A 230686-nucleotide genomic window follows, 5' to 3' on the forward strand; every position below is an offset into this window, starting at 1 on the left:
GTGCGGGCCTTGAGGCCCGCGATGATCGTGCGCAGCATCAGGTCACGCCCCCAGGTGCTTGAGGGCGGACAGCACGGAGTCGGCGGTCGGGTTGTCGATCTCGCCGGCCAGGTGGCCGTCGGCCAACAGCACCACGCGGTCGGCGTAGGACGCGGCGACCGGGTCGTGCGTCACCATGATCACCGTCTGGCCGAGCTTGCGCACGGACATGCGCAGGAAGTCCAGCACCTCGGCGCCGGAGCGCGAGTCCAGGTTGCCGGTGGGCTCGTCGGCGAACACCACGTCGGGCCGGGCGACCAGGGCGCGGGCGCAGGCGACGCGCTGCTGCTGGCCGCCGGACAGCTCGGTCGGCTTGTGCTTGAGGCGGTCGCGCAGGCCGAGCACGTCCACGATGGTGTCGAACCACTCGCGGTCGGGCTTGCGGCCGGCCAGCTCCAGGCCGAGCAGGATGTTCGCCTCGGCGGTGAGCGTGGGCAGCAGGTTGAACGCCTGGAAGACGAACCCGACCCGGTCGCGGCGGAGCTTGGTCAGCTCCTTGTCGGCGAGCGAGGTGATCTCGGTGCCGCCGACGTGCACGTTGCCGCCGTCGACGTTGTCCAACCCGGCCAGGCAGTGCATCAGGGTGGACTTGCCGGACCCGGACGGGCCCATGATGGCGGTGAACCTCCCCGCCGTGAAGGCGACGCTGACCCCGTCCAGCGCCCGGACGGCGGTGTCGCCCTTGCCGTACACCTTCACCAGGTTCGCGGCGGCTACAGCGGTGCGGGTCCCGACGTCGGACACCAGTGCGGACATGCTCCCTCATTCCTTCGGGTCTTGCGGACGCCGAAAAGCTATGGGGAACGCGGGTAACCGGTCGTCACCTCGACGGCGGAACCAGGGGTCAACCGGCGGGATGACCTTCCCTAGTCCTGCGGTCTGACGCCCCCGCCCGCCCGTCGCGAACGTTGAATTCGGGGCACCTGAACGTGGGACTCTCGGTGCCCGAATGTTCGACTCTCGCGAGAGTCGAACACCCGGGTACCGAGAGTCGAACGTTCAGGTGGGGTGAGTTCTGCGTTCGGGTTACTCGGGGAGGTCGAGCAGTCCCCGGTCGAACGCGTTGGCCACGGCCTCGGCCCGCCGGCTCGCGCCGAGCTTGGACATGATCCGGCTCAGGTGCACGCTGACCGTCTTCTCCGAGATGTAGAGCTCCTCGCCGACCTGCCGGTTGGTGCGCCCCAGCGCGACCAGCTCCAGCACCGACCGCTCGCGCGGCGTGAACGGGTCGACCCGGTCACGCGGCCCGACATCGCGCAACGCCACCCGTGCCCGCCGGGCGACCAGGTCCAACGCCTCGCGCAACGGCGCCGCGCCCAGCTCGTCGGCCACCGCGCTGGCCGGCCGCAGCTCCTCCGCCGCCTCCTCGCGCCGGTCCGCGGCCAGCAGCGCCTCGGCCAGCCGCCACCGGCACACGGCCTGCTCGAACACCGACCCGAAGCCGAAACCGTCGACCGCGCGCCGCCACAGCTCCGGATCGCCCGGCCCGGTCAGCCGCGACTCCTCGGCCTCGACCCGCGCCAGCCACGCCCGCCCCTCCGGACCCAACGACCCGGTGCGCGGCATGCCCATCTCGGCCGTCGTGCGCGCGTACTCGGCCAGCTCGCGGCCGGACCGCACGGCTTCCTCCTCGACCGCCCGGTCCCGCCGCCGACGTGCCCGCGCCGCGATCTCCACGTGCCCCGCGACGCCGAGCCCGGCCAGCCGGATGCCGGCCAGCACCCACTCGCCCTCCTTGCGGGACCAGCTGATCGCGTCCGCGACCCGGTCCACCGCCAGCTCCGGCTGACCGCGCCACAACGCCAGCTCCGCGCCCGTGCCGCCGGTGATCAACGCGATCTGGAGGTCGCGGTGCCAGTCCGCGCGCAGTTCGCGGATCATCCGCTCGGCCTGCTCGAACTCGCCCCGGCTGACCGCCACGTGCGTGCCCGCCGCGGCCAGCCGCGCGGACACCGTGCTCGACACCCGCAGGCCGGGCGGTTCGGCCGCGGTCGCCGCGCCTTCCCACTCGCCCCGGTAGTACTTGGTCAGCGCCTGGAGGATGCGCAGCTCCAGGCCGAACGAACTCCACGTCAGCCCGGTCGCCTTGGCCCGCGCCACGCCCTCGTCGAACACCCGCCCGGCCTCGTCCAGCTCACCGAGGTCGTAGTGGTGGATGCCGAGGAAGTACCGGGCGCGCAGCTCGGTGCTGACCGCGTCCGCCTCCATCGCGCACGCCACCGACTCCCGCAGGTGCTCACGTGCCCGCGACACCTCGCCGGACGGCTCGTCCAGCAGACCCAACGTGGTCAACGCGTCCGCGACCGCCGAGTCCGCGCCCGCCGCCCGGCCGTCCGCCACCGCCATCTCGGCGCGCTCCCGGGCCTCCGGGTACTTGCGGTCGCCCCGCAGCGCCGCCGCCCAGACCGCCAGCACCCACGCGCGGGCGGGGCTCGCGGGCCGGTCCCGGACCAGCCGCCACGCCTCCTCCACCGCGTGGTACTTCTCGTCGTCGGTGCCGTCGAGCACCTGCAGCGCCTGCGCGAAGCGCCGCCACATCTCGGCCGCGCCCTCGGGGTCCGACTCGTCCACCACCGTGGTGCCGGTGCGGGCGAACGCGATGGCGCGCTCCGGTTGACCGGCCGTGCCCGCCGCCCACGACGCGCGGCGCAGCAGCGTCAGCTCGGTCAGGCCGGGCGGACGCTCGTCGGCGGGCACCGCGTGCCACAGCTTCTGCGCCTGCTCCAGGTGCCGCAACGACTCGGCCGGCGCGCCCGCCGCCTGCGCCTCCTGCGCCGCGTCGACCGACGCGCGCAGCGCGCGCACCAGGTCGTGCGATTCCAGGCTGTGGTGGGCCAGCGCGGCGGCGGCGCCCCGGTCGCCGGACGAGGCGAGCCGGTCGGCGTACGCGGCGTGCAGCCGCACGCGTTCGCCGGGCAGCAGGTCGTTGTAGACGGTCTCGCGCAGCAGCGCGTGCCGGAACATGTAGATCTCGTCGCGGTCGACCAGCAGCACGTGGTGCTGCACGGCCTCGCGCAGCGCGCCGTCCAGCACGAAATCGTCCATGCCGGCCACGTCGCGCAGCAGGTCGTGGCGCACCGACCGGCCGCCGACCGACGCGACCCGCACCACGCGCTGGGCGTCCGGGGAGAGGCGTTCGATGCGGGCCAGCAGCACCTCGGCGAGCGTCCACGGCACCTCGCGGTCACCGCAGGCGGCGACGGCGATCAGCTCCTCGGCGAAGAACGGGTTGCCGTCCGAGCGCTCGGCGACCTCCAGCACCACGTCGTCGGCCAGGTCGTCGGCCAGCGCGGCGACGAACGAGCGCGCGTCGATCGCGCTCAGCGGGGTCAGGTCGAGCCGCTGCACGGCGGGCAGCCGGACCAGCTCGTTGAGCAGCGGTCGCAGCGGGTGGCTGCGGTGCAGGTCGTCGGAGCGGTAGCTGCCGATCACCAGCAGCCGCTGCGCGCGCAGCCGGGACAGCAGGAACGACAGCAGGTAGCGGGTGGAGGCGTCGGCCCAGTGCAGGTCTTCCAGCACCAGCAGCACCGGCCGCCGGTCGGCCAGGTCGCCGAGCAGCCCGTGCACCGCGTCGAACAGCTGGAGCTGGCCGACGTCCTGCTCGGGACGGCGGCCGACCAGGTGCGACGGGAGGCCGGAGACGGCCGGGCTGCCGTCGTGGCCGGTGGGCAGCGCCAGTTCGGGCAGCAGCAGGCCGAGCGCGGGCCGGGCGTTCACGTCGAGCAGACCGGCCTCCCGCACCTGCCCCAGCGCCTCGGTGAAGGGCAGGTAGGGGATGCCGGTCTCGCCGACGTCCAGGCAGCGGCCGGTGAGCACGAGCGCGTCGCCGGCCACCGCGGACAGCTCGTCCACCAGCCGGGTCTTGCCGACGCCCGCGTCACCGGCGAGCAGGATCGCGCCCGCCTTGCCGCGGGCGGCTTCGTCCAGGGCGGCGCGCAGCCTGGTCATCTCCCGGCTACGCGCCACCAAGGGGATTCCGGAACCAAGGCGTGCCACACCAGGCATGCTGTCACACCTCAGGCGGCGTCGCGGAGACCATATGCTCCCTTGGGCACGTCCGGGCCGGGGCGGTGACCCAGCCGCCGCCACCACGACGGCCTGGCCGGGGCGGACACCCGGCCGACGCGGTACTGCGTCGCGTCCGCGCGCAGCGCGGCCTGCCGGTAGTCGATCTCCGCCTTCAGGGCTTCGGGCGTCCATTCCATGACTTGCTCCTCGTGTCGTTCGCTTCTCTCTGGTGACACGAAGATTCGTCCTGAGGCGCTGAGGCGGGCATCGGTCGTTCACGTGGCTTGCGGCGCCGGTCCCCTTACCGGCCGCCGTAAGGGATGGCGGACGGGGGGTAAGGGATCCCTCAGGTGTGCATAAGAGGACGTGGAACGGCCTGAGTGGAGCGTCCACACAGGGGTGGTGTCAGACGGTCGTCGTCGCGCGGGCGCGGGCCAGGCGTTCCCGCACCTGGTCCGCCTCCGGCGCGTTCAGCTCGGTGAACAGCGCCAACGCCCGCTGCCAGTGCGCCACCGCGCCGGCCATGCCCTGCCGGTCGAACACCGTGGCCAGCCGGTCGTGCGCCACCGCCTGGTGGTACGGGCTCGCCGCGGCCGAGGCGACCGACAACGCCGTGCGCGCCGACGTCACGGCCTCCGCCTCCTCGCCCGACTCCAGCAGCACCATCGCGAGGTCGGTGTGGCAGGTCGACTCGCCGCACTGCTCGCCGACCTCCCGGTACATGGTCACCGCCGCCCGCAGCCACGACTTGGCGTCGTCGTACCGCCGCGACGACAGGTGCAGCAACCCGAGGTTGTGGTGGGCGTTCGCCTCGGCCCACCGCGCCCCGGCCGCCCGGCTGACCTCCAGCGCCTCCCGGTACAGCGCCTCCGCCTCGTCGGCCCGACCGAGGAACGCCAGCATGTCCGCGACCGTCGTCAGCGCTCTGGCCTGCGCGTTCAGGTCACCCGACGCGCGTGCCACCTCCAACGCCTGCCGGTGCCGGGCCAGCGACTCGTCCATCCGCTGGAACTGGGCCAGCGCGATGCCCAGGTTGAACAGCATCACGAACTTCGCCTCGGGATCGCCCAGCGTCATGGCCGCCTCCAGCGCGGCCTCGGTCGTCCGCAGCCACGTCGTCCGGTCCGCCCGCATCCAGAGGAACCGCGACAGCGTGTACGGCAGCTGCCAGGCGTGCACCAGCCGTTGCGGGTCGGCGCCCTGGGCGGCGGCCAACTCGGCGGCGGCGATGATGTTGCCCTGCTCGGCGTCCAGCCAGGCGATCGCGTCGGCCGAACCGGACAGCTTCGGCACCTCGACCGGCACGTGCTCGGGCGCCACCCGCACGCTGCCGCGCCCCACCGGCAGCCTTCCGTCGGCCAGGTCCGCGCAGTGCAGGTAGTAGTCGAGCATCCGGCTGGTCGCCTCGTGCCGCAGCTCCGGCGGCAGCTCGGCGGCCAACGTCCGCATGTAGACCCGCACCAGGTCGTGCGCCCCGTACCGGCCGGGCTCGTTGACCGACAGCAGGTTCGCCGCCGTCAACGCGTCCAGCGCGCGCTGCGCCTCGCCGACCCGCACCCGTGCCATCGCGGCCACCACGAACGCCGTCACGTCCGGGCCGGGGTGCAGGCCAAGCAACGCCAGCAGCCGCGCGGGCAGCGGCGACAGCGCCCGGCGTGAGGCGTCCAGCGCGGCACGCACCGTCGAGTCCTCGTCCTCCAGGCCCAGCGCCGCCAGCCGGCCGTGCTCGTCGTCCAGCTCGGCCACCAGTTCCGCCACCCGCAACGTCGGCGCGACCGCCAGCCGGGCCGCCGCGATCCGCAGCGCCAGCGGCAGCCCGTCGCACAGCACGGCCAGCCGGCGCAGCGCGGCGGCCTCCGTCCCGTCCCGCCCGGCGACCCGGCCCACCACGGCCACCGACGCGTCGAGGTCCAGCATGTCCAGCTCGACCAGCCGCGCCTCGGCGTGCGCGACCAGGCCCACCAACCGCCGGCGGGACGTCACCACGACGCACGACGGCGGGCCGGGCAGCAGCGGCAGCAGTTCGGTCGAGCCGCGGGCGTTGTCCAGCATCACGACCATGCGCCGGTCCGCGATGAGGGTCCGGAACAGCGCCGAGCGCTCCTCCACGGTCACCGGGATGTCCGGTGACGGCACGCCCAGCGCGCGCAGGAACCGGCTCAGCACCTCGCCCGCGCCCAGCGGCTCCTGGTTCGGGTCGTAGCCGTGCAGGTCGACGTACATCTGGCCGTCCGGGAAGTCCTCCCGCACGCGTTGCGCCCAGTGCAGGGCCAGCGCGGTCTTGCCGACACCGGCGGGGCCGGTGACGACGAGGACCAGCCCGCCCTCCGGGTACGCGGCCAGCAGGCCGTCCAGCCGCTTCAGCTCCTCGTCGCGCCCTATCAGGGACGCCGAGGCGCGCGGCAGCTGCGCGGGTGTGATGGCGGGTGACGTGTCCCCGGCCGTGCGCAGCGCCATCGGCCGGGTGGGCCGTTCGGGCTCGGGGTTCTCCCCCGCCAGCACGGCCTGCTGGAGTTTGCGCAGCTCCGGGCCGGGCTCGACGCCCAGCTCCTCGATCAGCACCCGGCGTGCCTCGCGGTAGACGCCCAACGCCTCGGCCTGCCGTCCCGCCTGGCACAGCGCGCGCATCAGCAGGCCGTGGCCGCGTTCGCGCAAGGGCTGTTCGCCGACCAGCGTGGTCAGGGACGGCACCAGCTCGGCGCCGCGTCCGATCAGCAGCAGCAGCTCGGCGCGTTCCTCCAGCACCGCGAGCCTGCGTTCGACCAGCCGGCCGCGCTCGACCTCGGCGAACAGGCCCGAGACACCGCCCAGCGGTTCACCGCGCCACAGGCCGAGGGCCTCGTCCAGGGTCGCCGCCGCCGCTTCCAGGTCACCGGTCGACCGCAGCCGGGCCGCGGTCGCCACGCCGCGTTCGAACACGTCCAGGTCGACCGCGCTCGGGTCGACGCGCAGCAGGTAGCCGTCGCCGACGGAGGTCAGCAGCTCGGCCGGGGCACGCCGGGCGCGCCGGGGCTCCAGCGAGCGACGCAGGCCGGCCACGTAGGTCTGCACGAGGTTGACCGCGCTGCTGGGCGTGTTGTCGCCCCACACCGCCTCGATGATCTGGTCACGGCTGACCGGCGTGTTGCGGGCCAGCAGCAGCACCGCCAGCACGGCACGCTGCTTGGCGGCGCCGAGGTCGACCTCCCCGCCGCCGCGCACCGCCCGGAGAAGGCCGAGCACCTCGAACCGCAAGCGCTCCCCGCCGCCGTCTTCCACCGACCGATCCTTCGCCGAAAGGTTGAACCCACGAAGGAGCCTAGGAGATCACTTCAGTCCGGCTCCAGTCGTCCTGTAGCCGCATTCTTACGCTAAGCGTGTCCGATCAACCACACAGGGCGAACCCCGGTGAGGCAGGTTGGACCAGACAGCGGAACATCCGCTGCTCTCCCTGAACGACGAGGGCAGGCCGGCGTGCAAGGGGCATCCAGCCCGCGGCGGCGGAACGCCGGCCCGCCCTCGTCCCCTTCTCCACCGGAGAGGGCCATCCGGTAGGGGATGGCCCACCTCCATTGCCCTCCCCCAGTGGAAGGGGCCGTGACCGGGATCCGAACCCCCGGTCACGGCCCCTTCGACCCATGTCCGCAGGGCGTTCCGAACGTAGAACTCGCAGCTCCCGAACGTTCGACTCTCGGTACCTGAACGTTCGACTCTCGCGTGAGTCGAACGTTCGGGTACCGCGAGTCGAACGCTCGGGTAGGGCGGGTTCAACGCTCGGGACGCGCGAGCCGGGCGGTCAGGCGACCTCTTCGAGCTCGCTCGGCTCGACCGCCTTGGTGTCCTTGGCGCCCTTGCGCCGGCGGCGGAGCGCCACGATGACGCCGATCACGATCGCGACGGCCATCAGGACCCACATCACACCGTTGAACACGGACTCGATGTACTTCGCCGACGCGCCGGCGGCCGAGCCGATGCCGATGTGCAACGCCGACCAGCTCACCGCACCCGCGATCGACGCGGGCAGGAACCGGCGGTACTCCAGCTTCGAGGCGCCCGCCGACGCCGGCACCAGGGTCCGCACCACCGGCATGAACCGGGCGAAGAACACCGCCCACGCGCCACGCCTGCGCAGCAGCGCGCCCGCCTTGTCCCAGTGCTCCTGGCCGAGCTTGCGCACCACCTTGCTGTCACGCAGCCGGTCGCCGTACTTGCGGCCCAGGAAGTAGCCGATGCTGTCGCCCGCCACCGCGCACACCGACACGACCAGCCACATCACCAGGAACCGGGGCACGGTGGTGACCGTGGTGGCGGCCAGCAGCAGCGCGCTCTCCCCCGGTGCGATGAAGCCCACGCCCAGCGTGCACTCCGCCAACGTCAACGCGCCCGTCACCGCGAGCACGGCGGGTTGGGGCAGACCGGCGAGCCCTTCCAGGGCGTCGGTCAGCAAGGCCATGGTTCATCCCCCTGTGGATCATGATGAGCACCGGAGTGCAGGCTAAGGGGAGTCCACCGCAACCACGCCGCCGGCACATCGGACCGGAGGCTGACGGGGTACCAGACCTTGGTCGTACGGGTAGGGGGTTACAAGTCAGGGGCGCGCCCCTGAGGCACGCCCCTGACCGTGGAAGATCGCCGGTGTCACCGGCAGTCCGACACCGCTTTATCGCGAGTCGAGTGCGCCGTTCTTCGCGGTTCCGACGAATCGGGCCCACTGCGTGAAACCGAAGTCCAACTCACCGCCGGTCCGGTTCTTCGAATCCCGCACACCGGCCCCGATGGGGTCGAGCGCGATTTCCACGCACTCCGGACCGCCCGCGGACGACCACGTGCTCTTGCGCCACTCCCGTTTCATGGCAGTTCACCTCGATTTTCAAGCCAGCTCGCGCGCCACCCGCCCGATCAGCGCGAACGACGCGGCCGGGTCGAGCGCTTCCGCGCAGAGCCGCGCGAACATGTCGGAATACCTGGCGACGTCCGACGACTGCTCCAAATAGACGTCGCTTCTCGTGCTTTCGATGTATACCACGTCCGGATCCAGCTGCTCCGGAAACGTCAGGATCACGAACGGGCCATCCATCGCAGCGTGACCGCCGGCCTCGAAAGAGGCCACCTGGAGAGTGACATTCGGCAGCTTTTCGACTTCGTGGAGTCGCCACAGCTGCTCCGCCATCACCTCCCGGCCTCCGATCAACCGACGCAGGGCGGCTTCGTCGACGACCACGTGCAGCCGCAGCGGTTCGTCGTCCACCAGTAACGCCTGGCGCGCCTTGCGCAGCTCGACCCGCCGGTCCACCTCGGCCGGCGCCGCGTCGGGCAGCACGTCGCGGATCAACGCCCTGGTGTACGCCTCGCACTGGAGCAGGCCCGGCACCATGAGCCCCTGGTAGGTGCGCACCGACTCGGCATCGGCCTCGAACCCGACGTAACGGCCGGGCGCGATGTCCCCGAACTCGTCCCACCACGCCTTGCGCCGCGCCTCACGGGCCAGCTGCACGAGTTCGTCCAGCGTCGCCCGGTCCGCGCCGTACGCGGCGAGCATGTCCCGGACGTCACGCGGCGTCACGCCGACCCGTCCCGTTTCGATCCGGCTGATCTTGGACGCCGAGCACTCCAGCCGCTCGCCGACCTCCTCGATGGTGAGATCGGCCGCTTCCCGCAGCCTGCGCAGCTCGCTGACCAGCCGGCGCTTGCGCAGCGTCGGGCTGCTGCCCCGTGACATCCGCACACCTCCCATCGGCGACGCCATCACCCGGCGCACGGCCCAGTCTGTGGCCGACCACTGAAGGAGCAAAGGGACGTCATCCATTCGTGTAGTGCAACTTGCAGACGGCCGGTCGCGGTCGCAGGCTGCGTCCAGCACCACCCAACCCGGGAAGGAGCGCCGAAGGTGTCCGTGACCGTCTTCAGCCAGCTCGACAGGTCCCTGCACGAGCACCTGACCACGCTGGTCCGCCTGGCGTCGACCGGTGACGACGAGACGGCGGTCGAACTGGCCCGCTGCGAGCTGCCCCGCGTGGTCGCCGCGGTCAAGGCGCTGCTGGACGAGCACACCCCGGACGAACACGGCCGCTGCCCGACGTGCCGCACCCGCTGGTGGAGCCGCCGCCTGCCCGCGCCGTGCCGGGCGTACCTGGGCGCGCAACTGTGCCTGACCGTGGTCGGCGACGACCCCTCCGGCCAACACCGCAAGCACCTGCGCAACGTCGGTTAGTCCCCCGGACGAGCGGGGCGCCGCCCCCGCTCCCGGTCGGGCGACGCGCCTCCCCCTGAGAAAAGCCCCCACCAGCGCCGCCCGACCCGATCCGAGCCCGAAGCGGAACCGACCCCGTTCCCCCGACCGGGGCCGGTTCCGAGACCGAGGGCTCGGTGTTTGATGGCCGCCGCTCCGCGGACGGCGGCTCGGTCGCCGGGAAGTCGGTCGCTCGCGCCTGATTTCCCGGCGATCGAAAAGCGTGATCGCCGGGAAATGAGTCACGAACGACCGACGCGACCTCGCGGGGTGGTCCCGTTTGGATCGGCTTACACGCGTACCACCGGCTCCAGGCTGTCGCGTTCCGGGTCTACCAGGTAGACGCGGGCCGCCGAGATGTCGAAGTACATGCCGACCAGGCGCAGGGACCGCGTCGCCACGGCCTCGCGCACGCTCGGGTACGTCATGAGGTTGTCCAGTTGCTGGGCGACGTTCGCCACCGCGAGCCGCTCCACCACGGGCAGGTCCGATTCGCTCGCGTGGAACCGGATGAGGCTCGGCTCGACCGCCTTCAGCCACGCGTGCAGGCGGGAGCCCGGCCGGGTGGAGCCGTGCACCACCGCCTTCATCGCGCCGCAGTCCGAGTGGCCGCACACCGCGATCGTGTCGACCGCCAGCACCTCCACCGCGTACTCGATCGCCGCACCGACGGAGTCGTCGCCGTCCAGCGGCACGAGGTTGCCGATGTTGCGCACGCAGAACAGGTCGCCCGGTCCGCTGGTGGTGATGAGGTTGGGTACCACGCGGGAGTCGGCACACGTGATGAACAGCTGCCGCGGGCGTTGGCCTCGCGCGGCCAGCTCGGCCAGGAACGGGCGGACCAACGGCGCGGTGGTGCGCTCGAACTCGCGCATGCCGCGGATCATCGGGTCGGCGTCGGCGCGCTGCCTGGGCACGGCGACGGCCCGGTGGTGGCGCTGCCAGTGCGACCACGGCGCGAACCACCTCGGCAGCGGCGACAGCGGGGTCTTGCGCAGCGCCGGGATGCCCTTGGTCGCCTTGCTGAACCAGGTGTCGTGCACCTCGTCCACCTCGACGTGGCCGCCCAGCCGCTCGTAGCCGACGCGCCAGTCGTCGATCGCCTCGTACGCGCCGTGGTCGAGGAAGTCGATGTGCAGCTCCAGCACCACGCGCTGCCCCAACGGGATGGCGCGCAGCCCGCGCACCAGCCGTCCGACGCCGAGGAACACCAGCGAGCCGCGGATCACCACGCGCCAGCCGTCCGGCTCCTGTTCGATGCGCACCGAGCTGCGGGTCAACCGGTGCAGCGACCGCAGCGCCGCCGCCGCGACACCCAGCAGCACGCCTTCCACCAGGCCGAGGGCCACGACGCCGATCGCGGTGACCGCGTACGCGGAGAACTCGCCGTGCCGCCACAACGCGCGCATCCGGCGCACGCTCACCAGCCGCGCGCCGACCACCAGCAGCACACCGGCCAACGCGGCCAACGGGATCAGCTCCAGCACCGACCCGAGCGCGAGCACGAACACCGCGATCCACAGGCCGTGCAGCACGGTGGACGCGCGGGTGCGGGCGCCGGCCGCGACGTTGGTCGAGCTGCGCACGATCACCCCGGTCACCGGCAGGCCGCCCAGCGCGCCCGCGACCGCGTTGGCGGCACCCTGGGCGATCAGCTCCCGGTCGAGGTCCGCGCGCGGCCCGTCGTGCAGCTTGTCCACCGCGACGGCGGACAGCAGCGACTCGACGCTCGCCACCACGGCCACGGTCAGCACCGCGAACACCACGCCGCCGAAGCTGCCGGACGGCATCTGCGGCAGCACGACCTGGCCGAGCGGGTCGTCGGGCAGGTCGACCCTGGCCACGTCGGACCCGGACGTGGCCACCGTCGCCACCAGCACCGCGACCAGCGGCGCGGGCACGAACGCGGCGCGCGGCACCCGTGGCCAGAGCACCAGCGCCAGCACCGTGAGCACGCCGACCAGCAGCGCGGACCACCGCACGTCGGTGGTGAACAGCTTGGCGAGGTTGTCGAACACGGAGGTGGCCGCCGTGCCGCCGAGCACGACGGCGAGCTGCCCGACCGCGATGCTCAGGCCGATGCCGGCGAGCATCCCGTGCACCACGGCGGGCGACAGGGACAGCGCGATCCGGCCGAGCTTGCTCAGGCCGAACACGATCTGCACCGCGCCGGCGGCGAGGGTGATGGCCGCCGTGGCGGCCCAGCCGTACTCGGTGATCACCGCCGCGGTGATCACCACCATACCCGCCGCCGGTCCGCTGACCTGCAGTGGCGCGCCGCTCAGCGCGCCCGCGACGACACCGCCGACGACGGCGGAGATCAGCCCGGCCATCAGCGGCGCGCCGGTCGCGACGGCGATGCCGAGCGACAGCGGCACGGCGATCAGGAACACCACGACCGAGGCGGGCAGGTCGTGGCGGAGCACGGCGGCGAGACCGCCCGGTGGGCCCGCGGTGGTGTGCTCGCCGGCGTGGGACTTGTTGGGGCGCGGCCGATTCATGGTCGGTCCTTTCGGGCGGGTTCGAGCGGTTCGAACGGGTTCGGGCAGCAACGGGTCATCGCCCCACGCGGGTGCGCGGGGTGTCGTCGTTCGGGGGGAGGGGTGCCTACGGCAGGGCTAAGGGCGGCAGGAAGCGCGGCCAGAAGGCTTCGAGTCGGAACTCGGCCCCGGCGCGGTGGTGAGGGGTCGCCACGGTGGCACCTCCGTGTCGGCACAGGGGAACGTGTCGGCACAGCCCGCGTCGCACAGGTCGCGTCCACACCATGATGACGAGGATGTGGCCGATCTGACAGGGATTCCACCCGGTCGTGTTGATCACCAAGGGGGTCGTCACCCCTGGTAACGGCCGGGTGAGCCTTACCGGGCGGGCGTCAGCGGCCGACCGCCGCGTAGGCGCGGCTCACCGCGAACCCGCCGCCGCACAGTCCGAAGAGGACGGCCGCGACGTGGCCCACGGCGGCGAACTCCGGCACCGCGCCGAACCACTCGGCGCTCATCAACGGGTAGGCCACGAGGAGCGCCAGCCACGGCGCGCGCAGCACCGCGGGCGCCAACACGGTGATCGCGCCGGCCGCGGTGAACGCCACGTAGCCGGCGCCGACGTCGATCACGTCGGTCAGGTCGAACGGGTAAACACCCGAAGAGATGACAAGAGCCGTCACGAGCGTCGCGCCGACGTGGCCGAACAGAGCCACCGCCACCGCGCGCCACGGCCCGACCTCGCGTTCCAGCACACCCAGGCAGACCGCCACCACGACCAGGGCGAGACCGGTGGTCACCAGGCCGTCGCCGACGGGGTCGAGGACGAACGCGCTGCCCAGCAACGCGTTGACCGGGTGGTCGGCGAGGTTGTCGGCGTTCGTGCTCAGCGATTCCCGGACCTGCGCCGACATCCCGTCGGCGAAGACGAACCGCATCAACAGCGCGAGCCCCGCCACGGCCGACAGGTAGCCGGCCGTGACGGGGTTCCGGTGGAAACGATCACGCACCCGGTCATGATCGGGGCAGTGACCTCAGGCGTCCACTTGAGACCTGTCACCCGACCAGAGGGTGTGGAAGCTGCCCTCGCGGTCGGTGCGGCGGTAGGTGTGCGCGCCGAAGAAGTCGCGCAGCCCCTGGATGAGGGACGCGGGCAGGCGCTCGGACCGCAGCCCGTCGTAGTACGCCAGCGCGGACACGAAACCGGGCGCGGGCACGCCCGCGGACACCGCCTTCACCACGACCCGCCGCCACGCCGCCTCGGCCGACTGCACGGCGTCGCGGAAGTAGTCGTCCACGAGCAGGGACGCCAGCTCCGGCTCCTTGTCGTACGCCTCGCGGATGCGGTCGAGGAACCGGGCCCGGATGATGCAGCCGCCGCGCCAGATGGTGGCCATCGCACCCAGCTCCAGGTCCCAGCCGTACTCGGCGCCGGCGGCCCGCATCTGGTCGAAGCCCTGCGCGTACGCCACGACCTTGGACGCGTACAGCGCCTGCCGCACGTCCTCGACCAGCGACGGGTCCTGCCCGCCCGCCACCTCGGCGGGACCGAACGCGGACCGCACCGCCGACCGCTGCCCCGCCCGCCCGGACAGGGACCGCGCGAACACCGCCTCCGCGATGCCCGTCACCGGCACGCCCAGCTCCAGCGCCTCCTGCACGGTCCAGCGGCCGGTGCCCTTCTGCTCGGCCTCGTCCGCGATCACGTCGACCAGCGCGGCGCCGGTCTCCGCGTCCACGTGGCCGAGCACCTCGGCGGTGATCTCCACCAGGTACGACTCCAGGTCGCCGGTGTTCCAGCCGCGGAACACCTCGGCGATCTCGGCGGGCGACATGCCGCCCACCCGGTGCAGCAGGTCGTAGGCCTCGGCGATGAGCTGCATGTCGGCGTACTCGATGCCGTTGTGCACCATCTTCACGAAGTGCCCGGCGCCGTCCGGCCCGACGTGCACGCAACACGGCACGCCGTCGACCTTGGCCGCGATGTCCTCGAGCACCGGGCCGAGGTGCACGTAGGACTCCTTCGGCCCGCCCGGCATGATCGACGGGCCGTTCAGCGCGCCTTCCTCGCCGCCGGAGATGCCCGCGCCGACGAAGAGCAGCCCGGCTTCCTTCAACGCGGCCTCGCGGCGGCGGGTGTCGGCGTAGTGCGCGTTGCCGCCGTCGATCACCATGTCGCCGGGCTCCAGCAGGGGCACCAGCTCGTCGATGACGGCGTCGGTCGGTCCGCCCGCCTTGACCATGATGATGATCTGGCGCGGTGTCTGGAGGCTCGCGACGAGCTCTTCCAGCGTCTCGGCGGGCACGAAGTCGCCTTCGTGGCCGTGTTCGGAGATCAGCGCCTTGGTGCGGGCGTGGCTGCGGTTGTGCACGGCGACGCGGTAGCCGTGTCGGGCGAGGTTGCGCGCCAGGTTGCTGCCCATGACGGCGAGCCCGGTGACGGCGATCCGCGCGGGTGCCTCGGAGGTGGTCATCTGCACAGCCTGCCTAATTCCGCGCCCGCGCGCACCTGTGCGAAACCCCTGAATGCACGGAGCGTCAAGCCGGTCCGACGCCCTGTAACATTGTGAAACGCTGCTGGAACGGGGGGCACGCGGATGGCCAGGGTGACGGTGCGGGATTTGGCGCGGGCGACCGGCCTGTCCATCGCCACCGTCTCACGGGTGCTCAACGGCCAGGCGAACGTCTCCGAGCACACCCGTGAACTGGTGCTCAAGGCCGTCGCCGGGTTGGGCGCGGAGGCGCCGAGACCACGTGGCGCGAAGCCGATCGGCCCGATCTGCGTGCGCTGCCCGTACCTGCTCACCGACTACTTCGGGCTGATCGTCTCCAGCGTCGCCGAGACGTTGGCCCTGCACCACCGGCAGGTCGTGCTGAGCGCGGGCACGTCGGCCCGGCACGCGTCCGTGCTGCCGGGCCTGGCGGGCCGGTCGGACGTGGGCGGCGCGATCCTGATCCTGCCGCCGGAGCCGACCGAGGAACTGGTCCGGCTGCGGGACCGCGGGTTCCCGTTCGTGGTGGTCGACCCGCGCACCGAGCTGCCGCGTGACGTGGCGTCGGTGTCCGCGGCGCACTTCGCCGGCGCGCGCCGGCTGATGTCCCACCTGGTGGAGTCGGGGCACCGGCGGATCGGGATCATCGGCGGGCCGAGCGACTGGCTGGCCAGCGACGGGCGGCTCGCCGGGTACGCGGCGGCGTTGTCGGACGTCGGCGTGCTGCCGTCGGCGGAGCTGCTGCGGCACGTGGACGAGCCGACCACGGAGAACGGCTACCTCGTCGCCCGCCGCCTGCTCGACCTGGCGGACCGGCCCACCGCGCTGGTCGCGTTCAACGACAAGATGGCGGTCGGCGCGTTGCGCGCGGCCCGGGAACGGGGCCTCGACGTGCCGCGTGACCTGTCGGTGGCGGGTTTCGACGATCTCGACCTCAGCCGGGCGACGCGGCCGGAACTGACCACCGTGCGGCAGCCGTTGCAGGAGATGGGCCGGATGGCCGTGACCCTGCTGATGCGGCTGCTGGACCGGCACGAGCTGGAGGCGCTGCACGTGGAGCTGGCCACGGAACTGGTGGTCAGGGCGTCCACCGGGCCTGTGCCGCAGCTCTGACGCACCGCTGTTCCAGCACTTTTCACGGCATTTACCGGTCTGAAGGCGCAGCCTTGACACGGTTTGGGCGCCCTTGTTTCCTTTTCAGTGCGGACAATTTTCAGAGTTGTTCCACTTTGTTACACGCCGCCGATGCCTCCTGTCCACAACGTCGTGAAAGGAGTCCGCGGTGCCCTCACCCCACCGTCGGGCTTTCATCAGCGCGGGCGTAGCCGTGATCACATTCGCCGCCGTCACCGGTACCCGAGCGTTGAATTCGGGGTACCTGAACGTTCGACTCTCGGCACGCGAACGTAGGACTCTCGCGTGTGTCCTACGTTCGCGACGCGAGAGTCCTACGTTCGGAACCGCTGGTGGCGCGTCTAGATTGCTGCGCATGACCCCTGACGAGTTCCGCCGGATCGGCCACGAGGTGATCGACTGGATCGCCGACTACCGCGAACGCGTCGCGGACTTCCCGGTGAAGTCGCAGGTAGAACCCGGCTGGGTGCGGGACCGACTGGCCGCGTTGCCGGAGCGGGGCGAGGGCTTCGACGGCCTGCTCGCGGACCTGGACCGGATCGTGCTGCCCGGCACCACGCACTGGCAGCACCCCGGTTTCTACGGGTACTTCCCGTCCAACGCGTCCCTGCCGTCGGTGCTGGGCGACCTGCTGTCGTCGGGCCTGGGCGTGCAGGGCATGTTGTGGTCCACCTCGCCCGCCGCCACCGAGGTGGAGCAGCACCTGATGGACGAACTCGTCGGGGCGATGGGCCTGCCGGAGCGGTTCCTCGGCGGCGGTGTCATCCAGGACACCGCGTCGTCGGCGGCGCTGGTCGCGCTCCTCGCCGCCCTGCACCGAAAGTCCGGCGGCAAGTGGCGGCAGTCCGGTGTGGACGGTTCGGAGACGGTGTACGTGTCGTCGCAGACGCATTCGTCGATCGAACGCGCCGCCCGCATAGCCGGGCTCGGCGAGCAGGCCGTGCGGTCGATCGCCGTCGACGACGTCCTGGCCATGCGCGTGGACGACCTGGCGGAGCGGATCAGGTCCGATGTGGAGGGCTGCCGCAAGCCGGTCCTGGTGTGCGCCACGATCGGCACCACGGGCACGGGCGCGGTGGACCCGGTGCGCGAGATCGCCGCGTTGTGCGGGGAACACGGGATCTGGCTGCACGTGGACGCCGCGTGGGCCGGGCCGGCGGCCCTGTGCCCGGAATTCCGGGACCTGTTCGACGGCGTCGACCGCGCCGACTCGTTCACCGTGAACGCGCACAAGTGGATGCTGACGGCGTTCGACCTGTCACTGTTCTGGACCGCGCACCCGGACGTGCTGGTGGACGCCCTCGCGATCCTGCCGGAATACCTCCGCAACCCCGCGACGGAATCGGGGGCGGTGGTCGACTACCGCGACTGGCAGATCCCGCTGGGCCGCCGGTTCCGGGCGTTGAAGCTGTGGTCGGTGCTGCGCTGGTACGGCCTGGAGGGCGTGCGGGACCACGTGCGCGGCCACGTGGAGCTGGCGGCGCTGCTGGAATCGTGGATCGCCGCGGACGAGAACTGGGAACTCGTCACCCCGCGCTCCCTTTCGCTGCTCACCATCGCCCACAAGAACGGCGACGAGACCACGAAAGCCGCAATGGACCGCGTCAACGCGTCCGGCGACGCGTTCATCACCCACACCACCGTCAACGGCCGGTTCGCCGTCCGCGTCGCCATCGGCGCGGAATCGACCAGGGAACACCACGTCCGGGCATTGTGGGACGCGCTGAGCGCTTAGCGGCTGAGCAGCGCGCGTCGAGGGAGGTTCATCACATCACCCGAAGCAGGCCCTCTTGCACCACGGTAGCCACCAACTGGCCGTCGTGGCTGTAGAAACGGCCGGTGGCGAGGCCGCGCGCTCCCGACGCCGACGGGGAGGCGCAGTCGTACAGGAACCACTCGTCGGCGCGGAAGCGGCGGTGGAACCACATGGCGTGGTCGAGGCTCGCGCCCAGGACCTTGTCGGTGCCCCAGTACACGCCGTGGCGGACCAGGATCGAGTCGAGCAGGGTCAAGTCGGACGCGTACGCCAGCACGCAGACGTGCAGCATGTCGTCGTCCGGCAGCTTGCCGTCGGCCCGCATCCACACCTGGCTGCGCGCCTCGCCCGGCCCGTCGTCGCGGGCCCGCCACGGCGGCTCGGTCACGTACCGGATGTCGATCGGGCGCGGCAGGCGGGCCATGCCGACCTTCTCCCGGTACCCGGCCGCCGATTCGGCGTACGTGGGCAGCGAGGTCGGCGACGGCACGGCGGGCATCGGCTCCTGGTGGTCCATCCCCGGCTCGTCCACCTGGAACGACGCCGACAAAGCGAAGATCGCCTTGCCGTGCTGGATGGCGACCACGCGCCGGGTGGTGAACGACCGACCGTCCCGGATGCGGTCCACCTCGTACACGATCGGGACCGTCGGATCACCGCCGCGGATGAAGTACGAGTGCAGCGAGTGCACCCGGCGTTCCGGCGGGACGGTGCGGCCGGCCGCGACGAGGGCCTGACCGGCGACCTGCCCGCCGAACACCCGCACGGGCGATTCGGCGGGCGACACCCCGCGGAAGATGTTCTCCTCGATGCGCTCCAGGTCGAGCAGAGCGACGAGACGATCGAGAACGGGCTGCCCGTGCGGTACGCCGTCGGCGTCCAGTGGAACGTCTGGAACTCCCGAGAACTCGGCGGATGCCGCGGCGCGGGCAGCCTCGGTCACGTCATCTCCTAAGCGTGGTCGTCCTCCCCCAGGCGGTGCACCCGGATGAGGTTCGTCGAGCCGATGGTGCCAGGCGGCGAGCCTGCCACGACCACGACGAGGTCGCCCGGCTGGTACCGGCCGATGTCGATCATCGACAGGTCCACCTGGCGGACCATCTCGTCCGTCGAGTCCACCTTAGGCACGAGGAACGTCTCGGTGCCCCAGGTGAGAGAAAGCTGACTGCGCACGCTCTGCTCCGGCGTGAACGCCAGCAGCGGCAGCGGCGTGTGCAGGCGGGCGAGCCGCCGCACCGTGTCACCGGACTGGGTGAACGCGACCAGCGCCTTCGCGTTCAGCCGCTCGCCGATGTCACGCGCCGCGTACGAGATCACGCCGCGCTTGGTGCGCGGGACGTGCGTCAGCGGCGGGACCACGGTGGACTCGGTCTCCACGGCCTCGATGATGCGGCCCATGGTCTTGACCGACTCGATGGCGTACCGGCCGACCGACGTCTCACCGGACAGCATCAGCGCGTCCGCGCCGTCGAGCACCGCGTTGGCGACGTCCGACGTCTCGGCGCGGGTCGGCCGGGAGTTGGTGATCATCGAGTCGAGCATCTGGGTGGCCACGATGACCGGCTTGGCGTTCTCCCGGGCGATCTGGATCGCCCGCTTCTGCACCAGCGGCACGTGCTCCAGCGGCAGCTCCACGCCCAGGTCACCGCGGGCGACCATGACGCCGTCGAAGGCGAGCACGATCGCTTCGAGGTTGTCCACCGCCTCCGGCTTCTCGACCTTGGCGATCACCGGCTTGCGGCCGTGGCCCACGCGGTCCATCACCTGGTGGACCAGGTCGATGTCCGCGGGCGAGCGCACGAACGACAGGGCGATGAAGTCCACGCCCAGGTTGAGGGCGAACTCCAGGTCCTCGATGTCCTTCTCGGACAGCGCGGGCACGGACACGTCCATGCCGGGCAGCGAGAGGCCCTTGTTGTTGCTGACGGGGCCGCCCTCGGTGACCTCGCAGACCACGTCCGGCCCGTCGACCTCGGTGACGGTCAGGCCGACCTTGCCGTCGTCCACCAGCAGCCGGTCGCCGACCTTGGCGTCCTGCGCCAGCTGCTTGTAGGTGGTGGAGACCCGGTCGTGGGTGCCCTCGACGTCCTCGACGGTCACCCGGACGATGTCACCGGTGCGCCACTCGACGGGGCCGTGGGCGAACCGGCCGAGCCGGATCTTGGGGCCCTGGAGGTCGGCCAGGATGCCGACCGCGCGCCCGGAGGCGTCGGCGGCCGATCGGACGAGGTCGTAGACCTGCTTGTGGTCGGCATGGCTGCCGTGGCTGAAGTTCATCCGGGCCACGTCCATGCCGGCCGCTACCAGCTCGTTGACCTTGTCCTCGGTCGCGGTGGCAGGACCTAGCGTACAGACGATCTTCGCGCGTCGACTCACGTTTCAGTAGCGTAGTCGCTGTCACTGGACCGATCAGGATGTACCGGGGGGTAACGTCCCCGAAACAGGCAGAATCTGCCCTGTGGGCGTCAGAATCCTTCCGTTCGTGGTCGCGGCGTTGCTCAGCGTCATCGTGCTGTTCACCCCGCAGTCAGGTGTGCCCACCGCGCCACCGGGCACCGACAAGGTGGTGCACTTCCTGCTGTTCGCGCTGCTCATGGCCACCGGGCGGTACGCGCGGCTGCCGCTCACACCGCTGCTCGCCGGTCTGATCTGTTACGCCGCGGTCTCGGAAGTGTTGCAGTGGCTCATCACCCCGCTGAGGCGCGGCGGCGACGTGCTGGACGGCCTGGTCGACGTGGCCGGGATCGGTCTCGGCTACCTCGTCACACGCTCGGTCACACGCTCGGTCACACGCTCGGTCACACGCTAGGTCACACGCTAGGTCACACGCTAGGTGGCACGCTCGCGCCGCCGAAATTGTCGGACCCCTCTGGGAGAATAAAATCAGGGGTCCCCTGGCGGGCGACGCCTGCGAAGCCGTCGGCGTCAACAGTCGGCGGTCAGCCGTCAGGTCAGCGGTCAGCGGTCAGCGGTCAGCGGTCAGCGGTCAGCGGTCAGCGGTCAGCGGTCAGCGGTCAGCGGTCAGCGGTCAGCGGTCAGCGGTCAGCGGTCAGCGGTCAGCGGTCAGCGGAAGCCGACCTCGGTGAGCCCGACGTGGTCGGCGCACCAGTCGACGAACGGCGTCACCTCGCGCCACGCGTCGCGGACCCGGTCCAGGCACTCCGGCTCGTGCAGCACGTCGTCCGGCGGCCACACCTTCGCCACGTAGAGGCGCTTGTGCTTGAGCAGCTCGATCCGCGGGTGGTCCGGGTCGAGGCCGCGCGGCGCCCGCTTGAGCTTGTCGCCGTGCAGCTCCCAGCCGGTCTTGGCGAGCTTCGCGAGCAGCTTCTCCAGGGCCCGGCCGCGCACGTCGTCGGCGACCGACTCGCGGTAGCGGGCGAGCTGGTCGGACGCCATGGCGAACGTCCCGCCTGCCACGAACACGCCCTCGGTGCCGATCTGGACGTAGTGCGCGCCGCCGCCGCGGCCCAGCTCGACCACGCCGCCGCAGTGGTTCTTGTAAGGGGTTTTGTCCTTGCTGAACCGCACGTCGCGATAGGGTCGGAACACCTTTCCCTTGCCGAACTCGGGTTCCAGCGCGGCCAGCAGCGCCTCCATGGGGGCGCGCACGTCGCGCTGGTAGACGTGCTTGTTGTCCTCCCAGTACGCCTTGGAGTTGTCGACCTCCAGCCCGTCGTAGAAGTCGATGGCGTGTTCGCCGAAGCCGCTGAATTCCACGGCGCACAGCTTACGTTCGTCCATTCGTCGGCTCATTCGGACGCTCTATCGCTGTGCATGACCGAGTTGTCGCGTTCTGTGCATAATCGGCCGGGTGGGTAGGAAATCGGCGCTGGCCGGCTGGTTGCGGGGGCTCGACGCACAGGAGATCCGGGGCATCCTGGCGCTGCGCAAGGACGCCGCCGACCGCCGTCCCCACTCCTTACCGGCGCTGGCGGACGAGTTGACCACGACGGCGTCGGTGCGGGCGGCCGTTGACGGTCTGGACCAGGCCTGCCGGGACGTGCTGGACACCGCGGTGCGGCTGGGTGACGCGGCCGGAGTCGACGCGTTGGCGGAACGGTTGCGGTGCAACGGGAAGGCGTCGCGGGCGGAGCTGAAGCGGACGTTGGGTCAGTTGCGCGCGCGGGCGCTGCTGTGGCCGGCGGGTGACCGGTTGATCAGCTCGCCCGGTCTGCGGCTGTTGGAGGACGAGCCGCCGCGCCGCATCACGCCCGCGCCGCGTGCGCCCCGCGTCGGCGTTCGGAACCGGGGTTCCGCCGACCGGGCCGCGACCGCGGCCGCGACGTCCACTGTGGATGGTGTGACGCGGCTGGTCGAGCTGTGCGACGTGGAGCTGGTGGCGTGCCGTACCGGGGTGGGGTTGCGGGAGCTGCGGCGGGTCGCGGGTGTGCTGTGCGCGGACGAGGCGTTGGCGCGGCTGTGGGTGGAGCTGGCCGTGGAGGCGCGGTTGCTCGCGGTGGACGACGGCAGGCTGGTGCCGACCAGCCGGTCGGACGGGTGGCGTGCCGAGCCGCCGGCGGACCGGCTGGCCGCGTTGGCCGACGCGTGGCCGCGGATGACGTGGACGCCGGGCAGGCAGCGGTCGGCGGCCGAGGCCTCGGCGGACGCGGGCGACCGGACCAGGCGGGGCGTGCTGGAGCAGTACGCGCGACTGGGTGAGGACGAGGCGTACGAGCACCGGGACGAGGTGGTGGCGGATCTGGTGTGGACGCGGCCCGCCGTGCACGGCCGGGCGGCGACCGAGGCGGCGTTGGTGGAGGCCGAGTCGGTGGGTCTGGTGGCATCGGGCGCGGCCACCGCGTTGGGTCGGGCGGTGTTGGCTGGTGAGGCGGGCTCGGTTGCCGACCGGTTCGTGCCGCCGGCCGCGACCACGGCCCACCTGCGGCCTGATCTGACCGCCGTGGTGGCCGGGTTGCCGTGCCGGGAGCTGAGCGCGGTGCTCGACCTCGCGGCCGACGGTTCGGCGGGCGGGTGGCGGTTCAGCGGGGCGAGCGTGCGGCGGGCGTTGGACGCGGGGCACGAGCCGGACGCGTTGCTGGCGCGGTTGGCGTCGGTGGCTTCGCACGGCGTGCCCGCGACGTTGGAGCGGCTGGTGCGGGAGGTGGCGCGGCAGCACGGGCGGATCACCGTGACGCCGGTGGCGTGCTGCGTGCGGGCGGAGGACCCGGTGCTGTTGCGCGAGATCGCCGGGCACCGGTCGTTGGCGCAGCTGTCGTTGCAGCCGTTGGGGCCGACGGTCCTGGCGTCCGCGAAGCCCGCGCCGGAGACGTTGGCGCTGCTGCGGGCGGCCGGTTACGCGCCGACGACGTCGACCGCGGAGGGGATGCCGGTGGTGGAGCGGGTGCCCCGGCGCCGGGTCGAGCCGCCCGCGGTCGTGCGCGGGACGACGGGCGGGTGGCGGCGGCCGTTGACCGGGGAGGAGTTGACGAAGCTGGCGTTGGCGCTGGTGGAGCGGGAGCGGCCGAGGCCGAAGGTCGTGCTGTCACCGGTGGAGTCGCGGCGGATGGGGACGGTGCGGCTGCTGCGGGACCAGTCGCTGGTGCTGCGCGATTCGGAGGTGGCGCTGCTGGCGGAGGCGTTGGTGACGCGGACGTCGGTGGAGATCGCCGTGGCGAACGGCCCGAGGAGCACCGTGAAGCACGTGATCACCCCCGTCGACCACGCCGCGGGCAACCTGAAAGCCAACTGCGCCCCGCGCGGCGAACACCGCGAGTTCCTGGTCGGCCACATCCGTTCGGTCCGTGCGGTGACCAGCGTTTAGCCGCATTGGCGTGTGCGGGGTGGCGTGGCGGCATAGCAGGCTTGGGTTTCGACCGCTACCGGACCGAAATCGTCACCCGGACCGAGCTGCTGGTGTCCCCAGTGGACGGTGCGGCCCCGATGACACCGGTCCCCACCTGCCCCGACTGGACGTCGGGTCGCCTCCTGCGTCACGTGGGTGAAGGGCACCTGAAGCCGGATCAGCGTCTCGATAGCGAACAAGGGCCGGAAAAGCCGGCCGCCGAGGTCACCGAAGCCCTGGAACAGGTCCGCCGCGAAAGGTGAAGGCCGCCCCGACGTCGTTGTCGGAGCGGCCAGGCATCACAGTCGGTCGATGAACCGATCTCACACCACGGCGAGCGGGAGCATGTTGGGGATCACCGGGGACGGCAGGTCGGACGAGCCGGTCAGGAAGCGGTCCACCGCGTTGGCCACCGAACGGCCCTCGGCGATCGCCCACACGACCAGCGAAGCGCCACGGTGCGCGTCACCGCAGACGAACACGCCGGACGACTGGGTCTGCCAGTCCGAGCCGCACGAGATCGTGCCGCGCGACGTGAGCTGGATGCCGAGCCCGTCCAACAGCGGCATGTGCTCGACGCCCTCGAAGCCGATGGCCAGCAGCACCAGGTCCGCCGGCAGCACCTCGACCTCCTCGGACGTCGGCACCACCTGACGGCGACCGGAGGCGTCCTTCTCCACCCGCACCTTGCGCAGCTGGATGTGCCGCACGTGCCCCGACTCGTCGCCGACGAACTTCTCCACCGCGACCGCGAACTTCCGCTCCCCCGCCTCCTCGTGCGCGGGGTAGGTGCGCAGGATCCACGGCCACACCGGCCACGGCGACCGCGCGTCGTCCCGCGTGGAGGGCGGCATCGGGTACTGGTCGAGCTGCAGCACCGACGCCGCACCCTGCCGGGACGCGGTGCCGTAGCAGTCGGCGCCCGTGTCGCCGCCGCCGATGATCACGACGTGCTTGCCGGCCGCGTCGATCGCGGGCGGGCCGTCGCCCTCGCACGCCCGGTTCGCGGGCACCAGGTGCTCCATGGCCAGGTGGATGCCCTGCAACGAACGCCCCGGCGTGGTCGTGTCGTCACGGCCGCGCAGGGCGCCCACCGCGAGCACCACCGCGTCGAACTGCGAACGCAGGTCCTCGACGGTCAGGTCCACCCCGACCTCGCAGCCGGTGACGAACTTCGTGCCCTCCTTGCGGAGCTGCGCGAGCCGCCGGTCGAGGACCTTCTTCTCCATCTTGAACTCGGGGATGCCGTACCGCAGCAGCCCGCCGAGCCGGTCGTCCCGCTCGAACACGGTGACCTCGTGCCCGGCGCGCGTCAGCTGCTGTGCCGCCGCGAGCCCGGCCGGGCCGGAACCGACGACCGCCACCCGCCGACCCGACGCCACGTGCGACTGCACGGGAGGCACGTAACCCTGCTCCCACGACACGTCCGCGATGGTCTGCTCGACCCGCTTGATCGCGACCGCGCCGCCCGCGTCGTGGCTGATCGCCAGCACGCACGCCGCCTCGCACGGCGCGGGGCACAACCGGCCCGTGAACTCGGGGAAGTTGTTCGTCGCGTGCAGCCGGTCCGACGCCGACTCCCAGTCGCCCCGGCGCACCAGGTCGTTCCACTCCGGGATCAGGTTGCCCAGCGGGCACCCGGCCGACCCCGAGTGGCAGAACGGGATGCCGCAGTCCATGCACCGGGTCGCCTGGACGCGCACGTCGGCGTCACGCTTCTCCGGCGGGACGTCGAGGTACACCTCGTTCCAGTCGGACAGCCGTTCGCCGGCGGGCCGCTTCTTCGGCTCGGCACGGGAGTGCTTGAGGAAACCGTACGGGTCAGCCACGGGAGGCCTCCATGATCGCCTGGTCGACGTCCCTGCCTTCCGCGCGGGCGAGCCTCATCGCTTCGAGCACGCGCTGGTAGTCACCGGGCATGACCTTGGTGAACGACGCGGAACGCCGGGGCCAGTCGCCGAGCAGCGACGCGGCCACCGCCGAACCGGTGAGCTGGTGGTGGCGTTCCACCACTTCGCGCAGCCAGCGCAGGTCTTCGGCGCCGGGCCGCTGGAGTTCGACCATGGCGGGGTTGACCGCCGCCGGGTCGAGTTCCAGCACGTACGCGATACCGCCGGACATGCCGGCGGCGACGTTGCGGCCGGTCGGTCCGAGCACCACGGCCCGGCCGCCGGTCATGTACTCGAACGCGTGGTCGCCCACGCCCTCGGCGACGGCCAGCGCGCCCGAGTTCCGCACGCAGAACCGTTCACCGACGCGTCCGCGCAGGAAGATCTCGCCGGACGTGGCGCCGTAGCCGATCACGTTGCCCGCGATGACCTGCTGCTCGGCGGCGAACGGCGCGTCCGGGTGCGGGCGGACGATGATCCGGCCGCCGGACAGGCCCTTGCCGACGTAGTCGTTGGCGTCGCCGATCATCTCCAGCGTGATGCCGCGCGGGATGAACGCCCCGAGCGACTGCCCGGCCGAGCCGGTGAACGTCACGTGGATCGTGTCGTCGGGCAGGCCGTCACCGCCGAACCGCCGCGTCACCTCGGCGCCGAGGAGCGTGCCGACGGTGCGGTTGACGTTGCGCAGCGGCAGTTCCAGCCGCACCGGGCGGGCGTCGTTGAGCGCCGCGTCGGCGAGCTGGAGCAGCGTGCGGTCCAACGCCTGCGCCAGGCCGTGGTCCTGTTCGCGGACCTTGCGCTTGGCCGTGTGGTACGGCGTCACGGGCACCTCGAACACCGGCGACAGGTCCAGCCCTGCCGCCTTCCAGTGCTCGATCGCCTCGTCGGTCTGCAGCAGCTCGGCGTGGCCGACGGCCTCGTCGATCGTGCGGAAACCCAGTGACGCCAGCAGTTCCCGCACTTCCTGGGCGACGAAGTGGAAGAAGTTCACCACGTGGTCGGCCTGACCGGTGAAGCGCTTGCGCAGCTCCGGGTTCTGCGTGGCGATGCCGACCGGACAGGTGTCCAGGTGGCAGACCCGCATCATGACGCAGCCCTCGACGATCAGCGGCGCGGTCGCGAAACCGAACTCCTCCGCGCCCAGCAGCGCGGCCACCACCACGTCCCGGCCGGTGCGCATGGCGCCGTCCACCTGCACGGTGATCCGGTCGCGCAAACCGTTGAGCAGCAACGTCTGCTGGGTCTCGGCGAGGCCGATCTCCCACGGCGTGCCCGCGTGCTTGAGCGAGTTCAGCGGTGACGCGCCGGTGCCGCCGTCGTGACCCGAGATCAGCACCACGTCCGCGTGCGCCTTCGCCACACCCGCCGCGACCGTGCCGACGCCGACCTCGCTGACCAGCTTCACGTGCACGCGGGCCTGCTCGTTGGCGTTCTTCAGGTCGTGGATCAGCTGCGCGAGGTCCTCGATCGAGTAGATGTCGTGGTGCGGCGGCGGGGAGATCAGGCCCACGCCCGGCGTCGAGTGCCGGGTCCGCGCGATCCACGGGTACACCTTGTAGCCGGGCAGCTGCCCGCCCTCGCCCGGCTTCGCGCCCTGCGCCATCTTGATCTGGATGTCGCTGGCGTTGACCAGGTACTCGCTGGTGACGCCGAACCGGCCGGACGCGACCTGCTTGACCGCGCTGCGCCGCTCCGGGTCGTACAGGCGCTCCGGGTCCTCGCCGCCCTCACCGCTGTTGGACCGGCCGCCGAGCCGGTTCATCGCGATGGCCAGCGTCTCGTGCGCCTCCGCCGAGATCGACCCGTACGACATGGCGCCGGTGTTGAAGCGCTTGACGATGGAGGAGACGGGCTCGACCTCGTCGATCGGGACGGGCGTGCGGCCCTCGTCCTTGAACGAGAACAGGCCGCGCAGCGTGCCGCCCATCCGGGCCAGCCGCTCCACCTCTTCGGTGTAGCGCCGGTAGACGTCCTGCTTGCCGGTCTTCGTGGCGTGCTGGAGCAGGAACACCGTCTCCGGCGAGAACAGGTGCAGCTCGCCCTCGCGGCGGTAGGCGTACTCGCCGCCCACCTCGAGCTTGCGGTGCACGCGGTCGGTCGGGTTGTCCGGGTGGGCACGGCGGTGGCGCAGCGCCACCTCCTCCGCCAGCACGTCCAGGCCCGCGCCGCCGAGCTTCGACACCGTGCCGGTGAAGTACTCGTCCAGCAGGTCCTTCGACAGGCCGACGGCCTCGAACACCTGTGCCGCCGTGTACGCGCCGACGGTCGAGATGCCCATCTTCGACATGATCTTCAACGTGCCCTTGACCAGGGCCGTCACGTAGTTCCGGACCGCCTTGCGCGGGTCGATTCCGGTCACCGCGCCGGTGCTGATCATGTCTTCGATCGTCTCGAACGCCAGGTACGGGTTCACCGCGGCGGCGCCGTAGCTCAGCAGCGCGGCCACGTGGTGCACCTCGCGGGCGTCACCGGTCTCCACGACCAGCGCCACGCGCAGCCGCTCCTTGGTGCGCACCAGGTGGTGGTGCACCGCGGACACCAGCAGCAGCGACGGGATCGGCGCCATCCGGTGGTCCGAGTCGCGGTCCGACAGCACCAGCGTGCGGGCGCCGTTCGCGATCGCCTCGGACGCCTCGCGGCGCACCCGCTCGATCGCCGCCGCCAGCGCGGCCCCGCCGCCGTCCACCTCGTACAGTCCGGACAGGACGGTGCAGGCGAAGCCCGGCAGGTCGCCGTCGTCGTTGATGTGGATGAGCTTGGCCAGCTCGTCGTTGTCGATCACCGGGTAGGTCAGCTTGATGTGCCGGCAGCTGACCGGGCCCGACTCCAGCAGGTTCTGCTCCGGGCCCATCACCCGCGACACGCTGGTGACGATCTCCTCGCGAATCGCGTCCAGCGGCGGGTTCGTGACCTGGGCGAAGTTCTGCACGAAGTAGTCGTAGAGCAGCCGGGAGCGCTGCGACAGCGCCGCCACCGGGGTGTCCGTGCCCATCGAGCCCAACGGCTCCGCGCCCGTGGTGGACATCGGGGCGAGCAGGATGCGCAGCTCTTCCTCGGTGTAGCCGAACGTCAGCTGGCGCCGCACCACGGCCTCGTGGCTCTGCAGCACGTGCTCGCGGTCGGCCAGGTCCGCCAGCTCCAGCAGACCCGCGTGCAGCCACTCGTCGTACGGCAGCTCGTCGGCCAGCTTCGCCTTGACCTCGTCGTCCTCGACCAGGCGACCCTCGACCGTGTCGACCAGGAACATCTTCCCCGGCTGGAGGCGGCCCTTGGCCACCACCTGGTCCGGCGGCACGTCCAGCACACCGGTCTCGGAGGCCAGCACCACGCGGCCGTCGGCGGTCTGCCACCAGCGGGCCGGGCGCAGACCGTTGCGGTCCAGCACCGCGCCGACCAGCGAACCGTCGGTGAACGTCACGCACGCCGGTCCGTCCCACGGCTCCATCAGGCTGGCGTGGAACTCGTAGAACGCGCGGCGCTTCGGGTCCATCGAGGTGTGGTTCTCCCACGCCTCGGGAATCATCATCAGCACCGCGTGCGGCAGGCTCCGACCGCCCAGGTGCAGCAGCTCCAGCACCTCGTCGAAGCTCGCCGAGTCCGACCCCTCCGGGTCGCAGATCGGGAACAGCCTGGTCAGGTCGCCCGGGATGAGGTCGGACGCGAGCAGCGCCTCACGGGCCCGCATCCGGTTCCGGTTGCCGCGGACCGTGTTGATCTCGCCGTTGTGCGCGACGTACCGGAACGGGTGCGCCAGCGGCCACGACGGGAACGTGTTCGTGGAGAAGCGGGAGTGGACCAGGGCGATCGCGCTGGCCAGCCGCTCGTCGCGCAGGTCGGGGAAGAACGCGGGCAGCTGGCCGGTGGTCAGCATGCCCTTGTAGACGATCGTCCGGGACGACAGCGACGGGAAGTACGTGCCGACGTCCGCCGCCGCGCTCTCGTGCTCCACCCGCTTGCGCAGGGCGAACGTGAGGCGGTCCAGCTCGATGCCCTGCCGGCCGGTCTCGCTCTTGACGAGCAGCATCGCGAAGTGCGGCATCACCGAACGCGCGGTGGGGCCGACGTCCGCGTGGTCGGGAGCGGTCGGCACGTCGCGCCAGCCCAGGACCTCGAGGCCCTCCTCGGTGGCGACCCGCTCGGCCAGCTCGACCGCCTTCGCGCGGTCCTCGGGGTCGGCGGGCAGGAACGCGATGCCCGCCGCGTACGCGCCCGGCTCGGGCAGCTCGAAGTCGAGCACGTCCCGCAGGAACGCGTCCGGCAGCTGCAGCAGGATCCCGGCGCCGTCGCCGCTGGTCGGCTCGGCGCCGGCCGCGCCGCGGTGCTCCAGGTTGGCCAGCGCGGTGAGCGCGTCGACGACGATGTCGTGCGAGCGCCGGCCTTTGATGTCGGCGACCATCGCCACACCGCAAGCGTCACGTTCCGCGGCGGGGTCGTAGAGCCCCTGCGGGGACGGGATGGCGGAGAAGATCACTGCGCAGACCTCCTTCGTCGTCCTTGAAAGAACGAGTCCTCGTGTCCAGGTCCTGGAATCCGGGTGCTGGGCACGGGACGACGATGGCCCGCGTGTTGACGCGACTTTAACAGTCGCGAAACCGAACCACACCATCCTTCGGGTGATCTCGGTCGTCGATGCGTAACGATTCGGCCCGCTGGTGCGATACCGGAGCCGGCTTGTTACGCGTTGGTAAGCATAACTCCTTGACAGCCGCCGCGCGCGTCGGTGAGAGCTTGCCTACACGCCCCGATCCACTTCCGGGACTCGTGAACGCGCAGGTGAGCCCCCGTGCCGTCGCCTGACTGGGGGGAGAGGGGCGATGACGCCGGGGGCTCACGGCCGGATGGCTGTCGGGTGGTCCTAGCGGCTGGCCGCTCCCACCGGTTCACGGTCGGCGGCGTCATCGTCGTCGTCACCGTGCTGACGGTCCATCAGCGCGTCCACGTCGACCTGCGACGGGTTGTCCAGGACCTCGCGCAACCGGTCCTTGTCCAGCTGACCCTGCCAACGGGCCACCACGAGCGCGCCCACGCCGTTGCCGATGACGTTGGTGATCGCCCGCGCCTCGGACATGAACCGGTCGATGCCCACGATCAGCGCGATGCCGACCGCCGGGATGGCGCTGTTCGCCTCGAACGCGGACAGCGAGGCCGCCAGCGTGACCAGGCCGGCGCCGGTCACACCCGCCGCGCCCTTGCTGGCCAGCAGCATGAACAGCAGCAGGCCGATCTGGGTGCCCAGACCCACTTCGACGCCCGTCGCCTGGGCGATGAAGATCGCGCCCATGGTCAGGTAGATGCAGGTGCCGTCCAGGTTGAACGAGTAGCCGGTCGGGATGGTCAGGCCGACCACCGACTTGTCCGCGCCGGCCGCCTCCAGCTTCACCAGCATCCGGGGCAGCACCGTCTCGGAGGACGACGTGCCGAGCACGATGAGCAACTCGTCCTTGATGTACCGGAGGAACTTGAAGATCGAGAACCCGGCGTAGAGCGACACGCTGCCCAGCACGACCACGATGAACAGCAGGCACGTCGCGTAGAACGAGCCCATCAGCCAGGCCAGCTTGCCCAGGATCGAGCCGCCGAACTTGCCGATCGTGTAGGCGATGCCGCCGAACGCGCCGATCGGCGCCGCGTACATGACGATCTTGATGACGCCGAACATGACCTTGGCGACCGTGTCGAGCGCCGCCACCACCTTCTCGCCGCGCTTCCCCATGCCCGCCACGGCCACCGCGACCAGCACCGCGATGACCAGCACCTGGATCAGCTGGCCGTCGGTGAACGCGCCGAGGAACGACTTCGGCACCAGGCCGAGGATGAAGCCGGTGACGCCGGTCTCGGCGTTCTGGGCGTCGGCGAGGGTCTTGGCCGCCGCGTCGTCGTTCAGCGGGATCGACGGACCGTGGTGGCCCGGCTGCACCAGGTTCACGACGACGAGGCCGATGGCGAGGGCCGCCGTCGTCATCGCGGTGAAGTAGAGGATCGTCCGCAGCGCCAGGCCGCCCGCCTTGGCCAGGTTGCCCAGGCCCGCGATGCCGACCACGATCGTGCAGAAGATCGTCGGGGCGATGACCACCTTGACCAGCGCGATGAAGAAGTCGGCCAGCCACTTCATACCCGAAGCCTGCGCGGGGAAGGCGTACCCGACGACCACGCCGAGCACGATCGACACCAGCACCCAGAAGTAGAGGTGCTTGTAGATCGGTTTCCGCACACGTGTTTGCGCGCTGACCACGTCTCCTCCAAGGGGGGACCATTTGCCTGCTGGCGGCTGGGGTTGGTTGGTGATCCTGAACACAGCACGCCACCACGACAAGGAGCACGTCGGAAACTTCAGATCCCTCTGACGTAACACGCCGTTCACTCGCCCGACGGGACTAGTCTGCTCGGCGTGCAGGTGTCCCGGCGCTCGCTGCTCCTCGCCGCCCTGGCCGCGGGTGTGCCCGGCGGCCTGTCCGGCTGCACGTCCGACGACGTGCCGGCGATCGACGAGCTGGTCCTGGCCACCGGGCCGGAGGGCGCGGTGTTCCGCGAGGTCGGGCGCGCGTTGGCCTCGGCGTTGGCCGATCAACTGCCGGCGACGCGGGTGGTGGTGAGGACCACGGCGGCGTCGGTGGAGAACGTCCGGCTGCTGCGGGAGGGCCAGGTCCACCTCGGACTGTCCTCTTTGGATCCACTGGACGGCGCGCTGCTCAGCGCGGACGACCCGGCCGGGATCAGTGCCGTCGGACGGCTCTACGACAGCTTCATGCAGATCGTCGTGCCGGCCGACTCGCCCGTTCGGCGACTGGCCGACCTGACCGGGCGGACGGTGTCGTTCGGGCCGTCCGAGTCGGGGACGGAGTTCACCGCGACCCGGCTGTTGGCGTTGTTCGGGGTGCAGGTGGACGGCCGGCGGATGGAGCACGCGGAGGCGGCGCGTCAGCTGGTGGCCGGGTCACTGGACGCGTTCCTGGCGCTGACCGGCATCCCGACATCGGCGGTGACGGACATACTCCACACGTTCCCGCTGCGGTTGCTCGACATTCCCGGCGAGGCGGAGAAGCTGGCCGCGGACTACTCCGGTCTGTACATACCGGCCACCATCCCGGCGACGACGTACGGAGACCTCGGGCCGTGCCGAACATTCGCCGTGCCGAACTTGCTGCTGGCGCGGACGGCGTTGGACGCGGATGTGGTCGAGGTCGTGACGCGGACGGTGTTCACGCGGTCGGCAGAAATCGTGGTCGGCCACCCCGAGGCCAGCCGGATCAACGTGCGAACCGGGATATCCACAGGTCAGGTACCCCTGCACAAGGGCGCCGAACGCTGGTTCCGAGCCGTGAAACGGTGAATGGCGCAGGACTATGCCGCAGGTTGCGTTCGATGTGCACGTGCCGTCGCCCATAACCACCTTATCGGGCGAACAAATCGTGAATGGAAGATCCGCGGAAACTTTTCCGACCGTTTCTTCGTTGCCGGGAAAGAAGGAGGCGGCACCACCGGCGGGCACTCGGCGCACAGGCAGCCAGCACACAGGCGGTCAGCGCGCAGGCGGGCAGCGCGCAGGCGGGCAGCACAAGGACAGCCAGCACGCGGACAGCGAGCACACAGGCAGCACACAGGCAGCCAGCGCCCGCACGACGGACAAGGAAGGTGCGCGACAAGCTGAAGTGAGCGACGAGGTGAAGTGAGCGACGAGGTGAACAGGCGAAGTGAGCACCCCCGCCCATGCCGCAGCCACCCACTCGCCGGACGGACAACCCCAGTCCAGCGGCCGATGGTCGTAGACGGAGAGGCAAGCAGGGAGGATTCGACGTGGCCAACAACCGGATTCAGTTCGACCTCCAGCGGCGGGACGACCTGGGCGTGCGCGAAGTCGTTCCGCGTGTCGATGGCGTGCCGCTGACCGAGTTGATCGACAGGTTCGAAGCCAATGCCGGCATGCAGCCCTCGGGTGATGCCTACGGCGGTCTCATACCGCAATACTTTCGGTTCGGCCCCATGGAGGACCACTTCCATGGTCGGCCCACCAACGCGATGGGACCGAAGACTCCCCTGCTCGGATGCGAGTGCGGCGAATGGGGCTGCTGGCCGCTCATGGCCCGCGTCTCCGTGACACCTGATCTCGTGACTTGGGACTCCTTCGAACAGCCGCACCGAACCACGCGCGACTACAGCGGCTTCGGGCCGTTCCGGTTTGGCCGTCAGCAATACGACGATGCCTTGCGGGAGCTGAGTTCGGCAATCGGCTCCGCTGACGCATGAGCACGACAACGCTGCCACGGAGCACTGGCAGGCGGACGTGTGCCCGGCGAGGTGTGGGTGACAGGGCGCAGGGCGGCGGGTGGTGGGGCGGGGCGTTCAGGCGCTGAGGCGGACTACGGCGTCCAGGCCGTGGGGTTCGGCGGGCAGGAGTTCCAGCTTTCCGCCGGCGGACTCGATCAGTTCGGCGCAGATTGCCAGTCCCAGGCCCGTGCCGGCGATGTTCTGGTGGCGCGGGGCGCGCCAGAAGCGGCTCAGGGCGTCGGTTCGCTCCTGGTCCGACAGGCCGGTGCCGTCGTCGGTCACGTGGAGTTCCACCCGGCCGTCGGCGGCTCTCCCCCACACCTTCACGTGCGTTCCGCCGGACAGGCGGATGGCGTTGCCGACGAGTTCGTCCAGCACACTGCCGAGTCCGCCGGGGGGTTCGAGCACGCGCAGGCCGGGTGGGACGTCGATGTCCAGGCTTATGTCGCCGGCTAGTGCCCGCCAGCCGGGGACGTGGGTGGCGAGGAGGTTGTCGACTTCCACCGGTTCGGCGGCGGAGGCGCTGTCCAGGCGGGTTGCGGCCAGGAGGGTGTCCAGCACGCGGCCCATCTCTTCGGCCTCGTCCACGGCGATGCGCTGTGCCTCACGGCCTGCCTCGTCGGTGACGTGGGGGGCCATGTTGTCTACCGCGAGTCTCAGGCTGGCCAGGGGGTTTCGTAGTTGGTGGGAGGCGTCGGCCACGAACGCTCGTTGTCTGCGCAGTGCGCGGCCGACTACGTCGACCATGGCGTTGAAGCTCGCGGCCAGTCTGCGGAGTTCGGGTGGGCCGCCCAGTTCGTCCGCTCGGGCGTCCAGGTGGCCGCCCGCGACCGCCGCGGTGGCCTCGTCCAGTTTGCGGACCGGGCGGAGGACCCAGCGGGACATCGGCCACGCGACCGCGACCACGCCCAGCATCGGGATCAGGCCGACCAGGGCCAGCACGCCCCATTGGCGGAGGATCGCGGACCGCAGGCGGTCGGTCGGGGAGATCGTCACCACGGCCGCCACCACCTCGCTGTCCCGGCCCACCGGTTCGACGACGACCATGTTGACCTGCTCCCACGGCCACACCGACTGGTCCGCTTCGCCCCGGTAGCCGCTGAACGCCGCCTTCAGGCCCGTGTTCACGTGGGGATCGGTCAGGGGGAACGACTCGCGCGAGGCCGCGACCACCCTGTTGTCGGTGCCGATCAGGGCGGCCGAGATGCCGTACAGCCGGTCGTAGCGGATCAGTTCCTCGCGCAGGGCCTTCAGCCTGTCCGACGCCAGGGCGTTCTCCGCCAGTGAGGCGAAACGGCTCGCGTCGCCCAGGCGGTCCAGGTAGGTCTCCTGGCTCTCGCGTTGCACGACGGCGAACGCGAGCGGCACGCCCAAGGCCGCTACCAGGGCGACCAGTAGCGGAACGATCAGGACCAGCAGGCGGCGCAGCACGCGGAGGCAACCTCTCAGGGGTGACGTGCGTCATGTTGTCTGCGGGCTGTTCCGGCCCGCGAGAGGGGGAATGAGCATGCTACGCAAGGTTGCACTGTTACTCGCAGCGGTGACCGCGATCGCCGTGGTGGCGCCGGTGACGGCCTCCGCCGCACCGGTCGCGTGCACGCCCGTCGACTGGGGATCGGGAGTCAAGACCGCGTGGCCGACCACGACCGGGCAACTGACGAACATCCGCGCAGGTCAGCAGGAGTGCTACGACCGACTGGTGTTCGACTTCACCGGGGTGAACGACGGCTACACCGTGCAGTACGTGCCGGAGGTGACCCACGAGGGGTCGGGCAAGCCGGTGCCGTTGCGCGGTGACGGCAAGTTGCAGATCACGGTGAACTCGCCGTCCTACGACCAGAACGGCAACCCCACCTACACGTTCCCGAACCGGGCCGAGCTGGTGGACGTCACCGGGTTCCAGACGTTCCGGCAGGTCGCGTGGGCCGGGTCGTTCGAGGGGCAGACGACGGTCGGGCTCGGTGTGCGTGCCGTGCTGCCGTTCCGGGTGTTCACGCTGCCGGGACGCGTTGTGGTGGACGTCGCCCACGTCTGGTGATCGGCAGGCTGGTGCGGTGATCGGCGGTCAGGTGTGGGCTGCCACCCGGTAGCCCACACCCCGGATCGTCTCGATGCGCAGCGCGTCGCCCAGCTTGCCGCGCAGTGCGGCGATGTGGGTGTCGAGCGTGCGTGACGGCGCCTCCCAGTGCGCCTGCCACACCTGGTCCACGATCAGGTCACGGCTGACGACCGTGCCCGCCCGGCCGACCAGCAGGGCGAGCAGGTCGAACTCCTTGCGGGTCAGCGCCACCGGTTCGCCGTTGATCCTGGCCTCCCGGCCGGCCGGGTCCAGGGTGAGCGGGCCGAGGGTGACCTCGTGCTCGCGTTCGGCGGCACGTGCCGAGCGGGTGCGCCTCAGCACCGCCTCTATGCGGGCGAGCAGCTCGGCGGTGCCGAACGGCTTCACGACGTAGTCGTCCGCGCCCAGCCGCAGGCCGAGGACCCGTTCCCGTTCCTCGCCGCGCGCGGTGACGGTGATGATCGCGGTGCCGGGGCGGTGGCGGAGTTCGCGGAGCACGTCGAGGCCGTCGCCGTCGGGCAGGCCGAGGTCGAGCAGCACGACGTCCGCCGGCGGTGCGGTCAGCGCGGAGGCCGCCGTGCCCACCCGGTGGACCTCGTAGCCCGCGTGCCGGAGTGCGGTGAGCAGGCCACGCGCCACCCGGTCGTCATCTTCGACGACGAGGATGCGCACGGCGGCCTACTGGTCCGACTTGTCGCCGGTGTCCGCGGGCTTGGTGTCGGGCACCGTTTTCTTGTCCGGATCGGCCGTGTCCTCGGACGCCTTGGTCTCGTCGGACCCGGTCGTCGCGTCGGACGGCGTCGCGGCGGTGTCGTTCTGGCCGTCGCCGTCGAGTTCGGCCTTCGGTTCGTCGGCGGCGTCGGGGTCGGGGCGCACGATGACCTCGCGTCCGCCCTTCTTCGCGGCCAGCACGAAGTAGACGACCGCGCCGAGGAACACGACGGCCGACGTGATCACGTTGATCCGCAGCCCGAACACCTCGGTGGCCGGGTCGGTGCGCATCAGCTCGATCCAGAACCGGCCGGCCGTGTAGCCCGCGACGTACAGCGCGAACACCCGGCCGTGGCCGAGCCGGAACTTGCGGTCGGCCCACACGATCAGGAGCGCGACGCCGAGGTTCCACAGCAGTTCGTAGAGGAACGTCGGGTGCACGATCTCGATCGGCGTGTGGTCCAGCGCCACGCCGCCCAGCTCGTCCTTGAAGCCGGTCTCCGGGTCGACCCGCTCGTAGATCTCCAGGCCCCACGGCAGCGTGGTGGGACCGCCGTACAGCTCCTGGTTGAAGTAGTTGCCGAGGCGGCCGACGGCCTGCGCGGCGACGATGCCGGGTGCCAGCGCGTCCGCCATCGCAGGCAGCGGGATGCCCTTGCGCCGGCACGCGATCCACGCGCCCACGCCGCCCAGTGCGATGGCGCCCCAGATGCCCAGGCCGCCGTTCCAGATGGCCAGTGCCTCGAGCGGGTTCCGCCCCTCACCGAAGTACTTGTGGTAGTCCGTCGCCACGTGGTACAGCCGGCCGCCGACCAGGCCGAACGGCACCGCGAAGACGGCGATGTCGGTGACCTCGCCCTTCAGGCCGCCGCGTGCGACCCACCGGCGTTCACCCCACCAGATCGCCAGGATGATGCCGAGGATGATGCACAGCGCATAGGCGCGGAGCGGGATCGGTCCCAGTTGCCACACACCCTGGTCGGGGCTGGGGATCGTCGCGAGGTAAGTCGTCACCACGGCCACCACCGTAGTGGGTGCGCCCGTTCGTCCTACACGGACAGCTCGATTGTTACCGGGAAGGGTCTTTCGAGCGCCAGCACGCCGCCCTCGCTGTGCGCCGCCTCGATGTACCCGGCGCCGTCCAGCTGGAACAGCGTCGCGGTGGTCCCGGCCTCTTTTGGGTCCACGACCAGGTAGAACGGCACCCCGGCCTCGGCGTAGAGGCTCCGCTTCACCAGCAGGTCCCTGAGCCGGGTGCTCGGCTCCAGCACTTCACCGGCCAACACCAGGTCCGCCACCGGCAGGAGGCGGCGGTCTTCGCCGGCCACGTTCACGGTGAAGTCGGGGACGAGCATCCGGCTGCGCGACAGCAGGACGTTGACCCCGGGCAAGGCTTCCAGTCCGACCGGGCAGGCGCGCCTGAGCGCCATCGCAACGCAGCGGAGCGCCCGCTGGTGCGGATCCGCTCCGCGAGGACTCACGAGCAGCGACCCGTCGATGAGTTCGACTCGCTGGAAGGTCTCCTCGGGGAGCGCCATGACGTCGTCCAACGTCCAGGGCCCGTGGTGGTCGAGGATCGAGTGCTCGTGCCGGTTGTCGGTGATCATGGGGCCAGCATGCCGACGGGGACCGACAAAACCGGGGGCTCGACCGGGCCCCCGGATGTCAGTTCACTCGAAAGAGCGACCTCAGGCCGGCGAGGGGACCTGGCGGACCCCGGCGGCCAACTCCTCGGTCAGCGCGGCGACCGTGTCGTCCTGAACGGCCGACACGAAGGCCGAGCCGACGATGACGCCGTCCGCGAACGCCGCGAGTTCCGCGGCCTGGGCGCCGTTGCGCACCCCGAGCCCGACGCCGATCGGCATGTCCGTGTGCTCACGCACCCGCTTGACCAGCGCCGGAGCGGCCGACGACACGACATCGCGGGCGCCGGTCACGCCCATCACCGATGTCGCGTAGAGGAACCCGCGCGACGACCGCGCGGTCAGTCCGATGCGCTCTTCGGTGGACGACGGCGCGACCAGGAAGATCCGGTCCAGGTCGTGCGCGTCGGTGGCCTCCATCCAGGAAGCAGCCTCGTCCGGCACCAGGTCCGGCGTGATCACGCCCAACCCGCCGGCCGCCGCCAGGTCACGCGCGAACCGGTCCACCCCGTACGCCAGCACCGGGTTCCAGTACGTCATCACGACCGCACGCCCACCGGCCGCCGCCACGGACTCGACCACGCCGAACAGGTCCCGCACCCGGAACCCGCCGCGCAACGCCTGCTCGGCCGCGCGCTGGATCGTCGGACCGTCCATCACCGGGTCGGAGAACGGCAGGCCGACCTCCACCAGGTCGCACCCGGACGACACCATCGTCCGCAGCACGTCCTTCGAGCCCTCCACCGTGGGGTAACCGGCCGGCAGGTACCCGATCAGAGCGGCCCGCGACTCGGCCCGACAAGCCGAGAAAACCGAAGAAAGCCTGCTCACGACTCCACCCCCAGCCCGAACCACTTGATCGCGGTGTCCATGTCCTTGTCGCCGCGACCGGACAGGTTCACCAGGATCAACCCCTCCGGCCCCAGTTCACGTCCCAGCACGAGGGCGCCGGCCAGGGCGTGCGCCGACTCGACCGCCGGGATGATGCCCTCTTCCCGCGACAGCAGCGCGAACGCCTCCATGGCCTGGGCGTCGGTCACCGGCCGGTACTCGGCGCGCCCGGTGTCCTTCAGGTGGGCGTGCTCGGGCCCGACGCCGGGGTAGTCGAGGCCGGCCGAGATGGAGTGCGCCTCGGCGATCTGCCCGTCGGAGTCCTGCAGCACGTAGGACATGGCGCCGTGCAGCGATCCGGGCGTGCCGGCGGTCAACGTCGCGCCGTGCCGGGAGGTCTCGATGCCGTCGCCGCCGGGCTCCAGGCCGACCAGCCGCACGGACGGGTCGTCGATGAAGCCGTGGAAGATCCCGATGGCGTTGGACCCGCCGCCGACGCACGCGGCCACCACGTCCGGCAGCCGACCGGCCTTCTCCAGGATCTGCTCGCGCGCCTCGATGCCGATGATCCGGTGGAAGTCGCGCACGAGCACCGGGAACGGGTGCGGCCCGGCAGCGGTGCCGAGCAGGTAGTGCGTGTCGTCGACGTTGGCGACCCAGTCGCGCAGCGCCTCGTTGATCGCGTCCTTCAACGTGCGCGAGCCGTTGGTCACCGGGATGACCTGCGCGCCGAGCAGCCGCATCCGGGCCACGTTCAGCGCCTGCCGCTCGGTGTCGACCTCGCCCATGTAGACGACGCAGTCGAGCCCCATCAGGGCGCACGCGGTGGCCGTGGCCACGCCGTGCTGGCCGGCGCCGGTCTCCGCGATGACCCGCTTCTTGCCCATCCGCTTGGTGAGCAGCGCCTGGCCCAGCACGTTGTTGATCTTGTGCGAGCCGGTGTGGTTGAGGTCCTCGCGCTTGAGGAACACCCGCGCGCCGCCCGCGTGGGCGGCGAACTTCGGCGCCTCGGTCAGCAGCGAGGGCCGTCCGGCGAAGTCGCGCAGCAGCCGGGCGAACTCGTCCAGGAACTCCGGATCGACCCGTGCCTTCTCGTAGAACGCGGCGAGCTCGTCCACGGCGGCGATGAGGGCTTCCGGCATGAACCGCCCGCCCCACGGCCCGAAGTGACCACGCTCGTCCGGGTCGTGGGGTGTCGGAGCCAACTGGCCGCGCGACATGCGCTCTCCTTCTACCGACTGGGCCGGGGACACGCCGGGTGGGAACCCGCCGTCACCAGCTTGTTCACCGCGACCTTGGGGTCGCCGCTCGTCACCAGGCTCTCGCCGACCAGCACCGCGTCGGCGCCCGCGCCCGCGTACGCCATCAGGTCGCCCGGCCCGGTGACCCCGGACTCGGCGATCTTGATGGTGTCGAAGGGCAGGCCGGGCGCGATCCGCCCGAAGACGTCCTTGTCCACTTCCAGCGTGTGCAGGTTGCGGGCGTTCACGCCGATGACGCTCGCCCCCGCCTCCAGCGCGCGGTCGGCCTCCTCGGCCGTGTGCACCTCGACCAGGGCGGTCATGCCCAGCGACTCGACCCGGTCGAGCAGCGCGACCAGCGCGTTCTGCTCCAGCGCCGCCACGATCAGCAGCACCAGGTCGGCGCCGTGCAGGCGCGCCTCGTGCACCTGGTAGGGGCTGACGATGAAGTCCTTGCGCAGCAGGGGAACGCCCACCGCCGCGCGCACCGCGTCGAAGTCGTCCAGGGACCCGCCGAACCGGCGCTGCTCGGTCAGCACGCTGATCGCCCGTGCGCCGCCGAGCTCGTACTGCACGGCGAGTTCCGCGGGCTCCGGGATGTCGGCCAGTTCCCCCTTGGAGGGACTGCGCCGCTTGACCTCGGCGATGACGCCGACCCCCGGACCGCGCAGGATGGACATCACGTCCTGCGGCGGCGGCACCTTGGTCGCCTTTTCCCTGAGCACGTCGAAGGGCAGTGCCGCCTCGCGCACGGCGAGGTCTTCGCGGACGCCTTCGATGATCGACTCCAGCACGGTCATCCGAGCACCTCGCTCGACTCCGTCAGACCTTCCGGTTCAGTCGCAAGCTCCCGCACGTCACGTTCCCCTTCCCGCCACGAGGATGCTAACCCCGCCGTGAACGGCGTCCGGCCACCGGGGTAGTCACGTTCGCGCTGATGACCAGGGTTCTTGCGAGCCGACGTGCGCAAACGTGCGGGCCCGGTGCGCCGGGCCGTCCGCCGGCCGGAGATCAGTCCCGCTCCGTGGGATCGTCGCCGCGCTCCAACGCGTTCCACAGCTCGCGCTCGGGATCGGTGGCCCGCTTGGCCGCGCCGGGCGTCTGGTAGCCGCCGCCCAAGCGGGGCATGGACGAACCGCGCAGGACGAGCAGCACGCCCGCCGCGACCACCAGGAACGCGCCCGCGGACACCAGGCCGCGGCCGATCACCGGCCCGTCGGCGTCCACTCCTTGGAACGCCGCCGCGGCGCCCGCGAGCAGCACGACGACGCCGAGCACGCGCCGCACCCAGCCGCTCAACGCCACCACGGCGGCGATCGCGGCCAGGCACAGCAACGCCAGCGGCGTCAACGCGGGCACGACGTCGGCGCCGCTTCGGTCCGCCGAAGCGTCCCAGGTGATGCCGGAAGCGCTCCACAGCGCCACCGCGCCGAGCAGCAGCAGCGCCACCACGATCCACAGTGGACGCCTGCCCGGCCGCACCCCGGACTCCGGCACTTCAGACACGGGCCGGATCCACCGCCGGGGCCATGGTCTGCGCGGTCGCGATCGCCGACAGCACCGCGCCCGCCTTGTTCAGGCACTCGTTGTCCTCGGCGACCGGGTCGGAGTCGGCCACGATCCCGCCGCCCGCCTGCACGTACGCCACGCCGTCGCGCACCAGGGCGGTCCGGATGGCGATCGCGGTGTCCGCGTCGCCGGCGAAGTCCAGGTAGCCGACCACACCGCCGTACAGGCCGCGCCGGGTCGGCTCCAGCTCCTCGATCAGCTCCATCGCGCGCGGCTTCGGCGCGCCGGACAGCGTGCCCGCCGGGAAGCACGCCGCGACCGCGTCGAACGCCGTGCGGCCCTCGGCCAGCTCGCCGGTGACGGTGGACACGATGTGCATGACGTGGCTGTACCGCTCGACCTTGAAGAAGTCGACCACGGTCACCGAACCCGGCTTGCACACCCGGCCCAGGTCGTTGCGGCCCAGGTCGACGAGCATCAGGTGCTCGGCGCGTTCCTTGTGGTCGGCGAGCAGGTCCTTCTCCAGCAGGGCGTCTTCCTCTTCGTCCACGCCACGCCAACGGGTGCCCGCGATCGGGTGCGTGGTCGCCTTGCCGTCGCGCACGGTCACCAGCGACTCGGGGCTGCACCCGACGATGTCGAAATCGTCCAGCCGCAGCAGGTACATGTACGGGCTGGGGTTGGACGTGCGGAGCACGCGGTAGATGTCGAGCGGGTCCGCGGTGGTGCGCATCTCGAACCGCTGCGACAGCACGACCTGGAACGCCTCACCCGCGCGGATGGCCTCCTTGGCCTTCTCCACCACCGCGTAGTGCTCCTGCTGGGAGCGGCGGCGGACGAACTCCGGCTTGGGCCGGGCGAACACCGCGGTCGTCGGCGGGGCGTGGCTCTGCAGGTCCTGCGTCATCCGGTCGAGGCGGGCCACCGCGTCGTCGTACGCCGCGTCCACACGTTCCGGTGAATCGTCCCAGTTGATGGCGTTCGCGATGAGCGTCACGGTGCTCTCGTGGTGGTCCAGCGCGGCCAGGTCGGTGGCCAGCAGCATGACCAGCTCGGGCACCTTCAGGTCGTCCTCGGCCAGCGACGGCAGCCGCTCCAGCCGCCGCACGGCGTCGTAGCCGATGTAGCCGACCATGCCGCCGGTCAACGGCGGCAGACCGGGCAGCGGGTCGGTGCGCAGCACCTCGATGGTCTCGCGCAACGCCGCCAGCGGGTCGCCGCCCTCGGGCAGGCCCACCGGGTGCGGTCCCTGCCAGAACGCCTCGCCGCCGGTCGCGGTCAACGCGCCCGCGCTGCGCGCGCCGACGAACGACCAGCGCGACCAGGAGCGGCCGTTCTCGGCCGACTCGAACAGGAACGTGCCCGGCCGGTCCGCCGCGAGCTTGCGGTACAGCCCGACCGGCGTCTCCGCGTCCGCCAGCAGCCGCCGCACCACCGGGATGACCCGCCGCTGGGCGGCGAGTTCGCGGAACTCCTCGCGCGTCGGGCTGATCTCGCCCAGACCCGCACCTGCACCGATGACGCTCACCATGGGCGACATTGTGCCGGTTGGCCTTGTGCGGTCGTTCGACCGGGCTCTATTTCAACGCGCGTTGAAAAAACTGGCGCCATCGCGCATGATGGTGACGTGAACGCAAGCTCGCACCAAACCGAACCGAAGCGCCGCGGCCGACGGGCCGGCGGCGAGGACACCAAGGCCGCGCTCCTGGCCGCGGCACGCGAGGTGTTCGTCGAACGCGGCTACGAGGGCGCCACGGTCCGGTCCATCGCCGCGCGGGCCGGCGTGGACGCGGCGATGGTCAACCACTGGTTCGGCGGCAAGGAAGGCCTGTTCGCCAAGGCCGTGCTGCAGCTGCCGATCGACCCGAACGCGCTGGTCGAACGGCTGCTCGACGGCCCGGACGAGAAGATCGGCGAACGGATCGTGCGCACCTTCCTCACCGTGTGGGACCCCATCGGCGGCGGCCCGTTCGCCGCCATGGTGCGCAGCGTGACGTCACACGAGCAGGTCGCCGACGTGCTGCGCGGCTTCTTCGTGCAGACCCTGCTGAAGCGGATCGTCGGGCACCTCGACTCACCCGACGGCGATCTGCGCGCGACCCTGGTGGCCAGCCAGATCATCGGCATGGGCATGGTGCGGTACGTGGTCCGGTTCGAGCCGCTCGCGTCGGCGGACGCGGACACGCTGGTCAAGGCCATCGCGCCCAACCTCCAGCGCTACCTCACCGGCGACATCGGCTGAGTTCCCGCCGAGCCGTCAGCCGAGCAGCACGGTCGAGTCGAAGCACGTCGCGTCGCCGGTGTGGCAGGCCGCGCCGACCTGGTCCACGACCAGCAGCAGGGTGTCGCCGTCGCAGTCCAGCCGCACCTCGTGCACGTACTGCGTGTGCCCGGACGTCTCGCCCTTCACCCACAGCTGCTGACGGCTGCGCGAGTAGTACGTGGCACGGCGGGTGGTGAGCGTGCGGTGCAGGGCCTCGTCGTCCATCCACGCCACCATCAGCACCTCCCCCGTGCCGCGCCGCTGCGCCACGGCGCACACCAGGCCGTCCGCGGTGCGCTTGAGCCGGGACGCGATGGACGGGTCGAGCGCGCTGGTCACCGCTGTCCTCCGATGAAGTGGATCCGGGCGGGGCGGGTGTTGAGCAGCACCACGGCGAAGACGTGCGCGGCCGAGAGCAGTCCGGACATCACGCGGATCCACACCGGCCCCTGGTTGAGCACCGCGAGCAGGTGGATCAACGCCACCAGGCCGAACAGGAACGCGGCGGTCAGCCGGGCCGGGCGCAGGCCCGCCAGCAGGCCGCCCACCGCCAGCAGCTCCAGCACCGCGATGATCACCGGGAACTTGACCCAGGTCGAGTCGGCCTCGACCTGCCACTGGATCAGACCCATGAGGACGAACAGCAGGCCGCCCGCCGCGCCGATCATGGTCGCGACGAACGCCTCGACGGGCGCGTTGCGCGGGTTCAGCATCAGCGCACCACCACGCCCGCGTCGCGCAGGCTCCGCTTCACGTCGCCGATCCGCAGCGTGCCGAAGTGGAACACGCTCGCCGCGAGCACGGCGTCCGCACCCTCGGCCACGGCGGGCGGGAAGTGCTCCACCGCGCCCGCGCCGCCGCTGGCGATCAACGGCACGTCGACCACCTCGCGGGTCAGCCGGATCAGCTCCAGGTCGAACCCGGCCTTCGTGCCGTCGGCGTCCATGGAGTTCAGCAGGATCTCGCCGACGCCCAGCTCCTGGCCCCGTGCGGCCCACTCGACCGCGTCGATGCCGGTGCCCTTGCGGCCGCCGTGCGTGGTCACCTCGAAGCCCGAGGGCGTGGGCTTCTCGCCCTCCGGCACGCGCCGTGCGTCCACCGACAGCACGATGCACTGGGCGCCGAACCGGCGGGACAGCTCGTCCAGCAGCTCCGGCCGGGCGATCGCGGCCGTGTTCACGCTCACCTTGTCCGCGCCGGAGCGCAGCAGCTTGTCCACGTCGTCCGCGCTGCGCACGCCACCGCCCACGGTCAGCGGGATGAACACCTGCTCGGCGGTGCGCCTGACCACGTCGAACGTGGTCTCGCGGTCGCTGGACGACGCCGTCACGTCGAGGAACGTCAGCTCGTCCGCGCCCTCCGCGTCGTAGGCCCGCGCGAGCTCCACCGGATCGCCCGCGTCGACGAGGTTGGTGAAGTTCACGCCCTTCACCACCCGGCCCCGGTCGACGTCGAGGCAGGGGATCACGCGCACCGCTACTGACATGGCCAAAAGCCTACGGGTGCGGCCCGAGCGGCCGGCTTCCGGTCCTGAGCGTCGAACCCAGGCGTTCCGGACGTAGGACTCTCGCGTTCCGAACGTAGGACACACGCAGCGTGAACGTAGGACACACGAGAGGTGAACGTAGGGCTCACGGGACGTGAGAGTTCGACTCGTGTGGGTGGGCGACACGCGGAGGGACGTAGGACACGCCGGGAAGTAGGCGACGTGGGGGCGAAAGTGTGGTTCACTTGTGGAGGTCGCAAGTTTTGTGTTCGTGTCATCCACGCTCGCGAAACGCGTTTGAGCGTGTGATTCCTCAGGGTCAGCGTTTGGACCGGCCTCAGCGGGTGCGTTCGCCCCGTTGGTAGCTGTATGAGGAGTAAAGCATGGCGCAGGGCACCGTGAAGTGGTTCAACTCGGAGAAGGGCTTCGGCTTCATCTCCCCCGAGGACGGTGGCGCGGACGTGTTCGTCCACTACTCGGAGATCCAGAGCGGCGGCTACCGCAGCCTGGAGGAGAACCAGCGCGTGAGCTTCGATGTCGGCCAGGGCGCTAAGGGCCCGCAGGCCACCAACGTGACGGTCATCTGACCTGAGCGTGACCGGAAGAGCCCCGTTCCCCTTGTGGGAGCGGGGCTCTTCCGCATTCCCCGTCCGGTAGCGCACCGCGGGCGTCGCGCGGGCTAACGTTCGCGGCATGGATCTCTCAGCCGGCAAGTACCTCCTGTTGACCACCTACCGCAAGGACGGCACCGCCGTGCCGACACCCGTCTGGGTGGCCGGGGAGGGCGAGACGCTGTACGCGTGGTCCGCCGCCGACGCCGGCAAGGTCAAGCGCATCCGCCGCAGCGGCGACGTCGAGATCGGGCCGTGCGATTTCAAGGGCAACCCCACCGGCGAGCGGGTCCCGGCCACCGCCCGGCTCCTCGACCAGGCCGAGAGCGACCGCGTGCGGTCCCTCATCGCGAAGAAGTACGGCGTCATGGGCAGGCTGACCATGCTCGGCAGCCGGATCCGCCGCGGTCGCGAGGGCACCGTCGGCATCGAGATCACGGCGTCAACCCGAGGTTGACCCACAGCCACGCGTCAACCTACAGTTGACGGGTGGTCACCGCTCCGGTCCAGCTCACGGACCTCATCGTCACCGTCGCGTCGGAACACCCCGACGTGCTGGGCAGACTGGCCGCCGCCGTCGAGCTGAGCGGCCGGCTCGCCGAGCTCGGCGACCACCTCATCGGCCACTTCGTGGACGAGGCGCGGCGGGCCGGCGCGAGCTGGACCGACATCGGCGAGAGCATCGGCGTCACCAAGCAGGCCGCGCAGAAGCGGTTCGTGCCCAAGGAGTCGCCGGACCTGAAGCCGACCTTCGACCGCTACACCGACCGGGCCCGCCGGGTCATCGTGCTGGCCCGGCACCACGCCCGGTTCAGCGAGCACATCGGCACCGAGCACCTGCTGCTCGGCCTGCTGGACGAGTCGGGCGGGCTGGCCGCGAAGACGATCGCCAAGCTGGAGGCGTCGGAGGGCACCACGCGGATGGCCGTGCTCAACGCGTTGGACGGCGCGGTCCGGCAGCGGCCCGAGCAGCAGCCGTTCACCACGCACTGCAAGAAGGCGCTGGAACTCGCGGTGCGCGCGTCACTGCGCCATGGTCACCACTTCGTGGGCCCCGAGCACCTGCTGCTCGGACTGCTCGCCGAAGGGGAGGGCACCGCGGCCAAGGCCCTGGCCGACACGGGTGTGACCAGGGAGGCCGCGGAGGCCTACATCGTCAAGGAGATCGGGGACGCGATCAGTCGCGCACAGCGGCCAGGGCCTCGGGGAGCGTGAACGCGCCCGCGTAGAGCGCCTTGCCCACGATCGCACCCTCGACACCGTCGCGGGCCAGCTTCGACAACGCGACCAGGTCGTCCACACTGGACACGCCGCCGGAGGCGATCACCGGCGCGTCGGTGCGCGCGCACACCTCGCGCAGCAGGTCCACGTTCGGGCCCTGGAGCGTGCCGTCCTTGCTCACGTCCGTGACGACGTAGCGGGCGCAGCCGTCGCGGTCCAGCCGCTCCAGCACCTCCCACAGGTCGCCGCCGTCCTGCGTCCAGCCGCGCGCGGCCAGCCGGTGGCCCTGCTCGGTGATCCGCACGTCCAGGCCGACCGCGATCTTGTCGCCGTGCTCGGCGACGACCTTCGCGCACCACACCGGGTCCTCCAGCGCGGCCGTGCCCAGGTTCACCCGCGCGCAGCCGGTGGCCAGCGCGGCGGCCAGCGAGGCGTCGTCGCGGATGCCGCCGGACAGCTCGACCCGGACGTCCAGCTCGCCGACCAGGCGGGCCAGCAGCTCGCGGTTGCTGCCGCGGCCGAACGCGGCGTCGAGGTCGACGAGGTGCACCCACTCGGCGCCGTCGCGCTGCCACGCGAGGGCGGCGTCCAACGGGTCACCGTACGAGGTCTCGGTGCCGGCCTCGCCTTGAACCAGTCGAACGGCCAGGCCGTCGGCCACGTCAACAGCCGGGAGCAGCGTGAAAGTCACGCGTTCAGCCTAGTGGACGCTAGGCGAAGCTCTTCAGCCAGTTCTCCAGCAGGTGCGCGCCCGCGTCGCCGGACTTCTCCGGGTGGAACTGCGTCGCCCACAGCGGCCCGTTCTCCACCGCCGCGACGAACTCGTCGCCGCCGTGCTCGGCCCACGTCACCAGCGGCGGCTTGAGCACGTCCGACGGGTCCATCTCCCACTTGCGCACCCCGTAGGAGTGCACGAAGTAGTACCGGGTGTCCGGGCTCAGGCCGGCGAACAGCTTGGTGCCCTCGGGCGCGCGGACCGTGTTCCAGCCCATGTGCGGCACGACCGGGGCGTCCAGCCGCTCGACCGTGCCGGGCCACTCGCCGCAGCCCTCGGTGAGCACGCCGTGCTCGATGCCCCGCTCGAACAGGATCTGCATGCCGACGCAGATGCCCAGCACGGGACGTCCGCCGGCGAGCCGCAGGTCGATGAGCCGGCCGCCCTTGATCGCGTCGAGTCCGGCCATGCACGCGGCGAACGCGCCGACACCGGGCACGACCAGGCCGTCGGCGTCGAGTGCGACCCGATGATCCGCCGACACCTCCACCTCGGCGCCGACGCGCTGGAGGGCGCGTTCGGCGGAGCGGATGTTGCCGAATCCGTAGTCCAGCACAACGACACGTGGCACGCAGTCAGCCTACTAGGCCGAATGACCAGGCCCGATGACTAGGCCAGTGGTGGACCGCCCTGGGTGACGGGGACCACCGGCAGCACCGTGTTGATCGGCAGGCCGGCCCGGTCCGGCAGTGCGGTCACCCACGTGTCGGCGCGGCCCTCGTCCACCAGGGCCCGGACCTCGGCGACGTCCGCGGGCAGGTCGACGGGGCGCGGCCGGGCGTCCAGCCGCCACCAGCGCAGCAGCCCGACCAGCCGCCGCGCCGAGCCCGTGGACCCCGCCTGTTCGCCGTCGGTCCACACCTCGGCGCCGGGAGACCACCGCAGCAGCAGTGCCGCCGCGCCGGTCTCCCGGACCTGCTCGGCCAGCCGTGCGGCCGCCGCGAAACCGATCTGCCTGCGCGGCAGCAGCACCGTCCCGGACGCCACCGGGACCAGCGCGGCCGGGCCCGCCGCCGCGCGGTGCAGGTTCAGCTGCAACTCCGCGGTCGGCGCGGGTGTCCAGATCAGGGTTCTCGGCACGCTCACAGGCAGAGATCATGCCGCAGCGGCCGGGTGGCCGAACATCCGACGCACGGCCGCGGCGATGCCGAGCACGTCGAGGTCGTGCGCCGAATCGTGGTCCTCGGCGGTGCCGTAGGCGCGGAGTTCGGCGTCCCGCCGCACGCCCAGCGATCGCAGCCGGTGCGGCACGTCGGCCAGCGCCTCGGCCGCGAGGTGCGCGGACGTGCCCTCCAGGTAGGGCTCGACCAGCAGCACGTCCGCCTGGTCGGCCTGGTGCACCGCGGCCTGGAGTCCGGCCGCGTCGAACGGCCGGACGGTGGTCGCGTAGAGCACGGTCACGTCCACGTCCCGGGTGGCCTCCAGCACGGTGTCCAGCATCGGCCCGACCGCCACCACCACGCCCTGCCCGCCGCGCCGCACCTCGGTGAACCCCTCGACCACCGGGTTCGGCGCGGCGTTCTGCCGCAGCGACAGGCGGATGTAGATCCGGTCGTCGCGTCGGAGGGCGTCCCGGACGATCGGCTCGACCTCGTCCGGGTGGCCGGGCACCCGCACCGCCCACCCCGGCAGGGTGTCGAACAGCGCCACGTCGCCGGGCGCCTGGTGCGTGCGGCCCCACGCCGGGTCGTCGTAGGAGCCGCCGATGCCGACCAGCACCCCGCCCACGTCCTGGTGGCCGAAGTCCAGCTTGATCTGCTCGAACGGCCGCTCGACCAGGAACGGCGCGTAGGTGTGCACCACCGGCCGCATCCCGCTCAGCGCCAGCCCGCCGCCGACGCCGACCATGGCCTGCTCCCGGATGCCGACGTTGATCACCCGCTCGTGCCGCGCGAACGCGTCCCGCGAGATCTCCGCCAGCACGACCACCACCCGCGGGTCGTGCCGCATCACGTCCTCGACGGTGTCCACGAACACCTGTCGCATCGAGGTCGTCGCTCCGGTCATCGCTCCCCCTTGCCGATCTCCGCCACGACGGCCAACGGCCGGCCGGTGTGTTCCCGCGTGAACGCCCCGTGCAGCGCGTCGTGATCCCTGCCGTCCACTGTGGACGTCTGCCAGCCCTCGACCTCGAACCGCTTCGCCACCCCGCCGGGCCAGCCGTACGTGCCGGACGCGTTGTCCACCACCACGGTGACGAGGCGGTCGAGCCCGAGCCGCCCGGCCAGCGCGATCGCCTCGTGGTTGCTGCCCTCGTCCAGCTCCGCGTCGCCGACCAGCACGAACGTCCGCGCCGTCCGTCCCTGCAGGCGCAGGCCGAGTGCGGTGCCGACGGCGATCGGCAGGCCGTGGCCCAGCGAGCCGCTGCCGATCTCCGCGCCCTTGACCAGCACGCGGTCCGGGTGCAGGCCGAGCGGCGAGTCCCACTCCGTCCACGTGTCCAATGTGGACGGGTCGAGGTAGCCCTTCGCGGCCAGCACGGCGTAGTACGCCATCGGACCGTGCCCCTTGGACAGCAGGAACCGGTCCCGGTCCGGGTCGTCCACCCGGTCCGGCGAGACGTCCAGCACGCGGTCGTAGAGCACCCAGAGCACGTCCAGCGTGGACGCCGCGGCCCACTCGTGCTTCTCGTCCCCTGTCATCCGCCCGAACAACGCGGGGATGTCCGCGAAGCCCGACTTGCCCATGACTGCCATGCACCCACGAAACAACTTCGACTTAGGTCGAGGTCAACCCATAGAATGCGCACGTGAGCAAGTTGCCGGAAATGTTGACCATCGGGCAGGTGGCCGAACGCAGCGGTGTGCCGCACACCGCGTTGAGGTTCTACGAGGAACGGGGGCTGATCGCGTCCGTGCGGACGGCGGGCAACCAACGCCGGTACGCGCGGTCCGTGCTGCGGCGGTTGGCGTTCATCCGCACCGCGCAGCGGGTGGGGCTGTCGCTGGAGGACGTGCACGAGGCGTTGACGACGCTGCCGGACAACCGCACGCCGACCAAGTCCGACTGGAGCAGGCTGTCCACCAGCTGGCAGGTCGAGCTGGACGCGCGGATCGACGCGTTGCAGCGGCTGCGCGACCGGCTCACGTCGTGCATCGGGTGCGGCTGCCTGTCGCTGCGGAGCTGCTCCCTGCACAACTTCGACGACGAGCAGGCGGCGGACGGCCCGGGGGCGCCGAAGCTGAAGCCCGCCATCGAGGGCGGCACCTGAAACCTCGCCAGGAGAAATCCGATTGCGCGGGCGTGCTGCACTGAGGACTGTGCAAGAGAAGGCTCTGCAAGAGAAAGACATGATCCGCTTGTCGAAGCGGATGTCGAAGTGCCTGCGCCACGACCCGCAACGGCTGGGGCTGACCCTGGACGCGGCGGGCTGGGTGGACCTGGACGGGTTCGTCGACGCCCTGGGCGTGACGCGTGAACAGGTGCTGGAAGTCGTGGCGCGCAACGACAAGCAGCGGTTCGAGATCGAGGGCGGGCGCATCCGGGCCAGCCAGGGGCACACCGTGGCGGTGGAGTTGGACCTGCCCGTGGTCGAGCCGCCCGCGGTGCTGTTCCACGGGACGGTGGCCCGGTACCTGCCCGACATCCTGCGGGAGGGGCTGCGGCCGATGCTGCGGCACGACGTGCACCTGTCCGCTTCGGTCGAGACGGCGGTGCGGGTCGGGTCACGGCGGGGGAAGCCGGTGGTCCTGGTGGTCGACGCGGCCGCCATGTCCGCCGACGGGCACGAGTTCCGGGTGAGCGCGAACGGCGTGTGGCTGGCGGCTGCCGTGCCGCCTAACTACCTGCGAGAACACGTCTCGTGAGCCAGTCGAGGCCCGCGACCACCTCGTCCGGGCCGAGGCCGCGCACCTGTCTTTGGTACTGGTAGACCTCGGGGGCCAGCGGCGCCATCAGGGCGTCCACGACGGCCGCCGGGGCGCCGTCCACCAGCGCGGCGACGTGCCGCCGCCAGAACCCGTACGCACCGGTCCGGAACCGCGCCCGGCCCGTCTCCGCGCCGAGGACCAGGTGCAGGTGCCGTTCCAGCAGGCCGACCATGGTCCGGTAGAACGCGGCCAGCCGCTCGTCCGGCGGCGCGCCCGGTCCGAGCGGCGGCGGTCCGGTGAGGATGCGTTCCTGGATCTCGTACTCGTGCTCGTCCAGCAGCGCCTGCGCGATCGACGTCGTGTCCGGGTAGCGCCGGTAGAGCGTCGCGCGGCCCACCCCGGCGGCACGCGCGATGTCCTCCATCGTCACGCCGACCGCCCCACCGGCGGCCGCGAACACCGCTTCGGCGGCGGCGAGCACACGGGCCCGGTTTCGGGCGGCGTCGGCCCGTTCCCGGGGACGACCGACAGTGATGGTGGCCTCACCCGGTGACGACATGTGACCAACCATACGCAGACAGCCAAGCCGCACCCACGCCCACCACACGCCCCGCCCCGAACGCAGAACTCACCCAACCCGAGCGTTCGACTCTCGGCACCTGGGCGTTCGACTCTCGCGTGAGTCGAACGTTCGCGTGCCGAGAGTCGAACGTTCAGGTATGCCGAGTTCTGCGTTCAGGTGGGGTCAGAGGAGCCAGGTCGCGGCGGCGCCCAGGGCTACCAGGGTGAGGACGATCAGGACGATCGCCAGGCCGCGGGCCGTTTTCCAGGTGCTGTAGACGCCGCCGATCAGGAAGCCGGCCAGGGCCAGCAGGCCGATGACCACGTACTCCTTCGGCATCTAGAGGACGCCCTTGGTGGACGGGACGCCACCCACGCGCGGGTCGGGTTCGACGGCCGCGCGCAGTGCCCTCGCGATCGCCTTGAACTCGGCCTCGGTGATGTGGTGCGGGTCCCGCCCGTACTCCACCCGCACGTGCAGTGCGATGCCCGCGTGGAACGCCAGCGAGTCGAACACGTGCCGGTTCAGCACGAACGGGTAGTTGCCGCCGATGGTGAACGTGTTGAACTGCTCCGGCTCGCCCACGTGCACGCAGTACGGCCGCCCGGACACGTCCACCGCCGCGTGCGCCAGCGTCTCGTCCATCGGGATCCACGCGTCGCCGAACCGGCGGATGCCCGCCTTGTCCCCCAACGCCTCCCGCAACGCCTGGCCGAGCACGATCGCCACGTCCTCCACGGTGTGGTGCGCGTCGATCTCCACGTCGCCGGTCGCCCGGACGACCAGGTCGAACGACCCGTGCACGCCCAGCGCGGTCAGCATGTGGTCGTAGAACGGCACACCCGTGCTGATCTCGACCTGCCCGGTCCCGTCGAGGTCGACCTCGACGTACACCGACGATTCCCTGGTGGTCCGCTCCACCTTGCCGACCCGGCTCACCGGCCAACCTCCTTGCTCGCCGCGAGGAACGCGTCGTTCTCCTCCGGAGTACCGACCGTCACCCGCAGATGTCCGGCGATGCCGACGTCCCTGATCAGCACACCGCGTTCCAAATACGACCGCCACGTGGCGTGCGCGTCCTCGAACCAGCCGAACAGCACGAAGTTCGCGTCGCTCGGCACGACGGAAAAACCCAGACCCGCCAACGAGTCCACCACCCGGTCGCGCTCGGCCGCCAACCTGGCCACCGACCCCAGCGTCTCCGCCGCGTGCCGCAGCGACGCCCGCGCCGCCGCCTGGGTCAGCGCCGACAGGTGGTACGGCAGCCGCACCAGCTGCAACGCGTCCACCACGGCGGGCGCGGCGGCGAGGTAGCCCAGCCGGCCGCCGGCGAAGGCGAACGCCTTGCTCATGGTCCGGCTGACGATCAGCTTCGCCGGGAAGTCGTCCAGCAGCACGACCGCGCTCTCCCGCGAGGAGAACTCCGCGTAGGCCTCGTCCACCACGACCATGCCCGGCGCGGCCTCGATCAGCACGCGCAGGTCGTCCACCGGCAGGCTCTGCCCGGTCGGGTTGTTCGGGCTGGTCACGAACACCACGTCGGGCGCGTGTCCGGCGATGATCTCGGCCGCCCGCGCCACGTCCAGCGAGAAGTCGGCGCGACGCGGCGTCGGCGCCCACTCCGTGCGGGTGCCCGCCGCGATGATCGGGTGCATCGAGTACGACGGCTCGAAGCCCAACGCGCTGCGACCAGGCCCGCCGAACGCCTGCAGGATCTGCTGCAACACCTCGTTCGACCCGTTGGCCGCCCACAGGTTCGCCGACGTCAGCGGCACGCCCGTGGACGACGCCAGGTAGGCCGCCAGGTCCTCGCGCAGCGCCACCGCGTCCCGGTCCGGGTAGCGGTGCAGCTCGCCCGCGATCGCCGCCACTTCCCGCACCACGTCCTCCACCAGGGCGGGCGTGGGCGGGTACGGGTTCTCGTTGGTGTTCAGCCGCACGGGCACGTCCAGCTGCGGCGCGCCGTACGGCGTCCGGCCGCGCAGGTCTTCCCGCAGGGGGAGGTCGACGAGCTCCACCTTGTGTCCGATGGGCCTCATCCGCGGAACCTCGCCGTGACGGCCTGGCCGTGCGCGGGCAGGTCCTCGGCGTTGGCCAGCGCCACGACGTGCGACGCGACCTCGCGCAGCGCGTCCTCGCTGTAGTCGATCACGTGGATGCCGCGCAGGAACGTCTGCACCGACAGGCCGGACGAGTGCCGCGCGCAGCCGCCGGTGGGCAGCACGTGGTTGGAGCCCGCGCAGTAGTCGCCGAGCGACACCGGCGAGTGCGGCCCCACGAAGATCGCACCGGCCGCGCGCACCCGTGCGGCGACCTCGCGGGCGTCGGCGGTCTGGATCTCCAGGTGCTCGGCGGCGTACACGTCCACCACCCGCAGCCCTTCGTCCACACCGGACACCAGCACGGTGCCGGACTGCTTGCCCTGCAACGCCGTCCGCACGCGTTCGCTGTGCCTGGTCGCGTCGGTCTGGCGGTCCAGCTCGGCGTCCACGGCGTCCGCCAGCTCCTCGGAGGTGGTCACCAGCACGCTCGCGGCCAGCGTGTCGTGCTCGGCCTGGCTGATCAGGTCGGCGGCCACGTGCACCGGGTCGGCCGTGCCGTCGGCGAGGATCGCGATCTCCGTCGGCCCGGCCTCGGAGTCGATGCCGATCAGGCCGCGCAGCAGGCGCTTGGCCGCGGTCAGGTAGATGTTGCCCGGACCGGTGACCAGGTCGACCGGATCGAGTGAACTTCCGTCGGTGTCCGTGCCGCCGTAGGCCAGCAGCGCGACCGCGAGCGCGCCGCCCACGGCCCACACCTCGGTCACGCCGAGCAGGGCGGCGGCGGCCAGGATCGCCGGGTGCGGCAGGCCGCCGAACTCCGCCTGCGGCGGCGAGCACACCACCAGCGACTCGACGCCCGCGATCTGCGCCGGCACCACGTTCATGATCACGCTGGACGGGTAGACGGCCAGGCCGCCGGGCGCGTACAGGCCGACGCGGGACACCGGGACCCAGCGTTCGGTCACCGTGCCGCCGGGCACGACCTGGGTGGTCGTGTCGGTCCGGCGCTGGTCGGCGTGCACCTTGCGGGCGCGCGCGATGGACTCCTCCAGCGCCGCGCGCACGGCCGGGTCCAGCTCGGACAGCGCGCGCTCCAGCTCGGACGCGGGCACGCGGATGGACGCGGGGCGGACCTTGTCGAACTTCTCGCCGTGCTCCAGCACGGCCTCGACGCCACGTTCGCGCACGTCGTCCACCAGGGGCCGGACGTGATGCAGCACCGCGTCCACGTCGACCTCGGCGCGCGGGAGCGCGGCACGCAGTTCGGCGGGTGACGGAACACGACCTCGCAGGTCGATGCGGCTGAGCATGCCCTCAAGAGTAAGCGGTCGCCAATTCCGTCAACTGTCAGCCCGCGCCCGAGTGGCGAACCCGACAAACGGCGGCTACCTCGATCTGTGATCGAGGGGCCACGCTGTGTATGTCCTACTTCCCGGTAACGCCCTACTTCCGGGTAACGCACATCGACGTGCGTGCACATCTCCGTCGCAAACCCTGCTGATGATGGAGGCTTGATGTTCACCAAGCGGCGCGGCCTTGTGGCCGCCGCGTTGGTCGCGAGCGTGACCCTGGTGCTCCCTGCGCACCCGGGGTCGGCGCAGCAGACGACTGCGCAAAACTCCGAGCGGACCGTCTTCGAGGTCACCGCGACCACCCCCGAGGCACGGACCAAGGTCGCCAGGACCGGGGTCGACATCCTCGGTCAGAACGGCGACAAGCTCACCGTGATCGCCGAACCGCGGCAGCAGTGGGCGCTGCGCGCCACCGGGCTGCCGATGAAGGACACGGGTGACGCGGACGCCCAGCTCGCGGGCCTGGGCAAGGCGGAGTTCACCGACCCCCAGCTCGGCACGCTGGACTTCCCGTCCGGCTACACCGGCTACCACAACTACGCCGAGATGGTCGCCGAGATGAACCAGGCGGTGGCCGACCACCCGAACCTGGTCACGATGCGCAGCATCGGCAAGTCGTACCAGAACCGCGACCTGTGGATGATCAAGATCAGCGACAACCCGTCGGTCGACGAGGCCGAGCCCGAGGTGCTGTTCAACTGCAACCAGCACGCGCGTGAGCACCTGACCGTGGAGATGTGCCTGCACATCATCAAGCGGTACACGGACAACTACGCGACCAACTCGACCATCAAGAACACGGTCGACAGCCGGGAGATCTGGGTGATCCCCAGCGTCAACCCGGACGGCTCGGAGTACGACATCGCCACCGGCTCGTTCCGCGCGTGGCGCAAGAACCGGCAGCCGAACTCCACCTCCACCGGCACCGACCCGAACCGCAACTGGGGCTACCAGTGGGGCTGCTGCGGCGGCTCCAGCGGCAGCGGGTCGAGCGAGACCTACCGCGGCCCGTCGGCGTTCTCCGCGCCGGAGACCGCCCGTCTCCGCGACTTCGTGGCGAGCCGCGTGGTCGGCGGTGTGCAGCAGATCAAGTCCAACATCGACTGGCACACGTACTCGGAGCTGGTGCTGTGGCCGTACGGCTACACCTACAGCGACACCGCGGCGGGCCTGAACGCCACCCAGGCGAACGTCTTCGCCACCCTCGGCAGGCGGATGGCCGCGCTGAACGGCTACACCCCGCAGCAGGCCAGCGACCTGTACATCACCGACGGCAGCATCGACGACTGGATGTGGGGGGCGCACAAGATCTGGAGCTACACGTTCGAGATGTACCCCGCGTCGGCGAGCGGCACCAGCGGCTTCTACCCGCGTGACACGGTCATCGCGGCGCAGACCTCGCGCAACGACACCGCGGTCCAGTTGTTCCTGGACTACTCGGACTGCCCGCCGAGGATCATCAGCGCAACCTGCTGACGGCCTCGACGGCCTCGACGGCCTGATCGACCTGCGCGGGCTCGACGAAGTAATGCGGTGACGCCCTCACCACCTCGCCGAGCCCGCGCCGGGTCATGTCCAGCAGGGTCGAGGACGCCTCGCTGACGGTGACCGTGACACCGGCGCGGGCCAGCCGGTCCCGCACGTCGACCGCCGCCACGCCGTCCACGGTGAACGTGACGATGCCCGCCTTGCGCAGACCCACGTCCCGCACGGTCACGCCGGGCAGCGCGCCCAGGCCGTCACGCAGCCGCTGGGCGCGGGAGCCGACCTCGCGTTCGATCACGTCCAGGCCCTTGGCCAGCGCGTACCGGGCCGCCGCGATGAACCCGAGCCGGGCGGCGACGTTCGACTCCCAGATCTCGTACACCCGCGCGTCGTCCCGCAGCCTGATCCCGTCCGGCGCCACCCACTCGGCGCTGTGCAGGTCGATCAGCCTGGGCCTCATGCGCTCGGCGGCTTCACGCCGCACCACCAGCACACCGGTGCCGCGCGGCCCGCGCAGCCACTTGCGGCCGGTGCCCGCGATGAGGTCCACGCCCAGGTCATCGGCGCGCACCGGCAGCTGCCCGATCGACTGGCACGCGTCCAGCAGCACCAGCGCGCCCACCTCGTGCGCCGCGTCCGCGACCTCGCGCGCCGGGTTCACCAACCCGCTGTTCGTCGGCACGTGCACCAGCGAGACCAGCTTGACCCGCTCGTCCAGCATCTCCTTCAACGCCGCCACGTCGATCTGCCCGAACGAGTCCGACGGCACCGCCTCGGCGGTCGCGCCGACCTTCCGCGCCCGGTGCAGGATAGGAATCGCGGTGCCCGCGTACTCGGCCTCGCTGAACAGCACGCGGTCACCGGCGGCCAGCGGCACCGCGTCGAACGCGGTCAGCCACGACCGGGTGGCGCTGTCGGTGAACGCGATCTCGTCCGGCGACGCGCCCAGCAGCTCGGCGAACACCCCGTACCCGGCCTCCAGGTCGTCCGCCCGCTCCCGCGCGGCCACGTACCCGCCGATCTCGGCTTCCCGCCGCAGGTGCCCGACGACCTCGTCCAACACCTCACGCGGCGGCAGCGAAGAACCGGCTGAGTCGAGGAAGATCGTCACTGCGTCCCCTTAGGCTCGTGGATCTCCACTATCGCCAAAAAGGTGCAAGAAGACCAGCACTACCTGGGCGTCCACTTCTCCAGGTTCCACCACGGCCCCCACGACAGCGCGCCGTGCGCGTGCGGGTCCACGACCTCCTGGTAGCCGTTCCAGTTCTCCCGGACCACGTACGTGTGCTGCACCGCCGCCAGCACCACCATGCCCGGCGCGGCGGCGTACGCCCGCTGGAACTGCTTGTACGCCGCCGCCCGCTGCGCCGGGTCCAGCAGCGTGCGCCCGGTGTCGAGGGCCGCGTCGACCTGCTGGTTCGAGTAGCCCCACGGGTTGCCGGTGTGCAGCGGCCAGTAGGTCATCAGGTCCGGGTCGAACGGGGTGCCGCCGCCGTGCAGCATGGCGTCCACGCCGAGCCGGGGCGTGGCGGCCTCCCAGCTCAGCCCGGCCAGCTGCACGTCGATCCCGACCGCCTTGGCGTCCGCGGCGAACGCGGTGGCCAGGTCGGCGCGCACCACGTCGCCGATCGGGTACATCAGCACGAACCGGGCCGGCACGCCGTTGCGCACGCGCACGCCGTCCGCGCCGCGCACCCAGCCCGCCTGGTCGAGCAGCAGCTCGGCCTGCGCCTTGTCGTACTGGAACCCCGCGCCGGTCTCCACGAACTCCGGCAGCGTGTCCGGCACCGGTGTGCTCGCGGGCGTGCCCTTGCCGCCCAGCAGGTTGTCGACCATGCCCTTGCGGTTGACCGCCTGGTTCAACGCCATCCGGATCGCGCTGTCACCCGTCACCGGACCGCTCGGCAGCGTGATGGCACGCAGGTCGGCGCTGCGGTGCGTGATCACCCGCATGCCGTTGACGGACCCGAACGACGCGGCCAGCCGGGGCGGCAGCTCGGTGCCGTCGAACTCGCCCGCCTGCATCCGCTGGGCGCGGGTGTTGTCGTCCGGCACGAACACGACGGTCAGCTTGCGGATCTTCGGCTCGCCGCCGAAGTAGGAGGCGTTGGCCTCCAGCACCATCCGGTCGCCCTTGCGCCAGTCCACCAGCTTGTACGGGCCGGTGCCGACCGGCTTCACGTCCCGCAACGGCCCGCCGAACGCCTCGCTGGGCAGGATGCCGAGCACCAGCATGTGCGGGAACGCGGCCCACGGCCTGGCCAGCGTGAACCGCACCGTGCGCACGTCCAGCTGCTCCACGCCGGTCAGCTCCGCGTACGCGGCCCGTTCGGTCGAGCCGGACGCCGGGTCCAGCAGCGCCCGGTAGGTCGCCACCACGTCCTCGGGGCCGAACGCCGTGCCGTCGGTGAACTTGACGTCCTCGCGCAGCTTCACGGTCCAGCTCAGCCCGTCCGCGGCGGGCGCTGGCGCGTCGACCGCGAGCTGGGGCCGCACCGAGCCGTCCGCGCGGTGCTCCACCAGGCCGTCGTACAGCTTGGACACGCCCTCGCGGCCGTAGCCGAGCAGCGGGTTCAGCGTGGTCGGCTCGGCCGGGTCGGCCAGCACGAGCGCGCTGCCGTCGGCGGTGCCCTCGGCGCTCGGTGTCGTCGTGCCCGTGCACCCCGCTGCGACGAGGACGGCTGCGACGACTAGCGGCGGAAGGAGGGAGCGCACGAGACCCGACACTACCTAGAGTGGGTGACATGCGTGTCGCCCTCTGCCAGATCAACTCGTCAACCGACCCGGCGGCGAACCTCGACCTGGTGCGTTCGGAGACCAAACGCGCGGCGGCGGGCGGTGCGCGCGTGGTCGTGTTCCCCGAGGCCACGATGTGCCGGTTCGGCGTGCCGCTCGGCATGGTGGCCGAGCCGTTGGACGGGACGTGGGCGAGCGCGGTGCGCGACATCGCCGACGAACACGCCGTGATCATCGTGGCGGGCATGTTCACACCGGCGTTGGACGGCCGGGTGACGAACACCCTGCTGGTCACGGGCGGTGGTCACCACGTGGGCTACGACAAGATCCACCTGTTCGACGCGTTCGGGTTCACCGAGTCGCGCACGGTCGCGCCCGGTTCCGAGCCGGTGACCGTCGAGGTCGACGGCGTCACGCTCGGCCTGGCCACGTGCTACGACGTGCGGTTCCCCGAACTGTTCCGGGCGCTGGCGGACCGGGGCGCGACGGCGGTGCTGGTGTGCGCGTCGTGGGGCGCGGGACCGGGCAAGCGGGAGCAGTGGGAACTGCTGGTCCGGGCCAGGGCGCTGGACTGCACGTCGTGGGTGCTGGCCTGCGGCCAGGCCGATCCGCGGGTCGACCACAACGGCGCGCCCACCGGCGTGGGCTTCAGCACGGTGGCGTCGCCGCTGGGCGAGGTGGTCGAGCAGCTGGCGGGCGAGCCGGGCCTGATCCTGGTCGACGTGGACGCCGACGCCGTCACGCGGGCGCGGCAGACGTTGCCGGTGCTGGCGAACCGCCGGCTCTGACATTCTCGTGTGAGGTTTCCTCACACGAATGGGTGGCAGCCGAATAGGTGTCCCCTGGCGCTGGGAACCCTGCCTTCGCATGCGACATCACAGCGAAGGGGACCCAGGCCATGATCAACCAGGCCGACGTGGACCGCCTGTACGACTGCGAAGTGATCGACGAGCACGGTGAGCGCATCGGCTCCGTGAAGCAGGTCTGGCTCGACGACCGGGACGGTCGGCCGATGTGGGCTTCGGTGCACACCGGCCTGTTCGGCCGCAAGGAATCGTTCGTGCCGATCCAGGACGGGACCCTGGGCGAACGCACCATCACCGTGCCGGTGGACAAGCAGAAGGTGAAGGGCGCGCCACGGATCGACGTGTCGGACGAGCACATGTCCGCGAGCCAGCAGGACGAGTTGTACGAGTACTACGGACTGATCCCGGCCAACCGCAGCGGCGACCACGACCGGCTGCCGAGCCGCGAACGCTCCGACACCATGCCCATGCCCGCCACCGAACAGCCGATCTCCGCGCAGCCGATCTCTGAACAGCCGACGGTCGAACAGCCGGCCATCGACATCCGCAGGAAGGCCGCCGCCCAACAGCCGACCGTCGAACAGCCGACCGCCGAACAGCCGACCGCCGAACAGCCGACCGCCGAACAGCCGGGCATCGACGTACGCGGGCGGACCGCCGCCGAACAGCGCGCCGAACAGCGCGCCGAAGAGCACGCCGAACAACGGGCCGGACAGCGAGCCGAACAGCGGGCCGAACAACGGGCCCGGCAGCGCGGACGCCACGAGACCCGGACCGGTGACTCGGTCACCCGGCACGAGGAAGACCTCGACGTCGGCACCCGCATCGTGAAGGCCGGCCGGGTGCGGCTGGTCAAGCACGTGGTGACCGAGCAGAAGGACGTGTCCGTGCCGGTGTCGCACGAGGAGGTCCGCGTGGTGCGCGAACCCGCCGAGGGCACGCCGACCGGCGGCGCGTTCGGTGAGGAGGTGGCCGAGGTCACGCTGCGCCGGGAGGAGCCGGTGGTGAGGAAGAAGGTCAAGCCGGTGGAGAAGGTCCGGCTGGACAAGCAGACCTCGACCGAGCACCGGAAGGTCCAGGGCCAGGTGCGCAAGGAACAGGTGGACGTGGAGCGCGAAGACCCGACCGGGGATCGCGACTCCTGAACAGGACGTGCCCGCGCCTGATGCCCCGGGCGCGGGCGCGTCCCCTGTCGGCGGCTTAGCGCAGGTCCAGCCCCAGGTCGAGCGCCGGTGCGGAGTGCGTGAGGCCGCCGACGGCCAGGTAGTCCACGCCGGTCTCGGCGTAGGCCCCGGCCACGTCCAGCGTCAGCCCGCCGGACGCCTCCAGCCGGACGCCACCCGCCCGCCGCACCGCCTCCGCGCAGTCCGCGACGGTGAAGTTGTCCAGCAGCACGAGCTCCGCGCCGTCGGCGACGGCCTCGTCCAGCTGGTCCAGCGAGTCGACCTCGACCTCGCACGCCAGGTGCGGCGCGTGGGCGCGCACGGCGGCCAACGCCGCCCGCACCGAACCCGCGGCCCGCACGTGGTTGTCCTTGATCAGCACGGCGTCGCCGAGACCGAGCCGGTGGTTGACGCCGCCACCGCAGCGCACCGCGTACTTCTCCAGCAGCCGCAGGCCCGGCAGGGTCTTGCGGGAGTCCCGCACCCGCGCCTTCGTGCCGGCGATCTCGTCCACCCAGGCCGCGGTGAGCGTGGCCACGCCGGACAGGTGGCACAGCAGGTTCAACGCGGTGCGCTCGGCGGTGAGCAGACCGCGCACCGGTCCGCGCAGGACCAGGGCGGGCTCGCCGGGCACGGCCTTGTCGCCGTCCTGCCGCCGCTCCAGCACCTCCACGTCGGTGACCCGGCGGAACACCTCCAGCGCCACCGGGATGCCCGCGAGCACACCGGCCGCGCGCGGCGTCAGCTCGGCCACGGCCACCGCGTCGGCGGGCACGGTGGCCTCGGTCGTCGCGTCCGGGCCGTACCGCAGGTCCTCTTCCAACGCCGTCGCGATCACGCGGCGGACGTCGTCCGGATCGAGTCCAGACCCCGCGAACAGGTCTTCGGAAGTCATGCCACTCCCCTCGCCACCACCGGATCGGCCAGCACCGGCTGGCCGGACGGGTTGAGCCGGACGACCTGGCTGCGCTGCCACCACACCTCGTCCCGCTCGGTGAAGTCGGTGCGGACGTGGCAGCCGCGCGATTCCTCGCGTTCCGCCGCCGCCGCGATCAACGCCCGCGCGGCCACGGTGAGCGCCGCGTCCTCGACGAGTTCCCGGGTGTCCAGCTCGCGGTCCGCAGTGGACAGGTCGAGCACCGAGCCGACCACGGCCAGGCCCTCGGCGTCACGGCCGATCGCCGCGTACCGGGACATCACGCGCTGCAACGAGTCACGGGCCGCGACCGGCGCCGTCGGCAGCTCGACCGGAACCGAGGCCGAGGCCGAACAGCGCGCCAGCACGCCCAGCGCCAGGTCCGCCGCGACCGCCTCGGCCGCCCGCGTGCCGACGACCAGGCCTTCGAGCAGGCTGTTGGACGCCAGCCGGTTCGCGCCGTGCAGCCCGGTCCGCGCCACCTCGCCCGCCGCGTACAGGCCGGTCACACCCGTTCGTCCGTCCACATCGGACACCACGCCGCCGCACGCGAAGTGCGCCGCCGGTGCCACCGGGATCGGCTGACCCGCCGGGTCCACACCCGCGGCCAGGCAGGCCGCGTGCACGGTCGGGAACCGGCGCGCGAAGTCCGAGATGCCTGTCGCGTCGAGGAAAACGTGGTCGTCCACGCCGCCGGGACCGGCCGCCATGTGCCGGGTGATCGCCGCCGCCACCACGTCCCGTGGCGCCAGGTCCTCCAACGGGTGCACGCCGCGCATGACCCGCGCGCCGGTCGCGTCGACCAGCACAGCGCCCTCGCCGCGCACGGCCTCCGTCACCAACGGGCAGCGGCCACGCGCGCCGCGCCCGGTGTAGAGGACGGTCGGGTGGAACTGGACGAACTCGACGTCCGCCGCCGCCGCGCCCGCGCGCAACGCCAGCGCCAGGCCGTCGCCGGTGGCCACCTCCGGGTTGGACGTGGCCTGGTAGAGCTGTCCGAGGCCACCGCTGGCCAGCAGCACCGCCGGGGCGCCGAGCACGCCCGGCACGCCGTTGCCGTCCAGCACCAGCAGCCCGCACACCTGGCCGAGCGGGGTGCGGACGGCGTCCACCGCGACGTGCTGCTCCAGCACCGGCACCCGCCCGTCGGACGCCGCCGACAACAGCGCGCGCTCCACCTCCGCGCCGGTCGCGTCACCGCCGGCGTGCACCACGCGGAACGCGCTGTGCCCGCCCTCCCGCGTGCGGGCCAGCCCACCGGTCGGCGCGGCGTCGAACACCGCGCCCCGCTCGCGCAGCCTGGCCACCGCCGCCGGACCGCCCGCGATGATCGCCTCCACGGCGGCCTCGTCGCACAGCCCGGCGCCCGCGACCAGCGTGTCGCGCACGTGCGCGTCGACCGTGTCGCCCTCGTCGTGCTCACCGGGCAGCACGACGGCCACGCCGCCCTGCGCCCACCGGGTGTTGCCGTCCTCGCCGGAAGCCTTCGTCACGACGAGGACCCGCAGTCCCAGCTCACGCGCGCGCAGCGCCGCCGTCAGACCCGCCACACCCGTGCCGACGACCACCAGGTCGGCACGCGCCTCCCACAGGGGTGTGCTCATGAATCCTCCTCGCCAGGGTTCGGAGAACCCATGAGCACGCTCGCTGTGTTCGACGACGAGCTCGCGAGCTCGCTCATTCCCCGCCGCCGGGCTGTCCGATCTCGATCATGCGCTGCACCGCGCCCTGGGCCCGCTTGGCGGTCTCCAGGTCCACGTGCACCTCGTCCTTGCCCTCGCGCAGCCCGCGCAGCAGCGCCGCCGGCGTGATCATCTTCATGTACCGGCACGACGCCCGGTCGTTCACCGCGCGGAAGTCGATCTCCGGCGCGGCCTTGCGCAGCTGGTGCAGCATGCCGATCTCGGTGGCCACCAGCACCGACTTCGCGCTGGTCCGCCGGGCGGCGGTGATCATGTCGCCGGTGGAGAGGATCTTCACCTTCTCCGCCGGGACGGTGCCCTCGCCCGCGAGGTAGAGCGCCGAGGTGGCGCAACCGCACTCGGGGTGGATGAACAGGTCCGCCTCGGGGTTGTCGGCCGCCCGCTGCGCCAGCTCCGGGCCGTTGATGCCCGCGTGGACGTGGCACTCGCCCGCCCAGATGTGCAGGTTCTCCCGGCCGGTCTCGCGCTTGACGTGCGCGCCGAGGAACTGGTCCGGCAGGAACAGCACCTCGCGGTCGGCGGGGATGGACTTCACCACGTCCACCGCGTTCGACGAGGTGCAGCAGACGTCGGTCTCCGCCTTCACCTCGGCCGTGGTGTTGACGTAGGAGACGACGACCGCGCCGGGGTGCTCGGCCTTCCACGCGCGCAGCTGGTCGCCGGTGATCGAGTCGGCCAGCGAGCAGCCCGCCCGCTCGTCCGGGATGAGGACCGTCTTGTGCGGCGCGAGGATCTTGGCGGTCTCGGCCATGAAGTGCACGCCGCAGAACACGATGGTGGACGCGTCGCTCGCGGCCGCGATGCGGCTGAGCGCCAGCGAGTCACCCGTGTGGTGCGCGATGTCCTGGATCTCGGGCAGCTGGTAGTTGTGCGCGAGGATGACCGCGTCCCGCTCGCGTGCCAGCTCCAACACCTCGTCCCGCCAGGCGGCGTCCGGCGCGACCCCGTCGTAGGCGCCGTCGGAGGTTCGCTCCACGTAGGCGGTAGCGACCATGGTTCCTCCCTTGAGCCAGGTTTTCGCCTAACGGTCGAAAACACGGCCGATAGTATCAGCCGAGTGGGACTGGCGGGACATGAGGTTTTGGCCGCGGTGCTCCAGGTGAGAGCCGGATCACTCCAGGTCATGCTGTGGGAGCGCGCTCGGGAACCGCACGCTCACCGCTGGTCACTGCCGGGTGGCGGGCTCGGCGACGACGAGGACGTCGAGGCCTCGATCCGCCGTCAGCTGGCCGAAAAAGTGGACGTGCGACAGTTGTCACACGTCGAGCAGCTGGCCGTTTTCAGCAACCCCGCGCGGGTGCCCGGACTGCGTGTCGTGGCGACCGCGTTCCTCGGTCTGGTGCCGTCCCACATCGACCCGGTGGTGCCGTCCGACACGGCCTGGTACCCGGTGGACGCGCTGCCCGCGACGGCGTTCGACCACGAGGCGATCTGCCGCCGTGCCCGCAGCCGGTTGGCGTCGAAGCTGTCGTACACGAACCTCGGGTTCGCGTTGGCGCCGCCGGAGTTCACCATCTCCGCGTTGCGCTCGCTGTACTCGGCGGCACTGGGGTACAAGGTGTCGGCGACCAACCTGCAACGGGTGCTGTCGCGGCGCGGGTTGTTGGAGCCGACGGGCGGGACCGTGCAGCCCGGACCGTCCGGTGGCAGGCCGGCGGCGCTGTTCCGGTTCGTGTCGGGCGAGATGCGCGTCACCGACCCCTTCGCCGTGCTGCGGCCACCGTCCACCCGTAGCTTGGGTTCGTGACCACGACGCTCCCCCTCTTCCCGCTGGGCACCGTGCTGCTGCCCGGGGCGTCACTGCCGCTGCACGTGTTCGAGCCCCGTTACCGGCAGTTGACGGTCGACCTGGTGACCGGCGCGGTGCCGGAGCGGACGTTCGGCGTGGTGTCGATCAAGCAGGGGTGGGAGGTCGGCGAGGAGAACGTCGAGGCGCTGTGCGACGTCGGCTGCACGGCGGTGCTCCAGGAGGCGCGGCGACTGCCGGACGGGCGGTACGACCTGACCACCAAGGGCAGTCGGCGGTTCCGGCTGCTGGAGGTCGACGAGGACAGCGCGCCTTACCTGGTCGGGTCGGTCGAGTGGCTGCCGGACACGGCCGCGCCGCCGGAGATCGAGGCGGTGCTGCCGTTGCTGGCGGACAGCGCGCGGGCGGCGCACGGCAGGTACCGGGAGGCGGCGTACCGGAGCGAGGGCGGTCGGCCGCCGGCGGAGGACACGGCGTTCGCCGACCTGGCGTACGCGTTGGCCGGTGACTGCCTGCTGACGTTGGAGGACCGGCAGCGACTGCTGGAGGAGACGTCGCCCGCCCGGCGGCTGCGCCTGGTGCGGAAAGTGCTGCACCGGGAGGCGGGCATTGTCGACGCGCTGAGCGCCGTGCCCGCGCCGTTGTCCGAATTGGGGCACCTGCCGCATCGCAATTGACCGGCTTTAATGGCGGTGTAGGATACCGCGCATGAATACCATGCGCGCACTATTGGACAGCGGTACCCCTCTTGTCGCGGTCAGCTTCGGTGACGACGACAGCGAGCAGGCCGCCAAAGAAGCACTGACCCTCGGCGTCGATGTCGCCGAATTGCGCATCGACCGGTTCTCCCGAACCGATATGGGTCACGTCCTGGAACAGGTTCACGCTTTCCGGGGTCTGCCGATTCTGGCGACCGTGCGTTCGGCCAACGAGGGCGGCGGGTGGAGCGGCACCGAGGAGGAGCGACTTGAGCTGTTCAGGGGGGTCGCGTCGCTGGTCGACGCGGTGGACGTGGAACTGTCGTCGCACGAGATCCTGGCGGATGTGATCGGTTCCGCGCACGAGCACGGCGCGTTGGCGATCGTTTCCCACCACAATTTCGACAACACGCCGGAGCTCGACGAGCTCAAAGCGGTCGTGCGTGACGCAAAAGATGCCGGCGCCGATATCGTCAAAGTTTCGACCATGGCGACGACCGGTGCGGATGTGAAAGTACTGGCGTCACTGCTGCTGGACGCGGGCGACACGGAAATGATCGTCATCGCAATGGGCGCCATCGGCACGGCGTCGCGGATCTTCTTTCCCGCTCTCGGTTCGCGGTTGACTTACACGTTCATCGGCCACCAGCCCACGTCGGGACAACTCGACTTCGCCGAGACCGTCGGCCTGCTGCGCAAGTTCTACCCGGACTACGACCGGCGGAGGAGGTGAGAGCGCTCTCATGACGGTGAGGTGACAGGGGTGTTCACGTGTTGATTCGTCCCATTGCCCTCTAGTGGGATTGTTCAACAATCCTCTACGGTGTGCGGACGGCACCCCCTCACGGCTGCGAGGTGATCTCCCGACATGAGCACCACGGACAGCACTACGGACAGCACCAGGACAGGCCCGTTCGCGTGGTTCCACACGCTGGGCCGCAACGGCAAGCGCGCCTTCGTCGGCGCGTTCGGCGGCTACGGCCTGGACGCGTACGACTTCCAGGTCCTGCCCCTCGGCCTGTTCGCCATCACCGCCTACTTCGGCATCACCAAGGGCGAAGCAGGCCTGCTCAACACCGTCACCCTCGTCGTCTCCGCCCTCGGCGGCGCGATCGCGGGCATCCTGGCGGACCGCATCGGCCGGGTCCGCACCCTCATGATCACCGTCATCACGTACGCCGTGTTCACGGTCCTGTGCGGCTTCGCCACCAGCTACGAGATGCTGATGGTGTTCCGCGCCCTCCAGGGCCTCGGCTTCGGCGGCGAGTGGGCGGCCGGCGCGATCCTCGTCGCCGAGTACTGCAAACCCCAGTACCGGGGCCGGACGGTCGCGTTCATCCAGAGCTCGTGGGCCGTCGGCTGGGGCCTCAGCGTCATCGTCTACACCGTGGTGTTCAGCTTCCTGCCCCAGGACATCGCCTGGCGCGTGCTGTTCTGGACCGGCGCGATCCCCGCCCTCCTCGTCTTCTACGTCCGCCGCAACGTCAAGGACGCCCCGAAGGCCGAGCAGGCGCTCCAGACCAGCCCGCGCAAGGGTCGGTTCAGGGCCATCTTCCAGGGCGAACTGGGCCGCACCACCCTGTTCGCCGCGCTCCTGGCCACCGGCGTCCAAGGCGGCTACTACACCCTCGCCAGTTGGGTGCCGACGTTCCTCAAGACCGAACGCGGCCTCAGCGTCGTCGGCACCGGCGGCTACCTCGCCCTGCTGATCAGCGGCGCGTTCGCCGGCTACATCACCGGCGGCTACCTGACCGACCGACTCGGCCGCAAGCGCACCTTCACCCTGTTCGCCGTGCTCAGCGCGATCCTCATCGTCCTGTTCACCCAGATACCGGCGGGCGCGAACGGGCTGATCCTGCTGGTCACGTTCCCGCTCGGGTTCACCACGTCGGCGATCTTCAGCGGTTTCGGCTCGTTCCTGGCCGAGCTGTACCCGACCGAGCTGCGCGGCACCGGCCAGGGCTTCACCTACAACTTCGGCCGCGCGGTCGGCGCGCTGTTCCCGACCCTGGTGGGATTCCTGGCGGAGAGCATGGGCGTCGGCGGCGCGATGATCTTCGGTGCGGCCGGTTACGGCATCGCCGTCGTGGCGCTCCTCGGCCTCCCCGAGACGAAGGGCGTCGAGCTGAAATGACACCAGTGATGACCCCGGCGCAGGTGCGCCGGAACCACCGGGGCCCGACGGCCGGTCTCGCGGACGGCTACGCCCAGGCCAACCTCATCGCCGTCCCCAAGGACTGGGCCTACGACGTCCTGCTGTTCACCCAGCGCAACCCCAAGCCGTGCCCGGTCCTGGACGTCACCGACGTGGGCAGCACCAGCACGGTCCTGGCGGGCAACGCGGACCTGATGCGCGACCTGCCCCGCTACCGGATCTGGGAGCACGGTGAGCTGAAGGAGGAACCCGCCGACGCGTCCGTCCACTGGCAGGACGACCTGGTCGCGTTCCTCATCGGGTGCAGCTTCACGTTCGAGTCGGCGCTGAAGAAGGCGGACGTCCCGCTCCGGCACGTCGAGCAGCAGCGCAACGTCCCGATGTACGTGACGGACCGCGAATGCCGCCCGGCGGGCCGCCTGCACGGCCCGATGGTGGTGTCGATGCGCTACATCCCGGCCGACCTGGTCGACACGGCGACCAGGGTCACCGCCCGGATGCCCGCCGTCCACGGCGCCCCGGTCCACGTCGGCGATCCGGGGGCGCTCGGCATCGAGGACCTGGACCGGCCGGACTTCGGCGACCGCACCGACCCGCACGAGGGCGACGTGCCGGTCTTCTGGGCGTGCGGCGTGACACCGCAGGCCGCGGTGATGGCGTCGAAACCGCCGTTCGCGATCACCCACGCGCCGGGCCACATGTTCGTCACCGACGTGCCCGACACCGCGTACCAGCTGTAACCGGACCGGGCTCTAACCCAACCGTCGGCCGAGGTCGTCCAAACCGTTCCACGCGGCCAGGCAGCCGTACGCCAGCGCCGTGCCCAAGGGCCACGCCAGCACGCCCCACGACGTCTCCAGCACCGGGGCCAGGGCGATGACGTCACCGACCCCGGGCGCGGCGCCGACGGCGTACCTGCCGCCGGCCGCACCGGTGCCGGTCAGCTGACCCAGGTAGGCCGCCACGACCGACCCGAGCGTGGCCGCCACCATCACCACCGGCCCGCGCCGTTCCCGCAGCATCCACACCGCGATACCGGTGATCAGCCCGGCGGCCAACCCCATCAGCACGAACAGCATCAGCCCGTCGAGCCGGTGGTAGCTCTCACCGGTCACCGGGACCATCGTCCCGTCCTGCTGCACCACCACGTTCTGCGGCGGCGCGAGCCACGCCCACAGCCACCCCAGGGGCAGCCCGAACAGCGAGATCGCGGACAGCACGGAGAACGCGGGCAACAGGTCGCGCTTCACCACCACCCGTGGCCGGTGCACCACGTAGTAGTACTCGAACGCCGGCGCGGGTGGCACCCGAACGGGCATCGCCCGCTCGTCCACCGGTTGCTCCGCCACCCGACGACCTCCCTGCACCCGTGACCAGATGCAGGGCAGGTTACCGCGCTGAGGTGATCTCGCCGTGACGGCTGCACGCGGCGGTCCAGCCGGCCGGGGTCACCTGCACCACCATCCGCCGCGCGCACTCGCCGCAGAACCGCGGCGGGTCGATCACACCGAGCCGCGAGGCGCACGCCGAGTGGTCGACTTCGGTCTGGTCGTCGGCCCCGCCGACGCCGACTCCGACGCGCGCCTTGCCGCAATAACCGCAGTACATCACAGGGTCTTGCTCAGTTCCTTGATCGGCATGGACAGCTCGTCCAGCATGTCGAGGTCGTCCTGGGCCGGGCGGCCGAGGTTGGTCAGGTAGTTGCCGACGATGATCGCGTTGACGCCGCCGAGCATGCCCTGCTTCGCGCCGAGGTCGCCGAAGGTCAGCTCACGGCCGCCGGCGAAGCGCAGGATCGTGCGCGGCAGGGCGAGCCGGAACGCGCCGACGGCCCGCAGCGCGTCGGGGCCCTCCACGACCGGGTAGTTCTCGTACGGGGTGCCGGGGTTCGGGATGAGGAAGTTCAGCGGCACCTCGTCGGGCTCCAGCGCGGCCAGCTGCACGGCGAACTCGGCGCGCTGGGCCAGCGTCTCGCCCATGCCGATGATGCCGCCGCAGCAGACCTCCATGCCCGCGTCGCGGATCATCTTCAGCGTGTCCCACCGCTCTTCCCACGAGTGCGTGGTGACCACGTTGGGGAAGTGCGAGCGGGCCGTCTCCAGGTTGTGGTTGTAGCGGTGGACGCCCATCTCCACCAGCTCGTCCACCTGCTCCTGGGTGAGCATGCCGAGCGAGCACGCGATCTGGATGTCGTTGCCGTCCTCGCGGATGGCCTTGATGCCGTCCCGCACCTGCGACAGCAGCCTCTTGTCCGGCCCGCGCACGGCGGCGACGATGCAGAACTCGGTCGCGCCGGTCTCGGCGGTCTGCCGGGCCGCCTTCACCAGGCCGGGGATGTCCAGCCACGCCGAGCGCACCGGCGAGGGGAACTGGCCGGACTGGGAGCAGAAGTGGCAGTCCTCGGGGCAGCCGCCGGTCTTCAGCGACACGATGCCCTCGACCTCGACCTCCGGACCGCACCAGCGCATCCGCACCGCGTGCGCCAGTTCCAGCAGGTCCGGGATCCGCTCGTCGGGCAGCTGGAGGACTTCGAGCACCTGCTCCTCGGACAGTCCGACGCCCTGCTCCAGCACCTGCTCGCGGGCGACGCTGAGGACATCGAGCTGTTCAGGGGCTGCGGTCACGACTTCTCCTCGGGGAACTCCGGCGGTCATCCGCCGTGCAGTCTGCCGCACGGACCAGTGGCCGACCCAGCGACGTGCGTCACTGGTTCGTTCAACCGGCGCGGGCGGGTCAGCAGGTGTGCGGTGCGGCGAACTTCTCCGGGTCGAAGTTGCCGCCGAACCACGGCGACAGGGCCCCGCGGGCCATCTCCACGAACTCCGCCCGGTCCAGGGACGCCGCGCCGTCGGGCAGCACGCCGAGCAGCGGCGCGCCCGCGGCCTCGGGCAGGTCGACCAGGTTGGTGCGGGTGGCCAGGTCGGGCGCGGCGGGCCAGCGGCCCACCACCACGCCGATGGACTCCAGCCCGCGTCGCAGCAGGGCCTCGGCGGTCAGCGCGGCCATGTTCAACGTGCCGAGGCCGGCGTGCGCGACGAGCAGCACCGGGGCGTTGAGCGCCCACGCGGCGTCGGCGATGGTCGAGCCGGCGGCGTCGAACCGGACCAGCAGCCCGCCCGCGCCCTCGACCAGCACGAGGTCGTGCGTCTCGTCCAGGGCGACGGTCGCCGCGGCGACCTCGCTGGGGTGCACGGTGGACATCCCGGACCGGCGCGCGGCCGTGGCGGGAGCCAGCGGTTCCGGGTATCGGCGCAGCTCACGGGTGGTGACCGGACCCGCGAGTCGGACCACCTCGGCGAGGTCGCCCGGCTCGCCGTCGGCGACGCCGGTCTGCGCGGGCTTGAGCACGGCGACCCGCCGACCGTCGGCGACGGCCAGCGCCGCCAGAGCGGCGACGACCACCGTCTTGCCGACCTCGGTGCCCGTGCCGGTGATCACGAGGACGCTCACGGGCACCCACCCTAGGCCTATCCGGAGCGTCACGGGTCTCCGCGTTCTAGAGTCACCGCTATGGGTGAGATCGTTCTGTACGGAGCGAACTGGTGCGGCGACTGCCGCCGGGCCAAGGCATGGCTGCGGGAGCACGAAGTGCCGTTCACGGAGGTCGACGTCGAGCAAGACGACGCGGCCCGCGACCGGGCGATCGAGTTCGCCGGTGGGCGCAAGAACATCCCGGTGATCGTGCTGCCCGACGGCCGGGTGCTGGTCGAGCCGACGAACACCGACCTCGCCGCCGCCGTCGAAGCCTGACTTGGCCGACAAGAAGAAGCGCCGCCGGGCCCGTGCGGCGGCGGAGCGCGCGCGGATAGCAGCGGAGAAAGAGCCGGTGGACTGGCCGGGCCCTCCCCCGCCGCCCATGCCCGTCGCACAGCCGGACACGCTGGAGAAGCTGGGCGACCGGTTGTTCCGATGGCACTGGGTCGTCACGGTCCTCGTGGTGCTGGTCGGCCTCGCCGCGGAGATCGCGGGCCACTACTACCTGTGGAGCGCGGTGTTCCCGGCCCTGGGCGCCGCCGTGGGTGGGGTGCCGGTCGTGTCGACGGTGGTCGGCTGGCTGTTCGGCAGCGGCGCGTTCATGGCGTGGGGCGTGCTGCTGGTCAACCAGAAGAGCTTGAAACCCAAGACGGTGGACCGGTTGCGGGTCGTCGCGTGGTTGTGGACAGCGGTCGCGTTCATGTGCATTCCGAGCGACCACGCCGACAGCATCTCGCTGCCCACGGACTTCTGGGCGGGCGCGTACGCGAGCGCGTACGGCGTGGCGATCGCACCGGCAGCCGCCGTGATGTTCGCCGGTGGTCGGTGGCTGGCCGAGAAGGTGTTCGAGCGTGAGGTCGAGCCTGCCGGCCGGGTCCTGGGCTGGATCTGCGTCGGTTACGCGACGCTGCTGCTGGTGTGGGGCTCAACCCTGCTGCGCATGTGACGCCTCGGCCGCGGCGACGACGGCCGCGCTGATCGCGGCCACGTCGTCGTCCGTGCTGACGAACGGCGGCATGGTGTAGATCAGGTCGCGGAACGGCCGCAGCCACACGCCGTGGTCGACGGCCGCGGCGGTGGCGGCGGCCATGTCCACCGGGTGGTCGAGCTGCACGACGCCGATCGCGCCGAGCACCCGCACGTCACCGGGCGCCTGCGCCAGCCCGGACCGCAGCCCGGCCTCGATCCGCCGCACCGACCCTCGCCAGTCCTGCGACAACAGCAGGTCGGTGGACGCCAGCGCCACCGCCGAGGCCAGCGGGTTGCCCATGAACGTCGGGCCGTGCGCCAGCACCGGCACCTCGCCCCGCGAGATTCCGTCCGCCACCCGCGAGGTGCACAAGGTGGCCGCCATCGACAGGTAACCGCCGGTCAGCGCCTTGCCCAGGCACATGATGTCGGGGCTGATCGCGGCGTGGTCGGCGGCGAACAGCTCGCCGGTGCGGCCGAACCCGGTGGCGATCTCGTCGAAGATCAGCAGCACGTCGTTGGCCAGCGTCAGCTCGCGCAGCACGTGCAGGTAGCGAGGGTCGTGGAAGCGCATCCCGCCCGCGCCCTGCACGACCGGCTCCACGATGACCGCGGCCAGTTCGTCGGCGTGCCGCTCGATCAGGTCGGCCAGCTCCTGGACGTACGCGGTCTCCAGGTCGCGCGGCGGCGCGGACGCGAACACCTGGTCCGGCAGCACGCCCCGCCACAGCGAGTGCATCCCGCCCTCCGGGTCGCACACGGCCATCGGCTGGAACGTGTCCCCGTGGTACCCGCCGCGCCACGTCAGCAGCCGCCGCTTCTCCGGCCGCCGCCGCGAGCGCCAGTACTGCAACGCCATCTTGATCGCGACCTCGACCGACACCGAGCCGGAGTCGCACAGGAACACGTGCTGCAACGGCTCGGGCGTGATCTCCACCAGCCGCGCCGACAACGCCACCGCCGGCTCGTGGGTGAGGCCGCCGAACATCACGTGGCTCATCCGGCCGAGCTGGTCGCGCACCGCGGCGTCGAGCACCGGGTGCCGGTAGCCGTGGATCGCGGCCCACCACGACGACATGCCGTCGACCAGCTCGCGCCCGTCGTCCAGCCGGAGCCGGACACCCTCCGCCGACGAGACCACGAGCGGCTGGTGGGTGCCCGGCATCGGGCCGTACGGGTGCCAGACGTGCGCCTGGTCCAGCTTCAGCAGCTCATCGCGCTCCACGGGGCGTGAGGCTAACCGGCAGCGCCTCCAGCCCGCGAATGAGCGTGCCCGGCCGCCACTTCAGCGCGTCCGGCTCGGCCGCCGGGGCGATGTCGAACCGGTCCAGCAGCGAGCCGACCGCGATCTCGCCCTCCATCCGGGCCAGCGGCGCGCCCAGGCAGTAGTGCACGCCGTGCCCGAACGCCAGGTGCCCGCCGGCGGGCCGGGTGATGTCGAACCGGTCCGCGTCCGGGAACTTCGACCCGTCGCGGTTGGCGCCGCTCAGCGCCACCACGACCACGCTGTCCTTCGGGATGACCACGTCGCCCAGCTCGACGTCCTCGTTGGTGAAGCGCATCGTGGCCTGGTTGACCGGGCTCTCGTAGCGCAGGAACTCCTCCACCGCGCCCGGCAGCAGCGACCGGTCGGCGCGCAGCTTCTCCAGCTGGTCGGGGTTGCGCAGCAGGTGGTGCACGCCGTTGGTGATCAGGTTGACGGTCGTCTCGTGCCCGGCGACCAGCAGCAGGAACGCCATGGCGATCAGCTCCATCGGGTCGAGCCGGTCACCGTCCTCGTCGGCGTGCACCAACGCCGAGAAGAAGTCGTCACCGGGGTCGGCCTTCTTGTTCTCGACCAGCCGTGCCAGGTAGGCCGCCATCTTGCCGCCGGCCTCCTGCAAGTCGGCCCCGTCCCCGTTGCCACCGCCGACCAGCACGTTCGACCACACGCGGAAGTCGTCGCGCTCGTCCATCGGCACGTCGAGCATCTCGCAGATGACCGTGATGGGCAGCGGGAACGCCAGCGCGTCCACCACGTCCACCACGTCCACCGCGTCCACCTCGGACCGGGTCGCCATCTCGTCCAGCAGCCCGTCGGTGATCTCCTGGATGCGGGGCCGAAGCTGCTCGACCCGCCGGGCGGTGAACGCCTTGGTGACGAGCTTGCGCAGCCGGGTGTGGTCCGGCGGGTCCATGTTCAGCATGTGCTTGACCAGGGACTGGTCGAACTCGATGACCCCCTCGTCGCGCCCGACCCGGTTGAGCGCCATGACTTCCGGGAAGCGCTCGTAGTGCTTGCTGAACCGCGGGTCCGCGAGCGCCAGCCGAGCCTCCTCGTACCGGGTGACGAGCCACGCCTTCGTGCCGCGCGGCAGCACGATCTCGCTCGCCGCGGCCTGCTCGCGCAGCCGGGCGTGGTAGGCGTGCGGGTCGGCGAAGTACTCCTCGCCGAGCACGTCCAGACCGGCGATCTTCTCCCCCAAGGGGATCCCCTCCTCGTTTGAGTAAACCCTGTTTACTCAACGAGTCGAGGTTCCCTCGTGTCCCCGGATACGACCTATGTCACCCGATCAGCCCAAGCACCCGGGGCCGAGCAGCGCCTTCAGATCACCCATGAGGGACGGGGTGGGCGTGACCCGAAGGGCGTCGTCCAGCTTCAGCAACGTGTTCCGACTGCTGTTGATGACCAGGTTGAGGTGCACCTCGGTGGTGCCGGGGTGCGCGGAGAGGACTTCCTTCAACGACGTCACCAGCTTCGGGTCGCAGCGCGACGCCGACACCTTCAGCTTCAACGCCTGCGAACCCAGCTCCGACAGGTCCGGCACGACCAGGTCGTTGGCGATCAGCGAGGTCCGGTCGTCCCGCTTCGCCACCCGCGCCTTGACCAGCACGATCGCGTCCTCGGCCACCGACATGCCGTGGACGACGTAGCTCTTCGGGAAGAACAGCACCTCGATGCCACCGGCCAGGTCCTCCAGCATCGCCGACGCCCACGGCTCGCCGTTCTTGTTCACCCGGCGGGTGACCGTCGACAGGATGCCGCCCAGGGTGACCTGCGTGCCGTCCGGCACGTCGCCTTCCAGGATCCGCGCGATCGAGGCGTCCGAATAGGACTCCAGCACGTGCTCCACGCCGTTGAGCGGGTGGCCGGACACGTACAGGCCCAGCATCTCCCGCTCCAGCGTGAGCTGGTGCTTGGACTCCCAGTGCTCGTCCGGGATCTTGACGTCGAACACCGACGCGCCGTCGCCGTCACCGCTGCCGTCGCCGAACAGGTCGAACTGGCCGCGCGCCTCTTCCTTCTTGGTGAGCATGATCGCGTCGACCGCCTCGACGTGGACCATGTGCAGGCCCTTGCGCGGGTGGCCGAGCGAGTCGAACGCGCCCGCCTTGATCAGCGATTCGACGACCTTCTTGTTGCAGGCCTGCACGTCGACCTTGCGCAGGAAGTCGGAGAAGTCGACGAACTTCCCCTTCTCCTTGCGGGTCTTGATGATCGCGTCGACCACGTTCGCGCCGACGTTGCGGATCGCGCCGAGGCCGAACCGGATGTCGTTGCCGACGGCGACGAACTCGCGCTCGGACTCGTTGACGTCCGGCGGGAGGACCGTGATGCCCATCCGGCGGCACTCGGCCAGGTAGATGGCCGACTTGTCCTTGTTGTCCGAGTTCGTGGTCAGCAGCGCGGCCATGAACTCGGCCGGGTAGTTCGCCTTGAGGTAGGCCGTCCAGTAGGAGATCAGGCCGTACGCGGCGGAGTGCGCCTTGTTGAACGCGTAGTCCGCGAACGGAACCAGGATGTCCCACAGCGTCTTGATCGCGTCGTCCGGGAAACCCTTGTCCCGCATGCCCGCCGCGAAACCCTCGTACTCCTTGTCGAGGATCTCCTTCTTCTTCTTGCCCATCGCGCGGCGCAGCAGGTCGGCTTGGCCGAGCGAGTACCCGGCCAGCTGCTGCGCGATCGCCATGACCTGCTCCTGGTACACGATCAGGCCGTAGGTCGTGCCCAGGATGTCCTCCAGGGCGTCGGCCAGCGCCGGGTGGATCGGCGTGATCTCCTGGAGCTTGTTCTTGCGCAGCGCGTAGTTCGTGTGCGAGTTCGCGCCCATCGGGCCGGGGCGGTACAGCGCGCCCACGGCCGAGATGTCCTCGAAGTTGTCGGGCCGCATCAGCCGCAGCAGGTCCCGCATGGGCCCACCGTCCAGCTGGAACACGCCCAACGTCTCGCCCTTGGACAGCAGCGCGTAGGTCTTCTTGTCGTCCAGCCCGATCTTGTCGAGGTCGACCGTCCCCTTGCCGTTGAGCGCGATGTTCTTCAGCGCGTCGTCGATCGTGGTCAGGTTGCTCAGGCCGAGGAAGTCCATCTTCAGCAGGCCGAGCGTCTCGCACGTCGGGTAGTCGAACTGGGTGATGATCGAACCGTCCTGCGGGCGCATCCAGACCGGGATGTGGTCCGTCAGCGGCTCCGCGGACATGATCACCGCGCAGGCGTGCACGCCCGCGTTGCGGATCAGGCCCTCCAGGCCTCGTCCGGTGTCGATGATCTCCTTGACCTGCGGGTCCGTCTCGTACAGCGCGCGGACCTCGGCCGCCTCGGAGTACCGCTTGTGCTGCGGGTCGAACACGCCGGACAGCGGGATGTCCTTGCCCATCACGGCGGGCGGCATGGCCTTGGAGATCCGGTCCGCCACCGCGTAGCCCGGCTGCCCGTACAGCACGCGGGCGGAGTCCTTGATCGCGGCCTTCGCCTTGATCGTGCCGAACGTGATCACCTGGGCGACCTTGTCGGCGCCCCACTTGTCGGTGACGTACCGGATCACGTCACCGCGCCGGCGCTCGTCGAAGTCGATGTCGATGTCGGGCGGGCTGACCCGGTCCGGGTTCAGGAACCGCTCGAAGATCAGGCCGTGCGCCAGCGGGTCGAGGTCGGTGATGCCCATCGCGTACGCGATCAGCGCGCCTGCCGCGGAACCACGGCCGGGGCCGACCCGGATGCCGTTGGCCTTGGCCCAGTTGATGAAGTCGGCGACCACCAGGAAGTAGGACGGGAAGCCCATCTGGAGGATGACGCCGATCTCGAACTCGACCTGCTTCTGGTGGACCTCGTCCACACCCCCCGGGAACCGGCGGCGCATGCCCTCCCAGACCTGCTCGCGGAAGTAGTCGGCCTCCGTCATGCCCTCGGGCACCGGGTAGCGCGGCATCAGGTTCCGGAACGCGAACATGCCGGTCGTGTCGACCCGCTCGGCCACCAGCAGGGTGTTGCGGCACCCCTCCTGCCAGGCGTCGGACGAGTCGATCGCGCGCATCTCGTCCGGCGACTTCAGGTGGTAGCCCGTGCCGTCGAACTTGAACCGGTTCGGGTCCTGGAGCGTCTTGCCGGTCTGCACGCACAGCAGCGCCGCGTGCGCGTCGCGGTCCTCGGAGTAGGTGTAGTGCGAGTCGTTGGTCACCACGAACGGGATGCTGAGCTTCTTGGCGATGTCCAGCAGCCCGCCCCGGACCCGGCTCTCGATCTCGATGCCGTGGTCCATCAGCTCGACGAAGAAGTTGTCCGCGCCGTAGATGTCGCGCCACTTCGCGGCGGCCTCCAGGGCCTCCTTCTCGTGGCCCAGGCGCAACCGCGTCTGCACCTCGCCGGACGGGCAGCCGGTCGTCGCCATCAGCCCCGCCGAGTGCTCGGCGATCAGCTCGACGTCCATCCGGGGCCACTTGCCCAGCTGGCCCTCGGTGGAGGCCCGGCTGGACATCTTCATCAGGTTGTGCAGGCCCTCGTTGTCGCGGGCCCAGATGGTCTGGTGGGTGTACGCGCCGCTGGCCGAGACGTCGTCGGCCTTCTGCCCCGGGTCGCCCCACAGCACGCGCTTCTTGTTGAAGCGCGACTCCGGGGCCAGGTACGCCTCGATGCCGATCACCGGCTTGATGCCCGCGGCGGTCGCCTGCCGGTAGAAGTCGTAGGCGCCGTACATGTTGCCGTGGTCGGTGATCGCGGCGGCGGGCATGCCCATCCGCTCGCACTCGGCGAACATGTCCTTCAGCTTGGCCGCGCCGTCGAGCATCGAGTACTCGGTGTGCACGTGGAGGTGCACAAACGAGTCGGACACCCAAACCCCCCTGAAGATCGCAGCGGGCCCGGGACAGAGCGCGGGCGAGACATCTGCGAGCCTAACCCCAAAACGCTCCGTGGTCGCCCGGCGGGGGTGGGTGTGTCGGCCGGGCCGATGACGCGAAGATCGGCCCAGCCGGGTAGCGTTCTTGGTGTGGTAGCGCCGGACCCCGTCGACGCCCGTCTCCTGGCCATGATCGCCGAGATGGGCCGTGCCGCCGTGCACGAGGTGGCCGCCCGGCTGGGCATGGACCCGCGCGAGGCCGCCACCCGGCTGATCACGTTGTCCGGCAGCGGGTTGCCGCTGCTCGTCGGCGTGGAGTGCGACCCGAACGGCATCCGCAAGGCACTGGCCAACAGCGTGGCGTGGGGCAACTACGCGGGACCCGGCGGACAGGCCGTCCGCGGCACGCCGAGCGGCCCGTACCCGCCCGTGCCGGGCACGGTGCACGGCACGCCGTCGGGCCCCTACCCCGGTTACCCCGGCCCGCAGGGGCCGCCCAGCACGCCGTTCCCGGCGCAACCGCAGACCGGACCGCACGTGGGACCGCCGTCCGGGCCGGTGCCGCTGCCGGAGCCGATGAACACGTGGGGCGTGCCCGGCACGTCCGGCTGGGCGCGCGGCGACCAGGCACCCGCGCCGCGCTCGCGCACCGGCAAGATCGGCAGCACGTTGGAGACCGAGGGCCTGGAGGGCGCCCGGTTCACCATCCAGCTGGTCGAGGTGGTCGACCCGGCCGACTTCCTGTTCACCGCGGCCGGGTACAAGCTGGCCGACGGCGAGCGGGCCGTGGTCGTGCACACGGAGCTGGCGAACATCGGCCAGGTGCCGTTCAACGCCCTGCCCGACATGTACCTGGTGCTGATGACCAACAAGGGCGAGACGGTGGGCAAGGCGCCGGTGTCGCTGTCGTCCCGGCCGCCGCACAAGATCGGCGTGCAGCCGGGCGAGACGGCGGGCGGCCACACCGTCTACGTGCTGCCCGAGGACACCGTGATCTTCTCGGTGCGCTGGAGCTCCCGCCCGGAGACCGACCTCAACACCCTGGTCTGGACGATCGAGGACTAGGCGGGCACGGGCGCCGGTTCGGTGTCCCGGGTGATGCCCACGTCGCCCCTGGTGAGGGTGGCGAACAGGACCACGGCCAGCACCGACGCGCCCGCCATCACGGTCACCATCGGCAGCACGCTCGCCGAGCCGCCCGCACCGACCAGCGGCGCCATCAGGCCGCCGACCAGGAACGTCGTCACACCGAGCACGGCCGACGCGCTGCCCGCCGACAGACCGATGATGAACGTCGTCAGGGACAGCTGGATCTGCGACCCGGTCGCGTCGAACTCCTCCGCCATGGAGGGGAACGCCGGCAGGTAGGTGTCGATCGAGAGCGGCCCCAAGCAGCACAGGGCTCCCAGGAGCGCTACCAGTCGGGCCCTGTTGTCCATGCGGCGGTCCCCCAGGCTCGTTGGGTGAAAAGCTTCGCAAGCCGAACGATCTGGGGAAAGCGATATGTCCTACGTCACGCGTTCAGACGAGGATTTCGCTCGAACGTGGACGTGTCGCGTCAGTAGCCCTCGGCGCGCAGCAGTTCCAGGGCTTCGGCGAGGTCGGCCGGGTACTCGCTGGTGAACTCCACCCACTGGCCGTCGGCCGGGTGGTGGAAGCCCAGCGTCCGGGCGTGCAGCCACTGCCGGGTGACGCCGAGCCGCTTGGCCAGCGACGGGTCGGCACCGTAGGTGATGTCGCCGACGCACGGGTGCCGCAGTGCGGAGAAGTGGACCCGGATCTGGTGCGTGCGGCCGGTCTCCAGGTGCACGTCGAGCAGTGACGCGGCCCGGAAGGCCTCGACCACCTCGTAGTGCGTGATGCTCGGCTTGCCGTTGGCCATCACGGCGAACTTGTAGTCGTGCTTCGGGTGCCGGTCGATCGGGGCGTCGATGGTGCCCTTGATCGGGTCCGGGTGCCCCTGCACGAGGGCGTGGTAGAGCTTGTCGACCGTCCGTTCCTTGAACGCGTGCTTCAAGGCCGAGTAGGCGCTCTCGCTCTTCGCGACCACCATGACACCGGTCGTGCCGACGTCCAGGCGGTGCACGACGCCCTGCCGTTCGGCCGCGCCCGACGTGGCGATCCGGATGCCGGCCGCGGCCAGGCCGCCGACCACGGTGGGACCGGTCCAGCCGGGGCTGGGGTGGACGGCCACGCCGACCGGCTTGTCCACCACGATGATGTCGTCGTCCTCGTACAGGACCTTGAGGCCCTCCACGGGCACGGCCTGCACCTGCACCGGCCGTTCGGGCTCGGGGAGGGTGACCTCCAGCATCGCGCCCGCCACCAGCCGGTCCGACTTGCCGGCGGGCTGGCCGTCGAGCACCACGTCACCCGATTCGGTCAACGCCGCGACCACCGTGCGGGACAGGCCGAGGAGCTTGGCCAGGCCCGCGTCGACCCTCATCCCGTCCAGGCCGTCCGGCACGGGAAGGGTCCGGTACCCGCTCATGCGCACACCTCGCCAGCGCCCGGCGTGGCAAGAGCGGTGCGCGCTGTGTTGGATGATTCGCTCGCAAGCTCGCTCATTTGCCCGCCTTCTTGTGCGCCGCGGGCTTCGTCTCCACACGCGTGCCGTCGTAGTCCCGCTGGAGCAGCGCCATCAGCACGATCACGCCACCACCCACGCAGATGGCGGAGTCCGCCAGGTTGAACACCGGGAAGAAGTTCCCCCACGGGTCGAGCACCGAGATGAAGTCGACCACGCCGCCGCGCAGCGGGCCGGGTCCGCGGAAGATGCGGTCCACGAGGTTGCCCATCGCGCCGCCCAGGACCAGGCCGAGGCCGATGGCCCAGCCGATCGACCGCAGCCTGCGCGCGATCCACAGGATGAACACGACCACGCTCGACGCGATCAGGGCGAGGATCACCGTCCAGCCCTCGGCCAGGCCGAACGCGGCGCCCGTGTTGCGGATCAGCGGCAGGTAGAGCAGGCCGCCGAGCAGCTCGACCGGCTCCCGCCCCTCCAGCTCCTCCACCGCGACGATCTTGGTGACCAGGTCGAGGGCCAACACCAGCGGTGCGATCACGGCCAGCAGGAGGACCCGTCGCTTCGGCAGCGGTGGGTCCTGGTCCGGCGTGTCCGGCTCGGTGTTGGGATCGGTGCTCACCGGGCCATTGTCCAGTATCCGACTCAGCGCAGGAACGGCGGGAGCGCGCGCTCGTCGTTCAGCGGGACCCAACGGCCGTTCCGGTGCTCGTACTCCCACCTCGAACCCTCGGTGACGAGAGCGCGCAACGCGGCCACGAAACGGTCCACGTGCTCCTCGGTGGTGCCCAGGCCGATGGACGCCCGGAGCGCGCGCTCACCGTCCGTGAGGCGGTGCACGGCCACGTGGGCGCAGAACGCGCCGTCACGCACGCCGATGCCGTGCTCGGCGGACAGCGCGGCGGCGAGGTAGCCGGCGTCCTGACCGCCGACGGTGAAGCTCACCACACCCACCCGGTCCTGGTCCGCGCCGAACAGCGTCAGCTCGTGCACACCGGGAACGGTCTCCAGGCCCGCGCGGAGCCTCGCCAGGAGCACGCGCTCGTGCTCGGTGGTCTGCGCCCAGTGCCGCCCCAGCACGTCGCAGGCCACGGCCAGCGCGTGCACGCCCACCACGTTCGGCGTGCCGGCCTCGTGCCGCTCGGGGACCGCGGACCAGGCCACGCCCAGCCGGTCGCCGTGATCGGTGACGCGGGCCGTCGCACCGCCGCCCACCAGGTACGGCTCGGCGGCCTGCAACCAGTCGGACCGCCCGACCAGCACACCGGCGCCGAACGGCGCGTAGACCTTGTGCCCGGACAGCACGGTGTAGTCGACGTCGAGCGCCCGCACGTCCACCGGCCGGTGCGGCGCGAGCTGGGCGGCGTCCAGGGCGATCCGGGCGCCGTGCCTGCGGGCCACCCGGGCCAGCTCGGCCACCGGCCACACCTCGCCGGTCACGTTGGACGCCCCGGTCACCACGACCAGGCGCGGGCCGACGGGCGCCTCGCGCAGCGCCCGGTCCAGCTCCAGCACCGCCTGGGCGGGCGAGGCCGGGGTGCGCAGGCGGCGCACGTTCGGGCCGCGCCACGGCAGCAGCGCGGCGTGGTGCTCGGTGTCGAACAGGATCACGGCGGTGTGCTTCGGCAGGCTCCTGGCCAGCAGGTTCAGCGCGTCGGTGGTGTTGCGGGCGAACACGACGGCGTCGCTGTCGCGGGCGCCGAGGAAGCGGCGGACGGACGTACGGGCCTGCTCGTAGACCTTCGTGCTGACCTGGGAGGCGAAACCCGCGCCCCGGTGCACGCTGGCGTACCAGGGCAGCAGCTCGTCCACGGCGTCGCGGACCTGCTCCAGGCACGGCGCGCTGGCCGCGTGGTCGAGGTTCGCGTACTCGACGCGCTCACCGGTGACCAGCGGCACGCGCAGCGCGGAACCGACGACGCGCGGCAGTCCCCACTTCTCCTGGGCCGATTTCCCTGGGGCGGACTTCTCCGGGCCGGGCCCGTCGAAGCCGAGCTTCTCGGTGCCGGCGACGGTGTTTCGGGGAACTGCGATCGTCATGACGCCCTCCGGGGGTCCGGGACCCCGTTCGAGAGGGAGCCCGCGCTTGCCGGACGCCCTGCGCGCCAGGCCAGGTCCTCACCGGGGGCACCCCACCGCGGTAGGAGGGTTGCCGGCCAGCAAGCCCGGGCTTGTCGCTGGCACTCATGACCTTCGCTTCGAAGCTAACCCAGAGCGCACGCCCGCGTCGAGGGGCGTTCACATCCTGGGAGACGAGGGTCACGGCAGCCCGACGTCGCCCTTCCACCGGGCGAACCGGCCCGCCCGGTCCACGGCCCGGATGCGCTGCTCGGTCGCCGTGCGCATGGCCTCGGTGCACACGACCAGCAGCTGGTCGTGCTCCTGCAACCGGGTCGTCTGCTGCGGTGTGAAGCCCTTCTCGTCCCGCACCACGAGGCTCACCGACGACCCCGGCGGCAGCCGCAGCTCGGACAGGTACACGCCGTGCAGCTTGGAGCCCTCCTGGATGCGGATCTGGAGGAGTTCCGCGCCCAGTTCGTCCAGCGCCGACGAGTCGACCTGCACCTCCTGCGCCTCACCGGACTTGACCAGCTTCAGCCACTTGGCCAGCCACGGCAGGGTCGTGCCCTGCACCACGGTCAGCACCACGACCAGCACGAACACCGCGTCCACGAGATCCTGCGCGCCCGGCACCCCCTGGATCAGCGGGATCAGGGCGAACACGATCGGCACCGCCCCGCGCAGCCCGGACCAGGAGATGAACACCTGATCCCGCCACGGCACCCCGAACGGCAGCGCCGCGAACAGCACCGACAGCGGCCGGGCGAACAGCACCAGCACCGCGCCCGCGACCAGGGCGGGCACCAGCGCGTCGAGCAGCCGTCCGGGCGAGGCGTACAGGCCGAGCAGCACGAACAGGCCGATCTGCGCGATCCAACCCAGCCCTTCGGCGAACGACAGGGTGTCCGCCCGGTGCGGCAGCCGGGCGTTGCCGAGCACGAGCGCGGCGATGTAGACGGCGAGGAAACCGGACGCGTGCGCGAGGTCGCCCGCGGTGTAGGCGAGCAGGCACACCGCGACCGTGGCCAGCGGGTACAGGCCGGTGGCCGGCAGCGCGGCCCGGCGCAGGCCGACGCCGCCCAGCCAGCCGAGCCCGATGCCGATCAAGCCGCCGGCGATCAGTTCGTAGACCATCAGCAGCGGCGCGGTCCACGTGATCGGGTCGGGTGCGGCGAGCAGCACGACGGCGATGTAGACCGGCGCGTCGTTGATGCCGGACTCCAGTTCGAGGGGGCCGATGAGCCGTTTGCCCACACCCACCCCGCGCAACACGCTGAACACCGCGGCGGCGTCGGTGGACGACAGCACCGCGCCCCACAGCAGCGCCGTGCGCCAGTCCATGTCCAGCAGGTGGTGCAGCGCGAACCCGGTGACCGCGATGCTCACGCCAACGGACACAGTGGACAGTGCGATGCCCAGGCCCAGCGCGGGTTTCACCTCGCTCCACCGGGTGGTGAGGCCACCTTCGGTGAGGATCAGCACGAGCGCGACCGTGCCCAGCGAACGGGTCAGGTCGGCGTCCTCGAACTGGATGCCGAGCACCGCCTCGCCGAGCAGCACGCCGATGCCGAGGTAGAGCAGGAGGGACGGCAGACCGAGCCGGATCGACACCCTCACCGCGATGACCGAAAGCAGGAGAACCGCGGCGGCGATGCCGAGGAAGCCCGTCACACCGCCCACTCGACCTCCACACCGTCGTCCCGCCGGCCGTCCAGTTGTCACTCGACGGGGTCATTCTCCCCGGCGGCACCGGAATGGACGAATCCGGCGGCGCACGCAGCATCACCGACGCGACTCACGCGCCCCTTCTGTCCACAAGCAACAGTCAGCCGGCGAGCAGCCGCGCCAACACTTCCGACGCGCCGGCCGGGGCTGGGTCGACCTGCACGACCTTGTCCCGGCCGCGCTCGCCCGCGACCACCTCGACGTCCTGCTTGCGCACGCCGAACGCCTTGGCCAGCGCCTTGCGCACGGCCTCGTTCGCCTTGCCCTCCACGGCGGGCGCGGCGACCGCCACGACCAGCGCGTCGTCACCCCATCGCCCGCCGACGGCCTCGCGCTTCGCACCCGGCTTGACCCGGATCGCGAACCTGAACGCGCTCTCGTCACGCACGGCACATCACGACCGCCAGCGTCTCCTCCAGCAACGCGCGCCGAGCCTTGACCACCTGCGGCGTGGACGACAGCAGCTGGGCCTGCCCCAGGTAGACCGAGTACGCCAGAACGGCCCGCTGGTGCGCGACGTCGGCGGCGAAGCCGAGTTCGCCGAACAGCTCCTCCAGGTAGCCGATGCGGCGATCGGTGACGCGTTCGAGCACCGGCGCCACGGCCGGGTGGTCCTTGGCCGCGAGCATGGCCAGCTCGACCGCGCTGTCCTCGACGTTCTCCAGCACGGTGGCGAACAGCAGCCGCAGCTTCTCCAGCGGTTCCGGCACCGAGTCGACGATCTCGATCACGGCCTCGGTGTGCTCGCGTTCCCACCGTTCGAGGGTGGCCTTGAGCAGGGCTTCCCGGTTGGGGAAGTGCCAGTAGGCACTGCCCTTGGTCGCGCCGAGCCGGGCCGCGAGGGGCTCCACCGCGACCGCCGCCACCCCGCCCTCGGCGAGCGCTCGCAGGGCCACCCCGGTCCAGTCGTCCTGAGTCCGCCGTGTCACAACTCCATACGCTACCGTACGGTAATGGACCATACGGTCCCGTACGGAGGAGGTCGTGGTGATCGAGAACGTGCACACCAGGCAGATCCCCGACAGCGCGCACCTGGTCGACCGGCTCGTGGAGCTGTGGCCGTCCGACCGGTGGCCCGCGCTGGTCCTGGACCGGCCGTTGGGCGTCGGCGCGGACGGCGGGCACGGCTTCGTCCGCTACCACTGCACCCACTACGTCCCGGGTCAGCGGGTCGAGTTCGCCTTCTCGCCCGGCCTCGACGTGGTCGGCACGCACGTGCTGGAAGCGGTGCCGGGCGGGTTGCGGCACACTCTGGCCGGTCGGCCGCGCGGCCTGATGCGGCTGTGGTGGCCGTTGGCCGTGCGGTGGTTGCACGACGCGCTCATCGAGGACCTGCTCGACAACGCGGCCCGCGCCGCCGGCCACCCGCCCGTTCACCCGGCCAGGTGGTCCGCGTGGGTCCGGTTGCTGCGCGCGGCGGCCGAGAGGAGCGCGAGGCAGCCCGCTTGACCGGAATTTCCTCCACAACCTCCGGTCTCGTCCGTCTACCCGGTACGGGGACCAGAGGGGGGAGGGTTCGTGACGCCGGAGGATCCCGACGACCACGCGGCCACCTTCAGCGATTTCTACCACCGGGAGCGGACCCGGCTGTTCCGCTTCGCGGCGGTGATGTCGCCGCACCTGGACCACGAGTCCGCGGTGCAGGAGGCGTTCGTCAGCGCGTGGCGGAACTGGCCGGTGATCGCGCCCCCGTCGAGACGTGCTTGGCTGGTGAAGACGATCCGCAACCTGCTGGTGGACCAGGCCCGCCGGTGGGAGCGGCCGGGCGACGTGACCGACGAGGTCGTCGCCCGGCAGCGCGGCACGTACCGGATCCTGGTGCCGAAGCAGCGGGACGCCGAGACGTGGCACGAGCTGATCAGCACGCTGGCGGCCGTCGCGAACCTGCCGGACCACCTGCGCACGGCGTTGGTGTTGCGGTTCTGGGATTTCGACGACGACGAGATCGCCGATGTGCTGGGCTGCCGTCGTGCGTCGGTGCGCCGGTACGTGTCGGAGGCGCGGGCGAAGATCAGCGAGCGGGTCGGCAACGAGGAGCGGCGGGTGCGGGGCTCGCAGCGCGGGAAGGAGACGTCATGACGGACGACCTGGATCCTCGACTGGACCACCTGCGCGCCGAACTGACCGAAGCCATCCCGGAGGACCCGGGCACGGACGACCTCGGCGTGGCGGCAATCATGGCGCAGGCGTCGACGTACGAGCGCCAGGCAGCCCTCGTCGTGGCCGCCCGTTCCGGTTCCCGTGCCGCCCTCGACTCCCTGGTAGCCGAGCTGACCCCGCTGGTCTGGCACGTGGCCAGGGGCAACGGCCTCGACCAGGCCACCGCCGAGGACGTGGTCCAGACGGTGTGGCTGAGCCTCCTGCGCCACCTGGACCGCCTGTCCGAACCCCGTGCCGTGGCCGGCTGGCTGATCGTCGCCACCCGCCGCGAATCGCAACGAGCCTGGCGTGACCGCAACGGCCGCCCGGCCCTGTCCACCGACTCGGCCGTGGACATGCCGGACGACCGCTGGCTACCGGAACCGGAAGCCCTGCGAGACGACCGCGACCGCCGCCTCTGGCAAGCCTTCAACGCCATGCCCCGCCGCTGCCAGGAACTGCTCCGCCTGACCGTCCTGGCCGGCCGAGCCGAATACCGGGCCGTCTCCGAAGCCCTCTCCATGCCCCACGGCTCCATAGGCCCCACCCGAGGCCGCTGCCTGCGCCAACTACGCGACCGCCTGGAAAACGACGACGTCCGCTGATCCGGCCCGACCTGAACGCACAGGACCCCCGAGTTCAACACCCGGGGGTCCTGCCGGCACTGCGTCAGACCCTGGAGACCGCGACCCGGACCTTCCGGCCTTCACCGACCACACCGTCCGAGCCCTCGGCGACGTCGCCGTACTCGATCGTCTCGGTCAGCGTCTCCTGCTTCACGAACGCCTCGAACCCGCGCACCGCGGCCTCGACGCCCGACGGCAGCTGCAACGTCAACGCGATCCGGTCCGACACGTCCAGCCCGGCGTCCTTGCGCGCCTGCTGCACCACGCGCACCAGGTCACGCGCGACACCCTCGGCCGCCAGCTCCTCCGTCACCACGGTGTCCAGCACGACCAGCCCACCGCTGTTCGGCAACGCCGCCGTCGCACCCTGGTCCGTCGCCACCAGCCGCTGCTCGTACTCCTCCGGGAACAGCTCGATCCCGGCCGCGAAGACCTTGCCGTCCTCTTCCGCCCAGTCACCCGCCTTCACGGCCTTGATGACCTTCTGCACGTCCGGCCCCAACCGCGGCCCGGCGGCACGCGCGTTCACCGCCAGCTGGAAGTGCCCGTGCGCGTCCACGTCCGTGGTCAGCTCGACCTCCTTGACGTTCACCTCGTCCCGCAGCACCTCGGTGAACGCCTCCAGCTGCGCCACGTCACCGGAGGCGATCACCAGCTTCGCCAACGGCAACCGCACCCGCAGCTTGTTCGACTTCCGCAGCGACAACGCCGTGGACGCCACCTGCCGCACCTGGTCCATCGCCGCCACCAGCGCGTCGTCCGCCGGCAGGTCGTCGACGGATGGCCAGTCGGCCAGGTGCACCGACCGGCCACCGGTCAGCCCACGCCACACCGACTCGGTGGTCAGCGGCAGCAGCGGCGCCGCCACCCGGCTCACCACCTCCAGCACGGTGTGCAGGGTGTCGATCGCGTCCTGGTCCCCCGCCCAGAACCGGTCACGGGAACGGCGCACGTACCAGTTGGTCAGCACCTCCAGGAACTCCCGGATCGACGCGCACGCACCCGAGATGTCGTACTCGTCCAGCTGCGACGTCACCCCGGCCACCAGGTCGTGCGTCTTCGCCAGCACGTACCGGTCCAGCACGTGCGACGAGGAAGTCCGCCAGGTGCCCTCGACCCCGTCCGCGTTGGCGTACAGGGCCAGGAAGTACCAGGAGTTCCACAACGGCAGCACGGCCTGCCGCACCGCGTCACGGATACCGCGCTCGGTCACCACCAGGTCGCCGCCGCGCAGGATCGGCGACGCCATCAGGAACCACCGCATGGCGTCCGAGCCGTCCCGGTCGAACACCTCGTTGACGTCCGGGTAGTTCTTCCGCGACTTGGACATCTTCTGCCCGTCGTCGCCCAGCACGATCCCGTGCGCCACGCAGTTGCGGAACGCCGGCCGGTCGAACAGCGCCGTCGCCAGCACGTGCATGGTGTAGAACCAGCCGCGCGTCTGGCCGTTGTACTCGACGATGAAATCGCCCGGGTAGTGGTCCTCGAACCACTGCGCGTTCTCAAAGGGGTAGTGGACCTGGGCGAACGACATCGAGCCGGACTCGAACCAGCAGTCCAGCACCTCGGGCACGCGCCGCATCACCGACCGCCCGGACGGGTCGTCCGGGTTCGGCCTGGTCAGGTTGTCGATCGTGGGCCGGTGCAGGTCGCTCGGGCGCACGCCGAAGTCGCGCTCAAGCTCGTCCAGCGAGCCGTAGACGTCCACCCGCGGGTATGCCGGGTCGTCCGACACCCACACCGGGATCGGCGAGCCCCAGAACCGGTTGCGGGAGATGTTCCAGTCGCGGGCGTTCTCCAGCCACTTGCCGAACTGGCCGTCCTTGATGTGCTCGGGCACCCAGTTGATCTGCCGGTTCAGCTCGACCATGCGGTCCTTGAACTGCGAGACCGCGACGAACCACGACGACACGGCACGCTGGATCAGCGCGTTGTCGCACCGCCAGCAGTGCGGGTACGGGTGGTCGTAGGTCTCGTGGCGCAGCAGCAGACCCGCTTCCTTCAGGTCGCGGATGATCGCCTTGTTCGCGTCGAAGACCTGCTGGCCCTCGTACGGCGGTACCTCGGCGGTGAACCGGCCGTGCGCGTCGACCGGCACGACGACCTCGATGCCCGCCGCGTCGGTGACGACCTTGTCCTCCTCACCGAAGGCGGGGGCGATGTGCACCATGCCCGTGCCGTCCTCGGTGGTGACGTAGTCGGCGGCCAGCACCTGGTGCGCGTTCTCCCGGCCGACGAAGAAGTCGAACGGCGGCGCGTAGCGGCGGCCGACCAGGTCGCTGCCCTTGCAGCGGGCCACGACCGTCGGCTCCTCGCCCAGCTCACGGGCGTACGCGGGGACGCGGGCCTCGGCGAGCAGGTAGCGCTCGCCGTTCGCCTCGACGGTCACGTAGTCGACGTCCGGGTGCACGGCGGCGGCCAGGTTGGACGGCAGCGTCCACGGCGTCGTCGTCCAGATCAGGGCCAGCTCGCCGGTCTCCAGGCGCAGGCCGACGGTCACCGCCGGGTCCTGCCGGTCCCGGTAGGTGTCGTCCATCTTGGTCTCGGTGTTGGACAGCGGCGTCTCGCAGCGCCAGCAGTACCAGAGCACCCGGAAACCCTCGTAGACCAGGCCCTTGTCCCACAGGGTCTTGAAGGCCCACATGACGCTTTCCATGTAGTCCAGGTCGAGGGTCTTGTAGTCGTTGTCGAAGTCCACCCAGCGGGCCTGCCGGGTCACGTAGTCGCGCCACTGGCCGGTGTACTGGAGCACCGACGTGCGGCAGGCCTCGTTGAACTTCTCGATGCCGAACGCCTCGATCTCGCTCTTCGACGAGAACCCGAGCTGCTTCTCCGCCTCGACCTCGGCGGGCAGGCCGTGGGTGTCCCAGCCGAAGCGGCGCTCGACGTGCTTGCCGCGCATGGTCTGGTAGCGCGGGACGACGTCCTTGACGTAGCCGGTGAGCAGGTGGCCGTAGTGCGGCAGGCCGTTGGCGAACGGCGGGCCGTCGTAGAAGACGAACTCGTTCGCCCCGTTGTCCCCGGCCGGGCGGGCCTCGATCGACGCCTGGAACGTCTGGTCGGACTTCCAGAAGTCGAGCACACCCTCCTCGAGGGCGGGGAAGGACGGCTGGGAGGGAACGGAACCCTCGCCTGCCTTCGGGTAGGCCATCGTGCAACTCCTCGCGTGCGTCCAACCGGCTCACGGGGACGACACGCCGGTCACGGCGCACCGCGGTACCACCCCGCTTGCCAGGGCGCGAAGGCACTGGCCTCTCTTCGACGGCTGTGACGGGCCGCTCCCGTCCGGTTCTACTGAGGCGCATCCCACCGGGGCACGCGCCCGTTCTTCCGGAGGCTCCCCGGTGATGGCCGGATCAACGCCGTGCTACCACCCAGGGTAGCCGAAGCGCGCAAACCGCTTTGAGTAGTTCCCCCATGCGACCCGGTCGGACACGTCGGGAGGCTGGGTGAACGGGCCCGGTCACCACGGGCCGCGACATGAGGGGGAACACCGTGAAGCGATCGATCGCACTGTTACTCGCGGCGGCTGCCGTGCCCGCCCTGGCCGTACAGCATCGAACGCGACCCGGCCACGGGTCGGCTGACCGACGCCCACGTGACGCTGAGCAGCTAGGCAGGCTCCGACTGGTCCGCGGCCCGCTTGCGGGCCGCGAGGCCGGAGTCCGGGCGGCACACCGCGCACGGGGTGAAGCCCAACTGGCGGGCCTCGTTGACCGGGAGGGCCAAGGACGGCCGTGACGCGAGCCAGGAGCAGGCCGCGAGGTGGTAGCGAGGACGTTCGTCCAGCACCCGGACCTCGTCGGTGAGATCGCTCACAACCAGTGAGTCAGCCGCGTCCGTGTCCTCCTCGTCAGGCTCGACATTCGCCTGACCAGGTGAACTCGGTGCAACGTCTTCGGCACCCTCCGTCCCGACCTGGTGATCACCGACGGTAACCTGGCGATCACCAGCGCTGGCGCCGGCAGCCGGGGCGCCCGACCGGCGGCGAAGCCACCAGTCGAGCACCAGGACCACGGCGGCGGCCCCGCTCGCACCCACGGACAACCACGCCCAGAACGTCTGGTCGCCGGTCAGCGCGGGCACGAGCAACCCCAGGGCTGCCAGCACCAACAGCAGGACTATGTAGAGCACGTGCAGCAGACTAGATCAGCAACGCCGATCAGCCGGCCTCGGCGCGTGCCCCGAACGAGTACCCACCCTGCTGACGGCCGTCGGACGGCGCGGCGGGGCCGCGGTCCTGCAGGTCGCGCAGCGACGACTCGAGCATCGTCTTGAGCCGGGTGCGGTACTCGCGCTCGAACGTCTGCAGCTTGTCGATCTGCTTCTCGAGCGTGTTCTTCTCCTGGGTGATGTTGCCCATCACCTCGGCGTGCTTGCGCTGCGCGTCACGGTCGAGCGCGCTGGCCTTCTCACGGGCCTGCCGCTCCAACGTCTCGGCGCGGGTTCGCGCGTCGTTCAACATGGTCTCGGCACGCGTGCGCGCCTCGTTGACCATCGTGTCGGCCTTGGACCGTGCCTCGGACAACAGCTGCTCGGACTTGGTCCGGGCCTCCGACAGCATCCCGTCGGCCTCGGCCTTGGCCTCCCCGGTGAGCCGGTCGGCCATCTCCTGGGCCAGACCGAGCACCTTGGCGGCCTGGACGTGGTGGTCACCACCACCACCCGGCGATGTCTGCTCCAGCGCCGAGGGGGGCGGCACCGGTGCGAGCCGGCGCGGCTCGTCGACAACGCGGCTCGGGCCGACGCCTGCGGCAACCTTCGCCCGGGCGTCTTCGAGGTCGGCACGCGCGGTCTCGACCTGCTGGTCGAGCTGTTCGACCTGCTGGCGCAGGTCGTTGTTCTCCTCGATCAGGCGGGCGAGCTCGCCCTCAACCAGGTCGAGGAACGCGTCCACCTCGTCCTCGTTGTAGCCCCGCTTGCCAATCGGCGGCTTGCTGAACGCGACGTTGTGCACGTCCGCGGGGGTCAACGGCATCAGATCACCTCACGCACTCCTGGGCTGTGGACATCCCTGGTCCCCTCACCTGGGATCGGCTACTCGCATCAGAATGATAACGACCAGCAACAGCACAATAATGGACAAGTCCAGACCGATGCCCCCGATCCGCACGGTCGGGATGATCCGACGCAGCAAGCGGACCGGAGGGTCGGTCACGGTGTATACGGTCTCCAGCGCCACCGCGACGCCGCCCGCAGGCCGCCATCCCCTGGCGAAACTACGGACGAGCTCCACGACGACACGCGCCGTGAGCAGCAGCCAGAACGAGAACAACACGTAGTAGACCACGAGCCAGAGGGCATCCACAGCCTCAACTGTGCCACCACTCACCCCTGGTTGAGGAACCCGCCCTCCGCGAGTCGCCTGCGGTCCTCCGCCGTCACGTCGATGTTCGGAGGTGAGAGAAGGAACACCTTGTTGGTGACCTTGTCGATCGAGCCCCGCAGCGCGAACGCCAGACCGGCCGCGAAATCGACCAGCCGCTTGGCGTCCGCGTCGTCCATGTCGGTGAGGTTCATGATCACCGGCGTGCCGTCGCGGTAGTGCTCCCCGATGGTCCGCGCCTCGTTGTAGCTGCGCGGGTGCAGCGTGGTGATGCGGGCCAGCGGGTTGCCCGCCGGCTCGGCGGCCGGGCGCAGTCTGCTGACCGGCTCGCGCTGGGGCTCCACGGCCAGCGCGCCGTGCGTGTCGGGGCTCCAGGGACGACGCGGGCGGGCCCCGCGCTCCGACTCGTAGTCCTCCGGCTCGTCCAGCTCGGCGCGGTAGCCGTTGAACGAACGGCGGCGGGCGGTCCGCTGCTCCGGGTACGGCGGCTCGTACTCGTCCGAGTCGGTGTACTCGGACCGGTAGTCCGCGTAGCGCCGGTCGTCCTCGTAGGCGGCCGGGTCATCGGCGTACTCGGCGGGAACCATCCCGAAGTAGGCCTTCAGCTTGTGAAACCCGCTCATGGCTCGAGCCCTTCCTCCGCCGATCCCTACCCGCAAGGACGTCGCGGCCGTCCCAGAGGTTCCCGACAGTTACGGCGAGGCTAGTCTCCGGCTGCCAAGCAACGCTGTTCCGACACGCACGCACGTGGATCCGTACGCGATGGCATCTTCCAGGTCACCACTCATCCCCGCCGAGATCACGGTGGCATCGGGATGATCGTCCCGCAAGCGGGTTACCGCTTCATATAGAGCAGCAAACGCCTGCTGTGGAGACATGCCGAGGGGTGCGACGGTCATCACACCGCACAGTAGAAGTTCACTGGATAGTGCTATGTGATCGGCCAGTCGCGGAAGGTCACCGATCGGGTGGCCGCCGCGCGTCTCGTCGCCGTCGATGCTGACCTGGATCAGCACCTCGGTCGGCTTGGTGGCGGCCTTGGCGATCGCGTCGGCGAGCCGGGGCGAGTCGACCGTGTCGATCCGGTCGGCCCAGCGGAGGACGGACTTGGCCTTGTTCCGCTGGAGCGAGCCGACCATGTGCCACTTCGCCGTGGCGTTCGGCCGCAGTTGGGCGAACTCGGCCGTCTTCCGGCCGGCCTCCTGGTCCCGGTTCTCGGCGAACTCGGTGAGCCCGAGGTCGCTGAGGATCGCCACGTCCTCGGCCGGGAACGTCTTGGTGACGGCCAGCAGGCCGACCTCGTCCGGCGACCTGCCCGCGCCCGCGCACGCCTTGGCGATGCGCTCCTTGACCTCGGCCAGCGACAGGGCCAGCTCTTCGCGCCGGTTCACGATTCCATCCAGATGACGCCCGCGATCCGTCCCGTTCCGGGGTCGCGGCGGTGGCTGAACAGCGTCTTCTCCTCCACGGTGCAGCGCGGGTCGACGCCGATCTTGCCGACGCCCGCGTCGGCGAGCTGCTGCCAGATGCCCGCCCGCAGGTCCAGCGCCGGTTTGCCGGACCGGGTCTTCGACGCGCTGCCCGGCAGGTGCTTCTCCACGTCGTCGCGCATCGCGGCGGGCACCTCGTAGCACTGGCCGCAGACGGCCGGGCCGAGCAGCACCTCGATCCGGTCCTTCCGGGCGCCCAGCTCGACCATGCGGTCCAGCGCCGCCGGGACGACACCGACCCGTGCGCCGACGCGTCCGGCGTGGACAGCGCCGATCACGCCCGCCTCCGGGTCGCCCAGCAGCACGGGCACGCAGTCGGCGGTCAACACCACGAGCGCCAGCCGCTCCCGGGCCGTGACGACCGCGTCAGTGGCCTCCAGCGCTTCGTCGACGGGCCCGTCGACGACCCCGACCGTCCGGCCGTGCACCTGCTCCATCCAGACCAGGCGGTCCGGGCCGAGCCCGATCCCCTCGGCCAGCCGACGGCGGTTGGCGGCGACGGCGGCGGGGTCGTCGCCGACGTGGTCGGCCAGGTTGAACGAGTCGTAGGGCGGTTTGGACACGCCGCCTTCGCGGGTGGTCACGACACGACGGATACGCACACCCCCAGCTTCCCAGACCCCGAGAGCCGAACACTCAGGTCCCGAGAGTCGAACCTTCAGAACACGAGCGGGTGCGAAAAACAGCGCCGCGCCGGCCCGGTGGGGACGGCGCGGCGCTGTCGGATTGCTGGGGTTACCGCCGCATGAACGGCGGCACGTCGACCTCGTCGTCGGGGTCGTCGGTCACCGGGACGGCCCGGTTCGGCAACGACCCGGTGTTGCCCTGCATCCCCGGCGTCAGCGACCTCGGCATGGTCGGCTGCGGCGCGGCGTACGGGGGCTGGCCGCTGCCCTGGACGGGCTGCGGCTGCTGCGGAACGGTCGGCCGGGGCGGCACGACCGGGGGCTGCTGCTGTTCCACCTGCTGCTGCGGCACGGGCTGCGGCTGCGGGGGGTTCACCTGACCTGCGGTGGCCGAGGCCACGGGCGTGCCACGCGGCGGGCTGGACAGAGCCTGGGGCTCCAACTTCTTGTGGGTCGGCCCGCCACTGTCAAAACCCGCCGCGATCACCGTCACGCGTACTTCGTCGCCGAGCGAGTCGTCGATGACCGTACCGAAGATGATGTTCGCGTCCGGGTGGGCGGCCTCCTGCACCAGCGAGGCCGATTCGTTGATCTCGAACAACCCGAGGTCGCTGCCACCGGCGATCGAGAGCAGCACGCCGTGCGCACCCTCCATCGACGCTTCCAGCAACGGCGAGTTGATCGCCTTCTGGGCGGCCTGGACCGCTCTGCCCTCACCCCGCGCGGAACCGATGCCCATGAGGGCGCTGCCGGCTCCGGACATGACGCTCTTGACGTCCGCGAAGTCGAGGTTGATCAGACCGGGGGTGGTGATCAGGTCGGTGATGCCCTGGACACCGGACAGCAGCACCTCGTCCGCGGAGCGGAACGCGTCCATCAGCGAGACGCCGATGTCGCCGAGCTGCAGCAGCCGGTCGTTGGGGATCACGATGAGGGTGTCGCACTCGTTGCGCAGCGCCTGGATGCCCTCTTCGGCCTGCTTGGCGCGGCGCTTGCCCTCGAACGAGAACGGTCGCGTGACCACACCGATGGTCAACGCGCCGAGCTTGCGGGCGATCGAGGCGACGACGGGCGCGCCACCGGTGCCCGTGCCTCCACCTTCGCCCGCGGTCACGAACACCATGTCCGCGCCCTTGAGGACTTCTTCGATCTCTTCGCGGTGGTCTTCGGCGGCCTTGTGGCCGACTTCGGGATTGGCGCCGGCGCCGAGGCCGCGGGTGAGTTCGCGGCCGATGTCGAGCTTCACGTCGGCATCCGACATGAGCAGCGCCTGGGCGTCGGTGTTCACCGCGATGAACTCGACGCCCTTGAGCCCGACCTCGATCATGCGGTTGACGGCGTTGACACCGCCACCGCCGATGCCGACGACCTTTATCACCGCGAGGTAGTTGTGCGGGGGCGTCATCGGTCCGCCTTCCTGATCGTGTCCGTGCTCATGTGCTGGAGTGGATGACCACCGGTGTCACAGCCCGGACGGATCTCCACCCGGATTGAAACTCTCAACCAGAGGTTCAGAGTTATGTCAACCCCGTATGTTCCTGCTGGACGTTATGCACCGGGAATGCCTCGGTCCAGCAGCCACGCCGTGTTGTGTCCTGACCGGGTGAGGGTTGCCTACTCGCCGGTCACCCCGTCGAGCAGTTCCCGCACCACGTCCAGGTGCCCCGCGTGCCGACCCGTCTCCTCGATCATGTGGATCAACACCCAGCGCACGGAAAGCACCTTGTCGCCGCGGAACGCCACCTCGTGGTCCAGATCGAGGCCCGCGACGAGTTCACGACTCGCCGTGCACTCCTCAGCGTAGTCGGCGAGCAATCCCGAGATCGTCTCGCCCGGCTCGATGCGCCAATCGGCGTCCGGGTCCTCCCGGCTGTAGGGCGCCGCGTCGGGCTGTCCGCCGAGGGCGACCCGGAACCAGTAGGCCTCCACCCACCGCAGGTGCTTCACGATGCCCGCAGCCGTGTTGAGCTGCGACGGGAGCACCGATCGACGTGCGTCCTCTTCGGACAGGCCGGCGCATTTGAGCTCGATCGTGCCGCGCAGGAAGTCCAGAAAACCGGTGAGCAGGGCGCGTTCGTCGCCGGTGAAGGGCAGCTGGATCCGGTTGTCCACCGGCGTCTGGGTCATCGCCGGAGTATCGCCGCCGAACGCGCGTCGGACGATCGACTTTCGTCAAGATCCGGTGTGGCGGGATTCACCACAGCCGTCTCACGACACGGTCGGCAGCTCGGGGCTGGACACGTCGAACACCGAGCCGGGCCTGGTCAGCAGGACCTCCAGCACGGCGGCCTTGCGCGGGGTCTCGACGACCGAGCCCCAGCGGGCCTCGCGGCCGGCGCTCAACGTCAGCCGGACGTCCGACGGCGAGCCCGCGGTGACGACCAGCACCTCCCGCCGCAACGCTTCGGGGATCTGCGTGAGCACGCCCACGGCGGCGACGACGGCATCCGGCTCCACCTTCAGCTCCGGCAGCCCGGACGGCGGCTCCGGCACGGTGGCGTAGTCCTTGCCGGTGGAGTCGACCAGGTGCGCGCCGTCGGCGGCCTTGACCACCCCGACCGGCTGCCGCTCGTCCACGGTGAGCCGCACGGTGCCGGGCAGCACCCGTTCGACCACCACCCCGGCGACCCTGGGCAGTTCGCGGACCCGCCCGGCCACCGCTTCGGTGTCCACCCGCACCAACGGCGTGCCGGACTCGATCGCGGCGGCCTCGCGGACGTCGGCGGCGGTCAGCTCGACCGCGCCCCGCACCTCGACCTCGCGGACACCGAGCACGGGCGTGAACCAGACCGTGCAGACCACGACGGTGACCACGGACATGATGAAGATCGCGACCAGCCGCCGGCGCAGCACCCGGCGCCGGTACAGGTCACTGCGGGACGGACGGCGTGACGTGCCTCGCGGCGGGCGTCGCCGCGAGGCGGAGGCGGTGGCCGGGCGTCGACGCGCCGCCTGCGTGCTCATGCACACGCCTCGCCGGCGCTCGGCGTGGCAAGAGCACGAAGCACTGTGTCGGATGATTCGCTCGCGAGCTCGCTCAAGCCCTGTCCAGCTCCCCGACGATCTCCGGGCCGAGCATGGTGACGTCACCGGCACCCATGGTGACGACCACGTCACCCTCGCCGACCAGGCTCGCCACCAGGGCGGGCACCCGGTCGAACGACGGCTCGTAGACCACCTTGCCGACGTCCAGCGGCACCAGGCCCGAGACCAGCGCCCCGGTCACGCCGGGCTCCGGCTCCTCACGCGCGCCGTAGACGTCGAGCACCACGACCGCGTCGGCCATGCCGAGAGCGGCGGCGAACTCCTCGGCGAACAGCCTGGTCCGCGAGTACAGGTGCGGCTGGAACACCACGACCAGCTTGCCGTCGCCCGCGACCGGGCGGGCGGCGGTGATCTGGGCGGCCACCTCGGTGGGGTGGTGGGCGTAGTCGTCGTACACCCGCACGCCCGCGGCCTGGCCCTTGAACTCGAACCGCCGCCGAACGCCGCCGAACGCCGCCAGGCCGTTCAGCACGCCGTCGCGGTCCGCGCCCAGCTCCAGCGCGGCGATCAGGGCGGCGATCGCGTTGTCCGCCATGTGCTCGCCGGGCACGGCCACCTTCACGTCCACGACCTCGCCGTCCAGCTCGACCTTGGCCAGGCCGCCCGAGTCGGCGGGCCGGTAGTCGATCAGCCGGGCCGAGCCGGGGCCGGTGGCGGTGCGACCGTACGGGCGGACCCGGATGCCGAGCTTCGCGGCCCGTTCCGCCAACGCCGCCGCGCCCGGGTCGTCCGCGCAGGCGACCAGCACGCCGTCCGGCTGGATGCGCTCCAGGAACGAGTCGAACACCGCCACGTACGCCTCGACGGTGCCGTGGTGGTCCAGGTGGTCGGCCTCGACGTTGGTCACGACCGCGACTGACGGCGAGAAGAACAGGAACGACCCGTCGCTCTCGTCGGCCTCGGCGACGAACACGCCACCGGTGCCCTGGTGGGCGTTGGCGCCGGACTCGTTCAGGTCGCCACCGATCGCGAACGACGGGTCCATCCTGCAATGTTGCAGAGCGACGGTGAGCATGGAGGTGGTGGACGTCTTGCCGTGCGTGCCGGCGACGCAGGCCACCCGGTGGTCCAGCATCAACGCGGCCAGCGCCTCGGCCCGCCGCAGCACGACCGAGCCCCGGGCGCGGGCTTCCACCAGCTCCGGGTTGTCCTCGCGGATCGCGGTGGACACCACGACCGCCGTGGGGCCGCCGGGCAGCTGGTCGAGGTTCGCGCCGTCGTGGCCGACCGCGATCGCCGCTCCCTGCGCCCGCAGCGCGAGCACGGTGCGTGAGTCCTTGGCGTCCGAGCCGGACACCTGCGCCCCTCGTGCCAGCAGGATCCGCGCGATGCCGCTCATGCCGGCACCGCCGATGCCGACCAGGTGCACCCGGTCCAGCACGCCGCTCTCCTCTTGGTCGACCCTGGTCATTTCTTGATCACCTCGAGCACGATGCGGGCCAGCACCTCGTCCGCCTCGCGGTGGCCGGTGCTCAGCGTGGCCGTGGTCATCGCGGCCAGCCGGTTGCGGTCCGCGACCAGCGGCACCACGTTCGCCGAGATCCACTCCGGCGTCAGCTCCTCGTCCGGCACCAGGATGCCGCCGCCCGCGGACACCACGGGACCCGCGTTCAACGCCTGCTCGCCGTTGCCGTGCGGCAGCGGCACGAACACCGCGGGCAGACCCACCGCGGACACCTCGGCCACCGTCATCGCGCCCGACCGGCACAGCACCGCGTCCGCCGCCGCGTAGGCGAGGTCCATCCGGTCCAGGTACGGCACCGGCACGTACGGCGGCGCACCCGGCACCGACTGCACCGCGACGGTGTTCTTGGGGCCGTGCGCGTGCAGCACCGCGATCCCGGCCTGCGCGAACGCCGGCGCCGCGCCGGACACCGCGTTGTTGATCGACCGGGCGCCCTGCGAGCCGCCGAACACCAGCAGCGTCGGCGCGGTCGGGTGCAGGCCGAAGTGGGCGCGGGCCTGCGCGCGCAGCTCCGCGCGCTTGAGGGAGGTGATCGAGTAGCGCAGCGGGATGCCGATGATCTCCGCGTCCGTCAGGCCCGAGTCGGGCACGGCGGCGGCGACGCGCTCGGCGAACTTCGCGCCGACCTTGTTCGCCAGACCGGCCTTGGCGTTGGCCTCGTGCACCACGATCGGCACCCGGCCACGTGCGGCGAGGTACGCGGGCAGCGCGACGTAACCGCCGAAGCCGACCACGACGTCCGCGTGGACCCGTTCCAGCACGGCACGGGTGTGCCTTACGGCGCCGCGCACCCGCAGCGGCAGTTTGAGCAGGTCAGGCGTCGGCTTGCGCGGCATCGGCACCGGCGGGATCAGCTCCAGCGGGTAGCCGCGCGCGGGCACGAGTCTGCTCTCCAGGCCGCGCTCCGTGCCGAGCGCGACCACACGCGCGTCCGGCCGCAGCCGCATGACCGCGTCGGCCAGGGCCAGGGCGGGCTCGATGTGCCCGGCGGTGCCGCCTCCGGCGACCACCACACACGGTCCGACCTGCTGGGGAACCCCGGTCAACACTTCCTCCTCGCGTCGATGAACCGCTATCGCCCGTCACGGCGCCTGGACCGCACGTCCCGGTCCTGGCCTGCCTTTCGGGATTCGCGACGACGGTACTCCGACGGCGGAGCGTGACGACCGGCCATCCTCCGCTCGTCCACGGGCGGAGGCGCGGCCTTGCGACCGCGCGGCGGCGTGGAGGGCCGTGAGGGGCGGCGCTTGGGCGGCGGCTTGTACGCCTCCGGCGCGGGCAGCTTCAGCACCCCGCCGACCCGGCCGGGGCCGAGGGACCGCAGCGCGGCGACCGCTTCCGGTTCGTGGCGGGCGCAACTGGCGAGGATGCCGAACACCACCATGGTCGTGACCACCGACGTTCCGCCGGAGGAGATCATCGGCAGCGTGATGCCGGTGACCGGCAGCAACTGGACGACGTAGCCGATGTTGATCGCGGCCTGCGCGACCAGCCACACGGTCAGCGTCGCGGACACCATCCGCAGCCACGGGTCGGTGTTGCGCGCCGCGATCCGCAGTCCCACTACCGCCAGTAGCGCGAACAGCCCCAGCACCAGCAGGCAGCCGATGAACCCCAGTTCCTCGCCGATCACGGCGAAGATGAAGTCGCTGTGAACGTTCGGCAGATAACGCCACTTCGAGCTGCCGTTGGTGAGGCCCTTGCCGAAGAAACCGCCTTCCGCCAACGCGTACAGGGCTTGCAGCGCCTGGAGCCCATCACCCTGCGGGTCCGACCACGGGTCCAGGAACGTCTGCACGCGCTTCAACCGGTAGACCGCGCTGACCGCCAACACCAGCGCGCCGGTCACCGCGGCGGTCGCGATGATGCCGAAGATCCGCATCGGCGCGCCGACGAACCACAGCAGGCTGATCAGGACGACACCCAGGGTGATCGTGCCGCCGAGGTCGGGTTGGAGCATCACCAGCGCGAACAGCAGCATCGCCGCCGGCACGACCGGGACGAGCAGGTGCCGGTACTGGTCGAGCAACGCGCGCTTGGTGACCAGGACGTGCGCGCCCCACAACGCCAGCGCGAGCTTCGCGGGCTCGATCGGCTGGAACGACACGGGCCCGACCGTGAACCACGACTGCGCACCGCCCGCGACCGTCCCGAGTGGAGTGATCACGAGGACCAGGAGGATCACGGAGACGAGCATCGCCATGGTGCTGCCGTGCCTGATGGTGCGCAGCGGTATGCGCAGCACGACCAGGAACATGACGGCACCGACGCCCACGTACAGCAGCTGTTTTTTGAACACGCTGTACGCCGACGCGCCCTCGGCCACCTCGCCCGGCGCCGAAGCGGACAGCACCATGATCAGACCGAGCACGGTCAACATGCCGAAGATCGCGAGCAGCAGGTGGAAATCCGCCAACGGACGGCCGAGCCACGCGGTCAACGACGTGCGTACGGCGACAACGCGCTTGGTACGTCGTGGCGCGCGTGGCGGTCGCTCCACCGTGGTCCGGTCCACCGCAGTCATGCCCCCATCGTCTCCCGCGCAGGGCGACGAAAGGTGAAAATCGACCGCGTGTCGCGCGACACGACGGTGATCAAGGTGATATTCAGCCGCGCTTGGCCCCCGCCAGGAACGCACTCATGGCCCGCCCGCCGAACTGGAGCACGGGACCGGAGGCGTTCTTGCTGTCCCGAACCCGGAACGCCGAGACGGATGATGCCAACTCGACGCAGTTGCCGGCGCCGTTGCTGCGGCTGCTCTTGCGCCACTGAGACCACATCGCGTCCTCCTGGAACGGGCTAAAGGTCACCAATCACCCGCTTGATCAGCGCGACCGACTCGTGCGGGTCGAGCGCGGTGGCCCGCAGATGATCCAGCACCAGGCTATACCTGGAGACCTCGGCCGCTTCCTCCAGATAGAGGCCGCCGGTCAGGTTGTCGATGTAGACGACACTCGGGAAGTCGGCGAACTTCAGCAAAGTGAACGCGGTGCCCATCGCCATGTGCTGCCCCTTGCCGAACGGCAGCACTTGGAGAGTCACGTTGGGCAGGTCGACCAGCTTGAGCAGGTGAGCCAACTGCGCCTCATGCACATCCGTGCCGCCGACGACCCGGCGCAAGGCCGCCTCATCGAGAATCGCCCACACCGACAGGGAGCCGTCCTCCACCCGACGCTGTCGAGTCTGACGCAGTTCGGCACGCTTGTGGATGGCTTCATCGGTCGCGTCGGGAGCATAGGAACGCATGACCCACCGGGCGTACGCCGGAGTCTGGAAGAGGCCTGGGATCAGGTCGATTTCGAAGGTGTCGATCGCGACCGCCTCGGATTCGAGAACCACGTATTCCGAGAACCAGTCGAACAGCACATCGCCGTAGACGTGCCACCAGCCGCGCTTCTTCGCGACCTTCGCCAACCGCAGCAACCAGGCGGTCTTCTCCGGGGTGGCCCCGTAAAGGTCGGCCAGCGCCTTGGTGTCTACTATGGACACACCGGTGTACGCCGACTCGATGCGACTGATCTTCGACTTCGAGTAGCCCAGGTTCTCGACCACGTCATCGAAGTCGAGCCCGGCCTCCTCGCGAAGTTGGGTCAGCGCGCTCGCCAGGACGCGCCGCCGGACTCCCGGACCTTGGTTCTGCGGCATGGTGCGACATTAGCGGGAAACAGGGCCACCGATCGGGTGAAGTTCTGCCAATAGGCAGGATGCCGCGTTGCATCGCAGCGCGCTGAGGTGCACCTTTGGGCGCATGATCTCCGACGCGCTGTCCCGCGCCTTCCAACTGCTGGACCAGGACATGCTCGGCTACCTCGACACGGTCGAGCTGCTGACCAACGAGCACGAGTCCGACGAGGAAACGATCCTCGCCGTGGCCCGCACCGAGGTCCCCCGCCTGATCGCCGCGCTCCGGGGCACGCTGGGCAACCACCAGGCCGACATCCTCGGACTCTGCCTCGGCTGCGCACCGACGTGGATCGACGGCCGGTTCACCCGGACGCCGTGGCCGTGCCCCGTGGTCGACGCCGCCCACAAGTACCTGAAAGACCCGGACAGCATCTACCCGGACCTCGGTCAACGGTCCCGTTGACCGACCAACCCCAGCACAGCCTCGGTGAACGCCTGCCCGCGATGGGCGTAATCACTGAACATGTCCATCGACGCCGCCGCCGGGGCCAGCACCACGACATCCCCCGGCTGCGCCATGGAACGGGCAGCGCGCACGGCATCGACCATGGTCGTCTCGGTGGTCTCGTCCAGCACCGCCACCGGCACCGACGGCGCGTGCCGGGCCAACGCCGAAGCGATCACCTCGCGGTCCGCCCCGATCAACACCGCGCCGCGCAACCGGTGCGCCTCACGCCGGACCAACTCGTCCACCGACGCGCCCTTGAGCAACCCGCCGGCCACCCACACCACGCTCTCGTGCGACCGCAACGACGCCGCCGCCGCGTGGGGATTGGTGGCCTTCGAATCGTTGACGTACGTAACCCCACCGGCCGTCGCCACCAGCACCGCCCGATGCGCACCCGGCCGGAAAGCACGCAGCCCACGGGCCACCGCCTCCGCCGAAACTCCGTGCGCACGGGCCAGGGCCGCCGCCGCCAACGCGTCCGCGATCCCCGGAGGCCCACCGGGCTGGACGTCGGCCACCGGCAGCAACACCGTGTCCGGCCCGAACGCCCGGTCGACCAACCGCCCTTCGTGGACCCCGAGCTGCCCTTCCTCCGGCGACCCCAGCGTGAAACCGACGTGCGCGGGCGAGGGCGAGGAGGCCAAGAGCTCGGCCACCACCGGGTCGTCCACCCCGCCGATCGCGACCTCGCCGGTCAGCACACCGGCCTTCGCCCCGGCGTACGCCTCGAACGTGCCGTGCCAGTCCAGGTGGTCCTCGGCCAGGTTCAGCAACACCCCGGCGAACGGCCGCACGGACGGCGACCAGTGCAGCTGGAAGCTCGACAGCTCCACCGCCAGCACCCGGCGTCCGGCCAACAGGGCGTCCACCACGGGCAGCCCGACGTTGCCGCACGCCACCGCGTCGATACCGGCCGCACGCAGGATCGACTCCAACATGCCGACCGTCGTGGTCTTGCCGTTCGTCCCGGTCACCGCGAGCCACGTCGGCGGGTCGGCCAGTTCGAGACCCATCCGCCAGGCCAGCTCGACCTCGCCGATCACCTCGATCCCCGCCGCCGTGGCCGCCACCAGCAGCGGGCTGGACGGACGCCAGCCGGGGCTGGTCACGACCAGGTCCGTGCCGGGCGGCGGCGCGACGAGACCGGGCACCAGCGTCACGCCGGGCAGCAGCTGTTCCAGCGCGGCGAGGCGGTCGGCGGAACCGTCGGTCACGGTGACGACCGCGTCCGCCGCGAGCAACGCCTCCGCCGCGGACCGGCCGGTCACCCCGGCGCCGGCGACGAGGACGTGACGACCTGCGAGGAATCCCATGGTCAGCTCTCGACCGCGGTCAGCCACTCGCTGTAGAACAGGCCGAGCCCGAGCATGCAGCACATGCCCGCGAGCAGCCAGAACCGGATGATCACCGTGGTTTCGGCCCACCCGGCGAGTTCGAAGTGGTGGTGGAACGGCGCCATGCGGAACAACCGCCGCCGTGACGTGCGGAAGACCGCGACCTGCAGCACCACCGACAGCGCCTCGACCACGAACAGACCGCCGATGACGACCATCAGCAGCTCGGTGCGGGTCGCGATGGACAGACCGGCGACCAGACCGCCCAGCGCGAGCGAGCCCGTGTCACCCATGAAGATCTTGGCGGGCGCGGCGTTCCACCACAGGAAGCCGATGCAGCCGGCCATCGCGGCGGCGGCCACCAGCGCCAGGTCCAGCGGGTCGCGCACGTCGTAGCAGCCGGCGACGAGCAGGTTCGAGCAGTTGTAGCGGAACTGCCAGAAGCTGATCACCACGTAGGTGCCGAGCACCATCGCGGACGTGCCGCCGGCCAGGCCGTCGAGGCCGTCGGTCAGGTTCACCGCGTTCGACCACGCGCTGATGGCGGCGTAGCAGAACACCACGAATCCGATGACGCCGAACGACACCACGGCGATGTCACGCACGAACGACAGGTTCACCGAGGCGGGCGTCTGGCCGTCCTTGTTCGGGAACTGCATGACCAGGACGGCGAAGATGATCGTGGCGACGAACTGGCCGACCAGCTTCGCGGTCTTGTTCAGGCCCAGGTTGCGCTGCTTGCGGATCTTGATGAAGTCGTCCAGGAAGCCGACGACGCCGAGCGACGTGGTCAGCATCAGCACCAGCAGGCCGGACGCGCTGGGCGTCTGCTCCGACGCGGACGCCGACATGGAGTTCACCAGGTGCGCGCCGAGGTAGCCCGCCCACATCGCGACCAGGATCGCGACGCCACCCATGGTGGGCGTGCCGCGCTTGGTCTTGTGGCTCTGCGGTCCCTCTTCGCGGATCTCCTGGCCGAAGCCCTGCCGGGAGAAGATCTTGATCAGGTACGGCGTCAGCATGATCGACGCGATCAGCGCGATGGCCGCCGCGATGAGGATGCTCTTCACTTGCTGACCGCCTCCAGGAGAGCCTCGGCAACCCGCCACAGGCCGTATGAGTTGGATGCCTTCACCAGGACGACGTCACCGGGCCGCACCTGGTCGCGCAGCAGCTCGACGGCCGCCGTCACGTCGGGCACCAAAATCGCTTCTTCTCCCCATGATCCTTCCAGGTGCGCCCCTTGGTGCATCGCCCGGGCGTCCTGACCGACCACGACCAGCTTGTTGATGTCCAAGCGGACCGCGAGCCGTCCGATCTCGTCGTGCGCGCGGATCGAATCCGCACCCAGTTCGGCCATCGGGCCGAGCACCGCCCAGCTCCGGCGGGCGGGCGTGGTGGCCCGGGAGATGGTGGCGAGCGACTTCAGCGCCGCACGCACCGACTCCGGGTTCGCGTTGTACGCGTCGTTGACGATCGTCACACCGTCAGGACGTTCGGAGACCGCCATGCGATGCGCGGAGACCCGTTCGGCGTTGCCGAGACTTTGCGCGATCTGCTCGGGCGTGGCGCCGAGTTCCAGCGCGATCGCGGCGGCGGTGAGGGCGTTGCCGACCTGGTGCGGTCCGTGCACGGCGAGCCTGACCTGCGCTTCGCCCTGCGGCGTGACCAGGGTGAAGCGGGCGCGGGCCTGCTCGTCCAGCTCGATGTCCTTCGCGCGGACGTGCGCGGCGCTGTTCTCGCCGACGAGGACGACCTTGGCCCTGGTGCGGCCGGCCATGCCCGCGACCAGCGGGTCGTCGGCGTTCAGGATCGCGATGCCGTCCTCGGGCAGGGCCTCGACCAGCTCACCCTTGGCCTGGGCGATGCCCTGGCGTGAGCCGAACTCGCCGACGTGCGCGCTGCCGACGTTGAGGACCGCGCCGACGCGCGGCGGGGCGACCCGGCACAGCTCGGCGATGTGCCCGACGCCCCGGGCGCTCAGCTCCAGCACCAGGAACCGGGTGTCCTCGTCGACGCGCAGGGCCGTCCACGGGTGGCCCAGTTCGTTGTTGAACGATCCGGGCGGCGCGATGGTCTGGCCGAGCGGGGCGAGCACCTGGGCGATCAGGTCTTTGGTGGACGTCTTGCCGGACGACCCGGTCACGCCGATGACGGTCAGGTTCTCCAGCCGGTCCGTGACGTGGCGGGCGAGCTTCGCCAGCGCCGCCAGCACCGCCGCGCCCGCGCCGTCCGTGTCGCCGGACAGCACGTAGGCGTTGCCGCCGTCCTTGCCCAGGACCTTCTCCGCCGGGGGCGCGATGACGGCGGGCGCGTCGACCTCCCGGCCCGCCAGCACGCCGACCGCGCCCTGTGCGACGGCCTGGGCGGCGAAGTCGTGGCCGTCGACCCGTTCACCGGGCAGCGCCAGGAACAGGCCGCCGGGCGTGAGCTTGCGGGTGTCGAACTCGACGGACCCGGTGACCACCTCGGCGCCGGTGGCGTTGTGCAGCTTGCCGCCGACGACCTCGGCGATCTCGGCCAGGCTCAAGTGGATCACCGCAAGGCTCCCCGGATCGCTTCGGTCAGTGCGTCCACGTCGGAGAACGGGTGCACCACGCCCGCGACCTCCTGGCCGGTCTCGTGGCCCTTGCCCGCGACCACGACGACGTCGCCGGTGCGCGCGAGGGACACCGCGTGCTCGACGGCACGGCGGCGGTCGCCGATCTCCACGACCTCGCCGCGTTCGTCGTCCGGCACGGCCAGCGCGCCGCGCAGCATCGCCGCCCGGATCTCCGCCGGGTCCTCGCTGCGCGGGTTGTCGTCGGTGACGACCAGGACGTCACTGCGCCGTGCGGCTTCCTCGCCCATGAGGGGCCGCTTGGCGGTGTCCCGGTCCCCGCCGCAGCCCAGGACGGTGATGACGCGGCCGGTGGCGCGGGCGCGGACCGCGTCGAGGGCGAGCGCGACGGCGGCCGGTTTGTGCGAGTAGTCCACCACGGCGGTGTAGTCCTGGCCCTCGTCGACCCGCTGCATGCGTCCGGGGACCTGGACGTTCCGGAGTCCTTCGCGGATGGCGTCCGGCTCGATGCCCTGCGTGCGGAGGCAGGCGATGGCGAGCAGGGCGTTGGCGACGTTGAAGTCACCGGGGAGGCTGAGCTCGACGTCGATCGTGACCCCGTCCGGACCGTGCGCGGTGAAGGTCTGCTCGCCGGTGGCGGACACGGTGACGTCGGTGGCCGTCCAGTCGGCGGGCTTGGTCGTGGCGACCGTGACGGTGTGGTCCTTGACCAGGCGGGGACCCCACTCGCCGTCCACGCAGACCACCTCCGTGCGGGCCCGGCCGTCGAACAGCTCGGCCTTGGTCCGGAAGTAGTCCTCCATGTCGGGGTGGAAGTCCAGGTGGTCCTGGGAGAGGTTGGTGAACGCGCCGACCGCGAACCCCACGCCACCGACGCGGCCCAGCCGCAGGGCGTGGCTGGAGACCTCCATGGTGACGTCCGTGGTGCCGCATTCGAGCATCACGGCCAGGAGGGCTTGCAGGTCAGGGGCCTCGGGGGTGGTGAGGGCGCTGTCGAGCCTGCTGCCCGCGACACGCGTCTCGACCGTGCCGATGAGCCCGGTGGCGCGACCGGCCGCGCGGAGCGCCGACTCGATCATGTAGCTGGTGGTGGTCTTGCCGGACGTCCCGGTCACACCCCACACCGCGAGCTTCGTCGACGGGTCGCCGTAGACGCGGGAGGCGAGCCGGCCGAGCACCGCGCGCGGGTCCGGGTGCACCAGCACCGGCACACCGTGCACCTTCGCCGCGCCCTCGGCGTCGGTCAGCACGGCGACCGCGCCGTTCTCGACGGCCTGGTCGGCGAACTCGGCCCCGTGCACCCGCGTGCCAGGGAGGGCGGCGAAGAGGTCGCCGGGCCGGACGTGCTGGGCGCGCAGCGTCACGCCGCCGACCTGGACGTGTGCCCGGTCGGGGGCGGTCAGGTGCGCGTCGACGGTCGTGGCGAGCTCGGACACGGCAACGGGCTGGGTGCGGGAAGGGCGAGGCGGAGCTGTCGCGACCTTGCCCTCGAGCTTGGCAGGCACGCGCGGAAGGCTACCGGCGCACGGAGAGTGTTCGTCCGGCACGTCCACTCGGGACCGGATTTCCGGTACCGGGAGGCGGTCCACAGCCGGCAAAGTCCGGTGCATGGCGGCCAGACGACCGGAGGATTCCCGGGAATCCGGGGAAGAACGCGGGTTACTGCGTCCACGGGCCCACGGCAGCAGCAGCGGCGGGGGCGGGGGCGGCTACGACATCGGATTCGGCGGTGAACCGGTTCGGGATTCAGCGCAGGAGGAGGCGGGAGCGGGGGCGGTGACTGATGGGTTCCCGAAAACCGCCGTGTCGGCGTGACGTCAGCGCACCAGGGGGACGACGGGGCTCTGTTCGGCCGACAACGGCAGCTGGTAGCGCTGTGAGAGGTACGACGCGATGTCGTGGAACAGCGGCGCGGCGGACTGGGGGGCCTCGGTCGGGTTGTCGAGCATGATGCCGATCACGAACCTGGGGTTGTCGGCGGGCAGGATGCCGGCGAACGTGATCCAGTACTGCGAGCTGCTGTAACAGTTGCACTTCGGGTCGACCTGCTGCGCCGTCCCCGTCTTGCCCGAGATCTGGTACCCCGGCAGCTGCGCCGGGGTCCCGGTCCCGCTCTGCGCGAGATCCCCCGGCACGTTCTGCATCACCGCGCGGAACATGTCGCGCACCGTCTTGGCCGTCTGCGGCGACACGACCCGCTCGCCCTCCGGCTGCTCCATCTCCTTGCGGCTGCCGTCGGCCGACACCTCGGCCCGCACGATCCGCGGCGGGATGCGCACGCCGTCGTTCGCGATCGCCTGGTACATCCCGGTCATCTGGAGCAACGTCATGTTCAGGCCCTGCCCGATGGGCAGGTTGCCGAACGTCGACCCCGACCACTGGTTGAGCGCCGGCACGTAGCCCGGCTCCTCGCCGGGCAGCCCGGACTGGGTCCGCTTGCCGAGCCCGAACTTCCGCAGCATCTCGGCGTACCGCTCCTGCCCGATCTTCTGCGCCGTCATCAGCGTGCCGACGTTGGACGACCTCGCGAACACGCCGGTGAACGTCATGTCCAGCGGGCCGTGGTTCCACCAGTCCCTGATCACCCGGTCGGCGACCTTGATGGTGCCGTCGACCTCCAGCACGCTGTCCGGCTGGTAGATGCCGTCCTCGATGGCCGTCGCCGCGGTCACGACCTTGTTCACCGAACCCGGCTCGAACACCGAGGTGACGGCGATGTTGCGCAACTGCTCCTCGCCGGCCTTGCCGAAGTTGTACGGGTCGAACGTCTTGTCGTTGGCCATCGCGACGATCTCGCCGGTCCGGCTGTCGAGCACCACCGCCGACCCGCTGCGCGCCTTCGACTTCTTCGTGTAGTCGGTGACCATGCGCTGCAACGCGTACTGGGTGTCCACGTCCAACGTCAGCTCGATGCTCTTGCCTGGCGTGGCGGCGGCCAGTTCACGCGACCGGTTCGGCCCCGGGATGACGACGTTGTCGTTGCCCTGCATGGTGTCCACGACCCGCTGCCCGTTGCGGCCGGCGAGCAGGTTGTCCTGCGAGATCTCCAACCCCAGCAGGCCGTGCGTGGCGGGCGGGTCCTCGTTCTTGCGCCAGTTCGCCGCGCCGATGATGTTCGACGCCAGCTCGCCGTTCGGGTACACGCGGACGGCCCGGTACTCGGAGCCGATGTCGTGGTACTTCTCCGTGATGACGGCGGCCTTGGCCGGCTCGACGTTGTCCACCAGCTCGACGTAGGTGGTGTCCTGGGACAGCTTGGCGAGCATGGTGTCCCGGTCGGTCTTCTGCCCGGTGACCTCCTTGCCCAGCGTCTGCTCGATGAACCCCGCGATGTCCGCGATCCGGTCCTCGAAGCTGCCGACGTCCGGGTCGATCTCCAGCGCCTTCGCCCAGTCCTCGCGCATCTTCTGGGGCACGGCGTAGAGCGAGCGCGCCTCCACGCTGAACGCCAGCTGGTTGCCGTTGCGGTCCAGGATCGAGCCGCGCGCGGCCGGGATGTCGATCCGCGTGGCGCGCTGCTGCTCGGCCTGCGCGGACAGCGCCTCGGCCTGGAAGCCCTGGACCTGCACCAGCTTGACGCCCGCGGCGAGCAACGCCCCCACGAGCAGCAGGCGGCCCACCGTGAGGCGGACCCGGCTGTTGCCGCCACGCCGCCGCTTGGGTGCGGGCCCCCGGACGGACAACGGGCGTCGCACGGGCCTGCCCCGGCTGGGCCCCGGCATCACTGACCTCCTGGTACCGGCTGTTCCACGACTCGCTGCCCGCCCTGGGCCGGCGGCTGACCACCCGGCTGGGCGCCCTGCTGACCTTGCTGACCCTCCGGGCCCTGCTGACCTTGCCGGCCCTGTTGCTGACCGGTCTGGGCCTGCTCGGCGGGCGGCGTCTGCTGTTGTGTCTGTTGTGTCTGCTGCTGTTGCGCCTGCGCCTGGGCCTGGGCCTGGGGCGCGGTGGACGGCGCGGGCGGCTGGACCGCCGACGGCTTCCCGTACACCTCGACCGACCCGTCCGGCAGCTGCCGCAACCGCGCCGGGTCACCGGCCGGGACCAGCCCGAGCTTCGCCGCGGCCTCGGCCAGCTCCAGCGGCGACTCGGCCAGCGCGACCTCCTGCCGCAGCTGCTCGACCTGCCGGGCGAGCCTGGTCTCCTCGGCCCGCGCGTCCTGCAGCCGGTACGAGTCCGCGGTCGCCTGGGTCGACAGCCACATGATCGCGGTGAGGCCGACGCCGAGCACGATCATCACCATCACCACGAACGGCGCCTTGGGCGCGGGCATGGGCTGACGGGTCACCGCCGTGCCGCGCGAAGCCGACGCACGCTGTGCACGCCGCGCGTAAGCGCGCTCCGCCGCGGGCGACCGACGACGTTCCGTCGGCACCGCCTTCAGCGCGCGCTCACGGGGCTTGGCCGGCCTTGCCGGGGACGGCACACCGCCGCCGGTCCGTGCCGGTGCGGTCATGTCGCCTCCCGGATGCGTTCCGCCGCCCGCAGCCTCACCGAGGCGGCCCTGGGGTTCTCCTCGATCTCCTGCTCGTTCGCCTGCTCCGCGCCCCTGGTCACCAGTCGCAGCTGGGGACCGTGACCGGGCAGTTCGACCGGCAGGTCCTGCGGCGTCGTCGACGTGGCCAACGCGGTGAACGCCCGCTTGACCATCCGGTCCTCCAGGGACTGGTAGGACTCCACGACGATCCGCCCGCCGACGGCCAGCGCCGACAGCGCCGCGGGCAACGCCAGGCGCAGCGACTCCAGCTCCTGGTTCACCTCGATGCGCAGCGCCTGGAACGTCCGCTTCGCCGGATGACCACCCGTGCGCCGCGTCGCCGCCGGCACCACGTCGTAGAGCAGCTCGACCAGCCGCCCGCTGGTGGTGAACGGCTCGCGCTCCCGTTCCCTCACCACCGCGCCGGCGATCTTGCGGGCGAACCGCTCCTCGCCGTAGTCGCGCAGGATCCGGGTCAGGTCGTCGACCGGGTACGTGTTCAGCACGTCGGCCGCCGTCGTCCCGGTGCCCGCGCTCATCCGCATGTCCAGCGGCGCGTCCTTGGAGTACGCGAACCCGCGCTCCTCGGCGTCCAGCTGCAGCGAGGACACCCCGAGGTCCATCAGGATCCCGTCGACCTTCACGCCGCCGACCGCTTCCGCGATCCCGTCGTACGTGGTCTGCACTAATTCGACGCGATCACCGAACGGCGCCAACCGCTCCCGCGACAGCGCGATGGCCTGCGGATCGCGGTCCAACCCGATCAACCGCACCCGGGGGTGCGCCTGGAGCACCGCCTCGGAATGCCCGCCCAGACCGAGCGTGCAGTCCACGAACACGGCGTCCCGATCGGCCAACGCGGGGGCCAGCAGGTCCAGGACGCGGTCGAGCAGCACCGGCACGTGCCGCGCTCGCTCCACCACGCCCCCTCCCTGGATGATCCCCCCTCGCACGACTAAATGAATTCGGGTGTCGTCAGGTCCCCGCCCGCCCGTCGGACCTGGCGCCGGGGAAGGTGCGCCAGGGCCGAAAGCCGAGCGGACCGAGGCCTCACGGCACCCGAAACCTCGAAACAACGGCCTGCCTCAGAAGACGCCGGGCAGCACCTCCTCGCGAGCCGTCGCGTAGCTGTCCTCGTGCTCGTCGAGGTAGCGCTGCCACGCCTGCGCGTCCCAGATCTCCAGCCGGTTGATCGCGCCGATGACCACGCACTCCTTGGTCAACCCCGCGTAACGGCGCAGCTCCGGTGCGATCGACACCCGGCCCTGGCCGTCCGGCCGCTGCTCGTCGGTCCCCGCGAACAGGTAGCGCTGGTAGGCGCGGACGGCCTCGTTGGTGAAAGGAGCATCCGCCACCTTGCGCGCCATCTGCTCGAACTCGGCCCGAGGGAACACGTAGAGGCAGTGGTCCTGGCCCTTGGTGACCATGAGACCCCCCGCTAGCGCGTCCCGGAACTTCGCAGGCAGCGTCAGTCGGCCCTTGTCGTCCAGCCTCGGGTAGTGAGTGCCGAGAAACACGGCGCCCACCTCCCGATGCCGGAACGGACGCTTCCGACCGGCAGTGGAGCCCCCGTCTGCCCCACCGGCCGCCACAGTACCCCACTTTTCACCACAGTCAACGCTGAAACGGGTGGTTGCACGCCCCGTTCCGCAGCGTTTACGCAGGTAGAGCGAAGATGGCCGGGGTGGAGCGTGGTGGGGGACGCCGGCCGCGACCACCTCTGCGGGTGAGCCGAACCGGCCCGAAGTCCACTCGGATGGCGCAGTGAAATCGCCCAAAACCGGTTCAGCCGGCGGCCCGGTGGGGAATGGTGGTGGGAGCGGGTTGAACCGGCCGGGCTCCCGGGCCGTGGTAACCATCAGCACGAAACGGTTCAATCGGTGTAGGGCGCTTCGCCCTGGTTTGACACACTGCGTGAAACGCTCACCGCCACCGCGAACCGGTCGCGGGAGGGCCGCGCCCTGCTCCAGGAGGTCGAGTGACTCCGAGTACCCAGCCAGCCGCGCTGCCAGAACACTCCTACGGAGGCAGTGGCGCGCCTGGGGTCAACCACGCGAACAGCACCCCGCACGTGAACGCTGTCAACAACAGCACCGTGCCGGGCCGGCCCGAGGACGCGCTCGCCGAACTGCACGCCGTGGTCGGGCGGATCGCCGCCAACGTCGAGAAGGTCATCGTCGGCAAGCCGGACGTGGTCCGGGTCGCGCTGGTCACCCTGCTGGCCGAGGGCCACCTGCTGGTCGAGGACGTGCCGGGCGTCGGCAAGACGTCGCTGGCCAAGGCGCTGGCCCGGTCGATCGACTGCACGGTCAGCCGCATCCAGTTCACGCCCGACCTGCTGCCCAGCGACATCACCGGCGTGTCGATCTACAACCGGCAGGACAACGACTTCGAGTTCCGCCCCGGCCCGGTGTTCGCGAACATCGTGGTGGGCGACGAGATCAACCGCGCCTCGCCGAAGACCCAGTCGGCCCTGCTGGAGTGCATGGAAGAGCACCAGGTCACCGTCGACGGGACGACCTACCCGCTCGGCGCGCCGTTCATGGTGATCGCCACGCAGAACCCGATCGAGATGGAGGGCACCTACGCCCTGCCCGAGGCCCAGCGCGACCGGTTCACCGCGCGGGTCTCCATCGGGTACCCGGACCCGGCGGCCGAGCTGGCGATGGTGGACGAGCACGCGGGCCACGACCCGATGGCCGACCTGCGCCCGGTGTCCGACGCGGAGCAGGTGCTGAGGCTGGTGCAGGTGGTGCGGCGGGTGCACCTGTCGCCGGAGATCCGCCGGTACGCGGTGGAACTCGTCGGCGCCACCCGGCGGCTGCCGGAGCTGCGGCTGGGCGCGTCGCCGCGCTCGACGTTGCAGCTGGTGCGGTCGGCACGGGCGCAGGCCGCGTTGGCGGGTCGCGACTTCGTGGTGCCCGACGACATCCACGCGGTGGCCGTGCCGGTGCTGGCGCACCGCCTGGTGCTGACCGCGGAGGCGCAGGCGGCTCGCCGGTCGTCCGCCGACCTGGTGCGGAACCTGCTCCAGCGGGTGCCGGTGCCGCAGGCGGCGCTGGACCCGACCGGGCAGTTCCTGCACAACATCAACCAGAACAACCACCGCTGACATGCGCGGAGCCCTGTCCGGGCTGACCACCCGGGGCCGGTGCCTGCTGGCCGCGGGGTTCGCGGCCGGTTTGTGCGCGGTCGTGCTGAACGAGCGCGACCTCCTGCGGGTGGCGGCGTTCGTGGTCGCCCTGCCGCTGCTGGCGGCGTGGCTGGCGCAGCGGGCCAGGGTCGGCCTGCACGCCAACAGGCTGCTGCACCCGAGCCGGGTCCAGGTGGGTTCGGCCACGGACGTGCGCGTGGAGCTGCGCAGCGCCGGCCGTCTGCCGACCGGCGGGCTGCTGCTGGAGGACGCGGTGCCGTACGCGCTGGGCGCGCGCCCGCGGTTCGTGGTGGAACGGCTGCCGCGCAACACGGTGACCGTGCTGAGGTACCCGCTCAAGCCGGTGATGCGCGGCATCCAGCAGGTCGGTCCGCTGATGGCGCGGATCACCGACCCGTTCGGCCTGGCCGAGTTCGACCGCGAGATGGCGGGCCGCAGCCGACTGGTCGTGGTGCCGCGGGTGGTGCCGCTGACCGGTCTGCCGAGCGGTTCGGGCATGGGCTCCGGCGACGACGGCTCGATCCGGCTGCGCGCCGGGCAGGGCGAGGACGACGCGGTGGTGCGCCCCTACCGGCACGGCGACGACCTGCGGAAAGTGCACTGGCGCTCGACCGCGCGGCGGGACGAGCTGATGGTGCGCGTCGAGGAACGGCCGTGGCGCGGCGGGACGACCGTGCTGCTGGACCACCGGCTGGTCGCGCACCGGGGCAGCGGTCCCGGCGCGAGCCTGGAGTGGGCCGTGTCGCTGGCCGCGTCGGTCTGCCTGCACCTGCACCGGTACGGCCACCAGGTCCGCCTGGTCGGCGACGACGGCAAGGTGCTCGCGGGCGGACCGGGCAACAGCGGGTACAGCGACACGGTGGTGTTGGACGCGCTGGCCGCGTTGCCGCCGTCGCACCGCCGTGAGCCGGCTGTGGGTCTGGACCCCGGTGCGGGCCAGGAGGTCATCGCGATCCTCGGCGGCAGCACGCCCGCCGTGATCGATTCGCTGGTGCGGAACCGGCCGCGCGGGATGCGCAGCCTTGCCGTCGTGATGGACGTTCGGGCGTGGGCGTCCGCGTCGGAGGACCCGGCCCCTGATCCCGCCGACGCCCAGCGGTTGCTGAGCGGCGCGGGGTGGGGCGTGGTCGTGGCGCGGCCGTCGACGCCGATGGGGCAGGTCTGGCAGGAGCTGTGCCACAGCGCGGGCAACCGCGGCCCGGTGGTGCGCACGGAGGTGGGCTAGGTGACCGGCAGAACGGCCGCTCCGCAGAACGGCAACTGGGTGGTGAGCGCGACACCGGCGGTCGCCGGTCTGGCGACGCTGTGCGCCGCGACCGCGCTGTCCAGCGTGATCGACGGCGTGCTGTGGCTGGTGTACCTGGCCGTGGCGATCGCGGTGATCGGCGGCACGGGTGTGCTGCTGCGCGCCCTCCGGCTGGCCGCACCGCTGGTCGGCCTCGGGCAGTTGGCGGTGCTGCTGTGCCTGCTCGTGACGATCTTCACCCGCAGCGGTGTGCTGATCGTGCTGCCGGGGCCGCAGTCGTTGCAGGACCTGCTGTCGGTGCTGGGCGACTCGATGGCCGAGGTGCAGACCGGTGTGCCGCCGGTGCCGGACAGCCCGGCCATGCGCTGCCTGGTGATGGTGGCGATCGGGCTGGTCGCGATCCTGGTGGACACCCTGGCGGTCGGCATGGCGGCGCCCGCCGCGTCCGGGCTGGTGCTGCTGTGCGTGTTCGCGGTGCCCGCGTCGCTGGCCGACGAGATGCTGCCGCTGTGGACGTTCGTGTTCGGCGCGGCGGCGTTCGCGCTGCTGCTGGCCGTCGACGGACAACACCGGCACGAGGCTTGGCGCGGCAAGTTGCCCAGCCGCGGGCAGAGCGGATCGGGACCGGCGGCGACCGCGGTGGCGGGGCTGGCCGTGGTGATCGCGCTGGTCGCGGGCGGGAGCCTGGCGTTCGTCGGCACGGTCGGCCGGCTGCCGGGCACCGGTCAGGAGATCGGCGGCGGTGCGGGCGGGCTGGGCATCGACCCGATGACCGAGCTGCGCGGCATGCTCAACCAGGGCGCGCCGCAGGAGCTGTTCCGGGTGCGGGACCTGCCGGGATCGGCGTACCTGCGGGCGATGACGCTGCGCCAGTACGTGCCGGACAAGGGCTGGCAGCTGGGCGGGAACATGCCCGAGGGCGTGCCCGCGAACGGCGCGCTGCCCGAGCAGCCCGGCGACCCCGGCGGCGGCGAGGTCACCAACGTCCGGATCGAGCCGATGAACTGGGTGGACAACTGGCTGCCCGTCTACGGCCGGCCGCGCGGTGTCCAGGACGTCGAGGACAACTGGCGCTACGACCCCGTGCGCGGGATGATCTACAGCGTCCGTGCCCGCAAGTCCGGGGAGTACACGCTGGAGACGGTGCTGGACACGCCGTCGTCGGACACGCTGCGGAAGGCGACCGGCCAGGTCGACGTCGACGACGCGTACCTGGAGGCGCCCGGCGTCCAGGGCCGGGTGGCCGACCTGGCGCAGCGGATCGTGGCCGGCCAGACCAACCAGTTCGACCGGGCGACCGCGCTGTACCGGTACTTCACCGACGGCACGCAGGGCTTCGAGTACACGACGACGACCGGCGGGGACACCTCGGTGGACGCGTTGGAAGACTTCGTGTTCAACGGCAAGCGCGGGTACTGCGAGCAGTACGCGTCGGCCATGGCGATCATGGCCCGGTCCCTCGGCATGCCCGCGCGGGTGGCGCTCGGCTTCACCGCCGGGTACGCCACCGGCGACTTCCAGACGATCACCACGCAGGACGCGCACGCGTGGGTGGAGATCTACTTCCCCGGCTACGGCTGGACGACCTTCGACCCGACGCCGCTGTCCGACGGGCGCGGCGTGACGCCGCCGTACATCTCCGGTCTGGACGCCGACGACGAGGAGGACGGCTCCAGCGCGGGTGCGACGACGACCACGACCACGACGGCGGCGCCGGGCACGAGCAACTCCGCGTCGGCCCTGCCGGACGCCCAGAGCCAGGACGGCACGACCACGACCGAGGAGCCGACGCCGACGTGGCACCTGGTGACGCTCGGGCTGGCGGTCCTGATCGCGCTGCTGTCGACGTTGCTGGTGCTGTTCGGCGGCGCGCGGCTGGATCGGCCGGTGTGGCTGCGGTCGGCGGCGTCGGCGGCGGCCGTGGTGGCTTGGGCGGTCGTGTTGGCGCTGGTGGTGGCACTGCTGTCGTGGCCGTTGGCGGTGGTGCTGGTGGTGCTGGCGGCGGCGGCGGCGCCGGCGGCCGTGCGGGCTTGGCGACGGCGGGAGCGGCTGCTCGCGGTGGCCGGGTTGGGGCCGGACGCGGCCGGTGCGGCTTGGCAGGAGCTGGTCGCGGAGTCCGTGGACCGGGGCACGCGGGTGCCGTCCACGGAGACCGTGCGGGTGGCCGCGCGGCGGTTGGTGCGGGCGCACAACCTGGACGAACAGGGGCGTGACGGGCTGCGTGCCGTCGTCGGTGCGGTGGAGCGGTCCTGGTACAGCACGCAGTCGGCGGCGGACCCGTCCCTGCCGGGTGCGGTGGACAACGTGCGCCAGAGCCTGAACCGCAACGCGCCGTTGGCGCTGAAGGCGAAGGTGCTGCCCCGGTCGGTGCTCCAGCCGAAGTCGCCGGCGGAGTCCGACCCGGACGAGTAGTAAGCCCGGAGGCGTAAAACCCAGAGGAGTGAGGAGAGTCGCCCCTGAGGAACCCGGCTTCGGTCGGCGGGCCTCAGGGGCGACCCCTCAAATACGCTCAGCCATCCCCACGCCGCCCACGCCTCGCGGGCGATCCAGTCGGCTTCTGGCTCTACCCCAAGGCACCCGGCCCCAAGGCACCCGGCGCGGTCCGGTCGGCCGGACAGGGATCACCTCAGGCAAACGCACGACCCGCCCCGTCGGTACCCGGGGCGGGTCGTGTGCGTTGTTCAGTTGGGCTGTCGCGCGGACTACTCGTCCTCGAAACGGCGACGGAAACGTTCTTCCATCTTCTGTGAGAACGAGCTGCGGCTGGGCCGGCTTCCCTCTTCGCTGGGCTCCTCGGCACCCTGCTCACCGCGACGCAGCGTCGTCACGGTGAGCAGTACGCCGAAGAACATCAACAGGAAGCCGACCACGCTCACCACCGGGATACCAGCGAGCTTCGGCAACATCACACCCGTCACCAGCAGTGCCACACCCACGGCGAACAACGCGATGCCCTGGATGCGACGCCGTCGGGACGGCTTGCGCAGCTTGGCACCGCGCACAGTGGATGCGAACTTCGGGTCCTCGGCGTAGAGCGCGCGCTCGATCTGGTCGAGCAGTCGCTGCTCGTGCTCGGAGAGTGGCATGGCTCCTCCTCCGGCACAGCGGTCGCGGGCGCCGGGTAATCACGGTTGCCGCCGGTCCCGGCGGACGCCCCGCCCTGGGGGCGTCACAACCAGGATACGATTCGGGAGGCTCCCCGACTACCCAGTCCGTGCCCCTAAGCGGTTCGTTCTGTCACCATCATCCTCACGGGTCAACGGTCAGACCACCGTGAGGTCGCGCAAGTGGCCCCTAGGTCAACTGTCAAGGGCTCCGCGGACACGGTTGTTCACTCCGTTGCGAGGCCGACGAACGGCTCAAGACCACCGGACGGCTGTCCGATTTGCCGCGCAACGCCCGAATCACCCCGCTCCCACCCACGTTCGAGCCCTCGACCCCACCCGTTGGGCCCCAAGCCGGCCGACGCACGCAACAGCCCGGGGAGACGGAGATCACACAGGTCGAACCCCGCCGGCCCAGCTCCACACCCCCATCCCGCCCAGGCACCGCGGGCACCAAGTTCGGAAGCACGAAGCGGACTCCGAGTGTCCGCACCCTGCCGGCCCAGCCACCGCACCCTGAGCAACACCCGCCGATGTCCGGCAAGGCCCCCCGACCCGCCGGCCACCGCCACCCCTCGGCCGCAACGCACAGTCACCAGTCACGCACGCTCGTCACATCGGGGGATGGCTCCTAATCAGTTCTGGGAGTCGGCCATCGGGCAGACTCCTAATCAGTTCTTTCTGGTGCTGGTGCGGTGGCGGCCGGTTTTGATGGTCGGCCTTGGGCGGTCGGTGGCTCGGGTGGCGGCTCGCAGTAGGTCTTGGGCTACGGCGGTCGGGGATTGGCGCAGGCGGGTGGGCGGGGTGTGCAGGACTACCGCGCCCGCGGCGGCCAAGGGGTCGGTCCGGGATCTTGGGGTGTTGAACTGCCAGGCGAGGGCCAGCTCGTCCCACCAGGCGTCCGCCGTCCCCAGTGAGCGGCCCTCGGCGGTCTGCAGGCGGACACCCCAACTCGGGGCCGGCAGGCGCAGGTCGTCCAGCACCGCCCTGGCCCAGGCCTGCGGGACCGACCGGACGCCGTCGGCCAGTTCCGCCAGGACCTGCCTGGCCGGCTCCGAACCACGTGACAGGCCCGGTCTGAGGTCGGCCACCGGGACGCCGCCGTGGCGGACCACCTCGGTCAGGACGGCTCGGATGTCGTCGCGGAGGTGGAGGGCTCTGGCCGCGTCGACGGCAGCCCTGGCCAGTGGGGCTGTGAGGAAGCCCTTGCGGAGGACCGGTTCCGGTAACTGGCGGGTGCGGGTGATCCGGACCTTGGGGGTCGGCTCCAGCGCCCGGTTGACGAGGATCTGCACCGGACCGGTGGCGGGCAACGCCCGCATGCCGTGCAGCTGGAGGGCGTCCAGGCCGGTGAGCAGGGTTTCCGGGCCGCCGTAGCGGAGGGCCGCCATGACCAGCTGCGTACGACTCGGCGGTGTTCGGGCCAGGAGCAGGATCCCCGGCAGGACGTGCTGCCACGGGCCGTGCGGGCGGCAGCGGACCGCCAGCTCCTCGCCCGGCAGGCCGAGGCTGAGCAGGTCCGTCGCGGTGGCGACGCGGTGGGGGAAGAGGCCGCCCAGGGCGTCCAGGTCGATGGTGGTGCGGTTCGAGGTGCGCATGCGTCCACGATGGGCGGTCCGCCGAGGCTGGTCGACCTCGAGATCACGAACTGTGGACAACTCGGAGGGCTGTGGACAACTCGGGGAATACGGGACACAAGAGAGGCCTTCCGCAGACCCGACCGTCTGCGGAAGGCCTCGGAGAACGGCGGCCGCCCCTCGTCAGCCGCCGTGTGGTCTAGAGGCGCACCAAGTCCTCGTGGATCTCGACGTCCAGCTCGCGGCGGACGGAGCGGACCTCGCGCCAGGCGTCGTACATCGCGATCAGGCCACCCGCGAGCACGAACGCGACGGCGAGCGCGACGACACCGTCGACATCGGACTTGAAGATGATCACGACTGCCGCCCAGAGCTGGACGGCGGTGAAGACGAGGGTGCAGGCGAGGCGTTCGGTGAACCGGCGGCGGGACTTGGCCGGCTCTTCGTTGTGGTTCATGACTCCCCCTCTGAGCTCGACTGATGCCTCATTTCTATGAGGTTTCACGCCAAGGTTCTGCGTCAGATGACGCACAGGGGGAAATCAGTTGGTGAAGTCGTAGAGGCGGCTCACCCGGTGGATGTCGATCTTCCGCCGACCGGTGCTGATGATGCCCTCCTCGCGCAGCGCGCGCAGCACCCGCACGAGGGATTCACGGGACGTCCCCGCGATACCGGCGAGGTCCTCCTGGCTCAACGCGATCGCACCCTGGTCGGCGATCCCGCGTTCCAACGCCATGTCGATGAGGACGGCGGCGACGCGTTGGGTGGCCGTGCCGCTGATCTGCACGCGCTGACGATCGGTGTCGCGCTGCCGGGAGACGACCACGATCAGCACGGCCCACGAGATGCGCGGGTACCGCTGGCACAGCGCGGCGAACGAATCGGCGGACAGCACCAGCGCCCGGACCGGGTTGAGGGCCCGCACGGTCGCCGAACGCGGCTTGCCGTCGACCGCCGAACGCTCACCGACGATGTCACCCGCCCCGCGCACGGCGAGCACCTTCTCGCTCCCGTTGGCCGTGGTGGCGGTCACCCGCAGCAGGCCTCGGCGGACGACCAGCACGTGCCGGGTGACCTCGCCCTCGTGGCAGATCACCGAGCCCTGCGGGTAGTCGCGCTCCACACCCGTCGCTCCGAGCACCTCGTGCTCGGAGGAGGTGAGCAGACCCCAGAACCGATCCACGGTTCCAATGTGCCTGGTGATCGACCCGCACGGCGTGGATCAGGCCGCCGACCACCCGAACGGCGCGGTCCGCGCGTCGGAACCCCGAACGCTGACACCCCGGTCAGGGCCCGCGGTCCGGTTTCGGCTCGTCCTGACCGGACCGGGTGGGCCCCTGGGTCAGCAGCGAGGCCGGCCGGATCGCCGCCTTGCCGAACCTCGACCGCGCCTGGTCGGCCGCCTGTTCCGCCTCGCGCCACCCCCGCTCCGGCGCGTCGAACATCAGCTGCTCGCCGTCGTCGCCCTCCACCAGCTGCTCGATCCGCACCCCGATCAGCCGCACCGCCCCCGGCGGCACCTGCTCGTCCAGCAGGGTCGACGCCGTCCGGTAGACCTCCTGCGTCACGTCGGTCGCCACCCGCAGCGTCTTCGACCGGGTGATCGTGGTGAAGTCGGAGAACCGCACCTTGATCGACACCGTCCGCCCCCGCAGCCCCCGCGAGCGCAACGCCGCCGTCGAACGCTCCGCCAGCCGCAACAACTCCCGGCGCAGCAACTCCCGGTCGAAGTGGTCGACCTCGAACGTCTCCTCCGCGCCGATCGACTTCTCCCGCGTGGACGGCACCACCGGCCGGTCGTCGTGCCCCTGCGCCAACGCGTGCAGGTGCTCGGCCAACGCCACCCCGATCACCTTCCGCAGGCGCGGCAACGAGGTCGCGGCGACATCGGCCACCGTCTCCAGCCCCACCCGGTCCAGCTGCTCGGCCGTCCGCTGCCCCACGCCCCACAGCGCCGACACCGGCAACGGGTGCAGGAACGACAGCACCTCGTCGCGCGGCACGACCATGAGACCGTCCGGTTTGCACATCCCCGACGCGAGCTTGGCCAGGAACTTCGTCGGCGCCGCACCCACCGAGCACGTGATGCCGTGCGCCTGTTCGACCTGCGCCCTGATCACCTGCGCGATCTGCGCCGGGCTCGACCGCATCCGCTTCAACGCCCCGCTCACGTCGAGGAACGCCTCGTCCAGGCTCAACGGCTCCACCAACGGCGTGATGTCGCGGAAGATCGACATCACCCCGCGCGAGACCTCCTGGTACCGGGCGAAGTTCGGCGAGACGAACACCGCGTGCGGCGCGAGCCTGCGGGCGTGCGCGGTCGGCATGGCGGAACGCACGCCGAACTCGCGGGCCAGGTAGTTGGCCGACGCGACCACGCCCCGGTTCGCCGTGCCGCCCACGATCACCGGTTTGCGCGCCAGCTCCGGCCGGTCGCGGATCTCGACCGACGCGTAGAAGGCGTCCATGTCGACGTGCAGCATCGAACAGCCGGTGTCGTCCGGCCAGACGTCGCCGCGCGCGAGGAAGCGATCGACCAGACCGCGCGGCAGGTTGGCACTACGGCCCACGCCCACCCCCCGTCGAGACCGACCCATCCACGCACGACCAACGCCGAACACCTGTTCGACACTCTAGTCCAGCCGGTAGGCCCGGTGCGCGTTCTGCCACCCGATCAGGTCGGAGACGCGCTCGGCGTCCGCCATGCCGAACGCGCGCGACCGCAGGCCGTCGGTCAGGAAATCGGACAGCGCGCGGCGGAAGAAGAACGCGCCCAGGTAGTACAGCTCGCCCAGCCCGTAGGCGTCGCTGGAGAACAGGAACTTGCCGAACGGCACGATCTCCAGCGCCTCCGCCAGCACCCGGCTCGCCTGGTGCGCCACCCCGTGCGTGGCCAACCCCAGGTCGACGAACACGTGCGGGAACACCTGCGCCAGGTACCCGGCGTGCCGGTGGAACGGGTAGTTGTGCAGCAACATCACCGGCACGCCCAGCGGAGCGGTCGCCCGCAGCAGGTCCGTCAGGAGCAACGGGTCGCAGTCGCGCAGCGACAGGTCCGCGTCCCCGTACCCGACGTGGAACTGCACCGGCAGCCCGCGTTCCAACGCCTCCCACACCAGGAACCGCGACACCACCTCGTCCGCGCACCGGTCCGACCCGGACGACAGCCACCGGTCGACCGCCGCCACCACCGAGGCGTCCGAGGGCCGCTCGGGGTCCAGCGCCAAGCCCACTCGATAGGCCGCGATCGACTTCGCCGCCACCGCGGACGACGAGTCCAGGGCCGCACGCACCCGTGCCGGGAAGCCACCGGCACCCTCCGCCACGACCTGCTCCGCCAACCACTCCAGCCGCAGCACGGGAAGTTCACTCGAACCGGTGAATGCCGACGGTCCGACCAACCGTTCCGGCGACAACCCGCCGTCCACCAGGAACGTCGAGATCCCCGACGCCGCGAGGAACACCCGGTTCACCTCCGCCGCACCCAACGACCGCCGCCGCACCAGGTACTCGTCGGCCGACACGAGCACGGGCAGGTCCAGCAAAGGCGCACACCAGCGCCGAACCGCCAGCCCCAACGACGAGTCGAACAGCGACGTCCCCAACGGCGACACCGACGACGCCTCGGTCAGCATCGACTCGAACCCGTCCCGGTCCACGTCGTCCCGCAGCACCCCGTGGCAGTGGTGGTCCACCAGGGGCGACGACGCCACGCACGGCAGCACAGGGTCCACTTGTTGAAGAGTAGAGACCTGGTGTAACCACGCACGATGGACACAGCCGAGCAGGAGCACCGACGTGCACTGGCCGCCGACATGGTGGACGACCTGCTGGAGCAGGACGTGGTGGCGGTCGCCCTCACCTGGGTCGACCACAGCGGCATCACGAGGGTGAAATCCGTGCCGCTCGCGGGTCTGCCCCGAGCGGCGGCGGACGGCGTGGGCGTGTCACCGGTGTTCGACGTGTTCCTGCTGGACGACACGATCATCACCGGGCGGCACGCCGGCGGCCCGGTCGGCGACCTGCGGCTGCGGCCGGACCTGGACCGGCTCACCGTGCTGGCGGGCCAGCCGGGCTGGGCGTGGGCCCCGGCCGACCGCTTCGACCAGCACGGCGCGCCGCACCCGCAGGACGAGCGCGGCCTGGCGCGGGCGGTGGCCGACCGCCTCACCGTGCACGGCTACGAGGTCCAGGCGGGCTTCGAGGTGGAGTGGGTCGTCGGCCACGGCGGCACGGACCTGTTCCGGCCCGCCACCAGCGGTCCCGCGTACGGCCACGCCCGGCAGGTCGAGCTGTCCGACTACGCCGCGGACCTGCTGGCGGCGTTGGCCGAGCAGGACGTCGAGGTGCTCCAGTTCCACCCCGAGTACGCGCCGGGCCAGTTCGAGCTGTCCACGACCCCGGAGGACCCGGTGCACGCGGCGGACACGTCGGTGCTCGTCCGGGAGACGATCCGGGCGATCTCGATGCGGCACGGCATGCGCGCGTCGTTCTCGCCCAAGATCATCGCCGACGGTGTCGGCAACGGCGGTCACCTGCACATCAGCCTGTGGCGCGACGGCCGGAACGCGTTCGACGGCGGCGAGGGCTGGTTCGGGCTGACCGACGAAGCCGAGGCGTTCGCGGCGGGTGTGCTGCGGCGGCTGCCGGCGTTGTGCGCGATCGGCAGCCCGTCGGTGGCCGGCTACCTGCGGCTGGTGCCACAGCACTGGGCGGGCGCGTTCGCCGCGTGGGGCCTGGAGAACCGGGAGACGGCGTTGCGCCTGATCGCGGGCCGTGACCTGGAGATCCGGTGCTACGACCTGTCGGCGAACCCGTACCTGGTGGTGGCCGCGACGATGGCGGCGGGCCTGGCCGGGATCGTGGAGCAGGCGCGGTTGCCCGAGCCGGTGGGGGTGGACCCGGTCGCCCTGCCCGAGGCCCGGCGCCTGCCGACGTCCCTGGAGGAGGCCGTGGCGGCGTTCGAGGCGGACGAGGTGCTGACCGAGGCGTTCGGCGCGGAGTTCGCCGAGACCATCGTGGATGTGCGGCGCGGCGAGATCGCCCGGTTCGCCGACTGCTCACCGGAGGAGATCGCCGCGCTGACCCGCTGGCGGCACTGAGTACCCAGTGCCGCTGGGTGCGTCAAACGCCGTTCTGGGCTTCGTCCAACGTCTTGCGCAGTCGTGCTAACGCCCGGTGCTGGGCCACCCGGACGGCGCCGGGCGTCGAGCCGACCGCCTCGGCGGTCTCCTCGGCGGACATGCCGAGGACGACCCGGAGCACCAGGATCTCCCGCTGCCGGTCCGGCAGGACGCTCAGCAGCCGACCCATCCGCTCGGACAGCTCGCCGTGGAGCGCCTGCTGTTCGGGTCCCGGCTCCTTGCCCGCGCCGTCCGGCAGCTCCGGCACGGACTCGGCCCGGTTGCGGGCCGCCGCGCGGTGCGCGTCGGCGACCTTGTGCGCCGCGATCCCGTACACGAACGCCAGGAACGGCCGACCCTGCTCCCGGTAGTTCGGCAACGCCTTCAGCACCGCGAGGCAGACCTCCTGGGCCACGTCCTCCGCCGATGCCGACGACCGCTGCCCGCGACCGATCCTGGCCCGGCAGTACCGCACGATCACCGGCCGGATCTGCGCCAGCAGCGCCTCGACCGCCTGCTTGTCACCCTGGACCGCCGCCTCGACGAGCGCCTCCGGCCCTCCTTCCGCACGCGCGGGTGGGGAGGACGGGACGTCCTCGAACCGCACGGACATCACCGCCCTCCCCGCCTGACCGCGAAATCCCGGCACAACTCCGAACCCGACTGCCACTGCTGCCATAGCGAGCTCCTCGGCGTCCGCGCACTGGACGACCCTTGGGGGCACATGCGAACGCGACGCCGGTCCCACGGTGGGATGACGCAACTCATACGAAGTTCGTCCGAATGGACGTGTTTGAGACCCGATCAGCGGATCGAGCTACCACTATTGGACGCGGTGTGTTACCAAAGCTCGCTCGATCTCCCGTCTGAGCCGGGTCAGCGCCCGGTGCTGGGCGACCCGGACCGCGCCGGGCGAGGAGTCGACGGCGTCGGCGGTCTGCTCGGCCGACAGCCCGACCACGACCCGCAGCACCAGGATCTCCCGCTGCTTCTCCGGCAGGACCCGCAGCAGTTCGGCGACCTTGTGCGAGAGCTCGACCCGCAACGCGTGCTGCTCCGGCCCCACCTGCTCGTCCGGGCCGTCCGGCACCTCGGGCACGGGCTCCGCGCGGTTGCGCAACGCGGCACGGTGCGCGTCGGCGACCTTGTGCGCCGCGATCCCGTACACGAACGCCAGGAACGGCCGACCGTGGTCCCGGTACGTGGGCAACGCGGTCAGCACGGCCAGGCACACCTCCTGCGCCACGTCGTCCGCCGATGTGAACGACCGCTCCTGCCTGCCCACGCGGGCACGGCAGTAGCGCACCACCAGCGGGCGGACGGCGGTCAGCACCGACGCGACGGCCCCGCGGTCACCGGCGACGGCCGCGCGCACGCGGTCGTCCAGCTCGTCCGGCGCCGGGTCGGCCATCACCCGGCTCCGGCTAAGTGCGGGTCTCCCATGGCGAGGTCCTCTGCGGTAGGCGGCGGAACCTCCGTTCTACCGCACTCTCAGGCCGGCTTGCGCCCCAACAAGTGCAACCGGGCGGCCACGTCGCGCAGCGGCGGGCGGGTCGACGCGGCCAGTTCCAGCTCGGCCAGCGCCTCGGCCGCGCCCGGATTGGCCTCCAGCACCGCGCCCGGCACCAGGTCCGACACCACGCCGTGGCCCTGGACCAGCTCCACCTTCAGGCCCGCGGCCAGCACCAACGCCTCCAGCCCGGCCACGTCGAAGCGGCGCAGCAGCGGGTCGCGGGTGCCGACGAGCTGGCCCGCCTCGTCGTCCAGCAGCCGCCGGGCGTCGACCAGGCGTCCGGCGATCGCCCGGTGCAGCACGGCCGCGTACCGGTTCGCCACCAGCAGGGACACCGCGCCGCCCGGAGCCGCCGCGGCGGCGAGCGCGGCCAACGCGGCACCGGCGTCGTCCACGACCTCCAGCAGCCCGTGCCCGAGCACCAGGTCGGCCGAGCCGTCCCGGTCCAACGCGTCGGTGTCGCCCTGGACGGCCGTGATGCGGTCCAGCACGCCCTCGTCGGCCGCACGGCGGTGCAGCGTGGCCAGCGCGTCCGGGCTGGGGTCGACCACCGTCACCGTGCACCCGGCCACCGCGAGTGGCACGGCCCACACGCCGCTGCCCCCGCCGACGTCGAGCACCCGCGGCGGTTCACCGCCCCGGCGGTCCCGCGCGGCGGCCAGCTCGGCGTCGAGCACCCTGTGTACGGCGTCCGGTCGCATAGACGTAGAGCCTAGAGACCGTAGGCTGCACTACGTGCATACGGTCGCGGTCCTCAGCCTCAAGGGTGGAGTGGGTAAGACGACGGTCGCGCTCGGTCTGGCGTCGGCCGCGCTGCGGCGTGGTGTCCGGACGCTGGTCATCGACCTGGATCCACAGTGCAACGCCACCTCGACGCTCGAACCCGACGACACCGAGGCCAGCATCTACGACGTCCTGCAGGACCCGAGCGAGGACACGCTGCGCAAGGCGATCGCGCCCAGCGCGTGGGGCGACGGGGTGGACGTGCTGGCGGGGTCCGAGGACGCCGAGTCGCTGAACCACCCCGATCCCGGCGAGACCAGGCTCGGCCGGCTGCGCGAGGCGTTGCGGCTGCTCCGGGACGACGAGGAGCCCTACCAGCTGGTGCTGCTGGACTGCCCGCCGTCGCTGGGTCAGCTGACCCGGTCGGCGCTGGTCGCGGCGGACCGGGCGCTGCTGGTGACCGAGCCCACGATGTTCGCGGTGGCGGGCGTGCAGCGGGCGTTCGAGGCGGTGCAGGCCGAGCGCGAGCACAACGAGGAGTTGCAGCCGCTGGGCGTGGTGGTGAACCGGGTGCGGCCGAGGTCGCACGAGCACCAGTTCCGCATCGACGAGCTGCGCGACATCTTCGGGCCGCTGGTGATGCCGGTGGCGTTGCCGGACCGGCTGGCGGTGCAGCAGGCGCAGGGCGCGTGCATGCCGATCCACGAGTGGGGCACGCCGGGCGCGCGTGAGGTGGCGCTGGCGTTCAACCTGCTGTTGGCGCGGATACTGCGGATCAGCCGCAGTCGACGCCGTGCCGTGCACCACGACTTCGACGACCAGGAGATCGAGGAAGCGGTGGACGCGTGAGCAAGCTCGCAGCCGAATCGTTCAACACCGGATCATCCGGTTTCGACACAGTGCTTCGTGCTCTTGCCACGCCGAGCGCCGGCGAGGTGTGCGCGTGAGCACGACCGCCCTGGTCGCGTTCACCGTCGCGGCGCTCCTGCTGACCATCACGCCCGGTCTGGACACCATGATGCTGTTGCGCATGGTGCTCGGCGGCGGGCGCGGGGCCGGGCTGGTCGGCGGGTTCGGCACCACGCTGGGCTGCCTGGTGTGGGGCGCGGCGAGCATCGCCGGGTTGACCGCGCTGCTGGTGGCGTCGCAGGTCGCCTACGACGTCGTGCGGTACGCGGGCGCGGCGTACCTGCTCTGGCTGGGCGGGTCGGCGCTGTGGAAGTCGTGGCGCGGGACCCTGGACAAGCCGTCCGACGCGCCGTCGATCACGCCGGGTCAGGCGTTGCGGATCGGGTTCACCACGAACCTGCTCAACCCCAAGATCGGCGTGTTCTACCTGAGCCTGCTCCCCCAGTTCCTGCCCGCCGACCAGACGTCGGCCGGGTGGGGCGCGCTGCTGATCGGCATCCACGTGGGCATCGGCCAGGTGTGGCAGATCGTCGTGGTGTGGCTGGCCGGGCGGGCGGCGGTGGTGCTGACCAGGCCGAGGGTGCGGCGGTGGACCGAGCGGCTGACCGCGTCCGTGCTGGTCGCGTTCGGTCTGAAGGTGGCTTTCGACAGCGGTGCCCGAGGGTGACACGGTCTTCCTGGCCGGACACCGCCTGAACGAGGCGCTGGCCGGGCGCCGGCTGCTGCGCGGTGAGCTCCGCCACCCCGAGTGGGCCAACGCCGACCTGAGCGGGCGGGACGTGCTGGAGGTGCGTTCGGTCGGCAAGCACCTGTTCACCCGGTTCTCCGGTGGCCTGAGCCTGCACAGCCACTTCCGGATGGACGGCGCGTGGCACCTCTACCGGCCGGGCGAGCGCTGGCGGCGGCCGAATCACCAGGTGCGGGCGTTGTTGGAGGTGCCGGACCGGGTCGCGGTGGGGTTCGCGCTGCACGACCTCGAACTGCTGCCGACCGACGAGGAGTCGCGGCTCGTCGGGCACCTGGGGCCGGACCTGCTGGGCGACTGGGACGACGAACGGGCGGCCGAGGCGGTCGCCAGGCTCGCGGCGGACCCGGACCGCGAACTGGGCCTGGCGCTGCTCGACCAGCGGGTCGTGGCTGGCGTGGGGAACCTCTACAAGGCCGAGGTGTGCTTCCTGCTGGGCGTCTCGCCGTGGAGCCCGGTGTCGGCCGTCGACCCGGCGGAGGCGGTGCGGCTGGCGCGCAAGCTCCTGCTCGCCAACGCCTGGCACCCGGAGCAGAGCACCACCGGGCTGATGGGCCGCGGACGGCAGCACTGGGTGTTCGAACGGGGCGGTAAACCGTGCCTGCGCTGCGGGACCAGGGTGCGGGTCGGCGGGCAGGGCGCGGGCGTGCTGGAGCGCCCCGCGTACTGGTGCCCGCGCTGCCAGCCAGGGCCGATCGCTTAGGGTTACCGCCGTGGTCTACAAGAGCGTGGTGCGCAAGGCGTTGTTCCGGATGCACGGCGGAGACGCGGAGCGGGTCCACGAGACCACCCTCGCCGTCCTGGAGAAGCTGAGCCCGGCGGCCAGGCTCGTGAAGCGCAAGCCCGCGCTGGAACGCACCGTCTTCGGCGTGCGGTTCCCCAACCCGGTCGGCCTCGCCGCCGGACTGGACAAGAACGGTCGGGCGCTGCCCGCGTGGGGCGCGCTGGGGTTCGGGTTCGTCGAGGTCGGCACGGTCACCCGGCACCCGCAGCCGGGCAACCCGAAGCCGCGCCTGTTCCGGCTGCGCGACAGCGAGGCGATCATCAACCGGATGGGCTTCAACAACGACGGCGCGCTGGAGCTGGCCAACCGGCTGGACCGCCTGGGCCCGTTGGCCGTGCCGCTGGGCATCAGCCTGGGCAAGTCCAAGATCACGCCGGTCGAGGACGCGGTGGAGGACTACCGGACGTCCCTGCGGGCGCTCTACCGGCACGGCGACTACTTCGCGATCAACATCAGCTCGCCCAACACGCCCGGCCTGCGCAGCCTGCAGGACCGCGGCGCGTTGACCGAGCTGCTGTCCGCGCTCAACGCCACCGCGCACGACCTGGCCGGGTCGAAGCCGCGCAAGCCGATCCTGGTCAAGATCGCGCCCGACCTGACCGACGAGGCGATCGCCGAACTGCTGGAGGTGTGCGCCGCGCACGAGGTCAGCGGCCTGATCGCGACCAACACCACGCTGTCCCGCGACGGTCTGGCCCCGGCCGACCAGCGGCTCGCGCACGAGGCGGGCGGGCTGAGCGGCAGGCCGCTGACCGAACGCGCCCGCGAGGTGGTGCGGTTCGTCAGCCGGGAGACCGACGGCCGGCTGCCGATCATCGGCGTCGGCGGGATCGCCGGCCCGGACGACGCCAAGCGGATGCTGGACGCGGGCGCGAGCCTGATCCAGATCTACACCGGGTTCATCTTCGAGGGCCCCGGCCTGGTCCGGCGCATCAACAAGTCACTCGTCTAGGCGGGCCGTCCAGGCGGGCGTCAGTCTTCCAACGCGTCAGTCTTCCAGCGCGTCCTCGTACGCCTTCAACGTCTCCACGAACATCCGCCGCTGGTCGGGCGTCAACGGCTCCAACGCCGTCCGCCACGCCCGCGCGCCCCTGGCCAGCCACGCGTCGATCGAGGGCCGCTTGGCGTCGGTGATGCTCACGATCCGCTTGCGGCGGTCCTCGTCGTCCTCACGGCGTTCCAGCACGCCTTTCCGGCTCAGCTCCCCCACCATCAGGCTGACCGTCGTCGGCGCCACCTCCAGCCTCGCGGCCAGGTCGTTCACCGTCGCCGGGCCGTCGAACAGCAGGTAGGCCAGCAGCGACAGGTGCCGCGGCGCCAACGCCAGGGACTCCAGCTCCTCGGGCACCTTGATCCGCTTGGCCCGGCCGACCATGCGCGGCATGAGCAGCAGCAACGCGCGGATGGCGTCATCGGTGGTTGACACCCGGGACCCGCCTCTCTACCTTTGACATCAAAGAGACTTTGTGTTCAAAGCAAAACTGCTTTGACGGGTCAGACTAATGGGGGAACCACACGTGAACGAGATGGTCATCCAGGAGTTCCGGGCCAACGGCGGCCTGGTCGGAGGCCCCTTCGAGGGCGCGGACCTGCTGCTCATGACCACCGCCGGCGCCCGGACGGGCAAGCCGCACACCAACCCGGCGGTGTACCTGCGCGACGGCGACCGGCTGCTGGTCTTCGGCTCCAACGCGGGCGGGCCCAAGCACCCGGACTGGTACCACAACCTGCTGGCCGACCCGCAGGTCACGATCGAGATCCGGGAGAACGGCGCGATCCGGAAGCACGCCGCCCAGGCCGTGCCGCTCGAAGGTGCCGAGCGCGACCACTTCTACGAGGTCCAGTCGCGGCTCGCCCCGGCGTTCCGCGCCTACGCCGAGGCCACGACCAGGGTCATCCCCGTCGTCGCGCTGAACGTGCTCCGGCTCGACGCGGACCGGGTCAAGGCGATCGGCGTGCAGCTGCGCCGCCACCACGACGCCCTGCGGGCCGAGCTGCGCCGGTTGCGCGAGGACCCGACCACCCGCCGTGACCTGCGCGACCACTGCCTGGCGTTCTGCGACAACATGCGGATGCACCACCTGCGCGAAGAGGGCGCGTTCACCGCGTTCGAGGACCACGACCCCGCGTTGGCCCCGGTGTTCGCACGGCTCCGCGAGGAGCACCACGTGGTGGCCGGGGTGATCACCGAGATCGCCGGGCTGGCCGACGACCCGGACCGGCTGCGCCCCGAACTCGACCGGCTGGCGGAGGAGTTGGAGACGCACTTCGCCTACGAAGAGGCGCACATCGGCTAGGGCTTGCCGGTCAGGTCTTCCCGGCGGTCGACCTTGCGGGCGGCCCTGAGCCAGCGCAGCACCGGGTGCAGGATCACCACGAGCAGCGAACCCCACACCAGGCCGCCGAGCTCCATGTCGCCCAGCTCCAGGGTCAGATCGCCCACCCCGGCGACGAGGGCGGCGCCGCCGACCAGCGCGTTGCCGGGGTTGGTCAGGTCGACCCCGTTCTCCATCCACACCCGCACGCCGACCAGGCTGATCAGGCCGAACAGCACCAGGGTCGCGCCGCCGACCACACCCGCCGGGATGGTCGCCAGCGCCGCCGTCACCTTCGGTGAGAACGACATCAGCACCGCGGCCACCCCGGTCACCGCGTACGCGGCGGTGGAGAAGACCTTGGTCACGCCCATCACGCCGATGTTCTCGGAGTACGTCGCGGTGCCCGACCCGCCGCCGAAGCCCGCCAACGCGGTGGACACGCCGTTGGCGATGATCGAGTCGCCGACGTTGCCGTCGAGGTTGCGGCCGGTCAGCGCGGCGATCGCCTTCACGTGGCCGACGTTCTCCGCGACCAGCACGATCACCACCGGCAGCACCAGCAGGGTGACCGACGGCCGCAGTTCCGGCGCGTGGAACTCGGGCAGGCCGAACCAGGCGGCCCGACCGAGCGCACCCGTGTCGACCAGGCCGAGGGAGAAGCCGAGCACCCACCCGGCGACCACGCCGATCAGCACGGAGAAGCGGAAGAACGTGCCGCGGCCGAGCACGCCGCACAGCAGGATGATGCCCATCGTCACCACGGCGGGCAGCGGCTGCTGGGCGAACGAGTCGGTGGCCCGGTGCGACAGGTTGAGCCCGATCAGCACGACCACCGCACCGGTCACCACCGGCGGCATCACGGCCTCCAGCAGCCGCACGCCCAGCGCCTTCACCGCGACCCCGATGATGATCACCAGCAGGCCGGCCGCGAGCACGCCGCCGAGTTGCGCGGCGATGCCCTCGTCACGGGCGGCGGACAGCGGCGCGATGAACGCGAACGACGCGCCGAGGTAGCTGGGCACCATGTTGCGGGTGATCACCAGGAACAGGAGGGTGCCGACGCCGGAGAACAGCAGCGTGGTGCTGACCGGGAGACCGGTGGTGGCGGGAACGAGGATCGTGGCGCCGGCCATCGCGACCAGGTGTTGGGCGCCGAAGCCGATGGTGCGGGGCCAGCTCAGCCGCTCTTGCGGCGCGATGGCGTCACCGTCGATGGGGCGGCCATCACCGCGCACGGTCCACAACGCCACTCAATGACCTCCCCGGCGACCAGGACGGACCACGCTGTCCGACCAAGGGATCCTGCCACGCCAAGTAGTGGCTGCGGCTATATAACGGTCTGATAATCACACGATTGCAGCAGCGTACGCCACTACGGTTGTCAGGTCAGCCCAACTCCGCTACCCAACGTGACGTAATCGGCGTTGGTGCAGATGGCCGTGCGGGCGAACGTGCGGTTGTCCGCAGTGGACGCCCCGACGACAGGTCCCGGTGGACGACCGCGTGGCCGTTCAGCGCGACAGCTCGCGCAACGCGGACGCCAGGCCCGCCAGGTGGTCCGTCGCGTCACCCAGCACCTGCCGGGGGTTGGAGGCGGTGCTCTCGGCGAGCACCCGACCGGCCGCGGCGACCAGGCCGCAGTAGCCGTCCACACCCTCGTCCAGCTGGGCGCGCAGTCTTCGCACACCCTCGACCAGCGGCGCGCGGTCCAACGGCGGCGCGGTGTCACGCGCCCGTTCGACGGCCTGCAGCTGGTGGGAGACGGCCCGGAGCGCGGACGCGGCCTCGACGCCGGTGACGCGGGCCTGCTCGACCGAGTCGGTGGGCACGGAGGTCAACGCGGCCGAGTCGAGCTGGCGCAGCAGCTCGCGCAACGTGTCCTCGGCGTCCTCCAGCCGTTCCATCGGCTGACGTGCGGACGAGGAGCGCGAGGGCAGCGGCGCGCGCACCGGCACGGCCGCCAACTGCTGCCGCTCGGCGTTGATGCCCCGCATCCTCATGTTCGTGCGCACGGCCAGCACCGACGTGCCGGCGAACCCGAGGGCCGCGCCGACCCCGGCGGCCACGGGCAGCGCGCCGACCAGCGTGAGCGTGCCGACCACCGCGAGCAGGGCCAGCACGATCAGCCAGAAGGTGAGCACGCGGCTCGACCGGCGGTAACGCCGATCGAGCTTCGCACGCGGGTCGTTCCAGGCGGCGTACCGCCGTTTCACCTGGTCCGCGAGTTGCCCCTGGAGCTGGCCGCCGATGGCCTGGACAAGCTCGCCGGCCACCTTCCGCCGGGGATCCATCGCGGACACCACTCCCTCAGCCCTGGCTCGCGGGCGGGTTCTGCTGCACCTGCTGGGTCGGCTGGGCCTGCGTCTGCTGCACCCGCTGCTGGATCTCCTGCTGGATGCTCGCGCTCGCACTGGCAGGCTGACCGCTGGTCACCTCGCCCGCGACCTTGCCGCCCCCCATCGAGGCGCGGATCTGCTCCAACCGGGAGACGCCCGCCATCTCGGTGGTCGACTGCTGGACCTCCAGCATCCGACCCTGCACCGAGTTCTGCGCCAGCTCCGCCGAACCGAGCGCGGTGGTGTACCGCTTCTCGATCTTGTCGCGGACCTCCTCCAGCGACGGCGTGTTGCCCGGCGCGGCCAGCTCGGTCATCTGGCGCAGCGAGTTGGAGACCTGCTCCTGCATCTTCGCCTGCTCCAGCTGGCTGAGCAGCTTGGTCCGCTCGGCGAGCTTGCCCTGCAGCACCATCGCGTTGCGCTCGACGGCCTGCTTCGCCTGGGTCGCGGCCTGCAGCGCCTGGTCGTGCAGCGTCTTCAGGTCCTCGATGCTCTGCTCGGCGGTCACCAGCTGGGTCGCGAAGCCCTGCGCGGCCTGCTCGAACTGCGTCGCGCGCGGCTCGTCGCCCTTGGCGCGGGCCTCGTCGGCGAGGACGAGGGCCTGGCGTGCGGAGGCCTGGAGCTTTTCCACCTCACCGAGCTGGCGGTTGAGCTTCATCTCGAGCTGGCGCTGGTTGCCGATCACCGCGGCGGCCTGCTGCGACAGGGCCTGGTGCTGCCGCTGTGCCTCCTCGATGGCCTGCTGGATCTGCACCTTCGGGTCGGCGTGCTCGTCGATCTTGGACGAGAACGCCGCCATGAAGTACTTCCATGCCTTCACGAAAGGGTTGGCCATCTCCTACGCCTGCCTTCTCCGCACTTCCCTGGCTCGCGCTCGTGATTGGCAACGACCCGGTGCCGGTGTTGGTTCCATCGTGTCAGTTGTCCCGCGCTGCTTCCACCGACCTGGGGAGATATCCGGGTTCACCCTGAGTCACCCCCTGACTTTCGTCGGTGTGGTCAGTCGGCATGGTCATCCTGCCCGCCCGACGTCGGGGGGACGCGCCGACCCCGTGGGGGGTTGCCAAGTCGTTGCACGCTTCGCGGCGCAACACGAGACGCCCGGAAAGGGGCAAAGCCGAAAGCCGAGCCGGTAGGACCGGCTCGGCTTCGCACGGGTGCGCTCGGGTTACGCCGCCACCACCGCGTTGCGCGGCTTGCTGATCGAAGTGGACAGCCGGTGCGTGAGCACGGGCTGCAACCGCAGGTCGGACAGGTCGTTGCCGATCACCGCCGGAACCATGGTGCCGCCGTCCAGGCTCGCCGACGCGGGCGCGGCCCGTTCGGCGGTGAGCTCGGCCGGCGTCGGCACCGGCTGCTGGACCGCGCCGATGTCCGAGGCGACCAGGTGCAGCAGTTCCGACAGGGGCAGGTCCAACGCCTCACAGATCGCGGCCAACAGCTCGCTGGACGCCTCCTTGCGGCCACGCTCCACTTCGGAGAGGTACCCCAAGCTGACGCGGGCGGTCCTGGAGACCTCGCGCAGCGTGCGGCGTTGGGTGGTGCGGGCATGGCGGAGCCGATCACCGATCGCCTCGCGTAGCAGCACGGTCATCGCGCGCCTCCTTCCGGCCGGCCGTGCCCCCACGTTACCGACCCGTTCCGTCGACGGGCAGTGACTTCGGGACACGTCCGCCAAGGGCGAACGAGTGAACTCGCCGGTAAGTTCCCGCGTACGTGTTCGGGTGTGACGGGGAACGCCCTGCTCACGTCACTCGACGGGGATCTTCAGGTGGCTGCGCAGGAGGTCCAGGACGGCCGATGTCGATCTCACCCGAACTTCGTGACGGTCACCACCGAGAGTGAGCGTCTCGACGAACGAACCGGACGGACCGGACAAACCGATGTGGACTGTCCCCGGCGCGACCCCGTCCTGGGGGTCCGGTCCGGCCACTCCGGTCAGCCCGAGGCCCCACGTCGCGCCGCAGCGCTCGCGTGCGCCCTCGGCGAGCTGCCGGGCCACCTCGGGGTGCACCGCGCCGTGCTCGGCCAGCAGCGTCGCGTCCACGCCCGCGAGCGTGTGCTTGAGGTCCGTCGCGTAGACCACGAGCCCGCCGCGCACCACGGCGCTTGAGCCCGGCACGTCCGTCAGCTCGGCGGTCACCAGGCCCGCGGTCAGCGATTCGGCGGTGGCGACCGTCTCACCGCGCTCCTTGAGCGCCCGGACGACGTCGGCGGCGCTCACGCCCCGGCCACCGCCCGCTTCCCCCGCGCCCGCAGCCGGAAGGCGCGGATCACGTAGTCGACGCCGGTGACGACGGTCAGCACCACGGCCGCGCCCATGGTGGCCACCGCGAGCGGGTCCAGCCAGGTCGGCAGCGGCAGCAGGTACAGGCCGATGGCGAGGATCTGCACGAGCGTCTTGGCCTTCCCGCCGCGGCTGGCCGGGATCACGCCGTGCCGGATGACCCAGAAGCGCAGCAGCGTCACGCCCAGCTCGCGCACCGCGATGACGACCGTCACCCACCACGGCAGCTCGCCGAGCAGGCTCAGGCCCACCAGCGCGGCGCCGGTCAGCGCCTTGTCCGCGATCGGGTCGGCGATCTTGCCGAAATCGGTGATCAGGCCGAGCTTGCGGGCCAGGTTGCCGTCCACGTGGTCGGTGACCGACGCGACGGCGAACACGCCGAACGCCGACAGCCGCCACCAGAACTCGTGGCCGCCCTCGGCGAACAGCAGGTAGAGGAACACCGGCACGAGCACCAGCCGGGACATCGTCAGCACGTTGGCGATGTTCAGCACCGGCACGCGCGCGGGTTCGGTCACCTCGGGAGCACCTCGATCGCGGATACGACCAGGTCGACACCCTCGGACGCGTCGACCCGGCAGCGCACCAGGTCGCCGACCTCGAGGCCGTCGGCGTTCGTGATGACGCACTCGCCGTCGACCTCGGGCGCCTGGTGGGCGGCGCGGCCGACGCAGTCGTTGTCGTCGTCCTCCGCGGTCTCGACCAGGACGACGACCTCGTCGCCCACGCGGTCCTCGGCGCGCTGCGAGGTCAGCTCCTCGACCAGGTTGGAGATGCGGGCGACGCGCTCGGTGATCGTGTCGGCGTCCAGCTTGTCCGGCAGGCCCTCGGCCTCGGTGCCGTCCTCGTCGGAGTAGCCGAACACGCCCACCGCGTCCAGCCGTGCGGAGGTGAGGAAGCGCTCCAGCTCGGCGACGTCCTCTTCGGTCTCGCCGGGGAAGCCGACGATGACGTTGCTGCGGATGCCGGCGTTCGGCGCGAGCGCCCGGATCTGCTCGACCAGGCCGAGGAACGACTCGGTGGACCCGAACCGCCGCATCCGGCGCAGCACGGGCTCGCTGGAGTGCTGGAAGGACATGTCGAAGTAGTCCGCGACGCCCTCGGTGGTGGCGATGGCCTTGACCAGCGTCGGCTTCGTCTCGGCCGGCTGGAGGTAGGACACGCGGACCCGGTCGATGCCGGGGACGGCGGCGAGCCTGGGCAACAGCTGCTCCAGGCCGCCCAGCTCGCGCGGCAGGTCCTTGGCGTAGGAGGTGGAGTTCTCCGAGACCAGGAACACCTCGCGGACGCCCTGCTCGGCCAGCCACATCGCTTCGGCCACCACCTCGTCGGGGTGGCGGGACACGAACGCGCCGCGGAACGACGGGATCGCGCAGAACGAGCAGCGGCGGTCGCAGCCGGAGGCGATCTTCAGGGGTGCGACGGGCGTGTCCGCCAGGCGGGTGCGCAGCACGCGCGGGCCCCAGCCGTGGCCGGGGACCTGGACGTCCTCGGCGGCCTTGGGGCGCTGCACGGGCGTGAGCGGGAGGAGGGTGCGCCGGTCGACCGGCTTGTGCGACTCGATGGCCTCACCGGCGAGGACGTCGTCCAGCCGCTCGGCGAGGTTCGCGTAGTGGTCGAAGCCGAGCACGGCGTTGGCCTCGGGCAGGCTGTCGGCCAACTCGGTGCCGTAACGCTCGGCCATGCACCCGACCGCGACCACCTTCGCGCCGCTGTCGGCGGCGGCCAGGAGCGTGTCCACGGAGTCCTTCTTGGCGGACTCCACGAAACCGCACGTGTTGACCACGACCACGTCGGCCTCGTCGTCGACCAGCTCCCAACCGCCGGCGGTGAGGCGGCCGGCGAGTTCCTCGGAGTCGACTTCGTTGCGGGCGCACCCGAGGGTCAGCATGGCGACGCGCTTGGACGTGGTGGGGGAAGACACGGTGCCCAGCGTAACCGGCGCACCGCCCCCGGTCGGCCGGCCGGGCGTCGTCAATGCCGTGGGGGTTCAGGGCAGGTACGGAGGACCGCGTCGACGAGTCGCCCGACGTCCGTGGCCGGGTTGTCGGGCCCGAGCAGTGCGGCGCGCGCTATGGCGTCCTCGATGCCCGGGTCGAACGCGGCGTAGTCGAGCTTCTTGTCGTAGGCGGGAACGTGCCGGGCGAGCAGGTCCCGGGCCGCCCGGTAGTCGGCGACGTGGGCGCGGTGGTCCGCGAAGTGCAGGAGGAGCCACAGCTCGAAACACGGGTTCGACACCGCGAGGTTGACCTTCATGCTGTCCGCGAGCCGCATTGCGAGCGGTATGTCGAAATTGTCCACATCGACCACGCACCACACGGCTTGGAACTCCTCGCGGTACTGGTCGCGCAGCTTGGCGGCGTACTTGACGAGGTTGTGCGGCGCGTCGGCCTTGCACTTCACCGTGATCGGCACCCGCCGAGCGAGCCGCAGCCCGGAGAAGTACTGACTTTCGGTCTTTTCCCCGCCGCTGACCACGAGCACGTTGTTCCTGCGCGCGGGAACCATCCGCCTCGACCGACGCTGCGAGTTCTCACGCCCTGCCATCGGCGACGCCATCCCGTACGGCGTTCACGAAGTGCTCTTCGTACACGTGCGGGACACCACCGTACTGGCCGGCAAGGTAACGCCGCTCCAGATTGTCCTCGCGGCGAGGTTTGAAATCGCTCAGCGGATGGAGAGTACTCGCACCCTTCTGGTCCTTCTCCACGAACCACACTTCGTCGCGATCCAATACCTCGTCGGCCAGCGGCGGGTGAAGCAAGGTCGCGTCGTGCGTGGTGAAGATGAGCTGACCATCCGCCACATTGGTCTCGGGATCGTTGAACAGAGCGACGAGCCGCGCGGACAGCAGGGAGTGCAGGCTGGCGTCGATCTCGTCGATCACGAGAACGCCACCCTCACGCAGCACGAGCAGCACCGCAGGGAGCAGGCCAAGCCACGACCGGGTGCCTGCTGACTCCTCGTCCAGCCGGAAGAGCTCGCTACCACGACCATGAGAAAGCCGAACCTGATGCCGCCCACGCTCGACCTCGCGCTCCAACTGATCCAGCCTGTTGCGCGAGTCGAAATACCTTTCCTGGACATGTGTTATCTCATGATGAATCGCACGACGTTCATCATCGAGTTGATCAGAGCGATGTCGACCAGCGCGTTGCCCCTCAATCGTCGCCAGCCGTTCTCGCAACCCGACAAGCAAGCGCTGATTGTGCCCAGCCTCGACCTTGTACCGATCCACCAACAAGTCCAGGCCAGCTTCCGGGTTCAAACCGATATCCGAGATACCGAAATCTGCGACAGACAACAACTCGACCAATTGATCATGCAGAGACCGATACTCGCGCAGGAAGTGCGCCACACCGGCTTCCAAGTTGGACGGTTCTCCATCCAATCGAAAGCTCAACCTCCTGGTGAACCATTGATACACCGGAACCAGAGCCGCCACATTGGATTGAGCCGCGAGACTGATGAAGAGTGCGTTCGGGCGCAGGAGTTCTTCAAGCACTTCCATCTTGAAAGTCGCGTCAGTAACGGTTTTGCCGAACTTGACATGATCGCGCGAGCGATCGAAGAGCACGCGCTTTCGCTTCTCCGGATAGCTGTAGAGCCACTCCGAGAGCACGCGCTCGTCGTCGACCTCGAAGCCGTACGTGTAGCGCACGCCGCCCTCCACGATCTCCGCGACGAAGATCGACGGCTGCTCCCTGGCGGCTGGGTCGAGCTTGAACGGTCGGCGCGGCACGCCGCCACCCGGTCGCCACTGGGCGAACGAGTCGCGTACCGCATCGGCCATGAACTTCAGCCCGTCCAGCAGGTTCGACTTCCCCGAGGCGTTGGCGCCGTAGATGGCCGCGACGGGCAGCACCTCGCGGTCCTTGGCGTACACGGGCATGAGCAAGAGCTCCTGCTCGTCGTGGAACGACCGGTGGTTGCCCATCCTGAAGCTCCGGAGCATCCGACACCTCCGACAGCGAAGTTTCGACCCGATCTCTGCCAGTAAACCGCACGAAAGCGGCCCTAGTGTTCAGTCAGGGGATATTTCACCATGTCGACCGCCGAGTAAGGCCCGCGAGCAGCGGAAGGTTACGTTGAGCGCGTGAACGACCCGATCAACGTGCGTCGCGCCCGCACCGGCGACGTGCGGGCGATGAAGGCCCTCATCGACGCGTACGCCGGCAAGGTGCTGCTGGCCAAACCGCTGGTGACGCTGTTCGAGGACATCCAGGAGTTCTGGGTCGCCGAGGAAGACGGCGAGGTCCTCGGGTGCGGCGCGCTGCACGTGCTGTGGGAGGACCTGGCGGAGATCCGCACGGTGGCCGTGTCGCCTACGGCGTTGGGGCGGGGCATCGGCCACCGGATCGTGCACCGGTTGATCGCGACCGCCCGTGAGCTGCAGTTGGAGCGGCTGTTCGTGCTCACCTTCGAGACCGACTTCTTCGGCAAGCACGGCTTCGTGGAGATCGACGGCACGCCGGTGTCCTCCGAGGTCTACGAGGAGATCATGCGGTCGGCCGACGAGGGTGTTGCCGAGTTCCTCGACCTCTCGTACGTGAAGCCGAACACCCTGGGCAACACGCGCATGCTCCTACACCTGTAACTATTCGAGTAAACACTCGAAGAGTCTTGACTCAGCGAAAGCCGACCCGTCAGGATCGGCGTCGTGGAGCAGTTGACGGTCGACGAGCTGGCGGTCCGGGTGGGCCTGCCCGGCAGCACCATCCGCATGTACCAGACCAAAGGCGTGCTGCACCCGCCGCGCCGGCAGGGCCGCGTCGCCTACTACGACGCCTCCCACCTGGAACGCCTCACCCTCGTCCAACGCCTCCAGTCGCGCGGCTTCTCGCTGCCCGCCATCGCCGAACTGGTGCGGGCGCGCGAGAAGGGCGCGAGCGTCGCGGCGGTGCTGGGCGTCGGCGAGGCGGAAGGCCCGGACGACTGGGTCCGGATCAAGGTCCGCGACATCAGCCGACTCGTGCCGCTGGGCGACGTCCGGCCGCGCGTCCTGCGCCGCGCCGTCCAGCTCGGCCTGGTCCGCTGGCGGCACGGCTGGCCGCACGTCCGCCGCTGGGCGCTGGAGGCGGGCAACCGGCTCGCCGCGCTGAGCGTCCCCAGTGACGACGTGCTGGACAAATTCGCCAACCTCCGCACGGCCACCGACGCCATCGCGGCCGACTTCGTCGAGGTGTTCGAACGCCGGCTGTGGCCGCAACTGGCCGACAACGCGGACCAGGACGACCAACTCGACCGGATGCGCGCACTCCTCGTGGAGCTGACCTACACCGCCGAGACGGTGGTCATCGGCACGCTGCGCGAGTCCATCCGGGAGGCCGCCGAGGAGTTCGCCCGCCGCCACCAACTCCTGCCGAGCGACGACTTCCAGCCCGCCTGGGTGGAGGAACCGGTGCCCATCGCCGAACGTCTCATCGAGACCGAAGAGGACGAGATCCCCGACGAACCGACCATCCAGCGGTTCCTCGACCGGGGGGACGACCACGACGAGCCGGTCGGATGACCGCCCTCGTGCCGGACCCGGCCTGGCGCGCCCAGGTGCAGGACGAAGGCCTGGTCGTGCACGCCGGGGCGGATCTCGCGTACCTCCTCTCTGATGTGCCCAGTGCCGAAGCACAAGTGTCGGTCGGGTTGTTCGAGCCGGTACGGAGGGGTTCGGCTCGCCCACTCGACCCGGAACGGCTCAGCGCGCCGGTCCCTGCGCACCTGCCGCAGCTCCGGTCGCTGGGCGCCGCTGCGCCCGGCGGGCCTACCCGTGCCGGACAAGCCGCTGAACTCGGCACTGCCGGATGGCAGGTCCGCCGCTTCTACGTGCGGAGGGCGGCGGCGTGATCGCGCTCATCGGCGGGCTGGTCGGCCTGTGCGCGGGGTACCGGTACGACCGCTCGATCGGCAGGCACCCGATGCGGTCCGGGGTGAAGCGGTTCGTGTTCTGGGTGCTGTTCCTCGTCGTGGACTGCCTGGTGGTGGTGTCCGCGTTCACGCTCGCGGGCCCGCTGGTGGCGCTGGTGGCGTTCGGGTACGTGCTGGCGGCGGGCGTGATCGGGCCGTGGGTGACGGACTACTACCGCAGACGCGCGACGTGATCACGCCGGTGCCGCACACTCTGTCCGATGTGGACTTTCCCGGCTTCGCCGCCGTGCCCGAGCCGTTCGCGACCGGCGGCACGCCGCCGCGCGCAGTCCACTGGAGACGGTCACCGAACCGGACGGCGACGGCGCGTGCCGGCGGCTGGACGAGTTCAGCCTCCACACGCCGGAACAGCGGCGGCCGTTGGCCTGCGGCGCGTGCGCGTCCTGTCCCCGACCTCACGCCGCTGCACGCCGTGCAGGACGTCGGGCCGTCACCGGACTGGGTGCGGCTGCGCGAAGTCCTCGCCGCCGACGCCGAACCCGAGCTGGTGCCGGCGCTCGTCCTGGTGGACCAGCCGGTGTTGGGCGAGTACGGGCAGCGCGGTGGACTGTTCGGCCTGCTCGAAGCGGGCGCGGCGGCCCAGTCTGTCTGCCTCCGGATGGCCCAGCAGCGGCTCGGCGGGTACCTGATCGGCGGTGCGGCGGACGCCGATGTGTTGGCGCTGCTGGGACTGCGGGGCCGGCCGGTGCGGTTGGCGGCGGTGGTCGCCGGTGGTCGGACGTTCACCCGTCGTTGACGCGGTATGAGCCGATTGGGGCTGTCGGCCGTTGATCGCGGGCAGGTATGAACCCCTCAAGCCCGAAAACGAGGGGGAAGAACAGTGCTCGCGAAATCCCTGCGCAACACGTTCGCCGTGGTAGTCGCCTCGCTCGCCCTGCTGGTCGGAGCCGGTACCGGTCAGGCGGCCATCAACGCGCCCGCCGTCACCGACGACTACATGTTCAGCAAGACCCTGTCGCAGTTCAGCTCGCTCCGGTCGCAGACGCCGTACAGCGACCAGCTCGACTGGTCGTCGGACGGCTGCTCGTGGTCGCCGGACAACCCGTTCGGGTTCAAGTTCCTGCCGGCCTGCCACCGGCACGACTTCGGCTACCGCAACTACAAGCGGCAGGGCCGGTTCACCGAGTCGACCCGGCTGACGATCGACAACAAGTTCAAGTCCGACATGTACAACCAGTGCGCCGGCAACTGGGCGTGCAACCGGACGGCCGACCTGTACTACCAGGCCGTGCGGGAGTTCGGCGCGAGCTGACGCCCTCGCACACGCTTCCCTGCGAACGGAACCGAGGATCTCCGACCGCACGGCAGGACGCTCGGCAGGGGTTCTCGCCCGGTGGCGAGGACCCCTGCTTTGGAGGTCGCGGTGCCCAAGGGCCGCAAGTTCCTCCGACTCCGGGCAACGCGCGATCCGTCCCCGGTGACCCGCGCGTGGTCACCGGAGGTCAGTCGTCGTCTTCCGCGGGTTCCCCGCCGCCGCCACCCCGGATGAGGTAGACGACCGAGTCGAGTTCGTCCGGCTTGATCAGGACCTCACGTGCCTTCGAACCCTCGGACGGGCCGACGACGCCGCGCGTCTCCAGCAGGTCCATCAGCCGCCCGGCCTTGGCGAAACCCACCCGCAGCTTGCGCTGCAGCATGGACGTCGAGCCGAACTGCGAGGTGACGATCAGCTCGGCCGCCTGGATCAGCAGCTCCAGGTCGTCACCGATGTCGGCGTCGACTTCCTTCTTCTCGGACGCCTTCGCCGCCGTCACACCATCGGTGTACTCGGGCTGCGCCTGGTCCTTGGTGAAGTTGACGATCTCCGAGATCTCGTCGTCCCCGACGTACGCGCCCTGGACGCGCACCGGCTTCGAGGCGCCCATCGGCAGGTACAGGCCGTCGCCCATGCCGATCAGCTTCTCCGCGCCCGGCTGGTCCAGGATGACCCGCGAGTCGGTCAACGACGACGTGGCGAACGCCAGCCGCGACGGCACGTTCGTCTTGATCAGGCCGGTCACCACGTCCACCGACGGCCGCTGCGTCGCCAGCACCAGGTGGATGCCCGCCGCACGCGCCTTCTGGGTGATCCGGACGATCGCGTCCTCGACGTCGCGCGGCGCGGTCATCATCAGGTCGGCCAGCTCGTCCACGATCGCCATGATGTACGGGTACGGCCGGTAGACGCGTTCGCTGCCCGGCGGCGCGGTGATCTCACCCGACTTCACCTTGCGGTTGAAGTCGTCGATGTGCCGAACCCGGTTGACCTGCATGTCCTGGTAGCGCTGCTCCATCTCCTCGACCAGCCAGGCCAGCGCGGCGGCGGCCTTCTTCGGCTGGGTGATGATGGGCGTGATCAGGTGCGGGATGCCCTCGTACGGCGTCAGCTCGACCATCTTCGGGTCGATCAGGATCATCCGGACCTCGTCCGGGGTGGCCCGCGCCAACAGCGACACCAGCATCGAGTTCACGAAGCTCGACTTGCCGGAACCCGTGGAGCCCGCGACCAGCAGGTGCGGCATCTTGGTCAGGTTCGCGGTGACGAAGTGGCCCTCGATGTCCTTGCCCAGCCCGATCACCATCGGGTGGTTGTCCTTGACCGTGGACGGCGAGCGCAGCACGTCGCCCAGCCGCACCATCTCGCGGTCGCTGTTGGGCACCTCGATGCCGACGGCGGACTTGCCGGGGATCGGCGCCAGCAGCCGGACGTTGTCGGTGGCCACCGCGTAGGCGATGTTCTTGGTCAGCGCGGTGATCTTCTCGACCTTCACGCCCGGACCCAGCTCCACCTCGTACCGGGTGACCGTCGGGCCGCGGGTGAAGCCGGTGACCTGCGCGTCGATGGAGAACTGGTCGAGCACGCCGCTGATGGCCTCGATCATCAGGTCGTTGGCCTTGCTGCGGGCCTTCGGCGCGTCGCCGTCCTTGAGGATCGTCGGCGGCGGCAGCCGGTAGTCGCCCTCGACGGCGCGCACGGCGATCGTGTCGGTCTTCGTGTCGGTCTTCGCGGTGTCCGGAGTCGCCTTGGGCTTCGGCGCGGGCTTCACGGGCGGCGGTGGCGGCGGCTCTTCGTCCAGCGGCAGCTCGGGCTGCTGCTGCTCGTCGGCGGCGACGGCCTGGCGGCGGTTGCGGGACGGGCGGCGCAGCTTGACCGGCTTCGGCTCCGGCTCCGGCTCGGCCTCCTCGTCCTCGAAGCCGTCGAACCGGTCGGCCTTGCGGTGCAGGAGGCCGCCGAGTTTCGCGGGCACCTCGCGGATCGGCAGGTGCACCAGCAGCAGCACGCCGTAGCCGAAGACCAGCACCAGCAGCGGTCCGGCGACCCACGGCGTGAGGCCCTGGGCGAGGAAACCGCCGGCGAGGTAGCCGAGGGCGCCACCGGCGTCGCGGCGGGCGATCGGGTCCATCGGCAGGCCGCCGACGAGGTGGAACATGCCGAGGAAGCCGACGGTGACCAGGATCGTGCCGATGACCAGGCGCGGCCGTGCCTCGGTGTTCGGGTCGGTGCGCATGAGCGTCACGCCGACCGCCAGCAGCACCACGGGCAGGATCACCGCCGGGCCGCCGACGGAGCTGCGCACGGCGACGTCGACCCACTGGCCGACCGGTCCGCCCGCCTGCCACCACACGCCGGCGGCGGTGATCACGGCCAGCGCGATGAGCACCAGCGCCAGGCCGTCACGGCGGTGCGCCGGGTCCAGTTCCTTGCCCCGGCCGACCGCGCGGACGATCGAGCCGACACCGCGGCCGAGCAGACCCCACACCCTGCCTACGGAACCGGAGGACTTCTTCGCCGGGGCGCGTTTGGCGGGCGCGCGCTTGGCGGCCGGTTTGGCAGCGGATTTGGCGGCCGGCTTGGACGCGCTGGAGCGGGGCTTCGACCCGGATCCGGTGCTGCGGGTCGTGCCCTTGCGCGAGGTCCCAGTTCGGCCGGCCATGTGTCTACGGTAGTCCCTACAGCCCCAGCAGCCCCACTTACAGCGAGGGTCCCGCCCGCCGCGAGGTCGCGTCGGTCGTTCGTGACTCATTTTCCGGCGATCACGCTTTTCGATCGTCGGAAAATCAGGCGCGAGCGGCCGACCTCTGGGCGACCTCGCCCGCCGTCTGCGGAGCAGCGGCAATGCAACACTGCCCGGAACCCGCTGCGCCCACACCTCGACACGCCGTAGCCTGCCCGTCGTGTCCACACCACTGCTGTGGCGCGTGCTGACCGCCGTCGACCAAGGGTTCGTCGGCCTCAGCGGACGACTCGAAGTCACCGGTGACATCCCGGCGGACCTCAGGGGACGTCCCCTGCTGCTCGCGTCCAACCACATCGGCAACCTCGACCCGTTCGTGCTGATCGCGGCGTGCCGCAGGATGGGTGTCGCGCCGCGCTTCCTGCTCGCGGGCGGGCTGCTCGACGCACCGATCATGGGGCCCGCGCTGAAAGCGTCCGGCCACCTGCGCGTGGACCGCGCGGCGGCCGACGTCGGCACGGCCTACGACCGCACCGTCGAGGCGTTGCGGCGCGGCGGCGACCCGATCGCCATGTACCCGGAGGGCAAGATCAGCCTCGATCCGGGGCTGTGGCCGGAGCGGGGCAAGACGGGTGCGGCGAGGCTCGCGCTGAGCGGCGGCATCCCGGTGATCCCGGTCAGCCAGTGGGGCGCGCACGAGGCCGTGTACTGGGGCAACACCGGGGTCAGCGGATGGGACGACTTCAAGCCGTACCTGACGTCCTACCTGCGTGGGTTGCGGCGGCGGCCGACGTTCAAGGTGCACTTCGGCAAGCCGGTGGACCTGTCGGGTCTGGAGGACGGCAAGCCGGGTGACGCGCGGCGGGCGCACGAGCGGATCATGCGCGCGATCACGGCGGGCCTGGTGCCGTTGCGGATCGACGAGCCGGACCTGCCGAAGTTCCACGACCCCACGCGGCCGACGACGGGCAGGAGCCCGTGGCGCCCGGAGTGAGCAGCTGACCGGAACCGGTCACGTCCGGCTCCGGCGCTCGGTGACGAAGCAGGCTGGATTCCGGTGGGCAACCCGGCTCACCGGAACAGGAGGTACTGCTATGCGCAACCGTGGTTGGGCGGCGCGCGGCAAGAACTGGCGCGGCAAGAACTGGCGCGAGGTCGTGCGCAACAAGAGCTGGTGAGGTCCTGATCAGCCACCCGTCGGCGCGACGTCGGCGGGTGGTTGGTCCGCGCGGCGCCAAGCCACCGCGCAGGCGAACGAGCACAGCGCACCCGTCGCACCGGCCACGGCGGTCGCGATCGCCGGGTCCCACAGGTCGGCCATCACCCCGCCGATGAACACCGCGATGCCCTGCGCGGCGACGATGCCCGAGGCCGCCACTCCGATGGCACGGCCCCGGTCGGCGTCGGGGGTCGCCCGGACGAAGCCCGACTGGGTTTGCAGCAGGTACGCCGTGGACGCCGCGCCGGACAGGCTCCACAGGGCGAAGGTGAGCACGAGACCCGGCCGGAACGCGCACAGCACCAGCGGAATCCCGGCGCAGACCGCGAGCACGCCGACCAGCCGGGCGCGGTGGTGCGCGGGCACGTACCGGACGAACAGCCAGGCCCCGAGGACGCTGCCCAACGGATCGGCGGCCATGAGCACACCGACGACCGCCGGTCCCGCGCCGAGTTGGTCGGCGTAGGGGGCGGCGAGCGCCTCCGGCACGACGTACCAGCCGACCAGCCACGCCAGCAGGACGAGGACACGGCGCCGCGGGTCGGCGGCGATCGAGGTGATCACCCCGCGCACCGAACCCCCGGTGTCCCGCGTCGCGGTGGGCGTGGGCCGGTTCGCCACACCGATCCGGATCAGGGCCGCGGACAGCAGGAACGTCACCGCGTCGGCCACCAGCGCGAGCCCCGGGCTGATCGCGGCGACCAGCACACCGCCACCTGCGAACCCGACCAGTTGCGCGGCCTGACTGGTCATCTGCCGGACGGCGAGGCCTCGGTCGTACAGCTCGCCGGGCAGCACGTCCGGCAGCAACGCGCCCTGGGCGGCGGCGAACGGCGAACCCAGCAGAACCACGACGACCAGCAACGCGCACAACGCCCACAGCGGCAGCCCCGGCATCGCCATCGCCGCGACCAGCACGGCCCGCGCCACGTCGGCGCCGACCATGACCGCACGCCGCCGGAACCGGTCGGCGAGCCACGACAACAACACCCCGCCGAGCAACGCGGGCAGGAACGTCAACGCGTAGACGGCCGCCGACCAGAGCGCCGACTGCGTGCGCCCGTACACCAGCACCGCCAGCGCCACCCGTGCCAGCTGGTCACCGAAGATCGACAGCAGCTCCGCCGACCACAGGAACCGGAACTCGCGAACACCGAACACCGCGATCACGGATGCGTTGCGGCGGTTCACTCACACATCGTGTCGGCGGCACGCTGCGGGACCGGCGGGCTGTCCGCTAGCTGCCAGTCACGTCAGCGCACGACTTTGATGTTGAACGTCGCGGTGCCCAGGGACTGCATCAGGCGCAGCCACAGCGGCAGGTACATCTCGGCGCCGCGAGCCGTGGTGATGTCGCCCAGGTCCACGACGTCGGTGTGGCCGAACTGCTCGAGCAGTCCGGCCACCACCGCCTTGGCTTCACCGTCGTTCCCGGAGACGAACACCGTGTGGTCCGCCCCGGCCACCAGGTCCGGGTGCACCATCACGTGGGCGGCGACGGTGTTCAGCGCCTTCACCACGCGTGCTCCGGGGTGCGCCCGCTGGATCTGCTCGCCCAGCGAGTCGGTGTCCTTGACCGACATGGCGGGTGGGAAGCCGCTGGAGGCGTCGAGCGCGTTGGCGACGTCGAGCACGATCTTGCCGTCCAGCGGGGCCGCGGCGGCGAGGATGTCGAGGGCCGCGTTCCCGTTGCCCGCGTTGACGACCACCTCGGCACGTACCGCCGCCGCGGCGAAGGTCTCCAGCTCGACCGCCGGGTGTTCACCGCGCCAGGCCACGAACGCCTCGTCCGGCCTGGCCAGGGACTTGGCCACGTCACGCGTGCCCATCCGCACGTCGTGGCCGAGTTCGGACAGCCGACCCGCCAGGGCCTGGCCCGCCGTGCCGGTGCCGAGCACGCCGATCCTCATCACGCCACCTCCACGGACACGTCCGTCCACTCGGGGTGCACCAAAGCTACGCCGTGCACGCGAACCGGGCCCACCAGCGCGAACGCTCGTGGGCCCGGGGCAGCGGGAGGTCAGTTCACCGGGATGATGGTCGGCACGATCATCGGCCGGCGGCGGTAGGTCTCGGCGACCCAGCGGCCCACCACGCGGCGCACGGCCTGGGCGATGCGGTGCGAGTCGGTGATGCCCTCGGCCTCGGTGCGGGACAGCTCCATCTCCACCAGCGAGATGGCCTGGTCGAGGGCCTTCGGGTCGTCGGAGAACCCGCGGCCGGAGACGGTCGGCGGCGCGACCGCGCGACCGTTGGTGGAGTCCACGGCCACGGTGATGGCGATGAACCCGCCCTCGCCGAGCACGAGCCGGTCGGACAGCGTCGACTCGCCGACGTCGCCGACGGACAGACCGTCCACGTAGACGTGCCCGACCTCGACCTTGCCGCTGATCGCGGCCTTGCCGTCGACCAGGTCGACCACCACGCCGTCCTCGGCGATGACGACCCGCTCCTCGCTCACGCCGGTCGCCACGGCCAGCGCCGCGTTCGCCCGCAGGTGCCGCCACTCGCCGTGCACGGGCAGCACGTTCGACGGCCGCACCGCGTTGTAGAGGAACAGCAGCTCACCGGCGGGCGAGTGGCCGGACACGTGCACCTTGGCGTTGCCCTGGTGCACGACCGTCGCGCCGAGCCTGGCCAGGCCGTTGACCACGCCGAACACCGCGTTCTCGTTGCCCGGGATCAGCGACGACGCCAGCACGATCGTGTCACCGGCCTTGATCGAGATCTGCCGGTGCTCGCCGCGCGCCATCCGGGACAGCGCCGACAGCGGCTCGCCCTGCGACCCGGTCGACACGAACATCACCTGGTCCTCGGGCATGTCCATGGCCTCGTTGAGGTCCACGAACAGCCCGTCCGGCACGTTCAGGTAGCCGAGTTCGGCCGCGATGCCCATGTTGCGCACCATCGACCGGCCGACCAGCGCGACCCGCCGGTTGTACTGCACGGCCACGTCCAGCACCTGCTGCACGCGGTGCACGTGGGAGGCGAAGCACGCCACGATCACCCGCTGGTTGGCCTTGCGGATGACGTTCTCCAGCACCGGCCCGATCTCGCGCTCCGGCGCGACGAACCCCGGCACCTCGGCGTTGGTCGAGTCGACCAGGAACAGGTCGACGCCCTCGTCGCCGAGCCGGGAGAACCCGGCCAGGTCGGTCAGCCTGCCGTCCAGGGGCAGCTGGTCGAGCTTGATGTCGCCGGTGTGCAGCACCAGGCCGGCCGAGGTGCGGATGGCGACCGCGACGGCGTCCGGGATGGAGTGGTTGACCGCGAAGAACTCCAGCTCGTACGGCCCGAACGAGCGCCGCTCGCCGTCGGTGATCTCCATCAGCCGGGGCGTCTGGCGGTGCTCCTTGCACTTGGCCGCGAGCAGCGCCAGGGTGAACCGCGAGCCCACGACGGGCAGGTCCGGGCGCAGCTTGAGCAGGAACGGCACCGCGCCGATGTGGTCCTCGTGCCCGTGGGTGAGCACCAGCGCGTCGATGTCGTCCAACCGGTCCTCGATGGCCCGGAAGTCCGGCAGGATCAGGTCGACGCCCGGCTGGTCGTCCTCGGGGAACAGCACGCCGCAGTCCACGACGAGCAGCCGGCCGGCGTGCTCGAACACCGTCATGTTGCGGCCGATCTCGCCAATTCCGCCCAGAGCGACGACGCGCAGACCTCCGTCTGGCAGTGCGGGCGGGGGTGAGTTCGGGTTGATCACGCGTTGACTCCCAATTCGGCCTGTACGGCCTCGATGTCCTCGGTTGAAGCGGGTACCAGCGGCAACCTCGGGTCCCCCACGTCGACGCCGCGCAAACGCAGCGCGGTCTTGGCGTAGGTGACGCCGGGCATCCGGCTGAAGGGCCGCAGCAGCGGCAGCAGCGAGTGGTGGATCGCGGTCGCGCCGGCGACGTCGCCCGACTCGAACGCGTCGAGCATGTCGCGCAGCCGGTCCGCGGCGATGTGCGAGATGACGCTGACGAAACCGACCGCGCCGACCGACAGCCACGGCAGGTTCAGCGGGTCGTCACCGGAGTAGTAGGCCAGATCCGTGTTCGCGATGACCTTGCTACCGGCGAGCAGGTCGCCCTTGGCGTCCTTCACGGCGACGATACGCGGGTGCTCGGCGAGCCTCAGCAGGGTTTCCACGGCGATGGGGATGACGGTGCGCGGCGGGATGTCGTAGAGCATGACCGGCACGTCCACCTGGTCGGCCACGGTGGTGAAGTGCGCGTACACACCCTCCTGGGTGGGCCGCGAGTAGTACGGGGTGACCAGCAGCAGCCCGTGCGCGCCCGCCGCCTCGGCCTGCTTGGCGAGGTGCACGCTGTGCGCGGTGTCGTACGTGCCGGCGCCGCTGACCACGGTGACGCGGTCGCCGACCGCCTCCACCACGGCCCGGATCAGGTCGGCCTTCTCGGCGTCGCTCGTGGTGGGGCTCTCGCCGGTGGTGCCGTTGACGACGAGGCCGTCGTTGCCCAGTCCGACCAGGTGCTCGGCGAGGTGCTGAGCCTTGTCCAGGTCCACCGCCCCCTTGGCGTCGAACGGGGTGACCATGGCGGTGAGCACGCGGCCGAACGGGCGGCCGGGCGAGGCGGTAGGACTTCCGGTCATATGTGGAAATCTACCGCGTCACCCTCCGCAAGCTGCGACTACATGCTCCGGTCGAGCCCTCGCACGAGCCGCACCGCCTTGTCGTCGCCGTCGTACTCCACGTGTGCGGCGGCGCGCCCGAACACGTGCACGAGCAATTCCGAGACTTGTCCGGTCAGCACCACGGGGTCCGCGCCACGCCTGGCCACGACCGACTCGCCGTCCGGGCGGCGCAGCACGACGCCCACCGGGCTCTTGCGGTACATCAGCCGGGCGGCGGGCGCCAGCCGCTGCCACAGCGCCGCGTCCCGTACCGGATCGGGTGAACGTGGCTCCCAGTCGTCCCTCGCCCGGCGCACGTCCTCGTGGTGCACGAAGTACTCGACGGCGTTGACCGCCTCGTCGACCAGCGCGTACGGGGAGAGGCGGGGCGGGCCGGTGCGGACCAGCTCGACCAACTCGTCCCACGGTTTGGCGGCGTAGGCGTCCTGGACGCGTTGGGTGTGCCCGGCCAGCGGCTTGAGCACGATGCCCGCCGCCGCGTCCGGCCGGCGTTCCCGCAGCACGAGGTGCGCGGCCAGGTCACGGGTGCGCCACGGGTCGCACAGGGTGGGCGCGTCCGGGCCCACCTGGAGGAACAGTTCGGTCAGCTGCCTGCGTTCGTCCTGCGCGACGCCCATGGCCCCAAGCTACTTGGCGTACACCTGCTCGGACAGCGCGGTGCCGTCCTTGTTCCACAGCACGCAGGTGATCTCACGGTGGCCCTTCTCCGACGACGAGGAGGAAGTCGGGTCCACCTGCCACTCCCCGGAGGTCGGCATCAGGGCGACATAGCGGAACCTGGACTCCTTGTCCTCCGACGGGATGCGCGCGGACATGAAGTACATCGTGCAGAAGTTCTCCCCGTACTTCTTGATCCACTCGTCGCCGGGGTAGGCCATCTTCTCCGAGCCGAACGGTTGGGACACCGCGTAGACCTCGACTCGGTGCGATTCGTCGCACTCGGTGCGGTTGACCGTGGTGCTGGGGTCGAGGAAGTTGTCGCCGCAGTCCCCGTTGTTGAGGTCGAACTGGTCGAGGCTCATCGTGCCGCCGGCGCCGTAGGTGATCGTCTCAGCCATCGCGGCGGGCGGCTGTTCGGTGAACACCCACCGGCCGAGGAACACGCCGCCGACGAGAAGCGCCACCGCCGCCACCGCCGTGCCGGTGATCAGCACGCCCTTCAGCCACGGCTTCCGCACGGCGGTCGGGGCGGTGTAGTGCACGGTCGGGTGCTGCGGCGCGCCGAAACCGTTCGGCGGGGTGGGCTGGGCGACGGCGCGTTCCAGCATGGCGCGGGCCTGCGGGCCGGTCAGCCGGGCGTTCGGGTCGGGCATCAGCAGACCGGTGATCACCGCACCGAGCACGCCGTTCGCCCTGGTCAGCCGGGGCATCTCGGTCATGATCGCGTTCAGGGTGGACGCGGTGGACGTGCGCTCGTACGGGTTGGCGCCCTCCACGGCGTAGCAGAGCGTCGCGCCCAGCGCCCACAGGTCGGAGGCGGGCGACGCCTCGTGGCCGTGGATGCGTTCCGGCGACATGTAGGCGGGCGAGCCGATGAGGCTGCCGCTGGTCGTCAGCCGCGGGTCGTCCACGGCCTGGGCGATGCCGAAGTCGGTGAGCTTCACCCGGCCGTTGGGCGTGACCATGAGGTTGCCGGGCTTGACGTCGCGGTGCACGATGCCCGCCTGGTGCGCGGAGTCCAACGCGGACAGCGCCTGGATGGCGATCGAGATGACCCGGTCCTGCGGCATCGGGCCGTGCGCGTTGATCAGCGTGGACAGCGTGGCGGCCTCGACCAGCTCCATCACGATGTAGGTCATGCCGCCCTCGGCGACCACGTCGAACACGGTCACCACGGCGGGGTCGTTGAGCCTGCCCGCGGTGCGCGCCTCGCGGAGCACCCGCTCCTCCAGCACCCGGCGCTCCTCCGGCGCGATGCCGTCGGGCAGGTGCAGCTCCTTGATCGCCACCTGGCGGCCGATCACGTTGTCCTGCGCGCGCCAGACGACGCCCATGCCGCCGCGTCCGAGCTCGGCGAGCAGGGTGTACCTGCCCGCGATCACGCGGGGTTGGGCGCTCACACCTTGGGGACCAGTCACCGTCACTCCTCGAAACCCGACCGCGGACCGGGCGGAACGCTACTTCAGACCCTCTATCGCCCGATCCGGTTTCACGGTTTCGTGACTTCGTGCCCGGACGCGCGCAACGCCTGCACCGCGCGGCCCAGGTCACCCGCCTTCACCAGCAGGTGGTCGGTGTCGTAAGTGGACAACGCGAACAAACTCACACCCGCCGCGGCCAGTTCACCCGACAGCGCCGCCATGATTCCCGTCAGGGTGAACTCCAACGGACCGCGCACGGTGAGCAGCCGCCAACCGGGCTGCGCGGTGTCCGACCGCGGAGCGTGGTCTGCCGGGCACACAATGGACAGTTCGTCGGGCGTCCTGGTCACCGAGACGAGACCCGGCGCGTCGAGCAGCCCGGCCGGGACCGGGGCGTCCGGGGCGAGCCGCGCGACCGTGTACTCGCCCGGCTGGACGTCGACGATCAGCCGCTTCACCGGCCGTCAGCCTTCGGTGACCATGGGGCTGGAGGCGACCTCGGTGCCGTCGGACAGGGTGGAGATGGTGAAGTCGGCGAACACGTTGGCCGCCGCCTTCTGGAGCTGGCGCAGGCACTCCACGGCCAGGGCGCGGATCTCCACGTCGGCGTGCTCGGTGGCGCGCATCGCGATGAAGTGCCGCCACGCGCGGTAGTTGCCGGTGACCACGATCCGGGTCTCGGTGGCATTGGGCAGGATCGCGCGGGCCGCCTGGCGGGCCTGCTTGCGGCGCAGGGTGGCGCTGGGGACGTCGGAGAACTTCTCCTCCAGGCCCTTCAGCAGCTCGTTGTAGGCGTCGACGCCGGCCTGGGCGGCGGCGAGGAACTTCTCGTGCAGCTCGGGGTCGTTCGCGATGACGTCCGGCTCGACCATGGCGGCGTTGCGCTCGGGCACGTACCGCTGGGACAGCTGCGAGTACGAGAAGTGGCGGTGCCGGATCAGCTCGTGGGTGAGCGACCGGGAGATGCCGGTCAGGTAGAAGCTGACCGAGCCGTGTTCGAGGACGGACAGGTGGCCGACCTCGATGATGTGCTTGATGTAGCCGGCGTTCGTGGCGGTGGCCGGGTTCGGCTTCGTCCAGGACTGGTAGCAGGCGCGGCCGGCGAACTCGGCCAGCGCCTCGCCGCCGTCGGCGTCGGTGGACCACGGGACGCCGTCCGGGGGGAAGAACTCCGTCTTCGCGATCAACTGCACCTTCGGCGCCACCGTCTCAGCCATGGCCCGAACCCTAACCGAAGCCACCACGCACGCCTGCTGGTGACCGGCCGTTCGGCCGCCGGGCTCGCGTCCGTTCGCCGGCGGGTATGCGGGTCGTCACACGGTGAGCGGTGATGTCATGAACGACATCACCGATTCCCTTGACTAATGTCACTCATGACGTCATGGTGGTGTCATGGATCTGTCGCCGTACATCGCAGCACTGCGCGAGGACCTCGCGACGGCCGCGTCCGCCGGGGACGACAACACCCGGCGCACCGCGGCCCTGCTGTCCGCAGCTTTGGAGCCCGCCGCGCGGCTCGCGCTCATGAACGCTCTGTCCGACCTGGCCGCGGAGGTCACCGCGGCCCTCGACGGCCCCGTCGTCGACGTGCGGTTGGACGGACGGGACGTGCAGGTGGTCGTCACCGGCACGGCCGCTCGGGAGGAACACGAACCCGAGCCGCAGGAAGTTCCCCGGCCCGCCTCAGGCGACGCCACGCGCGTCACCCTGCGGTTGCTGGACGAGCTGAAGGCCAAGGCCGAACAGGCGGCCGCGGCGCAGGGGATGTCCCTGAACACGTTCGTCGCGCAGGCCGTGCAGGGCGCGGTCGGCGGGCGTCGTGGTGGGGGTCATCACGGCGGGGGTCACAAGCACTGGGGGCCGCCGAAGGACGAGCAGGGCGGCGGCGGTTCGTCGTCGTCCTCCCGCGTCCGCGGCTGGGTTCAGGGCTGAGGAGGGGGATCATGGAATCGGATGTCGTGCGGCAGCAGAGCTTCGAGGTCGAAGGTGTCGTGGAGATCGACGTGGCGCTGCTCGCCGGCCGGGTGCGGGTGCACCTGGTTGACGAGCCGGGTGTGCACGTCGAGGTGAAGCACGACCCGTCGCCCGCTGATTCGTGGACGCAAGGACTCTCCGGGCTGTTGACCTGGGTGAACGACCAGTTCGGCAGCGGGCGCGGCCAGCCGGCCGGTCCGGAGGAGGCGGTGCGGGACGCGCGGGTGGAGCTGTCCGGCTCGCGGTTGAAGGTGCAGTCGTCCAAGGCGCTGCCGTTGCGCGCGGTGCCGCTGCACGTGACCGTGCGTGCGCCGCTCGGGTCGCACGTTATCGCCAAGGCCGGTGCGGCGGACGTGACCGTGACCGGTGCGGCGGGTCGGCTGGAGATCCAGACCGGCACGGGTGACATCACGGCGGACCGCGCGGACGCGTCGGCACAGGTCAACTCGGGGTCGGGCAAGGTGCGGCTGGGGCCGATGCTCGGCGGGCTGCGGGCGAAGACCGGGAGCGGCGACATCGAGGTGTCGTCGATCGGCGGGAACACTGTCCTCTACACCGGCACCGGTGACGTGTGGCTCGGGGCCGTGCAGAACGACGTCCAGGTGCGGACGGGCAGCGGTGACGTCACCGTCGCCGACGCCGCGTCCGGCCGGATCCAGATGGGCACCGGCTCGGGCGACGTCCGCGTGGGCGTGCGGCCCGGTGTGGCGGCGCGGGTCGACCTGGTCTCCAGCTCGGGCTCGGCGCGCAGCGAACTGGACGTCTCGGACACCCCGCCGGAAGGCGAACCGTCCCTCTTCATCACCGGCCGAACCAGCAGCGGCACCGCCCTGGTAACCACCGCGACCACGGCCTGAACACCGGAGCCGGCCCGAAAGCGGGCCTGGCGTGAGACCCGCTGCGGCGTGCGCACCCCCGATGCGCGCGCCGCAGCGTCACTTCGTCAGCAGCGCGATCCGCGCGGTCACCACGTGGCCGGGACCGTGGAATCTCGTCGCGAACTCCAACGCAGCGCGGAGTAGGCCCAGCTTGCCTTCCTGTGCCTCGGCGGCCACACGAGCGGCGACCACACGAGCACTGTCAGGGATATACGCCGCCGCCTGCGCCAAGCCCAGGGGAAGGTCGCCCAGGTGTTCGGCGAGGCGGTCGGCGTGCCCCGTGATGCCGCGCTTGCGGAGGAACGCGACCGACTCCGAGCGGCTGGCGAAGGGGGTTGCGGGGTGGGAGGTTCCGGATTGGCGGTGTCGGCGGGGTGGGTTCGGACCGGGTGGGCTCGGGCGGATTGGTGATCAGGTCGCGGCCTGCCTGGTAGGACCGGCTGTTGCCCTTCGCCTCGGCGTGTTGGCCTGACGTCACCTCGTGGACTTCAGTCCTGACACGACAAGGGAAACGACGGCGCCGAACGCGATGTCGATGTCCGGTTGGGACCAGTCCTTGGCGTAGGCCGGGTCGTGGAAGCGGACGGTGGCGTCGAAGACGGCGCGGGCGGTGCGGTGGGGGTCTCCGGTGGTGAAGTCGCCGGTGGCCACGCCATCGGCGATGATCTTGGCCAGGTCTTCTTCCAGTTGGCTGATGTGGGTGGCGACCACGGAGCTGCTCTCCTTCACGAGGACCGAGAAGGTGGCGAACAGTTCCGGGTCGCCGAGGGCCTTTCGCCGCTTCGCCTCGAAGAGGGCGGCCAGCCAGTCCTCGAGGCGTTGAGGCGGTGGGGTGTCGCCGGCAGCGAGGTCGCTCAGGCCCGCGTGGGCGCGGTCCAGCCAGCGCTGGGTGACCGCCTCGCGCAGCGCGGTCTTGGTGGGGAAGTGCCGGTAGACGCTGCCGTGGCTCACGCCCAGCGCACGGGCCACGTCCACGACCGTCGCCTTGGCCGGGCCGTAGCGGCGGAGGACGTCCTCCGTGGTGCTGAGGATGACCTCAGCGGTCAGTGCGCCTTCCGCCACGTGGTGCTCCCCTGGTGTCGCCGAGTGGTCCGGTCAATTGTGCGCGCACCGGACGGCGGGCTCGACCAAGGTCGGTGGTCGCCGGCTTGTGCTCACCGGCCTTGTGCTCGCCGGTCAGTGCTCGCTGTCCAGGTGGGCCATCTGGACCGCCGCGTAGCGGTCGCCCGCCGCCGCGCCCGGCGGGATGGCGGATTCGATCTGGGCCAGGTCGGATTCGGTGAGGGTGATGTCGAGCGCGCCCAGGGCTTCGGTCAGGCGGTCCCGGCGGCGGGCACCCACCAGCGGCACGATGTCGTCGCCTTGGGCGAGGACCCAGGCGATGGCCAGTTGGGCGACCGTGGTGCCCTTCTCGGCGGCGACGGCGCGCAGGGCTTCCACCAACGACAGGTTGTGGTCGAGGTTGTCGCCCTGGAAGCGCGGGGAGACGGCGCGGAAGTCGCTTGTTTCCCGCGACGGGGTCCAGTGGCCCGAGATCAGGCCTCGGGAGAGGACGCCGTACGCGGTGATCCCGATGCCCAGCTCGCGGGCGGTCGGGAGGATCGATTCCTCGATGCCCCGCGAGACCAGCGAGTACTCGATCTGGAGGTCGACGATCGGGTGGACGGCGTGGGCGCGGCGGAGGGTCTCCGCGCCCACCTCGGACAGGCCGACGTGGCGGACGTGGCCCTTCTCGACCTGTTCCTTGATCGCGCCGACGGTCTCCTCGATCGAGACCGACGGGTCCAGGCGGGCCGGGCGGTAGACGTCGACGTGGTCGGTGCCCAGCCTGCGGAGCGTGTAGGCGAGGTAGTTGGCGACCGACTCGGGCCTGCCGTCGTTGCCGCGCCAGCCGCCGTCGGCATCGCGCAGGGCGCCGAACTTGACGCTGATCGCCAACTCCTCGCGGTTCCGGTCGCGGAGGGCCTGGCGGATCAGCATCTCGTTGTGGCCCATGCCGTAGAAGTCGCCGGTGTCGAGCAGGGTCACACCCGCGTCGACGGCGGCGTGGATGGTGGCCACGCTCTCCGCGTCGTCGGCCGGGCCGTACAGGTCGGACATGCCCATGCAGCCCAGGCCGAGCGCCGAGACCTCCGGGCCCGTCGCGCCCAGACGGCGACGGCGGGTGACTTGGTTCGTGGAGTTCGTCATGACCCCAGTATGCGTGTTGGGCTGACAGATTTCAATATTTGTCAGCCCATCGGATGGTGGCGGTCAGCGGGTGACCGCCTTGAGGGTCGGCGCGAGGTCGCCGCGGGGCATCACCTCGACGTCGTCCAGCTCCAGCCAGTCGGCCATGTGGCGCAGCTCGGCGGCCAGTTCGACGGCGACGCGGCCGATGTCGGCGGTCGGCTCCGAGTACGCCGCCTGCACGCGCAGCACGCCCGCGGCGCGGTCCGCCTTCAGGTCCACCCGCCCCACCAGCTCGCCGTCCAGCAGGAACGGGAACACGTAGTACCCGTGCACCCGCTTCTGCGCCGGCACGTAGATCTCGATCCGGTAGAAGAAGTCGAAGATCCGCTCCGTCCGGGCCCGCTCCCAGATCAACGGGTCGAACGGGCACAGCAACGCCCGGCCGGTGATCCTGCGCGGCACGCGCGCCTCGACGTGCTTGTACGCGGGCACGCCCCAGCCCTGCACCTCGACCGGCTCGAGCACACCGGCGTCGACCAGCTCCGCCACGGCCTGCCGGCTGCGCGCGGGCTGGAGCCGGTAGTAGTCACGCAGGTCCGGCTCCGTCGCCACACCCAAAGCCGTCGCCGCACGGGCCACCAGCTCGCGCGAACCCTCCTCGGCCGAGATCGACATCCGCCTGGCCAGCACCTCCGGCGGCAGCACGCGTTCGGTCACGTCGTACAGCCGCTCGAAGCTGCGCCGAGACCCCGTCGTCAACGCGCCCTCGCCGAACAGGTACTCGCACACCTTCTTGACCTCGGACCAGTTCCAGCCCCAGTGCTCCTTGGCCCGCGGCCCGCCACCGGCCAACGCCTTCTCGATCGCACCGGCGCCGACCGGCCCCAGTTCCTTCACCACCGCCAGGATGTCGTCCACCAGCTGCGGCGAGCGCTCGGCGATCGCCGTGTACCCCTTCCACCACCCCGGCCGCTTGGCCCCGGAGTGCAGCAGCGGCCAGTCCTCCACCGGCACCAGGCTCGCCTCGTGCGCCCAGTACTCCACCAATAAGCGCGGTTTGCGGGCGCTGTGCGACCACGCCGCCTCGTCCAGCAACGACGGCGCGTACGCACCGACCCTGCTGAACAACGGCATGTAATGCGCGCGGACGGCCACGTTCACCGAGTCGAGCTGCAACAGCCGCACGCGTGACAGCACCTTCTGGAGGTGCCGCCGGGTGGGCGCGGCGGCGGGCCGCGGGTCGGCGAAACCCTGCGCGGCCAACGCGATGCGGCGGGCGACGTCTGCGCTCATCTTCTGCACGCCGGGATACTCCCACTCAGGTACGACATTTCCGCTCGGCCCGCACGACCAGGAGCACCGCCAGCACCACCAGCAGGCCCCCGAGCAGTTGGAACAGCCCGAACCTCTCGTCGGCCAGCCACACCCCGAGCACCACCGCGATCACCGGGTTCACGTACGCGTAGGTCGCCACGGTCGACACCGGCAACTGCCCCAGCACGTACACGTACGAGCTGAACGCCAGCAGCGACCCGAACACCACCAAGTACCCCCACGCGACCCACGACGACGTGGTGATCGCGCCGAACGACACCCGCTCCCCCGCGACCAGCCCGACGATCGTCAACGCCGCCCCGCCGGCCAACATCTCCACCGCCGACAGCGCGAACGGGTTCGCGGGCGTGGGCAGCCGACCGCTCAGGAACGACCCCAGCGCCCACCCGAACGCCGCCAGCAGCACCACCCACGGCCCCCACCACGACGACTGGCCCACGTCGTCCAACAACAACGCCGCCAACCCGACGAGCCCGATCGCCACGCCCGCGTACGTCACCTTGTGCGGCCGTTCCCCGGCGAACCGCCGCATCAGCACCACGTACAGCGGCACGGACGCCACCAGCAGCGCCGCCAGCCCGGACGCCACCGACTGCTCGGCCAGCACCACGAGCCCGTTGCCCCACGCGGGCAACAGCAGTCCCAGCAGCACCGCCGCGCCGAACTGCCGCCGCGTCATCCGCAGACTGCCCCGCCACGCCACGAGCAGCGCCAACACCAGCCCGGCGGCGAGGAACCTGGTCCCGCCCGACAGCAGCGGCGGCATCGACTCGATGCTGAACCGGATGGCCAGGTAGGTGGAACCCCAGACCACGTACACGACGCCCAACGCTGCCCAACGCACGTCACCGACGCTTTCACGCGGCACCAGGCGGAATCACGCGGATTTCCGCCGCTAGGGTTCCCGTATGGCCGACGCCACAGTGCGCACCGCGCAGCCCGACGACGTGGCGGAGATCGCCCGCATCCACCGAGACACCTGGCGAACCGCCTACAAGGACCTCCTGCCCGCCGAAGTCCTGCAAGCGATCGACGTCGACGAGACCTCTCCCGCGTGGGCCGAGGCGGTCGAGGACGGTCAGGTGTTCGTCGCCTTCGAAGGCACCTGGACGGTCGGTTTCTGCATCGCCGGGATGGCCCCCGAAGAAGAAGTGGCCCGCGCGGACGGCTCCCTGCCCGAGGACGCCGCGACAACGGCACTGGTGAGCGTGCTGGTGGAACCGCGCTGGGGACGACGCGGGCACGGCGGCAGGCTGCTCGCCACGGCGGCCCGGCACCTGAGTGAAGCCGGTGCCACCAGGGGTGTCGCGTGGGTGCCGGAGGCGGACAAGGCCTCGATCGGCTTCTACGGCAAGGCGGACTGGGAGGCCGACGGCACGGTGCGCACCCTGGACGCCGGCGGACGACCGTTGCGCGAAATAAGGGTGACCGGGGGGTTGTCCCTACTGCTGACGTCCTGAGAGCACGGGTAGCCTCGGCCGGGTGCTCGGGTGGTTGTGCCTCACGTTCGGCGTCGCGTTCGGTTCCTCGTTGCTGCCTTTGATCAGCATCGAGATCTTCGTGGTCGGCCTGGTGACCCAACAACCCGGCATCTCGTGCTGGTGGATCGGGCTCGTGGTGGCCGTGGGCCAGGTGCTGGGGAAGATGTTCTACTTCCTGGCCGCACGCGGTTCGCTGCACCTGCCCGCGTTATTGAGGCGCAAGGAGAAGCCGGCCAAGCCGTTGTCGCCCTGGCGGCAGAAGTGGAAGACGCGGCTGGAGTGGGTGCGCGTGCGCTGCCACCGGCACCCGCAGTGGATGTTCGGCACGCACGCGGTCAGCTCGGTGGTCGGCTTACCGCCGTTCATGTTCACCTGCGTGCTGGCCGGTCTGGCCGGCATGTCGTCCTGGCTCTTCGTCTCCACCGGCATGATCGGCCGGTTCGCCCGGTTCACCGTGCTGGCCGCCTCCCCCGCCGCACTGGCCGGCTGGTTGGTGCACTGACGCCCGCGGGTGGGCCCCCGCCGCGTTCGTAGCGCACCAGGCGCTGCTCCGGGAGCGTCAACCCGTAGTGGTCGTGCAGCTCGACGTGGGCGGCGTCGGACAGCTCCGGTCCGTCGACCCGAGGCGCGTCCTCGACCTCGCGCTTGTCCACCGGCACGACGAGCCTGCGGTCGCGCACCTGGGCGCCGCGGATGGGCACGAGTGTGGTGCCCCCGTTCCTGCGCACCGCGGCCCACAGCGGGCGGCCGTCGGCGAGCCACAGTTCGGTGACCGGTCCGATGGGCCGGCCGTGCCGGTCGAGCAGGTCACAGTCGTAGAGGCGGTCCACCGCTGATCGATCCATGCTCAATCGGCTACCCGGCCATTCGGGTGAATGCACGTCGAACCACCCGGTCGTGTGACCGCTGAATGAGCGTGAGCGGGTTCAGACCCGATTCGCCGGGGATGGGAACAGGTCGATGGCCTTGCGCATGGTCTCCCGCGCCCGGCCCCGGTCACCGGCCAGGTCGTACGCCTGGGCCAGCAGGAACCACGCCCGCCAGTCCTCCGGCCGCGCCTCGACGTCGGCCAGGCGCTCCTCGAACCACGCGTCGGCGGCCTCCCGGTCCACCCGCCCGGACGGACGGCGCGGCAACCCGGAGGTGTCGAGGAGACCGCCCTCCGCGTCGAGTTGCCGCGCCATCCGCTCGGTGGTGAAACCGAACTTCAGGTTCGTCCACGCGATCCACGCGCCGATCAGCGGCAGCAGCAGCACGCCGACACCGAGACCGATGCCGACCGGGTCGCCGGTGCCCAGCAGCACCACGGCCCGGCCGCCGAGCAGCACGAAGTACACCGCCAACGCGGCGGTGATGAGGATCGCGACGGTACGGGTGTTCATCGGGACAGGGTCTTCACCGGGTCAGAGGTCCATGAACTTGTCGAGCCCCACGGACAACCCCGGGTGCCGGGCGATCGACCGCACGGCCAGCAGCACACCCGGCATGAACGACTTGCGGTCCAGCGAGTCGTGCCGCAGCGTCAGCGTCTCGCCCTCGGTGCCGAACACGACCTCCTGGTGCGCGATGAGCCCGGCCACGCGCAGCGAGTGCACCCGCACGTCGCCCACCAGGGTCCCGCGCGCGCCCGGCGCCTCCTGGGTCGTCGCGTCCGGCATCGGGCCCAGGCCCGCCACCTCGCGCGCCTGCGAGATCAGCCGGGCGGTGTGCGCGGCCGTTCCGGAGGGCGCGTCCACCTTGCGCGGGTGGTGCAGCTCGATGACCTCGACCGACTCGTAGTACCGGGCGGCCAGCTCGGCGAACCGCATGGACAGCACCGCGCCGATGGCGAAGTTCGGCGCGACCAGCACACCCAGCCCCGGCTTCGGCTCCAGCCACTCCGCGACCTTGGCCAGCCGCTGGGCGTCGAACCCCGAGGTGCCCACGACGGCGTGGATGTCGTTGTCGACGCAGAACCGGATGTTGTCCATCACCACCTCGGGGCTGGTGAAGTCGACCACCACCTCGGCCCCGGCGTCGGCCAGGTTGAACAGCCAGTCGCCCGCGTCGACCATCGCGACGACTTCCATGTCCGGCGCGGCCTCGACCGCGCGGCACACCTCGGCGCCCATGCGGCCCCGGGCGCCGATGACGCCCACTCGGAGTGGTTCGGCCGAAGACTCGCTCGCGGAGTCGAGCTGGGATTCCGAAGACTCGCTTGCGGGTTCGGGCGAGGACTGGGAACTCAAGAGATCACCTCGTGCACCTGGGACGGCAGATCGTCGGCGTGAGCGTAAGGGCCGACGACTGCGGCGGCGATCGGACGCCGCAGCAAGTCACGCGCCAACGTCGCCACCTCGTCCGAGGTGACCTCGTCGATGCGCGCCAACGTCTGCTCCACGGACAGGTAGTCGCCGTAGTTCAGCTCGCCCTTGCCGATGCGCGACATCCGCGAGCTGGTGTCCTCCAGGCCCAGCACGAGCCCGCCGCGCAGCTGCCCCTTGCCGCGGGCCACCTCCGCGTCGGCCAGCCCTTCACGGGCCACGGTGGACAGCACGTCGCGCACCACACCGGCCACGTCGCCGAGCCGGTCCGGCTGGCAGCCCGCGTAGATCGACAACGTGCCCGCGTCCGCGTACATGCCCACCGACGAGTACACCTGGTACGCCAGGCCGCGCCGTTCCCGGACTTCCTGGAACAGCCGCGAGCTCATGCCGCCGCCCAGCGCCGCGTTCAGCACGTTCAACGCGAACCGACGCTCGTCGTGCCGGTCCAGTCCGCGCACGCCCAGCATCAGGTGCGCCTGCTCGGTGTCGTCGGTGTGCAGCACGAGCTTGCGCGAACCGGGGATGCGGGCCCGGCCGGCGCGCGGTGCGACGGGCGTGCCGACGCGGTCCAGCCGGTCCCCGATCTGCTTGCGCACCAAGCGCATCACCTGCGCGTGGTCGATGTTGCCCGCCACCGCGAGCACCATCCGCGGCAGCGTGTAGCGGCGCTTGTAGAACCCGAACAGCGCGTCGCGGTCCATGTCCCCGATGGACTGCTCGGTGCCCAGCACCGGCCGTCCCAGCGCGTGCTCGCCCAGCAGGGCGTCGAGGAACGCGTCGTGCAGCAGGTCTTCCGGGTCGTCGTCGCGCATCGCGATCTCTTCGAGCACGACACCGCGTTCGGTCTCGAAGTCACGCGGCTCGCACAGCGCGTCGAACACCACGTCGCACACCAGGTCCATCGCCAACGGCAGGTCCTCGTCGAGGACGTGCGCGTAGTAGCAGGTGTGTTCCTTGGCGGTGAACGCGTTCAGCTCGCCGCCGACCGCGTCGATCTCCTCGGCGATCTGCGCGGCCGTGCGGTTCGCGGTGCCCTTGAACAGCAGGTGTTCCAGGTAGTGCGCCGCGCCCGCGACCTCGATCCGCTCGTCGCGCGACCCGACCTGCACCCACAGGCCCACCGACGCCGACCGCACACCGGGGATCCGCTCGGTGATGACCCGCAGACCCGACGGCAGCACGCTGCGGCGCACGGCCACGCCCGCGTCACCGCGTTCCAACGCCACCGTGCTGCCGGGCTTCTGGAGGTGGCCGAGCCTGCGGGTAAGCGGACGGCCGCGAGTGCCAGAAGCACTCGCGGCCGTCCCGTTGACGCCAACCGTCACGGAGCCAACCCTCACTGGGCAGGGGCCTCGGCGGGTGCGGTGTCCTGGGCGGGCGCGTCGCCGGCCGGGGCCGACTCGGCGTCGTCGTTGACCAGGACCAGGCTGATCTTGCCGCGCTGGTCGATGTCGGCGATCTCCACCTGGAGCTTGTCGCCGACCTTGACCACGTCCTCGACCTTGGCGATGCGCTTGCCGTTGCCCAGCTTCGAGATGTGGATCAGGCCGTCCTTGCCCGGGAGCAGGGACACGAACGCGCCGAACGCCGCGGTCTTCACCACGGTGCCCAGGAAGCGCTCGCCCACCTTCGGCAGCTGCGGGTTCGCGATCGCGTTGATCAGGCCGATCGCGGCCTCGGCCGACGGGCCGTCCGCCGCGCCGACGTAGATCGTGCCGTCGTCCTCGATGGAGATGTCGGCGCCGGTCTGCTCGGTGATCGAGTTGATCATCTTGCCCTTCGGGCCGATGACCTCGCCGATCTTGTCGGTCGGGATCTTCACCGACGTCACGCGCGGCGCGAACGGGCTCATCTCGTCCGGGCTGTCGATGGCCTCGGCCATGACCTCCAGGATGGTCAGGCGCGCGTCACGGGCCTGGCCCAGGGCCGCGCCCAAGACCTCGGACGGGATGCCGTCCAGCTTGGTGTCGAGCTGGAGCGCGGTGACGAACTCCTTGGTGCCGGCGACCTTGAAGTCCATGTCGCCGAACGCGTCCTCGGCGCCGAGGATGTCGGTCAGCGCGACGTACTCCGTCTTGCCGTCGACCTCGTCCGACACCAGGCCCATGGCGATGCCCGAGACCGGCGCCTTCAGCGGCACACCGGCGTTGAGCAGCGACATCGTGGACGCGCAGACCGAGCCCATCGACGTCGAGCCGTTGGAGCTCAGCGCCTCGGACACCTGGCGGATCGCGTAGGGGAACTCCTCTCGCTTGGGCAGCACGGGCATCAGCGCCCGCTCGGCCAGCGCGCCGTGGCCGATCTCGCGGCGCTTGGGCGAGCCCACGCGGCCGGTCTCACCGGTGGAGAACGGCGGGAAGTTGTAGTGGTGCAGGTAGCGCTTGTGCGTCTCCGGGGACAGCGAGTCGATCTGCTGTTCCATGCGCAGCATGTTCAGCGTGGTGACACCCAGGATCTGGGTCTCGCCGCGCTCGAACAGCGCCGAGCCGTGCGCCCGCGGGATCAGCTCGACCTCGGCCGACAGCGACCGGATCTCGGTGAGGCCGCGACCGTCGATGCGCACCTTCTCGCGCAGGATGCGCTGGCGCACGAGCTTCTTGGTCAGCGAGCGGAACGCCGCGCCGACCTCCTTCTCGCGACCCTCGAACTGCTCGGCCAGCTTCTCCAGCACCGACGCCTTGATCTCGTCGATGCGGGACTCGCGGTCCTGCTTGCCGCCGATGGTCAGCGCCTGCGCCAGCTCGCCGCCCGCGGCCTGCTCGACGGCCTCGAAGGCGTCGGCCTGGTAGGCCGGGTAGGTCGGGAACTCGCCGGTGGCCTTCGCCGCGACCTGCGCCAGCTGGGCCTGCGCGTCGCACAGCGCCTTGATGAACGGCTTGGACGCCTCCAGACCGGCGGCCACGACCTCTTCGGTTGGCGCCTGCGCGCCCTCGCCGATCAGGTCGATGACGTTGTCGGTGGCCTCGGCCTCGACCATCATGATCGCGACGTCGTCACCGACGACACGGCCGGCGACGACCATGTCGAACACGGCCTTCTCCAGCTGCTCGTGGGTCGGGAACGCCACCCACTGGCCCTCGATCAGCGCCACCCGGACGCCGCCGATGGGGCCGGAGAACGGCAGACCCGCGAGCTGCGTGGACGCGGACGCGGCGTTGATCGCCACCACGTCGTACAGGTCCTGCGGGTTCAGGCTCATCACCGTGATGACGACCTGGATCTCGTTGCGCAGACCGTCCACGAAGGACGGGCGCAGCGGCCGGTCGATGAGGCGACAGGTCAGGATCGCGTCGGTCGACGGGCGGCCTTCGCGGCGGAAGAACGAGCCGGGGATGCGGCCCGCGGCGTACATGCGCTCCTCGACGTCCACCGTGAGGGGGAAGAAGTCGAAGTGCTCCTTGGGGTGCTTCGACGCCGTCGTCGCCGACAGCAGCATCGTCTCGTCGTCCAGGTAGGCGACGACCGAGCCCGCCGCCTGGCGGGCCAGGCGACCGGTTTCGAAGCGGATGGTACGGGCGCCGAAACGACCGTTGTCGATCACGGCTGAAGTCTCGTGGACCTCGATGTCCGTCATGTGCGGATACTCCTCGTCATGCGGGCCACAGCGCGCTCAGGCGCGGGATCGCGGTTCGGACGAGGCCGGTCTTCGATCGAAGTCCCCTGGGTTTCCTCTACCAGGGGGCCACTACCGAGGACCGGCGAACTGTCGTCCCGTGCGCCGCGCGTCTGCGTCCCTCGTCTTTGTTGTCGAATTACGCCGAGGGGGAGTGACCGTGGTGGTCACTCCCCCTCGGCACGTCTCACCTGCGCAGGCCGAGCCGCCCGATGAGGGCGCGGTAGCGCTGGATGTCCACCTTCTGGAGGTAGTTCAGCAGCCGGCGACGCCGGCCGACCAGCAGGAGCAGGCCACGACGCGAGTGGTGGTCGTGCTTGTGCTTCTTCAGGTGCTCCGTCAGGTCGGCGATGCGCTTGCTCAGCAGCGCGACCTGGGCCTCGGCGGAACCGGTGTCCGTGTCGTGGACGCCGTACTCGGCGAGGATGGTCTTCTTTTCCTGAGTGGTCAGTGCCACGTGTTCGTTACTCCTTGTGCTGGTTAAGTGCCGTGCGGCCCCGAATGAGCGGGGTAGTCGGTGCTGGCCGCCACGGACCGCAGCCAGACCCAACTGTCGAGGTTACCAGCAGTGCCCGCGGACTACGCGTTTGACGTGCTCAAGGGCACTCGGTCCAGCACCGTGTAGCCCTCCGGCCGGCGGCTGCGCACCAGCACGACCTCCGTCGCGGTCCACTCACGACCGGTGAACTCCACGTGCGGCAGCACGCCGCCACCGCGGGCGACCGTCAGATGTGGACGCCAGTCCAGCGGCACCCCGGCCGCCTCGCCCAGTTCGGCCAGCTCGCCGTCCACCCCGATCCACAGCACGTGCCGGAACGCGCCGCTGCCGCGCAGCCTCAGCACGGGCGCGGACACGCGTTCGAGGCCGGCGAGCTGACCGGCGGGCTCGGCCTCGCCGAAGAACCGGACCGTGACGTGCCAGCGTGCCGGGTGCTGCCAGTGGAGCCGGGGGTGCGCCTCGCGGACGGGGCGGAGGGCGTCGTGCAGCTCCTCGACGACGTCGTCCGGCGGGAAGATGGCGGAGAACAGGCTCACCGGGGCGGGTTCTCAGACCTCGCGGCCCTTGCCCGCGCGGCGCAGCAGCTCCGCCAGCGCCGGGAAGTCCTCGCCCAGCACGTCGGCGGCCTGCGACAGCTCGCGGCGGTCGGCCAGCCGGCGCAGGAACGGGAACACCACGGCCTCGTCGTCGGTGCCGTTCACGGGCAGTGAGTCGCGGCTCACCGTCGGCTTCGACTGGCGCACGTCCTCCAGCGCGCGCTGCAACGCCTCGGGGGCGCCGCTGGCCACGTCGGGGGTGAGGACCTTGCGCTCCAACATGATCATCCGGGCCAGCACGGAGGGGTTGCCGATCTTGGCCCGCCGGCCGCTCATCACCTGGCTCAGCATGGGCGCGCTGATCCCCAGCACGTCCGCGAGCTGCGCCTGCGAGACGCTGAACGCGACCACAAGCCGCCGCACCCGGTCCCCCAGGGGTTCCCCGTACCACTCCCGCTGCAACGCGAGATTGCGCTGGACGATCTTGTGGTCCTCCACCTTCGCCTCTCCCCTGACCGACGGACGTGACAGGCATCTTGCCAGGTGGTCAGGTGTCACACGGACGGTTCCACCCAGCTGGTTCAACCGTCAGGCGCCATCCGCGTCGACCAGGAGGTCACGGGTCACGGCGACGTCGCGGTGCATCTGCTCCAGCAGCGACTCGACGCTGTCGAACTTCTCCATGTCGCGCAGCCGGTCGACGAAGTCCAGCGCCACCCGCTGCCCGTAGAAGTCCTCGTCCACGTCCAGCACGAACGCCTCGACCCGCCGTTCCCGGCCGGAGAACGTCGGGTTGGTGCCCACGCTCACCGCGGCCTTCAGGCGGCGGCCGGAGCCGTGCACGAACCAGCACGCGTACACGCCGTCCGCGGGCACGGCGGCGAACCGCGCGGTGGACAGGTTGGCCGTGGGGAAGCCCAGTTCCTTGCCGCGACCGTCGCCGCGCACCACGATGCCCTCCAACCGGTGCGGCCGGCCGAGCGCCTGGGCGGCGGTGGACACGTCACCCGCGTCGATGCACGCCCGGATGTAGGTCGACGAGTACGTCAACCCGTCGTCGGTCACCAGATCGGCTCCCTCGGTGACGAAGCCGAACCGCTTGCCCAACGCGCGCAGCAGGTCCACGTTGCCCGCCGCCTTGTGGCCGAAGGTGAAGTTCTCCCCCACCACCACGGCGGCCACGTGCAGCCGGTCCACCAGCACCTCGTGCGCGAACTCGTCGGCGGGCATGCGCGCCACCTCGGCGGTGAACGGGATCACGCAGAAGACGTCCACGCCCAGGCCCTCGACCAGCTCGGCACGCCGGTGCAGGCTGGTCAGCTGGGCCGGGTGGCTGCCCGGCCGGACCACCTCGGACGGGTGCGGGTCGAAGGTGATGACGACGCTGGGCACGCCCTTCTCCGCGGCCAACCCGACGGCCCGGTTGATCAACGCCTGGTGCCCGCGGTGCACCCCGTCGAACACGCCGATGGTCACGACGCAGCGGCCCCAGCCGCCCGGTAGGTGGTCAAGCCCTCGCCAGCGTTGCACGCGGGCAAGCCTACGGGTTGGGGTTGACGTCCCGTCCGGCCTGGTAGATCGTGCCACCCTCGTGGGCGATCGCGTTCTGGTTGACCGTGGTCGACGAGTCGAGCTTGTCGACGTTGAGCTGGTCGACGAAGCCCACCTGGAGGACGGGGCCGGTCACGGGGCTGTTGGCGGTGTAGGTGTTGTGCACGGTGCGCGGCCGCGTCCGCGGTTCCGGTGCGGGGGCCGGTTCCGGTGTCGGCGCGGCGGCCGGTGGCGGTGTCGGTGCGGTTGTCGGTGTCGGTGCGGTTGTCGGTGTCGGTGCGGTTGTCGGTGTGGGTGCGGTTGTGGGTGCGTCCGCCGCTGTCACCGGCTGCACGCGCATCGCGATGACCACGCCCGACGCCGTGAGCAGCACGACCGCCGCCCACGCCCAGGGGTTCCCGCCACCGTCCGTGGCCAGGTTGATCGCCACCCCGGTGCCCGACGTCACCAGACCGGCCGCCGCCGGCCACATCCATCTCGCCATGGCGTCCACGGTAGGGCCTACCCGGCGGCGTTGAGTACCACCAACGGCTTGGCGATCGGCCCCTCGTCCTTGGCCAGCGCCACCACGTGCCCGTCCGGGCCGAACACGCCGTAGGTGCCGTCCAGCCCGCCGGCGGCCAGGCGTTGGCCGTGCGACAGGGCGACCGCCTCGCGTGGCGCGATCTCGCGGCGCGGGAACGCGGTCGACACGGCGGCGTCGAGGTCGAGGGACAGGCCCGGCGCGTTCTCCAGCTGCTCCAGGGTCTTGGCCACGCGCAGGTCGAACGGGCCGACGCGGGTGCGGCGCAGCGCCGCCAGGTGGCCGCCGACACCGAGGTCCGCGCCCAGGTCGCGGGCCAGCGCGCGCACGTACGTCCCGGACGAGCACTCCACCATCACGTCCAGCTCGGTGGCGTTGTCCTCGCGGCGGATCGACAGCACGTCGAAGCGGTGCACGGTGACCGGGCGCGCCGGGATCTCCACGACCTCACCGGCCCGGACCCGCGCGTACGCGCGCTTGCCGTCGATCTTCACCGCGCTCACCGCGCTCGGCACCTGCTCGATCGGGCCGGTCAGCTTCGCCACCCCGGCCCGGATCGCGTCCTCGTCCACGTCGGACGCGTCGACCTCGGCCAGCACCTCGCCCTCGGCGTCGTCGGTCGTGGTGGAGGTGCCGAGGCGGATCGTCGACAGGTACGCCTTGCTGTCCAGCGCCAGGTGGCCGAGCAGCTTCGTGGCCCGCTCGATGCCGAGCACGAGCACGCCGGTCGCCATCGGGTCGAGCGTGCCCGCGTGCCCGACCTTGCGGGTGCCGAGGATGCGGCGGACCTTGGCCACCACGTCGTGCGAGGTCATGCCGTCGGGCTTGTCGATCACGACGAGACCGGGCGGGACAGCGGGCCTGGACGAGCGGGTACCAGAAGATGCGGACACGACCGAGCATCCTAGGCCTCGGCGAAGACGTCCCAACGCCGGCGACGCAACTGCACGGGCACATCCTCGCCCCGGTCCTCGGCGGCGAACACCGCGGTGCGCGCCCGACGCCACCACACGACCGTGCGCCACACGCCGACCAGCAGCACCGCCACCACGGAAAGGAACGCGATCCGGTACGCCTGCGGCGCCGCGACCACGGGCTCGACCACGTCCAGCAGCACGCCCACGACGAGCGCGGTGAACGTGACCGCGCCGAACCCGCCGACGTTCGCCACACCGGTCGCCGTGCTCACCCGGTGCATCGGGTTGTAGTCGCGCACCAGCGCGAACGCCACGCCGGACACCGGGTTGCCCACCGCCAGCACCGCGAACAGCAGGTACAGCACCGGAGTCGGCAGCACGCCGCCCGGCCAGCCGAGCAGCACCGCCCAGCACAGCACGGCCGCGGCGAGGTACCAGCCGACGATCGGCATCCGCCACTCCGGCCGGCTCGCGATCACCGTGCCCATCAGCGGCCCGGCCACGATCGCCACCAGCACCAACGTGCTCAGCACCGCCGACGCCGACGGACGCGACAGGCCCTGTGCCTCGACCAGGTACGGGAAGCCCCACAGCAGGCCGAGCAGCGCGGGCGTAGCCATGGACGTGAAGTGCACCCAGAACCCCAGCCGCGTCCTCGGCTCGCACCAGGCGTCCTTCACCCGGGCGCCCAGGCCGCGAAACGGCACGGGTTCGACCACCGGGAGCGGCACGCCGGCGGGCACCTCGCGGACCCGCCACGCGACCACTCCCGCGTACAGCGCCGTCGCCAGGCCCGCGATCAGGAACGTCACCGTCCAGCCGGCGTTGTCCAGCAGGAGCGTCAACGGCACCGTGGCCACGAAGTTGCCCGCGCCGCCCAGTGCGGCGGACAGCGTCATCACGACCGTGAACCGGCGCGGCGGGAAGTGGGCGGCGGCCAGGCGCAGCACGCTGATCCACGTCATGGCGTCGCCGATGCCGAGGACGGCACGTGCGGCCAGGCCCAGGGGATAGGAGTCGGCGATCGCGAACAGGACCTGGCCGGTGCCCATGAGCAGGGCGGCGGCGGTGAGCACGCGGCGCGGGCCGAAGCGGTCCACCAGCAGGCCGGTGGGGATCTGCATCAGCGCGTAGAGGCCGATCTGGAGCACGGTGAACGTGCCGAGCGCGGCGGGTCCGATGGAGAAGCGGTCGCCGGCCTCCAGGCCGGCCACACCGAGGGAAGTCCGGTGGAAGAGCGCGGCGATGTAGACGACGACGGCGGTTGACCAGATCAGCCACGCTTGTCTGGTGGCACGATCGACCGGCAAGGCGGGTCTCCTAAGGCTTCCGTGCGGCGGCACTCCCGATATCGAGAAACAGTTGCCTACTGTTAACGATTCCCGAGGTGCTCATCACCACACCGCGCACGGTCACCACACCGCGCCGACCCGCGCCCACTCTCCCGACCGGGTCCGCAGGAGCACCAGGACCAGCCGCAGCACCATGAACGCCGACAGCCCGCTCCAGATCCCGACCAGCCCCCAGCCGAACGCGTAGGACGCCCACACCAGCGGCAGGAAGCCGAACGCCGCCGACGCCAGCGTGGCGGTGCGCAGGAACCTCGCGTCACCCGCGCCGAGCAGCACGCCGTCCAGCGCGAACACCACCCCGGCCACCGGCTGCAACGCGACGAAGAACCACCAGGCGTGCGGTATCTCGTCCAGCACCGCCCGATCGTCGGTGAACAGCAGCGGCAACGGGCCGGACAGCGCCGCGAACACGACCCCGAGCAGCACGCCGAACCACAGCCCGTACAAGGTGACCTGCCACGCGAACCGCCGTGCCTGCTCGCGCCGTTGCGCGCCGAGCGCCGCGCCCACGATCGACTGCGCGGCGATCGCCAACGAGTCCAGCACGAGCGCGAGGAACGTCCACAGCTGCAACACGACCTGGTGCGCGCCCAGCGCACCGACCGACGTGCGGGCGGCGACGGACGCGGCGGACAGGAAGCACGCCTGGAACGCGAGGCTGCGCAGCACGAGGTCACGCCCGAGGCCCAACTGCGCCCGCATCCGGTGCCGGTCCGGCCGGAGGCTGACCCGTTCCGAACGCAGGGCCTTGAAGAACAACCCGGCCGACAGCACCTGCGCGATCACGTTCGCGACCGCCGAGCCCTCCAGCCCCCAGTGCGCGCCGTGCACCAGGACCGGGCACAGCACGGCCGAGATGCCGTTGCCGACCAGCACGTACCGCAGCGGGCGGGCGGTGTCCTGCACGCCGCGCATCCACCCGTTGCCCGCCATCGTGACCAGCACGAACGGCGCGCCGAACAACGCGATCCGCAGCCACGCGACGGCGTTGTCCGCCACCGCGCCCTCACCGGCCAGCAGCCGTGCGGCGGGTCCGGCCAGCAGCTGACCGAGCAGGATCACCAGCGCGCCGACGGCCAGTGCGAGCCACGTCGCCTGGACGCCCTCCTCCACGGCCTCCGGCCGCCGACCCGCGCCGAACAGCCGTGCGGTCCGGGCGGTGGTGCCGTAGGACAGGAACGTCAGCTGGGTGGCGACCTGCGTGAACAGCACGCCGCCCAACGCCAGCCCGGCCAGCGGCAGCGCGCCGAGGTGCCCGACCACGGCGGTGTCCACCAGCACGTACAGCGGCTCGGCCGCCAGCACCACCAAAGCGGGCGCGGCCAGCCCGATGACCCGCCGCGCCGGTACCCGTTCCTGATCGCGTTCAGCCACGGGCGACGGTGTCGAGGGCGGCACGCAGGTCGGCCAGGACCCGGTCGGCAGACCCGGCAGCGGTGAAACCGGCGGCCAGGCGGTGGCCGCCGCCGCCGAGCAGCTGCGCCACCTCGCGCACGTCCACCTTGCTCACCGCGCGCAACGACACCGACCACGTCGACGGCCGCAGTTCCTTCAGCACCGCCGCCACCTCGGCCTCGTCCGCCGTGCGCACCAGGTCGACCACGCTCTCCACCTCCTCGGGCCGCAGCCCGGAGGCGTCCTCCAACGTCACGACGGCGTGCACGAGCCCCAGCCCGCCCGCGGCCTCCCGCTCCAGGCACGCCCGGCTCAGCACCTTCGCCAACATCCCGAGATACCCGAACGGGTGAGAGTCCATCAGCGGCCGGGCCACCGCCTCGGCGTCCACCCCGGCCGCGAGCAGCCGGGCCGCCACCTCGTGCGTCGACGCCGACGCGTGCCGGAACGACCGGGTGTCCGTCACCAGACCCGCGTAGACGCACCGGGCCACCGGCTCGTCCAGCTCGACGCCGAGGACGTCCAGCAGCCGCAGCACCACGATCGCGGTCGCCTCGGCCCGGTCGTCGACCACGTTCACGTGCCCGAACCGCGGGTTCGACACGTGGTGGTCCAACACCACGACCACACCGGCGGTGGACACCCGATCGGCCAACGGCCCGAGCCGCCCGACACTGCCGGTGTCCAACGCCACCAGCACGGGCGGCGCTGCGGGCACCTCGGCGGCGGGCACCAGCAGGCCCTCCACGTCCAGGTTCCGCAACGTCTCCGGCACGTCGTCCGGCGCGCCGAACGACACCCGGACCGCCACACCGCGGCGGTGCAGGGCCAGGCCCAGCGCCAACGCGCTCCCCAGCGCGTCGGCGTCGGGGTTCACGTGGGCCAGCAGCGTGACATCGGTGGCCGTGGACAGGACGCGGGCCGCCTCGGCGAGGTCGGCGCTCAGGTCGTCGGACAAGCTCGGGTCGTTGCGCACGACGAGAACGCTAGTCGGCGTCCTCGGTCTCACGCGGAGGCTTGTACGGGTCGGGTTCGCCCGCGGGCTCCGCACCGTGCGCGATGCGCGCCACCTCGGCGTCCAGCTCACGTGCCTTGGCCAGCAGTTCGTCCATCCGACGCGCCTCGGCGGGCACGGTGTCGGTGACGAACGACAGGGTCGGCGTGAACCGCACACCGGTCTGCTGGCCGACCATCGTGCGCAGCACGCCCTTGGCCTTCTCCAGCGCCGCGGCGGCGCCCGCGAGGTCCGGCTCGGAGTCCAGCTTCTCGCCGAGCACCGTGTAGTAGACCGTGGCGTCGTGCAGGTCGCCGGTCACCCTCGTGTCGGTGATGGTCACGCGGGCCAGCCGGGGGTCCTTCACCTCGTGCTCCAACGCGGAAGCCACGATCTGCGAGATCCGCTTGGCGAGCTTGCGAGCCCGTGCCTGGTCGGCCACGGCGCTCCCCTCCTGTCGTCCGATTCGTCGCCTCGTCGGCGACGGTTGCTAGTCGTCCTCCGGCCCGACGAGCCTGTGGCGGGCGGAGAGAAGTTCCAGTTCGGGGCGCCCGGCCACCAGTCGCTCGCACGCGACCATGACGTCCCTCACATGCTCGGCGTCGGCGGCGACGGCCGCCACTCCGATCAGCGCGCGTCGGTGCAGGTCCAGGTGGCCCGCCTCGGCGACCGACACCTCGAACCTGCGGCGCAGCTCCGCCACGACGGGCTTGACCACGGACCGCTTCTGCTTCAACGAGTGGACGTCACCGAGCAGCACGTCCAACTCGAGCGCACCTACGAACACAGATGATCACCAGGTGTTCAAGGGTGCGGGGCCGCCGGTTCCGACGGCCCCGCACCCGGCTGAAGACGATCAGGCGCGCGGCTTCTCGCGCATCTCGAACGTCTCGATCATGTCGCCGACCTTCAGATCGCTGTAGTTGCCGAGCGTCAGACCGCACTCGAAGCCCTCGCGGACCTCGGTCGCGTCTTCCTTGAACCGCCGCAGCGAGCTGATCGGCAGGTTCTCCTGGATGACGTTGTTGTCGCGCAGCAGGCGGGCCCGCGCGTTGCGGCGGATCTCGCCCGACATCACGAGGCAACCCGCGATCGTGCCGACCTTGGAGGACTTGAAGACCTCGCGGACCTCCGCGCGGCCCAGCTGGACCTCTTCGTACTCCGGCTTGAGCATGCCCTTCAGGGCCTGCTCGATCTCGTCGATCGCCTGGTAGATCACCGTGTAGTAGCGGACGTCCACGCCCTCGCGGTTGGCGAGTTCGGTGGCCTTGCCCTCGGCCCGGACGTTGAAGCCCAGGACGATGGCGCTACCCGCGACGGCGAGGTTGATGTCGCCTTCGGTGATGCCACCGACACCGCGGTGGATGACCCGCAGCTCGACGTCGTCGCCGACCTCGATCTTCATGAGCGCGTCCTCGAGGGCCTCGACGGTACCCGAGTTGTCGCCCTTGATGATCAGGGTGAGAGCGCTCGTCTCCTTCAGCGCGGCGTCCAGGTCTTCCAGGCTGACGCGCTTGCGCTTCGCGGCGTTCATCGCGTTGCGGTTGCGGGCCTGGCGGCGCTCGGCGATCTGCCGGGCCACCCGGTCCTCCTCGACCACGAGGAACGTGTCGCCCGCGCCTGGCACCGAGGTGAGGCCGATGACCTGCACCGGACGCGACGGCGTCGCCACCGTGACGTCGACACCGTGCTCGTCGACCATGCGGCGCACGCGACCGTAGGCGGCGCCCGCCACGATCGAGTCACCCACGCGGAGCGAACCGCGCTGCACCAGCACCGTGGCCACCGGACCGCGACCGCGGTCGAGGTGCGCCTCGATGGCGACGCCCTGCGCCTCCATCTCCGGGTTGGCCCGCAGGTCGAGCGACGCGTCGGCGGTCAGCAGGATCGCTTCCAGCAGGCCGTCGATGTTGATGCCCTGCTTCGCCGAGATGTCGACGAACATCGTGTCGCCGCCATACTCCTCGGCGACCAGCCCGTACTCGGTGAGCTGCTGGCGGATCTTGGCGGGGTTGGCCCCCTCCTTGTCGATCTTGTTGACCGCGACCACGATCGGCGCGTTGGCCGCCTGGGCGTGGTTGATCGCCTCCACCGTCTGCGGCATCACGCCGTCGTCGGCCGCCACCACGATGACCGCGATGTCGGTCGAGTTCGCACCACGCGCACGCATGGCGGTGAACGCCTCGTGACCCGGGGTGTCGATGAACGTGATCAGGCGCTCGTTGCCCTCGAGCTCCGTGCGCACCTGGTAGGCGCCGATGTGCTGGGTGATGCCACCCGCCTCGCCCTCGGCGACCTTCGCCTTGCGGATGGTGTCCAACAGGCGCGTCTTACCGTGGTCGACGTGACCCATGACGGTCACGACCGGCGGCCGGATCTGGAGGTCGTCCTCGCCGCCGGCGTCGTCGCCGTAGGTGATGTCGAACGTCTCCAGCAGCTCGCGGTCCTCCTCCTCGGGGGACACGACCTGCACGTTGTAGTTCATCTCGGAGCCCAGGAGCTCCAGGATCTCGTCGGACACCGACTGCGTCGCGGTGACCATCTCGCCGAGGTGGAACAGCACCTGCACCAGCGAAGCCGGGTTGGCGTTGATCTTGTCGGCGAAGTCGGTCAGCGAAGCGCCACGCGGCAGGCGGATCGACTCGCCGTTGCCCTTGGGCAGGCGGACGCCACCGACCGACGGCGCCTGCATGTTGTCCATGTACTCCTGGCGCTTCTGCCGCTTCGACTTGCGGCCACGACGCGCCGGACCACCGGGACGGCCGAAGGCGCCCGCGGCACCGCCGCGTCCACCGGGACCGCCACCACCGGGACGACCGCGGAAACCGCCGCCACCACCGGCCGGTGCGCCACCGCCGCCGCCACCGGCGCCACCGGGACGGAAGCCACCGCCACCGCCACCGCCACCACCAGGACGGAAGCCGCCACCGGCGCCACCGCCACCGCCGCCACCGGGACGGAAGCCGCCGCCACCGCCACCGCCACCACCGGGACGACCGCCACCGCCGCCGCCACCGGGGCCACGGCCACCGCCGCCACCACCGGGACCGCCGGGGCCACGACCGCCGCCGCCACCACCGCCACCGGGGCGGGGCGCCGGACGACCGGGCATCATGCCCGGGTTCGGCCGAGGCGGCATGTTACCGGGGTTCGGACGCGGACCGCCGGGACCGCCGCCGGAGCCACCCGGACGGGGACCGGCCGGACGCGAGTCACCGGGCTTGGGGCCGGACGGCCGCTCGCCGCCACCGGGCGCGGCCGGACGCGGGGCCTGCGGACGCGGCGCGGGAGCGCCACCGCCGACACCGAAGGGGTTGTTGCCCGGACGCGGGGGCCGCGGACCGGCAGGCTTGGGAGACTGCGGGCGCGGCGGGACCACGGACGGGGGGGTGTTCTGCGCGGCCGCGGGCTGCTGCTGCGGTGCGCGGGGGCCGGGACGCGGGCCGGGGCCACTGGTCCGCGGCGTCTGCTGAGGCGCCTGCTGGGGCTGCTGCTGCGGCGCGGCGGCCGGAGCGGGTGCCTGTGCGGCAGCCGGAGCCGGAGCGGCCGGAGCGGGAGCCTGGGGCTGCTGCTGCGGCGCGGGGGCCGGAGCTGCGGGAGCAGGCGCGGCGGGCTTCGCCACCGGCTTCGGGGCCATCGGCTTGGGACCGGGCACGGGACGCGGACCGGGCTTGCCGGCGGGTGCCGGCGGACGCGGGGTCGTGTCGCTCTTGGTCTCGCCGGACTGGGCGGACTGGGCCGGCTTCGGCGGCGCCGGGCGGGCGCCGGCCGGCTTGGACTTGCCGTCGTTCTTGGCGTAGGCGTCACGAAGCCGCCGGGCCACCGGGGCCTCGACGGTGCTGGACGCGGACTTCACGTACTCGCCCTGATCGGCGAGCTTGGTCAGTAGTTCTTTACTCGTGACACCGAGCTCTTTGGCGAGCTCGTGCACGCGGGCCTTACCTGCCACTGCACTCCTCTGTGAGGGAGGCCGGCGGGCAAGTCCCGTCGACCTCGTCTTAACGTCGCGCGTTCATGTCTTCAGCTTCACGGCTGACTCATGACGGGTCGACCTGCTTCCTTGCTTCCTGCTGGTCACGGGGCGATCCCGCGACCTCCTGCCCACACTGCTCGAGATGACCGCGCACGCGTTCCACGTCGAGCGCCCCCTGGACCCTGAAGGCCCTGGGGAACGCCCGTCGCTTCTCGGCGTTGCGGAGGCAGTCCGGATCGGGGTGCAGCCATGCTCCCCTACCGGGCAACCGTCGACGTGTGTCCGGGACCACAGTCCCGTCCACGACCACCACGCGCAGCAGCTCGGAGGGCAACGTCCGAGCGCGGCATCCTATGCACGTACGAACCGGGCCGATGTGCTTGAGATCCGATCCCCGACGTTGAACCACTGAGAAGTCTATCCCCTATTGCCTATTCAGCCGAACCGGATGCCGATGCGCCCGCCGGCGCGGACCCGCCGGCCTCCGCATCACTGCGGATGTCGATGCGCCAACCGGTCAGCCGGGCGGCCAGCCGGGCGTTCTGGCCCTCCTTGCCGATGGCGAGGGAGAGCTGGAAGTCCGGCACCACGACACGTGCGGTCTTGGCGCGCTCGTCGAGCACCCGCACCGATACAACCTTCGCCGGTGACAAGGCATTCCCGACGAACGTGGCCGGGTCGTCCGAGTGGTCGATGATGTCGATCTTCTCGCCGGCCAGCTCGCTCATGACGTTGCGCACCCGGGCGCCCATCGGTCCGATGCACGCGCCCTTGGCGTTGACGCCGGGCACCGTGGTGCGGACCGCGATCTTCGAACGGTGACCTGCCTCACGTGCCACCGCGGGGATCTCCACGGTGCCGTCGGCGATCTCGGGCACCTCGAGCGCGAACAGCCGGCGGACCAGGTTCGGGTGCGTGCGCGACAACGTGATCTGCGGGCCGCGGGTGCCGCGGGACACGCCCACGACGTAGCACTTGAGCCGCGAGCCGTGCTCGTAGGACTCGCCGGGCACCTGCTCGGCGGGCGGCAGCACGCCCTCGGTGTCCCCTATCTGCACGACGACCATGCCGCGGGCGTTCGCGCGGGCGTCGCGCTGCACGACACCGCCGATGATCTCGCCCTCCTTGGCGGAGAACTCGCCGAACGTGCGCTCGTGCTCGGCGTCGCGCAGGCGTTGCAGGATGACCTGGCGGGCGGTGGTGGCGGCGATGCGGCCGAACCCCTCGGGGGTGTCGTCCCACTCCTCGGCCACCGTGCCGTCGGGGTTCAGCTCCTGCGCGAGCACGCGCACCATGCCGGTCTTGCGGTCGATCTCCACCCGCGAGTGCGAGTGGTGGCCCTCGGTGTGCTTGTAGGCGGTCAGCAGGGCGGTCTCGATGGCTTCGAGAACCGTGTCGAAGGGGATGTCCTTGTCCCGTTCGATCGCCCTGAGAGCGGCGATGTCGACGTTCACTCCGACTCCTCCTTCAGGTGCTTGCCTTCGAGGAGCGCGAGCTCTTCGACCGGCGGCTGCTTGAACTCGACTTCGACGACGGCGCGCTCGATCGTCTTGTACTCGACGCGGCGCAGCTCGCCCTTGACCAGCAGCACGACGCCGGTGTCGTCGGCATCGCCGACCCGGCCGAACCACTCGACCTGGTCCGGCTGCTTGACCTTCACCAGGCGCAGCCGGTTGCGCTTCCAGTGGCGCGGCTTGGTGAGCGGGCGGTCCGCGCCGGGCGAGGTGACCTCGAGCGTGTACGGCCCCGCGATCAGGTGCTCGTGGGCGTCGAGGGCGGCGGACACGGCGCGACTGGCCTGCGCCACCTCGTCCAGCCCGATCCCCTCGTCACCGTCGACGACCACCTTGACCAGCCTGCGACGCCCAGCCTGGTTCACGTCGAGCAGTTCGAGGTCGAAGCCGATGGCCTCGACCGCCTCCCGCACGACGGGTGCTAGCTGCGCGGCGAGTTCTCCGCGCGGCGGGCTGGACACGTGGTGACTCCATGTTCTGTTCGAGTGCAGAGGGCACGGCAACCCCGGCCGACGCTGCACTTCGCCGGCCGTGGTCGCCCAGACTATCTCGTTCGGCGACCTCCCACGTGCCACGGGCGAAGGCGGCGGCTCTGGCAGGATCGGTACACGTGATCGGTAGAACGGCGTTCAGCAGGCGCGGAGTGCTGCTGGCGGCGGCCACGGCACCGTTGGCAGTCGCGTGCACCACACCCCCACCCCCTCCACCGCCCCCGGACCCGCTGGCGGAGCTGGTGAAGGCGGCGCTGTCGGACGCCGCGCTGGCCACGGCGGTCGGCGCGCCCGAGACGGCCGCCGCGCGGACCGAGCACGCCGCGCGGCTGCAGGCCGAGGTGGACCGGGCGACGCCGCGGGTGCCTGGGTCGTCGGTGCCGCCGACGACGTCGGCTTCGGTGCCGCCGCCGGCGGGCGCGTCGCGGGAGGCGTTGGTGCCGGCGTTGCAGGCGGCGCAGAAGCAGGCGGGTGCCCTGGTGGCGTCGGTGCAGACGTACCGGGTGGGGTTGGTCGCCTCGGTGGCGGCCGGGTGCGCGAGCCTGGTGGAGGCGTTGTCGTGAGCGTGGACGCGGTGCAGGACGCGTTGAGTGCCGAGCACGCGGCGGTGTGGACGTACGGGCTGGTCAGCGCGTTCATCACGGTCCCGCAGCAGGCGGCGGCGGTGGCGGACGGCGCGAACGCGCACCGGGCGCGGCGGGACGTGACGGAGCGGTGGTTGCGTGACGCCGGAGCCACCCCGAGACCCCCGGCGGCCGCCTACCTGCCGCCGCAGCCGGTGGACAGCGCGGCGTCGGCGATCGCGGCGTTGATCGCGGTGGAGACGGACTCGTGCGTGGCGTGGCGCGGGGTGTTGGAGCGGACCGAGGACGGGGCGCTGCGGCAGTCGGCGCTGGACGCGTTGACCGTGTCGGCGGTGCGCGCGACGCGGTGGCGCAAGGTGGCCGGGTTGACGCCGGCGTCGATCACGTTCCCGGGCGCCGGGGTGGGCTGACGCTCCGCAGGGGTCCCCGCCAGGGGACCCCTGTCTTGATTCTGCCGGCGGGGACCGACGATTTCGCGCACCGCAAGCCGGGCTGTGGACAACTCGGCGGCGCTCGGTCGTGAGCCGGTGGGGTCGGTCGCGAGCCGGTGGCGGTCAGGAACCGGTGGTGGTCAGGAGTCCAGGTCGGCGGCCAGGCGGAAGGCGTCGTTGCTGATCCGCTTCATCAGGCGGTTGTGCGAGGCCTCGTCGGGGCCGTGCTTCACCGAGTCCGACTCGATGATGATCACGTCGCGCTCCTGCTGCTGCGCCGCGAAACCGCCGTTGGCCAGCGTGGTCAGGTTCGGCACCCGCACCGCGCCGTCCTTGACCAGGTCGTTGACGTTGCCGGTGCCGTCGCGGCTGGTCAGGTCCTTCAGCTTGGCGGCGTCCGCGACGGTCTTCATCCGCACCACCGACACCGACGTGTAGACCGTCAACCCGTCCGGGGTGGTGGTCGTGTACAGGCCGCGGGTGAGCTGCTGGCACGGCGTCTCGGTCAGGAACACCTTGGTCTGCCCGTACGCGTGCGGCGCGCAGTTGCTGTCCTTCAGCGGCTCCGGCACGTCCGGGGATTTGGCGAAGGTGAACTCACCGGGCGGCGCGGACGTAGTGACAGGTGTGCCGGACGGTTCGCCCTTCGGCATCACCACCAGCCACACCAGCCCGGACACCACGGCCACGCCGAGCAGCCCGAGGCCCTTGAGCAGCGTCCCGCGACGCGACAGCGCCGCCGCGGGTGGCCGGGACGGCCGAGGCGGCGGCGGCGAGTTCAGCAGCGAGTCCAACTGGCCGATCTCCGACCGCCACAGCGGCGCGGTGTCCGACGGCCGGATGGGAGGTATCCGCTGCGTCACCTCTTCTGGTGATTCGGGAGGGACCGACACAAAGACCCACGGTAACGGACGAGAGTCAGCTGAGCGCTTTGAGCACGAGATCGACATCCTCCACCGTGTTGTACAGGTGAAACGCGAGCCGCACCCGTCCGGCGCGCATGCTGGACCGCACTCCCGCGGCCGCCAGCCGTTCCCCCGCCGACGGCAGGTCGAGCGACACGATCGCCGACCCGCGCGCGGGCAGCCCGAGACCGGTCAGCACGGCGTCGGCCAGCGCCACGTTGTGGTCGCGGACGGCCGCCAGGTCGAGCGACGCCAGGTAGGGCAGCGACGCCGCCGCGCCGAACTGGGACAGCCACACCGGCGACAGGTCGAGCCGCCGCGCGTCCGACGCCAGCCGCAGCGGTAGCCCGTACACCGTGCTCCAGGGGTCGTCCCCGCCGAACCAGTTCGCCGCCACGGGCACCGTGCGCTCCAAGGCCGAAGGCGAGCACGCCAACCACGCGCACCCGCGCGGCGCCATCAGGAACTTGTACCCGGCGGCCACCACCCAGTCCGCCCACTCCAGCTCCAACGGCAGCCAGCCGACGGCCTGCGAGGCGTCCAGCAGCACCGGCACACCGGTCGCGCGCAGCCCTTCGAGGTCCACCACCCGCCCGTCCGCGGACTGCACCACGCTCACCGCGACGAGGTCGTGCGCGCCGGCGGCGGACACGATCTCGTCCAGGTCGACTTCGGTGACCCGCAGGCCCCGCGCCGCGAACGGGAACGTCAGGCTGGTGAAGTCGCCGCGCGCCACCAGCACCGACGCGTCGGCGGGCAGTCCGGCCGCCACCAGGGACACGAGCTGGGACACCGACGCGCCCATCGCCACGCGTTCCGCCGGCACGCCCACCAGCTGACCGAACGCGTTCCGCGCCGTGGCCACCTGGGCGACGACCTCACCGGAACCGTCCGCGCCGGTCGACCACCGCCGCACGGCGTCCGCGACGACCGCGGCGACGGGTGATGGCGGCACACCGGTGCCCGCGGTGTTCAGGTAGCCGAGGGGGACGTCGAAGGTCGTGCCGAAGGCTGCGCGCATGGGATCATCACACGGCCTCGAAGCCCCGACCGTCCACCGAATAGTCGGCGGGTGGTCGCCGGTGGGGCCGCTAGGCGGTCGCGGAGCCGGAGGTGGTCGAGTGCTCGCGGTTCTTGCGCCGGGCGTAGACCTGCTTGCGGGTGCGGGCGACGACCTCGCCGCTCTCGTCCACCACGTCGGTGGAGAACCAGACCAGCGCCTTGCCGCCCTCCGCGACGAGCGAGCGGACCTCGTCCAACTGCTCGTCGGTCAGCCGGAACTCGGCGTAGACGGTGCCGCGACCCGGTTTCACGAACTCGATCTCACCCACCCGGTCCCACACCAGGTGCTCGCGGCCGAGGTGGTGCAGCACGAGCAGCATCCAGAACGGGTCGGTCATCGCGAACAGCGAGCCGCCGAAGTGGGTGCCCACGTAGTTGCGGTTCCACCAGCGCATCCGCAGCCGGACCCGGACGTGGCGGTAGTCGTCGGACAGCTCGACCACGCGGATGCCCGCGAACAGGAACGGGGGCCACAGGTTCAAGCCGCGACGCAGACGGGAAGCCTTCACGACGCCCATGTTACCAGCGGGTAATGTCAGGTCGGGCGATGTCAGTGCAGGCTGATCACGTTCTTCGTGACCTTGCCCGCCGCGTCGGAACACAGGAACGCCACCACACCGGCCACGTCCTCCGGCTGCGACACGTCGTGCTTCGCGCGGACCGCGTCGTTGACCCAGCCGGTGTCCGTGACGCCGGGCTTGACCACGTTCGACGTGATGCCGTGCGGCCACAGCTCGGCCGCCGCGGACATGGCGTAGTTGTCCAGCGCCGCCTTCGCCGCGCCGTAGGACACCTCGCTGGGGAACCCGAGCGGGCCGCCCGAGGTCAGGCCGACGATGCGGCCCCAGTTGCCGCCGCGCGCGATGTGCCGCCGGGCGAACTCCGCGATCAGCAGCGCGCCCGCCCGCGCGTCCACCGCGAACTGCGCGTCGAACGTCTGCGGCGTGACCGCCCGCAGCACCCGGCCGAACTGGTCGGACTCGGCGGCCAGGAACGTGTCCTGCACCCAGCTGGAGGCGTTGTTGACCAGGATGTCCACCGGTCCGAAGACCCGCTCGGCGGTGTCGAACAGCAGGGCGGGCGCCATCGGGTCGGTGAGGTCGACCTCGATGGCGTGCGCCTTGCCGCCCGCCTCGGTGATGGCGGCGACCACGTCGTCCGCGCCCGACTCGCGGGCGGTGAAGTACTCCGGCGGCGTGCTCGGGTCCGGCGCGGGCGCGAAGCACAGGAAGGTGATGAGGACGTTGACGCCCTGGGCGGCGAGGGCCTTGGCGGTCGCGGCGCCGATGCCCTGGTTGGCCCCGGTGACGATCGCGGTGTGGATCACGATCGGCATCTTGCCTGATCGGGGCACGGAGTCGCACGGCGATTTCGCGTGGGCGCCGGGCGCCGTTCGTAAGCTCTGTGGTCATGCGCAGCGAAGAGATCGAGATCCGCACCGGCACCACCGAGGTCGTCCTCGACATCACGCGGGCCTGCGAGGACTTCCTGACCGGCGTGGACGGCGACGGCCTGCTGAACGTCTGGGTGCCGCACGCCACCGCCGGGCTGGCGGTGCTGGAGACCGGCGCGGGCAGCGACGACGACCTGCTGGCCGCGCTGCGCCAGCTGCTGCCCGCCGACAACCGGTGGCGGCACAGGCACGGGACGCCCGGTCACGGCCGTGACCACGTGCTCCCCGCGCTGGTGCCGCCCTACGCGACGATCCCGGTGCTAGGCGGTGTGCTGGCGCTGGGCACCTGGCAGTCGGTCTGCCTGGTGGACACCAACGTCGACAACCCCGTCCGCAAGGTCCGGCTGACCTTCCTCGCCGGGTAGCGCCTTCCCGGGCAGCAGGAACGGGTAGAGGCCGGCCACCCCGCGAGGTCGACCTCCAGGCGACCTCGCCCGCGACGCCGGAGGCGGCGCAATCGGACACGGTACGGTTTGGCCCGTGACTTACCCAGGTGACGGGCAGTCCGGCTGGGGCGGCCAGCCCGGCCAGGGCGACTGGGGCCCGCAGGACCACGGCCACGCCCAGCAGGGCTTTCAACCGCAGGGCTACCAACAGCAGGGATACGCCGGCTCGTACGGCGGCCTCGGCGTGTTCTCCGGCGGTGACGAGCCCCCGCCCAAGAAGGACAAGACCAAGCTGTGGCTCGCGATCGGCGCGGTCGTGGTGGTGCTCGTCGGCGGCGGCGTGACCGCGTTCGCGCTGACCCGGCCGGACGACTCGCAGCCGGTCGCCCAGAACACCTCCAGCAGCGCGCCCACGACGACGGCCTCCAGCACCTCCGAGTCGACGCCGAGCGACCCGGGCACCACCTGCGAGCCCGTCAAGTCCGGCTGGAACTGCCTGCCCGTCCCGGCCCTGTCGTACAGCTACGACGTGCCCAAGGGCTGGACGCCCCTGCCCAACAGCGCACCGGTCGACGCGATGAAGGACGTGAAGCTCACCGGCCTCACCGTCGTCGGCGCCTACGACTGCGGCGACGCGGGCTACAACCGCGGCGGCGCGGGCGGTGTCGTGGTCCCGCAGACCGATCTGACCGCGGTCGCCAAGGACTTCGCCGACAAGCTCGCCACCCAGTACTACAAGTCCGCGCCGAAGTTCGAGGTCAAGCTCGGCGAGCCCAAGCGGGTGACGCTGCCCAGCACCGCGGGCGATATCGAAGGCGTGCAGGTCGACGCCACGATCACCACCTCGGGCAACGAGTGCCTGGCCACCAGGGGAATGGTGAAGGTCCTGGTGCTGAGGGGCGACAAGGGCTTCCACGTGTTCATGGCCAACGGCGACCTCGAAGGCGGTCCGGCCGACCCCAAGCCGCCGACGGAGGCCGACCTCCAGGGGATGGTCGACTCCGTCAAGCCGCTGAGCCCGTGAGCTACACCGGGCTGGGCGTCTACCAGCAGCGACCGCCGAAACGACCGAGCCGCGCGCCGTTGTGGATCGCGCTGGCCGTGGTCGCCGTGCTCGTCATCGGCGGCGGCGTGACGGCCCTCGTGCTGCTGAAGTCCGGGGACGACCAGGCCTCGCCCACGTCGTCCGGGTCTGCGTCGACCACGTCGGCCGCACCCGAGGAGGACTGGCTGCCGGTGAAGGACCTGCAGGCGGGCCTGGCCTACGAGGTGCCGCCGTCGTGGGAGTCCACCGGCGGCGGCGGGTCCGGGCGGGTCACGCTGACCACGTCGTACGTGTCCCGGCCGTTCCAGTGCCAGGGGCGCAGCATGATCCAGGCGCAGGCGATGTCCGGGTCCGTCACCGACGACGACCCGGAGAAGGTCGCCACCGAGCTGGTGAACCGGATCGCCGGCGGCGGGTACACCGTCAACGACGCGCCGCCCGAGATCGCCGAGCCGCGCGTCGAGTCCGGGGACGGCGGCGAGGTCCGGGTCAGCGTCGAGGTGACGCCGAAGTCCACGAGCGCCTGCTACGCGCCCAAGGCCACGGTCAGCGCGGTGGCGATGCGGAAAGGGTCCAAGGTGTCGGTCTTCGTGCTGAACGTCGCCGAGGGCGGGCCGCACGTGGCCGAGGGCCCGTCGGACGACGACGTGAAGCGCATCCTGGAAAGCGTGCGGCCGTCGTGAACACGTTGGTGCTGTGGGACATCGACCTCACGTTGATCGACGCGAGGGGTCTGGGGCACGAGTGGTACCGCACCGCGTTGCGCGCGGCGGCGGGCCTGGACCTCGTGCACACGCCCAGTTTTCCGGGCCGCACGGAGCGCGCGATCACGCTGGAGCTGCTGGCGTCGCACGACCTGGAGCCCACCGAGGAACTGGTGGCGCGGCTGCACGCGGAGCTGATCGACGTGGCCACGCGGGAACGCGCGCTGCTGCCGTCACGGGGGCACGCGCTGCCCGGCGCTTCGGCGGCACTGGAGGCGTTGGCGGCGCGGGAGAACGTCGTGCAGTCGGTCGTGACCGGGAACCTGGTGGAGATCGCCCGGTTCAAGCTGGCCGCGTTCGGGCTGGACGGGCACGTCGACTTCGAGATCGGCGGCTACGGCTCGGTGTCCGAACACCGGCCCGAGCTGGTGCTGGAGGCGGTGCGGCTGGCATCGGCCAAGCACACCCGCGAGTTCCGGTCCGTGGTCATCGGCGACACACCGCACGACGTGGACGCCGCACTGCACCACGGGGCCGTCGCCATCGGCGTGGCGACCGGCCGCAGCAGCGTCGCGGAACTGCGGGAAGCCGGCGCGCACATCGTGCTGAGCGACCTGTCCGACACGTCGGCCGTGCTGGCCGCCGTGCTCGACCACAGCTAGGGCCGGACGGCGGGGGCGGAACGCGGTTCTGCGGTCCGCCCCCGACCGGCGAGGCTCAGCCGCGGACGACGTCGAGCAGGTGCTGGACGGCGTTGTCGACCGGCACCTCTTCGCGCTCGCCCGTGCGGCGGTCCTTGACCTCGACCATGCCGTTCACCAGGCCGCGACCCACCACCAGGATCGTCGGCACGCCGATCAGCTCGGCGTCGGCGAACTTCACGCCGGGGCTCGCCTTGCGGTCGTCCAGCAGCACCTTCAGGCCCGCCGCGGACAGCTCGCCCGCCAGCATCTCCCCGCCCGCGAGCAGCGTCTCGTCCTTGCCCGCGACGACCACGTGCACGTCGGCGGGCGCCACGTTGCGGGGCCAGATCAGGCCGCGGTCGTCGTGGCTCTGCTCGGCGATCGCGGCCACCAGGCGGGACACGCCGATGCCGTACGAGCCCATGGTGATCCGGATGGGCTTGCTGTCCGGGCCCAGCGCGTCCAGCGAGAACGCGTCCGCGTACTTGCGGCCCAACTGGAAGATGTGCCCGATCTCGATACCGCGCGCGGCCACCAGCACGCCCTTGCCGTCGGGCGACGGGTCGCCCTCGCGGACCTCGGCCACGTCGATCGTGCCGTCGGGGGTGAAGTCGCGGCCGACGACCAGGTCCACCACGTGGTGGTCGGCCTTGTCCGCGCCGGTCACCCACGCCGTGCCGCGCACCACGCGCGGGTCGGTCAGGTACGTGACGCCGTTGGCCTGCAGCGCCGCCGGGCCGATGTAGCCCTTCACCAGGAAGGAGTTGCGGGCGAAGTCCGCCTCCTCCAGCATCGCCACCTCGGCCGGCTCGACCGCCGCCTCCAGGCGCTTCAGGTCGACCTCGCGGTCACCGGGCAGGCCGATGGCCAGCAGCGCCCAGTCCTTGTCGCCGGGCTTCTTCGTCTTCACCAGGACGTTCTTCAGGGTGTCCGCGGCGGTGAAGGTGCGGTCCGTGTTGGCGTTCAGGAAGGCGACCAGGGACTCGATGGTCGGCGTGTTCGGCGTGTGGTGCACCTGCGCCTCGGGCTTCGCCGCCGGGTCCTGCTCGGCGGGCGCGGGCGTGGTGACCGCCTCCACGTTCGCCGCGTAGCCGGACTCCGTGCTGCGGACGAAGGTGTCCTCACCGGTCGGCGCGACCGCCAGGAACTCCTCCGACGCCGAGCCGCCCATCGCGCCCGACGTGGCGGACACGATCACGTACTCCATGCCCAGCCGGTCGAAGATGCGGATGTAGGCGTCGCGGTGCTGCTGGTAGGAGTGGGCGAGGCCCTCGTCGGTGAGGTCGAAGGAGTAGGAGTCCTTCATGACGAACTCGCGACCGCGCAGGATGCCCGCGCGGGGACGCGCCTCGTCCCGGTACTTGGTCTGGATCTGGTAGAGCGTGACCGGGTAGTCCTTGTAGGAGGAGTACTCGCCCTTCACGGTGAGCGCGAACAGCTCCTCGTGGGTGGGGCCGAGCAGGTAGTCGGCGCCCTTGCGGTCCTTGAGGCGGAAGATGTTGGGGCCGTACTCGGTCCACCGGTTCGTCGCCTCGTAGGGCTCCTTCGGCAGCAGCGCGGGGAACTGGATCTCCTGCGCGCCGAAGGCGTCCATCTCCTCGCGCACGACCTGCTCGATGTTGCGCAGCACCCGCAGACCCAGCGGCAGCCACGAGTAACCGCCCGGCGCGACGCGGCGCACGTAGCCGGCGCGGACCAGCAGCTTGTGGCTGGGTACTTCGGCGTCGGCCGGGTCCTCGCGCAGGGTGCGCAGGAACAGCGACGACATCCTCGTGATCACGGTGGGTGCTCCTCGTGGCGCGGGTTGTCCGAGAAAGGGTAGTGAACCGGGTCTGATCAGTTCCAACGGGTTACGCCTGGCTCCCCGTCGGGTGCCCTTGACGGTTCCGCGCGACGCGAACAACGAGCTTCCTTTCCGCGCAGGTGGTGACCCGACGTTCATGGACATGGTTTTCGTGCACGGGTCGTGCGTGCAGGACGCGGCGTGGTGGTGGCACCGGATGGTCGCGCCGCTGGAGGCATCGGGGTTGCGGTCGGTGGCGGTGGAGTTGCCCAGTTGCGGTGACGGGGTGACCTGCGGGCCGACGTGTCGGCGGTGGTGGAGGCCGTGTCCGTGCCTGCGGTGCTGGTCGGGCACTCGTACGGCGGAATGGTGATCACGGAGGCGTCGGGGCACCACCCGTTCCTGTCCCAACCGGAGGCGTTGTCGCACGTCATCGCGTCGGCAGCGGGAATTGTCGGTGGTCGGGTCTAGCGTGCCCCGGCATGACCATCACCATCGGCATGATCACCATCGACACGACGGACCCGCACCGCTTGGCGGATTTCTGGACGAAGGCGCTGGGCACGTCGATCCAGCACGACTGGGGCGAGTTCCTGATCCTCGAGCCGGTCGGCGGTGACGGCGGGTTGCAAATGGGGTTACAGAGGGTGGACGAGCCGACGCCGGGGAAGAACCGGGTGCACTTCGACTCGCACGTGGAGGACCGCGTCGCCGAGGTGGCGAGACTGGTCGGCCTCGGTGCGACGGAGGTGGCCGAGCACACCGTCCCAGGCCTGACGTGGACCGTGCTCGCCGACCCGGACGGCAACCAGTTCTGCATCGGCCAAATGGGCTGACCAGCGGCGGAGCAGCCGCCGACCCACGTCCCCAAGATCACCCTAACGAGCTAACCGGCCGCAAACGGGCACTTTTCCGACCTCCAATTTCGTTGCCGGGAAAGAAGGAGGCGGCACGGCGCGGCGGGGCATCGTGGCAAGGAACGAGCGCACCACGCCATGGCTGGCGACCACGACAGGGCTTGGCGGAGGGCAGGGGCGGAGGGCAGGGGTAGGCGCAGGCCGACGAACAACAGGAGCGCGACAGGGATAACCAGGGACAACGGACGCGACACAGGGCTGACGGAGGGAGTGGCGGAGCCGACGAGCGCGTGACGGAGCCGGACGGGCGAGGTGACGAAGCCGGGAGCCGACGAGCACGACGAGCAGGTGACGCCGACGAGCAGGTGGCAGAGCCGGGGCGCGGGAGCGCATAGGCTTCCCCGTCGTGTTGGTACTGCTCCCCCCGTCGGAGACCAAGGCCCTCGGCGGCTCCGGCGCCCCGCTCGACCTCGACCAGCTCTCGCACCCGGAGCTCACCCCGGTGCGGGGCAAGCTGGTCGACGCCCTGGTCGACCTCGCCGCCGACGTCCCCGCCAGCCTCGCCGCGCTCGGCCTGTCCGAGCGCCAGGCCGGTGAGGTGGAGCGGAACGCCGAGCTCCGCCGCTCCCCCACGTTGCCCGCCCTCGCGCGGTACACCGGGGTGCTCTACGACGCGCTCGACCTCGGGGCGTTCACCAAGGCCGAGAGAGCGCGTGCCTTCGCTCGACTCTCGGTGGCGTCGGCGCTGTTCGGGGTCGTCGGTGGCGGCGACCCGATTCCGGCTTACCGGCTGTCCGGGGGCAGCGTGGTGCCGTCCGTCGGGCCGCTCGGCGGCTTGTGGCGGCCGGTGTTGGAGCCGGTTCTGGCGTCGGCTGACGAGTTCGTCGTGGACCTGCGGTCCAGTCCGTACAACTCGCTCGCGCGCATCCCCGACGCGGTGGTGGTTCGCGTTGTCACCGAGGATGCGAAGGGGCGCCGCAATGCGGTCAGCCACTTCAACAAGGCGCACAAGGGCAGGCTTGCCCAGGCGATCGTCAAGTCGCGGTCGGAGCCGGGCGATCTCAAGGGGTTGATCCGGGTTGCGGTGAAGGCCGGGTTGCGGATCGAACCCACTGGGGTGCGTGCCGCTGATCTGATCGTTGACGCATGATCAGGTCCGGTGACGGGTGATCGGGGCGGGTGGCGGGTGATCAGGTCCGGTGCGTGTGGTCTAGACCGGGTGGACTGAGCTGATCGTCAGGCGGGGGACGGCACGGGGCGGGGTGGAGTGCACTGCGGTGGCGTGCAGTTCGCGCTGCACGCGGGGCAGGTCTCGGTCGTCCACGTCGGTGCTGCCGGCGAGGCGGGAACCCAGGCGGATCTGGCGTTGGTGGTTGCGCTCCAGGCCGTAGACGACGAGTGCGACGACGGTCAGGGCGAACAGGATCGCAGTCATGGCGCTAACTGTGCGGTGCACAAGAAACCGCCACAATTGGCAGTCATGCCGTTGTGCATCAAAATCCAGCCAAGTACGATGACCACATGCTCCGCACCGTTGCCGCCGTGGTCATCGACGGCCTGGCGCCGTTCGAGTTCGGCGTGATCTGCGAGGTCTTCGGCATCGACCGCACCGAGGAGGGCGTCCCGCCGTTCGACTTCCGGGTCTGCGGCGAGCGCCCCGGCGAACCGATCCGCACCGGCGTCGGCGCGTCGCTCACCCCCGACCACGGCCTCGACGCGCTCGAACAGGCCGACCTGGTCGCCGTCCCGGCCGCGAAGATCCGCGACGAGTACCCACCGCTCGTCATCGAAGCCCTCCGCAACGCCCACGAACGCGGCAGCACGCTGCTCTCCGTCTGCAGCGGCGCGTTCATCCTGGGCGCGGCGGGCCTGTTGGACGACCGCCGCTGCACCACCCACTGGCGCCACGTCGCCGAGTTCACCGAGCGCTTCCCCAACGCCAAGATCGACCCGGACGTCCTGTTCGTGGACGAGGGCGACATCGTCACGAGTGCGGGCACGGCGGCGGGCATCGACGCGTGCCTGCACGTGGTCCGCCGTGAACTCGGCGCGGTCACCACGGCGACCATCGCGCGCCGCATGGTCGTCGCCCCGCAACGCGACGGCGGTCAGCGCCAGTTCGTCGAGCTGCCGACCCCGCAGCACCAGGGCGACAGCCTCCAGCCGCTGCTGGCGTGGCTGCAGGACCGACTGGACGAGGAGCACACCGTCGCGAGCCTGGCCGAGCAGGCGAACATGTCGGAACGGACCTTCGCCCGCCGGTTCGCGGCCGAGACCGGCACGACCCCGCACCGCTGGCTCACCACCCAACGGGTGCTGCGCGCCCGCCAGCTCCTGGAGGAGACGCAGCTCACCGTGGAGGACGTCGCGCACCGCTCCGGTTTCGGCACGGCCGCCTTGCTGCGTCACCACTTCACGTCGGCGGTGGGCGTGCCACCTATGGACTACCGACGGTCGTTCTCACACCGGCAGCCGCCAAACGCGTGACTCAGCGCAGTGATTTGTCACCTGTCGTGACGGTAATGCCAGAATGACCGGGTGAGCCTCGACACACCTGGCGACACACCCGCCGAACCGGTCACCCCCGCTCTGCTCGGCGGGATCACCGAAGACCTCCAGACCGACGCGCTGGACGCGCCGGAGGCGTTGAAGCGGGTGTGGTCGGGACTGTGCCTGGCCCGTCTGCTGGGTCTGCGCCTGGCTTCGGTGGACCTGACGTGGCGGCGGCGGCAGATGAACGCGGAGTCGGTGGAACACCAGCTCACCCACGATCTCGGCACGACGGCGACGTTCGCCGACACGGTGCTCGCGCTGCCCGGCGACACGACGCCCGAGCCGTTGGCCGAGCACGAGGTCGAGGACGCGGTGGCGGCGTTGGTGGAGTTCAGCACGGTGGCGCGCCGCCGGATGCTGGCCGCCGCGCCGCTGGCCTCGCAGTGGCACGACGAGCGCGTGCTGCGGCACGACTCGCTGGTGATCGGCCAGTTGGCCGCGGCCTGGTTGGGGCAGCGCGGCGGCTACCGCGTGGACTCCCGGTAGATCGCCGCCGATAAATCGGTTGCCCCCGTGCCGGGAGGCCGGGCAGCCTGTGTCCGAACGCGCAGAGCGCCGGTGGTGGCAGACCACGGCGGGAGTCGAGGAGGTGCCAGATGGCGACAGCTGTCCGGGACGTGGCACCGACCCGTCCGCTCGCCCCTCTCGCCTGACGCGAACCCGCGCGAAGGACCACACCGCGCCGGGTGGGGGCGATCACCCCACTTCACCTGGAGTCCATCCAGTGCGCGAGCACGAGCAGTATTCAGATTTCGAATCCGAGTTCGACCACGCCGACGACCTGCGGTGGCGGGCCAAGAAGGCCAAGCCGCGCCGTGACGCCGACGTCGAGCCGGGCCGTCGTGGCCGGCTCACCGAAGAGGCCAAGGACCGCCTCGCCCAGATGCGGGATGACGCGGTCGCCGCGGACGTCCCGCCGGACGGTGATCGGTGGTCCACCTGGGGCGATGCCGACCAGGGGCCGAAGCCGCACCCGTCGTGGCTGGTCACGGACCTGTCCGCGGTGGACCGCGAGTTGGGGATCGTGAAGACCGGCAAGGAGGCGGACGTCCACCTGCTGGAACGCGCGATGCCCGGCACCGGTCGGGCGTGCCTGCTGGCCGCGAAGCGGTACCGGAGCAACGACCACCGGCTGTTCCACCGGGACGCGGGCTATCTCGAGGGCCGTCGGATGCGGCGGTCGCGGGAGATGCGCGCGATGACGAACCGCAGCGCGTTCGGCCGCAACCTGATCGCGGAGCGGTGGGCGGTGGCCGAGTTCGCCGCGTTGGCGACGCTGTGGCAGTTGGGCGCCCCGGTGCCCTACCCGGTGCAGCGTGACGGCACCGAGTTGTTGTTGGAGTTCGTCGGCACGGACGGTGCGGCGGCGCCGCGGTTGGCGCAGTTGCGGCCGGAGCCGGACGAGTTGGCGGGGTTGTGGCGGCAGTTGGTGGACGCGCTGGGTGTGATGGCGTCCGCGGGTCTGGCGCACGGCGACCTGTCGGCGTTCAACCTGATGGTGCACGACGGGCGGCTGGTCGTGATCGACCTGCCGCAGGTGGTGGACCTGGTGGCGAACCCGCGTGGTCCGGAGTTCCTGGAGCGGGACGTGCGCAACGTCGCCGGTTGGTTCACCGCGCGTGGTCTGGCGCCGGAGTCGGCCGAGCCGCGGGAGGTCACCGAGATGTTGTTGGACATCGCGGGCCTTCGTTGACCGGAGTTCACCCGAACAGGGGCCAGACGAGGTCGAAGACGGTGTCCGGCGGGCGGGTTCCGTCGGTGGCCAGCCAGTGGTAGACGAGCGGGCCGAACAGCAGGTCGCGCACGAGCTCCGGGTCGACATCGGCCCGGAGCTCGCCGCGCGCCACGCCCCGCCGCACGATCTCGTCGACCAGGGCGTGCCGGTCCGCGAGGAACCCGTCCACCAGGCCGGGGACCCGGCGGGCCTCGGCGTGCACCGCGAGGACGACCCACGACAGGCCGTCGACCAGCGTGGTCGCCAGGTGGAGCAGGTCTTCGCGCGCGCTGCCGGTGTCGGGGTCGGTCATCGGCACCACGTCGGTGAGCAGGACGTGTGCGACGAGGTGCAGCTTGGTCGGCCACCGCCGGTAGAGGGCGGGCCTGCTCACGCCGGCACGGGCGGCGACCGAGTCGAGCGTCAACGCGTCGAAGCCGACTTCCTCCAGCAGGTCGAGCGTGGCCCTGGTCAACGCTCGGTCGATGTGGGTGCTCCGCGGCCGTCCAGACATGCGTTACATCATGTAACGTAAGTGCCATGGTCAGCAAGAAGGTCACCTGGGGGTTGCTCGCCGCGTGGGTCGTGCACGACCTCGAAGAGCTGGCGACCATGGCGCGCTGGACGCGGCGGCACAGGCACGTGCCGACCACCACGACACCGGAGGCGGCGATCGCCATCGGCGTGGTCGGGGTCGTCATCGCGGCCGCGGCGGCGGACGGGGCGCGCACGGGCGGCCGGTCGAAGCTCTTCCAGTCCGTGCTCGCCGGTTTCGGGCTGCACGCCGTCACGCACGTCGTCAGCGGCGCGGTGTTCCGCGGTTACACGCCCGGCGTGGTCACCGCACCGATCGTGGTGGCCCCGTTCAGTTTGTGGGCACTACGTCAACTCCACCGTGCCGGTATCCACGTAAAGCCGTCGCCACGTGGGCTTTTGTGGTTCCCGGTGATCATCGGTGCGGCGCACGGGATCGCCCGTTTCGCGACGCGTGTGCGCGAGAACACCGCCGCGGTGCCGAACTCCGGCTCGTGATCAGCTAGACTGAGTGGTGCACCGCCCGGTGGCGCCACAGAGCGCCCCAGGCCGCCAGAGTGGCCGGTGGTGCTTCCCAACCACTATCGGCGCGAACCGCGCGCCGGGCCCGTCCCCGCGATCGCGCCTGCTGAGCAGAGCAATCCTCGAGACGTGCCGTGTCCCGGAGGTTTGTTTTGCCGACAATGTCCCAAGGCCGTTCCGAGCGCCCGCAGTTCCGCAAGCCCCGTAGTAGCAGGCGCCCAGGCCAGGGCAACCGTCGTCCCGCTTCCAGTGCGGAGCTGGCGACCACCATTCCCGACCACGTCGAGAGCACCATGCCCGAGGGCCCGCTGCCCTCGTTCGCCGAATTGGGCCTGTCCGATGAGCTGCTGGGCGCGCTCGCCCAGGCCGGCATCACCGACCCGTTCCCGATCCAGGCCGCCACGCTGCCGGACGCGATGGCGGGCCGCGACCTCCTCGGCCGCGGTCAGACCGGCTCCGGCAAGACGCTGGCGTTCGGTCTGGCGCTGCTGTCCCGCCTCGCGGGCGGTCGCGCCAAGCCGTTGAAGCCGCGCGCCCTCGTGCTGGTGCCCACCCGTGAGCTGGCGATGCAGGTCGAGGAAGCCCTCAACCCGTTCGCCCGTTCGCTGGGCCTGTGGTGCCGCACGGTCGTCGGCGGCACGTCGTTCCCGCGTCAGATCGACGCGCTGCGCCGTGGTGTCGACCTGCTGATCGCCACCCCCGGCCGGTTGTCGGACCACGTCCGGCAGGGCACGGCCGACCTGTCCGAGGTCATGTTCACCGCGTTGGACGAGGCCGACCAGATGGCGGACATGGGCTTCATGCCTCAGGTCCGGGCGATCCTCGACCTGACCCCGCAGAACGGCCAGCGGCTGCTGTTCTCCGCGACGCTCGACGGCGACGTGGACAAGCTGGTCCGCCAGTACCTGCACGACCCGGTGGTCCACTCGGTCTCGCCGCCCACGGGCAGCGTCACCACGATGGAGCACCACCTGCTGTTCGTGTCCGCCGAGGACAAGCAGAACGTGGTCACCGAGGTCGCCGCGCGCGAGGGCCGCACGATCATGTTCGTGCGCACCAAGCACCACGTGGACCGGTTGGCCAAGAAGCTGCGGTCGATGGGCGTGCACGCCGGTGCGTTGCACGGCGGCAAGGCGCAGAGCGCGCGTACGCGGGTGCTCGGCCAGTTCCGCGAGGGCACGATGCCGGTGCTGATCGCCACGGACGTGGCGGCGCGCGGCATCCACGTGGACGACGTGAGCCTCGTCGTGCACGTCGACCCGCCGGCCGACCCGAAGGACTACCTGCACCGGGCCGGGCGCACCGCGCGGGCCGGTCAGTCCGGGACGGTCGTCACGCTGGTCACGCACGACCAGCGGCGTGCCGTGCAGGGCCTGACGGCGCGGGCGGGTATCCGTCCGGTGTCGACGAAGGTCCGCCCGGGTGACGAGGACCTGGTCCGCATCACCGGCGCGCGGGTGCCCAGCGGCATCCCGGTGGCCGAGCCCGAGGTGCCGGTCCGCGCTCGTCGCGGTGGCGGCGGTGGCGGTGGCCCGCGGCGCAGTGGCGGCAGCAGCGGCGGCGGCGGTTTCCGCGGCGGCCGTTTCGACCGCGACCGTGACCGCGGCTCCTCTTCGGGCCGTCCGCGCCGGGTGGCGCAGCACTAGTTCACCGGTTCGAGTACCGGTTCACCGGGGCCTGACGACCCGAAATTGTCAGACCCCTCTGGCAGGCTAAAAGCAGGGGTCCCCTTGGCGGGGGACTCCTGCTTTGCCGTTTCCGGCGTGGTGCGGACAAACGGCACGGGGCAAGCGGCGCGGGCAAGTGCACGGGCGAGTGGTGCGGTTCAGAGGCCGTTCGACACCTGGCGGACGGTTTGTGGGGGAAGCGTTTGCGGACGTGGGTCTCGGCGTTCGAGCCCGGCACGACGTACACCGGTTCCTCCTTGTCCTGGAGCGGTTTCACCACGTCGGCCAGGAAGCCCTTGCGGCGTCTCGCTGGTGCCCGTCTGCGAGCACGGGCACGTGATCGAGCCCGCGCACGAACTCGGCCTGCGCCTCGACTCCCGGACCGAGTGACCCAGACCGCGTGCCCCAGACCGCGTGACTCAGCTCATCAGCGCGTCGGCCCGGGTCGTGCGCATGTGCAGGACGTGACGCCCTTCCCGCCGGGTGGTCACCAGCCGGGCCGCCCGGAGCACACCGATGTGCTGTGAGACCGCACCCGCCGTGACGCCGAGCGCCGCCGCCAGGTCGGTCGTGCTCTTCGGGGCTTCCAGCAACGTGAGCAGGTGGGCCCGGGTGCGGCCGATCAGGGCAGCCAGGTCGTGCGGTGTCTCCCGCTCCTCCCACAGCGTGCCGATGCCGCGTGCCGGGTAGCGCAGCACGCCCTGACCGACGGGGTCGAGCGCGATCCACGCCTTCGGCCGGCAGAACACGCTGGGGCACAGCACGAGACCGTGTTCGGTCAGGTCCACCCGGTGCTCGGGTCTGCGGTGCAGGACCAGTTCGCCGTCCGCCCACGTGACCTCGGGGTGCAGGTCGTGGAACACCGCCTCCACCCCCTTGTCGGCGAGGGTCGCCGCGCGTGCCGCGATATCGGCTTCGAGGACGGCGGTGATGCGCTTCCAGTGCGGTGCGATGAGCCGGTCGTGGCAGCGCCGGATGAGGTCCGCCTCCGGTTGCGCGATGTGCCGCAACTCCGCGTCGAGATCGGACATGCGGACGTCCGGCACCGGCATCAGGTCGGCCGGTTTCACCGGGCCTTGCAGCCGGGCGGACAACGCGTCCAGGCCGGGGATCCCGTCGAGGCGTTCCCTCGCCCACCGCACCCACGGCAGGTGCACGGCGTGCGCGCCGGGATCGCGCAGCCCGTCGACCGCCATCACCGTCTCGAACACCGGCGAGTAGGCGAACCGGACCTTGGCCAGTCCCACCCCGGCCAGCCGCACCCACACCGCCACGCCGTCCCCGTTCCGCGCGGCCCGCCGTCGTGGGCTGCCCTCGACGGCCATTGTCCCACCGGAGGCATGGCCAGCCCTACCTTCGAGTGTCGTGCCCGCACCAGTGATCTTGAGGGCCCGTCACGCGAGGCTCGTGCCATGACGAAGACGTGGCACCGGCCCACCCTGTGGTTGGCCGTGGTGATGGCGGTGGGTGCGGTGGGGTGCGCGGTGGCGCTGCTCCTCGACGGACGGGTGCTGCAGGGCTCGTCGGTGTGGGCGAAGCCCTTCAAGTTCGCGGTGTCGCTGGCGGTCTACTCGGCGACGCTGTCGTGGATGCTCTCCTTGCCGCACAAGGGACGGCGGTGGACGTCCGGCGCCGCCACCACGATCGCGGCGATCATGTTCATGGAGGTCGGGCTGATCGCCATCCAGTCGGCCCGGGGCATGTTCACCCACTACAACACGTCCGACGACCCGCTGAACCAGTTCACGCAGGGCACGTTCGCCATCGCGATCCCGGCGATGTTCCTGGCCAACGTGGTGCTGGCGCTCGTCCTGTCGTTCCAGCGCTTCGGGACGCCGGACGTCCGGTGGGCCGTGCGCGGCGGGCTGTGGCTGGCGATCCTGGGCATGTTCACCGGCTACCTGATGGTGTTCCAGCAGACGGGGACCACCGCGGTCGACGCGAACGGCCAACCGGTCGAACTGGTCAGCGGGCACAGCGTCGGCGTGCCCGACGGCGGCCCCGGGATGCCGCTCACGGGGTGGAGCACCACCGGCGGCGACCTGCGCGTCCCGCACTTCGTCGGGATGCACGGGCTCCAGGTGATGATCCTGCTGGCGTTGGGCCTGGTCGCGCTGGGGCTGGCCGAACGGGTCCGCACCCGCCTGGTCGGCGTGGCCGCGCTCGGCTACCTCGGGCTGCTCGTGGTGCTCACCTGGCAGGCGTTGCGCGGCGAGTCGCTGATCCACCCCGGCGGCACGACGTGGGCCGCCCTGCTCGGGCTCGTCGCGGTCGTCGCCGCCGGGGCGGGGTGGGCGCTCAGGAGCGGAACGGGAGTTCCTTCGCCAGTCCGGCAACCGGTCCCGCAACGATGATCGCGGGCGGGCGGATGCCGTGCTCGGCGATGTCCGCGGCCAGGGAGGCCAGTGTGGACTGCACGACCTTCTGGGTCCGCGTGCTGCCCTCCTGGATCACCGACACCGGGGTGTCAGCCGGACGACCGGCCATGAGGGCGTCCGCGAACGCCGCCGCCCGCTCCACACCCATGAGGATCACGACCGTGCCGCTCAGCCCGGCCAGCGCCGACCAGTCGACCAGCGACCTCGGGTCGTCCGGCGCGACGTGGCCGGACACGACCACCACCTCGTGCGCGACACCCCGGTGCGTGACCGGCACGTCCGCCAGCGCCGGCACCCCGAACGCGCTGGTCACGCCCGGCACGACGGTGACCGGCACACCGGCCTCGGCGCACGCGATCAGCTCCTCGAAACCCCGGCCGAACACGTACGGGTCACCGCCCTTGAGGCGGACCACGAACCGGCCGGCCTTGGCGTGGTCGACGAGCGTGGTGTTGATGAAGTCCTGGGTCGCGGCACGCCCGTACGGGATCTTCGCCGCGTCCACCACCTCGACGTGCGGCGGCAGTTCGTCCAGCAGCTCGCGCGGCGCCAGCCGGTCGGCCACCACGACGTCCGCCCTGGCCAGGAGCCTGCGCCCGCGCACGGTGATCAGGTCCGGGTCACCGGGGCCGCCGCCGACGAGGGCCACGCCCGCCGGCTGGTCGTGGTGGTCGGCGATGGAACCGTCGCGCAGCGCCGCCAGCAGACCGTCCCGCACGCTCGCCGAACGCCGGTGCTGGCCGCCGGCGAGGACACCGAGCAGCAGACCGTCGTGCTCACCCACCGCGGGCGTCACGGCGGTGCCCTTCACGGCGACGTCGGCGCGCACGCAGAACACGCGGCGCTCCTCGGCGTCCGCCGTGACCTTGGCGTTCACCTCGGGTGAAGAAGTGCAGGCCAGCACGTACCAGGCGCCGTCCAGGTCGCCGTCGGCGTACTCGCGGGCGTGCCAGGTCGCCTCACCGCCGTCCACGATGCCCTGGACGGCCGGGGTCACCTCGGGCGAGATCACCTCGACCCTGGCGCCCGCCGCGACCAGCCTGGGCAGCCTGCGCTGCGCGACCGTGCCGCCGCCCACGACGACGACCCGCCGACCGGTCAGGTCCAGGCCCACGAGGTAGTGCTGTTCACCGTGCATGGGTAGAAGCATCCACACCAGACATGTCCTGTCCAACCGGGGTGCTTCCCAGGGTGCTTCACATCACGAGAACCTCGAACACCGCGGCGAGCCCTCCGCCGAACCTGGCACCCGCCTGCTCGGCCGCCTGGCGCAGGAACACCTCCGGGTCGCCCATGTCGCCGCCCAACGCCGCCAGGTACGCCTTGTGCTCCCGCAGCGACGCCACACCCAGGTCGAACGTGCCGGTCAGGTCCACCGCGTGCCCGGAGTGCGGCGAGGCGTTGACCGCGACGAACCGCACGCCGCCCCACGGCTCCAGGTCGAGGTCGCGGAACACCCACCGGTTCGCGGCGTCCCGGACGGCGTCGATCACGGCCTGGCCGACGGCCCGGTGGTCGGCCATGTTGAGGAACCCGCCGGGGAACGTCGGGTGGTGGTTCCCGGTGATCACCACCTCCGGGCGGTGCCGGCGGATCGCGGCGGCGATGTCGCGGCGCAGCGGCAGGCCGTACTCGATCACCCCGTCCGCGTGGTCGAGGAATTCGACCACGTCCACGCCGACGACGGCGGCAGCGGCGATCTGCTCCCGCACCCGCAGCGGCCCGGTCTCCTCGGGCGGCAGGGTGTCGATCCCCGCCTCACCCCGGCTGGCCAGCACGTACGCGACGTGCTTGCCCTGTGCGGTCCAGCGCGCGATCGCGCCGGACGCCCCGTACTCCAGGTCGTCGGGGTGGGCGACCACCGCCAACGCACGCTCCCAGTCCTCCGGCACCGGCTCGAGGTCCGCTAGGTCCGACATGCCGCCGACGCTACGCCTCCTCGATCTCCGCGCCCACGGCCTTCGACCAGCAGGAGACGCCGACCGTGCCGCCGCCGCCGGAGATCGTCGTCCACGGGCTTCGGGCGAACCGGCCGCCCTCGTCCTCGCAGGCCGCGACCACCCGGAACGTCCCGGAACCCGCACACCACCCGTTGGCCGCGTTTCCCCGGACCGACGTGCCGCAGGCGTACAAGCCCGTATCCGAGGCGGACGCCACGCCCGGGGCGACCAACAGGACCATCAGCATCGCGAGTAGGTGTCGCACGCCACCGGATCGAACACACCGGACGTGCCCACGACCGGGAAACCACCCGGTCGTGGGCACGTCGCGGGTGAACTACAGCTGCGCGTTGATCACCGAGTAGTACGAGGCGATCCGCGCGTACACGCCGGGGTAGCCGGCGCCCGCGCAGCCACGGCCCCACGAGGTGGCGCCGATGAGCTTGCCGCCCGCGACCAGCGGGCCGCCCGAGTCACCCTGGCAGGTGTCCACGCCGCCCTGCGGGAAGCCGGCGCACACCATCGAGGTGGGGCTGTACTGCGAGTACGCCGTCCGGCAGGTGGAGTCGGACGTCAGCGGCACGGTCGCGCCCAGCAGGTAGCGGGACGCCGAGCCGCCGGACGACGTCGTGCCCCAGCCGTAGATCCGGCTGCTCGTGCCCGCCGCGTACAGGGCCGTGTCGGACGGGGTGGCCAGCGGCAGGTAGGTGGAGCTGATGCTGGTGCCCAGGGTCAGCACCGCGACGTCGTAACCGGAGGTGGCGGTGGTGTAGCTCGGGTGCCGCCAGATGGAGGTCACCGTGGCCACGGTGCCCGCCGTGCTCTGCTTGTCGTCGCGGCCGTGCACCACGCGGGTGCTGGACGGGGTGCGCCCGACCACGCAGTGCGCGGCGGTGACGACCTTGTTGGCCCGCACCAGCGTGCCGCCGCAGAACTGGCTGCCGGAGCTGCTGGCCAGGTACACGACCCACGGGTACGTGCTGGTGGACACGCGTGAGCCGCCGACGATGTACGGCGACACACCGGTGTCGGACGAGGTGTCGGCCGAGGCGGGCGCGACGGTCATCAGACCGACCGCGGCCACGGCCACGGCCAACGCGGTGATCAGGCGATGCAGGGTTTTCGCCATGTCGATCCTTCCAGGGCAGGGATGCGCCGTGTTCGCGGCGCACCTCCAGCTAGGACCAAGACGACGAAACCGACAACCGCCTTTCGAAGGGCCAGGCCGACTTCACAGTTGACGAGTGACGCCCGTCACGCGGATGACATCCGCGCGAATCGGCCCGGCAACAACCGGTCCCGCGCCGGCGTCCACGAACGCCACCGCCGCGCCGGCCTCGGCCAGCCGCACCGCGCCGTCCGCCCGCACCCGCGTGCCGGGCCGCAGCAGGTGCCGCACCTGGGCCACGCACTCGGCGCTGCCGACCACGACCGACGCCCGCCGCAACTCCGCTTCGGCGCGCGGCGTGCGTTCGTCCGCGTCACCCGGACCCAGGCCCACCAGCGCCAACCGGCCGCGCGGCAGCACGCGTGCGGCGGCGACCGTGACCCCGACGCCCTTCACCTTCTCCGCCGCGATCTCCACCCGGCCGCCGCCGGACAGCTCCACCGCGCCGCGCAGCGCCGCCGCCTCGGCCACGCTCGGGATGCCGATGGCGAGTTCCGCCGGGTTCGGCACCGGGATCACCGCCAGCTCCTCGCCGGGGTAGGCCAGCAGGGGCGCGGTGGTCGAGTCGTGCCAGAAACCCCAGTCCTCCAACGCGTCCGCGATGCCCTGCTCGGCGACCTTGCGGTCCAGCGTGGCGAACGCCCGGATGGCGCGCAGGTCCAGCCCGCGCTTGTCCTGCAGCTGCGCCAACGCCGCCGACACGGCCGACGCCGACACCCCCGTGCTCGACCCGACGCCCACGACGAGGGTGCGCGGCACGACCCGCACCACGCGGTCCTTCGGCGGACCCTTGGGCACGCGGTCGTCCACCAGCACCGTCCACGCCGTCTCGTGCCCGTGGTCGACGACGTTGTCCGGCAGCGCGGGCAGCGGGAACCCGAGCGGGTTGGCCAGCAGCACCGGCTCACCCAGCCGCACCGCCTCGCCGCACCCGGCCAGGTCACCCTCCACGGTGGCGTCCAGCAGCTCCACCAGCTCGTCCAGTGGCGAGTCCGCCGACGCCGACGTGGTCACCGCCTGCGCGCCGACCACGTCCGCGACCCGTTCGGCCAACGCGTCCGCGCCGCCCAGCAGCGCCACGGCGAACCCGCCGTCCACGCACACCACGCCCGGATCGGCGCGTTCGTCCCGCAGCAACGGCGCGATCAGCCGCACGGTCGCCGCCGTGCCGAGGAAGAACACCGCCGACCCCAGCCGAGGCCACAACGCCCGCAGCGCGGGCCCGACCGGCCCGTCCGGCACCACCGCGTCGGGCCCGAGGAACCCGGCCAACTCGACCGCGGCCCGCCGCCCGCGCTCGCCGGCGGCGAACACCCCGATCACGCTTTCTTCCTCCCCCACAGCACGGTCACCGGGTTGGTGGCCAGCAACGTCCCGCCGGTCAGCCGCGCGGCGGACAGCTGGCTGCCCTCGACCTCGTAGCCGGCCTCCAGCAGCGCATCCCGCGCGGGCAGCACGCGGTCCAGGTCGGGGGTCGCCACCACGACCCGCCGGGCGCCCGCCCGCACGCAGCGCCGCACGACGTCCACGCCGCCACCGCCGACGAACACCGCGTCCGGGCGGGGCAGCTCGCCGGCGGCGCTCAGCTCGGCCTCCACCACGCGCACGTCCACGCCGTGCGCGGAGGCGTTGGCGATGATGCGCACGCACTGCACCGGGTCGCGTTCCACCGCGACGACCGCCGCGCCGAGCCGGGCGCACTCGACGCCGATCGCGCCGGGGCCCGCGCCGACGTCCCAGATCAGCACGCCGGGGCGCGGTGCGAGCCGGGCCAGCACCAGGGCCCGCACCTCGGCGACCGCGATCATGCCCTCGCGGTGCGCGAAATCGTCGTCCGGCAGCGCCCAGCCGTCGGAGGTGGGCGTGAAGTTCTGCTCCGCCAGGCACAGGATCGCGCCGGGTTCCGACCACGGCCGCGCCACCGCGTCCGCCGGGTCCACAGTGGACAGGCCGGCGGCGGACTCGACCACGAGCGTGCGGCGCCACCCGGCCAGGCCGCGGGCCAGCTCCGCCGGGTCGGCGCCGGACACCACGACGGCGGGACGCGCCCGGCACACGTTCAGCGCGTGCCGCAGGCCGTGCGCCTCGGCGTCCACGACGGTCACGTCGGCCCAGGAGCGGCCGGCCCCGGTGACGAACCGGTGCAGCGCGACGACGTCCATGTCAGTTGGCGCGCTTGTTCTTCTTGGCCCGCGCCGCGGTCGGCTTGCGCGGCGTCGTGCTCGCCTGCACGGTGGCCGGCTTGCGCTTCGCCGCGGCGGCGACCACGGGCTTCGGCTTCGGCGCCGGTTCGGCAGGCGCCGGTTCCACCGGCACGTCGACCTGGTCCGGCACGCCGGTGACCAGTTCCAGCACCGGCTCGCCGACCGGCTCGGCCTTCGGCTTCACCTGCGCGGAACGCTTGGTGCGCGCTGTCTCCTGCCAGTCGTGCACGGCCGACCACGCGGCGACCGACGACGACTTGGCGACCGGCGGCTCCGCTTCCGACGACTTGGGGACCGGACGGCTCGCGCGCTTCGACCACTTCGACGGCCGCGCCCGGCGCACCGGATCGTCGCCCTCGACCACCGGGGAACGGCGGCGGGACGCGGGCTGCGCGAGCACCTTGCCGACCAGGAACAGCGTGGTGCGGTAGAGCTTGTGCTCCTTGACGCACGCCTCCAGCTCGCCGAGCGTGGTCTGCGCGACCGTCTCGTCCGGGAGGGAAACCTTGTACGCCACCACGACCGGCGTGTCGTCGGCGTAACCGCCGGCGCGCAGCCGCTCGACCAGCAGACCGGTGCGCGCGCCCGACGCGGAGATCGCCATCGTGGTGCCGTGCGCGGCGAACTCCTCGATGTGCTCGACGGTCTCGGGACCGGCCAGCAGGAGCGACTGGGCGATGTCCGAAGTGGTCAGCTCGCGGCCGACGGAGGCCGCCGCGGCGGACACCTGGGACACGCCGGGCACGACGTCGGTCTCCAGGCCGAGCCGCTGGCACGCGTCCTGCTGGTCGCGCAGGCCGCCCCACAGGGCCGGGTCGCCCGCGAGCAGCCGCACCACCTTGAGCTTGCCCGCCGACGCCCGCCGGTACACCTCGACCACGTCGGCCTCGGCGACCCGGGAGAAGTCGACCAGCTCGGCGTCGGGGCGGGCGTGCTCGCGCACGCACTCGGCCTCGACGACGCTGGGCGCCCACAGCACGACGTCGGCCTCGGCTATCCGCTTCGCGCCGCGCACGGTGATGAGATCGGCGGCGCCGGGACCGGCGCCCACGAAGGAGACCCGACCAGTCATCACAACTGCTCCCCACGACGTGTTCGGCTTGGTGGGCCAGGACCGTACCGCGCGAGCACGATCCACTATCGAGTGGCCTCGAAGCGCACGGACCCGGTCGCGCAGGCGCGGACGAAGCGGGTGACGGCCTCCGGCGCGGACGCCGGGTGCGTGTGCAGGTATGACGCGTGCACGCGGCCGAGCACGAATCCCTCGGCCACCGGGCGCAGGTCGTGGCCGCGCCACTGCCAGGCCGGTTTCGCGCCGTGCGGGACGCTGAGCGCGGTGCGGTGGAACTCGTGCCCGGTGATCCTGGTGCCCGCGCGGACCAGCACGGAGTCCTGGGGTGCGACGGCGTCGCGGTAGCCGAGGGTGAGGCGTGGGGTCATCGCGCCTTCGGCGTCGATCACGCCGCACATCGGCGCGTCGTCCAGGGATTTCGCCAGGTACAGCAGGCCGCCGCACTCGGCGTGCACGGGTGCGCCGCCGCGGGCGAGGGCGGTGATGGCGGCGCGCAGCTTCTCGTTGGCGGACAGTTCGGCGGCGTGCTGCTCGGGGAACCCGCCGGGCAGCACGAGTCCCGCCGTGCCCTCGGGCAGGGCCTCGTCGCGCAGCGGGTCGACCACGACGACGTCCGCGCCCGCCGCCTCCAGCAGTTCGACCTGCTCGGCGTAGCCGAAGGTGAACGCCGCGCCGCCCGCGACGGCGATCGTCGGCGCGCCCTCGACCGGCTCGACCTCGGTGCGCGGGTCCCAGGTGGGCACGGCCATCGCGGGCACCTCGGCGGCGAGCCGGCGCACCGCGTCCAGGTCGACGTGCCGGGCGACCGCCTCGGCGATCGCGTCGACGGCGGCGGTGGCGGCCGGTCCGTGCTCGGCGGCGGTGACCAGGCCCAGGTGCCGGGACGGGAGCGCGAACTTGTCGTCGCGCGGCAGCACGCCGAGCACTTCCAGGCCCACCTCGGCGCACGCGCCGCGCAGCACGTGCTCGTGCCGGGCGGAGCCGACCTGGTTGAGCACCACGCCGCCGAGTCGCACGGTCGGGTCGTAGCCGCGGAACCCGTGCAGCAGGGCGGCGAGGCTGCGGCTCTGGCCCCGTGCGTCGACCACGAACAGCACGGGCGCGGACAGCAGCTTGGCGACGTGCGCGGTGGACCCGATGCCCTCGGTGTCCACCCGCCCGTCGAACAGGCCCATCACGCCTTCCACCACGGCCAGGTCGCAGCCGCGGGCGCCGTGCGCGAACAGGCTCGCCACCCGGTGGTCGCCGACCATGACCGGGTCGAGGTTGCGGCCCGGCCTGCCGGTGGCCACCGAGTGGTAGCCGGGGTCGATGTAGTCGGGGCCGACCTTGAACGGGGCGACCTTGTCGCCCGCGCGGCGCAGCGCCGCCATCAGGCCGGTGGCCACGGTGGTCTTGCCGCTGCCCGACGCGGGCGCGGCGACCACCAGCCGGTTCACCACTCGATCCCCTTCTGCCCCTTCTGGCCCGCGTCCATCGGGTGCTTGACCTTGGTCATCTCCACCACCAGGTCGGCGGCCTCGACGAGTTCGTCCGGCGCGTACCGGCCGGTGATGACGACGTGCTGGTGGCCGGGCCGGTTCCGGAGAGTCTCGACCACTTCCTCCACGTCCACCCAACCCCAGTGCATCGGGTAGGTGAACTCGTCCAACACGTACAGGCCGTGCTCCTCGTCCGCCAGTCGGCGGGCGATCTCCCGCCAGCCCTCGCGCGCGGCGGCGGCGTGGTCGTCCTCGGTGCCCTGCTTGCGGGTCCAGGACCAGCCCTCGCCCATCTTGTGCCACTCGACCGGGCCGCCTTCGCCGGTCTGCTCGTGCAGCCGGCCGAGCGCGCGGAACGCCGACTCCTCGCCGACCTTCCACTTGGCTGATTTCACGAACTGGAAGACGCCGATGGACCAGCCCTGGTTCCACCCGCGCAGGGCGAGACCGAACGCGGCGGTCGACTTGCCCTTCATCTCGCCGGTGTGGAGCACGACCAGCGGCCGGTTGCGGCGCTGCCTGGTGCTGAGGCCGTCGTTCGGGACGACGGACGGTTGACCTTGGGGCATTTCGACGCTCCTACGCGGCTCGTGCGGCGCGCACGACGCCGGCGACCTGGTCGGCGGACAGTTCTTCCAGGCGCAGGCACGCCGCCTCCAGCGCGCCGGCCACCCGTGCGGCCAGGCCGAGCCGGATCGGGCCGTGCTCGCAGTCGACCACGACGGACGCGACGCGATCGGCCGCCAGCAGCCCGGCCGCGCGCAACGCGTCACGCATCGGGTCGCCGCCCGTGCCGCCGGCCGTCGCACGGCCGTCGGTGAGCAGCACCAGCAGCGGTCGGCGGCGCGGGTCGCGGACCCGTTCGGTCTCCAGCACGCGGCGTGCGCGGAGCAGACCGTCGGCCAACGGCGTCCGGCCGCCGGTGCGCAGGTCCCGCAGCCGGGCCGCGGCCGCGTCGACCGAGTTCGTGGGCGGCAGGGCGACGTGGGCCTCGCGGCCCCGGAACGTCACCACGCCGACCTTGTCGCGCCGCTGGTAGGCGTCGCGGAGCAGGGAGATCACCGCGCCGCTGACCGCCGACATGCGCTGCCGGGCGGCCATGGAGCCGGACGCGTCGACCACGAACAGCACGAGGTTGCCTTCCTTGCCCTCGCGCACGGACAGCCGCAGGTCGGTGCCGCGCAGTTCCAGGCCGGGACCGCTGCGGCCCCGTGCGGCCTGGTGAGGCGCCGCCGCGCCGAGCGTGCCGACCAGGTGCAGGCCCGCGCCGTCCACAGTGGACGACCGGACCACCCGGCCGGTGCGGGCACGGGCGCGTGAACGCTTGCCCGGAGCACCCTCGCCGACACCCGGGACCTGCAACAACCTGGCCCGGAACGCGGGCGCGGGTGCGTGCGACCGTTCGGCCGAACCCGAGCCACCCTGACCGTCCGGAGTGGACTCCGGCGGCTCACCGGGCAACGAGGAACCGCCACCGTCATCGTCCGGACCTTCCGGCCCCTCCGGTCCTTCGGGGCCGTCGTCGGGTTCCTGAGCGGCTTCCGCGCCCTGCTGGAGGGCGTCGTTGAGCTGCTCCTCCTCCAGGCCGGGCTCGTCGAACGGGTCGCGGCGCTTGCGGTGCGGCAACGCCAGCCGGACGGCGGCCTCGACGTCCTCCTCGGCCACCTCGGCGGCGCCGCGCCAGGCGGCGTGCGCGGTCGCGGTGCGGGCGACCACGAGGTCCGCGCGCATCCCGTCCACCTCGAACGCCGCGCAGATCCCGGCGATGCGGCGCAGTTCCGAGTCCGGCAGCGCCACGCCCTTCAGCCGATCGCGCGCGGCGACGATCCGCCGTGCCAACTCCTCGTCCGCACCGGCCCAGCGGGCGGCGAACCCCTCCGGATCGGCCTCATAAGCCAACCGCCGCCGCACGACCTCGGCACGGGTCGTCACGTCACGGGCGGCCCGGACCGCGACCGTGAGGCCGAACCGGTCCAGCAGCTGCGGGCGCAACTCGCCCTCCTCCGGGTTCATGGTGCCCACCAGGAGGAACGACGCCGCGTGCGACACGGACACGCCTTCGCGCTCGACGTGCGCACGGCCCATGGCGGCGGCATCGAGCAGCAGGTCGACGAGGTGGTCGTGCAGCAGATTCACTTCGTCCACGTACAGCACGCCCCGGTGCGCGGCGGCCAGCAGACCGGGCTGGTAGGCGCGGACGCCCTCGGTCAGCGCGCGCTCCAGGTCGAGCGAGCCGATCAACCGGTCCTCGGTCGCGCCGACCGGCAGCTCCACCAGCCGGGCCGGGCGCCGTTGCGAGCCGTGGCCGTGCGGCCCGTCCGGGCAGTCGGTCGACACCGCCGGGTCGCAGCCGAACCGGCAGCCCGGCACCACGTCCAACTCGGGGAGCAGCGCGGCGAGCGCGCGGACCACGGTCGACTTCGCGGTCCCCTTCTCACCTCGGACGAGCACCCCGCCGATGGCGGGGTGCACGGCGTTGAGCAGCAGAGCCGTGCGGAGGTCGTCGTGGCCGACGACTGCGGAAAAGGGGAAACGCGCGCCCATGCGGCGGTGTCCTTCCTCGGGTGTCCACGCCCGTGTCCGGTCGATGAGTCGGGGGTCGAGTTCCTGACTCCCGGATCCCAAGGCCCGGTCACAGTGGCGGGACCGTGCCGGATTCGCACCGGCTTCCTCGCGCACCCCCTCTACAGCCTGGGCATCGTCGCACTTCGCCGGTCGGGCTCCAAGTCCTCGGGTCAGCCCACCGGGGCGAACGTGATCACCCTCTCTTCCCGGGACGGGTGCGGCCCGCGGTGGTCCCCCAGCTCGACCTCCACGCTCAACGGCGCGCGGAACGACAGCAGGCCCAGCACCGGCGGCGGTTCGGTCGAGGCCAGGCGCAGGTTCGGGAACCGCCGCGCGGTCTCCCGCAGCACCACCTCCGCCTCCAGCCGGGCCAGGCCCGCGCCGAGGCAGAAGTGCCTGCCGTAGCCGAACGCCAGGTGCTTGCGGACGTTCGGCCGGGCCGGGCAGAACCGCTCGGGCTCGCCGAAGACCTCCGGGTCCGAGCCGCTGCCCGCGAGCATCAGCAGCAACGGCGCGCCCGCCGGGAGGTCGACACCCGAGAGCGTGACCGGCTCGGCGGTGATCCGCCGCCACGTGTTCACCGGCGGATCACGCCGCAGCACCTCTTCCACGCACGCCGCGGCCATACCGGGTTCGCCCAGCCGGGACCACAGGTCGCCGGCCCGATCGTCGGCGTCGTGCCGCAGCACCGCGTGGAACGCCGCGCACAGCAGCTGGGTCGTCGTCTCCTGGCCCGCGATCAGCAGGAAGTAGCAGAGCCCGGCCGCGTCCCGGATCGGCACGTCCTCCGCCCGCAACGCGCCGAACAGGTCGTCACCGCGCGGGTCGGCGGCCTTGATCCGCGAGGTCAGCCACTGGTGGAACGCGGCGGCGGGCCGGGCCAGCTCGTGCTGCCGCGCCACCGTCACGTCACCCCAGAACAGCTCCAACGACGCCGTGCTCCAGGCCTTCAAAGCGTCGACATCCACATCCCGGATGCCCATGACCTCCAGCAACACGATCGCGGGCAGGTCGCGGGCCAACGCCGGGTGCAGGTCGGCGTGCCCGCTCAACCGGTCGAGCCGCTCCCCGGCCAGCCGCGCGATCCGCGGCGCCATCGCCGCGACGCGGGCCGGGGTGAGGAACCGGGCGACCAGTCGCCGCAGGCCGGCGTGCGTGTCGGTGCCGTTGTTGGCCAGCGTCGGCGGCAGCGAGAACCCGGCGCGGGCCAGCTCCCGCAGCACCGGGCTCGGGATCCCGATCACCGCGGTCAACGCGTTGTCCGGGCGGAACCGGCGCGGGTCGGCCAGCACCGCGCGCACGTCGTCGTAGCGGCTGACCAGCCACAACCCGGTGCGCTCGTCCCGGTGGACCGGCGCGTTCTCCCGCAGCGAGCGCAGGTCGTCCGGCCCGGACTGGAAGAGGTCCACGCCGGCACGGTAGCCGCCGGATGCGACACTGCCGGCGTGAGTGTGCGCACAGGTGACTCGGTGTTCGACTGGATCGACACGCGTGCCGAAGCCCGCGCGAAAGCCGGTCTGGCCCGCCGGGTCCGGCCACGCCCGGCGGACTCGACGAACCTCGACCTGGCGTCGAACGACTACCTCGGCCTGGCCCGCGACAAGCGGGTGACCGGCGCCGCCGCCGCGGCCTCGCTGCGCTGGGGCGCGGGATCCACCGGGTCGCGGCTGGTCACCGGCTCCACCGAGCTGCACACCGAACTGGAGTACGAGCTCGCGAACTTCTGCGGCGCGCAGTCCGCGCTGGTGTTCTCCTCCGGCTACGCGGCGAACCTGGGCGCGCTGACCGCGTTGTCCGGTCCGGGCACCGCGATCGTGGCCGACCAGCACATCCACGCCTCGCTGATCGACGGCACCCGACTGTCCAAAGCGGACGTCGTGGTGGCCGGGCACTGCGACGTCACGCAGGTCACGCACGCCCTGGCCACGCGCGGGAAGCGGCGGGCGCTGGTGGTGACCGACTCGGTGTTCTCCGTGGACGGCGACCTCGCGCCCCTGGCGGAACTGGCCGCCGCCTGCCGTGAGCACGACGCGGCGCTGATCGTGGACGACGCGCACGGCCTCGGTGTCCTCGGCGACGGCGGACGCGGCTCGGTGCACGCGGCGGGCCTGGCGAAAGCACCCGATGTGGTGACCACGGTGACGCTGTCCAAATCGCTCGGCGCGCAGGGCGGCGCGGTGCTCGGCCCCAGCCGGGTGATCAGGCACCTGGTCGACACCGCGCGCACGTTCATCTTCGACACTGGGCTCGCGCCCGCCAGCGCGGCGGCGTCGCTGGCCGCGCTGAAGGTCCTGCGGGACGAGCCGGAACGGCCCGCGCGCGCCCTGGAGATCGCCCAGGACCTCGCGTTCCGGTTGAAGGAGAAGGGTTTGCGGGTCAGCACGCCGACCGCGGCCGTCGTGTCGGTGCAGGCGCCGTCACCGGAGGCGGCGTTCGACTGGGCCGAGGCGTGCCGCGCCCGGGGCGTGGTCGTCGGCTGCTTCCGGCCGCCGTCGGTACCCGACCGGATCTCCCGGCTGCGGCTGACCGCCCGCGCCGACCTGTCCGAGGGGGACGTCGAACGCGCCGTGCGGGTGATCACGGAGACCGGCGCATCCGCAGGTGCGGTATCCCGTCGTCCATGAACTCCGCACCCTGCGGCTCGAAACCGAACGACGCGTAGAAGTCGGCCACGTAGGTCTGCGAGTCCAGCACGCACTCCACCTGACCGACCTCGGCCAGCGCCGCCTCCATCAGCCGGCGGCTGTAGCCGCGACCGCGGGCGGCGCGGGCCGTGCAGACCCGGCCGATGCGGAACGTCCCGTCGGGCTCCTCCAACAGCCGCAGGTACGCCTGGGGCCGTGGTCCGGTCGTCGGCTCCACCGACGGTGGTGACCCTTCGACCTCCAGCCAGAAGTGCCGGGTGCCCGGCTGCAGATCACGACCGTCCAGCTCCGGGTAGACGCAGTTCTGCTCCACCACGAACACGTCGACGCGCAGCTTGAGCACGGCGTAGAGCTGGTCCGTCGTCAGGTCGGCCGACCACTGCCGGCGCAACGTCGCCGGGTACGGATGTGAGCGCACCGCACCGTGGTACCACAGTCTCAGATTCGGTCCCGGTACCGGCTCAGCCGGGTGTAGACGCCGGGCTGGTCCGGGCGCGCGCACCCGCGACCGTAGGAGACCACGCCGACCAACTCGCCGGCCACGGTGAGCGGACCGCCGGAGTCGCCCTCGCAGGCGTCCTTGCCGCCCTCCGGGTAGCCCGCGCACAGCATCCCGCCCGGCCGGTAGTCGGGGACGGCCGCGGCGCACTCGGCGTCCGTGCGGATCGGCACGTCGACCTCGTGCAGCGTCCGGCTCGGCGCGCGCAGCTCACCGGTCCGGCCCCAGCCGTAGACCGACGCGGGCCCCGGCCCGGCGTCGCCGATCCGGATCGGCCGGTACGGCAACGCGGCGGCGAGGGTCAGCGTGGCCACGTCGTGACCGGCGGACACCTCGGTGAAGTCCGGGTGCCGCCAGATCGCGGCGACCTCCACCGCCCGACCGGCCCCGGAGTCCAGGTCGGCGCGGCCGGCGACCGCGGTCAGGTCGGCCGGCAGCCGGTCCCGGACACCGAAGGCGGTGCGCTCCACCGTGCAGTGCGCGGCCGTGACGACCTTGTCCGGCTCGACCAGCGCGCCGCCGCAGAAGAAGTTGCCCGCCGCGTCGAACAGCGCCACCGCCCACGGCGTCACGGGCGCCTCCCGCCCGCCGACGATCGCGTCCGCGGGCAGCGCGGACAGCACCAGCACGAGAACGGCGAGGACGGGCGAGCCGATGCGCATGGAGCACCTCTCTACGACGTGTGGGCGAACGGGCACCGACCGTAGCGGAGCGACCCATCGGGAGTCCGCGAGGGATGAACACAGGAAAATTCGTTGTTACGATGCTGTAGCGCCGAAGATTCAACGGCCAGTGAGGCAGATCACGGCGATCTGTCCGGATCATGAGGGGGGTTTCCATGCACCTGGACTTCAGTCAGCTGCCGGCGTTCCTGATCGCGTGCGCGGTGGTCGTGCTGACGCCGGGCGTGGACGCCTTCCTCCTGCTGCGCACCTCGATGCGGTCCGGCACCCGCGCCGGGCTGCTGGCGCTGGCCGGTATCCACACCGCGGCCTTCGTGCAGGTGGCGCTGGTGATCTCGGGCCTGGGCGTGGTGATCGCCCGCTACCCGACCGTGCTGACCGGCCTGCGCTGGATCGGCGCGGCCTACCTGCTCTACCTTGCGGTGTCGATCACGCGCGGGCTGCTGCGGCGCTCGGCGGGCGACGCGGTGGCGGTCGCGCCCCGGCCGTTCCGGCAGGGGTTCCTGACCAACATCACCAACCCGAAGATGCTGCTGTTCTCGCTGGCGTTCCTGCCGCAGTTCATCGGCGCCGGCGACCCGGCGTTCCAGCTCGGGATGCTCGCCGCCGTGTTCCTCGGGCTGGCCGCGCTGTGGGAGCTGACGATCGTGGTGGCCGCGGCGCGCGTCGCCGGATCGCTGCGCCGTCCCGGCGTGACCACGGCGTTGGACGCGGTGTGCGCGGCGGTGTTCCTGACCATGTCGATCGGGCTCGTGCTGTAGATCGACACGGCACCCGAAGCCCGGCGTGCGGGCCCCCGAGGCCCGAGGGTCCGCACGCCGCTCGGGTCAGCTGTCCAGCTGTTCCCGGATCACGTCGGCGTACGCCGCGATCCGGGTGTAGATGCCCGGCTTGCCCTTCCGGGCGCAACCTTCACCCCAAGAGGTGACGCCGATCAGCTTCCCGCCGGCCACGAACGGACCGCCGGAATCGCCCTGGCACGTGTCCACGCCGCCCTCCGGGAGACCGGCGCACGTCATCTCCTCCTTGTCGTACTGGAGGTACGCGTCGAGGCAGTCGTCGTCCGCCATCACCGGCACGGTCGCGGCCAGCAGGTACCGCGACACCGGACCCTGCTCGCTCGTCCGGCCCCAGCCCAGCACCAGGCCGTTCGTGCCCGGCGCGTACAGCGCCTCGTCCGACCGCTCGGCCAGCGGCAGCGGCTGGTACTCCACCCCTTCGCGCAGCGTCAGCACCGCGACGTCCGCGCCCTGGTCCGCCACCAGGTACTCCGGGTGGATCCAGATGCCGGCCAGCCGGACGACCTCGCCCTCGTCGCTCTTCTTGTCCTCGCGGCCCACCACGACCCGCGTGTTCCTGGGCGTCCGACCGGTCGCGCAGTGGGCGGCGGTGACGACCTTCGTCGGCGCGACCAGCGTGCCGCCGCAGTACTGGAGCCCGCTGGAATCCGTCAGGTACACCACCCACGGGTGCTCCTCGATCGGCACCCGTTCACCACCCACCACCCGACCGTCCACCACGCGGCCGTCCACGATCCGGCTGTCCGCGCGTTCGTCCGCCGTGGCGGTGCCCGCGAGAGCCATCAACAACGTCACCAACAACGCGGCAAGCCGCATCGTCCCTCCTCCTGATCAAAGGCATCAGGAGGAGGTTAGCCAGAACAGCCGTTCCCGCTGGGCCAACCGGACTAGTCCGCCCCGGTGAACTTGCTCCGCACCTTGCCCGCCGCGCCCGCCAGCACGTCGCCGAACTCGTTGAACACCTTCATCAGCGGGTCCTCGGACTGGGCCGCCGACTCCTTGTACGACCGGGCCGCCGACTTGATGTCCTCGGTGAACGAACTCGTCGGCCGGTCGTCCTCACGGCGCGCGTACGCACCCGTCAGGATGGCGCGGTACTCCTCGCCCGCCGCCCACTTCTGCAACTCGGCGGCACGGACCACCGCGAGCGGGTGCGTCAGCGGCCACGTCTTGATGAGCTTGAGCACGCTGTCCCGCACGTCCTCGACCTGCTCGTACTCCTTGGCCTGCTTCAGGAATTCGGCCGTGTCGACCTGGGTGAGGTCCATGCCGCCCGCCATGGCAACGTGCACGCGCAGCGCGGCGGCCGGGTCCTGCACGCACAGCAGACCGGCGCGGTCACAGGTCAGCTCCGTCTTGCGGTACCACTCGCACAGCGCCGCGATGACCGCCCGGATCGCCCAGTAGCCGACCGGCATCCAGCCCAGGCCGTACTGCAACTGCATGAGCCGTTGCAGGATCGTCCGGTACAGCGCGTGACCGGACAGCACGTGCCCCATCTCGTGCCCGATGGCGAACCGCAGCCCCTCCGCGTCCAGCAGTTCCACCAGACCCGTGGTGAGCACGATGAACGGCTTGTCGATGCCCAGCGTCATGGCGTTCGGCACCGGATCGCGCTGCACGAACAGCTCCGGCACCGGGTCGACGTCCAGCGTCGCCGCCGTCTCCAGCCGGAGCCGGTCCAGCTCCGGGTACTGCTTCGGGCCCACTCTGATGCTCGACGCCAAGTAGCCCAACCGCTCACCTCTCTCGGTGAACGCCCCCGCGACCGCCTGCAACACCGGGCCGATGCCCGGCACCGCGCGCAAGACCGCCAACGCCCCCCGGTCGACCGGGTGCTCGTACGCCCGCGGGCTGATGCCGGGGAAGCGCACACGCGCGGTCGACCGCTCGATCTCCTCGCTGCTCATGACAACCACAGTGCCACGACCCGCGACCCACCTCTCCCCGAACGGGTGAATCGACGTGCACACTGGCCGGGTGAACGCAGACGTGCTCGGCACCGACTACGAAACCCGCACGCTGCCCCTGGGCGGCGGGGACACGACCGCCACCCTGGTCCGGCGCCGCGCGCAGCCCGCCACCCGCGGCGCCGTGCTGTACGTGCACGGTTTCGCGGACTACTTCTTCCAGCGGCACGTGGCCGAGCACTTCACCGCGCGGGGCTTCGACTTCTACGCCATCGACCTGCGCGCGTACGGCCGGTCGCTCAAGCCCGGCCAGGTCGCCAACTACGTGACCGACCTGGCCGAGCACTTCGAGGAGATCGACGCGGCGGTGCGGGTGATCCGCGAGGAGGACGGCCACCGTCACCTGGTGGTGCTGGGTCACTCGACCGGTGGGCTGATCACCAGCCTGTGGGCGCACGAGCGGCGTTCGGACGACGTGCTGGACGCGTTGGTGCTCAACAGCCCGTGGCTGGACCTGGCCGAGTCCTGGCTGCTGCGCACCGCGGGGACGGCGCTGGTGCGCGGTGTCGGCCGGTTCGCGCCGCGACTGGTGCTCAAGCCCGGCATGGGCCCGGTGTACGGCCAGAGCATCCACCGCGACCACCACGGCGAGTGGGACTTCGACACGTCGTGGAAGCCGATCGAGGCGTTCCCGGTGCACGCCGGGTGGTTGCGCGCGATCCGCCGCGGTCACGCCCGCGTGCACAAGGGTCTGGACGTCCAGGCGCCCGTACTGCTGCTCCGCTCCAGCCGCAGCCTCCTGCACGCCAAGCGGTGGACGCCCGAGACGATGACCGCCGACACGGTGCTGGACGTGGAGCACATGCGGCAGTGGGGGCCGAAGATCGGCCGGCAGGTGACGATCGTGCCGGTCGAGGGCGGGATGCACGACATCTTCCTGTCCGCCGAGTCGGTGCGCAGGCGGGCGCTGGCCGAGGTCGACGAGTTCCTCGACATGCTGTGACGACGCGCCTTTCCCGGTGCCGGAGCCGGACCGGGGAACTCCGGATGGCCGCGGTGTGATCCGCTGCTGCCCCCGCGGCCGACGTGGTCGGGTTCGGAGGAGTCCGGCGAGATCGGCAAGTTCTGCGCGTTGGCCGGCGGCACCAGGCTCACCATCCGGTTCCTCGGGCTCCACACCTCCAGACGTGAACAACCGATCGGTCTAGCGCCACGGATCGTCCGCCGGGAGATCATGGACACCGGGAGGTTCGCCATGGCCGAGGACTTCGACCGGTACTGCGACCTGACCATGCGGGGTGGGACGACCAGCGGTGTCGTCTACCCGTGGGCGGTTGTGGAGTTGGCCGGGCACTACCGCTTCCGGTCGTTGGGTGGGGCTTCGGCGGGCGCCATCGGGGCCGCGTTCACCGCCGCCGCCGAGAAGGGGCGGGACCAGGACGGCTTCCGGAAGCTCAAGGAGGTCATCGACTGGTTCGCCGCGCCGGGCTGGCGGATGGCGCAGCTGTTCGAGCCCAGCGAGCACACCCGCAAGCTGTACCGGATCGTGGCGGCCTCCATGCAGCGCCGCGACTCGACCGGCCGGAGCGCGTTGACCTGCGTGTTGTTGGCTCTGCTCGGTGCGATCGGGTGGCGGGCGCGGGTGTTCCTCGCGCTGGCGATGGCGTTGTGGCTCGTGGGGCCGACGCTGTGGTTTCACGCGGTCGAGTGGGGTTCCACCCCGACGTGGGTGCTGATCGGCCTCACGGTCGTCGTCCTGATCGGCGTGCCGGGGATCGTGCTGAGAGTGCTCCCGAACGGCCGGGACGCGTGGCTGCGGCGGATCGGCACCGCGCTGCTGCTCGTCGTCCCGCTGATACCGGTCGCCGTGAGCACGCGGTGGACGGCGCCGAGCCTGGCGAGCGCGGCCACGGCGGCGGTGTGGTGGCTGGTGCTCGGGTTCGCGTTCGTCAGCGCGGTCGCGGTCACGTACGGCTTGGGCGCCAAGCGCTACCTCGACCGGATGGCCTCCACCATCCACTTCGGACTCATTCCCGGCACGGGTGCGTTCAAGCCGAACTTCTGGGACCGCCGCTGCGGTGTGCCCGCGTCGACCGGTGTGCCGCCGTTGAGCGACTGGATCGCGGACCGGCTGGACGACCTGTCCGGCACGGTGGACCTGACGTTCGCGGACCTGACCACGAACCTGGTCCTGATGACCACGGACCTGTCCGAGGGCCGTCCTTACCGGCTGCCGTTCACCGAGCCGCTCGACGCGTGGCTGTTCTGCCCGACGTGCCTGGAAACCGTGCTGCCCCGACGCACCGTCGACAAGCTCGGCAACGACGCCACCGGGCACCTCTGCCCGCTCCACCCCGCGCAGACCGTCAACGTGCTGCCGAAGAACCTGCCGGTCGCGCTGGCCGTGCGGATGAGCATGCCGTTGCCGGGCCTGATCGCCGCCGTTCCGCTGGTGCGCGCCGAGCCGGAGCCGCGCGTGCACTGGTTCTCCGACGGCGGCATCACCAGCAACTTCCCGATCCACTTCTTCGACAACCTGCTGCCCCGCTGGCCGACGTTCGGGCTGAGCCTCCAGTCGTACCCGCCGGGTGACAACCGGGACGTCTGGCTGCCCGAGCAGGACGCGTCCACCAGCGGCACGCCGTGGCGCGGCATCGGGCTGGTGCGGCACTTCGCGTCGGCGATCCTCGACACCATGCTCGGCTGGCGCGACACCATGCAGTCCGCGCTGCCGGGCTACCGCGGCCGGATCGCACACGTCCGCGTGGGTGCGCTGGAAGGCGGCACGAACCTGTTCATGCGCCCGGAGACGATCCTCGCCCTGGCGGAGCGGGGCGCGGCGGCGGGACGCCTGCTGCGCACCCGCTTCACCGAGGACGGCGCCACCAAAACCGACCGCTACCGCTGGATCCGGATGCGGCTGGCGATGCGGGAGTACCAGCAGCTCGCCGAGCAGTCCCGCGAACGCGCCGACCTCTACCGCGACCTCACCGCCCGCTACCAGGTGCCGGAGGACCTGTACGACTGGTTCACCACGCCGCCGACCGGCACGGACCCGAACGCGCGCGGGATCGGGCTCACGTTGGACGCGCTGGGCGCCGTGCCCGACGGTCCGTTCGACGGCGAGCCACCCGTCGACCCGGACCTGCGGCTGACCCCACCCGAGTGACACGGACGCGCGGCGGTTGTCACGGGCCGCACGCCCGGATTCGCACCTCCGTCACGCCTCCCGGCTTCGTCACGCCTTCCGGCCGACACCCGCGTAAGCGCTGATGAACGCGTCGTCGGAGTCCGACCGCCACTCCGGCAACGGCACGACGCCCGGTTCCACGATCTCCATCCCGGTGAAGAAGGAGGCGATCTCCTCGCCCGTCCGGAGCACCAGCGGGCTGTCGGTGCGGCGGTAGATGGCGTTCACCTGCTCGCCGCTCTCCTGCCCATCCTGCGACACGCCGTCGAAGCTGCCGTGCGAGATGGCCAGGAAGCTGCCCGGCGCCATCGCCTCCCGGTACCGGGCGATCGCCTTGTGCGGCTCGTCCGAGTCGGGCACGAAGTGCAGCACGGCGACCATCAGCAGGCCGATGGGCCGGTCGAAGTCGAGCGTCGTGCGGACCTCGTCGTTGGCCAGCACGGAGTCCGGGTCGCGCAGGTCGGCCTGGATGGCGACGGCGGCCGGGTTGTTCGCCAGCAGCGCGGTGCTGTGGGCGACCGCGACGGGCTCCAGGTCGGCGTACACGACACGGGCCTGGGGGTTCGTCTGCTGGGCGATCTCGTGCACGTTGCCGACGGTCGGGATGCCGGACCCCAGGTCGAGGAACTGGTCGATGCCCTGCGACAACAGGTACCGCACCGCCCGGCGGAGGAACGAGCGGTTGGCCCGTGCCGCGCCGGACATGCCGGGGAAGATCTGCTCCACCGACTTGGCCGCTTCGCGGTCGACCGCGAAGTTGTGCGACCCACCGAGGTAGTAGTCGTACATCCGGGCCGCGCTCGGCCGGCCCAGGTCCACCGAGGACGGGACCCAGCTCGCCTGCTCCATATGCGCACATCTCCTCGTCAGTCGACGGCGTGATCGTGGCGGCGCCGCAAACCGGGCACAACCCCCGAATGGACGCTCGCTCAGGGCGAACACCTACCGGAAACAATCACGCGCTCATCTTGGTTGAGCCAGTCAGACTCAACTTTGGAGGGATCATGGGCGAGACGTTGGCGCTGCCGGTGCTGCCGCTGGACGACGTGGTCGTGCTGCCGGGCATGGTCGTGCCGATCCGGCTCAGCGGCTCGGACGCCACCGCCGAGGCCCGCGCCGCGATCGAAGCCGCGACGGCCGCGGGCGAGGCGTCCGGTGGCCCGTCGAAGGTGCTGCTGGTGCCGAGGCTGGACGGCAAGTACGCGAAGGTCGGCACGTTGGCGCTGATCGAGCAGGTCGGCAGGCTTTCCGGCGGCGAGCGGGCGGCCGTGGTGCGCGGCACGGAGCGGGTCCGCATCGGCACCGGGACGACCGGTCCGGGCGCGGCGTTGTGGGTCGAGGCGACGGTGGCGGACGAGCCGCCGGTGGACGACCGCACCCGTGAGCTGGCCCGCGAGTACCGGGCCCTGGTCACCACGATCCTCCAGCAGCGCGGCGCGTGGCAGGTGGTCGACTCGGTGCAGCAGGTGGACGAGCCGTCCGCGTTGGCCGATCTCGCCGGGTACGCCTCGTACTTGAGCGAGGAGCAGAAGGTCTGGCTGCTGGAGACCAGCGACGTGACCGAGCGGCTGGAGAAGCTGCTGGAGTGGGGCCGCGAGTACCTGACCGAGCTGGACGTGGCCGAGACGATCCGCAAGGACGTCAAGGAAGGTGTGGAGAAGCAGCAGCGGGAGTTCCTGCTGCGCCAGCAGTTGGCGGCGATCCGCAAGGAGCTGGCCGAGCTGGACGGCAAGCCGGCCACCGAGGAGCAGGACTACCGGGCCCGGGTCGAGGGCGCGGACCTGCCGGAGAACGTGCGCAAGGCGGCGTTGGCCGAGGTCGACAAGCTGGAGCGGACGTCGGAGCAGTCGCCCGAGGTGGGCTGGATCCGGACGTGGCTGGACACGGTGCTGGAGATGCCGTGGAACGAGCGCACCGAGGACTCGTACGACATCGCGGGTGCACGGGCGGTCCTGGACGCCGACCACGCCGGCCTGGACGACGTGAAGGAGCGCATCACCGAGTACCTGGCGGTACGCCGCCGCCGGGCCGACCGCGGCCTCGGTGTCGTGGGCGGAAGGCGTTCCGGCGCGGTGCTCGCCCTGGTCGGACCGCCCGGCGTCGGCAAGACCTCGCTGGGCGAATCGGTCGCCCGCGCCATGGGCCGCAAGTTCGTCCGGGTCGCCCTGGGCGGCGTGCGGGACGAGGCGGAGATCCGCGGTCACCGGCGCACCTACGTCGGCGCGCTCCCCGGCCGGATCGTCCGCGCCATCTCCGAGGCCGGTTCGATGAACCCGGTCGTGCTGCTGGACGAGATCGACAAGGTGGGCGCGGACTACCGCGGCGACCCGACGGCCGCCCTGCTGGAGGTGCTGGACCCGGCGCAGAACCACACGTTCCGGGACCACTACCTGGAGGTCGAACTGGACCTGTCCGACGTGGTGTTCCTGGCCACGGCCAACGTCCTCGACTCCATCCCCGGCCCGCTGCTGGACCGGATGGAGCTGGTGCAGCTCGACGGGTACACCGAGGACGAGAAGGTCGTCATCGGCCGCGACCACCTGCTGCCGCGCCAGGTCGAACGGGCGGGCCTCACGTCGGAGGACGTCACGGTGACCGAGGCGTCGTTGCGGAAGCTGGCCGGCGAGTACACCCGTGAGGCGGGCGTGCGCCAGCTGGAGCGTTCGCTGGCACGCGTGCTGCGCAAGGTCACCGCGAAGGTGGCGCTGGGCGAAACCGAACTGCCGGTCACGGTGGACGTGCCGGACCTGCGCGGCTACCTCGGCTCGCCCAAGCACACGCCGGAGTCGGCGGAACGAACGGCCGCGCCGGGCGTGGCGACGGGCCTGGCGGTCACCGGCGCGGGCGGCGACGTGCTGTTCGTGGAGGCGTCGCTGGCATCACCTGGCACCGGGTCGACCGGCGTCACACTGACCGGCCAACTCGGTGACGTGATGAAGGAGTCGGCCCAGATCGCGTTGTCCTACCTGCGTTCCCACGACTCCAGGGCCGAGGCGCTGGCCGACCGCGGCGTGCACATCCACGTCCCGGCGGGCGCGGTGCCGAAGGACGGCCCGTCGGCCGGCGTGACGATGACGACGGCGTTGGCATCACTGCTGTCCGGACGTCTCGTGCGGGCGGACGTGGCGATGACGGGCGAGGTGTCGTTGACCGGCCGGGTGCTCCCGATCGGCGGGGTGAAGCAGAAGCTGCTGGCCGCGCACCGGGCGGGCATCACGACGGTGTTGCTGCCGCAGCGCAACGAGCCCGATCTGGACGACGTGCCGGAGTCGGTGCTGGCGGAGCTGACCGTGCACCTGGTCGGCGACGTGCGCGAGGTCCTCGACCTGGCGCTGGAGCCGGCCGAAGCAGCCGCCACGGTGGCCGCCTGATCCTCGCGGTTCGACGGAGCCCCGGTCGACCCGGTTGTCGGCCGGGGCCCGTCGTCAACGCAGGTTGCACAGGTCCAACGGAACCCCGTCGGCCGTCACGCACGGCAGGTACCCGGCGTCCTTCATCCGCACCCGCGCGCCGTCGTGCTCCCGCACGTACGCGACGAACCGCCCCGCCAACGAGTCCGCCGCCGGCTCCGACCGCGTGTACAGGTACTCCACCGTCCAGAACGGGTAGCCCGCGTCCACGCCCGCCGCCGCGTCGAACACCTTGCCGCCCAACGACAACGCGGTCAGCGCGTTGCTCTTGCGCGCCTCGGCCACCGACGGCGCGTCGGCGTACCCGATCGCACCCTCGACCGCGCCGATCTCCCGCACCACATCGGCGTTCTTGTCCCGCTCACACCGGATCACCGGCGCTTCCGGCGCGCGGTCCTTCACCCGGCAGTCGTTGGACGACAACGCGCTCTCGCTCGTGCCCAGCACACGCTGCTCGAACAACTCCCGCGTACCCGACTCGCCACCCCGCCCCACGATCCGGATCGGCAACGGCGAGCCGCCGCGCAGTTGGCTCCAGTCCGTGTAGACGCCCGCGTAGATCCCGCGCAACTGCTCGACCGTGATCGTGTCCAGCCCGACCGAGCTGTGCACCACCACGTGGTACACGACGATCGCCAGCTGCTGCGCGAACACGCCCTGCGCTTCCTGCTTGCCGTCCGACAGCGCCACCAGGCCCTCCGCGCCACCGGCGACCTCGCGCACGCCCTGGATGCTCCCGGTCGCGGACGTGGTGATCGTCGCGTCCGGGCAAGCCCGCTCGTACTGGTCCGCGATGGTGGCCATGGTCGGCATGAACACGCTCGACCCCTCCACCCGCAACGTGCCGGACGCGCACGCCACCGTGGCGTCGTTCGAATTCGGCGGCCACGCCAACACCAACACCAGCACGGCGGCGAGCAGCGCGGCCAGGCCGCCGGTGAGCCGGGGCAGGGTGAGCCGCCGTTCCGGGCGCTCGTCGTGCACGATGCCGGCGCCGCCGAGGTCTCCGACGACCTTCACGTCCTTGCCCAGCTCGCCGTCCGGGTTGCCGTCCGGCTCGCGCAGCACCACCAGCAGCTTGAACTTCTGCTTGCGCCGCAACACCAGCTTCTCCAGCCGCACCCCGTGCCACACCGGCTCGCCCGGCGGCTCCGCGGTGACCGCCAACCCGCCCCACCGGGCCACGCGGTGCGCCATCCGCTCCCGCACCTTCGGCAGCGACGCCCGCACCGGGTTGACTTCCGCCGGGCCGACTTCCGCCGTGCCGGATCCCGCCGTGCCGGATCCCGCTGGGCCGGTCTCCGTGCCGAAGAACTGGAGGCTGCGCCGGATCTCGGCCTTCATCTCCTCCGACCCGGCCTCGGACACCCTGGCGTTCCACACGATCCGGTCGCCGAAGGTGAACGTCAGCGGCTTGTCGAAGTCGTCGCCGTCGATGTCGTAGCTGCCGGTGTTGCGGACCCGGATCACCACGATGCTCATCCGGTCCAGCACCCGCACCAATTCCCGCAGCTGCGGCGAGTTCGTGTCCGTGCCGTCGTGCAACTGCTCCGGGCCGAGCCCGATCTTGGAGTTGTAGAGCACCCGGAACCCGACCCGCTTGCGGCGCACGAAGAGCCGGTCGATGACCGGCGTCGCGAACAGCAGTGCGATCGCGAGCAGCACCGGACCGGGACCACCGAGGAAGTCCAACGCGGACCGCAGTACCTGCACACCGAATTCTCGGTCGGCGGACCGACCGAGAATCGGGTCATCACCGGACGTTCACCACGACTTCACGCCGTGGTCGCCGGCTCAACGCTCACCGGCCCGGTCCTCACCGGCCCAGTCCTCACCGGCTCAGTCCTCACCGGCTCAGTGACCGACGTCGATCACGACGCGGGTCGGCGAGTCGAGCAGGAAGACGCGGTGCCACGAGTCGCGGCGCATGCCGAGCCCGACGGTGAGGTTGGCCTCGTAGTCGCCGATGATCTCGACCGCCTGGACGTTGGCCAACGCGGGGGTGTCGAACTTGCGGGGACCGGGGTAGGTCGTGTTGCCGTTGTCGTCGTGCGCCGCGGCCGGCGCCGAGCGCACCTCCAGGAAGTACGTGCCCGGCAACGAGACCGGGTTGCCGGAGCCGTCGTAGACCAGCTGGTCGACGGACCGGATGAAGAACTCCGGGCGGTGGCCGTTGAGGTCGAGCACGACGCGGTCGAAGTCGGCGTGTCTGCCGGTGCGGATGTTCGTCAGCACCGGGGTCTGCGTCATCGAGGTCGCCGCGGAGGCGGCCGGGATGGCGGCGCCGACGGCGGCCAGGGTGAGGGCGAGGAGTGCGAGTTTTTTGAAGCGGCTGTTCATGGCGGCTCTCCAAGGGCTCTCCCGGCTGAATGCCGGTACGCCCATATAGACGTGTCGCGCATCACACGGTTGCGTGCCGGTCGGCGAGGAAGTCCTCCACGAACGTCCGCCGGAAGTGCATGAGCACGGTGTCGCCGGCGTTCGGCCTGCCACCCGCCTGGAACTGCACGACGCCGTCGTTGACCCGATGGAGACGCCATGAGGATCACTCGGGTTGCTCTGCGTCGGCGTTGCCCCGGCGATAGGGTCGTCCGGGTCCGACAAGATCACGTGTGGAGGACCTGATGAGCCTCGAGCGCCCCGTCGCTCCCGACCCCTACTCGCTGCTGCCGAAGGTGGCGTCGTTCACCGTCAGCTCGACCGACGTGTCCGACGGCCAGGCGCTGTCGGAGGCCTACCTGTTCGAGGGCGGCAACACGTCGCCGCAGCTGAGCTGGACCGGGTTCCCGGACGAGACCAAGAGTTTCGTGGTGACCTGCTTCGACCCGGACGCGCCGACGCCGTCGGGCTTCTGGCACTGGGTCGTGGTGAACATCCCGGCGTCGGTGACGTCGCTGGACACCGGTGCCGGCGCCTCGGACGACACGCTCCCCGACGGCGCGTTCCACGTCCGCAGCGACTTCGGCACGCGCGCGTTCGGCGGCGCCGCGCCGCCGCCCGGCGACCAGGTGCACCGGTACTACTTCGTGGTGCACGCGGTGGACGTGGAGAAGCTGGACGTGGACGGCGACGCGTCGCCCGCGGTGGTCAGCTTC

Annotated in this window: 232 protein-coding genes and 2 riboswitches (2 of these 234 only partly in view); of the genes, 72 read left to right on the plus strand and 160 right to left on the minus strand. The window is 71.2% G+C overall.

What is annotated here, in order from left to right:
* From FM051_RS11700 to FM051_RS11735, 8 genes are all read right to left on the minus strand, one after another.
* A protein-coding gene (locus FM051_RS11700; protein ID WP_158842948.1) for an ABC transporter permease crosses the window boundary here: on the minus strand, positions 1–38 show its beginning. The gene continues 2491 nt to the left of window position 1, outside the view; 38 of the gene's 2529 nt are visible here — the first part of the coding sequence; its start codon is at positions 36–38; the stop codon falls past the left edge of the window.
* A gap of 4 nt (positions 39–42) precedes the next feature.
* Positions 43–795 (minus strand): ABC transporter ATP-binding protein, encoded by a 753-nt coding sequence (locus tag FM051_RS11705; RefSeq protein ID WP_158842949.1) that lies wholly within the window; start codon positions 793–795, stop codon positions 43–45.
* A gap of 270 nt (positions 796–1065) precedes the next feature.
* On the minus strand, positions 1066–4044 hold the full coding sequence (locus tag FM051_RS11710; RefSeq protein ID WP_158842950.1) for a helix-turn-helix transcriptional regulator: 2979 nt from the start codon (positions 4042–4044) through the stop codon (positions 1066–1068).
* Between the two features lie 11 nt (positions 4045–4055).
* On the minus strand, positions 4056–4244 hold the full coding sequence (locus FM051_RS11715; RefSeq protein WP_158842951.1) for a hypothetical protein: 189 nt from the start codon (positions 4242–4244) through the stop codon (positions 4056–4058).
* A 208-nt stretch (positions 4245–4452) separates the two neighbouring features.
* A complete protein-coding gene (locus tag FM051_RS11720; RefSeq protein ID WP_158842952.1) occupies positions 4453–7305 on the minus strand; it encodes an AfsR/SARP family transcriptional regulator in 2853 nt (950 codons plus the stop codon).
* A gap of 517 nt (positions 7306–7822) precedes the next feature.
* Positions 7823–8479 (minus strand): DedA family protein, encoded by a 657-nt coding sequence (locus FM051_RS11725; protein ID WP_158842953.1) that lies wholly within the window; start codon positions 8477–8479, stop codon positions 7823–7825.
* Between the two features lie 207 nt (positions 8480–8686).
* On the minus strand, positions 8687–8878 hold the full coding sequence (locus FM051_RS11730; protein WP_158842954.1) for a DUF397 domain-containing protein: 192 nt from the start codon (positions 8876–8878) through the stop codon (positions 8687–8689).
* An 18-nt stretch (positions 8879–8896) separates the two neighbouring features.
* The gene (locus FM051_RS11735) at positions 8897–9745 is read right to left on the minus strand and encodes a helix-turn-helix domain-containing protein (RefSeq protein WP_158842955.1); all 849 of its coding nucleotides are present in this window, start codon (positions 9743–9745) and stop codon (positions 8897–8899) included.
* Between the two features lie 168 nt (positions 9746–9913).
* Here FM051_RS11735 and FM051_RS11740 point away from each other — a divergent pair, with 168 nt between their 5' ends.
* The gene (locus FM051_RS11740; protein ID WP_158842956.1) at positions 9914–10237 is read left to right on the plus strand and encodes a hypothetical protein; all 324 of its coding nucleotides are present in this window, start codon (positions 9914–9916) and stop codon (positions 10235–10237) included.
* A gap of 308 nt (positions 10238–10545) precedes the next feature.
* Here the strand turns inward: FM051_RS11740 and FM051_RS11745 are convergent, their stop codons facing one another.
* The 3 genes from FM051_RS11745 to gndA all read right to left on the minus strand — a co-directional run bounded on the left by FM051_RS11745 (position 10546) and on the right by gndA (position 15209).
* Complete coding sequence (locus FM051_RS11745) at positions 10546–12756, minus strand: SulP family inorganic anion transporter (RefSeq protein WP_158842957.1); 2211 nt, start codon at positions 12754–12756, stop codon at positions 10546–10548.
* A 371-nt stretch (positions 12757–13127) separates the two neighbouring features.
* A complete protein-coding gene (locus FM051_RS11750) occupies positions 13128–13745 on the minus strand; it encodes a rhomboid-like protein (RefSeq protein WP_158842958.1) in 618 nt (205 codons plus the stop codon).
* Between the two features lie 24 nt (positions 13746–13769).
* Entirely contained in the window at positions 13770–15209 is a 1440-nt protein-coding gene (gene gndA / locus FM051_RS11755; protein ID WP_158842959.1) for an NADP-dependent phosphogluconate dehydrogenase, read from the minus strand.
* Positions 15210–15332: 123 nt separating this feature from the next.
* Between gndA and FM051_RS11760 the strand changes: the two genes are divergently transcribed.
* Positions 15333–16340, plus strand: coding sequence for a LacI family DNA-binding transcriptional regulator (locus tag FM051_RS11760; RefSeq protein WP_158842960.1), 1008 nt, complete (start codon positions 15333–15335; stop codon positions 16338–16340).
* A 376-nt stretch (positions 16341–16716) separates the two neighbouring features.
* Positions 16717–18096 carry a pyridoxal phosphate-dependent decarboxylase family protein gene (locus FM051_RS11765; RefSeq protein ID WP_158842961.1) on the plus strand — a complete coding sequence of 460 codons (1380 nt, stop codon included), beginning with the start codon at positions 16717–16719 and terminating at the stop codon, positions 18094–18096.
* A gap of 31 nt (positions 18097–18127) precedes the next feature.
* On the opposite strand, the gene tesB is transcribed toward FM051_RS11765, so the two are convergent.
* Positions 18128–19060 carry an acyl-CoA thioesterase II gene (gene tesB / locus FM051_RS11770; protein ID WP_162470699.1) on the minus strand — a complete coding sequence of 311 codons (933 nt, stop codon included), beginning with the start codon at positions 19058–19060 and terminating at the stop codon, positions 18128–18130.
* A gap of 8 nt (positions 19061–19068) precedes the next feature.
* Entirely contained in the window at positions 19069–20493 is a 1425-nt protein-coding gene (gene pyk, locus FM051_RS11775) for a pyruvate kinase (RefSeq protein ID WP_158842962.1), read from the minus strand.
* Between the two features lie 82 nt (positions 20494–20575).
* Here pyk and FM051_RS11780 point away from each other — a divergent pair, with 82 nt between their 5' ends.
* Both FM051_RS11780 and FM051_RS53980 read left to right on the plus strand, forming a co-directional pair.
* On the plus strand, positions 20576–20926 hold the full coding sequence (locus FM051_RS11780) for a VanZ family protein (protein ID WP_158842963.1): 351 nt from the start codon (positions 20576–20578) through the stop codon (positions 20924–20926).
* Positions 20927–21011: 85 nt separating this feature from the next.
* Positions 21012–21203, plus strand: a complete 192-nt coding sequence (locus FM051_RS53980) for a hypothetical protein (RefSeq protein WP_420803594.1) — start codon at positions 21012–21014, stop codon at positions 21201–21203.
* Here the strand turns inward: FM051_RS53980 and FM051_RS11785 are convergent.
* On the minus strand, positions 21181–21834 hold the full coding sequence (locus tag FM051_RS11785; RefSeq protein WP_158843457.1) for a DUF2461 domain-containing protein: 654 nt from the start codon (positions 21832–21834) through the stop codon (positions 21181–21183). The genes FM051_RS53980 and FM051_RS11785 overlap by 23 nt on opposite strands.
* A 94-nt stretch (positions 21835–21928) precedes the next feature.
* Between FM051_RS11785 and FM051_RS11790 the strand changes: the two genes are divergently transcribed.
* Positions 21929–23878 carry a helicase-associated domain-containing protein gene (locus tag FM051_RS11790; protein WP_158842964.1) on the plus strand — a complete coding sequence of 650 codons (1950 nt, stop codon included), beginning with the start codon at positions 21929–21931 and terminating at the stop codon, positions 23876–23878.
* 41 nt (positions 23879–23919) lie between these two features.
* Positions 23920–24162 (plus strand): maleylpyruvate isomerase N-terminal domain-containing protein, encoded by a 243-nt coding sequence (locus tag FM051_RS11795; RefSeq protein ID WP_158842965.1) that lies wholly within the window; start codon positions 23920–23922, stop codon positions 24160–24162.
* Positions 24163–24222: 60 nt separating this feature from the next.
* Here FM051_RS11795 and FM051_RS11800 read toward each other — a convergent pair whose 3' ends face one another.
* From FM051_RS11800 to dctA, 3 genes are all read right to left on the minus strand, one after another.
* Positions 24223–25728, minus strand: a complete 1506-nt coding sequence (locus FM051_RS11800) for a glutamate synthase subunit beta (protein ID WP_158842966.1) — start codon at positions 25726–25728, stop codon at positions 24223–24225.
* Positions 25721–30259 (minus strand): glutamate synthase large subunit, encoded by a 4539-nt coding sequence (gltB, locus tag FM051_RS11805; protein ID WP_158842967.1) that lies wholly within the window; start codon positions 30257–30259, stop codon positions 25721–25723. Before gltB ends, FM051_RS11800 begins: the two co-directional genes overlap by 8 nt.
* Positions 30260–30643: 384 nt before the next feature.
* Positions 30644–32020 carry a C4-dicarboxylate transporter DctA gene (gene dctA / locus FM051_RS11810; RefSeq protein WP_158842968.1) on the minus strand — a complete coding sequence of 459 codons (1377 nt, stop codon included), beginning with the start codon at positions 32018–32020 and terminating at the stop codon, positions 30644–30646.
* A gap of 156 nt (positions 32021–32176) precedes the next feature.
* Between dctA and FM051_RS11815 the strand changes: the two genes are divergently transcribed.
* Together FM051_RS11815 and FM051_RS11820 are read left to right on the plus strand one after the other, a co-directional pair.
* Complete coding sequence (locus FM051_RS11815; RefSeq protein ID WP_238412333.1) at positions 32177–33118, plus strand: TAXI family TRAP transporter solute-binding subunit; 942 nt, start codon at positions 32177–32179, stop codon at positions 33116–33118.
* A 464-nt stretch (positions 33119–33582) separates the two neighbouring features.
* Positions 33583–34032 (plus strand): hypothetical protein, encoded by a 450-nt coding sequence (locus tag FM051_RS11820; protein ID WP_158842969.1) that lies wholly within the window; start codon positions 33583–33585, stop codon positions 34030–34032.
* A 96-nt stretch (positions 34033–34128) separates the two neighbouring features.
* On the opposite strand, the gene FM051_RS11825 is transcribed toward FM051_RS11820, so the two are convergent.
* Positions 34129–35484: a sensor histidine kinase gene (locus tag FM051_RS11825; RefSeq protein WP_158842970.1), complete on the minus strand. Its 1356-nt coding sequence runs from the start codon at positions 35482–35484 to the stop codon at positions 34129–34131.
* Positions 35485–35560: 76 nt separating this feature from the next.
* Between FM051_RS11825 and FM051_RS11830 the strand changes: the two genes are divergently transcribed.
* Positions 35561–36091, plus strand: a complete 531-nt coding sequence (locus tag FM051_RS11830; protein WP_158842971.1) for an AMIN-like domain-containing (lipo)protein — start codon at positions 35561–35563, stop codon at positions 36089–36091.
* A 27-nt stretch (positions 36092–36118) separates the two neighbouring features.
* On the opposite strand, the gene FM051_RS11835 is transcribed toward FM051_RS11830, so the two are convergent.
* The 8 genes from FM051_RS11835 to FM051_RS11870 form a co-directional block, all read right to left on the minus strand.
* Entirely contained in the window at positions 36119–36784 is a 666-nt protein-coding gene (locus FM051_RS11835; protein ID WP_158842972.1) for a response regulator transcription factor, read from the minus strand.
* 6 nt (positions 36785–36790) lie between these two features.
* The gene (gene lgt / locus FM051_RS11840) at positions 36791–37837 is read right to left on the minus strand and encodes a prolipoprotein diacylglyceryl transferase (RefSeq protein ID WP_238412335.1); all 1047 of its coding nucleotides are present in this window, start codon (positions 37835–37837) and stop codon (positions 36791–36793) included.
* Positions 37838–37872: 35 nt separating this feature from the next.
* A complete protein-coding gene (locus FM051_RS11845) occupies positions 37873–38430 on the minus strand; it encodes a Uma2 family endonuclease (RefSeq protein WP_158842973.1) in 558 nt (185 codons plus the stop codon).
* Between the two features lie 81 nt (positions 38431–38511).
* Positions 38512–39297 (minus strand): tryptophan synthase subunit alpha, encoded by a 786-nt coding sequence (gene trpA, locus FM051_RS11850; RefSeq protein WP_158842974.1) that lies wholly within the window; start codon positions 39295–39297, stop codon positions 38512–38514.
* The gene (trpB, locus tag FM051_RS11855) at positions 39294–40517 is read right to left on the minus strand and encodes a tryptophan synthase subunit beta (protein ID WP_158842975.1); all 1224 of its coding nucleotides are present in this window, start codon (positions 40515–40517) and stop codon (positions 39294–39296) included. Before trpB ends, trpA begins: the two co-directional genes overlap by 4 nt.
* Before the next feature lie 11 nt (positions 40518–40528).
* Positions 40529–41338 (minus strand): indole-3-glycerol phosphate synthase TrpC, encoded by an 810-nt coding sequence (gene trpC / locus FM051_RS11860; RefSeq protein WP_158842976.1) that lies wholly within the window; start codon positions 41336–41338, stop codon positions 40529–40531.
* 211 nt (positions 41339–41549) lie between these two features.
* On the minus strand, positions 41550–42044 hold the full coding sequence (locus FM051_RS11865; RefSeq protein WP_238412337.1) for a Trp biosynthesis-associated membrane protein: 495 nt from the start codon (positions 42042–42044) through the stop codon (positions 41550–41552).
* Positions 42037–43578: an anthranilate synthase component I gene (locus FM051_RS11870; RefSeq protein ID WP_158842977.1), complete on the minus strand. Its 1542-nt coding sequence runs from the start codon at positions 43576–43578 to the stop codon at positions 42037–42039. The genes FM051_RS11865 and FM051_RS11870 overlap by 8 nt, the downstream gene beginning before the upstream one ends.
* Positions 43579–43674: 96 nt before the next feature.
* Between FM051_RS11870 and FM051_RS11875 the strand changes: the two genes are divergently transcribed.
* Positions 43675–44289, plus strand: coding sequence for a TetR/AcrR family transcriptional regulator (locus tag FM051_RS11875; RefSeq protein WP_158842978.1), 615 nt, complete (start codon positions 43675–43677; stop codon positions 44287–44289).
* A 15-nt stretch (positions 44290–44304) separates the two neighbouring features.
* On the opposite strand, the gene hisI is transcribed toward FM051_RS11875, so the two are convergent.
* The 3 genes from hisI to hisF are packed head-to-tail and all read right to left on the minus strand — an operon-like array spanning position 44305 to position 45796.
* Complete coding sequence (gene hisI / locus FM051_RS11880) at positions 44305–44649, minus strand: phosphoribosyl-AMP cyclohydrolase (RefSeq protein WP_158842979.1); 345 nt, start codon at positions 44647–44649, stop codon at positions 44305–44307.
* Positions 44646–45023: a hypothetical protein gene (locus FM051_RS11885; protein ID WP_158842980.1), complete on the minus strand. Its 378-nt coding sequence runs from the start codon at positions 45021–45023 to the stop codon at positions 44646–44648. The genes hisI and FM051_RS11885 overlap by 4 nt, the downstream gene beginning before the upstream one ends.
* Positions 45023–45796, minus strand: a complete 774-nt coding sequence (gene hisF / locus FM051_RS11890; RefSeq protein ID WP_158842981.1) for an imidazole glycerol phosphate synthase subunit HisF — start codon at positions 45794–45796, stop codon at positions 45023–45025. Before hisF ends, FM051_RS11885 begins: the two co-directional genes overlap by 1 nt.
* A 383-nt stretch (positions 45797–46179) precedes the next feature.
* Here hisF and FM051_RS11895 point away from each other — a divergent pair, with 383 nt between their 5' ends.
* The 3 genes from FM051_RS11895 to FM051_RS11905 all read left to right on the plus strand — a co-directional run bounded on the left by FM051_RS11895 (position 46180) and on the right by FM051_RS11905 (position 47622).
* Positions 46180–46383 carry a cold-shock protein gene (locus FM051_RS11895; protein WP_033437808.1) on the plus strand — a complete coding sequence of 68 codons (204 nt, stop codon included), beginning with the start codon at positions 46180–46182 and terminating at the stop codon, positions 46381–46383.
* 106 nt (positions 46384–46489) lie between these two features.
* Positions 46490–46864 carry a PPOX class F420-dependent oxidoreductase gene (locus tag FM051_RS11900; protein WP_158842982.1) on the plus strand — a complete coding sequence of 125 codons (375 nt, stop codon included), beginning with the start codon at positions 46490–46492 and terminating at the stop codon, positions 46862–46864.
* A 32-nt stretch (positions 46865–46896) separates the two neighbouring features.
* Positions 46897–47622, plus strand: a complete 726-nt coding sequence (locus FM051_RS11905; RefSeq protein ID WP_158842983.1) for a Clp protease N-terminal domain-containing protein — start codon at positions 46897–46899, stop codon at positions 47620–47622.
* Here FM051_RS11905 and priA read toward each other — a convergent pair.
* From priA to FM051_RS11930, 5 genes are read right to left on the minus strand one after another with little or no spacing between them, the layout of a single operon-like run.
* Positions 47585–48319, minus strand: coding sequence for a bifunctional 1-(5-phosphoribosyl)-5-((5-phosphoribosylamino)methylideneamino)imidazole-4-carboxamide isomerase/phosphoribosylanthranilate isomerase PriA (priA, locus tag FM051_RS11910; RefSeq protein WP_158842984.1), 735 nt, complete (start codon positions 48317–48319; stop codon positions 47585–47587). The genes FM051_RS11905 and priA overlap by 38 nt on opposite strands.
* Before the next feature lie 19 nt (positions 48320–48338).
* The gene (gene hisH / locus FM051_RS11915; RefSeq protein WP_158842985.1) at positions 48339–48974 is read right to left on the minus strand and encodes an imidazole glycerol phosphate synthase subunit HisH; all 636 of its coding nucleotides are present in this window, start codon (positions 48972–48974) and stop codon (positions 48339–48341) included.
* 38 nt (positions 48975–49012) lie between these two features.
* Positions 49013–49489, minus strand: coding sequence for a hypothetical protein (locus tag FM051_RS11920; RefSeq protein WP_158842986.1), 477 nt, complete (start codon positions 49487–49489; stop codon positions 49013–49015).
* 9 nt (positions 49490–49498) lie between these two features.
* Positions 49499–50410 (minus strand): transketolase family protein, encoded by a 912-nt coding sequence (locus tag FM051_RS11925; protein WP_158842987.1) that lies wholly within the window; start codon positions 50408–50410, stop codon positions 49499–49501.
* A complete protein-coding gene (locus FM051_RS11930) occupies positions 50407–51099 on the minus strand; it encodes a thiamine pyrophosphate-dependent enzyme (protein WP_202918805.1) in 693 nt (230 codons plus the stop codon). Before FM051_RS11930 ends, FM051_RS11925 begins: the two co-directional genes overlap by 4 nt.
* 71 nt (positions 51100–51170) lie before the next feature.
* Between FM051_RS11930 and soxR the strand changes: the two genes are divergently transcribed.
* On the plus strand, positions 51171–51614 hold the full coding sequence (gene soxR, locus FM051_RS11935; RefSeq protein ID WP_420803595.1) for a redox-sensitive transcriptional activator SoxR: 444 nt from the start codon (positions 51171–51173) through the stop codon (positions 51612–51614).
* Positions 51615–51693: 79 nt separating this feature from the next.
* Positions 51694–52209, plus strand: coding sequence for an RNA 2'-phosphotransferase (locus FM051_RS11940; protein WP_158842989.1), 516 nt, complete (start codon positions 51694–51696; stop codon positions 52207–52209).
* Here the strand turns inward: FM051_RS11940 and FM051_RS11945 are convergent.
* The 5 genes from FM051_RS11945 to hisD form a co-directional block, all read right to left on the minus strand.
* Positions 52181–52771 carry a TetR/AcrR family transcriptional regulator gene (locus tag FM051_RS11945; RefSeq protein WP_158842990.1) on the minus strand — a complete coding sequence of 197 codons (591 nt, stop codon included), beginning with the start codon at positions 52769–52771 and terminating at the stop codon, positions 52181–52183. The two genes, FM051_RS11940 and FM051_RS11945, sit on opposite strands and share 29 nt — an antisense overlap.
* A 186-nt stretch (positions 52772–52957) precedes the next feature.
* A complete protein-coding gene (locus FM051_RS50485; protein WP_202918806.1) occupies positions 52958–53113 on the minus strand; it encodes a hypothetical protein in 156 nt (51 codons plus the stop codon).
* Positions 53114–53713 (minus strand): imidazoleglycerol-phosphate dehydratase HisB, encoded by a 600-nt coding sequence (hisB, locus tag FM051_RS11950; RefSeq protein WP_158842991.1) that lies wholly within the window; start codon positions 53711–53713, stop codon positions 53114–53116. It lies immediately after the preceding gene.
* The gene (locus FM051_RS11955; protein WP_158842992.1) at positions 53710–54813 is read right to left on the minus strand and encodes a histidinol-phosphate transaminase; all 1104 of its coding nucleotides are present in this window, start codon (positions 54811–54813) and stop codon (positions 53710–53712) included. The genes hisB and FM051_RS11955 overlap by 4 nt, the downstream gene beginning before the upstream one ends.
* On the minus strand, positions 54810–56126 hold the full coding sequence (hisD, locus tag FM051_RS11960) for a histidinol dehydrogenase (protein ID WP_158842993.1): 1317 nt from the start codon (positions 56124–56126) through the stop codon (positions 54810–54812). Before hisD ends, FM051_RS11955 begins: the two co-directional genes overlap by 4 nt.
* Before the next feature lie 204 nt (positions 56127–56330).
* Here hisD and FM051_RS11965 point away from each other — a divergent pair, with 204 nt between their 5' ends.
* Positions 56331–57644: a M14 family metallopeptidase gene (locus FM051_RS11965; protein ID WP_158842994.1), complete on the plus strand. Its 1314-nt coding sequence runs from the start codon at positions 56331–56333 to the stop codon at positions 57642–57644.
* On the opposite strand, the gene FM051_RS11970 is transcribed toward FM051_RS11965, so the two are convergent.
* Positions 57628–58764, minus strand: coding sequence for an aminotransferase class V-fold PLP-dependent enzyme (locus tag FM051_RS11970; RefSeq protein WP_158842995.1), 1137 nt, complete (start codon positions 58762–58764; stop codon positions 57628–57630). The two genes, FM051_RS11965 and FM051_RS11970, sit on opposite strands and share 17 nt — an antisense overlap.
* Positions 58765–58823: 59 nt before the next feature.
* The gene (locus FM051_RS11975; protein WP_238412339.1) at positions 58824–60368 is read right to left on the minus strand and encodes an ABC transporter substrate-binding protein; all 1545 of its coding nucleotides are present in this window, start codon (positions 60366–60368) and stop codon (positions 58824–58826) included.
* 29 nt (positions 60369–60397) lie between these two features.
* Between FM051_RS11975 and FM051_RS11980 the strand changes: the two genes are divergently transcribed.
* The gene (locus tag FM051_RS11980; RefSeq protein ID WP_158842997.1) at positions 60398–61177 is read left to right on the plus strand and encodes a carbon-nitrogen hydrolase family protein; all 780 of its coding nucleotides are present in this window, start codon (positions 60398–60400) and stop codon (positions 61175–61177) included.
* Between the two features lie 110 nt (positions 61178–61287).
* Positions 61288–62340: a PRC and DUF2382 domain-containing protein gene (locus FM051_RS11985; protein ID WP_158842998.1), complete on the plus strand. Its 1053-nt coding sequence runs from the start codon at positions 61288–61290 to the stop codon at positions 62338–62340.
* Between the two features lie 55 nt (positions 62341–62395).
* On the opposite strand, the gene nadC is transcribed toward FM051_RS11985, so the two are convergent.
* The 3 genes from nadC to nadA all read right to left on the minus strand — a co-directional run bounded on the left by nadC (position 62396) and on the right by nadA (position 65971).
* The gene (nadC, locus tag FM051_RS11990; protein ID WP_158842999.1) at positions 62396–63253 is read right to left on the minus strand and encodes a carboxylating nicotinate-nucleotide diphosphorylase; all 858 of its coding nucleotides are present in this window, start codon (positions 63251–63253) and stop codon (positions 62396–62398) included.
* On the minus strand, positions 63250–64878 hold the full coding sequence (locus FM051_RS11995; protein ID WP_158843000.1) for an L-aspartate oxidase: 1629 nt from the start codon (positions 64876–64878) through the stop codon (positions 63250–63252). Before FM051_RS11995 ends, nadC begins: the two co-directional genes overlap by 4 nt.
* Before the next feature lie 73 nt (positions 64879–64951).
* Positions 64952–65971, minus strand: a complete 1020-nt coding sequence (gene nadA, locus FM051_RS12000) for a quinolinate synthase NadA (RefSeq protein ID WP_158843001.1) — start codon at positions 65969–65971, stop codon at positions 64952–64954.
* A 96-nt stretch (positions 65972–66067) separates the two neighbouring features.
* Here nadA and FM051_RS12005 point away from each other — a divergent pair, with 96 nt between their 5' ends.
* The 5 genes from FM051_RS12005 to FM051_RS12025 all read left to right on the plus strand — a co-directional run bounded on the left by FM051_RS12005 (position 66068) and on the right by FM051_RS12025 (position 70317).
* Complete coding sequence (locus FM051_RS12005) at positions 66068–66724, plus strand: NUDIX hydrolase (protein WP_158843002.1); 657 nt, start codon at positions 66068–66070, stop codon at positions 66722–66724.
* A complete protein-coding gene (locus tag FM051_RS12010; protein ID WP_158843003.1) occupies positions 66721–67401 on the plus strand; it encodes an LON peptidase substrate-binding domain-containing protein in 681 nt (226 codons plus the stop codon). Before FM051_RS12005 ends, FM051_RS12010 begins: the two co-directional genes overlap by 4 nt.
* Before the next feature lie 31 nt (positions 67402–67432).
* Positions 67433–68155: a type I 3-dehydroquinate dehydratase gene (gene aroD / locus FM051_RS12015; protein ID WP_158843004.1), complete on the plus strand. Its 723-nt coding sequence runs from the start codon at positions 67433–67435 to the stop codon at positions 68153–68155.
* Between the two features lie 135 nt (positions 68156–68290).
* Positions 68291–69556 (plus strand): MFS transporter, encoded by a 1266-nt coding sequence (locus tag FM051_RS12020; protein ID WP_158843005.1) that lies wholly within the window; start codon positions 68291–68293, stop codon positions 69554–69556.
* Positions 69553–70317 carry a putative hydro-lyase gene (locus tag FM051_RS12025; RefSeq protein ID WP_158843006.1) on the plus strand — a complete coding sequence of 255 codons (765 nt, stop codon included), beginning with the start codon at positions 69553–69555 and terminating at the stop codon, positions 70315–70317. Before FM051_RS12020 ends, FM051_RS12025 begins: the two co-directional genes overlap by 4 nt.
* 12 nt (positions 70318–70329) lie before the next feature.
* On the opposite strand, the gene FM051_RS12030 is transcribed toward FM051_RS12025, so the two are convergent.
* The 4 genes from FM051_RS12030 to bioD all read right to left on the minus strand — a co-directional run bounded on the left by FM051_RS12030 (position 70330) and on the right by bioD (position 73027).
* Positions 70330–70926, minus strand: coding sequence for a DUF2567 domain-containing protein (locus FM051_RS12030; protein WP_238412340.1), 597 nt, complete (start codon positions 70924–70926; stop codon positions 70330–70332).
* 40 nt (positions 70927–70966) lie between these two features.
* Positions 70967–71185 (minus strand): biotin synthase auxiliary protein BsaP, encoded by a 219-nt coding sequence (bsaP, locus tag FM051_RS12035; protein ID WP_158843007.1) that lies wholly within the window; start codon positions 71183–71185, stop codon positions 70967–70969.
* Positions 71185–72201, minus strand: coding sequence for a biotin synthase BioB (bioB, locus tag FM051_RS12040; RefSeq protein ID WP_158843008.1), 1017 nt, complete (start codon positions 72199–72201; stop codon positions 71185–71187). Before bioB ends, bsaP begins: the two co-directional genes overlap by 1 nt.
* 109 nt (positions 72202–72310) lie before the next feature.
* A complete protein-coding gene (gene bioD, locus FM051_RS12045; RefSeq protein ID WP_158843009.1) occupies positions 72311–73027 on the minus strand; it encodes a dethiobiotin synthase in 717 nt (238 codons plus the stop codon).
* A gap of 60 nt (positions 73028–73087) precedes the next feature.
* Here bioD and FM051_RS12050 point away from each other — a divergent pair, with 60 nt between their 5' ends.
* Positions 73088–73327, plus strand: coding sequence for a glutaredoxin family protein (locus FM051_RS12050; protein ID WP_158843010.1), 240 nt, complete (start codon positions 73088–73090; stop codon positions 73325–73327).
* A 1-nt stretch (position 73328) separates the two neighbouring features.
* Positions 73329–73997 (plus strand): hypothetical protein, encoded by a 669-nt coding sequence (locus FM051_RS12055; protein ID WP_158843011.1) that lies wholly within the window; start codon positions 73329–73331, stop codon positions 73995–73997.
* Here the strand turns inward: FM051_RS12055 and FM051_RS12060 are convergent.
* The 3 genes from FM051_RS12060 to dnaE all read right to left on the minus strand — a co-directional run bounded on the left by FM051_RS12060 (position 73977) and on the right by dnaE (position 80106).
* Positions 73977–75245, minus strand: coding sequence for an adenosylmethionine--8-amino-7-oxononanoate transaminase (locus FM051_RS12060; RefSeq protein WP_158843012.1), 1269 nt, complete (start codon positions 75243–75245; stop codon positions 73977–73979). The genes FM051_RS12055 and FM051_RS12060 overlap by 21 nt on opposite strands.
* Entirely contained in the window at positions 75232–76485 is a 1254-nt protein-coding gene (locus FM051_RS12065) for a cytochrome P450 family protein (protein ID WP_238412341.1), read from the minus strand. The genes FM051_RS12060 and FM051_RS12065 overlap by 14 nt, the downstream gene beginning before the upstream one ends.
* Positions 76486–76572: 87 nt before the next feature.
* Positions 76573–80106, minus strand: coding sequence for a DNA polymerase III subunit alpha (dnaE, locus tag FM051_RS12070; RefSeq protein ID WP_158843013.1), 3534 nt, complete (start codon positions 80104–80106; stop codon positions 76573–76575).
* A gap of 156 nt (positions 80107–80262) precedes the next feature.
* Here dnaE and FM051_RS12075 point away from each other — a divergent pair, with 156 nt between their 5' ends.
* Positions 80263–81177: an AsnC family protein gene (locus FM051_RS12075; RefSeq protein ID WP_158843014.1), complete on the plus strand. Its 915-nt coding sequence runs from the start codon at positions 80263–80265 to the stop codon at positions 81175–81177.
* Here the strand turns inward: FM051_RS12075 and FM051_RS12080 are convergent.
* The 7 genes from FM051_RS12080 to FM051_RS12110 form a co-directional block, all read right to left on the minus strand.
* Entirely contained in the window at positions 81174–81551 is a 378-nt protein-coding gene (locus FM051_RS12080; RefSeq protein WP_158843015.1) for an MFS transporter, read from the minus strand. The genes FM051_RS12075 and FM051_RS12080 overlap by 4 nt on opposite strands.
* Before the next feature lie 119 nt (positions 81552–81670).
* The gene (locus tag FM051_RS12085) at positions 81671–82603 is read right to left on the minus strand and encodes an RluA family pseudouridine synthase (protein WP_158843016.1); all 933 of its coding nucleotides are present in this window, start codon (positions 82601–82603) and stop codon (positions 81671–81673) included.
* A gap of 73 nt (positions 82604–82676) precedes the next feature.
* A complete protein-coding gene (lspA, locus tag FM051_RS12090) occupies positions 82677–83261 on the minus strand; it encodes a signal peptidase II (RefSeq protein ID WP_238412342.1) in 585 nt (194 codons plus the stop codon).
* Between the two features lie 23 nt (positions 83262–83284).
* Positions 83285–84679 carry an aminotransferase class V-fold PLP-dependent enzyme gene (locus tag FM051_RS12095; RefSeq protein WP_158843017.1) on the minus strand — a complete coding sequence of 465 codons (1395 nt, stop codon included), beginning with the start codon at positions 84677–84679 and terminating at the stop codon, positions 83285–83287.
* Between the two features lie 37 nt (positions 84680–84716).
* Positions 84717–84831: riboswitch (SAM riboswitch) on the minus strand.
* 67 nt (positions 84832–84898) lie between these two features.
* On the minus strand, positions 84899–86371 hold the full coding sequence (locus FM051_RS12100; RefSeq protein ID WP_158843464.1) for a potassium/proton antiporter: 1473 nt from the start codon (positions 86369–86371) through the stop codon (positions 84899–84901).
* Between the two features lie 154 nt (positions 86372–86525).
* Entirely contained in the window at positions 86526–86813 is a 288-nt protein-coding gene (locus tag FM051_RS12105) for a DUF167 domain-containing protein (protein ID WP_158843018.1), read from the minus strand.
* On the minus strand, positions 86806–87354 hold the full coding sequence (locus FM051_RS12110; RefSeq protein WP_238412343.1) for a TetR/AcrR family transcriptional regulator: 549 nt from the start codon (positions 87352–87354) through the stop codon (positions 86806–86808). The genes FM051_RS12105 and FM051_RS12110 overlap by 8 nt, the downstream gene beginning before the upstream one ends.
* A gap of 58 nt (positions 87355–87412) precedes the next feature.
* Between FM051_RS12110 and FM051_RS12115 the strand changes: the two genes are divergently transcribed.
* From FM051_RS12115 to FM051_RS12125, 3 genes are all read left to right on the plus strand, one after another.
* Complete coding sequence (locus FM051_RS12115) at positions 87413–87874, plus strand: SRPBCC family protein (protein WP_158843020.1); 462 nt, start codon at positions 87413–87415, stop codon at positions 87872–87874.
* A 69-nt stretch (positions 87875–87943) separates the two neighbouring features.
* Complete coding sequence (locus FM051_RS12120; protein WP_158843021.1) at positions 87944–88504, plus strand: RNA polymerase sigma factor; 561 nt, start codon at positions 87944–87946, stop codon at positions 88502–88504.
* 98 nt (positions 88505–88602) lie between these two features.
* The gene (locus tag FM051_RS12125) at positions 88603–89169 is read left to right on the plus strand and encodes an RNA polymerase sigma factor (RefSeq protein WP_162470713.1); all 567 of its coding nucleotides are present in this window, start codon (positions 88603–88605) and stop codon (positions 89167–89169) included.
* 64 nt (positions 89170–89233) lie between these two features.
* On the opposite strand, the gene ileS is transcribed toward FM051_RS12125, so the two are convergent.
* The 15 genes from ileS to FM051_RS12200 form a co-directional block, all read right to left on the minus strand.
* Positions 89234–92341: an isoleucine--tRNA ligase gene (ileS, locus tag FM051_RS12130; protein WP_158843023.1), complete on the minus strand. Its 3108-nt coding sequence runs from the start codon at positions 92339–92341 to the stop codon at positions 89234–89236.
* A 461-nt stretch (positions 92342–92802) separates the two neighbouring features.
* Positions 92803–93324 (minus strand): hypothetical protein, encoded by a 522-nt coding sequence (locus FM051_RS12135; RefSeq protein ID WP_158843024.1) that lies wholly within the window; start codon positions 93322–93324, stop codon positions 92803–92805.
* Between the two features lie 28 nt (positions 93325–93352).
* Positions 93353–94168, minus strand: a complete 816-nt coding sequence (gene wag31 / locus FM051_RS12140; protein WP_106613404.1) for a DivIVA-like cell division protein Wag31 — start codon at positions 94166–94168, stop codon at positions 93353–93355.
* A gap of 45 nt (positions 94169–94213) precedes the next feature.
* Positions 94214–94498: a YggT family protein gene (locus FM051_RS12145; protein ID WP_033437765.1), complete on the minus strand. Its 285-nt coding sequence runs from the start codon at positions 94496–94498 to the stop codon at positions 94214–94216.
* 20 nt (positions 94499–94518) lie between these two features.
* Positions 94519–95139, minus strand: a complete 621-nt coding sequence (locus FM051_RS12150) for a cell division protein SepF (protein WP_158843025.1) — start codon at positions 95137–95139, stop codon at positions 94519–94521.
* A 69-nt stretch (positions 95140–95208) separates the two neighbouring features.
* The gene (locus tag FM051_RS12155; RefSeq protein ID WP_158843026.1) at positions 95209–95907 is read right to left on the minus strand and encodes a YggS family pyridoxal phosphate-dependent enzyme; all 699 of its coding nucleotides are present in this window, start codon (positions 95905–95907) and stop codon (positions 95209–95211) included.
* Positions 95904–96608: a peptidoglycan editing factor PgeF gene (pgeF, locus tag FM051_RS12160; RefSeq protein ID WP_158843027.1), complete on the minus strand. Its 705-nt coding sequence runs from the start codon at positions 96606–96608 to the stop codon at positions 95904–95906. Before pgeF ends, FM051_RS12155 begins: the two co-directional genes overlap by 4 nt.
* A gap of 133 nt (positions 96609–96741) precedes the next feature.
* Positions 96742–98037: a cell division protein FtsZ gene (ftsZ, locus tag FM051_RS12165; protein ID WP_158843028.1), complete on the minus strand. Its 1296-nt coding sequence runs from the start codon at positions 98035–98037 to the stop codon at positions 96742–96744.
* Between the two features lie 209 nt (positions 98038–98246).
* Entirely contained in the window at positions 98247–98759 is a 513-nt protein-coding gene (locus FM051_RS12170; protein ID WP_158843029.1) for a DinB family protein, read from the minus strand.
* 81 nt (positions 98760–98840) lie between these two features.
* Complete coding sequence (locus FM051_RS12175; protein WP_158843030.1) at positions 98841–99596, minus strand: cell division protein FtsQ/DivIB; 756 nt, start codon at positions 99594–99596, stop codon at positions 98841–98843.
* Between the two features lie 73 nt (positions 99597–99669).
* A complete protein-coding gene (murC, locus tag FM051_RS12180) occupies positions 99670–101088 on the minus strand; it encodes a UDP-N-acetylmuramate--L-alanine ligase (RefSeq protein ID WP_158843031.1) in 1419 nt (472 codons plus the stop codon).
* Complete coding sequence (gene murG / locus FM051_RS12185) at positions 101085–102188, minus strand: undecaprenyldiphospho-muramoylpentapeptide beta-N-acetylglucosaminyltransferase (protein WP_238412344.1); 1104 nt, start codon at positions 102186–102188, stop codon at positions 101085–101087. The genes murC and murG overlap by 4 nt, the downstream gene beginning before the upstream one ends.
* 26 nt (positions 102189–102214) lie before the next feature.
* A complete protein-coding gene (gene ftsW / locus FM051_RS12190; RefSeq protein ID WP_158843032.1) occupies positions 102215–103666 on the minus strand; it encodes a putative lipid II flippase FtsW in 1452 nt (483 codons plus the stop codon).
* Positions 103667–103748: 82 nt separating this feature from the next.
* Positions 103749–103922: a DUF397 domain-containing protein gene (locus FM051_RS12195; RefSeq protein WP_158843033.1), complete on the minus strand. Its 174-nt coding sequence runs from the start codon at positions 103920–103922 to the stop codon at positions 103749–103751.
* 19 nt (positions 103923–103941) lie between these two features.
* A complete protein-coding gene (locus FM051_RS12200; RefSeq protein WP_158843034.1) occupies positions 103942–104787 on the minus strand; it encodes a helix-turn-helix domain-containing protein in 846 nt (281 codons plus the stop codon).
* 103 nt (positions 104788–104890) lie between these two features.
* On the opposite strand from FM051_RS12200, the gene FM051_RS12205 reads away from it, so the two are divergent.
* Positions 104891–105229 (plus strand): hypothetical protein, encoded by a 339-nt coding sequence (locus FM051_RS12205; protein WP_158843035.1) that lies wholly within the window; start codon positions 104891–104893, stop codon positions 105227–105229.
* On the opposite strand, the gene murD is transcribed toward FM051_RS12205, so the two are convergent.
* The 8 genes from murD to mraZ form a co-directional block, all read right to left on the minus strand.
* Positions 105214–106587: a UDP-N-acetylmuramoyl-L-alanine--D-glutamate ligase gene (gene murD, locus FM051_RS12210; protein ID WP_158843036.1), complete on the minus strand. Its 1374-nt coding sequence runs from the start codon at positions 106585–106587 to the stop codon at positions 105214–105216. The two genes, FM051_RS12205 and murD, sit on opposite strands and share 16 nt — an antisense overlap.
* A 2-nt stretch (positions 106588–106589) precedes the next feature.
* Positions 106590–107678 (minus strand): phospho-N-acetylmuramoyl-pentapeptide-transferase, encoded by a 1089-nt coding sequence (gene mraY / locus FM051_RS12215; RefSeq protein ID WP_158843037.1) that lies wholly within the window; start codon positions 107676–107678, stop codon positions 106590–106592.
* The gene (locus tag FM051_RS12220) at positions 107675–109147 is read right to left on the minus strand and encodes a UDP-N-acetylmuramoyl-tripeptide--D-alanyl-D-alanine ligase (protein WP_158843038.1); all 1473 of its coding nucleotides are present in this window, start codon (positions 109145–109147) and stop codon (positions 107675–107677) included. The genes mraY and FM051_RS12220 overlap by 4 nt, the downstream gene beginning before the upstream one ends.
* Entirely contained in the window at positions 109144–110778 is a 1635-nt protein-coding gene (locus FM051_RS12225; protein WP_158843039.1) for a UDP-N-acetylmuramoyl-L-alanyl-D-glutamate--2,6-diaminopimelate ligase, read from the minus strand. The genes FM051_RS12220 and FM051_RS12225 overlap by 4 nt, the downstream gene beginning before the upstream one ends.
* A gap of 207 nt (positions 110779–110985) precedes the next feature.
* Positions 110986–112890: a peptidoglycan D,D-transpeptidase FtsI family protein gene (locus FM051_RS12230; RefSeq protein WP_158843040.1), complete on the minus strand. Its 1905-nt coding sequence runs from the start codon at positions 112888–112890 to the stop codon at positions 110986–110988.
* The gene (gene ftsL / locus FM051_RS12235; RefSeq protein WP_158843041.1) at positions 112890–113624 is read right to left on the minus strand and encodes a cell division protein FtsL; all 735 of its coding nucleotides are present in this window, start codon (positions 113622–113624) and stop codon (positions 112890–112892) included. The genes FM051_RS12230 and ftsL overlap by 1 nt, the downstream gene beginning before the upstream one ends.
* Complete coding sequence (rsmH, locus tag FM051_RS12240) at positions 113621–114568, minus strand: 16S rRNA (cytosine(1402)-N(4))-methyltransferase RsmH (RefSeq protein ID WP_158843042.1); 948 nt, start codon at positions 114566–114568, stop codon at positions 113621–113623. The genes ftsL and rsmH overlap by 4 nt, the downstream gene beginning before the upstream one ends.
* Positions 114569–114730: 162 nt before the next feature.
* Complete coding sequence (mraZ, locus tag FM051_RS12245; RefSeq protein WP_158843043.1) at positions 114731–115162, minus strand: division/cell wall cluster transcriptional repressor MraZ; 432 nt, start codon at positions 115160–115162, stop codon at positions 114731–114733.
* A gap of 554 nt (positions 115163–115716) precedes the next feature.
* Between mraZ and FM051_RS12250 the strand changes: the two genes are divergently transcribed.
* The 3 genes from FM051_RS12250 to FM051_RS12260 are packed head-to-tail and all read left to right on the plus strand — an operon-like array spanning position 115717 to position 120457.
* The gene (locus FM051_RS12250) at positions 115717–116757 is read left to right on the plus strand and encodes an AAA family ATPase (RefSeq protein WP_420803589.1); all 1041 of its coding nucleotides are present in this window, start codon (positions 115717–115719) and stop codon (positions 116755–116757) included.
* A gap of 1 nt (position 116758) precedes the next feature.
* The gene (locus FM051_RS12255; RefSeq protein WP_158843044.1) at positions 116759–118024 is read left to right on the plus strand and encodes a DUF58 domain-containing protein; all 1266 of its coding nucleotides are present in this window, start codon (positions 116759–116761) and stop codon (positions 118022–118024) included.
* Positions 118025–120457 carry a transglutaminase TgpA family protein gene (locus FM051_RS12260; RefSeq protein ID WP_158843045.1) on the plus strand — a complete coding sequence of 811 codons (2433 nt, stop codon included), beginning with the start codon at positions 118025–118027 and terminating at the stop codon, positions 120455–120457.
* A 290-nt stretch (positions 120458–120747) separates the two neighbouring features.
* Here FM051_RS12260 and FM051_RS12265 read toward each other — a convergent pair whose 3' ends face one another.
* The 6 genes from FM051_RS12265 to FM051_RS12290 form a co-directional block, all read right to left on the minus strand.
* A complete protein-coding gene (locus tag FM051_RS12265; protein WP_158843046.1) occupies positions 120748–121131 on the minus strand; it encodes a DUF3040 domain-containing protein in 384 nt (127 codons plus the stop codon).
* A 689-nt stretch (positions 121132–121820) separates the two neighbouring features.
* Positions 121821–122747 carry a hypothetical protein gene (locus tag FM051_RS12270; RefSeq protein WP_158843047.1) on the minus strand — a complete coding sequence of 309 codons (927 nt, stop codon included), beginning with the start codon at positions 122745–122747 and terminating at the stop codon, positions 121821–121823.
* A 178-nt stretch (positions 122748–122925) separates the two neighbouring features.
* Positions 122926–123183: a hypothetical protein gene (locus FM051_RS12275; RefSeq protein WP_158843048.1), complete on the minus strand. Its 258-nt coding sequence runs from the start codon at positions 123181–123183 to the stop codon at positions 122926–122928.
* Between the two features lie 84 nt (positions 123184–123267).
* Positions 123268–123909, minus strand: a complete 642-nt coding sequence (locus FM051_RS12280) for a Crp/Fnr family transcriptional regulator (RefSeq protein ID WP_158843049.1) — start codon at positions 123907–123909, stop codon at positions 123268–123270.
* 103 nt (positions 123910–124012) lie between these two features.
* A complete protein-coding gene (locus FM051_RS12285; RefSeq protein ID WP_238412345.1) occupies positions 124013–125296 on the minus strand; it encodes a DNA polymerase IV in 1284 nt (427 codons plus the stop codon).
* Positions 125297–125359: 63 nt separating this feature from the next.
* On the minus strand, positions 125360–126460 hold the full coding sequence (locus FM051_RS12290) for an amidohydrolase family protein (RefSeq protein ID WP_158843051.1): 1101 nt from the start codon (positions 126458–126460) through the stop codon (positions 125360–125362).
* Between the two features lie 36 nt (positions 126461–126496).
* Between FM051_RS12290 and FM051_RS12295 the strand changes: the two genes are divergently transcribed.
* Positions 126497–127828, plus strand: a complete 1332-nt coding sequence (locus tag FM051_RS12295; RefSeq protein WP_158843052.1) for a glutamine synthetase family protein — start codon at positions 126497–126499, stop codon at positions 127826–127828.
* Between the two features lie 22 nt (positions 127829–127850).
* On the opposite strand, the gene FM051_RS12300 is transcribed toward FM051_RS12295, so the two are convergent.
* From FM051_RS12300 to FM051_RS12310, 3 genes are all read right to left on the minus strand, one after another.
* Entirely contained in the window at positions 127851–128462 is a 612-nt protein-coding gene (locus tag FM051_RS12300; RefSeq protein ID WP_158843053.1) for a sigma-70 family RNA polymerase sigma factor, read from the minus strand.
* A 210-nt stretch (positions 128463–128672) separates the two neighbouring features.
* The gene (locus FM051_RS12305; protein ID WP_158843054.1) at positions 128673–129260 is read right to left on the minus strand and encodes a sigma-70 family RNA polymerase sigma factor; all 588 of its coding nucleotides are present in this window, start codon (positions 129258–129260) and stop codon (positions 128673–128675) included.
* A gap of 80 nt (positions 129261–129340) precedes the next feature.
* Positions 129341–130063: a class I SAM-dependent methyltransferase gene (locus FM051_RS12310; protein ID WP_158843055.1), complete on the minus strand. Its 723-nt coding sequence runs from the start codon at positions 130061–130063 to the stop codon at positions 129341–129343.
* A 34-nt stretch (positions 130064–130097) separates the two neighbouring features.
* Here FM051_RS12310 and FM051_RS12315 point away from each other — a divergent pair, with 34 nt between their 5' ends.
* From FM051_RS12315 to FM051_RS12330, 4 genes are all read left to right on the plus strand, one after another.
* Positions 130098–130934, plus strand: a complete 837-nt coding sequence (locus tag FM051_RS12315) for a ParA family protein (protein ID WP_158843056.1) — start codon at positions 130098–130100, stop codon at positions 130932–130934.
* Positions 130935–131028: 94 nt separating this feature from the next.
* Positions 131029–131661 carry a LysE family translocator gene (locus FM051_RS12320; RefSeq protein ID WP_158843057.1) on the plus strand — a complete coding sequence of 211 codons (633 nt, stop codon included), beginning with the start codon at positions 131029–131031 and terminating at the stop codon, positions 131659–131661.
* Positions 131648–132442 (plus strand): DNA-formamidopyrimidine glycosylase family protein, encoded by a 795-nt coding sequence (locus FM051_RS12325; protein ID WP_158843058.1) that lies wholly within the window; start codon positions 131648–131650, stop codon positions 132440–132442. The genes FM051_RS12320 and FM051_RS12325 overlap by 14 nt, the downstream gene beginning before the upstream one ends.
* A gap of 10 nt (positions 132443–132452) precedes the next feature.
* The gene (locus FM051_RS12330) at positions 132453–133475 is read left to right on the plus strand and encodes a quinone-dependent dihydroorotate dehydrogenase (protein WP_158843059.1); all 1023 of its coding nucleotides are present in this window, start codon (positions 132453–132455) and stop codon (positions 133473–133475) included.
* A gap of 36 nt (positions 133476–133511) precedes the next feature.
* Here FM051_RS12330 and FM051_RS12335 read toward each other — a convergent pair whose 3' ends face one another.
* Positions 133512–133907 carry a MarR family winged helix-turn-helix transcriptional regulator gene (locus FM051_RS12335; protein WP_158843467.1) on the minus strand — a complete coding sequence of 132 codons (396 nt, stop codon included), beginning with the start codon at positions 133905–133907 and terminating at the stop codon, positions 133512–133514.
* Between the two features lie 142 nt (positions 133908–134049).
* Here FM051_RS12335 and FM051_RS12340 point away from each other — a divergent pair, with 142 nt between their 5' ends.
* A complete protein-coding gene (locus tag FM051_RS12340) occupies positions 134050–134820 on the plus strand; it encodes a nitroreductase/quinone reductase family protein (protein WP_238412384.1) in 771 nt (256 codons plus the stop codon).
* Here the strand turns inward: FM051_RS12340 and FM051_RS12345 are convergent.
* The 9 genes from FM051_RS12345 to FM051_RS12385 form a co-directional block, all read right to left on the minus strand.
* Entirely contained in the window at positions 134817–136091 is a 1275-nt protein-coding gene (locus FM051_RS12345; RefSeq protein WP_158843061.1) for a uracil-xanthine permease family protein, read from the minus strand. The two genes, FM051_RS12340 and FM051_RS12345, sit on opposite strands and share 4 nt — an antisense overlap.
* A 261-nt stretch (positions 136092–136352) precedes the next feature.
* Positions 136353–137132, minus strand: a complete 780-nt coding sequence (gene pspM / locus FM051_RS12350) for a phage shock envelope stress response protein PspM (protein ID WP_158843062.1) — start codon at positions 137130–137132, stop codon at positions 136353–136355.
* 16 nt (positions 137133–137148) lie between these two features.
* Positions 137149–138012: a PspA/IM30 family protein gene (locus tag FM051_RS12355; protein ID WP_158843063.1), complete on the minus strand. Its 864-nt coding sequence runs from the start codon at positions 138010–138012 to the stop codon at positions 137149–137151.
* A gap of 333 nt (positions 138013–138345) precedes the next feature.
* Positions 138346–138771 (minus strand): helix-turn-helix domain-containing protein, encoded by a 426-nt coding sequence (locus tag FM051_RS12360; RefSeq protein WP_158843064.1) that lies wholly within the window; start codon positions 138769–138771, stop codon positions 138346–138348.
* Between the two features lie 156 nt (positions 138772–138927).
* On the minus strand, positions 138928–139401 hold the full coding sequence (locus tag FM051_RS12365; RefSeq protein WP_158843065.1) for a CinA family protein: 474 nt from the start codon (positions 139399–139401) through the stop codon (positions 138928–138930).
* Positions 139398–139931: a CDP-diacylglycerol--glycerol-3-phosphate 3-phosphatidyltransferase gene (gene pgsA / locus FM051_RS12370; RefSeq protein WP_238412385.1), complete on the minus strand. Its 534-nt coding sequence runs from the start codon at positions 139929–139931 to the stop codon at positions 139398–139400. Before pgsA ends, FM051_RS12365 begins: the two co-directional genes overlap by 4 nt.
* Before the next feature lie 47 nt (positions 139932–139978).
* Positions 139979–141388, minus strand: coding sequence for a 30S ribosomal protein S12 methylthiotransferase RimO (gene rimO, locus FM051_RS12375; protein ID WP_158843067.1), 1410 nt, complete (start codon positions 141386–141388; stop codon positions 139979–139981).
* Between the two features lie 50 nt (positions 141389–141438).
* Positions 141439–141972: an RloB family protein gene (locus FM051_RS12380; protein WP_158843068.1), complete on the minus strand. Its 534-nt coding sequence runs from the start codon at positions 141970–141972 to the stop codon at positions 141439–141441.
* A gap of 25 nt (positions 141973–141997) precedes the next feature.
* The gene (locus FM051_RS12385; protein WP_158843069.1) at positions 141998–143401 is read right to left on the minus strand and encodes an AAA family ATPase; all 1404 of its coding nucleotides are present in this window, start codon (positions 143399–143401) and stop codon (positions 141998–142000) included.
* A 159-nt stretch (positions 143402–143560) separates the two neighbouring features.
* On the opposite strand from FM051_RS12385, the gene FM051_RS12390 reads away from it, so the two are divergent.
* The 6 genes from FM051_RS12390 to FM051_RS12415 all read left to right on the plus strand — a co-directional run bounded on the left by FM051_RS12390 (position 143561) and on the right by FM051_RS12415 (position 146638).
* Positions 143561–144061: an amino-acid N-acetyltransferase gene (locus FM051_RS12390; protein WP_158843070.1), complete on the plus strand. Its 501-nt coding sequence runs from the start codon at positions 143561–143563 to the stop codon at positions 144059–144061.
* A gap of 63 nt (positions 144062–144124) precedes the next feature.
* Positions 144125–144976 carry a MerR family transcriptional regulator gene (locus tag FM051_RS12395; protein WP_158843071.1) on the plus strand — a complete coding sequence of 284 codons (852 nt, stop codon included), beginning with the start codon at positions 144125–144127 and terminating at the stop codon, positions 144974–144976.
* Positions 144973–145305, plus strand: coding sequence for a hypothetical protein (locus FM051_RS12400; protein ID WP_158843072.1), 333 nt, complete (start codon positions 144973–144975; stop codon positions 145303–145305). Before FM051_RS12395 ends, FM051_RS12400 begins: the two co-directional genes overlap by 4 nt.
* On the plus strand, positions 145302–145559 hold the full coding sequence (locus tag FM051_RS12405; protein ID WP_158843073.1) for a hypothetical protein: 258 nt from the start codon (positions 145302–145304) through the stop codon (positions 145557–145559). The genes FM051_RS12400 and FM051_RS12405 overlap by 4 nt, the downstream gene beginning before the upstream one ends.
* Positions 145560–145567: 8 nt before the next feature.
* Positions 145568–146122, plus strand: coding sequence for a nitroreductase family protein (locus tag FM051_RS12410; protein ID WP_158843074.1), 555 nt, complete (start codon positions 145568–145570; stop codon positions 146120–146122).
* A gap of 84 nt (positions 146123–146206) precedes the next feature.
* Positions 146207–146638 carry a phospholipase gene (locus FM051_RS12415; RefSeq protein ID WP_162470701.1) on the plus strand — a complete coding sequence of 144 codons (432 nt, stop codon included), beginning with the start codon at positions 146207–146209 and terminating at the stop codon, positions 146636–146638.
* A 190-nt stretch (positions 146639–146828) separates the two neighbouring features.
* On the opposite strand, the gene FM051_RS12420 is transcribed toward FM051_RS12415, so the two are convergent.
* Positions 146829–149300 carry a DNA translocase FtsK gene (locus FM051_RS12420; protein ID WP_158843075.1) on the minus strand — a complete coding sequence of 824 codons (2472 nt, stop codon included), beginning with the start codon at positions 149298–149300 and terminating at the stop codon, positions 146829–146831.
* A gap of 241 nt (positions 149301–149541) precedes the next feature.
* Here FM051_RS12420 and FM051_RS12425 point away from each other — a divergent pair, with 241 nt between their 5' ends.
* Entirely contained in the window at positions 149542–150315 is a 774-nt protein-coding gene (locus FM051_RS12425; RefSeq protein ID WP_158843076.1) for a lysophospholipid acyltransferase family protein, read from the plus strand.
* A 192-nt stretch (positions 150316–150507) separates the two neighbouring features.
* On the opposite strand, the gene FM051_RS12430 is transcribed toward FM051_RS12425, so the two are convergent.
* The 8 genes from FM051_RS12430 to thyX form a co-directional block, all read right to left on the minus strand.
* Complete coding sequence (locus FM051_RS12430) at positions 150508–151731, minus strand: MFS transporter (protein WP_238412346.1); 1224 nt, start codon at positions 151729–151731, stop codon at positions 150508–150510.
* Positions 151732–151793: 62 nt separating this feature from the next.
* Positions 151794–152450 carry an NADPH-dependent F420 reductase gene (locus tag FM051_RS12435; RefSeq protein ID WP_158843077.1) on the minus strand — a complete coding sequence of 219 codons (657 nt, stop codon included), beginning with the start codon at positions 152448–152450 and terminating at the stop codon, positions 151794–151796.
* Positions 152451–152560: 110 nt separating this feature from the next.
* Positions 152561–154243, minus strand: a complete 1683-nt coding sequence (locus tag FM051_RS12440) for a ribonuclease J (RefSeq protein WP_158843078.1) — start codon at positions 154241–154243, stop codon at positions 152561–152563.
* A complete protein-coding gene (gene dapA / locus FM051_RS12445) occupies positions 154240–155136 on the minus strand; it encodes a 4-hydroxy-tetrahydrodipicolinate synthase (RefSeq protein ID WP_158843079.1) in 897 nt (298 codons plus the stop codon). Before dapA ends, FM051_RS12440 begins: the two co-directional genes overlap by 4 nt.
* Positions 155137–155174: 38 nt before the next feature.
* On the minus strand, positions 155175–155795 hold the full coding sequence (locus FM051_RS12450) for a TIGR03085 family metal-binding protein (protein WP_158843080.1): 621 nt from the start codon (positions 155793–155795) through the stop codon (positions 155175–155177).
* A gap of 9 nt (positions 155796–155804) precedes the next feature.
* The gene (locus FM051_RS12455) at positions 155805–157256 is read right to left on the minus strand and encodes a serine/threonine-protein kinase (RefSeq protein ID WP_158843081.1); all 1452 of its coding nucleotides are present in this window, start codon (positions 157254–157256) and stop codon (positions 155805–155807) included.
* A gap of 71 nt (positions 157257–157327) precedes the next feature.
* Entirely contained in the window at positions 157328–157717 is a 390-nt protein-coding gene (locus FM051_RS12460) for an ACT domain-containing protein (RefSeq protein ID WP_158843082.1), read from the minus strand.
* Positions 157718–157723: 6 nt separating this feature from the next.
* Entirely contained in the window at positions 157724–158476 is a 753-nt protein-coding gene (gene thyX, locus FM051_RS12465) for an FAD-dependent thymidylate synthase (RefSeq protein WP_158843083.1), read from the minus strand.
* Positions 158477–158651: 175 nt separating this feature from the next.
* On the opposite strand from thyX, the gene FM051_RS12470 reads away from it, so the two are divergent.
* Both FM051_RS12470 and FM051_RS12475 read left to right on the plus strand, forming a co-directional pair.
* A complete protein-coding gene (locus tag FM051_RS12470; protein ID WP_158843084.1) occupies positions 158652–159191 on the plus strand; it encodes a toxin-antitoxin system HicB family antitoxin in 540 nt (179 codons plus the stop codon).
* A gap of 11 nt (positions 159192–159202) precedes the next feature.
* On the plus strand, positions 159203–160090 hold the full coding sequence (locus FM051_RS12475; RefSeq protein ID WP_162470702.1) for a DUF4097 family beta strand repeat-containing protein: 888 nt from the start codon (positions 159203–159205) through the stop codon (positions 160088–160090).
* 78 nt (positions 160091–160168) lie between these two features.
* Here the strand turns inward: FM051_RS12475 and FM051_RS53130 are convergent, their stop codons facing one another.
* The 5 genes from FM051_RS53130 to FM051_RS12495 form a co-directional block, all read right to left on the minus strand.
* Positions 160169–160303, minus strand: coding sequence for a hypothetical protein (locus tag FM051_RS53130; RefSeq protein WP_274383569.1), 135 nt, complete (start codon positions 160301–160303; stop codon positions 160169–160171).
* Positions 160304–160585: 282 nt separating this feature from the next.
* Positions 160586–161173, minus strand: coding sequence for a TetR/AcrR family transcriptional regulator (locus FM051_RS12480; protein ID WP_158843085.1), 588 nt, complete (start codon positions 161171–161173; stop codon positions 160586–160588).
* A 114-nt stretch (positions 161174–161287) separates the two neighbouring features.
* Positions 161288–162301 (minus strand): aldo/keto reductase, encoded by a 1014-nt coding sequence (locus FM051_RS12485; RefSeq protein ID WP_158843086.1) that lies wholly within the window; start codon positions 162299–162301, stop codon positions 161288–161290.
* A 63-nt stretch (positions 162302–162364) separates the two neighbouring features.
* The gene (locus FM051_RS12490) at positions 162365–163576 is read right to left on the minus strand and encodes a winged helix-turn-helix domain-containing protein (RefSeq protein WP_158843087.1); all 1212 of its coding nucleotides are present in this window, start codon (positions 163574–163576) and stop codon (positions 162365–162367) included.
* Positions 163577–163601: 25 nt separating this feature from the next.
* Positions 163602–164462 carry an EamA family transporter gene (locus tag FM051_RS12495; protein ID WP_158843088.1) on the minus strand — a complete coding sequence of 287 codons (861 nt, stop codon included), beginning with the start codon at positions 164460–164462 and terminating at the stop codon, positions 163602–163604.
* 64 nt (positions 164463–164526) lie between these two features.
* On the opposite strand from FM051_RS12495, the gene FM051_RS12500 reads away from it, so the two are divergent.
* Positions 164527–165078, plus strand: a complete 552-nt coding sequence (locus FM051_RS12500; RefSeq protein WP_158843089.1) for a GNAT family N-acetyltransferase — start codon at positions 164527–164529, stop codon at positions 165076–165078.
* Positions 165079–165100: 22 nt separating this feature from the next.
* Positions 165101–165601, plus strand: coding sequence for a YqaA family protein (locus tag FM051_RS12505; RefSeq protein ID WP_158843090.1), 501 nt, complete (start codon positions 165101–165103; stop codon positions 165599–165601).
* On the opposite strand, the gene FM051_RS12510 is transcribed toward FM051_RS12505, so the two are convergent.
* From FM051_RS12510 to rimP, 20 genes are all read right to left on the minus strand, one after another.
* Positions 165549–165944 (minus strand): PRC-barrel domain-containing protein, encoded by a 396-nt coding sequence (locus tag FM051_RS12510; protein ID WP_158843091.1) that lies wholly within the window; start codon positions 165942–165944, stop codon positions 165549–165551. The genes FM051_RS12505 and FM051_RS12510 overlap by 53 nt on opposite strands.
* Before the next feature lie 81 nt (positions 165945–166025).
* Complete coding sequence (locus FM051_RS12515) at positions 166026–166481, minus strand: tetratricopeptide repeat protein (protein WP_158843092.1); 456 nt, start codon at positions 166479–166481, stop codon at positions 166026–166028.
* A 21-nt stretch (positions 166482–166502) separates the two neighbouring features.
* The gene (gene dapB, locus FM051_RS12520; protein WP_274383570.1) at positions 166503–167237 is read right to left on the minus strand and encodes a 4-hydroxy-tetrahydrodipicolinate reductase; all 735 of its coding nucleotides are present in this window, start codon (positions 167235–167237) and stop codon (positions 166503–166505) included.
* An 86-nt stretch (positions 167238–167323) separates the two neighbouring features.
* A complete protein-coding gene (locus FM051_RS12525) occupies positions 167324–168631 on the minus strand; it encodes a M16 family metallopeptidase (protein WP_420803596.1) in 1308 nt (435 codons plus the stop codon).
* A gap of 110 nt (positions 168632–168741) precedes the next feature.
* A complete protein-coding gene (locus FM051_RS12530; RefSeq protein ID WP_158843095.1) occupies positions 168742–170979 on the minus strand; it encodes a polyribonucleotide nucleotidyltransferase in 2238 nt (745 codons plus the stop codon).
* A gap of 226 nt (positions 170980–171205) precedes the next feature.
* A complete protein-coding gene (gene rpsO, locus FM051_RS12535; protein ID WP_141981300.1) occupies positions 171206–171475 on the minus strand; it encodes a 30S ribosomal protein S15 in 270 nt (89 codons plus the stop codon).
* Between the two features lie 122 nt (positions 171476–171597).
* Entirely contained in the window at positions 171598–172053 is a 456-nt protein-coding gene (locus tag FM051_RS12540; RefSeq protein ID WP_158843096.1) for a 2'-5' RNA ligase family protein, read from the minus strand.
* A 12-nt stretch (positions 172054–172065) separates the two neighbouring features.
* Positions 172066–172551 (minus strand): helix-turn-helix domain-containing protein, encoded by a 486-nt coding sequence (locus FM051_RS12545; protein WP_158843097.1) that lies wholly within the window; start codon positions 172549–172551, stop codon positions 172066–172068.
* Between the two features lie 90 nt (positions 172552–172641).
* Positions 172642–173583 carry a bifunctional riboflavin kinase/FAD synthetase gene (locus FM051_RS12550; protein ID WP_158843098.1) on the minus strand — a complete coding sequence of 314 codons (942 nt, stop codon included), beginning with the start codon at positions 173581–173583 and terminating at the stop codon, positions 172642–172644.
* 10 nt (positions 173584–173593) lie between these two features.
* Positions 173594–174088 (minus strand): hypothetical protein, encoded by a 495-nt coding sequence (locus tag FM051_RS50490; RefSeq protein WP_202918808.1) that lies wholly within the window; start codon positions 174086–174088, stop codon positions 173594–173596.
* A 17-nt stretch (positions 174089–174105) separates the two neighbouring features.
* The gene (gene truB, locus FM051_RS12560) at positions 174106–174963 is read right to left on the minus strand and encodes a tRNA pseudouridine(55) synthase TruB (protein WP_338019469.1); all 858 of its coding nucleotides are present in this window, start codon (positions 174961–174963) and stop codon (positions 174106–174108) included.
* Between the two features lie 68 nt (positions 174964–175031).
* Positions 175032–176354: an MFS transporter gene (locus tag FM051_RS12565; protein WP_158843100.1), complete on the minus strand. Its 1323-nt coding sequence runs from the start codon at positions 176352–176354 to the stop codon at positions 175032–175034.
* Positions 176355–176456: 102 nt separating this feature from the next.
* Positions 176457–177770, minus strand: a complete 1314-nt coding sequence (locus FM051_RS12570) for an MATE family efflux transporter (RefSeq protein ID WP_158843101.1) — start codon at positions 177768–177770, stop codon at positions 176457–176459.
* On the minus strand, positions 177763–178749 hold the full coding sequence (locus tag FM051_RS12575; protein ID WP_158843471.1) for a DHH family phosphoesterase: 987 nt from the start codon (positions 178747–178749) through the stop codon (positions 177763–177765). Before FM051_RS12575 ends, FM051_RS12570 begins: the two co-directional genes overlap by 8 nt.
* Before the next feature lie 28 nt (positions 178750–178777).
* Positions 178778–179227 (minus strand): 30S ribosome-binding factor RbfA, encoded by a 450-nt coding sequence (gene rbfA, locus FM051_RS12580; protein WP_158843102.1) that lies wholly within the window; start codon positions 179225–179227, stop codon positions 178778–178780.
* 48 nt (positions 179228–179275) lie between these two features.
* Positions 179276–179572, minus strand: coding sequence for a DUF503 domain-containing protein (locus tag FM051_RS12585; RefSeq protein ID WP_158843103.1), 297 nt, complete (start codon positions 179570–179572; stop codon positions 179276–179278).
* A 69-nt stretch (positions 179573–179641) separates the two neighbouring features.
* Entirely contained in the window at positions 179642–182734 is a 3093-nt protein-coding gene (gene infB / locus FM051_RS12590; protein ID WP_158843104.1) for a translation initiation factor IF-2, read from the minus strand.
* Between the two features lie 88 nt (positions 182735–182822).
* The gene (locus FM051_RS12595; protein ID WP_158843105.1) at positions 182823–183167 is read right to left on the minus strand and encodes a YlxR family protein; all 345 of its coding nucleotides are present in this window, start codon (positions 183165–183167) and stop codon (positions 182823–182825) included.
* Between the two features lie 22 nt (positions 183168–183189).
* Entirely contained in the window at positions 183190–184212 is a 1023-nt protein-coding gene (gene nusA, locus FM051_RS12600; RefSeq protein ID WP_158843106.1) for a transcription termination factor NusA, read from the minus strand.
* Positions 184209–184733: a ribosome maturation factor RimP gene (gene rimP, locus FM051_RS12605; RefSeq protein ID WP_158843107.1), complete on the minus strand. Its 525-nt coding sequence runs from the start codon at positions 184731–184733 to the stop codon at positions 184209–184211. Before rimP ends, nusA begins: the two co-directional genes overlap by 4 nt.
* A 149-nt stretch (positions 184734–184882) precedes the next feature.
* Here rimP and FM051_RS12610 point away from each other — a divergent pair, with 149 nt between their 5' ends.
* The gene (locus FM051_RS12610) at positions 184883–185326 is read left to right on the plus strand and encodes a hypothetical protein (RefSeq protein ID WP_238412348.1); all 444 of its coding nucleotides are present in this window, start codon (positions 184883–184885) and stop codon (positions 185324–185326) included.
* Complete coding sequence (locus FM051_RS12615; RefSeq protein WP_238412349.1) at positions 185323–185757, plus strand: ferritin-like domain-containing protein; 435 nt, start codon at positions 185323–185325, stop codon at positions 185755–185757. Before FM051_RS12610 ends, FM051_RS12615 begins: the two co-directional genes overlap by 4 nt.
* Before the next feature lie 161 nt (positions 185758–185918).
* Here the strand turns inward: FM051_RS12615 and FM051_RS12620 are convergent, their stop codons facing one another.
* The 4 genes from FM051_RS12620 to FM051_RS12635 form a co-directional block, all read right to left on the minus strand.
* A complete protein-coding gene (locus FM051_RS12620) occupies positions 185919–186671 on the minus strand; it encodes a hypothetical protein (RefSeq protein ID WP_158843109.1) in 753 nt (250 codons plus the stop codon).
* 25 nt (positions 186672–186696) lie between these two features.
* Positions 186697–187704, minus strand: coding sequence for an aminotransferase class V-fold PLP-dependent enzyme (locus FM051_RS12625; protein WP_158843110.1), 1008 nt, complete (start codon positions 187702–187704; stop codon positions 186697–186699).
* Positions 187705–187774: 70 nt separating this feature from the next.
* Entirely contained in the window at positions 187775–188254 is a 480-nt protein-coding gene (locus tag FM051_RS12630; RefSeq protein WP_158843111.1) for a DUF4442 domain-containing protein, read from the minus strand.
* 41 nt (positions 188255–188295) lie between these two features.
* Complete coding sequence (locus FM051_RS12635) at positions 188296–189072, minus strand: SDR family NAD(P)-dependent oxidoreductase (protein WP_158843112.1); 777 nt, start codon at positions 189070–189072, stop codon at positions 188296–188298.
* 83 nt (positions 189073–189155) lie between these two features.
* Between FM051_RS12635 and FM051_RS12640 the strand changes: the two genes are divergently transcribed.
* The 4 genes from FM051_RS12640 to FM051_RS12655 all read left to right on the plus strand — a co-directional run bounded on the left by FM051_RS12640 (position 189156) and on the right by FM051_RS12655 (position 191995).
* Positions 189156–189563 carry a YjbQ family protein gene (locus FM051_RS12640; RefSeq protein WP_158843113.1) on the plus strand — a complete coding sequence of 136 codons (408 nt, stop codon included), beginning with the start codon at positions 189156–189158 and terminating at the stop codon, positions 189561–189563.
* Between the two features lie 115 nt (positions 189564–189678).
* Positions 189679–190608 carry a DUF8017 domain-containing protein gene (locus tag FM051_RS12645; protein WP_158843114.1) on the plus strand — a complete coding sequence of 310 codons (930 nt, stop codon included), beginning with the start codon at positions 189679–189681 and terminating at the stop codon, positions 190606–190608.
* Positions 190605–191312, plus strand: a complete 708-nt coding sequence (locus FM051_RS12650) for a DUF8017 domain-containing protein (RefSeq protein WP_158843115.1) — start codon at positions 190605–190607, stop codon at positions 191310–191312. Before FM051_RS12645 ends, FM051_RS12650 begins: the two co-directional genes overlap by 4 nt.
* A complete protein-coding gene (locus FM051_RS12655; protein ID WP_158843116.1) occupies positions 191309–191995 on the plus strand; it encodes an HAD family hydrolase in 687 nt (228 codons plus the stop codon). Before FM051_RS12650 ends, FM051_RS12655 begins: the two co-directional genes overlap by 4 nt.
* A gap of 55 nt (positions 191996–192050) precedes the next feature.
* Here FM051_RS12655 and FM051_RS12660 read toward each other — a convergent pair whose 3' ends face one another.
* Positions 192051–193796: a proline--tRNA ligase gene (locus FM051_RS12660; protein ID WP_158843117.1), complete on the minus strand. Its 1746-nt coding sequence runs from the start codon at positions 193794–193796 to the stop codon at positions 192051–192053.
* A gap of 327 nt (positions 193797–194123) precedes the next feature.
* On the opposite strand from FM051_RS12660, the gene FM051_RS12665 reads away from it, so the two are divergent.
* From FM051_RS12665 to yaaA, 3 genes are all read left to right on the plus strand, one after another.
* Positions 194124–194270 (plus strand): hypothetical protein, encoded by a 147-nt coding sequence (locus tag FM051_RS12665; RefSeq protein WP_158843118.1) that lies wholly within the window; start codon positions 194124–194126, stop codon positions 194268–194270.
* Between the two features lie 11 nt (positions 194271–194281).
* On the plus strand, positions 194282–194635 hold the full coding sequence (locus FM051_RS12670) for a VOC family protein (protein ID WP_158843119.1): 354 nt from the start codon (positions 194282–194284) through the stop codon (positions 194633–194635).
* A 427-nt stretch (positions 194636–195062) separates the two neighbouring features.
* Positions 195063–195806: a peroxide stress protein YaaA gene (gene yaaA / locus FM051_RS12675; protein WP_158843120.1), complete on the plus strand. Its 744-nt coding sequence runs from the start codon at positions 195063–195065 to the stop codon at positions 195804–195806.
* A gap of 60 nt (positions 195807–195866) precedes the next feature.
* On the opposite strand, the gene FM051_RS12680 is transcribed toward yaaA, so the two are convergent.
* The gene (locus FM051_RS12680) at positions 195867–196091 is read right to left on the minus strand and encodes a hypothetical protein (protein ID WP_158843121.1); all 225 of its coding nucleotides are present in this window, start codon (positions 196089–196091) and stop codon (positions 195867–195869) included.
* Positions 196092–196177: 86 nt separating this feature from the next.
* On the opposite strand from FM051_RS12680, the gene FM051_RS12685 reads away from it, so the two are divergent.
* The 3 genes from FM051_RS12685 to FM051_RS12695 all read left to right on the plus strand — a co-directional run bounded on the left by FM051_RS12685 (position 196178) and on the right by FM051_RS12695 (position 198902).
* Entirely contained in the window at positions 196178–197143 is a 966-nt protein-coding gene (locus FM051_RS12685) for a helix-turn-helix domain-containing protein (protein ID WP_158843122.1), read from the plus strand.
* Between the two features lie 51 nt (positions 197144–197194).
* The gene (locus tag FM051_RS12690) at positions 197195–197695 is read left to right on the plus strand and encodes a hypothetical protein (RefSeq protein WP_158843123.1); all 501 of its coding nucleotides are present in this window, start codon (positions 197195–197197) and stop codon (positions 197693–197695) included.
* A gap of 238 nt (positions 197696–197933) precedes the next feature.
* Positions 197934–198902: a serine protein kinase RIO gene (locus tag FM051_RS12695; protein ID WP_158843124.1), complete on the plus strand. Its 969-nt coding sequence runs from the start codon at positions 197934–197936 to the stop codon at positions 198900–198902.
* A 7-nt stretch (positions 198903–198909) separates the two neighbouring features.
* Here the strand turns inward: FM051_RS12695 and FM051_RS12700 are convergent, their stop codons facing one another.
* Entirely contained in the window at positions 198910–199437 is a 528-nt protein-coding gene (locus FM051_RS12700; protein ID WP_158843125.1) for a TetR/AcrR family transcriptional regulator, read from the minus strand.
* 26 nt (positions 199438–199463) lie between these two features.
* On the opposite strand from FM051_RS12700, the gene FM051_RS12705 reads away from it, so the two are divergent.
* Entirely contained in the window at positions 199464–199955 is a 492-nt protein-coding gene (locus tag FM051_RS12705; RefSeq protein ID WP_158843126.1) for an HXXEE domain-containing protein, read from the plus strand.
* A gap of 185 nt (positions 199956–200140) precedes the next feature.
* Complete coding sequence (locus tag FM051_RS12710; RefSeq protein ID WP_420803590.1) at positions 200141–201625, plus strand: DEAD/DEAH box helicase; 1485 nt, start codon at positions 200141–200143, stop codon at positions 201623–201625.
* Between the two features lie 440 nt (positions 201626–202065).
* Here FM051_RS12710 and FM051_RS12715 read toward each other — a convergent pair whose 3' ends face one another.
* On the minus strand, positions 202066–202971 hold the full coding sequence (locus FM051_RS12715; protein WP_158843128.1) for an ArsR/SmtB family transcription factor: 906 nt from the start codon (positions 202969–202971) through the stop codon (positions 202066–202068).
* Between the two features lie 87 nt (positions 202972–203058).
* Here FM051_RS12715 and FM051_RS12720 point away from each other — a divergent pair, with 87 nt between their 5' ends.
* Positions 203059–204000: a hypothetical protein gene (locus tag FM051_RS12720; protein ID WP_158843129.1), complete on the plus strand. Its 942-nt coding sequence runs from the start codon at positions 203059–203061 to the stop codon at positions 203998–204000.
* Here the strand turns inward: FM051_RS12720 and cobA are convergent.
* The 11 genes from cobA to FM051_RS12775 form a co-directional block, all read right to left on the minus strand.
* Positions 203945–205162, minus strand: coding sequence for a uroporphyrinogen-III C-methyltransferase (gene cobA / locus FM051_RS12725; protein WP_158843130.1), 1218 nt, complete (start codon positions 205160–205162; stop codon positions 203945–203947). The two genes, FM051_RS12720 and cobA, sit on opposite strands and share 56 nt — an antisense overlap.
* 58 nt (positions 205163–205220) lie before the next feature.
* On the minus strand, positions 205221–205943 hold the full coding sequence (locus tag FM051_RS12730) for a PIG-L deacetylase family protein (RefSeq protein ID WP_158843131.1): 723 nt from the start codon (positions 205941–205943) through the stop codon (positions 205221–205223).
* 10 nt (positions 205944–205953) lie between these two features.
* Complete coding sequence (locus tag FM051_RS12735) at positions 205954–206229, minus strand: hypothetical protein (protein WP_158843132.1); 276 nt, start codon at positions 206227–206229, stop codon at positions 205954–205956.
* Positions 206230–206301: 72 nt separating this feature from the next.
* On the minus strand, positions 206302–207093 hold the full coding sequence (locus tag FM051_RS12740) for a S1 family peptidase (RefSeq protein WP_158843133.1): 792 nt from the start codon (positions 207091–207093) through the stop codon (positions 206302–206304).
* A gap of 102 nt (positions 207094–207195) precedes the next feature.
* Positions 207196–208455, minus strand: coding sequence for a cobalamin biosynthesis protein (locus FM051_RS12745; RefSeq protein ID WP_158843134.1), 1260 nt, complete (start codon positions 208453–208455; stop codon positions 207196–207198).
* Positions 208452–209294 (minus strand): hypothetical protein, encoded by an 843-nt coding sequence (locus tag FM051_RS12750; protein WP_158843135.1) that lies wholly within the window; start codon positions 209292–209294, stop codon positions 208452–208454. The genes FM051_RS12745 and FM051_RS12750 overlap by 4 nt, the downstream gene beginning before the upstream one ends.
* Position 209295: 1 nt before the next feature.
* The gene (locus FM051_RS12755) at positions 209296–210408 is read right to left on the minus strand and encodes a cobalt-precorrin-4/precorrin-4 C(11)-methyltransferase (protein WP_158843136.1); all 1113 of its coding nucleotides are present in this window, start codon (positions 210406–210408) and stop codon (positions 209296–209298) included.
* Between the two features lie 65 nt (positions 210409–210473).
* Positions 210474–211847 carry a cobyrinic acid a,c-diamide synthase CobB gene (locus FM051_RS12760; RefSeq protein WP_158843137.1) on the minus strand — a complete coding sequence of 458 codons (1374 nt, stop codon included), beginning with the start codon at positions 211845–211847 and terminating at the stop codon, positions 210474–210476.
* Positions 211844–212458, minus strand: a complete 615-nt coding sequence (gene cobO, locus FM051_RS12765; protein ID WP_158843138.1) for a cob(I)yrinic acid a,c-diamide adenosyltransferase — start codon at positions 212456–212458, stop codon at positions 211844–211846. The genes FM051_RS12760 and cobO overlap by 4 nt, the downstream gene beginning before the upstream one ends.
* A gap of 10 nt (positions 212459–212468) precedes the next feature.
* The gene (locus tag FM051_RS12770) at positions 212469–214433 is read right to left on the minus strand and encodes a putative cobaltochelatase (protein ID WP_158843139.1); all 1965 of its coding nucleotides are present in this window, start codon (positions 214431–214433) and stop codon (positions 212469–212471) included.
* A gap of 36 nt (positions 214434–214469) precedes the next feature.
* Positions 214470–214587, minus strand: a riboswitch (cobalamin riboswitch).
* A 37-nt stretch (positions 214588–214624) separates the two neighbouring features.
* Positions 214625–215863, minus strand: coding sequence for a cytochrome P450 (locus tag FM051_RS12775; protein WP_202918810.1), 1239 nt, complete (start codon positions 215861–215863; stop codon positions 214625–214627).
* A gap of 36 nt (positions 215864–215899) precedes the next feature.
* Between FM051_RS12775 and FM051_RS12780 the strand changes: the two genes are divergently transcribed.
* Positions 215900–217078: an 8-amino-7-oxononanoate synthase gene (locus FM051_RS12780; protein WP_162470703.1), complete on the plus strand. Its 1179-nt coding sequence runs from the start codon at positions 215900–215902 to the stop codon at positions 217076–217078.
* On the opposite strand, the gene FM051_RS12785 is transcribed toward FM051_RS12780, so the two are convergent.
* Both FM051_RS12785 and FM051_RS12790 read right to left on the minus strand, forming a co-directional pair.
* The gene (locus FM051_RS12785) at positions 217032–217517 is read right to left on the minus strand and encodes a GNAT family N-acetyltransferase (protein WP_158843140.1); all 486 of its coding nucleotides are present in this window, start codon (positions 217515–217517) and stop codon (positions 217032–217034) included. The two genes, FM051_RS12780 and FM051_RS12785, sit on opposite strands and share 47 nt — an antisense overlap.
* Positions 217518–217537: 20 nt before the next feature.
* The gene (locus tag FM051_RS12790) at positions 217538–218260 is read right to left on the minus strand and encodes a serine protease (protein WP_158843141.1); all 723 of its coding nucleotides are present in this window, start codon (positions 218258–218260) and stop codon (positions 217538–217540) included.
* A 176-nt stretch (positions 218261–218436) separates the two neighbouring features.
* Here FM051_RS12790 and FM051_RS12795 point away from each other — a divergent pair, with 176 nt between their 5' ends.
* Entirely contained in the window at positions 218437–219042 is a 606-nt protein-coding gene (locus tag FM051_RS12795; RefSeq protein WP_158843142.1) for a LysE family translocator, read from the plus strand.
* Positions 219043–219108: 66 nt separating this feature from the next.
* On the opposite strand, the gene FM051_RS12800 is transcribed toward FM051_RS12795, so the two are convergent.
* Both FM051_RS12800 and FM051_RS12805 read right to left on the minus strand, forming a co-directional pair.
* Positions 219109–219897 carry a S1 family peptidase gene (locus tag FM051_RS12800; RefSeq protein ID WP_158843143.1) on the minus strand — a complete coding sequence of 263 codons (789 nt, stop codon included), beginning with the start codon at positions 219895–219897 and terminating at the stop codon, positions 219109–219111.
* Positions 219898–219968: 71 nt separating this feature from the next.
* Positions 219969–220991: a M48 family metallopeptidase gene (locus FM051_RS12805; protein WP_158843144.1), complete on the minus strand. Its 1023-nt coding sequence runs from the start codon at positions 220989–220991 to the stop codon at positions 219969–219971.
* 70 nt (positions 220992–221061) lie between these two features.
* Between FM051_RS12805 and FM051_RS12810 the strand changes: the two genes are divergently transcribed.
* Both FM051_RS12810 and FM051_RS12815 read left to right on the plus strand, forming a co-directional pair.
* Positions 221062–221994, plus strand: a complete 933-nt coding sequence (locus FM051_RS12810) for an alpha/beta hydrolase (protein ID WP_158843145.1) — start codon at positions 221062–221064, stop codon at positions 221992–221994.
* A gap of 231 nt (positions 221995–222225) precedes the next feature.
* Complete coding sequence (locus tag FM051_RS12815) at positions 222226–224160, plus strand: patatin-like phospholipase family protein (protein WP_158843146.1); 1935 nt, start codon at positions 222226–222228, stop codon at positions 224158–224160.
* 69 nt (positions 224161–224229) lie between these two features.
* Here the strand turns inward: FM051_RS12815 and FM051_RS12820 are convergent, their stop codons facing one another.
* Positions 224230–225030 carry an SAM-dependent methyltransferase gene (locus tag FM051_RS12820; protein ID WP_158843147.1) on the minus strand — a complete coding sequence of 267 codons (801 nt, stop codon included), beginning with the start codon at positions 225028–225030 and terminating at the stop codon, positions 224230–224232.
* Between the two features lie 155 nt (positions 225031–225185).
* Here FM051_RS12820 and lon point away from each other — a divergent pair, with 155 nt between their 5' ends.
* Positions 225186–227552 (plus strand): endopeptidase La, encoded by a 2367-nt coding sequence (gene lon / locus FM051_RS12825; protein WP_158843148.1) that lies wholly within the window; start codon positions 225186–225188, stop codon positions 227550–227552.
* A gap of 54 nt (positions 227553–227606) precedes the next feature.
* Here the strand turns inward: lon and FM051_RS12830 are convergent, their stop codons facing one another.
* Positions 227607–229304 carry a PstS family phosphate ABC transporter substrate-binding protein gene (locus tag FM051_RS12830; RefSeq protein WP_158843149.1) on the minus strand — a complete coding sequence of 566 codons (1698 nt, stop codon included), beginning with the start codon at positions 229302–229304 and terminating at the stop codon, positions 227607–227609.
* 141 nt (positions 229305–229445) lie between these two features.
* On the minus strand, positions 229446–229931 hold the full coding sequence (locus tag FM051_RS12835) for an AMIN-like domain-containing (lipo)protein (protein WP_158843150.1): 486 nt from the start codon (positions 229929–229931) through the stop codon (positions 229446–229448).
* A 284-nt stretch (positions 229932–230215) separates the two neighbouring features.
* On the opposite strand from FM051_RS12835, the gene FM051_RS12840 reads away from it, so the two are divergent.
* Positions 230216–230686: the 5' portion of a YbhB/YbcL family Raf kinase inhibitor-like protein gene (locus FM051_RS12840; RefSeq protein ID WP_158843151.1), read on the plus strand. The gene runs 57 nt beyond the window's last position; the window shows 471 of its 528 coding nt (coding positions 1–471); it begins with the start codon at positions 230216–230218; its stop codon lies beyond the right edge, outside the window.

The sequence above is a fragment of the Saccharothrix deserti genome (assembly GCF_009769385.1).
GTDB classification, from domain to species: domain Bacteria; phylum Actinomycetota; class Actinomycetes; order Mycobacteriales; family Pseudonocardiaceae; genus Actinosynnema; species Actinosynnema deserti.

Coding starts and splice junctions, on each gene's coding strand:
- FM051_RS12790 (WP_158843141.1), bottom strand. CDS start 218,260: ATGCGCATCGGCTCGCCCGTCCTCGCCGTTCTCGTGCTGGTGCTGTCC.
- FM051_RS12420 (WP_158843075.1), bottom strand. CDS start 149,300: ATGGCCGGCCGAACTGGGACCTCGCGCAAGGGCACGACCCGCAGCACC.
- cobO (WP_158843138.1), bottom strand. CDS start 212,458: ATGCCCCAAGGTCAACCGTCCGTCGTCCCGAACGACGGCCTCAGCACC.
- cobA (WP_158843130.1), bottom strand. CDS start 205,162: ATGCACGGTGAACAGCACTACCTCGTGGGCCTGGACCTGACCGGTCGG.
- FM051_RS12700 (WP_158843125.1), bottom strand. CDS start 199,437: ATGTCTGGACGGCCGCGGAGCACCCACATCGACCGAGCGTTGACCAGG.
- FM051_RS11980 (WP_158842997.1), top strand. CDS start 60,398: ATGCGTGTCGCCCTCTGCCAGATCAACTCGTCAACCGACCCGGCGGCG.
- bsaP (WP_158843007.1), bottom strand. CDS start 71,185: ATGTACTGCGGTTATTGCGGCAAGGCGCGCGTCGGAGTCGGCGTCGGC.
- FM051_RS12720 (WP_158843129.1), top strand. CDS start 203,059: ATGACGAAGACGTGGCACCGGCCCACCCTGTGGTTGGCCGTGGTGATG.
- FM051_RS12255 (WP_158843044.1), top strand. CDS start 116,759: ATGCGCGGAGCCCTGTCCGGGCTGACCACCCGGGGCCGGTGCCTGCTG.
- FM051_RS11760 (WP_158842960.1), top strand. CDS start 15,333: ATGGCCAGGGTGACGGTGCGGGATTTGGCGCGGGCGACCGGCCTGTCC.
- FM051_RS11710 (WP_158842950.1), bottom strand. CDS start 4,044: ATGCCTGGTGTGGCACGCCTTGGTTCCGGAATCCCCTTGGTGGCGCGT.
- FM051_RS12770 (WP_158843139.1), bottom strand. CDS start 214,433: ATGGGCGCGCGTTTCCCCTTTTCCGCAGTCGTCGGCCACGACGACCTC.
- FM051_RS12740 (WP_158843133.1), bottom strand. CDS start 207,093: ATGGCGAAAACCCTGCATCGCCTGATCACCGCGTTGGCCGTGGCCGTG.
- FM051_RS12270 (WP_158843047.1), bottom strand. CDS start 122,747: ATGCGCACCTCGAACCGCACCACCATCGACCTGGACGCCCTGGGCGGC.
- FM051_RS12800 (WP_158843143.1), bottom strand. CDS start 219,897: ATGCGGCTTGCCGCGTTGTTGGTGACGTTGTTGATGGCTCTCGCGGGC.
- murD (WP_158843036.1), bottom strand. CDS start 106,587: ATGGGATTCCTCGCAGGTCGTCACGTCCTCGTCGCCGGCGCCGGGGTG.
- FM051_RS12470 (WP_158843084.1), top strand. CDS start 158,652: ATGGATCTGTCGCCGTACATCGCAGCACTGCGCGAGGACCTCGCGACG.
- FM051_RS12360 (WP_158843064.1), bottom strand. CDS start 138,771: ATGACCGTGCTGCTACGCGAGGCGATCGGTGATCGGCTCCGCCATGCC.
- FM051_RS12230 (WP_158843040.1), bottom strand. CDS start 112,890: ATGCCGGGGCCCAGCCGGGGCAGGCCCGTGCGACGCCCGTTGTCCGTC.
- FM051_RS12670 (WP_158843119.1), top strand. CDS start 194,282: ATGACCATCACCATCGGCATGATCACCATCGACACGACGGACCCGCAC.
- FM051_RS12715 (WP_158843128.1), bottom strand. CDS start 202,971: ATGGCCGTCGAGGGCAGCCCACGACGGCGGGCCGCGCGGAACGGGGAC.
- FM051_RS12080 (WP_158843015.1), bottom strand. CDS start 81,551: ATGGACAACAGGGCCCGACTGGTAGCGCTCCTGGGAGCCCTGTGCTGC.
- FM051_RS11735 (WP_158842955.1), bottom strand. CDS start 9,745: ATGTCACGGGGCAGCAGCCCGACGCTGCGCAAGCGCCGGCTGGTCAGC.
- FM051_RS11895 (WP_033437808.1), top strand. CDS start 46,180: ATGGCGCAGGGCACCGTGAAGTGGTTCAACTCGGAGAAGGGCTTCGGC.
- FM051_RS11725 (WP_158842953.1), bottom strand. CDS start 8,479: ATGGCCTTGCTGACCGACGCCCTGGAAGGGCTCGCCGGTCTGCCCCAA.
- FM051_RS11830 (WP_158842971.1), top strand. CDS start 35,561: ATGCTACGCAAGGTTGCACTGTTACTCGCAGCGGTGACCGCGATCGCC.
- FM051_RS12200 (WP_158843034.1), bottom strand. CDS start 104,787: ATGCCGCAGAACCAAGGTCCGGGAGTCCGGCGGCGCGTCCTGGCGAGC.
- FM051_RS11930 (WP_202918805.1), bottom strand. CDS start 51,099: ATGGCAGTCATGGGCAAGTCGGGCTTCGCGGACATCCCCGCGTTGTTC.
- FM051_RS12335 (WP_158843467.1), bottom strand. CDS start 133,907: ATGCCGCGCATGGTCGGCCGGGCCAAGCGGATCAAGGTGCCCGAGGAG.
- FM051_RS12710 (WP_420803590.1), top strand. CDS start 200,141: ATGTCCCAAGGCCGTTCCGAGCGCCCGCAGTTCCGCAAGCCCCGTAGT.
- FM051_RS12205 (WP_158843035.1), top strand. CDS start 104,891: ATGATCTCCGACGCGCTGTCCCGCGCCTTCCAACTGCTGGACCAGGAC.
- ftsW (WP_158843032.1), bottom strand. CDS start 103,666: ATGACTGCGGTGGACCGGACCACGGTGGAGCGACCGCCACGCGCGCCA.
- FM051_RS12095 (WP_158843017.1), bottom strand. CDS start 84,679: ATGACGATCGCAGTTCCCCGAAACACCGTCGCCGGCACCGAGAAGCTC.
- FM051_RS12300 (WP_158843053.1), bottom strand. CDS start 128,462: ATGTCCGTGCGGTTCGAGGACGTCCCGTCCTCCCCACCCGCGCGTGCG.
- FM051_RS12815 (WP_158843146.1), top strand. CDS start 222,226: ATGGACACCGGGAGGTTCGCCATGGCCGAGGACTTCGACCGGTACTGC.
- FM051_RS12355 (WP_158843063.1), bottom strand. CDS start 138,012: ATGGCCAACCCTTTCGTGAAGGCATGGAAGTACTTCATGGCGGCGTTC.
- FM051_RS12755 (WP_158843136.1), bottom strand. CDS start 210,408: ATGACTGGTCGGGTCTCCTTCGTGGGCGCCGGTCCCGGCGCCGCCGAT.
- FM051_RS11900 (WP_158842982.1), top strand. CDS start 46,490: ATGGATCTCTCAGCCGGCAAGTACCTCCTGTTGACCACCTACCGCAAG.
- gndA (WP_158842959.1), bottom strand. CDS start 15,209: ATGACCACCTCCGAGGCACCCGCGCGGATCGCCGTCACCGGGCTCGCC.
- ftsZ (WP_158843028.1), bottom strand. CDS start 98,037: ATGACGCCCCCGCACAACTACCTCGCGGTGATAAAGGTCGTCGGCATC.
- pspM (WP_158843062.1), bottom strand. CDS start 137,132: ATGGATCCCCGGCGGAAGGTGGCCGGCGAGCTTGTCCAGGCCATCGGC.
- trpC (WP_158842976.1), bottom strand. CDS start 41,338: ATGACCGTGCTGGAGTCGATCATCGAAGGCGTCCGCGAAGACCTCGCC.
- FM051_RS12085 (WP_158843016.1), bottom strand. CDS start 82,603: ATGAGCGGGTACCGGACCCTTCCCGTGCCGGACGGCCTGGACGGGATG.
- FM051_RS12795 (WP_158843142.1), top strand. CDS start 218,437: ATGCACCTGGACTTCAGTCAGCTGCCGGCGTTCCTGATCGCGTGCGCG.
- FM051_RS11985 (WP_158842998.1), top strand. CDS start 61,288: ATGATCAACCAGGCCGACGTGGACCGCCTGTACGACTGCGAAGTGATC.
- FM051_RS12730 (WP_158843131.1), bottom strand. CDS start 205,943: ATGTCGGACCTAGCGGACCTCGAGCCGGTGCCGGAGGACTGGGAGCGT.
- dapA (WP_158843079.1), bottom strand. CDS start 155,136: ATGACCGGAAGTCCTACCGCCTCGCCCGGCCGCCCGTTCGGCCGCGTG.
- FM051_RS12310 (WP_158843055.1), bottom strand. CDS start 130,063: ATGCGACCGGACGCCGTACACAGGGTGCTCGACGCCGAGCTGGCCGCC.
- wag31 (WP_106613404.1), bottom strand. CDS start 94,168: ATGCCGTTGACCCCCGCGGACGTGCACAACGTCGCGTTCAGCAAGCCG.
- FM051_RS12485 (WP_158843086.1), bottom strand. CDS start 162,301: ATGACGAACTCCACGAACCAAGTCACCCGCCGTCGCCGTCTGGGCGCG.
- hisD (WP_158842993.1), bottom strand. CDS start 56,126: ATGCTCAGCCGCATCGACCTGCGAGGTCGTGTTCCGTCACCCGCCGAA.
- FM051_RS12510 (WP_158843091.1), bottom strand. CDS start 165,944: ATGGATCGATCAGCGGTGGACCGCCTCTACGACTGTGACCTGCTCGAC.
- FM051_RS11965 (WP_158842994.1), top strand. CDS start 56,331: ATGTTCACCAAGCGGCGCGGCCTTGTGGCCGCCGCGTTGGTCGCGAGC.
- FM051_RS12340 (WP_238412384.1), top strand. CDS start 134,050: ATGGTCATCCAGGAGTTCCGGGCCAACGGCGGCCTGGTCGGAGGCCCC.
- FM051_RS12680 (WP_158843121.1), bottom strand. CDS start 196,091: ATGACTGCGATCCTGTTCGCCCTGACCGTCGTCGCACTCGTCGTCTAC.
- FM051_RS11730 (WP_158842954.1), bottom strand. CDS start 8,878: ATGAAACGGGAGTGGCGCAAGAGCACGTGGTCGTCCGCGGGCGGTCCG.
- FM051_RS12305 (WP_158843054.1), bottom strand. CDS start 129,260: ATGGCCGACCCGGCGCCGGACGAGCTGGACGACCGCGTGCGCGCGGCC.
- FM051_RS12385 (WP_158843069.1), bottom strand. CDS start 143,401: ATGGGCAACCACCGGTCGTTCCACGACGAGCAGGAGCTCTTGCTCATG.
- murC (WP_158843031.1), bottom strand. CDS start 101,088: ATGACCAGGGTCGACCAAGAGGAGAGCGGCGTGCTGGACCGGGTGCAC.
- FM051_RS11765 (WP_158842961.1), top strand. CDS start 16,717: ATGACCCCTGACGAGTTCCGCCGGATCGGCCACGAGGTGATCGACTGG.
- FM051_RS12685 (WP_158843122.1), top strand. CDS start 196,178: ATGCTCCGCACCGTTGCCGCCGTGGTCATCGACGGCCTGGCGCCGTTC.
- ftsL (WP_158843041.1), bottom strand. CDS start 113,624: ATGACCGCACCGGCACGGACCGGCGGCGGTGTGCCGTCCCCGGCAAGG.
- FM051_RS12400 (WP_158843072.1), top strand. CDS start 144,973: ATGACCGCCCTCGTGCCGGACCCGGCCTGGCGCGCCCAGGTGCAGGAC.
- FM051_RS12175 (WP_158843030.1), bottom strand. CDS start 99,596: ATGAGCACGCAGGCGGCGCGTCGACGCCCGGCCACCGCCTCCGCCTCG.
- FM051_RS12750 (WP_158843135.1), bottom strand. CDS start 209,294: ATGGACGTCGTCGCGCTGCACCGGTTCGTCACCGGGGCCGGCCGCTCC.
- FM051_RS12020 (WP_158843005.1), top strand. CDS start 68,291: ATGAGCACCACGGACAGCACTACGGACAGCACCAGGACAGGCCCGTTC.
- FM051_RS12025 (WP_158843006.1), top strand. CDS start 69,553: ATGACACCAGTGATGACCCCGGCGCAGGTGCGCCGGAACCACCGGGGC.
- FM051_RS12265 (WP_158843046.1), bottom strand. CDS start 121,131: ATGCCACTCTCCGAGCACGAGCAGCGACTGCTCGACCAGATCGAGCGC.
- FM051_RS12195 (WP_158843033.1), bottom strand. CDS start 103,922: ATGTGGTCTCAGTGGCGCAAGAGCAGCCGCAGCAACGGCGCCGGCAAC.
- FM051_RS12295 (WP_158843052.1), top strand. CDS start 126,497: ATGGACACAGCCGAGCAGGAGCACCGACGTGCACTGGCCGCCGACATG.
- ileS (WP_158843023.1), bottom strand. CDS start 92,341: ATGGCCTACCCGAAGGCAGGCGAGGGTTCCGTTCCCTCCCAGCCGTCC.
- FM051_RS12170 (WP_158843029.1), bottom strand. CDS start 98,759: ATGACCCAGACGCCGGTGGACAACCGGATCCAGCTGCCCTTCACCGGC.
- FM051_RS12475 (WP_162470702.1), top strand. CDS start 159,203: ATGGAATCGGATGTCGTGCGGCAGCAGAGCTTCGAGGTCGAAGGTGTC.
- FM051_RS11995 (WP_158843000.1), bottom strand. CDS start 64,878: ATGAGCACACCCCTGTGGGAGGCGCGTGCCGACCTGGTGGTCGTCGGC.
- FM051_RS12705 (WP_158843126.1), top strand. CDS start 199,464: ATGGTCAGCAAGAAGGTCACCTGGGGGTTGCTCGCCGCGTGGGTCGTG.
- FM051_RS12530 (WP_158843095.1), bottom strand. CDS start 170,979: ATGACGGACATCGAGGTCCACGAGACTTCAGCCGTGATCGACAACGGT.
- aroD (WP_158843004.1), top strand. CDS start 67,433: ATGAATACCATGCGCGCACTATTGGACAGCGGTACCCCTCTTGTCGCG.
- FM051_RS11925 (WP_158842987.1), bottom strand. CDS start 50,410: ATGACCGGAGCGACGACCTCGATGCGACAGGTGTTCGTGGACACCGTC.
- FM051_RS12515 (WP_158843092.1), bottom strand. CDS start 166,481: ATGAACACCCGTACCGTCGCGATCCTCATCACCGCCGCGTTGGCGGTG.
- thyX (WP_158843083.1), bottom strand. CDS start 158,476: ATGGCTGAGACGGTGGCGCCGAAGGTGCAGTTGATCGCGAAGACGGAG.
- FM051_RS12435 (WP_158843077.1), bottom strand. CDS start 152,450: ATGAGGATCGGCGTGCTCGGCACCGGCACGGCGGGCCAGGCCCTGGCG.
- FM051_RS11955 (WP_158842992.1), bottom strand. CDS start 54,813: ATGAGGCCCATCGGACACAAGGTGGAGCTCGTCGACCTCCCCCTGCGG.
- FM051_RS11715 (WP_158842951.1), bottom strand. CDS start 4,244: ATGGAATGGACGCCCGAAGCCCTGAAGGCGGAGATCGACTACCGGCAG.
- FM051_RS12490 (WP_158843087.1), bottom strand. CDS start 163,576: ATGAGCGCAGACGTCGCCCGCCGCATCGCGTTGGCCGCGCAGGGTTTC.
- FM051_RS12275 (WP_158843048.1), bottom strand. CDS start 123,183: ATGAACCACAACGAAGAGCCGGCCAAGTCCCGCCGCCGGTTCACCGAA.
- nadA (WP_158843001.1), bottom strand. CDS start 65,971: ATGGTCGCTACCGCCTACGTGGAGCGAACCTCCGACGGCGCCTACGAC.
- FM051_RS12125 (WP_162470713.1), top strand. CDS start 88,603: ATGGCGCAGGCGTCGACGTACGAGCGCCAGGCAGCCCTCGTCGTGGCC.
- FM051_RS12805 (WP_158843144.1), bottom strand. CDS start 220,991: ATGAGCAGCGAGGAGATCGAGCGGTCGACCGCGCGTGTGCGCTTCCCC.
- FM051_RS12500 (WP_158843089.1), top strand. CDS start 164,527: ATGGCCGACGCCACAGTGCGCACCGCGCAGCCCGACGACGTGGCGGAG.
- FM051_RS11885 (WP_158842980.1), bottom strand. CDS start 45,023: ATGCTGAACCCGCGCAACGCGCCCGTCGAGGCGTTCGTCGCGACCATG.
- FM051_RS50485 (WP_202918806.1), bottom strand. CDS start 53,113: ATGCCGAAGGAGTACGTGGTCATCGGCCTGCTGGCCCTGGCCGGCTTC.
- FM051_RS11940 (WP_158842989.1), top strand. CDS start 51,694: ATGATCCGCTTGTCGAAGCGGATGTCGAAGTGCCTGCGCCACGACCCG.
- trpB (WP_158842975.1), bottom strand. CDS start 40,517: ATGTCGCGCGGCCAGTTGGCTCCGACACCCCACGACCCGGACGAGCGT.
- FM051_RS11845 (WP_158842973.1), bottom strand. CDS start 38,430: ATGATCACCGACAACCGGCACGAGCACTCGATCCTCGACCACCACGGG.
- soxR (WP_420803595.1), top strand. CDS start 51,171: ATGTTGACCATCGGGCAGGTGGCCGAACGCAGCGGTGTGCCGCACACC.
- FM051_RS12640 (WP_158843113.1), top strand. CDS start 189,156: ATGCGCAGCGAAGAGATCGAGATCCGCACCGGCACCACCGAGGTCGTC.
- FM051_RS50490 (WP_202918808.1), bottom strand. CDS start 174,088: ATGGCGAGATGGATGTGGCCGGCGGCGGCCGGTCTGGTGACGTCGGGC.
- pgsA (WP_238412385.1), bottom strand. CDS start 139,931: ATGTCCCGGCTGGTGCTCGTGCCGGTGTTCCTCTACCTGCTGTTCGCC.
- FM051_RS12625 (WP_158843110.1), bottom strand. CDS start 187,704: ATGCGCGCAGCCTTCGGCACGACCTTCGACGTCCCCCTCGGCTACCTG.
- hisF (WP_158842981.1), bottom strand. CDS start 45,796: ATGTCAGTAGCGGTGCGCGTGATCCCCTGCCTCGACGTCGACCGGGGC.
- FM051_RS11705 (WP_158842949.1), bottom strand. CDS start 795: ATGTCCGCACTGGTGTCCGACGTCGGGACCCGCACCGCTGTAGCCGCC.
- FM051_RS12380 (WP_158843068.1), bottom strand. CDS start 141,972: ATGGTTCCCGCGCGCAGGAACAACGTGCTCGTGGTCAGCGGCGGGGAA.
- FM051_RS11870 (WP_158842977.1), bottom strand. CDS start 43,578: ATGGTGAGCGTCATCGGTGCAGGTGCGGGTCTGGGCGAGATCAGCCCG.
- FM051_RS12225 (WP_158843039.1), bottom strand. CDS start 110,778: ATGCACCGGACTTTGCCGGCTGTGGACCGCCTCCCGGTACCGGAAATC.
- FM051_RS11945 (WP_158842990.1), bottom strand. CDS start 52,771: ATGTCGTCACCGGGTGAGGCCACCATCACTGTCGGTCGTCCCCGGGAA.
- FM051_RS12150 (WP_158843025.1), bottom strand. CDS start 95,139: ATGAGCGGGTTTCACAAGCTGAAGGCCTACTTCGGGATGGTTCCCGCC.
- lon (WP_158843148.1), top strand. CDS start 225,186: ATGGGCGAGACGTTGGCGCTGCCGGTGCTGCCGCTGGACGACGTGGTC.
- FM051_RS12450 (WP_158843080.1), bottom strand. CDS start 155,795: ATGGGCGTCGCGCAGGACGAACGCAGGCAGCTGACCGAACTGTTCCTC.
- FM051_RS12050 (WP_158843010.1), top strand. CDS start 73,088: ATGGGTGAGATCGTTCTGTACGGAGCGAACTGGTGCGGCGACTGCCGC.
- FM051_RS12820 (WP_158843147.1), bottom strand. CDS start 225,030: ATGGAGCAGGCGAGCTGGGTCCCGTCCTCGGTGGACCTGGGCCGGCCG.
- nadC (WP_158842999.1), bottom strand. CDS start 63,253: ATGACTTCCGAAGACCTGTTCGCGGGGTCTGGACTCGATCCGGACGAC.
- FM051_RS12835 (WP_158843150.1), bottom strand. CDS start 229,931: ATGAACAGCCGCTTCAAAAAACTCGCACTCCTCGCCCTCACCCTGGCC.
- FM051_RS11745 (WP_158842957.1), bottom strand. CDS start 12,756: ATGAATCGGCCGCGCCCCAACAAGTCCCACGCCGGCGAGCACACCACC.